Source organism: Planococcus antarcticus DSM 14505 (assembly GCF_001687565.2).
Classification (GTDB): Bacteria; Bacillota; Bacilli; order Bacillales_A; family Planococcaceae; genus Planococcus; species Planococcus antarcticus.
This window is the reverse complement of record NZ_CP016534.2, coordinates 677,843-908,528: the sequence shown is the minus strand read 5'-3', so window position 1 is coordinate 908,528 and position 230,686 is coordinate 677,843. Positions and strand designations below refer to the sequence as shown.

At 43.2% G+C, this 230,686-nt stretch carries 214 protein-coding genes, 1 tRNA gene, 6 pseudogenes and 1 riboswitch (2 of these 222 cut by a window edge); of the genes and pseudogenes, 74 read left to right on the top strand and 147 right to left on the bottom strand.

Annotated elements, in window-relative coordinates; genetic code table 11:
- From BBH88_RS04550 to BBH88_RS04535, 4 genes are all read right to left on the bottom strand, one after another.
- A protein-coding gene (locus tag BBH88_RS04550) for a carbohydrate ABC transporter permease (RefSeq protein ID WP_006830251.1) crosses the window boundary here: on the bottom strand, positions 1–241 show its start. It extends 596 nt beyond the left edge of the window; 241 of the gene's 837 nt are visible here — the first part of the coding sequence; the start codon lies at positions 239–241; the stop codon falls past the left edge of the window.
- On the bottom strand, positions 241–1,116 hold the full coding sequence (locus BBH88_RS04545; protein ID WP_006830250.1) for a carbohydrate ABC transporter permease: 876 nt from the start codon (positions 1,114–1,116) through the stop codon (positions 241–243). Before BBH88_RS04545 ends, BBH88_RS04550 begins: the two co-directional genes overlap by 1 nt.
- An 88-nt stretch (positions 1,117–1,204) precedes the next feature.
- Entirely contained in the window at positions 1,205–2,443 is a 1,239-nt protein-coding gene (locus BBH88_RS04540) for a sugar ABC transporter substrate-binding protein (protein WP_006830249.1), read from the bottom strand.
- Between the two features lie 97 nt (positions 2,444–2,540).
- Positions 2,541–4,922, bottom strand: a complete 2,382-nt coding sequence (locus BBH88_RS04535; protein WP_065537179.1) for a glycoside hydrolase family 65 protein — start codon at positions 4,920–4,922, stop codon at positions 2,541–2,543.
- Positions 4,923–5,231: 309 nt separating this feature from the next.
- On the opposite strand from BBH88_RS04535, the gene BBH88_RS04530 reads away from it, so the two are divergent.
- A complete protein-coding gene (locus BBH88_RS04530; protein WP_065537180.1) occupies positions 5,232–5,948 on the top strand; it encodes a 3-ketoacyl-ACP reductase in 717 nt (238 codons plus the stop codon).
- A 346-nt stretch (positions 5,949–6,294) separates the two neighbouring features.
- On the opposite strand, the gene BBH88_RS04520 is transcribed toward BBH88_RS04530, so the two are convergent.
- The gene (locus BBH88_RS04520) at positions 6,295–7,587 is read right to left on the bottom strand and encodes an MFS transporter (protein WP_006830246.1); all 1,293 of its coding nucleotides are present in this window, start codon (positions 7,585–7,587) and stop codon (positions 6,295–6,297) included.
- A gap of 186 nt (positions 7,588–7,773) precedes the next feature.
- On the opposite strand from BBH88_RS04520, the gene BBH88_RS04515 reads away from it, so the two are divergent.
- Both BBH88_RS04515 and BBH88_RS04510 read left to right on the top strand, forming a co-directional pair.
- Positions 7,774–9,090, top strand: a complete 1,317-nt coding sequence (locus tag BBH88_RS04515) for an IS1380 family transposase (protein ID WP_065536202.1) — start codon at positions 7,774–7,776, stop codon at positions 9,088–9,090.
- A gap of 478 nt (positions 9,091–9,568) precedes the next feature.
- Positions 9,569–10,006: a hypothetical protein gene (locus BBH88_RS04510; RefSeq protein ID WP_154669126.1), complete on the top strand. Its 438-nt coding sequence runs from the start codon at positions 9,569–9,571 to the stop codon at positions 10,004–10,006.
- 57 nt (positions 10,007–10,063) lie between these two features.
- Here BBH88_RS04510 and BBH88_RS04505 read toward each other — a convergent pair whose 3' ends face one another.
- The 3 genes from BBH88_RS04505 to selB are packed head-to-tail and all read right to left on the bottom strand — an operon-like array spanning position 10,064 to position 14,527.
- A complete protein-coding gene (locus BBH88_RS04505) occupies positions 10,064–11,206 on the bottom strand; it encodes a glycerate kinase (RefSeq protein WP_065537181.1) in 1,143 nt (380 codons plus the stop codon).
- Positions 11,207–11,222: 16 nt separating this feature from the next.
- A complete protein-coding gene (gene selA, locus BBH88_RS04500) occupies positions 11,223–12,626 on the bottom strand; it encodes an L-seryl-tRNA(Sec) selenium transferase (protein WP_065537182.1) in 1,404 nt (467 codons plus the stop codon).
- Positions 12,623–14,527, bottom strand: coding sequence for a selenocysteine-specific translation elongation factor (selB, locus tag BBH88_RS04495; protein WP_065537183.1), 1,905 nt, complete (start codon positions 14,525–14,527; stop codon positions 12,623–12,625). The genes selA and selB overlap by 4 nt, the downstream gene beginning before the upstream one ends.
- A 160-nt stretch (positions 14,528–14,687) precedes the next feature.
- On the opposite strand from selB, the gene BBH88_RS19140 reads away from it, so the two are divergent.
- From BBH88_RS19140 to BBH88_RS04465, 7 genes are all read left to right on the top strand, one after another.
- Positions 14,688–14,784 (top strand) — tRNA-Sec (locus BBH88_RS19140).
- Between the two features lie 261 nt (positions 14,785–15,045).
- Positions 15,046–16,041, top strand: coding sequence for a glycosyltransferase (locus tag BBH88_RS04490; RefSeq protein ID WP_065537184.1), 996 nt, complete (start codon positions 15,046–15,048; stop codon positions 16,039–16,041).
- 52 nt (positions 16,042–16,093) lie between these two features.
- Positions 16,094–17,143: a selenide, water dikinase SelD gene (selD, locus tag BBH88_RS04485; RefSeq protein WP_081487845.1), complete on the top strand. Its 1,050-nt coding sequence runs from the start codon at positions 16,094–16,096 to the stop codon at positions 17,141–17,143.
- A gap of 121 nt (positions 17,144–17,264) precedes the next feature.
- Positions 17,265–18,167, top strand: a complete 903-nt coding sequence (gene phnD / locus BBH88_RS04480) for a phosphate/phosphite/phosphonate ABC transporter substrate-binding protein (protein WP_006829625.1) — start codon at positions 17,265–17,267, stop codon at positions 18,165–18,167.
- 11 nt (positions 18,168–18,178) lie between these two features.
- On the top strand, positions 18,179–18,934 hold the full coding sequence (gene phnE / locus BBH88_RS04475; RefSeq protein ID WP_006829626.1) for a phosphonate ABC transporter, permease protein PhnE: 756 nt from the start codon (positions 18,179–18,181) through the stop codon (positions 18,932–18,934).
- A 12-nt stretch (positions 18,935–18,946) separates the two neighbouring features.
- Positions 18,947–19,717, top strand: coding sequence for a phosphonate ABC transporter ATP-binding protein (gene phnC / locus BBH88_RS04470; protein WP_006829627.1), 771 nt, complete (start codon positions 18,947–18,949; stop codon positions 19,715–19,717).
- Positions 19,718–19,777: 60 nt separating this feature from the next.
- Positions 19,778–20,380 (top strand): polysaccharide deacetylase family protein, encoded by a 603-nt coding sequence (locus BBH88_RS04465; RefSeq protein WP_238323408.1) that lies wholly within the window; start codon positions 19,778–19,780, stop codon positions 20,378–20,380.
- 43 nt (positions 20,381–20,423) lie between these two features.
- Here BBH88_RS04465 and BBH88_RS04460 read toward each other — a convergent pair whose 3' ends face one another.
- The gene (locus BBH88_RS04460; RefSeq protein ID WP_081487846.1) at positions 20,424–20,906 is read right to left on the bottom strand and encodes a DinB family protein; all 483 of its coding nucleotides are present in this window, start codon (positions 20,904–20,906) and stop codon (positions 20,424–20,426) included.
- Positions 20,907–21,255: 349 nt separating this feature from the next.
- Here BBH88_RS04460 and BBH88_RS04455 point away from each other — a divergent pair, with 349 nt between their 5' ends.
- From BBH88_RS04455 to BBH88_RS04440, 4 genes and pseudogenes are all read left to right on the top strand, one after another.
- Positions 21,256–21,993, top strand: a complete 738-nt coding sequence (locus tag BBH88_RS04455) for a hypothetical protein (protein WP_006829630.1) — start codon at positions 21,256–21,258, stop codon at positions 21,991–21,993.
- Positions 21,994–22,256: 263 nt separating this feature from the next.
- A pseudogene (locus BBH88_RS19580) lies at positions 22,257–22,769 on the top strand (NAD-dependent epimerase/dehydratase family protein); the annotation flags it as partial.
- Positions 22,770–22,804: 35 nt separating this feature from the next.
- Positions 22,805–23,197, top strand: a complete 393-nt coding sequence (locus BBH88_RS19575; RefSeq protein WP_238323407.1) for a GtrA domain-containing protein — start codon at positions 22,805–22,807, stop codon at positions 23,195–23,197.
- Between the two features lie 466 nt (positions 23,198–23,663).
- Entirely contained in the window at positions 23,664–24,809 is a 1,146-nt protein-coding gene (locus BBH88_RS04440) for a CapA family protein (protein ID WP_006829634.1), read from the top strand.
- Between the two features lie 242 nt (positions 24,810–25,051).
- On the opposite strand, the gene BBH88_RS04435 is transcribed toward BBH88_RS04440, so the two are convergent.
- Positions 25,052–25,405 (bottom strand): hypothetical protein, encoded by a 354-nt coding sequence (locus BBH88_RS04435; protein ID WP_006829635.1) that lies wholly within the window; start codon positions 25,403–25,405, stop codon positions 25,052–25,054.
- A 90-nt stretch (positions 25,406–25,495) separates the two neighbouring features.
- Here BBH88_RS04435 and BBH88_RS04430 point away from each other — a divergent pair, with 90 nt between their 5' ends.
- Complete coding sequence (locus tag BBH88_RS04430) at positions 25,496–25,708, top strand: helix-hairpin-helix domain-containing protein (protein WP_006829636.1); 213 nt, start codon at positions 25,496–25,498, stop codon at positions 25,706–25,708.
- Positions 25,709–25,776: 68 nt separating this feature from the next.
- Here the strand turns inward: BBH88_RS04430 and BBH88_RS04425 are convergent, their stop codons facing one another.
- The 4 genes from BBH88_RS04425 to BBH88_RS04410 form a co-directional block, all read right to left on the bottom strand.
- On the bottom strand, positions 25,777–27,045 hold the full coding sequence (locus BBH88_RS04425; protein WP_006829637.1) for a PTS ascorbate transporter subunit IIC: 1,269 nt from the start codon (positions 27,043–27,045) through the stop codon (positions 25,777–25,779).
- Positions 27,046–27,070: 25 nt separating this feature from the next.
- A complete protein-coding gene (locus tag BBH88_RS04420; protein WP_006829638.1) occupies positions 27,071–27,337 on the bottom strand; it encodes a PTS sugar transporter subunit IIB in 267 nt (88 codons plus the stop codon).
- Positions 27,334–29,400, bottom strand: coding sequence for a BglG family transcription antiterminator (locus tag BBH88_RS04415; RefSeq protein ID WP_006829639.1), 2,067 nt, complete (start codon positions 29,398–29,400; stop codon positions 27,334–27,336). The genes BBH88_RS04420 and BBH88_RS04415 overlap by 4 nt, the downstream gene beginning before the upstream one ends.
- Before the next feature lie 196 nt (positions 29,401–29,596).
- Complete coding sequence (locus BBH88_RS04410) at positions 29,597–30,490, bottom strand: glycerophosphodiester phosphodiesterase (RefSeq protein ID WP_040852269.1); 894 nt, start codon at positions 30,488–30,490, stop codon at positions 29,597–29,599.
- 454 nt (positions 30,491–30,944) lie between these two features.
- Between BBH88_RS04410 and BBH88_RS04405 the strand changes: the two genes are divergently transcribed.
- Together BBH88_RS04405 and BBH88_RS04400 are read left to right on the top strand one after the other, a co-directional pair.
- The gene (locus tag BBH88_RS04405; RefSeq protein WP_006829641.1) at positions 30,945–31,322 is read left to right on the top strand and encodes a YidH family protein; all 378 of its coding nucleotides are present in this window, start codon (positions 30,945–30,947) and stop codon (positions 31,320–31,322) included.
- A gap of 42 nt (positions 31,323–31,364) precedes the next feature.
- Positions 31,365–32,585, top strand: a complete 1,221-nt coding sequence (locus BBH88_RS04400) for an EAL domain-containing protein (RefSeq protein WP_238323406.1) — start codon at positions 31,365–31,367, stop codon at positions 32,583–32,585.
- Positions 32,586–33,036: 451 nt separating this feature from the next.
- On the opposite strand, the gene BBH88_RS04395 is transcribed toward BBH88_RS04400, so the two are convergent.
- The 9 genes from BBH88_RS04395 to BBH88_RS04365 all read right to left on the bottom strand — a co-directional run bounded on the left by BBH88_RS04395 (position 33,037) and on the right by BBH88_RS04365 (position 39,418).
- Positions 33,037–33,882 (bottom strand): YitT family protein, encoded by an 846-nt coding sequence (locus tag BBH88_RS04395; RefSeq protein WP_006829643.1) that lies wholly within the window; start codon positions 33,880–33,882, stop codon positions 33,037–33,039.
- Between the two features lie 274 nt (positions 33,883–34,156).
- Positions 34,157–35,020, bottom strand: coding sequence for a PPK2 family polyphosphate kinase (locus BBH88_RS04390; protein ID WP_006829644.1), 864 nt, complete (start codon positions 35,018–35,020; stop codon positions 34,157–34,159).
- Between the two features lie 130 nt (positions 35,021–35,150).
- Complete coding sequence (locus BBH88_RS19570; protein ID WP_006829645.1) at positions 35,151–35,387, bottom strand: VOC family protein; 237 nt, start codon at positions 35,385–35,387, stop codon at positions 35,151–35,153.
- Positions 35,388–35,594, bottom strand: coding sequence for a VOC family protein (locus BBH88_RS19565; protein ID WP_238323405.1), 207 nt, complete (start codon positions 35,592–35,594; stop codon positions 35,388–35,390).
- 20 nt (positions 35,595–35,614) lie between these two features.
- Positions 35,615–35,956, bottom strand: coding sequence for an SRPBCC family protein (locus tag BBH88_RS04380; protein ID WP_065537186.1), 342 nt, complete (start codon positions 35,954–35,956; stop codon positions 35,615–35,617).
- 37 nt (positions 35,957–35,993) lie between these two features.
- A complete protein-coding gene (locus tag BBH88_RS19785) occupies positions 35,994–36,116 on the bottom strand; it encodes an SRPBCC family protein (RefSeq protein ID WP_269148244.1) in 123 nt (40 codons plus the stop codon).
- 150 nt (positions 36,117–36,266) lie between these two features.
- Positions 36,267–37,391: a zinc-dependent alcohol dehydrogenase family protein gene (locus BBH88_RS04375; protein WP_006829649.1), complete on the bottom strand. Its 1,125-nt coding sequence runs from the start codon at positions 37,389–37,391 to the stop codon at positions 36,267–36,269.
- A gap of 526 nt (positions 37,392–37,917) precedes the next feature.
- Positions 37,918–38,484: an MEDS domain-containing protein gene (locus tag BBH88_RS04370; protein ID WP_154669125.1), complete on the bottom strand. Its 567-nt coding sequence runs from the start codon at positions 38,482–38,484 to the stop codon at positions 37,918–37,920.
- A 133-nt stretch (positions 38,485–38,617) separates the two neighbouring features.
- The gene (locus tag BBH88_RS04365; protein ID WP_065537187.1) at positions 38,618–39,418 is read right to left on the bottom strand and encodes an SDR family NAD(P)-dependent oxidoreductase; all 801 of its coding nucleotides are present in this window, start codon (positions 39,416–39,418) and stop codon (positions 38,618–38,620) included.
- Positions 39,419–39,592: 174 nt separating this feature from the next.
- Between BBH88_RS04365 and BBH88_RS04360 the strand changes: the two genes are divergently transcribed.
- Positions 39,593–40,477 carry a GNAT family N-acetyltransferase gene (locus tag BBH88_RS04360; RefSeq protein WP_006829652.1) on the top strand — a complete coding sequence of 295 codons (885 nt, stop codon included), beginning with the start codon at positions 39,593–39,595 and terminating at the stop codon, positions 40,475–40,477.
- A gap of 81 nt (positions 40,478–40,558) precedes the next feature.
- Here BBH88_RS04360 and nhaC read toward each other — a convergent pair whose 3' ends face one another.
- Both nhaC and BBH88_RS04350 read right to left on the bottom strand, forming a co-directional pair.
- Entirely contained in the window at positions 40,559–42,016 is a 1,458-nt protein-coding gene (nhaC, locus tag BBH88_RS04355) for a Na+/H+ antiporter NhaC (RefSeq protein ID WP_065537188.1), read from the bottom strand.
- A gap of 487 nt (positions 42,017–42,503) precedes the next feature.
- On the bottom strand, positions 42,504–42,776 hold the full coding sequence (locus BBH88_RS04350) for a hypothetical protein (RefSeq protein WP_065537189.1): 273 nt from the start codon (positions 42,774–42,776) through the stop codon (positions 42,504–42,506).
- 349 nt (positions 42,777–43,125) lie between these two features.
- Between BBH88_RS04350 and BBH88_RS04345 the strand changes: the two genes are divergently transcribed.
- The 3 genes from BBH88_RS04345 to BBH88_RS04330 all read left to right on the top strand — a co-directional run bounded on the left by BBH88_RS04345 (position 43,126) and on the right by BBH88_RS04330 (position 46,737).
- Positions 43,126–44,952, top strand: coding sequence for an LTA synthase family protein (locus tag BBH88_RS04345; RefSeq protein ID WP_065537190.1), 1,827 nt, complete (start codon positions 43,126–43,128; stop codon positions 44,950–44,952).
- A gap of 138 nt (positions 44,953–45,090) precedes the next feature.
- Positions 45,091–45,621, top strand: coding sequence for a TlpA family protein disulfide reductase (locus BBH88_RS04340; protein WP_040852256.1), 531 nt, complete (start codon positions 45,091–45,093; stop codon positions 45,619–45,621).
- Positions 45,622–46,347: 726 nt separating this feature from the next.
- Complete coding sequence (locus tag BBH88_RS04330) at positions 46,348–46,737, top strand: hypothetical protein (RefSeq protein ID WP_065537191.1); 390 nt, start codon at positions 46,348–46,350, stop codon at positions 46,735–46,737.
- 3 nt (positions 46,738–46,740) lie between these two features.
- On the opposite strand, the pseudogene cax reads toward BBH88_RS04330, so the two are convergent.
- From cax to BBH88_RS04315, 3 genes and pseudogenes are all read right to left on the bottom strand, one after another.
- Positions 46,741–47,797 (bottom strand): annotated as a pseudogene (gene cax, locus BBH88_RS04325) (calcium/proton exchanger).
- Positions 47,798–47,899: 102 nt separating this feature from the next.
- Positions 47,900–48,799: a 3-hydroxyacyl-CoA dehydrogenase gene (locus BBH88_RS04320; RefSeq protein ID WP_065537192.1), complete on the bottom strand. Its 900-nt coding sequence runs from the start codon at positions 48,797–48,799 to the stop codon at positions 47,900–47,902.
- 113 nt (positions 48,800–48,912) lie between these two features.
- Entirely contained in the window at positions 48,913–49,662 is a 750-nt protein-coding gene (locus BBH88_RS04315; protein ID WP_065537193.1) for a phosphatase PAP2 family protein, read from the bottom strand.
- Between the two features lie 157 nt (positions 49,663–49,819).
- Between BBH88_RS04315 and BBH88_RS04310 the strand changes: the two genes are divergently transcribed.
- Positions 49,820–50,725 (top strand): oxidoreductase, encoded by a 906-nt coding sequence (locus BBH88_RS04310; RefSeq protein ID WP_065537194.1) that lies wholly within the window; start codon positions 49,820–49,822, stop codon positions 50,723–50,725.
- 74 nt (positions 50,726–50,799) lie between these two features.
- Here BBH88_RS04310 and BBH88_RS04305 read toward each other — a convergent pair whose 3' ends face one another.
- From BBH88_RS04305 to BBH88_RS04295, 3 genes are read right to left on the bottom strand one after another with little or no spacing between them, the layout of a single operon-like run.
- Positions 50,800–51,252 carry an NUDIX hydrolase gene (locus BBH88_RS04305; protein WP_065537195.1) on the bottom strand — a complete coding sequence of 151 codons (453 nt, stop codon included), beginning with the start codon at positions 51,250–51,252 and terminating at the stop codon, positions 50,800–50,802.
- Between the two features lie 45 nt (positions 51,253–51,297).
- Positions 51,298–52,023, bottom strand: a complete 726-nt coding sequence (locus BBH88_RS04300; protein ID WP_065537196.1) for an ABC transporter permease — start codon at positions 52,021–52,023, stop codon at positions 51,298–51,300.
- Positions 52,023–52,748 (bottom strand): ABC transporter ATP-binding protein, encoded by a 726-nt coding sequence (locus BBH88_RS04295; RefSeq protein ID WP_065537197.1) that lies wholly within the window; start codon positions 52,746–52,748, stop codon positions 52,023–52,025. The genes BBH88_RS04300 and BBH88_RS04295 overlap by 1 nt, the downstream gene beginning before the upstream one ends.
- 553 nt (positions 52,749–53,301) lie before the next feature.
- Here BBH88_RS04295 and BBH88_RS04290 point away from each other — a divergent pair.
- The 3 genes from BBH88_RS04290 to BBH88_RS04280 all read left to right on the top strand — a co-directional run bounded on the left by BBH88_RS04290 (position 53,302) and on the right by BBH88_RS04280 (position 56,435).
- A complete protein-coding gene (locus tag BBH88_RS04290) occupies positions 53,302–54,195 on the top strand; it encodes an oxidoreductase (RefSeq protein WP_065537198.1) in 894 nt (297 codons plus the stop codon).
- Between the two features lie 175 nt (positions 54,196–54,370).
- On the top strand, positions 54,371–55,384 hold the full coding sequence (locus tag BBH88_RS04285) for an STAS domain-containing protein (RefSeq protein WP_065537199.1): 1,014 nt from the start codon (positions 54,371–54,373) through the stop codon (positions 55,382–55,384).
- Positions 55,385–55,523: 139 nt separating this feature from the next.
- The gene (locus tag BBH88_RS04280) at positions 55,524–56,435 is read left to right on the top strand and encodes a DMT family transporter (RefSeq protein WP_065537200.1); all 912 of its coding nucleotides are present in this window, start codon (positions 55,524–55,526) and stop codon (positions 56,433–56,435) included.
- A gap of 149 nt (positions 56,436–56,584) precedes the next feature.
- Here BBH88_RS04280 and BBH88_RS04275 read toward each other — a convergent pair whose 3' ends face one another.
- Both BBH88_RS04275 and BBH88_RS04270 read right to left on the bottom strand, forming a co-directional pair.
- Positions 56,585–57,706 carry an NADH-dependent flavin oxidoreductase gene (locus BBH88_RS04275; protein WP_006829669.1) on the bottom strand — a complete coding sequence of 374 codons (1,122 nt, stop codon included), beginning with the start codon at positions 57,704–57,706 and terminating at the stop codon, positions 56,585–56,587.
- 285 nt (positions 57,707–57,991) lie between these two features.
- A complete protein-coding gene (locus BBH88_RS04270; RefSeq protein WP_006829670.1) occupies positions 57,992–58,603 on the bottom strand; it encodes a type 1 glutamine amidotransferase family protein in 612 nt (203 codons plus the stop codon).
- Between the two features lie 141 nt (positions 58,604–58,744).
- Between BBH88_RS04270 and BBH88_RS04265 the strand changes: the two genes are divergently transcribed.
- Together BBH88_RS04265 and BBH88_RS04260 are read left to right on the top strand one after the other, a co-directional pair.
- Positions 58,745–60,217 carry a protein adenylyltransferase SelO gene (locus BBH88_RS04265; RefSeq protein WP_065537201.1) on the top strand — a complete coding sequence of 491 codons (1,473 nt, stop codon included), beginning with the start codon at positions 58,745–58,747 and terminating at the stop codon, positions 60,215–60,217.
- 375 nt (positions 60,218–60,592) lie between these two features.
- Entirely contained in the window at positions 60,593–61,480 is an 888-nt protein-coding gene (locus tag BBH88_RS04260; RefSeq protein ID WP_006829672.1) for a fructose bisphosphate aldolase, read from the top strand.
- A 64-nt stretch (positions 61,481–61,544) separates the two neighbouring features.
- Here the strand turns inward: BBH88_RS04260 and BBH88_RS04255 are convergent, their stop codons facing one another.
- The 3 genes from BBH88_RS04255 to BBH88_RS04245 all read right to left on the bottom strand — a co-directional run bounded on the left by BBH88_RS04255 (position 61,545) and on the right by BBH88_RS04245 (position 64,999).
- Positions 61,545–63,101 (bottom strand): class I adenylate-forming enzyme family protein, encoded by a 1,557-nt coding sequence (locus BBH88_RS04255; RefSeq protein WP_065537202.1) that lies wholly within the window; start codon positions 63,099–63,101, stop codon positions 61,545–61,547.
- A 263-nt stretch (positions 63,102–63,364) separates the two neighbouring features.
- Positions 63,365–63,730, bottom strand: a complete 366-nt coding sequence (locus tag BBH88_RS04250; protein ID WP_065537203.1) for a PH domain-containing protein — start codon at positions 63,728–63,730, stop codon at positions 63,365–63,367.
- Between the two features lie 57 nt (positions 63,731–63,787).
- Positions 63,788–64,999: an aminotransferase-like domain-containing protein gene (locus BBH88_RS04245; protein WP_065537204.1), complete on the bottom strand. Its 1,212-nt coding sequence runs from the start codon at positions 64,997–64,999 to the stop codon at positions 63,788–63,790.
- A 191-nt stretch (positions 65,000–65,190) separates the two neighbouring features.
- Here BBH88_RS04245 and BBH88_RS04240 point away from each other — a divergent pair, with 191 nt between their 5' ends.
- Positions 65,191–65,691, top strand: coding sequence for a BsuPI-related putative proteinase inhibitor (locus BBH88_RS04240; protein ID WP_006829676.1), 501 nt, complete (start codon positions 65,191–65,193; stop codon positions 65,689–65,691).
- Between the two features lie 170 nt (positions 65,692–65,861).
- Here BBH88_RS04240 and BBH88_RS04235 read toward each other — a convergent pair whose 3' ends face one another.
- From BBH88_RS04235 to BBH88_RS04225, 3 genes are all read right to left on the bottom strand, one after another.
- On the bottom strand, positions 65,862–66,746 hold the full coding sequence (locus BBH88_RS04235) for a 5'-methylthioadenosine/S-adenosylhomocysteine nucleosidase (RefSeq protein WP_065537408.1): 885 nt from the start codon (positions 66,744–66,746) through the stop codon (positions 65,862–65,864).
- A 184-nt stretch (positions 66,747–66,930) separates the two neighbouring features.
- A riboswitch (purine riboswitch) is annotated at positions 66,931–67,033 on the bottom strand.
- A gap of 632 nt (positions 67,034–67,665) precedes the next feature.
- Complete coding sequence (locus BBH88_RS04230; RefSeq protein WP_006829678.1) at positions 67,666–68,343, bottom strand: protein kinase family protein; 678 nt, start codon at positions 68,341–68,343, stop codon at positions 67,666–67,668.
- A gap of 567 nt (positions 68,344–68,910) precedes the next feature.
- The gene (locus BBH88_RS04225) at positions 68,911–70,524 is read right to left on the bottom strand and encodes a glycoside hydrolase family 13 protein (RefSeq protein WP_006829679.1); all 1,614 of its coding nucleotides are present in this window, start codon (positions 70,522–70,524) and stop codon (positions 68,911–68,913) included.
- A gap of 532 nt (positions 70,525–71,056) precedes the next feature.
- Here BBH88_RS04225 and BBH88_RS04220 point away from each other — a divergent pair.
- Positions 71,057–71,269 carry a TM2 domain-containing protein gene (locus BBH88_RS04220; protein ID WP_006829680.1) on the top strand — a complete coding sequence of 71 codons (213 nt, stop codon included), beginning with the start codon at positions 71,057–71,059 and terminating at the stop codon, positions 71,267–71,269.
- Between the two features lie 38 nt (positions 71,270–71,307).
- The gene (gene mug / locus BBH88_RS04215) at positions 71,308–71,817 is read left to right on the top strand and encodes a G/U mismatch-specific DNA glycosylase (protein WP_006829681.1); all 510 of its coding nucleotides are present in this window, start codon (positions 71,308–71,310) and stop codon (positions 71,815–71,817) included.
- Between the two features lie 40 nt (positions 71,818–71,857).
- On the opposite strand, the gene BBH88_RS04210 is transcribed toward mug, so the two are convergent.
- Complete coding sequence (locus tag BBH88_RS04210; RefSeq protein ID WP_065537205.1) at positions 71,858–72,397, bottom strand: DUF1697 domain-containing protein; 540 nt, start codon at positions 72,395–72,397, stop codon at positions 71,858–71,860.
- Between the two features lie 34 nt (positions 72,398–72,431).
- Complete coding sequence (locus BBH88_RS04205) at positions 72,432–73,394, bottom strand: Abi family protein (RefSeq protein WP_006829683.1); 963 nt, start codon at positions 73,392–73,394, stop codon at positions 72,432–72,434.
- A 244-nt stretch (positions 73,395–73,638) separates the two neighbouring features.
- On the opposite strand from BBH88_RS04205, the gene BBH88_RS19135 reads away from it, so the two are divergent.
- Positions 73,639–73,779 carry a hypothetical protein gene (locus tag BBH88_RS19135; RefSeq protein ID WP_154669124.1) on the top strand — a complete coding sequence of 47 codons (141 nt, stop codon included), beginning with the start codon at positions 73,639–73,641 and terminating at the stop codon, positions 73,777–73,779.
- Positions 73,780–74,254: 475 nt separating this feature from the next.
- Here the strand turns inward: BBH88_RS19135 and BBH88_RS04200 are convergent, their stop codons facing one another.
- On the bottom strand, positions 74,255–74,692 hold the full coding sequence (locus BBH88_RS04200) for a pyridoxamine 5'-phosphate oxidase family protein (RefSeq protein ID WP_238323403.1): 438 nt from the start codon (positions 74,690–74,692) through the stop codon (positions 74,255–74,257).
- A gap of 385 nt (positions 74,693–75,077) precedes the next feature.
- On the opposite strand from BBH88_RS04200, the gene BBH88_RS04195 reads away from it, so the two are divergent.
- Positions 75,078–76,409, top strand: coding sequence for a sigma 54-interacting transcriptional regulator (locus BBH88_RS04195; RefSeq protein ID WP_006829685.1), 1,332 nt, complete (start codon positions 75,078–75,080; stop codon positions 76,407–76,409).
- Positions 76,406–77,770: a YjiH family protein gene (locus BBH88_RS04190; protein ID WP_006829686.1), complete on the top strand. Its 1,365-nt coding sequence runs from the start codon at positions 76,406–76,408 to the stop codon at positions 77,768–77,770. The genes BBH88_RS04195 and BBH88_RS04190 overlap by 4 nt, the downstream gene beginning before the upstream one ends.
- Before the next feature lie 166 nt (positions 77,771–77,936).
- Here BBH88_RS04190 and BBH88_RS04185 read toward each other — a convergent pair whose 3' ends face one another.
- The 6 genes from BBH88_RS04185 to BBH88_RS04160 form a co-directional block, all read right to left on the bottom strand.
- Positions 77,937–78,866 (bottom strand): glycine betaine ABC transporter substrate-binding protein, encoded by a 930-nt coding sequence (locus BBH88_RS04185; RefSeq protein ID WP_006829687.1) that lies wholly within the window; start codon positions 78,864–78,866, stop codon positions 77,937–77,939.
- Between the two features lie 63 nt (positions 78,867–78,929).
- Entirely contained in the window at positions 78,930–79,790 is an 861-nt protein-coding gene (locus tag BBH88_RS04180; RefSeq protein ID WP_040852261.1) for an ABC transporter permease, read from the bottom strand.
- Positions 79,783–80,982, bottom strand: a complete 1,200-nt coding sequence (locus BBH88_RS04175) for a quaternary amine ABC transporter ATP-binding protein (RefSeq protein WP_006829689.1) — start codon at positions 80,980–80,982, stop codon at positions 79,783–79,785. Before BBH88_RS04175 ends, BBH88_RS04180 begins: the two co-directional genes overlap by 8 nt.
- Positions 80,983–82,804: 1,822 nt before the next feature.
- Complete coding sequence (locus BBH88_RS04170) at positions 82,805–83,692, bottom strand: glycine betaine ABC transporter substrate-binding protein (protein ID WP_006829691.1); 888 nt, start codon at positions 83,690–83,692, stop codon at positions 82,805–82,807.
- A 10-nt stretch (positions 83,693–83,702) separates the two neighbouring features.
- Positions 83,703–84,356, bottom strand: a complete 654-nt coding sequence (locus BBH88_RS04165) for an ABC transporter permease (protein WP_006829692.1) — start codon at positions 84,354–84,356, stop codon at positions 83,703–83,705.
- On the bottom strand, positions 84,349–85,482 hold the full coding sequence (locus BBH88_RS04160; protein WP_065537207.1) for a betaine/proline/choline family ABC transporter ATP-binding protein: 1,134 nt from the start codon (positions 85,480–85,482) through the stop codon (positions 84,349–84,351). Before BBH88_RS04160 ends, BBH88_RS04165 begins: the two co-directional genes overlap by 8 nt.
- A 433-nt stretch (positions 85,483–85,915) precedes the next feature.
- Between BBH88_RS04160 and BBH88_RS19995 the strand changes: the two genes are divergently transcribed.
- Positions 85,916–86,212 (top strand): DUF2975 domain-containing protein, encoded by a 297-nt coding sequence (locus BBH88_RS19995; RefSeq protein ID WP_162098195.1) that lies wholly within the window; start codon positions 85,916–85,918, stop codon positions 86,210–86,212.
- An 804-nt stretch (positions 86,213–87,016) separates the two neighbouring features.
- Here BBH88_RS19995 and BBH88_RS04155 read toward each other — a convergent pair.
- Positions 87,017–87,283 (bottom strand): hypothetical protein, encoded by a 267-nt coding sequence (locus BBH88_RS04155; RefSeq protein WP_006829694.1) that lies wholly within the window; start codon positions 87,281–87,283, stop codon positions 87,017–87,019.
- Positions 87,284–87,482: 199 nt separating this feature from the next.
- Between BBH88_RS04155 and BBH88_RS04150 the strand changes: the two genes are divergently transcribed.
- Both BBH88_RS04150 and BBH88_RS04145 read left to right on the top strand, forming a co-directional pair.
- Positions 87,483–87,812, top strand: coding sequence for a PadR family transcriptional regulator (locus tag BBH88_RS04150; RefSeq protein ID WP_006829695.1), 330 nt, complete (start codon positions 87,483–87,485; stop codon positions 87,810–87,812).
- A 5-nt stretch (positions 87,813–87,817) separates the two neighbouring features.
- Entirely contained in the window at positions 87,818–88,987 is a 1,170-nt protein-coding gene (locus tag BBH88_RS04145; protein WP_154669191.1) for a DUF2812 domain-containing protein, read from the top strand.
- A gap of 112 nt (positions 88,988–89,099) precedes the next feature.
- Here the strand turns inward: BBH88_RS04145 and BBH88_RS04140 are convergent, their stop codons facing one another.
- The 9 genes from BBH88_RS04140 to BBH88_RS04105 form a co-directional block, all read right to left on the bottom strand.
- Positions 89,100–90,092 (bottom strand): SPFH domain-containing protein, encoded by a 993-nt coding sequence (locus tag BBH88_RS04140; protein ID WP_006829697.1) that lies wholly within the window; start codon positions 90,090–90,092, stop codon positions 89,100–89,102.
- A gap of 33 nt (positions 90,093–90,125) precedes the next feature.
- A complete protein-coding gene (locus tag BBH88_RS19555) occupies positions 90,126–90,341 on the bottom strand; it encodes a hypothetical protein (protein ID WP_238323401.1) in 216 nt (71 codons plus the stop codon).
- Positions 90,314–90,907, bottom strand: a complete 594-nt coding sequence (locus tag BBH88_RS04135; protein ID WP_238323399.1) for a TPM domain-containing protein — start codon at positions 90,905–90,907, stop codon at positions 90,314–90,316. The genes BBH88_RS19555 and BBH88_RS04135 overlap by 28 nt, the downstream gene beginning before the upstream one ends.
- On the bottom strand, positions 90,904–91,932 hold the full coding sequence (locus tag BBH88_RS04130; protein ID WP_006829699.1) for a TFIIB-type zinc ribbon-containing protein: 1,029 nt from the start codon (positions 91,930–91,932) through the stop codon (positions 90,904–90,906). Before BBH88_RS04130 ends, BBH88_RS04135 begins: the two co-directional genes overlap by 4 nt.
- 48 nt (positions 91,933–91,980) lie before the next feature.
- A complete protein-coding gene (locus BBH88_RS04125; protein ID WP_065537409.1) occupies positions 91,981–92,697 on the bottom strand; it encodes a PspA/IM30 family protein in 717 nt (238 codons plus the stop codon).
- 309 nt (positions 92,698–93,006) lie between these two features.
- Positions 93,007–94,221 (bottom strand): acyl-CoA dehydrogenase family protein, encoded by a 1,215-nt coding sequence (locus BBH88_RS04120; RefSeq protein ID WP_065537208.1) that lies wholly within the window; start codon positions 94,219–94,221, stop codon positions 93,007–93,009.
- A 29-nt stretch (positions 94,222–94,250) separates the two neighbouring features.
- Complete coding sequence (locus BBH88_RS04115; RefSeq protein ID WP_006829702.1) at positions 94,251–95,399, bottom strand: CaiB/BaiF CoA transferase family protein; 1,149 nt, start codon at positions 95,397–95,399, stop codon at positions 94,251–94,253.
- A gap of 283 nt (positions 95,400–95,682) precedes the next feature.
- Positions 95,683–95,898: a hypothetical protein gene (locus BBH88_RS04110; protein WP_006829703.1), complete on the bottom strand. Its 216-nt coding sequence runs from the start codon at positions 95,896–95,898 to the stop codon at positions 95,683–95,685.
- A gap of 103 nt (positions 95,899–96,001) precedes the next feature.
- On the bottom strand, positions 96,002–96,817 hold the full coding sequence (locus BBH88_RS04105) for an EAL domain-containing protein (RefSeq protein WP_238323398.1): 816 nt from the start codon (positions 96,815–96,817) through the stop codon (positions 96,002–96,004).
- Between the two features lie 494 nt (positions 96,818–97,311).
- Between BBH88_RS04105 and BBH88_RS04100 the strand changes: the two genes are divergently transcribed.
- From BBH88_RS04100 to BBH88_RS04090, 3 genes are read left to right on the top strand one after another with little or no spacing between them, the layout of a single operon-like run.
- The gene (locus tag BBH88_RS04100; protein WP_065537209.1) at positions 97,312–97,686 is read left to right on the top strand and encodes a GntR family transcriptional regulator; all 375 of its coding nucleotides are present in this window, start codon (positions 97,312–97,314) and stop codon (positions 97,684–97,686) included.
- Positions 97,686–98,558, top strand: coding sequence for an ABC transporter ATP-binding protein (locus tag BBH88_RS04095; protein WP_065537210.1), 873 nt, complete (start codon positions 97,686–97,688; stop codon positions 98,556–98,558). Before BBH88_RS04100 ends, BBH88_RS04095 begins: the two co-directional genes overlap by 1 nt.
- 1 nt (position 98,559) lies before the next feature.
- A complete protein-coding gene (locus BBH88_RS04090; RefSeq protein WP_065537211.1) occupies positions 98,560–99,279 on the top strand; it encodes a hypothetical protein in 720 nt (239 codons plus the stop codon).
- A gap of 408 nt (positions 99,280–99,687) precedes the next feature.
- On the opposite strand, the gene BBH88_RS04085 is transcribed toward BBH88_RS04090, so the two are convergent.
- The gene (locus BBH88_RS04085) at positions 99,688–100,749 is read right to left on the bottom strand and encodes an aldose epimerase family protein (RefSeq protein ID WP_065537212.1); all 1,062 of its coding nucleotides are present in this window, start codon (positions 100,747–100,749) and stop codon (positions 99,688–99,690) included.
- A 61-nt stretch (positions 100,750–100,810) separates the two neighbouring features.
- Positions 100,811–101,959 (bottom strand): ROK family transcriptional regulator, encoded by a 1,149-nt coding sequence (locus BBH88_RS04080; RefSeq protein ID WP_006831559.1) that lies wholly within the window; start codon positions 101,957–101,959, stop codon positions 100,811–100,813.
- 126 nt (positions 101,960–102,085) lie between these two features.
- On the opposite strand from BBH88_RS04080, the gene BBH88_RS04075 reads away from it, so the two are divergent.
- The 4 genes from BBH88_RS04075 (at position 102,086) to BBH88_RS04060 (ending at position 106,520) form a co-directional block, all read left to right on the top strand.
- Positions 102,086–103,270, top strand: coding sequence for a galactokinase (locus BBH88_RS04075; RefSeq protein ID WP_006831560.1), 1,185 nt, complete (start codon positions 102,086–102,088; stop codon positions 103,268–103,270).
- The gene (gene galE, locus BBH88_RS04070) at positions 103,267–104,268 is read left to right on the top strand and encodes a UDP-glucose 4-epimerase GalE (RefSeq protein WP_065537213.1); all 1,002 of its coding nucleotides are present in this window, start codon (positions 103,267–103,269) and stop codon (positions 104,266–104,268) included. Before BBH88_RS04075 ends, galE begins: the two co-directional genes overlap by 4 nt.
- The gene (galT, locus tag BBH88_RS04065; protein ID WP_065537214.1) at positions 104,265–105,743 is read left to right on the top strand and encodes a UDP-glucose--hexose-1-phosphate uridylyltransferase; all 1,479 of its coding nucleotides are present in this window, start codon (positions 104,265–104,267) and stop codon (positions 105,741–105,743) included. Before galE ends, galT begins: the two co-directional genes overlap by 4 nt.
- 213 nt (positions 105,744–105,956) lie before the next feature.
- Positions 105,957–106,520: a DUF4256 domain-containing protein gene (locus BBH88_RS04060; RefSeq protein ID WP_065537215.1), complete on the top strand. Its 564-nt coding sequence runs from the start codon at positions 105,957–105,959 to the stop codon at positions 106,518–106,520.
- A gap of 95 nt (positions 106,521–106,615) precedes the next feature.
- On the opposite strand, the gene BBH88_RS04055 is transcribed toward BBH88_RS04060, so the two are convergent.
- The 22 genes and pseudogenes from BBH88_RS04055 to BBH88_RS03950 form a co-directional block, all read right to left on the bottom strand.
- Complete coding sequence (locus tag BBH88_RS04055) at positions 106,616–107,422, bottom strand: alpha/beta hydrolase (protein WP_065537216.1); 807 nt, start codon at positions 107,420–107,422, stop codon at positions 106,616–106,618.
- A gap of 256 nt (positions 107,423–107,678) precedes the next feature.
- A complete protein-coding gene (locus BBH88_RS04050) occupies positions 107,679–109,631 on the bottom strand; it encodes a lipoteichoic acid synthase (RefSeq protein WP_065537217.1) in 1,953 nt (650 codons plus the stop codon).
- A gap of 448 nt (positions 109,632–110,079) precedes the next feature.
- Positions 110,080–110,440, bottom strand: a pseudogene (locus tag BBH88_RS04045) (hypothetical protein).
- Positions 110,441–110,478: 38 nt separating this feature from the next.
- On the bottom strand, positions 110,479–110,907 hold the full coding sequence (locus BBH88_RS04040) for a hypothetical protein (protein WP_065537218.1): 429 nt from the start codon (positions 110,905–110,907) through the stop codon (positions 110,479–110,481).
- A 306-nt stretch (positions 110,908–111,213) separates the two neighbouring features.
- On the bottom strand, positions 111,214–111,729 hold the full coding sequence (locus tag BBH88_RS04035) for a hypothetical protein (protein ID WP_006831371.1): 516 nt from the start codon (positions 111,727–111,729) through the stop codon (positions 111,214–111,216).
- Between the two features lie 180 nt (positions 111,730–111,909).
- On the bottom strand, positions 111,910–112,662 hold the full coding sequence (locus tag BBH88_RS04030; protein ID WP_006831370.1) for a hypothetical protein: 753 nt from the start codon (positions 112,660–112,662) through the stop codon (positions 111,910–111,912).
- A 4-nt stretch (positions 112,663–112,666) separates the two neighbouring features.
- Complete coding sequence (locus tag BBH88_RS04025) at positions 112,667–116,440, bottom strand: DEAD/DEAH box helicase (protein ID WP_065537219.1); 3,774 nt, start codon at positions 116,438–116,440, stop codon at positions 112,667–112,669.
- Between the two features lie 564 nt (positions 116,441–117,004).
- On the bottom strand, positions 117,005–117,319 hold the full coding sequence (locus BBH88_RS04020) for a TM2 domain-containing protein (RefSeq protein WP_065537220.1): 315 nt from the start codon (positions 117,317–117,319) through the stop codon (positions 117,005–117,007).
- A 409-nt stretch (positions 117,320–117,728) separates the two neighbouring features.
- The gene (locus BBH88_RS04015; RefSeq protein ID WP_065537221.1) at positions 117,729–118,280 is read right to left on the bottom strand and encodes a DUF6155 family protein; all 552 of its coding nucleotides are present in this window, start codon (positions 118,278–118,280) and stop codon (positions 117,729–117,731) included.
- Between the two features lie 54 nt (positions 118,281–118,334).
- The gene (locus tag BBH88_RS04010; protein ID WP_065537222.1) at positions 118,335–119,987 is read right to left on the bottom strand and encodes an SWIM zinc finger family protein; all 1,653 of its coding nucleotides are present in this window, start codon (positions 119,985–119,987) and stop codon (positions 118,335–118,337) included.
- 519 nt (positions 119,988–120,506) lie between these two features.
- Positions 120,507–120,854 carry a hypothetical protein gene (locus tag BBH88_RS19130; RefSeq protein ID WP_006831365.1) on the bottom strand — a complete coding sequence of 116 codons (348 nt, stop codon included), beginning with the start codon at positions 120,852–120,854 and terminating at the stop codon, positions 120,507–120,509.
- A gap of 260 nt (positions 120,855–121,114) precedes the next feature.
- Complete coding sequence (locus BBH88_RS19990; protein WP_197684180.1) at positions 121,115–121,309, bottom strand: type II toxin-antitoxin system Phd/YefM family antitoxin; 195 nt, start codon at positions 121,307–121,309, stop codon at positions 121,115–121,117.
- A 519-nt stretch (positions 121,310–121,828) separates the two neighbouring features.
- Positions 121,829–122,446 carry a bifunctional 2-keto-4-hydroxyglutarate aldolase/2-keto-3-deoxy-6-phosphogluconate aldolase gene (locus BBH88_RS03995; protein WP_006831363.1) on the bottom strand — a complete coding sequence of 206 codons (618 nt, stop codon included), beginning with the start codon at positions 122,444–122,446 and terminating at the stop codon, positions 121,829–121,831.
- 22 nt (positions 122,447–122,468) lie between these two features.
- Entirely contained in the window at positions 122,469–123,425 is a 957-nt protein-coding gene (locus tag BBH88_RS03990; RefSeq protein ID WP_065537223.1) for a sugar kinase, read from the bottom strand.
- Between the two features lie 130 nt (positions 123,426–123,555).
- Positions 123,556–123,840, bottom strand: a complete 285-nt coding sequence (locus tag BBH88_RS03985; protein WP_006831361.1) for a cupin domain-containing protein — start codon at positions 123,838–123,840, stop codon at positions 123,556–123,558.
- A 36-nt stretch (positions 123,841–123,876) separates the two neighbouring features.
- Complete coding sequence (locus tag BBH88_RS03980) at positions 123,877–125,169, bottom strand: TRAP transporter large permease (protein ID WP_006831360.1); 1,293 nt, start codon at positions 125,167–125,169, stop codon at positions 123,877–123,879.
- Positions 125,166–125,648 carry a TRAP transporter small permease gene (locus BBH88_RS03975; RefSeq protein ID WP_065537224.1) on the bottom strand — a complete coding sequence of 161 codons (483 nt, stop codon included), beginning with the start codon at positions 125,646–125,648 and terminating at the stop codon, positions 125,166–125,168. Before BBH88_RS03975 ends, BBH88_RS03980 begins: the two co-directional genes overlap by 4 nt.
- 76 nt (positions 125,649–125,724) lie before the next feature.
- Positions 125,725–126,756: a TRAP transporter substrate-binding protein gene (gene dctP, locus BBH88_RS03970; RefSeq protein WP_197684188.1), complete on the bottom strand. Its 1,032-nt coding sequence runs from the start codon at positions 126,754–126,756 to the stop codon at positions 125,725–125,727.
- Between the two features lie 59 nt (positions 126,757–126,815).
- Positions 126,816–127,373 carry a 6-phospho-3-hexuloisomerase gene (hxlB, locus tag BBH88_RS03965; protein ID WP_006831357.1) on the bottom strand — a complete coding sequence of 186 codons (558 nt, stop codon included), beginning with the start codon at positions 127,371–127,373 and terminating at the stop codon, positions 126,816–126,818.
- Positions 127,357–127,995 (bottom strand): 3-hexulose-6-phosphate synthase, encoded by a 639-nt coding sequence (hxlA, locus tag BBH88_RS03960; protein ID WP_065537226.1) that lies wholly within the window; start codon positions 127,993–127,995, stop codon positions 127,357–127,359. The genes hxlB and hxlA overlap by 17 nt, the downstream gene beginning before the upstream one ends.
- A gap of 39 nt (positions 127,996–128,034) precedes the next feature.
- Entirely contained in the window at positions 128,035–129,075 is a 1,041-nt protein-coding gene (locus tag BBH88_RS03955; RefSeq protein ID WP_006831355.1) for a LacI family DNA-binding transcriptional regulator, read from the bottom strand.
- A 292-nt stretch (positions 129,076–129,367) separates the two neighbouring features.
- Positions 129,368–129,721, bottom strand: a complete 354-nt coding sequence (locus tag BBH88_RS03950; protein WP_065537227.1) for a helix-turn-helix domain-containing protein — start codon at positions 129,719–129,721, stop codon at positions 129,368–129,370.
- A gap of 231 nt (positions 129,722–129,952) precedes the next feature.
- On the opposite strand from BBH88_RS03950, the pseudogene BBH88_RS18770 reads away from it, so the two are divergent.
- Positions 129,953–130,111 (top strand): annotated as a pseudogene (locus tag BBH88_RS18770) (helix-turn-helix domain-containing protein); the annotation flags it as partial.
- 609 nt (positions 130,112–130,720) lie between these two features.
- Here BBH88_RS18770 and BBH88_RS19125 read toward each other — a convergent pair.
- From BBH88_RS19125 to BBH88_RS03930, 4 genes are all read right to left on the bottom strand, one after another.
- Complete coding sequence (locus tag BBH88_RS19125; protein ID WP_006831352.1) at positions 130,721–130,864, bottom strand: hypothetical protein; 144 nt, start codon at positions 130,862–130,864, stop codon at positions 130,721–130,723.
- A 188-nt stretch (positions 130,865–131,052) separates the two neighbouring features.
- Complete coding sequence (gene nadX, locus BBH88_RS03940) at positions 131,053–131,832, bottom strand: aspartate dehydrogenase (protein WP_065537228.1); 780 nt, start codon at positions 131,830–131,832, stop codon at positions 131,053–131,055.
- A 526-nt stretch (positions 131,833–132,358) separates the two neighbouring features.
- Complete coding sequence (locus tag BBH88_RS03935) at positions 132,359–133,360, bottom strand: bile acid:sodium symporter family protein (protein WP_006831350.1); 1,002 nt, start codon at positions 133,358–133,360, stop codon at positions 132,359–132,361.
- Positions 133,361–134,761 (bottom strand): FAD-binding oxidoreductase, encoded by a 1,401-nt coding sequence (locus tag BBH88_RS03930; RefSeq protein WP_065537229.1) that lies wholly within the window; start codon positions 134,759–134,761, stop codon positions 133,361–133,363.
- A 195-nt stretch (positions 134,762–134,956) separates the two neighbouring features.
- Between BBH88_RS03930 and BBH88_RS03925 the strand changes: the two genes are divergently transcribed.
- The gene (locus tag BBH88_RS03925) at positions 134,957–135,652 is read left to right on the top strand and encodes a FadR/GntR family transcriptional regulator (RefSeq protein WP_065537230.1); all 696 of its coding nucleotides are present in this window, start codon (positions 134,957–134,959) and stop codon (positions 135,650–135,652) included.
- Positions 135,653–135,792: 140 nt separating this feature from the next.
- Here the strand turns inward: BBH88_RS03925 and BBH88_RS19780 are convergent, their stop codons facing one another.
- Entirely contained in the window at positions 135,793–135,927 is a 135-nt protein-coding gene (locus tag BBH88_RS19780; RefSeq protein WP_269147322.1) for a hypothetical protein, read from the bottom strand.
- Between the two features lie 553 nt (positions 135,928–136,480).
- Between BBH88_RS19780 and arr the strand changes: the two genes are divergently transcribed.
- On the top strand, positions 136,481–136,897 hold the full coding sequence (gene arr / locus BBH88_RS03920) for an NAD(+)--rifampin ADP-ribosyltransferase (protein ID WP_006830681.1): 417 nt from the start codon (positions 136,481–136,483) through the stop codon (positions 136,895–136,897).
- 120 nt (positions 136,898–137,017) lie between these two features.
- On the opposite strand, the gene BBH88_RS03915 is transcribed toward arr, so the two are convergent.
- Entirely contained in the window at positions 137,018–138,520 is a 1,503-nt protein-coding gene (locus BBH88_RS03915) for a phytoene desaturase family protein (RefSeq protein ID WP_065537231.1), read from the bottom strand.
- A 310-nt stretch (positions 138,521–138,830) separates the two neighbouring features.
- Between BBH88_RS03915 and BBH88_RS19985 the strand changes: the two genes are divergently transcribed.
- The 3 genes from BBH88_RS19985 to BBH88_RS03905 all read left to right on the top strand — a co-directional run bounded on the left by BBH88_RS19985 (position 138,831) and on the right by BBH88_RS03905 (position 140,928).
- The gene (locus tag BBH88_RS19985) at positions 138,831–139,196 is read left to right on the top strand and encodes a DUF7010 family protein (RefSeq protein ID WP_407946495.1); all 366 of its coding nucleotides are present in this window, start codon (positions 138,831–138,833) and stop codon (positions 139,194–139,196) included.
- A gap of 40 nt (positions 139,197–139,236) precedes the next feature.
- Positions 139,237–139,587 (top strand): iron chaperone, encoded by a 351-nt coding sequence (locus BBH88_RS03910; protein ID WP_006830679.1) that lies wholly within the window; start codon positions 139,237–139,239, stop codon positions 139,585–139,587.
- A 594-nt stretch (positions 139,588–140,181) separates the two neighbouring features.
- Complete coding sequence (locus BBH88_RS03905; RefSeq protein ID WP_065537232.1) at positions 140,182–140,928, top strand: SDR family NAD(P)-dependent oxidoreductase; 747 nt, start codon at positions 140,182–140,184, stop codon at positions 140,926–140,928.
- A 473-nt stretch (positions 140,929–141,401) separates the two neighbouring features.
- Here the strand turns inward: BBH88_RS03905 and BBH88_RS03895 are convergent, their stop codons facing one another.
- Positions 141,402–141,710, bottom strand: a complete 309-nt coding sequence (locus BBH88_RS03895; RefSeq protein WP_065537234.1) for a hypothetical protein — start codon at positions 141,708–141,710, stop codon at positions 141,402–141,404.
- A 13-nt stretch (positions 141,711–141,723) separates the two neighbouring features.
- Positions 141,724–141,975: an SHOCT domain-containing protein gene (locus tag BBH88_RS03890; protein WP_006830676.1), complete on the bottom strand. Its 252-nt coding sequence runs from the start codon at positions 141,973–141,975 to the stop codon at positions 141,724–141,726.
- A gap of 414 nt (positions 141,976–142,389) precedes the next feature.
- Between BBH88_RS03890 and BBH88_RS03885 the strand changes: the two genes are divergently transcribed.
- Complete coding sequence (locus BBH88_RS03885; RefSeq protein WP_006830675.1) at positions 142,390–142,845, top strand: universal stress protein; 456 nt, start codon at positions 142,390–142,392, stop codon at positions 142,843–142,845.
- Positions 142,846–143,402: 557 nt separating this feature from the next.
- Here BBH88_RS03885 and BBH88_RS03880 read toward each other — a convergent pair.
- Positions 143,403–143,849, bottom strand: coding sequence for an SRPBCC family protein (locus BBH88_RS03880; protein WP_006830674.1), 447 nt, complete (start codon positions 143,847–143,849; stop codon positions 143,403–143,405).
- A gap of 469 nt (positions 143,850–144,318) precedes the next feature.
- On the opposite strand from BBH88_RS03880, the gene BBH88_RS03875 reads away from it, so the two are divergent.
- The 3 genes from BBH88_RS03875 (at position 144,319) to BBH88_RS03865 (ending at position 147,583) form a co-directional block, all read left to right on the top strand.
- A complete protein-coding gene (locus tag BBH88_RS03875; RefSeq protein ID WP_006830673.1) occupies positions 144,319–145,158 on the top strand; it encodes a DUF4097 family beta strand repeat-containing protein in 840 nt (279 codons plus the stop codon).
- A gap of 142 nt (positions 145,159–145,300) precedes the next feature.
- A complete protein-coding gene (locus tag BBH88_RS03870; RefSeq protein ID WP_006830672.1) occupies positions 145,301–145,924 on the top strand; it encodes an NAD(P)H-binding protein in 624 nt (207 codons plus the stop codon).
- 33 nt (positions 145,925–145,957) lie between these two features.
- Complete coding sequence (locus BBH88_RS03865) at positions 145,958–147,583, top strand: FMN-binding glutamate synthase family protein (protein WP_006830671.1); 1,626 nt, start codon at positions 145,958–145,960, stop codon at positions 147,581–147,583.
- A gap of 69 nt (positions 147,584–147,652) precedes the next feature.
- Here BBH88_RS03865 and BBH88_RS03860 read toward each other — a convergent pair whose 3' ends face one another.
- The 15 genes from BBH88_RS03860 to BBH88_RS03790 all read right to left on the bottom strand — a co-directional run bounded on the left by BBH88_RS03860 (position 147,653) and on the right by BBH88_RS03790 (position 164,533).
- Complete coding sequence (locus BBH88_RS03860; protein WP_006830670.1) at positions 147,653–148,222, bottom strand: DUF488 domain-containing protein; 570 nt, start codon at positions 148,220–148,222, stop codon at positions 147,653–147,655.
- A gap of 392 nt (positions 148,223–148,614) precedes the next feature.
- Positions 148,615–149,355: a plasmid pRiA4b ORF-3 family protein gene (locus BBH88_RS03855; RefSeq protein ID WP_006830669.1), complete on the bottom strand. Its 741-nt coding sequence runs from the start codon at positions 149,353–149,355 to the stop codon at positions 148,615–148,617.
- Positions 149,356–149,584: 229 nt separating this feature from the next.
- Entirely contained in the window at positions 149,585–149,869 is a 285-nt protein-coding gene (locus BBH88_RS03850; protein ID WP_006830668.1) for a putative quinol monooxygenase, read from the bottom strand.
- Positions 149,870–149,872: 3 nt separating this feature from the next.
- On the bottom strand, positions 149,873–150,550 hold the full coding sequence (locus BBH88_RS03845; RefSeq protein WP_006830667.1) for a type 1 glutamine amidotransferase domain-containing protein: 678 nt from the start codon (positions 150,548–150,550) through the stop codon (positions 149,873–149,875).
- A 321-nt stretch (positions 150,551–150,871) separates the two neighbouring features.
- The gene (locus BBH88_RS03840; RefSeq protein WP_006830666.1) at positions 150,872–152,386 is read right to left on the bottom strand and encodes an AbgT family transporter; all 1,515 of its coding nucleotides are present in this window, start codon (positions 152,384–152,386) and stop codon (positions 150,872–150,874) included.
- Positions 152,387–152,401: 15 nt separating this feature from the next.
- Positions 152,402–153,721, bottom strand: a complete 1,320-nt coding sequence (locus BBH88_RS03835; protein ID WP_065537235.1) for a helix-turn-helix domain-containing protein — start codon at positions 153,719–153,721, stop codon at positions 152,402–152,404.
- The gene (locus tag BBH88_RS03830) at positions 153,718–154,956 is read right to left on the bottom strand and encodes a M20 family metallo-hydrolase (protein WP_065537236.1); all 1,239 of its coding nucleotides are present in this window, start codon (positions 154,954–154,956) and stop codon (positions 153,718–153,720) included. The genes BBH88_RS03835 and BBH88_RS03830 overlap by 4 nt, the downstream gene beginning before the upstream one ends.
- A complete protein-coding gene (locus BBH88_RS03825; protein WP_065537237.1) occupies positions 154,937–156,265 on the bottom strand; it encodes an amidohydrolase in 1,329 nt (442 codons plus the stop codon). Before BBH88_RS03825 ends, BBH88_RS03830 begins: the two co-directional genes overlap by 20 nt.
- An 11-nt stretch (positions 156,266–156,276) precedes the next feature.
- Entirely contained in the window at positions 156,277–157,452 is a 1,176-nt protein-coding gene (locus BBH88_RS03820; protein WP_065537238.1) for a M20 metallopeptidase family protein, read from the bottom strand.
- 527 nt (positions 157,453–157,979) lie between these two features.
- A complete protein-coding gene (locus tag BBH88_RS03815) occupies positions 157,980–159,638 on the bottom strand; it encodes a hypothetical protein (RefSeq protein ID WP_006830661.1) in 1,659 nt (552 codons plus the stop codon).
- Positions 159,631–160,431: an ABC transporter ATP-binding protein gene (locus tag BBH88_RS03810; protein WP_006830660.1), complete on the bottom strand. Its 801-nt coding sequence runs from the start codon at positions 160,429–160,431 to the stop codon at positions 159,631–159,633. The genes BBH88_RS03815 and BBH88_RS03810 overlap by 8 nt, the downstream gene beginning before the upstream one ends.
- A gap of 150 nt (positions 160,432–160,581) precedes the next feature.
- Positions 160,582–161,334, bottom strand: a complete 753-nt coding sequence (locus BBH88_RS03805; protein WP_065537239.1) for a hypothetical protein — start codon at positions 161,332–161,334, stop codon at positions 160,582–160,584.
- A gap of 193 nt (positions 161,335–161,527) precedes the next feature.
- Positions 161,528–162,160, bottom strand: a complete 633-nt coding sequence (locus BBH88_RS03800) for a hypothetical protein (RefSeq protein ID WP_065537240.1) — start codon at positions 162,158–162,160, stop codon at positions 161,528–161,530.
- A gap of 55 nt (positions 162,161–162,215) precedes the next feature.
- Positions 162,216–162,425, bottom strand: a complete 210-nt coding sequence (locus BBH88_RS03795) for a hypothetical protein (protein WP_006830657.1) — start codon at positions 162,423–162,425, stop codon at positions 162,216–162,218.
- 32 nt (positions 162,426–162,457) lie between these two features.
- Positions 162,458–164,533 carry a phospholipase D family protein gene (locus BBH88_RS03790; RefSeq protein WP_065537241.1) on the bottom strand — a complete coding sequence of 692 codons (2,076 nt, stop codon included), beginning with the start codon at positions 164,531–164,533 and terminating at the stop codon, positions 162,458–162,460.
- A 493-nt stretch (positions 164,534–165,026) separates the two neighbouring features.
- Here BBH88_RS03790 and BBH88_RS03785 point away from each other — a divergent pair, with 493 nt between their 5' ends.
- Positions 165,027–165,983 (top strand): calcium/sodium antiporter, encoded by a 957-nt coding sequence (locus BBH88_RS03785; protein WP_065537242.1) that lies wholly within the window; start codon positions 165,027–165,029, stop codon positions 165,981–165,983.
- Between the two features lie 531 nt (positions 165,984–166,514).
- Here the strand turns inward: BBH88_RS03785 and BBH88_RS03780 are convergent.
- From BBH88_RS03780 to BBH88_RS03770, 3 genes are all read right to left on the bottom strand, one after another.
- Positions 166,515–167,012, bottom strand: a complete 498-nt coding sequence (locus BBH88_RS03780) for a TspO/MBR family protein (RefSeq protein WP_065537243.1) — start codon at positions 167,010–167,012, stop codon at positions 166,515–166,517.
- Positions 167,013–167,531: 519 nt separating this feature from the next.
- Complete coding sequence (locus BBH88_RS03775) at positions 167,532–168,581, bottom strand: 2,3-butanediol dehydrogenase (RefSeq protein WP_065537244.1); 1,050 nt, start codon at positions 168,579–168,581, stop codon at positions 167,532–167,534.
- A 927-nt stretch (positions 168,582–169,508) separates the two neighbouring features.
- Positions 169,509–170,351: an aldo/keto reductase gene (locus BBH88_RS03770; RefSeq protein WP_065537245.1), complete on the bottom strand. Its 843-nt coding sequence runs from the start codon at positions 170,349–170,351 to the stop codon at positions 169,509–169,511.
- 207 nt (positions 170,352–170,558) lie between these two features.
- Here BBH88_RS03770 and BBH88_RS03765 point away from each other — a divergent pair, with 207 nt between their 5' ends.
- From BBH88_RS03765 to BBH88_RS03755, 3 genes are all read left to right on the top strand, one after another.
- Positions 170,559–172,037 (top strand): amidase family protein, encoded by a 1,479-nt coding sequence (locus tag BBH88_RS03765; RefSeq protein WP_006830652.1) that lies wholly within the window; start codon positions 170,559–170,561, stop codon positions 172,035–172,037.
- Between the two features lie 230 nt (positions 172,038–172,267).
- On the top strand, positions 172,268–173,314 hold the full coding sequence (locus BBH88_RS03760; RefSeq protein WP_065537410.1) for an FUSC family protein: 1,047 nt from the start codon (positions 172,268–172,270) through the stop codon (positions 173,312–173,314).
- 356 nt (positions 173,315–173,670) lie between these two features.
- Positions 173,671–175,563, top strand: a complete 1,893-nt coding sequence (locus tag BBH88_RS03755) for an SEC-C metal-binding domain-containing protein (RefSeq protein ID WP_065537246.1) — start codon at positions 173,671–173,673, stop codon at positions 175,561–175,563.
- Positions 175,564–175,716: 153 nt separating this feature from the next.
- Here BBH88_RS03755 and BBH88_RS03750 read toward each other — a convergent pair whose 3' ends face one another.
- Positions 175,717–176,172 carry a hypothetical protein gene (locus BBH88_RS03750; RefSeq protein WP_006830649.1) on the bottom strand — a complete coding sequence of 152 codons (456 nt, stop codon included), beginning with the start codon at positions 176,170–176,172 and terminating at the stop codon, positions 175,717–175,719.
- 682 nt (positions 176,173–176,854) lie between these two features.
- On the opposite strand from BBH88_RS03750, the gene BBH88_RS03745 reads away from it, so the two are divergent.
- From BBH88_RS03745 to BBH88_RS03735, 3 genes are all read left to right on the top strand, one after another.
- The gene (locus tag BBH88_RS03745; protein WP_169823198.1) at positions 176,855–177,151 is read left to right on the top strand and encodes a hypothetical protein; all 297 of its coding nucleotides are present in this window, start codon (positions 176,855–176,857) and stop codon (positions 177,149–177,151) included.
- A gap of 291 nt (positions 177,152–177,442) precedes the next feature.
- On the top strand, positions 177,443–177,817 hold the full coding sequence (locus BBH88_RS03740; protein ID WP_065537248.1) for a Na-translocating system protein MpsC family protein: 375 nt from the start codon (positions 177,443–177,445) through the stop codon (positions 177,815–177,817).
- 156 nt (positions 177,818–177,973) lie between these two features.
- Positions 177,974–178,996, top strand: a complete 1,023-nt coding sequence (locus BBH88_RS03735; RefSeq protein ID WP_065537249.1) for a sodium-dependent bicarbonate transport family permease — start codon at positions 177,974–177,976, stop codon at positions 178,994–178,996.
- 271 nt (positions 178,997–179,267) lie between these two features.
- Here the strand turns inward: BBH88_RS03735 and BBH88_RS03730 are convergent, their stop codons facing one another.
- From BBH88_RS03730 to BBH88_RS03720, 4 genes are all read right to left on the bottom strand, one after another.
- Complete coding sequence (locus BBH88_RS03730; protein WP_065537250.1) at positions 179,268–179,966, bottom strand: DUF4085 family protein; 699 nt, start codon at positions 179,964–179,966, stop codon at positions 179,268–179,270.
- 13 nt (positions 179,967–179,979) lie between these two features.
- A complete protein-coding gene (locus BBH88_RS03725) occupies positions 179,980–180,195 on the bottom strand; it encodes a hypothetical protein (protein WP_065537251.1) in 216 nt (71 codons plus the stop codon).
- A 480-nt stretch (positions 180,196–180,675) separates the two neighbouring features.
- Positions 180,676–180,891 carry a hypothetical protein gene (locus tag BBH88_RS19115; protein ID WP_154669122.1) on the bottom strand — a complete coding sequence of 72 codons (216 nt, stop codon included), beginning with the start codon at positions 180,889–180,891 and terminating at the stop codon, positions 180,676–180,678.
- Positions 180,892–181,788, bottom strand: coding sequence for an SWIM zinc finger family protein (locus tag BBH88_RS03720; RefSeq protein WP_065537252.1), 897 nt, complete (start codon positions 181,786–181,788; stop codon positions 180,892–180,894).
- Between the two features lie 145 nt (positions 181,789–181,933).
- Between BBH88_RS03720 and BBH88_RS03715 the strand changes: the two genes are divergently transcribed.
- The 3 genes from BBH88_RS03715 to BBH88_RS03705 all read left to right on the top strand — a co-directional run bounded on the left by BBH88_RS03715 (position 181,934) and on the right by BBH88_RS03705 (position 183,737).
- A complete protein-coding gene (locus tag BBH88_RS03715) occupies positions 181,934–182,119 on the top strand; it encodes an antitoxin VbhA family protein (RefSeq protein ID WP_006831612.1) in 186 nt (61 codons plus the stop codon).
- A gap of 4 nt (positions 182,120–182,123) precedes the next feature.
- Positions 182,124–182,855 carry a Fic/DOC family protein gene (locus BBH88_RS03710; protein WP_065537253.1) on the top strand — a complete coding sequence of 244 codons (732 nt, stop codon included), beginning with the start codon at positions 182,124–182,126 and terminating at the stop codon, positions 182,853–182,855.
- A gap of 150 nt (positions 182,856–183,005) precedes the next feature.
- Complete coding sequence (locus BBH88_RS03705) at positions 183,006–183,737, top strand: DUF6904 family protein (protein WP_065537254.1); 732 nt, start codon at positions 183,006–183,008, stop codon at positions 183,735–183,737.
- A gap of 492 nt (positions 183,738–184,229) precedes the next feature.
- Here BBH88_RS03705 and BBH88_RS03700 read toward each other — a convergent pair whose 3' ends face one another.
- Together BBH88_RS03700 and BBH88_RS03695 are read right to left on the bottom strand one after the other, a co-directional pair.
- Complete coding sequence (locus BBH88_RS03700) at positions 184,230–185,546, bottom strand: IS1380 family transposase (RefSeq protein ID WP_065537255.1); 1,317 nt, start codon at positions 185,544–185,546, stop codon at positions 184,230–184,232.
- Between the two features lie 234 nt (positions 185,547–185,780).
- Positions 185,781–186,644 (bottom strand): DUF4352 domain-containing protein, encoded by an 864-nt coding sequence (locus BBH88_RS03695; RefSeq protein ID WP_065537256.1) that lies wholly within the window; start codon positions 186,642–186,644, stop codon positions 185,781–185,783.
- A gap of 655 nt (positions 186,645–187,299) precedes the next feature.
- Here BBH88_RS03695 and BBH88_RS03690 point away from each other — a divergent pair.
- The 4 genes from BBH88_RS03690 to BBH88_RS03670 all read left to right on the top strand — a co-directional run bounded on the left by BBH88_RS03690 (position 187,300) and on the right by BBH88_RS03670 (position 189,988).
- Positions 187,300–187,545: a hypothetical protein gene (locus BBH88_RS03690; protein ID WP_065537257.1), complete on the top strand. Its 246-nt coding sequence runs from the start codon at positions 187,300–187,302 to the stop codon at positions 187,543–187,545.
- Between the two features lie 505 nt (positions 187,546–188,050).
- The gene (locus tag BBH88_RS03685; protein WP_407946494.1) at positions 188,051–188,581 is read left to right on the top strand and encodes a transposase; all 531 of its coding nucleotides are present in this window, start codon (positions 188,051–188,053) and stop codon (positions 188,579–188,581) included.
- Positions 188,582–189,193: 612 nt separating this feature from the next.
- Positions 189,194–189,763, top strand: coding sequence for a hypothetical protein (locus tag BBH88_RS03675; protein WP_154669120.1), 570 nt, complete (start codon positions 189,194–189,196; stop codon positions 189,761–189,763).
- Between the two features lie 24 nt (positions 189,764–189,787).
- Positions 189,788–189,988: a hypothetical protein gene (locus BBH88_RS03670; protein WP_065537260.1), complete on the top strand. Its 201-nt coding sequence runs from the start codon at positions 189,788–189,790 to the stop codon at positions 189,986–189,988.
- Positions 189,989–190,043: 55 nt separating this feature from the next.
- On the opposite strand, the pseudogene BBH88_RS19110 reads toward BBH88_RS03670, so the two are convergent.
- The 3 genes and pseudogenes from BBH88_RS19110 to BBH88_RS18750 all read right to left on the bottom strand — a co-directional run.
- Positions 190,044–190,163: pseudogene (locus BBH88_RS19110) on the bottom strand (IS3 family transposase); the annotation flags it as partial.
- A 123-nt stretch (positions 190,164–190,286) separates the two neighbouring features.
- Positions 190,287–190,808, bottom strand: a complete 522-nt coding sequence (locus BBH88_RS03665; protein WP_065537261.1) for a hypothetical protein — start codon at positions 190,806–190,808, stop codon at positions 190,287–190,289.
- Between the two features lie 300 nt (positions 190,809–191,108).
- A complete protein-coding gene (locus BBH88_RS18750; protein WP_083387742.1) occupies positions 191,109–191,396 on the bottom strand; it encodes a restriction endonuclease subunit S in 288 nt (95 codons plus the stop codon).
- Between the two features lie 185 nt (positions 191,397–191,581).
- On the opposite strand from BBH88_RS18750, the gene BBH88_RS03655 reads away from it, so the two are divergent.
- Positions 191,582–192,718 (top strand): IS4 family transposase, encoded by a 1,137-nt coding sequence (locus tag BBH88_RS03655; RefSeq protein WP_065537263.1) that lies wholly within the window; start codon positions 191,582–191,584, stop codon positions 192,716–192,718.
- Between the two features lie 204 nt (positions 192,719–192,922).
- Here BBH88_RS03655 and BBH88_RS03650 read toward each other — a convergent pair whose 3' ends face one another.
- From BBH88_RS03650 to BBH88_RS03635, 5 genes and pseudogenes are all read right to left on the bottom strand, one after another.
- Positions 192,923–194,977, bottom strand: a complete 2,055-nt coding sequence (locus BBH88_RS03650; RefSeq protein WP_065537264.1) for a hypothetical protein — start codon at positions 194,975–194,977, stop codon at positions 192,923–192,925.
- 43 nt (positions 194,978–195,020) lie between these two features.
- Positions 195,021–196,886, bottom strand: a complete 1,866-nt coding sequence (locus tag BBH88_RS03645; protein WP_065537265.1) for a DUF2075 domain-containing protein — start codon at positions 196,884–196,886, stop codon at positions 195,021–195,023.
- A 499-nt stretch (positions 196,887–197,385) separates the two neighbouring features.
- Positions 197,386–197,598 (bottom strand): annotated as a pseudogene (locus tag BBH88_RS18745) (Txe/YoeB family addiction module toxin); the annotation flags it as partial.
- A 22-nt stretch (positions 197,599–197,620) separates the two neighbouring features.
- Positions 197,621–197,908 (bottom strand): type II toxin-antitoxin system Phd/YefM family antitoxin, encoded by a 288-nt coding sequence (locus BBH88_RS03640; protein WP_065537266.1) that lies wholly within the window; start codon positions 197,906–197,908, stop codon positions 197,621–197,623.
- 358 nt (positions 197,909–198,266) lie between these two features.
- On the bottom strand, positions 198,267–198,491 hold the full coding sequence (locus tag BBH88_RS03635) for a hypothetical protein (RefSeq protein ID WP_065537267.1): 225 nt from the start codon (positions 198,489–198,491) through the stop codon (positions 198,267–198,269).
- 310 nt (positions 198,492–198,801) lie between these two features.
- Here BBH88_RS03635 and BBH88_RS03630 point away from each other — a divergent pair, with 310 nt between their 5' ends.
- Complete coding sequence (locus tag BBH88_RS03630; RefSeq protein WP_065537268.1) at positions 198,802–199,125, top strand: helix-turn-helix domain-containing protein; 324 nt, start codon at positions 198,802–198,804, stop codon at positions 199,123–199,125.
- Between the two features lie 73 nt (positions 199,126–199,198).
- On the opposite strand, the gene tolA is transcribed toward BBH88_RS03630, so the two are convergent.
- From tolA to BBH88_RS03610, 4 genes are all read right to left on the bottom strand, one after another.
- Positions 199,199–200,062, bottom strand: coding sequence for a cell envelope integrity protein TolA (gene tolA, locus BBH88_RS03625; protein ID WP_083387740.1), 864 nt, complete (start codon positions 200,060–200,062; stop codon positions 199,199–199,201).
- Positions 200,063–200,361: 299 nt separating this feature from the next.
- Entirely contained in the window at positions 200,362–201,681 is a 1,320-nt protein-coding gene (locus tag BBH88_RS03620; RefSeq protein WP_065537270.1) for a short-chain fatty acid transporter, read from the bottom strand.
- Between the two features lie 242 nt (positions 201,682–201,923).
- Positions 201,924–202,175 (bottom strand): hypothetical protein, encoded by a 252-nt coding sequence (locus BBH88_RS03615; RefSeq protein ID WP_065537271.1) that lies wholly within the window; start codon positions 202,173–202,175, stop codon positions 201,924–201,926.
- On the bottom strand, positions 202,165–202,413 hold the full coding sequence (locus BBH88_RS03610) for a hypothetical protein (RefSeq protein WP_083387739.1): 249 nt from the start codon (positions 202,411–202,413) through the stop codon (positions 202,165–202,167). Before BBH88_RS03610 ends, BBH88_RS03615 begins: the two co-directional genes overlap by 11 nt.
- Before the next feature lie 206 nt (positions 202,414–202,619).
- Between BBH88_RS03610 and BBH88_RS03605 the strand changes: the two genes are divergently transcribed.
- On the top strand, positions 202,620–203,063 hold the full coding sequence (locus BBH88_RS03605; RefSeq protein WP_006828559.1) for a helix-turn-helix domain-containing protein: 444 nt from the start codon (positions 202,620–202,622) through the stop codon (positions 203,061–203,063).
- A 7-nt stretch (positions 203,064–203,070) separates the two neighbouring features.
- Entirely contained in the window at positions 203,071–203,262 is a 192-nt protein-coding gene (locus BBH88_RS03600) for a PIN domain-containing protein (protein ID WP_006828560.1), read from the top strand.
- Between the two features lie 111 nt (positions 203,263–203,373).
- Here BBH88_RS03600 and BBH88_RS03595 read toward each other — a convergent pair whose 3' ends face one another.
- The 10 genes from BBH88_RS03595 to BBH88_RS03550 form a co-directional block, all read right to left on the bottom strand.
- Positions 203,374–203,919: a hypothetical protein gene (locus BBH88_RS03595; protein ID WP_006828561.1), complete on the bottom strand. Its 546-nt coding sequence runs from the start codon at positions 203,917–203,919 to the stop codon at positions 203,374–203,376.
- A gap of 214 nt (positions 203,920–204,133) precedes the next feature.
- On the bottom strand, positions 204,134–206,167 hold the full coding sequence (locus tag BBH88_RS03590; protein ID WP_065537272.1) for a beta-galactosidase: 2,034 nt from the start codon (positions 206,165–206,167) through the stop codon (positions 204,134–204,136).
- Positions 206,168–206,472: 305 nt separating this feature from the next.
- Positions 206,473–208,683, bottom strand: a complete 2,211-nt coding sequence (locus BBH88_RS03585) for an alpha-galactosidase (protein ID WP_065537273.1) — start codon at positions 208,681–208,683, stop codon at positions 206,473–206,475.
- A gap of 366 nt (positions 208,684–209,049) precedes the next feature.
- Positions 209,050–209,877, bottom strand: a complete 828-nt coding sequence (locus tag BBH88_RS03580) for a carbohydrate ABC transporter permease (RefSeq protein ID WP_065537274.1) — start codon at positions 209,875–209,877, stop codon at positions 209,050–209,052.
- Positions 209,874–210,815, bottom strand: coding sequence for a carbohydrate ABC transporter permease (locus tag BBH88_RS03575; protein WP_006828565.1), 942 nt, complete (start codon positions 210,813–210,815; stop codon positions 209,874–209,876). Before BBH88_RS03575 ends, BBH88_RS03580 begins: the two co-directional genes overlap by 4 nt.
- Before the next feature lie 109 nt (positions 210,816–210,924).
- On the bottom strand, positions 210,925–212,223 hold the full coding sequence (locus tag BBH88_RS03570) for an ABC transporter substrate-binding protein (RefSeq protein WP_065537275.1): 1,299 nt from the start codon (positions 212,221–212,223) through the stop codon (positions 210,925–210,927).
- A 148-nt stretch (positions 212,224–212,371) separates the two neighbouring features.
- The gene (locus tag BBH88_RS03565) at positions 212,372–214,180 is read right to left on the bottom strand and encodes a sensor histidine kinase (protein WP_006828567.1); all 1,809 of its coding nucleotides are present in this window, start codon (positions 214,178–214,180) and stop codon (positions 212,372–212,374) included.
- Positions 214,140–215,699 carry a response regulator transcription factor gene (locus BBH88_RS03560; RefSeq protein ID WP_065537276.1) on the bottom strand — a complete coding sequence of 520 codons (1,560 nt, stop codon included), beginning with the start codon at positions 215,697–215,699 and terminating at the stop codon, positions 214,140–214,142. The genes BBH88_RS03565 and BBH88_RS03560 overlap by 41 nt, the downstream gene beginning before the upstream one ends.
- A 370-nt stretch (positions 215,700–216,069) precedes the next feature.
- Positions 216,070–217,566, bottom strand: a complete 1,497-nt coding sequence (locus BBH88_RS03555; RefSeq protein ID WP_006828569.1) for a flotillin family protein — start codon at positions 217,564–217,566, stop codon at positions 216,070–216,072.
- A 308-nt stretch (positions 217,567–217,874) separates the two neighbouring features.
- Complete coding sequence (locus BBH88_RS03550) at positions 217,875–218,198, bottom strand: hypothetical protein (protein ID WP_238323468.1); 324 nt, start codon at positions 218,196–218,198, stop codon at positions 217,875–217,877.
- A 75-nt stretch (positions 218,199–218,273) separates the two neighbouring features.
- On the opposite strand from BBH88_RS03550, the gene BBH88_RS19550 reads away from it, so the two are divergent.
- Both BBH88_RS19550 and BBH88_RS03540 read left to right on the top strand, forming a co-directional pair.
- Positions 218,274–218,723 carry a hypothetical protein gene (locus BBH88_RS19550; RefSeq protein WP_238323393.1) on the top strand — a complete coding sequence of 150 codons (450 nt, stop codon included), beginning with the start codon at positions 218,274–218,276 and terminating at the stop codon, positions 218,721–218,723.
- A gap of 70 nt (positions 218,724–218,793) precedes the next feature.
- The gene (locus tag BBH88_RS03540; protein WP_040851851.1) at positions 218,794–218,973 is read left to right on the top strand and encodes a hypothetical protein; all 180 of its coding nucleotides are present in this window, start codon (positions 218,794–218,796) and stop codon (positions 218,971–218,973) included.
- Between the two features lie 206 nt (positions 218,974–219,179).
- On the opposite strand, the gene BBH88_RS03535 is transcribed toward BBH88_RS03540, so the two are convergent.
- The 6 genes from BBH88_RS03535 to BBH88_RS19360 all read right to left on the bottom strand — a co-directional run bounded on the left by BBH88_RS03535 (position 219,180) and on the right by BBH88_RS19360 (position 225,829).
- The gene (locus BBH88_RS03535; protein ID WP_065537277.1) at positions 219,180–219,668 is read right to left on the bottom strand and encodes a DUF4306 domain-containing protein; all 489 of its coding nucleotides are present in this window, start codon (positions 219,666–219,668) and stop codon (positions 219,180–219,182) included.
- Positions 219,669–219,776: 108 nt separating this feature from the next.
- Positions 219,777–220,832: a hemolysin family protein gene (locus BBH88_RS03530; RefSeq protein ID WP_006828572.1), complete on the bottom strand. Its 1,056-nt coding sequence runs from the start codon at positions 220,830–220,832 to the stop codon at positions 219,777–219,779.
- Positions 220,833–221,014: 182 nt separating this feature from the next.
- Positions 221,015–222,310, bottom strand: coding sequence for a hemolysin family protein (locus tag BBH88_RS03525; protein ID WP_006828573.1), 1,296 nt, complete (start codon positions 222,308–222,310; stop codon positions 221,015–221,017).
- Positions 222,311–222,348: 38 nt separating this feature from the next.
- Positions 222,349–222,822 carry a MerR family transcriptional regulator gene (locus BBH88_RS03520; protein WP_238323391.1) on the bottom strand — a complete coding sequence of 158 codons (474 nt, stop codon included), beginning with the start codon at positions 222,820–222,822 and terminating at the stop codon, positions 222,349–222,351.
- A 346-nt stretch (positions 222,823–223,168) separates the two neighbouring features.
- Positions 223,169–225,169: a penicillin-binding transpeptidase domain-containing protein gene (locus tag BBH88_RS03515; RefSeq protein ID WP_065537278.1), complete on the bottom strand. Its 2,001-nt coding sequence runs from the start codon at positions 225,167–225,169 to the stop codon at positions 223,169–223,171.
- A gap of 486 nt (positions 225,170–225,655) precedes the next feature.
- A complete protein-coding gene (locus tag BBH88_RS19360) occupies positions 225,656–225,829 on the bottom strand; it encodes a hypothetical protein (RefSeq protein WP_169314363.1) in 174 nt (57 codons plus the stop codon).
- 210 nt (positions 225,830–226,039) lie between these two features.
- On the opposite strand from BBH88_RS19360, the gene BBH88_RS03505 reads away from it, so the two are divergent.
- Entirely contained in the window at positions 226,040–226,864 is an 825-nt protein-coding gene (locus BBH88_RS03505) for a CPBP family intramembrane glutamic endopeptidase (protein WP_065537279.1), read from the top strand.
- 45 nt (positions 226,865–226,909) lie between these two features.
- On the opposite strand, the gene BBH88_RS03500 is transcribed toward BBH88_RS03505, so the two are convergent.
- The 3 genes in view from BBH88_RS03500 to BBH88_RS03490 are tightly spaced (each overlapping or abutting the next) and all read right to left on the bottom strand, a layout consistent with a single transcriptional unit that may run on beyond the window.
- Positions 226,910–228,736, bottom strand: coding sequence for an ABC transporter ATP-binding protein (locus tag BBH88_RS03500; RefSeq protein ID WP_065537280.1), 1,827 nt, complete (start codon positions 228,734–228,736; stop codon positions 226,910–226,912).
- Positions 228,733–230,457, bottom strand: a complete 1,725-nt coding sequence (locus BBH88_RS03495) for an ABC transporter ATP-binding protein (protein ID WP_065537281.1) — start codon at positions 230,455–230,457, stop codon at positions 228,733–228,735. Before BBH88_RS03495 ends, BBH88_RS03500 begins: the two co-directional genes overlap by 4 nt.
- Positions 230,454–230,686 carry the end of a MarR family winged helix-turn-helix transcriptional regulator gene (locus tag BBH88_RS03490; RefSeq protein WP_006828580.1) on the bottom strand. Its footprint extends 241 nt past the window's final position, so 233 of the gene's 474 nt are visible here — the last part of the coding sequence; its start codon lies beyond the right edge, outside the window; the stop codon is at positions 230,454–230,456. The genes BBH88_RS03495 and BBH88_RS03490 overlap by 4 nt, the downstream gene beginning before the upstream one ends.

Sequence of the window (230,686 nt, the reverse complement as noted above, 5' to 3'; positions counted from 1 at the left end):
TAAGCACTACGGAGACAATCGTGATGTACAAAGAGTTGCCAAAAGCACTCAAAAAATTCATTTTATCCATAGCTTCTACATAGTACTGAAAACTGAAGCTATCGGGTAAAGTGAGTGGGTTATCATAAAGTTCCTGTCGATCCTTGAAGGAGTTGACGATGATTATGTAGATGGGAGACAAGAAAAAAAGCGCAAGCACAAGCAACAACGCCGCTTTCAGGAAATCCAGTGTTCTTCTCATCACATTTCAACCTCCCGTTTCTTCGTAATGTATACCTGTGTCAAAGTGATAGCCGCTACGATTAGGAAGAACACGATGGCTTTTGCTTGGCCAAGCCCGTAATTGCCGCTTCCGAAAATTTCATTGTAAATATTCATTGCAAACAATTCAGTAGCATTTGCAGGCCCTCCACCAGTCAACGAGAGGTTGACATCATAAATTTTAAAGGCCGATGAAAGAGTCAAAAACAAGCTAATCGTCAACGCTGGCATCAATAACGGCAGTGTGATCCTTATGAATCTTTGCCACGGGCTCGCTCCATCTATTTTGGAAGCTTCGATGACATCGTTCGGGATGCCTTGGAGGCCCGCGATATAAATGATCATGATGTACCCCGCCATTTGCCATGTAAAAACAAAGACCAATCCAAACAAGGCAAACTCCGGATCGATGAGCCAGTTAAAGAAAATCTGATCCAATCCAGTTACTTCGCCGAGCAGCGTGAACACATCCAAAAAGACGAACTGCCAAATATAGCCCAAAATCAAACCGCCGATCAAATAAGGCATGAACAGCATTGTGCGCGCTGCATTAGCAGATTTGATTTTAGAGGTGACCAAAAGAGCAAAGGCCAGTCCAATTGCGTTGATGGTGACGACCGATAATACAGTAAACAGAATCGTCAGCCAGGCCGACTCTCGAAAACGTTCATCTCCTGCTAATTGCACGAAGTTGTCTAATCCGACAAATTCTTTGGCATTTGCTGCGATTCCATCCCATTCAAAGAATGAGTAATAAATTCCGATTAAAAACGGGATAATGACTACCGTAGTGAAAATGATCAGCAGGGGCACAGTAAAGAGGATATACCATTTCTTTTTGTTTTTGTTTTTCATGTCATCCCTTCTTCCTGGTGGTTTATCATAGAAGAATTTTTGGACACACCAGAGAAAGGTGTGTCCACATTCAAATACATTCTATTGATTATTGAGCACCCTGCCACGCTTGATCAAAGCCTTGCAGAAATTCCTCAGCAGTCATATCCTCTGAGAAAAATGCTTGTGCAAATGGGGTAAGGTCATTAGGTACGATGTTAGCTGGATAAACGCTTTGTGCCCACGGAATTGTTTCACCGCTATTAGTAGCGTCAAGAACGGCTTGAGATAACGGGTCTAATTCACCCGCATCAATATTCGTTAACGCAGGAACAAATCCAAATTCCTCTACAATGTATCGGTGCCCTGTTTCGCTCGTAGACATCCAGTTCAAGAAGTCATTTGCTGCCTGAATCTCTCCTTCATCCTTTTGGCTATTGATAGCCCAGTTGTTTCCAACTCCGACTGCTAATTTATCATTGCCCATCAATGGGAATGGTAGCATACCAATTTCAAAATCATATTCGAACTCTGAAAGTATGCCAGAAGCCCAGTTTCCCTGGTGGATCATAGCAGTTTTTCCTGCTGCAAAATCACCAACCTGTTGATCGTATGTCATGCTTAACGGAGTTGGTGTATTTTCTTTAATAGCTACCATAAAATCGGCAAACTCCTGAAATTCTGGTGTTTCTGCCGCTGTCACTTCACCCGCGTTCATCTGTTCAACAAACCCGTATGGGTCTTCCTGAATAGAGAATGGGTAGTTGCTAATATGCCCAATAAGGAAATAAGCATCTTGTGCCAAGCTGAATCCATTAATGCCTTCCGCATTGAATTTCTCCAATGTGCTGACGAAAGACTCATAATCAGCTACGTCTTCAGGATTAACAAGATCTTTGTTGTAAATCATCCCAAATCCTTCAACGCCATAAGGTACGCCAACGATTTTCTCTCCAAGAGCCAACTCCATATCTGGAGCAATATGCTGAACGTATTCCTCAGAGCTTAAATCATAAATATAAGATTCTAGTCTTTCGGCTTCGGTCACATTTTGGAGGCTGAAAATAGAAGGTCCTTGTTCACTGTTCAAGCGAATTTGCAGCTGCTGAAAATAATCGTCTCCAGTGGTGCCCAATACTTCCACTTCAACACCTGTTTCTTCCGTATATTCTTCGGCCATTGCCGCCAACTGATCCGAAATCTCAACCTTGCTTTGGAAGATCGTGATTTTTTGTTCACTTGATTCTCCTCCGCCCTCACTGTTATCATCTCCACCGCTGCATGCTGCGAGTGCCAACATTAATGGAGCTAAAACTAAGCCACCAACTATTTTCCTTTGAAACGTCATGTAAATTCCCCCTTGTCATTTTTACTACTATAGTAAATAAAATGAATAATTCATTTTATAACTATCAATTTTCAGAATACTAGCCATAAAATAGTTACTAAGATTCACTGTTGGCTGCTACAATCGAAATATTTATAGTATCTTCGCACGTGTAAAGTTTTCCGTCGTTCTCAAATATTAAGGTCTTTCTATCAATCACTTCAACAGACAATTTAGATTGCGTAATAGAAAATCTGACCGGCTGACCTTGCCATTGAATCGTGAAATTCAGACGATTCCAATGATTGGGTAATGCTGGATTAACTTTCAGTTTTCCATCAACTAACCGTATCCCTGCAAATCCAAAAACGGCTGTTTTCCAAATTCCGCCTATGGATGCTGCATGAATGCCCATATCCGACGTGTTCATCTTCGGTCCTAAATCAATTTCAGTAGACTTTTTAAATAGTGAATAAGCTAACTCCTTTTCTCCGATATCGCTCGCTAAAATGGCATGCGTGGTTAAGCTCAATGAAGAATCATGCAAAGTCTTCGATTCATAATAACGGAAGTTCGCTTCTTTGACCTTGCCAGTCAGACGTGGATCACCATGCAGGAAAGTCTGTTCCAATAAATACAACAGAATTAAAGTATCTGCTTGCTTTGATACTTGAATGGCGTTGATTTGTTCTGCATTGTAATCGTTATAGATCGTCCTGACACGGTCTTGATTTTTATACTTTGAAAGATCCATCTTCTTTAACTGCAGGTAAGTATCATCCTGAGGTATTATCAAGTCCTTTGCACGAGGAGCCGGCAAGTAAATCTCCTTCACTTTCTGAGTCCAGTCTGCAAATGCATTTTTAAACTGAAGAAGCTCTTCCAGTTTTCCCAGGAGTTCTGGGTTTTCTTTCACCAGCTTTTCATAATAGTGAATGGCCAGTTTAATATTAAAATAAGCCATATAATTGGTGAACGCATTATTGTCTATATGCTCTTTGTATTCATCGGGACCAATTACTCCATTGATGTGGTATTCCTTTTTTTCATCATTCCATTCAAGGCGGCTTGCCCAGAACCTGGCCGTATCAAAGACGATTTCATAACCATAATCCTCCAAGAATTTATAGTCATTTGTTACGTTGTGGTATTGATAAACCGCAAATGCGATATCTGCCGAAATATGCTGTTCAATAAACCCTGGCCAAATTTTTGTTTGGGTTCCTGTGACGACATCAATATCACCCCATATAGGAGTTACTTCACCATCCGTAGGCCACGCCATTTCCCATGGATACATGGAACCCTCATAGCCGTTTTCCATTGCTTTCTTCCGTGCTCCAACCAGCCCGCGATAGCGGTAAATGAGCAAAGACCTAGCAATTTCAGGATTTGAATAAATGAAAAATGGTAGAATGAACAATTCCGTATCCCAGAATGAATGCCCTTTATAGCCTTCTCCACTTAGGCCTTTAGCAGCGATTCCCATTCTGTCGTCGTGGGCAGGTGTCATGCAGATCAGATGGTAGAGAGAAAACCTTATTGCAAGCTGATCAAAACCATCTTCGCTGTCAATTTCAAAGTCGTATACATTCCAAACTTTGTCGTCCCATTCTTTTTGATGTTCTTTGAAAAGAAGGTCGTATCCTTCTTTCACACTGTTCTTTAGCGCTTGCAGTGATTGTTCACGCAACTCGTCTAAGCTATACGCTGCGTTATCAACTGGTTTATCCCTGCTAGTATACAAAGTCGTCAGTTTTTCAACTGCTAGCTTGTCATTTGGTTCAAGCTCGACCTCGTAACTCTGCCAGACTTTTCGCCGATTCATTTTCATGTTCGGGTCCTGCTCTATCGGCTGGTCGTTTAAGATTACTTTGTGTGACGTGTTGATCACAACATCGATTTCGGATTCATTTGTCGTTTGCACTAGCTGGATAAACTGCTTATCAAAAATTCTACGTTCGCCTTCTAAAAAATGCTGGGTACCCGAGTTATTCATCTGAGCATCTATTCCAGATTCGAAAGAAAATTGGACCGGAGCAGTCAGGCATTCGACTTCCATTTTCATGCCGATTAAATGCAGGTTGTGAAGAGATACGAATCGTTTGAAAACAAATCGCAGGTCTTTTCCGAGCGGTGACACCCAGTCAAAGCTTCTTGTTAATTCAGCCGTCTTCAAATTTAGCTGCCGCATGTAGTTGTTTGTTTTTCCAAATTCCAAACTAAAGCGTTCACCATCGACTCGAACATCTATCCTTGTTATATCCGCCAAGTTCGGAAGTTCGGTTGCCTCATTTTCAAACGCCTTATTAAATGTACCGCTGACAAACATATTTCTTGTTTCATCGATATACGGTTCTTCTGTTCCTGAACGCAATCCCATATAACCGTTGCCTAGGGACATAATCGCTTCGCATTTTCCCAGTGAGTCGGGAGAATATTCCATTTCTGAAACGACCCAGTCTTCAAGCTTTTTTTTCCCTTGTGTATAATCCATCATATGTAGAAAATCTCCTCCCTAAATACCGTTTCGAAAATCTACGAAAACGTTTTTGTTTAAGGTAAAAAAATATATACGTTCACTCACAACAGGCACTTGTCCCATTCCTCAAAACGTGCAAATCAGATTATTAAAGCGCTTACATTTTATATTGTACGTTCAATATTTTAAATAGTCAATAAATTATTCGTTTTTACTGTCAGCCTGATGCCGCTTATAGGGCTTGCAAAAGTCGTTGAACAGGTCTCGAGCTGAAACTTCATGTTAGACTATTTTACATGAAGTTTTATTACAAAAGGAGCTATCTACATGCAAAACTTAACAGGAAAAAATGCGTTGATTACAGGAGCTGGGAGAGGAATTGGCCGAGCTACAGCCATCGCTTTTGCAGCAGAAGGCATCAATGTAGGGCTTGTCGGACGCACAGCCGGCAACCTTGAGAACGTGGCAGCAGAATTGGCGCAATACGGAGTAAAAACAGTATATGCCGTGGCTGATGTAGCTGATCCCGAAGCAGTCAATGCAGCAGTTGAGCATATCATAACCGAGCTAGGCCCTATTGATATTTTGATCAATAATGCTGGCATCGGTAAATTCGGCAAGTTCCTTGACTTGTCACCTGAAGAATTCAAAGGAATCATCGATACCAATCTGATGGGCGTGTATTATGTTACTCACGCTGTACTGCCTCAAATGATCGAACGCCAATCAGGCGACATCATTAATATTTCATCAACAGCCGGACAAAAAGGTGCTCCGGTGACAAGTGCTTATAGCGCATCGAAGTTCGGTGTTATGGGATTGACAGAATCGTTGATGCTGGAAGTCAGAAAACACAATATCCGCGTCAGCGCCCTAACACCAAGCACGGTTGCCACTGACCTGGCAATTGATGAAAACCTGACCGACGGCAACCCAGATAAAGTCATGCAGCCAGAAGATTTGGCTGAAATGATGGTCGCGCAATTGAAACTCCATCCACGTGTTTTACTGAAATCAGCTGGACTTTGGTCAACTAACCCGTAAAACACTATTAGCATAAAAAGCTCCGTTCACAAATGTGAACGGAGCTTTTTTAAAGGATCGCTGAATTCTCGTGAACCCACGGTTTCGACCAAAACGAAGCGTAAGAAAAAGATCTTACAGCCCAGATTATTTATCCTGCATCTCTTTCAAAAATCCACTGGCTTGTTCAGAATGTTTGATCAAGGTGTCAATTTGTTTATTCAGATTTACAAAAACAATAAGAAAAAATAGTAAGATCGACACAACAAGATACTTCACGAACAGACTAGATTCTTTTCGTTTAAACCATTTGCTCAGCAATGCCATTTTCGCTACCGAAACAACACGGGTTGAAAATTTTTTGATTTCAACTATTCACTTTGGTTGTCTTTTTTGTTGACCACAGAACAACCGGTATTAATAAAAGTGCGAGGAATCCTCCGCCCAAAGACATTACGGCATAGCTTGACTGCGCCATCACTAGTCCTGAAAGCCCACCGCCTGTCGCTCCTGCCAGCGCAACCAATACGTCAACAGTACCTTGCGTTTTTGCGCGCGTGGATGGATGAGTCGAGTCGACAATCAGCGTGGTTCCGCTAATCAATCCGAAGTTCCAGCCAAGTCCTAGTAGAGCCAACGCGACAATCAGCACCAATAAAGAATCGCTTGGCGCCACAGCAGCAAAGATTCCTGCAGCCATGAATGTCACTCCCGACGCTACCGTCATGACAATCCGGCCTAATCTATCGACGAGGATCCCGGTGACAATCGATGGCAAGTACATCGCAGCTATATGGATGCTGATGACCAAACCGACGTCTCCAAGATCGTGGCCATAATGCCCCATGTGAATGGGTGTCATCGTCATGATCGCAAACATAATCAACTGGGTCAGAACCATAACGGTCGACCCTAGTACAACACCTTTTTTATTGATAGCAGAATCTACCGGTTCTATGTCTACCGAACTCACTTCAAGATTTTGCTGATGTTCCATTATCGCTTTTGATACCAGCAACGGATCTGGGCGCAGGAAAACTAGCAGCACTATGCCTGCTATACTAAATGCCACGGCAGCTAAGATAAAGGGACCAGCTAAAGCTGGAATACTGATCGATTCCGCAACCCTGCCCATTACCCCGATTAAATTCGGACCAGCAAACGCGCCAAAAGTCGTTGAAACCAAAGCAATGCTGATAGCAGTCCCCCGCTGTTTAACAGTTGCCAAGTCCGTACCTGCATAACGTGCTTGCAAATTTGTGGCCGTGCCTGCTCCATAGACCAGCAAGGATGCAAAAAGTAGAAACACATTATTCGATAGCGCTGCCATGACAACGCCAATTGCTCCGATTCCACCTGCCAAAAATCCTGAAGCCAATCCGGTTCGCCGGCTGAAGCGTTGGGAAAGCCGGCCGATAATAAGCGCTGCAGCGGCTGATCCCAGCGTGAATAGGGCAACTGGTGCGCCAGCAAACCGATCAGTGCCCAGCATATCCTGTGCGAGAAGGGCTCCAACAGTTACCCCGGCCGCCAACCCTGCGCCTCCAAAAATCTGCGACAGCACAACAATCCACAATGTGCGGCGATACAATGCCTTGACCTTTTTAGGTGATTCGATATAGTCCAGCAGCATCGCCTGCTGTTTTTGGTTTTGCCCCATGATTTTCCCTCATTTCATGACAAACACTTTTATACCTGAATTATTCACCGATTTATTGATAAAGGCCCCAAAACCCGAGTTCATCGGCTTTTGGGGCCTTTGCTTATGCATGAAAAAAATGAAAAAAGAATCCGTTTCTGCTAAGGTTAAATCACCACAAAATAACCAACAGAAAGGATTCTTCTTATGGCTACATTACCGCAAATATCCCTTGATTTCAATCGTCAGATCAAATTATCAAATGATGGAGGTTCACTTTCCTCAGATACCGGCGCGTTCCTGTTCAAGGAATTCGACGTAAAGCTTGGCTTTTCGCAAACCGTGGCGAAGCATCTTCATTTGAAAGATACTCGTTCTCATTGGATCCATTCGAACGAAAAATTATTCGGCCAGAAAATCTACCAGATAATAGCGGGTTATGCGGAAGATGATGCTGCGGACCACCTGACGGACGATCCGATTTTCACTCAAGTTCTCGGACAAGGAGCGTTAGCTTCCCAACCCAGTCTATCTCGTTTTTGGCCACGTTTTAATCCGGAAGCGATGATTCAATTACAACAAGCCAACCAGGAACTGCTCGATAAAGTGCATCGGCACCGGAAAGCTGAAGCGATCATCTTCGATCTGGACTCGACACATGCCGATACCTACGGCAACCAGTGCGATGCGGCGTACAATGCCCATTACGGGACGGTCGGTTTCCATCCGTTGGTCGCTTTTGACGGGATCACCGGTGATTTCTTGAAAGCCCAGCTGCGCCCCGGCAATGTCTACACATCCAACGGAGTCGTGGATTTCATCCGGCCGCTGATTGAACATTATAATGAACAGTTTCCTGAGACGACGCCGTTCATCCGCGGGGACAGTGGGTTTGCCGTTCCGGCTTTGTATGAACTATGTGAAAAGGAATCGGTCTATTACGTCATCCGGCTCAAATCCAATGCCATCCTGCAATGTCTTGCGGAGGAATACCATCCATCTTCGACACCATCTGACAGCACAAAGACCGAATATCATGTTTCAGAAACAACCTATCAGGCGAAAAAATGGGATAAGCCCCGGAAAGTCGTCATCCAGTCCGCACGGCCTGCGGGTGAATTGTTCTTTACCCATACATTTTTTGTGACGAATTTCACGGACGTGTTCTCCCCGGAAGCCATTGTCCGCACCTATCAAAAAAGAGGAACCATGGAAAATTACATCAAAGAAGCTAAAAATGGGTTTGGATTTGATCGAATGAACAGCCATTCCTACCAAGTGAACGAAGCGAAAATGATGCTAAGCCTGTTGGCTTATAATTTAGTGAATTGGCTGCGCACATTAACGTTTCCGGAAGGGCAAAAGAAGATGCAGATCCAGACCATCCGGACACGACTGGTAAAAGTGGCCAGTAAGCTGGTGAAGTCAGGACGGTCTCTTTACTTCAAATTGTCTTCCAGTTTTGTCTACCAAGACTTCTTTTGGAAAATCCTCGCCCGGATTCAACAGCTGAAAATCGAATAGCTTCTCATTACTCCTTTTTTGAAATTTGGATCTCTGCCAAGGGAGTCGTCTGCCCAAAAACGCTCTTTTTAAATGAGTCGATGCAGAATTTCACGTAGATGAAATGAAAAAGAGGAAATATGCCTTAAAAAATTTCGACAATCAGTGAATTTCAGCTAAATTCCCGGATGAGCGACCAAGCGTGAATAATTCAGGTTATATTAGTCGATTAAAAAATTTCAGATTCTTTTTTCAGTATAATGGTTTTTGTTATGCTGGCCATTGCCTTTTGGAAAAAAGGAGCTCCTCAACAAAATAATAACCACAAAAGTGATTTATTCTAAAAATCCTGAATTTCCTTTATACTGAAAGTAGCAATGACTGGACTGGACTGGCAACGACCATGACTGGGATACACAAAAAGAAGAAACGACGATTTTCCGTTTGGCCTTGGCTCATAGTAGCAGCAGTCCTTTTCCTAACCATAGGCAGCTGGCTGTTGAGACCGCACTCCCCCGACGCCGAAAGCCTAAAAACCGAACTGCAGATGATTGTCGTAGACCAAATTGGAAAAAAGAGCAATATGAATAAAGAACGTGTGAACGACATTTCAGCTTCCCGTGGTTTTGATGGCTGGAATGTAGAGCTTGCCTTGAACGCTGATAAAGGATTCACCATGATTTCAACAAGACAGCAAATGTGGCAGCATGCCATAACTATACTGGAACTTATATCTAAAACGAACCAACTGGATGACATCTCGATTTCATGGATTTACCCTGTTAAAAACAATCAAAATGATGTAGAAGATAAGAGCGTTATGTCCTTCAGCTTGGATAAAGCAACGCGTGATCAACTGATTTGGGCTAACCTCGACCCTTCTATCCTACCCAACATGACGCTCGACTACCTGGAACATCCTGTCCTGAATAATTGACTGCATAGCAAAAAAAGGTGGAGCGGCTTTTCCCGTTCCACCTTTTCGTCTTTTATATCATTGCAAACCTTGTTTCTTCAAATATGATTCTATTACTTTTTCAGTTTTAATTTTTACATAGCTGTAAGCATTCGCTATGGATTCTTCCGCCGAAATTTTTTCATCCGCGACGGCATGAATTTCCGTGAAATATGGCGTTAGCTGCTCTTTGTCCGATTCGGCAATCGTACCGGAAATCAGGATAACCGGTTTGCCGTGCCGATTGGCTGCTTCCGCGATGCCGAAAGGAGCTTTTCCGGATAGCGTTTGGGCATCGGTTTTCCCTTCTCCGGTCAGCACTAAATCAGCATCAAGCAGCTGTTCTTCGAAATTCATCGCTTCCAGTATAAGGTCAATTCCCAGCCGCATTTCGCCTAAAAAGAACGCTTGGAATGCCCCTCCCGCACCGCCGGCAGCACCCGCCCCTTTTTTGTGGTGCAGGGCCATGCCGGTAAAACGCTCAACCAGATCGGCAAAATTAGTTAAGACTGCATCGAGCGTCTTCACCATTTCAGGTGTCGCTCCTTTTTGCGGGCCAAAAACGGCCGATGCGCCTTGAGGACCGATTAATGGATTTTCAACATCACTGGCAATCAAAAAACGGCTTTCCATGATGCGTTTATCAAATCCAAAGAGATCAATCTTCGACAAGCCATTTAATGCCACAGTCCCTGGCCCCAATTCCACACCATAGATATCAAGGAATTTCATGCCCAAAGCCTGAAGCATGCCAATTCCGGCATCATTCGTTGCACTCCCACCAAGGCCGATAATGAACTTCCTGTAGCCCGCATCCAGTGCATGGGCGATCAGTTCACCGGTTCCATAGGTTGAAGCCAGCAAAGGATTCTGTTCGGCCGTTGTCAAAAGAGTAAGTCCTGAAGCTTCCGCCAATTCCACAACACAGGTTTTCTGATCTCCAAGAACGCCGTAACTCGCTGTGATTTTCCGCCCCAGCGGATCTTCAACAATCGCTCTGACCAATTTTCCGCCAGTTGCCGAAACCAGTGCCGCCATGGTTCCTTCCCCGCCATCAGCTATTGGCATCATAACTGAAGTAGTTTGTGGAGACGCTTCTTGAATCCCTCCAGCCATCGCTTCGGCGGCTTCTATCGCTGTCATGCTTCCTTTGAATGAATCAGGTGCTATCAAGATTTTCATTGATTCTCTCCTTCTTTTATTCACTGGCCAAAAACCCTGCTAGCAACGCTTCCATCTCGGAACAATCGATAGTTCGGAAATCAATGCACACCTGTTCATCCTGGATTCGTGATACTATTGCCGGCTTAGTCTGCCTGAGACGAATCGATAATTGGTCCGCACTTAAATTTTCGTGTGCAATTGCTGCAATAAAGGTGGGAATTTCCACTCCCGGCATGGTGCCCCCTCCTATTTGCGAGGTGCTTTCCTGAAGCTCACTATGGTACTTTCCAGAGCTTGATTGCAAAGAACTGATAAACGACTGCGCTTGGATTTTAATGTCTGCTGCAGGACGTATAATGTCTCGGACTGTGGGCAGTTCAGCAATCTTTTCAGGTCCTGCCAAATAGCTTTTCAAGGTTTCTTCCAGCGCTGCCAGTGTCATTTTGTCGATGCGCAATACGCGCGCCAATTGATGCTTTTTCAATCGGTCAATCAGTTCTTTTTTACCGGCAATCAAACCAGCCTGCGGACCGCCCAGCAGTTTATCGCCGCTGAAAGAAACGAGATCCACCCCGCTTTCGATCACTTCCCGGACGAGAGGTTCATCACCGATACCATGTTTTTTAAAATCGTAAAGCGCGCCGCTCCCCAAATCTTCATAAAAGAGGACATCCTTGTGCTTTTCCATCAATTTGGCTAGCTCTTCAGTTTCAACCGTCTTGGTAAAACCGATCATCTTGAAATTGCTGGTATGCACTTTCATGATCATGGCGGTTTCTTCGCTCAGTGCCTGCTCGTAATCGAAGAGATGGGTCTTGTTGGTCGTCCCCACTTCAACAAGACGCGCACCGCTTTCTTCCATAATAGAGGACACCCGGAAAGAACCGCCGATCTCAACCAATTGCCCTCGGGAGACAATGACTTCCCGCTGCTTGGCCAGAGCACTTAAAATCAGAAATACCGCTGCAGCATTATTGTTTACGACCATTACTGCTTCCGCTCCCGTCGCTTCTATCAATAAATCTTCGATGATGTCGTGGCGTGATCCGCGCTTTCCTTCCATTAAATGATATTCCAGATTGGAATAATTCGCAGCCGTTCTTACGACATGCTCGATTGCCGCATCGCTTAAACGAGACCGTCCCAAATTGGTATGCAGCACTGTCCCGGTTCCGTTGATCACCCGTGCCAAACGATCTTCTTGCCACAAACTGATTTGAACTTCAACTGACCTGAAAAGCTGTCTTGCAAAATCAGGAGCAACCTCTTCAATCGCTAGTTCTTTTGCCAGCAAACGTTGCCGCAGACTGCTGATTTCGCGTTGCAGAAATTTGGTAAGCTGCACACCGTTCAGATTATACGCTGTTTTCAAGCTGTCAAAACGCGGGTCTTTCTGCAATTCATGGACGGCTGGTAGCTGCCGCAAATACTGTTTCATGTTCTGTCCTCCATCCAATGACGCTGATCTTCTGTCCGTCTTGTATAGTTCAGCCCGTCCAGCAACTCCAGAAACGGGATCATGTATTTACGTGACAGATTGAGGATGTCTTTCGCCTGCTTTAAATCAAAAGAAGGGCCTGTCTGCTGCCGCAACTTGTTTAAGGCATTTTCAAAAGCCGTATGGTGAATGATTGTATCTTCTCTCAACCGATAAGCCTGTCCACTTTCAAGCAAGTAAGAGGTAAGTTCAGCAATTTCCAACTTCGGTAAAGGGCTTCCTATAAAGTAGTCTTCCCATTTTTTTGCTTGGAAGCCATCCTTTTCCAAAGTGCCAATAATTTGTTCTATTCGCACATGCCATTTTTTCGGAAGATTCGGGCTAAAGGGAGTCAAAGCTACGAACTGACCGGATCGCTGGATCTCATTTTGTTCTAGCAATAAATTCAGGCTGTACTCAAGAAGAGATTTCGGATAGGTAGCGCTCACTGACTGAACAAGCTCTGCTTTTCCCATGCCGGTTCGCATCGGAAAGTCTTCATGAAACTGCTGCAGTCTCGCCAGCAATTCATCTTTTATTTTGATGAAGGTTTTGGTCAAGCTATAGCCCTGGCGCGAAACTTCCAGCCAGACCCTAGAAGCCAAGCCTTCCTTCAAAGTTTCTTTTAAGATGATTCCAGCCAATGAAGTCTGCTGCATAAGCTGTTTCAGGTCGAGCAGGATGTATTTGTTCAAAGCATCAATCACTAAATCCTGTGGCGTTCCCTGCTGATGGTGGCGAAGCATATCGATGGTTTCATTGCCGAACCGGTACTTGTCGCCGTTTGGCTGAATGACCCAACCGCCACCAATCGTCTCCATCGGACTTGGCCGCCGCAGAATGAAACGGTCTCCCCGACGGACCACTATCTTTTCATCCAGACGAATTTGACATAGCACTTCGTCCGGCGTCTGCTCAAGCTCCTTTCGGTCGAAAAAGACGATCTTGCCCATTACTTCAGAGGTGCCGATATGAAGCCTAACAGCTGTCCGCTGCTTGAGGGGCGCGAACTTCCGTCCAATCACCTGCAACGCAACATCAATGGTATCCGTCACCAGGAAATGATCCGAATCTACCAGCACATCTCCACGCTTTACGGCCGTCCGTTCGATACCGCTGAGATTGATCGCAGTCCGCTGTCCAGCTCGCGCTTGCTTGCTTTCCTCGTGGTGCACTTGGATTTGTCTCGCTTTCACAAAAATTCCTCCTGGCAAGAGCAGTAGCTGTGAAGCTTTCCGGACAACACCCTCATATACCGTCCCTCTGACGACAGTGCCCTGCCCTTGGACCGTAAACACTTGGTCGATTGGCAAACGGAATGAACCATAGGCGTCACGGAATTTCATTGCCTTTAATTCCGTTAAAATTATTTGCTTTAATTCGTCTATTCCCTTACCAGATAAACTGTCGAGCGCAACATAGGGTGCTTCATGAAAAGCCGTTTTCAACAGCCGTTCTTTAACATCATCCTTTACCAATTCAAGCATGACTTCATCGACACGGTCTATTTTTGAAATGGCTACGATGCACCGTTCCACGCCTAAAAACTGCAGGATTTCCAAATGCTCTTCGGTTTGCGGCATGATTCCTTCATCCGCTGCAACAACCAGAACGACCAAATCGATTCCAGCAACGCCTGCAATCATCTGCCGAATAAACCGTTCATGTCCTGGCACATCGACAATCGACACAGAAACACCAGCTTCCAAATTTAATGGCGCGTAGCCCGACTCAATGGAAATGCCCCGTTCTTTTTCCTCTTTTAATCGGTCCGTCTCCACGTTGGTCAAAGCTTTCGTCAAACTGGTCTTGCCATGATCAATATGTCCGGCCATGCCAACCGTAAAATACCGTTCTTCCATTTTCTTCACACGCCTTCTCTAATCGCTTGTCTCTTTACTTTAGTCTTCAGGTAACGTCCTTTCAAGCCTGAGCCCTGCACTCCATCATTTTATCCAAGCTCCGTTCTTGCGCAGATCTTTTTTTCGGTATAAACTGGTACAGGTCGGCCGACAATAACCTGGGGTTGGATGGGTGACTGGTGTCCTCCTGGGTCTTCAAAACCCTGAGGGGCCTGCGTGCCAGGCTCGGTGGGTTCGATTCCCACACAATCCCGCCAAATAAAAAGAAAAGCGGAAGTGCCTATGTAGATTCGACGGGCGTAAGGCGCTTTGGCGAAGCGGCGTTTTTTGCCGCACAGCCAGAGTGACTTACGACCCTAGAATCTAAGCGCTTCCCTTCTAAAAAAGATTGCCTATATGGCAATCTTTTTTTTGAGAAGAAAAAGTCAAGTTAAGTGACAAACTTAGTCGGCTTTAGGATAATTCAATCTAACAGAAGTGTTCGAACCTTCAAATCATTGAACTAAAGGATGAAGAGGATGAAAATTGTTTTAGCGTCACCAAATTATCCGCAACTTCGCGGAAACACCATAACGGTACAACGCATCGCAGATAATCTTAAAAACCTGGGTGTGGAGACGGAAATCATATCGACAACAAATGAGAATGTCATCCATTCATTTCCAGTTACCGATGTCATACACGGGTTCCACGCTTATAATTTCTATCAGTTCCTGCAGAAACTGGACTCAAAACCTGCACACTATATCGTCACCATGACAGGCACCGATTTGAATCAGGACCTGTTTAATCCTGATAAACGGCTGGATGTCCTTACTTGCTTGCATGAATCGGATGCTATTCACGTGTTTGATAAAAAAGCAGAAGAATTGCTGATAAAAGAAGGTCCATGGTTGACTAATAAAATTTTTATTATGGCTCAAGGAAATCAGACTTCTTCCACAGGGGTCTCCTCTTTCACAAAAGAACCGGACAGCTTGTTGTTCTTCCTGCCGGCAGGCATCCGAAAAGTGAAAAACATCCCAGTTGCGATTTCAATGCTCCAGGAGCTCTACCAAAGCTACCCTCAACTTCGGCTATGGCTGGTCGGTCCTATTCTTGAAGAAGAGGAAGGTCGAATAGTAATGGAACTTATCGATCGCCATAAAGATTGGATCTGTTACCTTGGACAAGTTCCTCACGAAGAGATGGGTGCCGTTTATCGTCAGACCGATGTTGTTTTAAATACATCCCTGTCAGAAGGCCAACCGGCGACGATTTTAGAGGCGATGGGCCATGCATTGCCCGTGCTCGCTTCAGACATTCCAGGCAATAGCAGCATCATTTCCGATAGGAAAACAGGGTTATTATATAAAACTCGAAACGAATTCCTTGATTATGCCGAAAAGCTCGTGAATAATAACAAAATAAGGCAAAGCATCGGCCAGTCCGCTGAAGCTTACGTAAAGCAGCATCATTCAAGCGAACGCGAAGCCGAAACTTTGTTGAAGGTTTATCAACATATCTTAAAATAAGCCGAATTTCCGAAGGATAGCAGGATTCGAATGTAAAAAAGGAGAGATTGACATGGTTGAAAAAGAAAACGTAAGACTGACTTCTTTATCTACAAAAGGCGGTTGAGGCTGCAAAATTGGTCCTGAGGACCTGGCGCAGGTTCTGCGTCACTTACCGAAAAATGTAGATGATCCAAACTTGCTGGTCGGTCTGGAAACAGCTGACGATGCAGGCGTTTATAAAATTAATGATGAAACGGCATTGGTCCAGACCTTGGATTTCTTTACTCCCATCGTGGATGACGCCTATATGTTTGGCCAGATTGGTGCAGCCAATGCGCTAAGCGATGTTTACGCCATGGGTGGCAAGCCGTTGACTGTTATGAATATCGTTGCTTTCCCGATCAATACCTTAGATAAGAGTATTTTAGCCGATATTTTGGCTGGTGCTTCCGACAAGGTCAAGGAATCTGGTGCTGCTTTAGTCGGCGGCCATTCAATTGATGACCAAGAGCCAAAATTTGGACTTTCTGTTACAGGCACCATCCACCCTGATCGTATCCGCTCCAATGCGGGCGCAAAACCGGGCGATCGCCTGATTCTCACTAAACCCATTGGAGTTGGTATTTTAACTACTGCCATCAAACAAGGAATCCTTGAAAAAGAGGATTTGGATGAAGTCATGAACGTCATGGCCACGTTGAATAAAACCGCAGCAGAAGTGATGGATAAATTCACTGTCAACGCTTGCACCGATGTAACCGGATTTGGTCTACTTGGTCATACAATGGAAATCGCCAAGGGCGGCAACGTCGGTGTTACAGTGAATAACCATGATGTACCTGTTCTTTCTCGCGCAAAAGAGCTCGCAGCACAAAACGTCATTCCGGGCGGCACACGCAAAAATCGCCAATGGCTTGCGGATGACATCGATTATGCTGATAGCATCAGTGAAATCGATCAATTGATCCTATGTGATGCAGTCACTTCCGGTGGCTTGCTGATTTCAGTTCCGGAAGCACAAGCTGATGCATTGCAGCGTGAACTGCTGGAAAACAATGTCCAATCCGCCATTATCGGAAATGTGACAAGTGAAAATGCAGGACGGATTCAAGTAATATAAGATTTTGATGGTTAAACAATGAAAGCTTAAAAGTAGCAATAGTTAAGCTTTGAACAAGGACTCTGCTTGAGTCCTTGTTTTACTGTCAGCTACATACAAAAAACATAAAGAGGTGCTCGTAATGAAAAAATGGATTTTAACCGGCTCTATCCTTTTGCTGGCATTTTTCCTGTCAGCCTGCGGAAATGGTTCAACTGAAAATGAAAGTTCAACGACGTCTGGTAACGAGGAGCCCTTCACAATCGGTGTGATCCCGGCCCAAACAGAAGGCGAGATGCAAACTGCAATGGATAAACTGCAAACAATCCTGAGCGAAGAATTGGATCGCGAGGTCGAAATCGAAGTTTATCCCGATTACAATGGTGTCGTGGAATCGATGAATTACGACCAGATTGATATGGCTTACCTTGGTCCTTTAACGTATGTCATTGCTGAAGCAAACAGCAACGCCCAAGCAATTATCACCCAATTGGTCGATGGCGAACCATTCTATCATTCATATATCATCACCCATAAAGACAATCCCGCTACGTCCCTAGATGAATTATTGGAAAATCCAGGAGAAGTCCAGTTTGCTTTTGGTGACCCAAATTCCACTTCTGGTTCATTGATTCCTTCTATCGAATTGCAGGACCGCGGAGTGTACGAGTCTGAACAGGAAAATCAATTTGAAACTGCCCGTTTTACTGGATCACACGATGCAACAGCATTGTCTGTCCAAAACAAACAGGTTGATGCCGGTGCCATCGACAGCGCTATTTACAATCAACTATTGGAATCGGGCAAAATCGATGGAGCCCAATTAAAAATTGTCTGGGAATCTGAGCCTTTGTTCCAATACCCATGGGCTGTACTCGAAAGTACAGATGATGAAACTGTCACAAAATTGCGGGAAGCATTTTTGGCGATAGAAGATCCTGAAATCCTTGATGCATTTGGTGCTACCGGCTTTACAGAAGCCACCAATGCAGATTACGAAAGCATCAAACAAGCCGCTATAAAGCAAGGAATCATTGAAGAATAGAGTTGATCAGCTTGTGGTTTAAAAAAAGTAATTTCATTATAGTGCTAATTGTCCTGGTGTTGATATATTTCAGCATGCGGATTACGGAATTCGATTTGTCTAAATTTAGGGATTTCCGCAACATGATTGATTTCTTGTCCCAATGGTGGCCAATGGACTTTTCCAAGCTGCCGGGCATGGTAGAAGATACGTTCGAGACCTTGGCAATGGCTTTTCTCGGCAGTGTTTTTGGCTTATTGATCGCTTTGCCAATCAGCTTTATTGCGGCGCGCAATACAGCGCCATCCAAGTCCCTGTTCCATTTCACCCGTGTGGCACTCAGTTTTGTGCGTTCCATCCCTGAAATCGTCTTCGGACTTATTTTATTGACTACGCTCGGCCTTGGACCTTTTCCAGCAGTCATTGCCATCATGTTCCATAATGTTGGTGTTTTTGGAAAACTTGTCTCAGAACTGATTGAAGCTGCCGATCCTGGCCCTCAGGAAGCTATGCGGGCCGTTGGCGCAAAAAAATGGCTGGCTAATCTGTTTAGTATCCTACCGCAAATCTGGCCGAACGTATTGTCCCAATTTTTCTATCGTTTTGAAGTTGCCATTCGTACATCGCTTATCCTAGGCTTTATCGGTGGCGGCGGAATCGGCCAACGCTTGTTTAATGACTTTAAAACCTTTCAATACTCTTCTGTTTCGCTGGATGTCTTGATTATTATGATCATGGTTATCGCCATCGACTTTTTGGCCAGTACCATTCGAAATCGCGTCATTTAAAGGAGTGGCTATATGATTCAAGTGAAAAATTTATCTGTACATTATCCGGATACAAAAGTAAAAGCACTGACTGATATCAGCCTGTCTCTTGAAAGAGGCGATTTTGTCTGTGTGCTGGGGAAAAGCGGTGCCGGAAAATCGACGTTTATCCGCTGTCTGAACGGACTGCAAAAACCGACCAGCGGCCAAATTTATTTCGACGGCAAGGACATCTCTGCCCATAATGAAGAAAAACTGCGCAAAGTACGCCGGGAAACCGGCATGATTTTCCAACATTTCAGTCTGATACCCCGTTTGAGTGTCATGCAAAATGTCCTGACTGGGATGTTCGGTTACCGTTCTTCTTTCAAGAACCTAATCGGCTGGTTCACTGCCGATGAGTTGGCTTTGGCTAAACGCGTCATTGCCGATGTCGGCCTGTCAGAAATGGCTTACCGGAAAGTCGAACAGCTGAGCGGCGGTCAAAAACAGCGTGTCGGCATTGCCCGCGCTCTTGCCCAGCAGCCCAAAGTTCTACTTGGAGATGAACCGGTCGCCAGCCTGGATCCCGGCACTTCCAACCACATCTTCACTTTGCTGACAGAAATGCATGAACGTTTGGACTTGTTGACCATTATCAATGTCCACGATATTGAACTGGCAAAACGTTACGCCAGCCGTATCTTAGCCTTGAAAGATGGTAAGCTTATTTTTGATGGTCCACCGGAAGATTTCAGGGATTCCGAATACCGTGAAACTTATACATCCAATCCACAAACCGCATTTTTCGATCCTGGGATATAGCAGCGAAAGGAGATGATCTCCATGATTAAAAGTCCATGAGCAGTTGATCAATCCAGGGTCGTGTACGACTCTACTCACCCGCAAATCGTTACTGTCAGACAAGCACAAAGTGAAAAATCGGTGGTCCTCAGTTTTGACGATGGTCCGAGCAAAGTGCTGCCGCAGATTCTGGACATCCTGAAACAGCAAGATGTGCCGGCTATGTTCTTTTGGCAATCCAGTCTGCTCTATCCGGCTAGACCATGGCAACGTGTGCTTGATGAAGGCCATATCATCGGAACACATTCAATGAAACACCGCAATCTGGTTCAACTGTCATACGAGCAACAGCATCAGGATATACGGAACAGCATGGCACATATCGAAAAAACAACTGGCACATCAGTTGTTTATTTCCGACCTCCTTATGGACGCTTTAACAGCAATACTTTAAAAGTAGCTAATGCACTAGGCTTAACCACTGTCATGTGGCGAATTGCTTCAATGGATTGGGAGCTGAAAAGCGATCCGCACAAAATCATTCAGTATGCCACTGAAAACCTCGAGGACGGTGCCATCATCCTGCTGCATGAATTGGAGCAGACTGTTGCCATCCTTCCTCAACTGATTACGGCCATCAAAGAACAGGGATATGGCTTTTCTCTGTTGCCTACTAAAGAGTAATAAAAAATCAGCGCCGGCTTCTCGGCGCTGATTTTTTTGAAAATTATTCACCGCTTTTATCACCATCAGGCGGTGGCCAGGCACCGATCAGACGACGTGCATATACAACCTGTCCGCCATGATAGCTATTGTGATTAATGAGGACCATCAGCAAATCTGCCGGCGTTCTTTTTCTTCCGCCTATTCCTTGTTCCAATGAATCTTTTGACGCTTGCTGCGTTGCTTGCCCCAAACCTTTCAAAAACTGGGTCACAGTTTCCGTGTATTCTTTTTCACTTGAAGGAAACGGAGAGCCCGGCCAAGAATCTGAAGGATCCTTCGGGCTACCCGGATCTACTTCCTGTAGCTCCGCTAATATGAAATCCTGCCAGTAATTCATATGAAACAAGAGCTCCCATACTGAATGGTGGCTGTCCTCCGGTTTTTCTCCAGCCACCTCCCAGCTCAGACCATTAAACAACATATCTGTCTGGTAATGCGCATACTTTCCTTGGAGCCCGTTCTGCAAATAACGATTGCTCATCATAATTTCCTCCTCACTGTATTCTGTCTTAATAGATTCTGCAAAAACAGTTGAAACCCTTCTTACTCACTGGTCTCGTGTAGGATAACACTTTCAATGTAACGAATATAGCGTTTCAACTCTTTTGCCTACGCTCTTATAATATCTCCAAATACAGACATCTAATATAAAGAATAATAGTAAGCAATAAGTCCATAGCTGTTCCCCATTCTATGCTAAGCATGAGTCGTATCGATGCGAATAATTTATGTATCCCCAAAATAATTTTCGGGATACATTTTCCGCAATTTATTTCATTAAAACGAATGAGATTCGGGTATACTCTTTTTAACTGATACAAGGAGGTGTCGAGATGTTCTATTTGAGTCTGGCAATCATCATTGGGTTCATGATTGTTCATATTTTTACAAATTACATTAAATTTCTTGACCGTAAACCGAAAGACAGACTGATGTCATTTGTATCCGGGGGCTCAATCGCTTACGTCTTCTTGCACCTGGTTCCTGAATTGACCCATTATCAAGAAGTCGCCGAAGATGCTCAATTGCCAGCTTGGCTTGAGAATCTCGATTATGTCACCTACATGGCGACACTTGTCGGAATCGTATTTTTCTATGGCATCAACCAATTAAACGAAAAATCACAGGAAAAAAATGAACAGGAACAAAATATCTCACGGCCAAGCAAATCGGTATTCGCTCTTGAGATTTTTGGTTTCGCCTTATACAACGTGCTGATTGGATATTTGCTGATTGATTTAAGTGGTGAGAATATCGCAGATTATATTATTTACTTCATTGTCTTTTCTTTTCACTTTATTGCCAATAACCGTATGCTGCATTTAACCCACGAAGACTTATATACGAATGTCGGCCGTTGGGCATTGGCTTTCTCAGTGTTAGCCGGCTGGCTTATTTATAACTCGACAGAAACTAACGAACTAAATATTGCTTTCTTTTCCGCATTTCTGACAGGTGGCATCGTGTTGAATATTTTAAATGATGAATTACCAGCTGAGAAAAACAGCAGCTTCCCTTCTTTTATCGCAGGACTTATTTTTATTGCTGTGCTGCTTCAGCTTATTTTGTAAAGAGCCTGTCCAAAACACTCGCACTGGATATAAATACGAGGCATTGACAGATCACAATTGTAAAATTTATGCATCTTTTATTTCGTAAACCACTGTATAGAATAAAATGTATCTTGCTTCAGCTTCAGGTTTAATTTTCAGGTTGAAGTGGTACAAAAAAATGTATGTATTGCAACTAAAAATGTAATCGTATATGAAGTTTCATGAGAGTTTCCAGAGAAACAGTTGATGTCAGAAAAACTGCCTGATTGGGGGAATTTTTGATGAAAATTATTGTAGCAGGTGGTGATGGTTTTTGTGCTTAACCTGCTGCCTTATATCTATCTCAAAAGGGGCATGATATCTCCGTCATCGACAGCACAATCAGAAGGCATATTGTCAAAGAGCTAGGCTCTAATTCAATTACACCCATTGCTGGCCTTGAAGAACGGATAGCTAAATGGCAAGAATTGACCGGCAAAGAAATACTTACATACAAGGGCGACTTACAGGATTTTGATTTCTTAAAAATGGTTTTTGAAACGGAACTGACTGAGGCATTTGTCCATTTTGTTGAACAGCGTTCTGCTTCGTATTCTGTGATTGACCGGGACCACGCCCTGTATACATAGGTCAATAATATTGTTGGGACACTCAATGTCCTCTACGGTATAAAGGACATTGTTCCAAATTGCCATTTGATCGAGCTTGGGACTATGGGAGAATATGGGACGCCCAACATCCCGATTAAAGAAGGGTATTTGGACATTGAACATAAAGACCGAAGAAATGGTCTGCTTTATGATGCAAATGATACAGAAAGCTTTAAAAAATGATTTGTCAGCTAGAAGACCCCCCTTTCCGCCAACAACTGGCACAACAAGCAGTCGCTGACATGGCTGAATTGGACTGGGCTAGCCGCTGCAGAACAAATTCGGGAGCTGTACAGTCAGCTAGCCGAAGCGAAAGCAGAGGAGTCTATCCAAGCCGCGAAATAAGGCTGGCTGGAATTTCCAGAGAACAGGGGAATGTCATGGGAGGCAGAGGAAAATCTCGAACTCCTGTCCAACCCCTTCAATTTACCGCAATCGGTATTTCTAATGCGGCTATAGATATTGGTTCACTCAATTTGCCGTTGCTGCTGCACCCGACTGACCATGGTGTCCTTTTAGTGCTTTCCAATACCATCGCCTATTGCCTAGCAATGGGCAATAGCTATTTGTAAAATTCTCGGATCACTTTTCGGCACGCAGCTAAAGGGAGCTCTAGGCAGCGTTTCGGCTTTTTTCTGCAGGGACTATTCAGCCTGCTGATCAATAACGGGATGTTCCTGGCCTTCAATCTGCTGGTTCAAGTCGTCGGCGTGCCCACTTGGATCCACCATGACCTGGCAAAAGAGCTGGCCATGTTCGCTTCTTTTTCAGCAAGTTTCTTTATGATCAAGTACCTTGTCTTTAGAGACAAAACATGCTGAAATTGAAAACAACAAACCGCCTGTGCCCCCTCCTCAACAGCATCTAGAGGAGGGGGGTCCTCAGATATGCTCCTTATACAATTAGAAAAAATAGTTCTTTAGTTTTAAATTTTCTAGTTAAATTAGTATAAACGTAGTAATCTATACTTAATGATCAAAGCTACACTTACTATTTAGGTTACGCTCATGGTCCTACTAAAATTGAGGAGTGAAACCAGTGAATCCCCTTAGAAAACCCGTGTTTTTGTTACTAGTTGCTGCAACGCTTCTACTTGCAGGATGCGCCATCGACACTGTCACCGTTGCCGAAGAACAGCAGCCAATCGTTTTTGAAAGCCGGGAGCTTCCTGTAGCCACTTCCCCTTCAGAGCTGAGTGTGACCCGTTCCGCTTCACTGTCGGCCGTTGGAGATATCTTGATCCATGAACGTGTCTACAGGGATGCTCAAGCTGCAGATGGCTACAATTTCACTCCCATGCTCCAACGAGTCACACCTTTTCTGGAAACCGCGGATATTACTATTGCGAATTCCGAGAGCATCATCGGAGGCAGCGAAATTGGCCTCTCTTCCTACCCTTCTTTCAATAGTCCCTATGAGGTTGGTGATGCTTTGAAGGATGCAGGCGTGGATGTTGTGACACTCGCGAACAACCATACGCTGGACCGAGGAATTCCGGCGATTGAAAATGCTATCCACTATTGGGATCAAATTGGAATGATCCATACCGGATCCTATTTGTCAGCTGATGACCGCTCGGAAATTACGTTGATAACACGCAACGATATCACCTTCTCCTTCTTGTCCTATACCTATGGAACGAACGGAATTCAGGCGCCTGCTGGAAAAGATTATCTGGTTAACCGGATTGATCCCTTAATCATCCAACAGGATTTGAAGCGTGCAAGAGACGTGTCTGACGTAGTCATTTTAAGCCTTCACTTTGGGGAAGAATATCAAAAAATGCCGAATGCCGAGCAAATTGAACTTGCTCAGTTCTCTGCTAAAAATGGAGCCGACGTCATTTTGGGACACCACCCCCATGTATTGCAACCACCTGAATGGATCAGCACAAAAGATGGACGCAAAGCTTTTGTCATTTATTCGCTCGGAAACTTCCTGTCAGGCCAAGATGAGTTAGATCGGCAAATCGGGGCAATTCTACATCTTGACGTCAAAAAAGAGACAACCGCAAATTCAAGTACCATCACCCTGCAAAATCCAGCTTTCACGACGACTTTTGTTAGAAGTGCCAATTCCAAAGATTACGAAATGGATCTCTTGAAGAACGTAGACTCTAACCTAAACGTGGCTACAAAAGCCCATCTATCTACCTGGATCGAAGACCTGCAATTTATCGAATAAAGCGCACAGAGCCAATTGCTCTGTGCGCTTGTCCTTGCAATCAAAGGGTTTGAACTCCGCGATGATTCGGGTACTTGATATTATCATCAAAAAGGTGGAATGGTTATGCGAATTTCCTGTACGGGCAGCCTGCTCATCTCAATTGTTCTTTCAATCATCTTGACGATTCTATTGAATCTGTTGTTTTTTTAGGTGACATTAACACATCCATTATCATTCGAACGGTAAGGGATGTGTTCTGTTTAAGCTTCTCGAATTTCTACCGCTAATTCCTTGAGGCCTTCCTGAAAAACATGGTGACTTCTAAAAATCTGTCTCACTGTTGCGCTTGATAGATTTTCCATGTATTTTTCCAAATGATTGAACGGCAACTTGTCACCTCCTATACTATGGAAAAGGACGACGTCAGGTAAAAGTGAACTTCTAGAAACAAAATCCTCTGCCAGCTCAAAATTCTCTATTTCCCAATCTGAAATAATCCCCCAAAAAGGTGCCGAAATCGTAACGACTTTGGCAGATGAATTCCCTAGTTTTTCTTCCGTTGAACTGCTCCCACTTAGTTTTCTTGCCGGAATTTGAAGTGAGGATTCCGACAATCATCAATCTACCGATAATTTGCTGTAACGCTTATCTGATCTATAACGTCAGTTACAGGCTGCACTCGTCAAGCGAAAGGAGTGAAAACGATGAAAAAAAACCCAACTGAAGAGGAGCCTGAATTTCCGAGAAGTATCGGCAAACCGTCACAACGCGCGCTTTTGACCGCGGGCTATCTGCGTCTACAGGATTTGACTTCAGCAACCGAGCAGGATTTGCTCCAACTGCATGGCTTTGGCTCAAAAGCGTTGAGCATTCTTCGACCAACTCTTGCTGAGCACGGGCTGAGTTTCAAAGAATGAAATCGGTCCACAAGAAAAGCCCTTCCGAAATCGACTGATTTCGGAAGGGCTTTTCTACAGACTTTTGATCATGCAAATACTAAAAGCTTCATAATGCTCAAAATCAGAATGCCGACAACACCAAAATCAGAGTCACCGAAAGTCGTTCCAGAGAATCCGATATCGCCCATCAAGACTAATAAGATAGCAGGGATAAAACTGATGATCAATCCATTGGCAAACGCACCCATCATCGCACCGCGCCGCCCGCCCGTTACATTCCCAAAGACGCCTGCCGCGGCTCCTGTAAAGAAATGCGGGACCAGTCCCGGTACAATGACACTCAACTCGAGAACCGGAAGAAGGAACATCGCCAGTAATCCAGCTAAAAAGCTGAACAGAAAACCGATGATTACAGCATTAGGTGCAAATGGAAAGACGATTGGAACATCAAGTGCCGGTTTCGTGTTCGGTACCAATTTATCGGCAATCCCTTGGAAAGCAGGAACAATCTCAGCAATTAGCATTCTTACACCCGCGAGGATAATATAAACACCCGCAGCAAATGTAATCGCTTGTATGAACGAAAAGACTAAGAAATTTGAGCCGTTTGATAGTGTTGTTTCAACAAACTCCTGTCCGGCAAACAAAGCGACAACTAAAAAGAACAACGTCATTGTCAAAGATACAGCTACAGAAGTATCTCTTAGAAAGCCTAGCGATTTAGGGACTTTTATCTCTTCAGTCGTTTTTTCTTTGTTGCCAAACCATTTACCAACATTAGCGGAAACAAAATAGCCGATTGAGCCAAAATGACCTACAGCAAAATCGTCACTGCCTGTAATTTGACGCACATATGGTTGCAGAAGTGCCGGAAACAATACCATGCACAACCCGAGAAGAATAGAGCCGACAATGATCAACGGAGCCCCTTCAAGTCCCCCCACTGATAAAGTTACTGCCAGCAGGCATGCCATGAACAATGTGTGATGACCGGTAAGAAATATGTATTTGAACGGGGTGATGCGTGCCAACAAAATATTGGTGATCATCCCAAATACCATGATCAATGCGGTGGACGTCCCGAACTCACTTTGTGCGGCTGCGACAATCGCTTCATTGTTCGGAATGACGCCTTGCACGTTGAACGCGTGGTCGAACATTTTACCGAATATATCCAAAGAGCCAATCAGTACCGCGGCTCCGGCTCCGATAATTACGAATCCCATGACTGTTTTTAACGTTCCAGATACTACATCGGCACTACTTTTACGCTGTAGCAATAGTCCAACGAGCGCAAACAAGCCAATCAAAATAGCGGGTGTTCCCAAAATGTCGTTCATGATTAGTTGTAACACAATATCTCCCCCCTTCCCATTACATTTAAGCTAGGTGTGGCTCTAGTTTTGATTTAATTTCCGGGATGCTCATCATGTTCTCTAAATTGACGATGGTTCGGCTTCCGTCATCCAATTGCCCCATGATATCCGCTGCTCCGATAAAAACATCTGCCTGCACTGATTTAGCTGAAGTCAAATCTGTGTGATCCACTTCCGCTGTTTTTCCTAATTCCTTTAATGCTTTCTTGACATTCAATTCCATAATAAAACTGCTTCCTAATCCGTTTCCACACACTACCATGATTTTCATTCTGTTTCCTCCTTAGAATAGTTATGGATGATCTCCAATAGTTGATCCTTATCCGTCGCTTGTAGCATTTCTTGGATATTAGCTGGTTCGCTCAGTAAATTTGTCAGCTGAATCAAGGCTCGCAGGTGCGAGTCGCTATCAGCAGCAGCTAATACAATAATCAATTGAACGGGTTTATCTGGTGCAAAATCCACGGCTTGTTCAAGCTTCAATAAGCTCATCGATAGTGAACGTACGCCCTCTTCGGGACGTGCATGCGGGATAGCGACCAGCGGGGTGATAACAACATAAGGCCCATTCTTCTCAATAGATTCAACCATGGCTGTTACATATCGCTCTTCAACGGTTCCCAATTCCACAAGCGGACTGGCAGCCAGTTGAATCGCTTCCTGCCAAGTGGCAGAATGTGATTTTAATTGAAGTGTTTGCGTAGTCAGTAGTTCTCCTAACACAGGTTTTTCTGCCTCCTTTACTGCATGTGTATTTGTTCCTGCTGCTTGAGTATACAAAGTTGCCTGCAGTTCTTTTTCCAGTTGAGTCGAGTCATTGATCGTTGCGTATTTAGAAATCAGCTTTATCAATCCTGCAACATCTGAGTCTGGAACTGTGTAGCCGTATAGTTCCTGCATCACTTGCCTATTCAATTTCTGCTTGTCCCGCTCTTCAAGAATTGGCGGGACTACAAACAAGTTAGCCTCTGTTCTCATAAAGACCGATGAAAATACCAGATCATAGTCTAGTGGATACGCTGCTGTGTCCCGGACGGACAGCACATCCAAAAACAGAATGGTCGGAAATAATTCCCGCAGCGTATAATTGAGAATATTGCTTACGCCAATGCCATGAGGGCAAACGACAATCGCTTTTTTTCGGTCATCCAAACGAGTTCCTTGCCTTTGAAGCCAGCCTCCAAAGTAGATCGTAAAATAGGCTACTTCATCTTCCGGCAGTTGAAGGCCAAGTTCTTTTTCCAGAATCCTTAAGGATTTTCGCGTCAAATGCTGAAGTTCTGGATAAATTTTGGACACACGTTCCATCATAGGATTGACATGAGGGAATCCATATTGGACACGGTAATAAGCTGGTTTGAAATGAACATACAGTTGTTCACAAAGTTGCTCTTTATCTTGAAGATGGACAAATGTCAACCGTTCAAACTCTTCTGTCACACGCTGCAACAGCTCATGGAAAACGCGGTCATCTCTTAAAGGTGAACGATCTTTTGTTCGGTTCATGCTGACTAAATGCAAGGTTGCATACAATTTTTCTGTCTGGCTCCATTGAGATTGGAATGCCACTGTATCAATCATTTCGCCAATCAGCAGATATTCCTTTGTTTCTGTAAATGGGATCCAGCTAGGCTCTTGCTCTAATTCCTCACCTTTGCTGATTAATTGATCGGCGGAAAAGAAAAGGTACGCAAGTTCATGGAGACGGTCATCGGTAAAAGTGATCTCCAATTGCGTTTCAATGTTTTCCAATTGCTGATGGACAGCCGCTATGCGGTCTTCAAATCCCCCCCAGATGCACTGAGTAATCATTTGGCTGTTCGAACCATTCAACACCTCATGAAGCAGTTGTTCGATGACAAACCGTTTTACCCGACTATTACCCGTGATGATATAACCAGCTTGCTTGGAATAATGGATGGTTAAATCGTTCTCTTTAGCCGTTTCTTTCAGACGCTGCAGGTCATTCAATATCGTATTTCTTGAAACTCCAGTTGTTGATTGAAAATGAAACACGGACAATAGTTCCTGGCTCAACAGAATCATTAAGTAAATTACTTGCTCTCTATCCTTCTCTGAAAAAACATAACTCCGTTTCGTCTGCTTAACGCTTATTTCATCTTCTCCGATTTTATCGAGTAAAAAGTAGCCGATTTCCCGTTTGTACTGCACTGGATCATAATTTTTAAATTCAAGCCAATCATTGACTTTACTCAAACTGTATTGAATCTGTCTGCGTGTCAGCCCTGTTTGATCTTCAATCTCACTCATTGAAGGAATGGATGAATGTTGCAGGAGCTTTAGTAAAGTGGCACTTCTTTCATCTAAAAACATCCTTTTGTTCCTCCCTTACATTTACAATAGTCTATGTATTTGCTGAAATACATCTTTTTTCAGTCCCAATATTGTTCTTACCCCTGCACAACACTGTACTGTGTACTGTGCATCACTAGTATATAACGACAATATAAAAAACCGCCTTTGAAATCAGTTGCGATTTCAAAAGCGGTTTTTGAGTACCCGAATGTGATTACTTATTTTTCAATACTGCTTCCAGAAGGTCCGGGTAATTGGTGAACATCCCCGTTACGCCCCAGTCGATCAAGCGCTCCATATCTGCACGTTCATTGACCGTATAGGGATGGATCAGAAGCCCGTGATTTCGTACCTGCTCCACATAGGCTCGGTCGATTTTCGTATGACTCATGCCCACTCCAACAGCATATCCTTTAATGTAACTAAGCTCAACATCTGAAATCATCGCTGGTTTTGAATAAGAAATCAGTTGAACCAATGGAATTGCAGGGTCCAAGCTTTGCATTGTCAGCAAACTTTCCTGACTGAAGGACTGTATAAGAACTTTACTTGACTGTGCATTTTGTCCACTCAACTTATACTTTTTCAAGACCCTCACAAGTTCTTTCTCCATTCCTGGATAAACATCCGGAGCTTTTGTTTCAATGTAATAACGGGAACCTTTGCCGAAAGTTTCAATCACTTCCTCAAGAGTTGGCACTTGTAATCCTTCATACTCCGTCCCAGCTTTTTCAGGATAGGCTGCGTTAAACCAAGAACCCGCATCCAATCTCTTGATTTCAGCGAGCGTCATGTCTTTAACATAGCCTGAACCATCAGTTGTTCGATCAACTTTCTCATCATGCATTGCAATTAGAACGCCGTCTTTTGTCATCTGCAGATCGACTTCTATATAATCACCATGCATCCCTTTGCTTATTTCATAAGAAACTAATGTATGTTCTGGGGCATGGCCGGATGCTCCTCGGTGTGCGATATTCAAAAACCTATTGGCATTAATCTCAGCTTCTTTTGTCTGGCCCCATGCCACCGTTGAATTCATTGAGACAGCTGTAACGAACAGCAATAATACCAACAAGCTAAACGAAAATTTCTTCAAATGCTTCATCTCCCAGTTTTTATTTGGTACGACTTCCGGAATACCTATCCGGTGATTCTCAAATGCCTTCATCGCTTACTATATCCATTAAAGCTGAGTAATTGGGAAACCTCACAATAACTTAACGGGATTTTTACAGATGCTTTACAGTAGCAACCTTATTTTCCACTCCATATCTCAATTGCGTTTCTCAAGTTCCGATAGACCGAAATAGACATTGAAGAAATTGATTGAGAATCCTTGAACGGCAACCGCTTTGGCTGTGCAGTAAAAGATATTTACTAGCAAAAATGAGTTCAACTTCCTAAATTTCTTCTTTCTACGGATGCACCCTGGGACCTATCTAAATTTTCGAAATTTCTTTTTATTCGTGATTCATTTATACTGGATATACAGTAAGTTTTTCTCGATTCCAGATTGTGAAAATTCCAGAACCAATTATTGCTGGGGGGAGAGAGTAGAAATGTCGCGGCAGTCCTATCGCAAAGAAAAAAATCAGCTAATTTATACACAGCAACACCTCGCCAATGAGCGCACCTATCTGGCTTGGATCCGCACTGTCATCTCGATTGTTGGGGTCGGTTTTCTGGCGACCAGCCTGCATTTTACAATGGGCGTCACACGCAATACCTTTGTTGATCTTTTCACTGTCGCACTTGGTATTTTTGCCTGTATTTTCGGGCTGACTGTTATTTTTTCAGCAACCCAAAACTATAAAAAGAAGCGCCAGCAAATCATCAATGACACTTTCACACCATCGAATATGCACATCACTTTGATTTCTTCGATGCTTGCCGTAATAATCATCATGGTCATCATCTACTTTTTCATGATTATGTAAGCTGCACTTACAACACCCTAGTTTCACGGCAAAGGAGCACATATGATGGATCCATTAGATATTCTCGAAAATTTACATAAGGTCAAGCCCGCTTTCCAACCGATTATCAGTGCAGTCAAGCATAACGTTATCGGCTATGAAGTTTTGGGGCGATTCCAATTTGAAGGCAGTTGGATTAGCCTCGGCGACTTTTTTCACGACAGCGATGTACCGGATGAATACAAAGTCGAAGTCGATCAACACCTATTGAAACTAGCGATCACCCAAATGCTCGATTCCGAGAATGATGGCTTGCTTTTCATCAACCGCAACGCCAAGCAACTGCTGATCAACAGCGGTGAAGATTTTCTGGAAACCTTGAAGGTATACGCAGAAAAAGGCTTCTCTATGAACAGGATTGTACTGGAAATTACCGAACACGATTTTGATGAAGACTTCGACGTGCTGGAGCATTTATTGATTTACTACAAAACTTACGGCATCCAGATTGCCGTTGATCATGTGGGCGCAAAAAGCTCCAATATCGATCGGATCCACCAGCTTCGACCGCATATTTTAAAAGTCGATACTAGTTTTGTCCGGAATTCCAATCCCGAAGCTTTCCAGGATGTCATCCAAATCTTGTCTGTGCTAGCCCGACGAATTGGCGCCAAACTTTCTTATGAAAACATTGAAGACAATTACCAATTATATTTTGCATGGAAACACGGAGGCCATTATTATCAAGGGTTTTATTTGGCAAAGCCGGATTTTGAACTACCAGTGAACGGTTGCATCCCGTTTGATGTAGGAGAAAAGATCAAAGCTTTTGTCCAGCAGGAAAAATCGATGGTGGAAAGACGCTACGCTTTTACCCATAGACGTGAAGAAAAAGTAAAAAAGTTGCTGTCCAAATGGAAAGGTCCAGAAACCGCAGACCGTTTTATCGAAGCTGTGGCTGAAGATTTTAAAGAAGAAAGTTTCCGCTTTTACATTTGCAATAGCGATGGCCAGCAAGTGTCGTCCAACTTCAGAAAATACGGCGACCGATGGGCTTTAGAGACTGATCAAATCGGTTCGCATTGGGCTTTTCGTCCTTATTTCCTAGAAAACACCATGCAGATGAAAACCTGGCATAAAGGGATTTTGTCAGATGTCTATTCGGATATTGAAACAGGTGAAATGGTTCGTACATTCAGTTATCCTTTATCAGAAGACTGCTATTTATTTATCGATATCAGCAACGATTTTATTATTGAAAGAGATTATTTGCTGTTTCAATGAATGCTAAAATAGCAGTATAGTAAATTTTTTTGAAAAAAAGAGAAAAAATATTATATAGTCCCTACAAAATTCTTTGAAGTTGCAAATTTTTTGACACTCATTATCTAAGAAAAAGTGCTGACCAAAATCGGCATCTCTCATATGCAGACATTGATCATTGGTTTATGTGGGATCTCCTATATAGAAACCACTGTCATTCATCACCTGACAAAGATCCTGATGGTACAGCTTTGATAGGTTGCAGTACAGTCGTTACCGGTTTGCGTGCAGCTGCTGTCCGCAAGAAAACCTATTCTGATCTGTAGTTTGATGAAAAAACACAAGCTTCGGCCACCCTGCAACAAGCACCAAACGAATACATTAACTGAATGAATGTAACCGCTGTTCTGCACTGCAGCGAATATTCGGAAAAACAGGAAAAACCTCTCCAATGTAACTTGGAGAGGTTTTTTTATAGAATCGGACTTTTCATGAAGTTATCATCTTTTCTGAAGTTCCCCATGACTTCCATCGTTTCGCTGATGCTGACAAAAGCCTGTGGATCAATTTTTTTGATTAATGGCCGTACAAATGCCAATTCGTGGCGGCTGATAACGCTGTAAAGGACTTTCACTTTAGCCGCTGAATATGCGCCTTCGCCGTCCACTACGGTGATGCCCCGATATAGGTTATCGAGCAGTTCTTTTTTAACAGCATCTCCTTGATTGGTCACGACCATCAAGCTTAGTTTGATATGACGCGTATGGACACGGTCAAGCACTAGACCCGAGATATAGATCGAAGCCATTGTGTACATTGCCAATTCCCATGAAAAAACAAAACCTGATACAAAAACGACTGTACTATTCAGTCCAAAAACAAGTGCGCCCAGCGGAATATCTCGTTTTCTCGACAGCAAGAGGCCAATTACGTCAAATCCGCCAGTCGAACTATAAAAGCGAATAATGATGCCGATTGCTGCTCCTGCGATCACACCACCGAAAACAGTAGAAAGTAATGCGTCTTCGGTCAACTTAACGACAGGAATGTATAGCATTGAAACCGATGTTACAACAACAGAAAACAAGCTATTAGCGATAAAGGTCTTGCCAAGTTTCATCCAGCCGACAACGAGGATTGGGATGTTCAAAATAATCATCCAAAGTCCCGCATTCAAAGGCGTTACCAATCCTAGCATCATCGCAATACCGGTCACTCCACCCGCCAATACTTCATGTGGCAGTAAAAACATATTAAACGCAATTCCGAGAACAATCGAAGAAACAAAAACAAGTAACAATCTCGTCCATTTATTCATAACTTAACTCCAATCCTAAGGTGCCCCTTAGTCATTCTATTTTGCTCACCCCACAAAAAAAAGCCGTGCATCTGCACGTCACCTTAAGACTATTTATTATTATGCATTCTTTTACTTTTCAATAAAAACTACGACAATGCGAATAAATTGTTCTTTTTATAGTGGACCAATGTTTCATATTATAGTAGCTTACAGGACAAGAATGCAAGCCTTTCTTCTTATGTTTTGTATCTTTTTTCAAACACAGAAAAACTGCATCCAAACATCTGTATCTTTACTCCTCTTCTTCCAGTTGACGAATAGCTTTTTTCAATTCCACTTTTTCCTCCCCTTTGATTTCAGGATAGTGCGGATTGATTTTTTGTAGCATTTTGATCATCACTTCTGAAACGATATAACGTGTAAACCATTCGTCGTCAGCCGGCAGAGCATACCAAGGTGCGTGTTCTGTTGACGTATTATTCAGTAAATCTTCAAAAATCCCTTGGTATCCATCCCAATGCTTACGTTCTTTTACATCGTTAAACGAAAACTCCCAGTTTTTCTCTGGATTTTTCATACGTTCGAGCAACCGGCGGCGTTGTTCACCAAAAGACATATTAAAAAAGAATTTAACCACTGGAAAGCCATTTTCAACCATATAGCGTTCAAAATCGTTGATCTGGCGGTAGCGGACATTCCAAATATTCTCATCGATCAGTTCGTCTGGAAGTGGTGTCTCCCCAAGCAAATCATGAACTCTTGGCGCAATCACTTCTTCATAATAAGAACGATTTAAAATACCAATTTGACCTCTTGCCGGCATTCCTTCACGAAATCGCCATAAATAATCATGGGCAAGTTCTGTTTCAGATGGTTTTTTAAACGAAGTCGTCTTTAAACCTTGTGCTGTCAAAGTCGAAAAGATATACGTGATGGCTTCATCTTTTCCAGCTGCATCCATTGCTTGTAGTACTACAACGATTCCCTTTTCTTCTTGGGCATGTAGTTTCATGTGTAGTTTCTTTAGTTTTTCGAGGCTTTCAGGGATCAATTTTTCCTTGAGTTCTTTTTCACTGTATTTGTCTTGAGTTGTCGTTGGGTAATCAGCAAGCTTTATTTTCTTATCTTTTTGAACTGCATATTTATCGGTATTCATACTCATCCTCCTAGGTGCTGTTCAATACTATAGCAAATCGGCTATTTCTTTCTATACCCTATAGCGGAACAAGTCTAACAGATTAGTAAAGAACCGCAATTCCAAATGAGGATTGCGGTTCTTTACTAATCTATTCCATTTCACCCTCAACGGATACCTGCCATTCGATTCCAAATCGATCGGTCAGACTGCCGTACAATGGGCTCCAGAAAGTCTCCTGCAACTCCATGCTGACCTTGCCTCCTTCAGACAGCTTGTTAAAAACGGTCTGCGCTTCCTCGATTTCATCGAACAGTACAGTCACTGACATATTGTTGCCTTTTTGAAACGATGGCATCCCCATTCCTGGAGGGACGTCAGAAATCATTCATGTATCCCCATTTTCCATGTTGATCTGCGCATTCATCACCATATTCTTCACTTCATCGGGCATGCCTTCTGAGTCCGTCTCCTGCGCTTCACCGTAAGTCATGATTCCTACTAATTCACCACCTAGCACATCCGTATAGAAATGTGCCGCTTCCTGGCCATTGCCTTCAAAATTCAAATAAGGAAACAATTTCGTAATCATCATTACCCTTCTTCTGAATTTTTTTATTTGTTTTGCTGCAGTTCCTCTAAATACTCCTCCAAGCAATCATAGGGTTGAGCCATCCCTTCAATCGCCTGTATATCGATTACTTTTTGCAGTCCTTCTTGTGAATCAAACTTCGTGGAAGAAACGACTTTACATCCAGTCCCTTCTACAGAAAAATCCATTGTGATTAGCATAGTCGGCCTATTCACGACTTCATTTTCCTGTTCATCGGAAAAGGCATCCACATAAATAAGGCGGTCTGGGGCATTAATTTTTCGATAAATGGATTTCTCCCAGGATTCTTGGCCTTCAGGTGAACGCATACAATAATGCCAGGTGCCGCCGGGTTTCACTTCCATTTATATAAACAGTTGTATCCCAGCCGGTTGGCCCCCACTAGCGCGCTGTATGATCAGGTTCTACAAACATTGAAAATACAAGTTCCTTCGTCGCATCAAAAGACCTTTCCATGATCAGTTCCAGTCCCCCGACTTTTGAAGAAACCTTATTTGCAGACATCGTAAATCCTTCTTGTATTTTAATTGATGCTAACAGCTCAGAAACAGTAGAAGCAAAGACTTCCCCCTTTTTTATACTCCTATTCACATGAACTACTCTAACTCAACACCCTTACCCGTCGTTTGAAGTGGAGACTTCTTTCGGCAACTGTTAAAACTTAATGATGATTCGTGAGGAGTCACCTTTCGCCAAAATATCGAATCCTTTGTTGACTTCATCCAGTGTGATGTAATCTGTAATCAATTTATCGACAGGCAAGCGGTCTTCTTGAAATAACTTCATGTACCGCGGAATATCACGGCTTGGTACACAGCTGCCCAGATACGATCCTTTAAGTGTTCGCTCTTCAGCAGTCAATGATACATACGGAAAAGAAAATTGGTGTTCCGGATGGGGCAATCCTGTCGTGACTGTTGTCCCACCTCGCTTTGTGATGGCGTAGGCGACATCCATTGCCGGCACAGCCCCTGCGGTTTCAAAAGTATAATCCAGCCCGCCACCTGTCGCTTCCCGAATCTGTTCAATAACATCCGGATCTTTGGAATTAAAAACATCTGAGGCACCTAATTCTTTCGCTTGTTTTAATTTCTTTTCATTGATATCTACCGCCACAACGCGACTGGCGCCAGCTGCAATTGCACCAAGCAAAGCACTGAGCCCAACACCACCGAGACCAACGACTGCAACAGTGCTTCCGAGCTTAATGGCGGCGGTATTGACAACTGCCCCAACACCCGTAATAACCGCGCAGCCAAAAAGTGCCGCTTTTTCGAACGGAATGTCTTTATTCACCTTAACGACTGAATTTATTGAAGTGACGGCATATTCCGAAAAAGCGGATACGCCCACATGATGATTGATGATTTCCGTATCTGTGTGGAGGCGATTCCCACCACCCAGCAAGGTCCCCGCCGTATTGGCAGCAGCCCCGGGTTCACATAAGGCAGGACGCCCTTCCCGGCACGGGCCACATTGCCCGCAGCTTGGTACGAATACACAAGCAACGTGATCACCTGGTTCTAGGTCAGTGACACCTTCTCCTACTTCAATGATCACGCCAGCTGCTTCGTGACCAAGAGCCATTGGCAACGGCCGTGGCCGGCTGCCGTTCATCACCGATAAATCGGAATGGCATAAACTCGCTGCTTTTATCTGGATCAACACCTCTCCTCTTCCTGGCGAATCCAATTCTACTGTCTCAATTTGAATCGGTTGGCTCGTTTCGTAGGGAGTTGAGGCTCCGATTTCCCGTAATACCGCTGACCTGACTTGCATATTTCCACCCTCTCCTCAAATCAAATTTTCAAATCTTACTATAAATTGAAATCGATGAATTTCACTTCCGCCATTTCTTCAATAGCACATTCGATTTCTTTTTTCCTGCGCCTCTGTTCTATACTTTGCTTTACGGAATATGTTCATAGCTGCTAACCAACACTACTTTGATCCAGACACCTCCTGTATCAAGCACATTCGCCCGTCTCCAAGTAGCGATAGGCTTTGCTTTCACACTCTTGAAGAGGGAGACTTCTTTCGGAAAACGTTAAATAAGTACAGTTTTGTTTCAAGCTTCATTACTTAATAATAGTATGCTTTTTTAAAAAATTGTCAATATTCTGTTAACTAAAATACTTTTTAGATGAATGATTTGTTTGATTTATTGATAGTGGCCAGATGCATAGAAGCAGCAGTTCAGCCAAGACCATTGTGCAAAAAAAACTTTTTTTCAAACGAACTTGTAAGTTCAAAAAAACCTCTCTACGGGATATCCGTAAAAAGGTTCTTCCAAATTAATTCAGAATTATTCAATTTTCTTTGAAATACACGAAATCCCATCATCTGTCATCAAGAAACCATGACAGTCCAACAACACTTCTCTAAGCGCACCGGAAACCCGCGAAGCATCATAAGCGCAGACCGAAATCGCTTTAATATGTGGAATAAGCTGATTAACTGCACTTTCATATTCTTTAATATCCTTTGTGATTTCCATTTCATCCCGCCACTCGATGTGTCCCCAGGTACGGAATGTCAGTTCTTCTTCCACAAACGGGCTTACCGAGTCAAAGAAGTAGGCCAGGATTGTAGGCGGATGGAAGTTTCCATTTCGCCAATAAAACGTAAAATTATTGACGTAGTGAATGTTCTTCAGCTGTTCTTCGGAAACCAGCTCTCCTACACGCTTGAGGATTTTTGGATAGAGGCGTTCATTCTCAACGAATAGAATCCGGTCCCCCTGCTCGATACCTGCAACAATATAAGAAACAGCATTGTCAATATAAGGCGCAGGTTCTTCCACATAATAAAGAACGTGGGCACCTTCAGACGTCTGTAGAATATCCTGAATGTCTGTAATCTCTTTTTCCAATTGTTGATCTCCTTTAAACATAGTAAGTTGTCCTCTGTTTAGATTGTCTTTTTCACTCTGTTTACTATACACAATTATGAAATTAAAAGATAATACAAAGCTGTCTCACTCATTTAGAAGATCCGCTACTGGCTCATCTCATAACGCTTCCTCCGGAAATTTTAAGGGACTCTCCTACAATATTTTGAGCCGCATTTGTCAATAGAAAGGCGATGGTATGCGCCACTTCCGATGCAGTTGACAAGCGTCCTGACGGAATGCCTTTTTCCGTATTTTCCAGCTCTTCTTCAAAGCTTGTCCCGTTTCTCTGCGCTTTTCCATGCAAGCTGTTTCGTGCCATTTCTGTATCGACATAGCCCGGGCATACAGCATTGACCCGGATACCACGTGCAATAGCTTCCACTGCCATCGATTGAGTCCAGCCAACAACTGCAAACTTACTCGCCGAGTACGCAGTGTTGCCATAGGTCCCGCGCAATCCTGATAAGGAAGCCAGATTGACAATGTCCCCTTCCCCATGCTCCAGCATCTTCCGATACACTTTCTGTGTCAGCAGAAAAGTTGACATGAAGTTCAGGTTCATCATTTCCTCAATGAACGATTCATCAAGTTCTTCGACAAGCTTGCCTCCTGAAACACCCGCAGAGTTCACCAAGCCATTTACAAAGCCCAGTTCGCTTTCGGCATATTCAACAAGCCGTATTCGATCTTCTTCTTTGGTTAAATCAGCTTCCAGCATACACAGTCTGTCTACTGGCATTTGTTGGAGCAACTCGCCTTTCAACTTTTTCAGTTTTTCTTTGTTGCGGCCGGTGATGGTAATACGTGCCCCCATCAAAGCCAATGTCTGAGCTGTCTCAATGCCTATGCCTCCTGTTGCACCTGTAATCAATACATGTTTATGCACCAATGCTTTATTCGAAAATATAGTCATACAACAACCTCCTTTTAGATATGTTTTTCTTTTCCCACTTGCTCCCCTAATTTAAACCTGCCATTCTTTGGCCAACAGCCACATCCGGAACAAGCAAGTCCCAAACATGCAAACTGCTACTTTTCCTGTATATAATACAAGTAAACGTTCAACATGAGCAAGGAGTGCTAGTGTATGGAAAAATCAATTCGACAGTTAGACTTAGATGACCTGCATCTTTTGGAAGCAATGGAGACAGGCATTGATGATGATTACATTCTCAGAGTATACAGCCGCATATCCAGTGGCTCTAGCCGTATGTATGGCCTATTTCAAAATGGACAACTGGCAAGCGTCGGAGGCTACACGATTTTCGCTAAACAATACGTTATGCTTGGCAGAATGCGCAGTGATTTACGCTTTCGCGGAAACAATTTATCCACGCAATTGATGGCTCATATTATGAATCTAGCCTTTAAGCTTCCCGCCATCCAATGGATTGGTGCAAATACGCAACAGGAGAATTCATCTGCTCGGCGCGTCATAGATAAACTGGGCCTTGCAGAAGTTTCCAAACTCTACAGCGCCATTTCGCCTGACGCTTCCACACTTGAAACAGGTGCTGCTGCCTGGGAGCACGTCAATGAAATTCCACAAAAAAAGGCATGGATAAATCGGCTGTATATCGACACTGGAGCTGTTTTTCCTTATGAATGCTATTACACATTTCCAGCTTCGGAAGAATTATTTGTCGATGCCAAGCTGGCACAATGGTCTTTTTTTGAAAACAAGCAAAAAGATCGTGTACTGATTACAAAAAAAGATTATAAACGACAATACTATCTGCACATCGTCTATCCATGGGATGATCTCATGGAGCAGCTGGGATTATGGGAAACCATTTCAATGGCACAGCGCCAATTAAGTGAAAAAGTAAAAGCCAATGCACTACTGTGGATGGACCTAAGCCCTGAACAGGTCAGCAAGTTGCCCTTCCATCACAACTTTGACCTACCTTCTCCATGGCTATTGTATGGTACTGATCGTCTCAGAGAGCAGTTTGACTCTACTTCTATTTAACTGAGAAAAGCGAGCCTCCTCTTTTGGAATTTCAAAAGAGAAGGCTCGCTTTTCAATTTATATCTGTAGAGCGTGAAAGGCTTAGGTGCCTTCTGTCATTTCGTTTTCGCGGTCGATTCTTTGCTGCGTTGCTTTCAGCTTAGTTAATTCATCTTCCGTTAAGAATTGAACTTTGTAACCGACCAGCGCCATGATGATTCCGATAATTGGCACTGTGTAATTGAGTACCGCATAAGGAGCGTAAGCAAATGGATGGACTGCTAAAGTCGCCAGAATAAAAACTCCACATGTGTTCCATGGGATAAAGGGAGAAGTCAAAGTTCCTCCGTCCTCAAGGGCACGCGACAGGTTTTTCGAATGTAACCCTTTATCCTGATAGGCTGTCGCATACATTCTTCCTGGTAGCAGAATAGAAATATACTGTTCTGATGCCGTAGCATTTGTGAAAAAAGCGGAAACAATTGTTGCTACAATCAGACTTCCAGCAGATTTCGCTACTTTCAAAATCTGTTCGACAATGGCCTTTAACATTCCAGTTTGTTCCAATATACCGCCAAGAACCATTGCGAAAATGGTCAGTGATACAGTGAACATCATAGAGGCAATGCCCCCGCGGTTAAAAAGCTCATCGACCATTTCGTTGCCAGAGACAATAACAAAGCCGTCATGTAGCGTATTGACTGCATCTCCGACATTTCCTCCCTGCACAAATATCTGACACATAAAGCCAAGGAACACACCGATTATCAGCGCAGGCAAAGCCGGTACTTTCATTGCCACTAGAACTACAATAGCTGCAGGTACCAATAGCAACCAAGGTGAAATAATGAAATTGCTGTCTAATGCAGATAAAATCCCTTGGATGTTCTCTTGATCAATCGCCGTTCCGCCAAATTGCCGACCAAGAAAAAAATAAACAATTAACGCAATAACCAACCCTGGAACTGTCGTATACATCATATGTTTGATGTGTTCAAATAAATTTGTATTGGTGATACCAGCCGCTAAATTTGTAGTATCTGACAACGGCGACATCTTATCACCGAAATAGGAGCCCGAGATAACCGCTCCTGCCACCATTGCTGCTGGAATTCCCATACTGATTCCAATCCCCATACCTGCTACACCTATTGTTCCCATTGTCGACCAAGAGCTGCCGATTGCGAGCGCAACGACCCCACAAATGATACAAATCGTCATTAAAAATAAAGAAGGTGTAATGATTTGCAAACCGTAATAAATCATTGTCGCGATAACGCCACCGCCAATCCAAGAGGCAATAATCATTCCGACGACTATAATGATTAAAATCGCAGGAAGAGCAAGTCGGATTCCTTTATATGCTCCTTCTTCAATCGTTTGCCATTTATAACCGAGACGCCAAGCGATAACTCCAGCAACTATAGCCCCTATAGCCAATGGGACGTGCGGGCTGCCTTCAAACACAATAATGGTGATTGCCATTGTCGCAATCATGATGATCAATGGGACAAGTGCCAATAAAAAGGGTATTTCGATCTCCTGCTGATTTTTTTTCATTTATGTATCCCCTTACTTTTTAAGTATTACTTCATATTACAGCAAAATTTGAAATAATCTATATATATTTGAATACTGGTTCTTCTGAGAAATGTATTTTTAGCTACAGGTTTCAGAAAAGACTGTCAGACAATACGAAAACAGCCGTCTCTTTTATAGAGACAACTGTTCACCTATAAGAAGTGAATTTCTATCTGTTGCTACGGACGCTTTGTCTGTAGCAGACAGGCCATCACTATCGATACTTAGTACATTGTAGAGATTGGACTCTCTTTTTCATATTGCTTTGAGCGCGGCCAGCACAACAAGTTAGGAAAAGAGCGCTCGGCTTTTTTCCTAGTCCACTGATTCGCCGACGCTGGTAAAACGAATGAAAATGGAGATCTTTAGTTTTTACTGTGCTAGGAACTCAATTAGTGTAGGCTTCTACGTTGCTTAACGATTAAAGCAGAACATAGTGACGGTCTGATTTGATCGATCTTTGTGGTTAGGATTCTTTTTGTAATGCAAGATAAATCTCAGCTTCAAAAAACTTACGACGATGATCAGCTGATCTTCTTTTAGATAATATGCCGTTCTCAAAAACACGATTGCATAAATAAAACGGAGCCTCGACGTTGTCTACCACTTGCCAGTTACCGTGGAGAGACTGTTGACTACCAAAACTCACCACAAAGTTTTGTCCATTAGGCAACACAGGATACTTGCACTCTACTTTGGCTGACGTCTTACTACTGGGCAGTTTTTTTGATATGTCCATAATCAACACTCCCTTGTACTAAATAATTATTACAGTTGTCCTGTAGACTGCTCTTTTTCCGTCCAAGCCAAAACCAAAGCGGCTGAAACGACGTGCAATAGCAGTACTTTTCAAGTATTATCTACTTTTATCGCTCTTTCTTTAAATACCCGAACCGCAAATATATTCAAACGCCTAAACAGTGTCTCATTTCGACACAGTACGGACATGTCTAAGTGTTTCTTCCTAACTGAAGAGTGGTATTTAAAAAAAGAACAGAATTGTTTTGTGGCAAGAACTAAAGGATCCACTGACTGGTGTTTCATTTAGATTGATCAATAAAGCGTTATAATTTGTACGGAGGTGCACCATGAGATTCCTGGAATATTGGATTTACCTATTATTGTCTATTTCTAAATTTTTTCTATTCAGCTTGTATGCAGGAGCTGAATTCCCTTTCAGTTTTCTCGTCCTAAATCTAGCTTCAATTGTCGTCTTGTCCAGTTGGACGCTGTTATTGAGCAGTAAAAAAAGGAGATGGATTTTAGTAGTATTGTTATTTTTACACAGCACACTGCTCGTTTCAGATCTTTGGTATTATCGCTATTTTGACGATTTGCTTTCCATCGCACTGCTTTCTGACATCACGCAAATGAGTGACGTGGGTGGCGGATTCCTGACATTGATCGAAGTGAAGGATTTTCTCTTTTTCGCTGATTTATTGATTTTTTCTTTGATCCTCTTCGCCCTTCGGAATAGACGGGACACGGCAACTCAGAAGCGAAAAAGGCTCTTTGCCGGAACTGGCTTCGCTCTTGGACTCGCATTTTTTGTGATTCCTGTGGCCGCCAGTTATATCAACGAAGAAAAATGGTTGGTTGATGAGCCTATTTCTAATATACGCGAATATTACCAGCTTGGATTTTGGGGATATCACGGCTTGGATTTCGCACTAGGCGCTGCTTCTCTTTTGAAAAATGATACAGTGACTGCGGAGGAAGAATCTCGTATTCGAGAGCTAAATCCCGATACCCCTTCAACTGTATCCGAATCAGAACAACCGAATATCATCGTCGTCCAATTAGAATCTTTCCAAACCTCTGTAATCGGACATCAGGTGAATGAGCAGGAACTGACTCCTCATTTAAATGCATTAAAAGAAGAAACTTTGTTTTTCCCGTCCTTCTATCATCAAACGCATGAAGGTAGGACATCCGATGCTGAATTTAGTACACTAACTTCCCTATATCCATTGAAATCAGGTTCAGTTTACACGCAATATGCCAATAATGAGTTCGACGCTTTGCCAGAACTGTTGAAAAAAGCTGGCTATGATACAGCCGCAATGCATGCTTTCGAGAAAGATTTCTGGAATCGCGACGATTTCTACCAAAACATTGGCTTTGATCATTTCTTCAGCCAGGCAGATTTTCCAGACAATCAAAAAATCGGCATGGCTTTAAACGATGAAGATTTCTTGACCACTTCCATTGAATTGGCCGAACAGCTAAAAGAGCCGTATTTTGCCTTTATGGTTGCCTTGTCGAGCCACACTCCTTATGAAATACCAGAGGAGTTGGAGCAGCTGGATTTGACTGGTTATGAAGATCCCTTGTTAAAAGGCTATTACGAAACCATTCATTATGTCGATGGGGCTGTGGGAGTGATGATTGAAAAACTAAAGGAGAAAGACATGTGGGATGATTCCCTCATCGTTTTCTACGGTGATCATGACAGTGGACTGACTCAGCCCGGCAGTGAAATGGCGCAGGAGCTGGGTGCGGAAACCGAGGTTGAGTTGTTCGAACTCGATCGCCAAGTACCTCTTTTCATAAAAGAACCTAATATGGAAAAAGGCAGCACGGTTGACAGCAGTGGCGGGCAAATTGATATTGCGCCAACCATCCTTGACATTGTGGATATTAAGCCGCCTTATATGCTCGGTCAACCTTTGCTGGATGACGACAGCAACTTGACGATTTTCCGTGATGGCGCTTTCCGTTACGAGGAATTTTATTTTGAGCCCAATTTGATTTTACCTGTTGGAAGCGGAACTTGTTACGAAATCGCTTCAGGCGAGAAAGTTGAAGCTAATCAATGCAGGTCGCATATTAAAAAGGCTACCGAACGGCTCCGCATATCTGATTTGATTATCCAGAAAAATGCTTTACAAGAAATCTCAAATAGCAAAAAGTGACAGAAAACCATCTTCGTGAACAAACGGAGATGGTTTTTGTGGGTAACTCGAGGTGCTTCGATGTCTTTTATCAGATTTCCGCTATATGATGGAATTACAAAGAACCGATTTGTTATTTCATGGAAAAGGGTGATAGCTATGAGAGCGCTGACAAAAACTATACTATTGCTTACTCTTCTCGTTTTATTGAGCGCATGCAACAGCAATTCGCAAGGCAATGGAGCAAGTGCTGGCCAATTGAACGACGGCAATCCGGCACCTTCTTTTGAATTAATGGATTTGAAAGGCAATCAACAAAACCTCGCCGATTATGAAGGCAAAAAAGTTTACGTGAAATTTTGGGCATCTTGGTGTTCGATTTGTTTGTCAGGCATGGAAGAGCTGAATACATTAGCCGGCGAAGAAAACGATTTTGAGGTATTGACTATAGTATCCCCCGGCTCTAATGCTGAAAAAAACACCGAGTCCTTCGCTAAATGGTTTGAAGGGTTTCCGAATGCCGAAAACATTATCGTACTGCTGGATGAAGGCGGCACCTTCTTCGATGAATATGGCGTAATCGGCTATCCGACTTCTGTCTATATCGGATCAGATGGAACGCTGGTCAAAAGCCAGACTGGCCACTTCAGCAACGAAGAAATCAAAGCAAGTTTCGAAACAATCCAATAATGTTCGCAGGGACAACCGCATTCTTTGCAAGCCAAGAGGCGAGCTGAATGCGGTTGTTCGCTGTATAACGCTATACTACAGAACCACGTCCTGTCTAAATGAAAGAAAGAGGCGAACGCACTAAGATGAAGCGATTGAACAACTATTCCTGGATTCGAAATCCGCGGACAAGGAAGTGAATTACCGAGCCTATCAACAAATTCTTATCTTGACCGAAAAAAAGTCGATTGGGCTTACGAAGTCTGGGATCAATTGCTTGAAGATTTGAGCCATCCGAACAATCACCAGTGCTCCAGGGCTGCCCAGTATTTGGCCAACTTGGCCAAGAGTGAACCGGAAAACCGAATTCTTACAGATTTCGCCTTCCTTTGGCAAGTGACAAAAGATGAAAAGTACGTTACTGCGCGACATAGCCTTCAGTCTATATGGAAAGTGGCACTCGCAGGACCTGACCACAAAAGTATAGTTCTCAGCCACCTAATCGAACGTTTCAACTGTTGTGAAGATGAAAAGAACTTTACACTCATTCGTTCGGACATTCTGCAGGGTATGTGACAGCTGTATGATGAAACGCTTGACCAACAGATTGAGCAGGTCGCCCTGGACTTGATCGAAAGAGTGGAAGATCCGAAATACACGAAAAAGTACACAGCCATCTGGAAATGAAAATAAGTCGCAACCGAAGGAATTCTTTCGGTTGCGACTTATTTTTTTCAGGAACCTATTTTGTTAATTTTTCGTTATAACTTTAAATATTCTCAGGAGGCTTTTTTCAACATATATACCTACAGTTCATTTGAAAGCTTTGGTACATTTACCTTGCTCAGACCCATTCTGTTTCTGCTACTGGCCGTGGCGCTACTTTTGTTCATAGCACTGCTGATTCCTAAAATCCGTATGAATCTGCTCAATAGAATTGCAGTCATCAGCTTGTCGGTTGAGAGCGTAGTTGTCGGAATACAGGTCGTTTATTATCATGCGATTATCGTAGATGAGATCGGTCTAGGCGGAGATACCGTTTCTCTTTTCCTTTTTCTTGCCATCGCTCTTTTTGGTCTATTGAATCCTCTTCTCTATTTATTAGCCTCCAGAAGAAACATATTTTCTAAAACCTGAGCATTACAATAAATAAAACCCGATGCCCATGATGAGGTAGGCCGCAAGCAAGGTCAAGCCTTCAAACCAGTTCGACTCACCATCATTCATAAAATTAATGGCGGGGAATACTGCGGTAATCATAGCTAGCAGTTCTAAAATCGTGAAAACCAACGGCATTTGCTGCGGCATGAAAAGGGAAATGAGCACCAGTATCGGAGCAACGAACATAGCGATCTGCAGCGTGGAGCCGATGGCGATTTCTACGGCCACATCCATCCTGTTCTTCATGGCCATGATCAGTGCGAAAGCATGTTCAGCCGCATTTCCGACAATCGCGACGATAATGACACCGATAAACAATTCAGACCAGCCAAACTGCTCTCCTACTTCCTCAAATGTCTGAACCAGCTTTTCTGAAATCTACGCGACGACCAAAGTGGCTACGAGCAGGATGATTAATGCTTTCTTTTTCGACCACTTCGGTTCTTCGTGCTCGGAATCCTGTGCTGCATCTCCATGGTTATAGACACCTCGATGGGTAACTAGCTTGAAGAACAGACCAGCCAAATACAAGAGAATCATAATGATTGAGATACCGACACTTAATTGAATGGTCTCGCTTTCATTCATGGTCATCGAAAAAATTTCCGGAATCACAAACGCCACGACAACCGCAAAAATCAACAAGCCCGAATTATGCGTAGCATCATGGACACTGAACATTTGGCATTTGAATTTGATGCCTCCAAGGAAAAACGATAATCCTCCAACCAGCAGAAGATTCCCCAATACCGAGCCGGTCAAAGAAGCCAAGACCACCCCAATCAGCCCTGCCTACAATGCGAATATGAATAATGATCAATTCCACCGCGTTTCCGAATGTCGCATTTAGCAAGCCACCGATGCGCGGACCGCTGACAATTGCCAGACTTTCTGTTGCCCTCCCCATGAAGCTTGATAATGCCACCACACTTACCGAGCAGATGAAGAACATACCGATGCTCGGCCAATCCAAAAAAGAGCCGATTACCGTCAAAGGCACCCCCACTGTCACTAAAATCCCGAATATTTGACTCATGCGATCCCTTCTTTGCATTTTGATAATATTGGATATCCATTTTTTGGATTTCCTAGCATAAAAAAACACGCTAGGCCATCAAAGGTCCAGCGTGGTCAGTAATCAGCTTTTTAAAAAATCTTCTTTCATAAAGGCCGGATTCGGATAATTATAGAATCCTTCGCCCGTTTCTCTTCCAAGTTTTCCTTTGTCCAGGTAGTCGGTCTTCAGCATATGTGCCAATTCGACAAACTTAGGATTGCCGGTAGCTGCAGCTTTCGCCTGGACAATATTATGGGCGGTGTTGATGCCGACCACATCCAAAATAGCAAAAGGTCCGAGCGGTGCGCCTGTCGCGATCATCCAGGTCTTATCTACCGTTTGGACATCCGCTACTCCTTTAACCAGCAATAATTCGGCCGCTTCCAGGAAAGGCACCAATAAAGAATTCAAAATATAACCTGGTTGCTCTTTATGTAGCGGCAATGCCACCATTCCGATAGCTTCCGCAAATTCGACCATATCGTCAAAAACACTGTCAGCCGTTCCTGGGTGCTTCATGATTTCAGCGGTGTTATTGATACGGATCGTATTGGCAAAATGCAATGCCAGAAATTTCTCTGGCCGTCCTGTCGCTTCTGCAAACTGACTTGGCAGCAGCGTCGATGAGTTAGTCGCAAATACCGTTTTTTCAGGAGCTACTTTGCCCAGTTCCATATAAAAAGCCGTTTTAATATCGGCAACTTCAGGAATGGCTTCAATCACCAAATCAGCATCGGCCACTGCTTTAGCCAAATCTGTATGGAAAGATAAACGAGCATATGCCATATCCACTTCTTCCTCGCTTGCTCCCATGTCGTTGCAGTAATTTCCTTTCAGTTTGACCAACCGTTTTTTCGAACTTTCGACTGCTTCGTCGTTGATATCGTAAATGGCCACATCGAATCCTTTAAATGCAGCTTGATAGGCAATCTGGCTTCCTAAAACGCCACTGCCTGCAACGGTAATATTTTTATAGTTCATCATCATTCTCCTCTATGTAAGATTTTTTTGTTTAACCAAAGAATTCGTATTTTCACACCGTTTTCGAAGAAGCTACCACAGGAAGCTAGAAAATGTACGTCTGCCAAACTGCTCTAATCTGTAAAGAATGCCAGCTTCGCGCGGACCGTTCTGTATAAGGGCCCCAGTAATTTTCGCAACGCATGAACTGGAGGCACCGGACTCCTGCTGTGCCATTGAATCCACTCCAATGCAATCAAGCTCAATATCAGCCAAATCAAACCTGCAATATAGCCGCCAAGAACATCACTCGGAAAATGCGCACCTAAGTAAATACGACTGCTGCCAATCATAACAATGAGCATGGTCAAAATGGCGACAAACAGCCATCGAATCCACGACCGTTGTCGCGTCCGGATGATCAAGTAAATGAGGAACCCATAAAAAATTAATGATCCCATCGAATGGCCGCTTGGGAAACTATAGCCGATTGCGTCTATATCAGGATTAATGCTTGGCCGTTCTCGGATGTATAGATTCTTTAGTAACACCGTTAAGAGCGAGCCGCCCCCCACTGCAATAATAAAAAACAGCATGCCCCATTTGTCTTTCATTTTAAATCCCAAAACCGCCAGCACGATGATGGATAACACGGTTAAAAACCAAACTGAACCCATTTCGGTAAAGATGAACATCACATTGTCCATCGTGCTGCCCGATCCTGCTTCCATCAGACCGATGATTGCACGATCAAACAGGCCAAACTCCTTTTCCATCACTTCTTCCGCCAACTCTGCAAACAATACAATAAATAACGCTGCAATGCCGAGCCCGGCAATCAATAACAAAAAAGCCAGACCGGCCATTTTATCACTTTTCTTCATCCTATCGCTCCCGACTGCCGCAGATAATATACTTTACCCTTTCTGCACAGAAAATATGTAACGGAAAAACAATCTTTCCAATCCTACTATTTGTTACAAAGGCTACATCATGGTATTTTTATCGTAAGACTAAGTACATCACTCAGGAGCTGATTGTTTGAAACAGTTAATCGGAAAGACAGCTATCATTACAGGAGCCAACAGTGGAATCGGCTTTGAAGCCGCTAAAGTGTTCGCCGATCGCGGAGCACAGATTATTATGGCTATTCGCGATACAGCAAAAGGCGAGGCTGCCCGTGATTTGATTATTGCTACTAATAAAGATGCACTCGTAACGGTGATGAAATTGGATTTGGCGGATCTTGCCAGTGTCCGTGCATTTGCAGAAAACGTTAAAAACCAGCATAGTTCACTCGATTTGCTGATTAATAATGCCGGCGTCATGACCCCACCCTATTCAAAAACTGAAGACGGCTTTGAACTGCAATTCGGCAGCAATCACCTTGGCCATTTCGCATTGACTGGTCTGCTGCTGCCTTTGTTGAAAAAGACGGCAGATTCACGCGTTGTCTCTCTCAGCAGTCTAGCTCATAAAGGTGCCCGTATCGATTTTGATAATCTTGATGGCACAAAAGGCTACAAAGCAATGAAATTCTATGGCCAAAGCAAACTGGCCAATCTGCTGTTTGCGCAGGAGTTGGACAAGCGCTTTAAACAAAGCGGTCTGAATAGCCTAAGCATTGCCTGCCATCCAGGAATTTCCGCAACCAACCTCTTTAAATTTGGCAAGCGGGATGCCCCAAAACTAATAAAGTCGCTAATGCATAACTTCTTGCAGCCTCCTGAAATGGGTGCTTTGCCGACCGTTTATGCAGCTACCGATTTGCGGCTCACAGGCGGCGAGTATATCGGTCCAGACGGCAAAGGTCAACGCAAAGGTTATCCGACATTGGACACGCCTCATGCGGCAGCTGGTGACGAAGCAGTTTCCCGAAAGCTTTGGGAAGTTTCAGAACAGCTGACTGGCGTGAAGTTTGACTTTACCGAAACAGCAACACAATAAAAAAAGCCACTTTCATGGATGAACATGAAAGTGGCTTTTTCTACTTAATACCTGTCACTCTAGAAAACCGCTGTTTAATGCTTGTTCAGAAACTCCTCGATTACCACCTGGTGGCTGCCGACCATTTTGTTCGGCAATTCATCTGGAGAAAAGAACTTAAAGCTCAATGATTCTTTTTTATTGACGACCAAATCGCCATGATATGTATTCGAATAATAGGCGACCGTCACGACGTAAAACTCATCGCCGTTTTCCGCTACCACAAAATGCTGTGGTCCAGAGTAAACATTGATAAGATGTAGCACGTCAATCGTAAAACCTGTCTCCTCCATGACTTCGCGTTTCGCTGTATCTTCCGTAGATTCTCCAAGTTCCATCAATCCCCCGGGAAGACCCCACAAACCTTTTGGAAATTTTCGCTCTTCTAATAATAAATGATTATTTTCGTCAACAATAACGACTACTGCTCCGACAAGAATCAACGGACGGTGACCGACAACTGCACGCAATTCTTCTACATAACTCATATGATCAATCCCCTTATTCTTATTTTCGTCTTCAATTTACCTTTACTATCCGCGCATCCTCTTTCTGAAACCCCATACCGCAATACCGAAAATAATCGCTGTATATGCAATTACCCACAACATAGGCGTACCCACCGCATCGTAATCACCAGCAAAGACCGCGCGTGAAGCATCTACTGCATGCGCGAATGGCAGCAAGTAAGCGACTTTCTGGAAAGTGCCACCAATCATATCAAGTTCAAACCAGGTTCCGCTCAGCCAAGTCGTGATGTTGACGAAAATCGCAAACATCGCCCCAACTTGTCGATCGGTGAAAAAGGTGCCGAAGAAAAGACCGAACGCAATATACAAAAGTGAAATGATTACTAACACTCCGAATGCAGGAATGGCGTCAAGTGTGACAGGCATTCCCAATAGCAGCGCTGTAACATAGCAGGCAGCCAGTTGAAGCAACGCTACCGGTAGCAGCGGCAGCGCATAGCCGATCAGATAATCGGTCGCATCCATTGGTGAGGCGAAGATCCTCATTAAGAACGAACTGCTCTTATCACGACCAATGAGCATCCCAGTAAACAAAGTAATAAACGAAAAACTAAATACAATGATGGCAGGTGCCAGTTTTTCCAACGTAAACAAATCAAAAGGCATTTTTTCAGCCATCATCGAAAATAGCCATAGCATTAATAGCGGCAGGAACATTCCAAAAAGCAGCGTCATCGGATCACGTAAAATTTCTTTGCGGTTGCGCTCAGCAAATGTCAAAGCCTTCATTAGCTCTTCACCTCCGCCGTCAGCTGTAGAAAAATATTCTGCAGTTTGACTTGGCCGGTCTGTTCTCTTAATTCATCTAGTGTGCCGAGTGCGCGAAGTCTTCCTTTATGCATAATGCCAATGCGATCTGCCAACGCTTCCACTTCTTCTAAATAATGCGTTGTCAGAATAATAGTGATCTGTCCTTTCAAATCCAGTAAAATCTGCCACAGATCCAATCGTGCCCGGACATCCAGCCCCACTGTCGGCTCATCTAAAAAAATGATTTCTGGTTCTGAAATCATCGCCATTGCGATACTTAAGCGGCGCTCCAATCCTCCTGACAAGGTCCTGCCCTTGCTTTTGGCGCGGTCCGTCAAACCAAACTTGTCCATCAGCCGTTTTGCTTTTTGTTCCGCTTCTTTTTTATTGCTGCCATAAATTCTGGCAATAAACTCCAGATTTTCTTTTACCGAAAGATTACGTGCAATGGCCGTTTCCTGTGGCGAGATGTTTAGCTTCTTTTTGACGACTTGCGGGTTGTTAACAATGCTGTCGCCAAGCATAATCGCATCCCCGCTTGTCGGCTCCATCAAGCAGCTCAGTAATTTAATGGTTGTAGTTTTCCCAGCTCCATTTTCACCCAATAGCGCAAAAAACTCTCCTTGCTCAATTGACAGTGATAAATGATCTACGGCAACCCGGTCCTTGAATGTTTTAGTCAACTCGTTAATCGAAATATTCATAGTTCAGCTATTGCCTCCTTTTCTCCATTCTAACGCCCAGTGCAGCGAATGAATAATAAAGTGCTAGCTGCTCTGCATGCTTTAAAAAAGCGCTAAAAATAATAAAAATCTTCCAACTATCGCAATAACTATTTGCTACTCTATGAGTTGAAGTCACCATCTATACCTATATAAGTTGAACTAGTGAATATTCATAATCGATATTCCGCAAAACAGCTCCGCTTGACGCGGCCGAGCGCCAAACCTCCTCAGTTGCTACCCCACAGGCGTCTCCGCTGTTTTGCTCCATATCGAGAGATTATCCTTAGCGGATGCGCGGCAAGGAGCTAGGCGAAGCTACGAGACGCGTGGAACACTCGGCTCATGGCGAGAGCCATGCCCAAAGCGACCGAAGCGATTTTCAATAGGATACTTCTTTCGTTCACCTTATCTAGTATTCAATTTGTGAAATACCCTTTTTACTGATAAAGATTCCAAATGATGCAAAAAACCGATAAAATAACAGGGAGTAATTCTGACATTACTGAATAACGAAAATGAAAGAAGTGATTGTTTGCTTACAGGAAAAACGGCCATCATCACAGGCGGCAACAGCGGCATCGGCTTTGAGACTGCAAAGGGTCTTTTGGCAAAGGGCGCACGAATTATTCTGGCTGTCCGCAATACTGAAAAAGGAACCGAAGCGCGCACCACTTTGCTTGCGCTCTACCCTTCAGCTCAAATCGATGTCATGCAACTTGATTTAGCTGACCTTGAAACGATCCGGTCGTTTGCCGACCAATTCAGAAAGTCCTTCAATAAACTCGACCTATTGATCAACAACGCGGGCGTCATGGCACCTCCTTACACAAAAACGAAAGACGGCTTTGAATTGCAGTTCGGCAGCAATCACCTTGGCCATTTCGCCTTGACCGGCCTGCTTATGCCACTGCTTGCGAACACACCGGATTCACGTGTCGTGACCGTCAGCAGCCGGGCACACAGCCGCGGCTCCATCGATTTCTCCAATTTCGACGGATCAAAGGGCTATCAGGCGAAGAAATTTTATAACCAAAGCAAGTTGGCCAATTTGTATTTTGCGTTGGAACTGGACAAGCGGTTGAAAGAACAGGGTCTTCAGACGATCAGCGTGGCCTGTCACCCTGGGGTTTCTGCCACCAATATCCTGAAGTTTGGCAGATGGGAAATTCCACTGCTATTCAGAAGCATCGCCAATCTTTTTCTACAGCCGCCCGATATGGGAGCTTTATCGACGATTTATGCAGCGACTGAACCCGATCTGATGGGCGGCGAATACATTGGCCCTGTCGCCCAGTTTCAACGGAGAGGCTATCCGGCATTGGGAACACCCCACCCTAATGCGACCGACCCCGAAATTTCTTGCAGGCTTTGGGACGCATCGGAAAAGCTAACGGCTGTTGCCTATTCCTTTAACCATTCAAGTTAAGAAATGATCAACCGTTTTGTCGATTATTCCTCTTGAAAACATTGCCTTATCCCTATGCTTTTCCAAAGAATTTCTGTGTCTAGACATATTGTCTATTCTCTAGGGAATACTTAAAAACAGATTACGATTTACACTCTCTACATCAATTTTTTAATCTACTGGAGGAATTTAGAGCATGAGCAAAAAAAGCATCGTTGTCGGTGGCGTCGAAATAGAATGGGATTTGGAAACAGGTGAAACACTTTTCGAAGGCGGAGATGTCGTCTTCTTTTGGACGTCTGCCATGGAAACCTTTTTTGATACGATAAAAGACATTTCAGGAATTGAAGCGACACAGCTCGTATTGGAAACAACCGGATTTCGTCAAGGAGTCATTGTTGGGGAAGGATTCAAGCATTTAAAACAAATTGACACCTCTAACGTAGTCGAGTGGGTTTCCAATACATACGCTCCTGCCGGTTGGGGGAAAGTTGCAATTGTTGAAATGGACACTGAAAAAAACACCTTTACGTTAGATATCCAAAACGACTGGGAATATAAAATGAACTTATTGAAAAACAGAAATGCAGAAGGCATATTCGTTCCTTCTCATTATGCAGGCGTATTGACAGGTTTATTCGGCATTAACTTCTGGTACAAAATCATCCAGTATCAAAACGAAGACAATCCTTATAGCATTGTTGAATACTTCCCTTCCGATGTGACAGTCCAGCAAAACATTCGCGAGCTGTCCCGTAAACAGGAAGCTGGTCAAATTCGGAAGCTTGAAGCACTCGTCGATGAACACACGAAATCCCTGCAAAATTTGGTAAAGGAGCTTTCATCCCCTATTATCCCAGTCCTTGAGGGCATCATTGTCGTACCGATGATTGGCAGCTACGACGAACAACGAACAGAAGATTTGATTTTTAAAACCTTGAGCCAGCTTCCAAAATATAAAGCGAATTACCTATTGGTCGATTTGACCGGACTAAATCAGCATATTACAGAACATACGGCCTCTCTAATCGACAAACTTGGAGCTTCTGCAAGGCTTCTGGGAACAGAAGTCATTCTCGTCGGCATTTCACCCGAACTAGCAATTATCATTGCGCAATCCCAGAACAGCCTGAAGACTTTCGAATCCCTGCAAAGCTTACAGCACGGAATTTATTACGCCCTTGGCCGCAGCGGCCGGAAGATTGTCTGATCCATTTTATCAGGTTGCCGATTAATACGGGTTCTCCCTGGGGACATTTCCTTCATAAAAGAATATAATAATTTCTGTCTGTTTATTTCACCAGGCAGAACAGCCATTGAATCGATCAATGGTTAACGGAGGAGATCACTTGAACGCAAAAGCTTTTTCACTGGCATTATTTTCTGTTTTAATATGGGGCTCTTCTTTCGCAGCCATACGGGTCGGCCTGCAGGGTGGATACGATGCAGGACAGAATGTACTTGTCCGCTTCCTGATTGCTTCAGTACTATTCCTTATTTTCGCTTTATGGCCAGGAACGAAATTCCGTCTGCCCCAAAAAGGCGACATCATCCCGATTCTTGTACTGGGCTGGATTGGCATCAGCGTTTACCATATCTTTGTCACGTTCGGCATGGAAACAATCTCTGCCGGCACGGCCGGCATGCTGGTTGGTTCCGGACCGATTTTCACGGCATTGATCGCTTTCTTCATATTGAAAGAACGACTAACCGGAATCGGCTGGATCGGCCTTGGCATCGGCTTTATCGGCATTTTGTTTATTGCTTTCGGTTCAGCTGGCGCTTCTCTTACACTGACCAATGGTGCGTTGCTCGTATTGATCGCCGCGTTTGCCTCAGCCATTTTCTTTGTTTTTCAAAAGCCGCTGCTGACGCGTTACTCGGCGATTGAACTGACCGCTTACTTTACATGGGCTGGCACCTTGCCGTTTCTCATCTTCTCGCCCGGACTCTTTACTGCCATGCAAGGAGCCACTCCAGAAGCTCATTTGGCGACACTATATGTCGGCGTGTTTCCAGCCGCTATCGCCTACGTAACGTGGGCGACCGCTTTATCGCTCGCCAACGCCAGTTCGGTCTCGAGTTTAATTTACCTGGAACCGGCAGTCGCGATTGTCGTTGCTTGGATGTGGCTGCATGAGCTACCGACGCCACTTTCGCTTATTGGTGGCGTCATCGCGATTGGCGGCGTCATGATTGTCAATCTGATGGGCAGAAAACGCCCTGTGATTTCTGGGAAAACTGCCGAATCCTCTTTCTAAAATTAAAACAGCGATACCTTGAATAGATCCGGGTATCGCTGTTTTTTATTGGAGAAGGTAAATCAATTTCTGATAACCATTTGATGAGTTATGCTCAAAATGGCCAGAGCGATGTGTCACAGTGAACTTTCTAGACAGCCACTACCCAATCATTCCTCAACCCTGAACCAGCCTGGTGCATTCGTCACCATGTTCCACAAGTTTTCCGGGATATCGAGCTGTTCTTTTTTGCTCAAATAGATCGCTTGGAAAACTTCCTCATCACGGCTCTTTTTGACCTTCGCTAGCCAGTCGGGATCCATGATTAACGCATGGCCAAGCGACACGAGCGGAGTTACGGCTAACGCTTCCTTCACTTGCTCAAGCGTCTGCAGGCCGCCTACCCCGATCACCGGTAAACGACTGCCGATGTGCTGTTGAATTATTTCCACGCGTGACCGGCTATCTTCTCCGCGAATTGACCCGCCGAAAAATCTTCCAACTGATACATGAATATAATCGATGCCCTGATCAGCAATGGCGGTTAAGAAAGATAAGGTATCGTCCATTGTAATGCCCGGCTCTTCTCTTTCTTCCGGACTGACGCGATAGCCGACCACGAACGGTTTATCGGCATGCTCAGCGACCGCTTCCTGAATCGACCTGATGACCGCCAACGGAAATGCCATACGTTTGGTAACATCGCCTCCCCATTTATCGGTTCGAACATTGGAATGAGGAGAGAAGAATTGCTGAATCAAATACGTATTGGCACCGTGTATTTCCACACCATCGAAGCCTGCCTCGATAGCACGTCTTGTCGCTTCGCCGAAGGCATTAATTGTTGCTTCGATTTCTTCAGATGTCATTTCGCGTGGTGTTTCCGCATTGGTTCGCACTGCTGGGACAGCGCTCGCTGATACCGGCTGTTCACCTTTTAAAAGCTTTTTATTTGACATACGTCCTGCATGGTATAGTTGCAAGATTGCTTTTGCATCACCTTGTTGAATAGATGCAGCCAACCGTTTCAAGCTATCCATTCGCTCATCACTGTCTGCGCCAAAGGGATTGGCAAACCCTATACCTAGCGGCTCGACATGTGCGCAGGCTGTAATGACAGCACCCAGCCCACTTTCAGCACGACGTTTGTAATAAATCAACTCTTCTTCCGTGACGTCGCCATTCTCATCCGAGGACGAGGTCGTCATCGGTGCCATCAGGACACGATTTTTAATGGTCAGTCCTGATGTAAAAGTAAACGGCTCGAATATATGTTGTGTTGTAATGATCATATAAATTCCTCCTTGACTATTCTTTTACCCATCCAAAGGCGCTGGCAAGCCTAGTGCCTCCGTTACTTATGGTAACGGACGCCACAACAAAAGGAGATGGGTATGCTTGGTTCCAGTATAAAATAACGCCATTTAAATTGCTGAACTCAACTTATATAATCGCACTGATCCGTGCATTAATCTCTCTTCTCAGTTTAGCGAATTTTTTTCTAGTCCACCATCAAAATAAACCATCTGTCATTATGAATGCACTCTCACAATGACAGGTGGTTCGTTCAGCTAGATCTATTGCTCCGTTTTCATGTATTCGTGATAGCCTTGTTTGAAAAAACCGTACCACTCGTCAATCTCAACTTGCGGTGCCGCACTCAACGCTTCTAGCACTTTTTTTCCGAACTCCAAAAATGCCGAGCCGTTGGCGGTGATGATTTGTCCGCTCCGGACGGCCTGCTGGTGGAGATAGCCGGTCTCATTGCTATAGCTCTCTCCCGCTGTCTCCTTTAGATCTTCTAGGTGATTGCTAGTATGCGGAATGTTGTTCAATAGGCCGTTTCTTCCTAAGAATACAGTCGCGTCACAAATTGCACCGAGAACAACTTCTTTTTCAAGAGCTTTATGGACCAGCTTCATGACACGTTCGCTATCTTTTTTTCGCCAGGAATTGCCGCCGATTAAGATCAATCCTGCAAAATCCTCCGGTACATCATCCAATCCGTAATCCGGCAACACCGTAAAGCCACCAATCGATTTGATCGGATCTTTCGTCAGCGACACCGTCTTTACATCAACCTGTTGCCCCTGACCTTCCGGCTCTTCGTTCAGCGCAGCTGCCAATGAGCCAGCTTCCCAATCCGCATAGTCATCCAATAGCACAAAGAGAACTTTCTTATTGCTCATGTGACCTTCTCCTTTCGTTCGAATATCCACTTTCTTATTAATAGAATTATAGCACAGGCAAATCACTCGAACAGCTGACACATGTTCCTAGCCCAAGAGGGTATAATAGGAGTAAATCCTACTGAAAAAGGAGAATCCACAATGAATAAAAAAGAACTAACCCATACCGGATGGCAGTTGGATAACAGCTACTCACGCCTACCTGAAATTTTTTACAGCAGGTTTGCTGTCAATCCAGTGCGTTCGCCTAAACTGGTGATTTTCAATGAAGCATTGGCGGAAATACTCGGACTGGATCCTGACGAATTAACGAGCGAAGATGGCGTTGCTATTTTGGCTGGCAACCAGGTTCCAGCAGGCACCATACCGCTTGCACAGGCTTATGCCGGACATCAATTCGGCAATTTCACAATGCTCGGCGACGGTCGTGCCTTATTAATTGGTGAACAGTTGACGCCTGCTGGCAAACGGCTCGATATTCAGTTGAAAGGCTCTGGCAGAACGCCTTATTCAAGAGGTGGCGACGGTCGTGCTGCACTTAAACCCATGCTTCGTGAATACCTCATCAGCGAAGCGATGCATGGACTCGGTATTCCGACAACACGCAGTCTTGCCGTCGTTGAAACGGGGGAACTGGTTAGCCGTGAAACAGAGCTTCCGGGTGCCATCATGACACGCGTCGCCGACAGTCATCTGCGCGTCGGTACTTTTCAGTATGCAGCGCGGTTCGGAACGAAAGAAGATTTGAAAGCACTAGCTGACTATGCGCTGGAGCGACATTTCCCATATGTCCAAGACGTTTCCAATCGCTATTTGGCATTGTTTCAAGAAGTCATTAAACGCCAAGCTGAATTAATCGCGAAATGGCAATTGACCGGTTTTATTCATGGCGTCATGAATACCGACAACATGGCCATCAGCGGTGAGACGATTGATTACGGACCCTGCGCATTCATGGACAGCTTTGATTCGAAGACGGTCTTCAGCTCGATTGACGTTCAAGGCCGCTATGCTTATGACAATCAACCGATGATCGCCGGATGGAATTTGGCACGCTTTGGCGAAAGTCTGCTGTCTTTGCTGCACGATACCCCTGAGGAAGCCCTCAGCATGGCACAACAAGAGCTTACCAAGTATATCGAACAGTTCAAGAGTCACTGGCTTGTGGGCATGCGAAAAAAACTCGGACTCTTTAATGAAGAAGTAGAGGATACGGAGTTGACGGAAAAGCTGTTAGACTTAATGCACACGCACCATGCCGATTACACCAATACCTTCCGGGCACTAACCTTCGATAAGCTGCATGACAGCGAATTATTTGAAGCACCGGAGTTCAAGGAATGGCACAGCTCTTGGCGGGCACGTCTGCAGCGTCAGGAAGAATCACCTGAAGCAAGCCATCAATTGATGCGCGACAGCAATCCGGCAGTCATCCCCCGCAACCATCGTGTAGAGGAAGCACTGGAAGCGGCGGAATTCCAGGGGGATTATAGTGTCCTCCACCGGCTTCTAGCGGTCCTGGCTAACCCGTATGACCACTCACCCGAACAGGAAGCCTATACACAACCACCAGAGCCGGAAAGTGGTCCGTACCAGACTTTCTGCGGAACATGATTATTAATGAATATTATGGAATCGGATAGAAAGCTTCACTATTTATATGATGCTTCGGAAGTTTTGGGCATAGCTCCCGCAGGAAGCCAGGCAAAGTATACCCGTTCAGCTGCTTTGCTTAGCTCTTAGACGCGCTAGCGTTTAGAATTCCACTTAATCGCAAATGACAAGTTGTGTTCCCACAAACTTTATGAATATATAAAGTTTGTGGGATATCACAAAGGGAAAACCTTAAGTACAGCTTGATCATCAAAAAAATTCTTTTTGTAGTTTCTTCTTTATATTGTTACAATATTCAGTGAAAGAGTTTCTTTGCAGTAAAGTTTTTCAAATGAAGTGATCACCTGTCAAAAAATTATCTAAGGAGCTGGGACGATGAATCAGGAACAAATGGAATTCGTAAAAAACGGCAAAGGTTTTATTGCTGCACTTGACCAAAGTGGTGGCAGCACGCCGAAAGCATTGGCACTTTACGGCGTTTTGGAAGACCAATACTCTACGGAAGAAGAAATGTATGACTTGATCCATGAAATGCGGACGCGCGTCATGACGGCACCTTCTTTCAGTTCTGATTCGATTATCGGCGCAATCCTTTTCGAACAAACGATGGATCGTAAAGTGGAAGGGCATTATACACCTGATTATTTATGGCAGAAAAAAGGCGTCGTGCCTTTCCTGAAAGTTGACAAAGGGCTCGCGGATGAAGAAAACGGCGTTCAAGTCATGAAGCTAATTTCAGATTTGGATGATGTGTTGAAGCGTGCCAACGAACGAAATATCTTCGGAACGAAAATGCGTTCCGTGATCAAGAAAGCTAATTCTGAAGGCATCCAAAAAGTGGTCGAGCAGCAATTTGAAATCGGCAAACAAATTCTCGCAGCCGGCCTGGTTCCGATTCTCGAGCCTGAAGTGGACATTAACAGCAAAGACAAAGAACAATCCGAAAAAATCCTCAAAGAGGAAATGTTGAAGCACTTGGATCAGTTGAGTGACGATCAGAACGTTATGATTAAAATCACCATTCCAACAGTCGATAATTACTACAAAGAATTGATCGACCACCCCCGCGTGCTTCGAGTAGTTGCACTATCTGGTGGGTACAAACGGGATGATGCTAACAAGAAATTAGCCGCCAACAAAGGGCTTATCGCCAGCTTTTCTCGCGCTTTATCTGAAGGTGTCAGCGCCAGCCAATCAGATGAGGAATTCAATGCCATGCTTGAAAATTCCATCAAAGGCATTTACGAAGCGTCTATTACATGAAAATAATAAAAGTATGCCCCGCAGCCTTAATTGGCTGCGGGGCATATTTTTATAAAAAAAAAGTCTAATAGCGGCTTTCCGGAATTTTCCGGAACCATTCGAATTCGCTGATGTGCAGTTCACGCAATTGATATTTCATGATTTTCCCAGAGGAGTTTCGCGGCAGAAATTCGGCGATCATGTACTTACGCGGAATCTTATACCCTGGCAGATGCTCCAGGAAATAATCCATCAATTGCTCTTCCTCGATGGTCTCTCCATCTTTTGGCACGATGATTACACCAACGATTTCGCCCCATTCCTCTTCTGGCAAACCGACAGTCGCAGCTTCAGCTACTTGCGGATGACCACTGATGACCCGTTCCACTTCAGCCGAATAAATATTTTCTCCTGCTGAAATGATGCGATCTGCCTTGCGGTCTACAAGTGAGATAAATCCATCTTCGTCGATTGTTGCTAAATCTCCCGTCAGCAGCCAGCCGTTTTTGAATGCTTTTTCGGTTTCCTCGGGTTTGTTGTAGTATTCCTTCATGATCAGATCACCTTGGATAACAAATTCCCCGATCGTCCCAGGCTGGACGTCCAGAAATTCTTCGTTCACCACCCGTACTTCGGTGAAATACATCTGCTTTCCGCCTGATCCGAGTTTGTTTTCGTGCTGCTCTGGCAATAAAAATATACCGCCCGGTCCGCCTTCGGTCAACAAACATAGATTGTAGAATTGCTGATGCCCGAAAAAGTCCATCGCCTTTCTAACGAGATCCGGATCGATCGGATCTGCACCGTACATGCATTTAGTGATCGTAGACAAATCAGCTTCTTCTACATCCGGTACTTGCAGCAAGCCACTGTACATATCCGGCAAGCCGAAGAAAACAGTGACCTGAAATTCATTGATGGCTTGGATCGCTTTTTCTGGATGAAAGTCGCGCAGAATGACATTCGATGTTCCCAGTAGGATGCCGGTCACTAAAAACAGGTTTAATTGAGCCGAGTGGAAAAGTGGCACTGCATGCAGAAGTCGATCATTGGCGCCGATTTCGACCCCAAAAACAAATGAAGTGCAGACATTGGCAAGACGCTGATGATCAAATAAGGCCCCCTTAGGTTGACCGGTAGTGCCAGAAGTATAAAGGATTTCAGCGTCATCGGTGCTTAGCAAATCGACTGAAGGCTCCAGAGCATTTTCACTTAATACATTTTCCCAGCTGAGATAGTTGGCGTTATCAGCGACGGGATGGACAATCACCTGCTGAAGTGAAGCAGCCTGTTTTATCCCTTCGGTAATCACACGTTCAAATTCTGCATCACAAAAAATGAATCTACTTTCAGATTGCCCGAAAATATATCCGCTTTCATCCGGGCTCAACCGGTAATTGACCGGTACAGCAACACCCCCGGCCTTCAGCACTGCAAAAAAAGCCAGGACATAATAATCTGAGTTTTTCATGAACAACGAAACCTTATCGCCTTTTTGCAGGCCTGTTTCTATCAGTCCATTCGCCAACACGTTTACTTCTTCATTCAGCTCCTGATACGAATATGTCCGACCATCGCAGGTGATGGCCATCTTATCTGAAAAGCGTTTAGCATTCTGTTTGAGTGATGCTGTGATATTCATCCTATCTCCTCCTTTTGGGATCAATTGATTGCACCGATAATTGATTCTCCTCCCATCTTAGAAATTTCACGTACCAGAAAGCAAGCGTTAGAAATTTCCATATCCCCTTAAATAGTATATTTAACTTTACAGTATTCTGAAAATATAGTCAATTTGCATGATATACTTTTTCACTCAACACCAATAATCGTCAAAAACCGCGCTCTATCTGAAATACGATAGGCACGGTTTAAGGTTATTTTATTCTTCTCAACTCAGCTTTTTCACAATATATATTGAGCAATCAGCTTATCTAATTTACGGATGTCCACTTTTTTATTCAAATTCAATTTAAATTTCCCTGCCTTTGTCCAAAATTCGAGTTCAGAATTCAAATCAAAGGTTCCGCCATTTTCCGAAGAGTACATAATAATAGATTCAAATGGAATCGTATACATTTCCATCTTCTTGCCCGTTATTCCCTGTTTATCAGAAATGATCAGCCGTTTATTGGTAATAACCGCTACGTCCCGAATCGTTTTATAAGCAAGTTTAGCTTCCTCTCCGGAAACCAATAAATCTTGAATTTCTTCCGGAATGTCCACTTCCTGCGTAAAAGTCCAAGCTAACGTCGATGATAAATCTGCCATGTCAATCCTCTTCTTCCTTGATCAATGTGTCTTAGCTGTTTCCGGACACAGAAAAATTTACTCTGCATCCTCAGTTACCGGGATGTTCACTCCTGTCACTTGTCCCAGTAATTCTACACCTTTCACAATCTCTTCTTCATTGGCGTAGCTGAAGGACAAGCGGAGATACTCAAGACCTTTTTCCTGATCAAGAAAAAAGTATTTACCGGGTACGAACGAAACGCCTGCAGCCAATGCTTTGGGGAGCATTTTGGACGTATCAACCCCTGGAATTTTGACCCAAACAAAGTAGCCCCCTTTTGGAACAAACCAAGAAACAGCTGGCGGCAGGAACTCTTCCAACGCCGACAGCATAGACGCACATTTAGACTCATAGGCACTCGTCAGAAATTTCAAATGCCCATCAAAATTGGTGACTTCAAGGAATGAGGCCATTGTTGCTTCGTTAAACGGATGGCTCAAGTCTTTTTTGAACCAATTTAATGGCTCAATTATTTGTTGATCTGCCACCACCCAGCCAATTCGCATACCTGGTGCCACCACCTTTGACAATGATCCTACATAAAGCACACGGTTATTGGTGTCCATTGCTTTCAGTAAGCTCGGGTTGTCATGAAAACCCAGTTCTCCGTAGGCATCATCTTCCAAAATGAGAAAATCGTATTGTTCTGCAAGCGCTAGCACATGCTGTCTGCGTTCAGTCGATAATGTCGTACCGGTCGGATTCTGATAAGTCGGAATGGTGTACAGCAAACGCGGAAGAGGCAGCCCTTTTTCTTTGCGATTCGCCAGCATGGACGCCAATAGTTCTGTCTGCAATCCGTCTTCATCAATCGGAATCGTCATATAATGTTCAGTATAGTTCTGGAAAATTTCCAGAGCTTCCATATAGGTCGGTGATTCAACAATGACTACAGCGTCGTCATCCAATAAAACGCGGGCAATCAAATCAATGGCTTGGCAAGCGCCAGATGTTACGATTAGTTTGCTGCTGGATGCCTCTACACCGCGCTGTACCATCCGTTCTTGAAGAAATTTCTTTAGCTGCGGAACCCGTGGACTGCCAAGATAATGAAGCGGCAAGTCCCGCTCTTCGTCTAGCAAACGCGTTACCGCTTTCTTGATTTCTTCAGAAGGAACTAACGCAGGTGCCGGATACCCTGAGCTGAGACGTAGACAGTTTGGCGGCAAAGTGGAAAGCCACTGACCAGGAGGATCGTTTTTAAAAGCCATTTCAATATCTTTTGAAAAATGGAAAGCTGTTTTCATGTAAATCGTTCCCCTTTCTTCTAGCTGATGGAATAATGTGAAATCTCTTAGCTCTTATTCTACAGGGTGCAGAACGCAATGTGTAGGCTAGCATCAAAATACATCTTCTATAAACTGTAACTTTTTAGCCGCTCTAACGTTCTTATGCTAAAGTGATCTACTTATCCCTTACTAGACAAGGAGGCATATCCATGAAAAACAAATTTTGGCTCGGCGCCTTTGTGATGCTCTTGATCGCCTTGATTCTTGCAGCCTGCGGCACTGGACAAGGAGATGAAGCAGCAAACCCACCCGAAGAGCCAGCGACAGTAGAACCTGGCACAGGTGATGAATCGTCAGAAGACATTGTAGAAGGCGAAATGAAACCCGCTATCGAACACGTTAACGGCGATATCTACCGCTACAGCTTAGTAAATCAGACTGGAGAACCGCACACGTTCGAATTCACCAGCAGCCAGCGCTATGACTTTTCGCTCGCGAACGACAGCGGTGAAGAAGTTTTTCTCTTTTCATCCGTCAGTACGTATCTGCAGGCGTTAGGTGAAGAAACCCTCGATCAAGGGGACAAACTGAGTTACGAATTTGAAATCCCGGCTCTCGAACTTGATCCGGGCACCTATCAACTGACCGCATGGCTGACGCCAAGACAAGGCGAAACGTACAAAGTAACAACAGATCATGTGGTGGAATAATCATAAGTTGTGCAGATAAAAAAGACCATCGATTGATGGTCTTTTTTCAGTCTGTTTATACCAGCGCTCTGAACTTTCTCGGTCAGACAACATCTTCCGGCCGATAGTCTAAGACGGAACTCTGGATATTTTTTTAGACATGAAATAAGAATGAAGCTGTATTCTTGCCTTTATTCTTTTTCCAAAAAAGCAATATACTCCTGCACAACTTCGTAGACATATTCTTGGTTCGCTGCTGCTGTTTCTGGATTGTACGCACCGTCGTTTGTTTTATTATTCGACAAAATACGGATTGCTAGAAACGGTACATCGTACGCTTTCGAAATCATTGCTGAAGACGCCGATTCCATTTCTTCGACTGACGTTTCGTAGTTTTTATGGAACCAATTAATGCGGTCTACTTCATTATTCCACAAGTCAGCTGAACCGATTGTCCCTTCGACAATCTTGCCTTGTGTGTAGCTATCATTCACTCGGTTAGCTGCAGCTAAAAGTTCTGCGTCGCCTTCATAGTAACGGGCTTTTTCAGCATTCGGATCTTCCCCAGCACTTCCTTCAGAAGCCATGACATCCATCGGCTTCCACTCTGTCGCTTCGATGCCTTCTCCTTCAACGCGGTCTCCTGTTTTCATTGAGCCGATATTAACTGTGCGTTCGCCTAAAACAATATCGAAAACATTGAGCTCTGGATCATGCCCGCCAGATGTTCCTTGGTTGATGATGGCAGCCGGGTTATATTTCTCGATAGCGATCGCCGTTGCAGCCGCTGTATTTTCCATACCTTTGCCTGTTTTCGAAACAATGACCGGATAGCCATCTACGGTGCCAATATAAAATTCAAACGTCGAACCTGATTCTTCTATTTCAACATTTTCCAAGCGCTCGGCGAAGTTTTCAGCTTCGATCGGCATTGGTCCTTGGATCAGGATTGGACGTTTTGTTTGTTCTTTTTCGGCTTCACTAGACTCTGCTGCTGAACTGCATCCTGCCAGCACCGCCAATAAGATTACGACCATGATGGATAATAAAATAGGATTGCTGATGCCTGTCTTCATTTTTTTCATCTGAATTTCCTCCTTGGTGTATGCTCTACTCGGTAATTCGGCCACAGTAAAAGGCCCTGAAACGGCACAATGATTTCTACCTTTCGGACCTTTTGGAGCCAAAGTATAAATTGAGTGAGGAGAGCTGTGGTGCACACGCCAAGCATTCAAAAAAGTTTCCAGCCTAAAAGCTGAATAACCAAGTACTTCGACTCGTAGTCCGGTTCTTTACGGGGAACCTGGTAGAAACACTCGGACCATATTACCGAGTTTATACGAGCGATATAATGTTTTTCACTTGGCAACTATAGCAAATGCAATGCTATAGGTCAATAAAAAACCCGAACATTAAACCATAATTAATGATAAATAGTTCGTCTTAATAGGGAAATAAGGACGATTTCATCACTTCACGAAGTATAATCGTCCTCTTTTGTCATCTATATAAGTTGAACTAGTGGATATTCATAATCGATATTCTGCAAATCAGCTCCGCTTGCCGCGGGCGAGCACAAAGGGGCCAGGAGAAGCTATGAGACGAGTAGAACACTCGGCTCATACGAGAGCCATGTCAAAGCGACCGAAGCGATTTTCACTAGGATACTTCTTTCGGTCAACATATCGAGCTCCTTTATTAATTCCATTATGGTTGAGCTCGAAATCCAACACGTAGAATATTGCAAAAGAAAACAGCTTGTCACAGCAGACCTGATTCTAGTGTTAGTCTCCTTCCAATAATGGCTACGGAAATCCTCTTCGAGCAACTGCTAAAGGTTTCTTAGATAAAAAATACTCTCCAGTAAATCTGGCCTGCTATAGCCAAAATTTAAGTTAGAGAGCACGTTTTCATCGTTTTTATTTCTTACATAGATCTTGTTGCTTGAAAATAACCACTCTTTCAACAGCTCAGGTTTGTCAGGGGAAAATAAACCTATTTCCAATAGCTCATCTGCTTTGATACATTCTTCATGAATTCATCAAAGGAAGACGAATAGCGGTTCCAGTGATGGTACCACTTCCTAATAGTATCTAGCAGCCAGAATGGCATCGGTTTGCCGTCGATGACCACGTAATACTCTTCGTACGCTTTCTTCAAATGTTCCCATCTAAAATCATTGCCAGGCTTTATATACTCTGAAACGTCAAGTAGCTTTGCTCGACCGTTCTGCAATAAAATATTCTTCAGATGGATGTCCCGAGGATTCAATCCGATTTGACGAATATAATCCCTTGCCGCTTCGACATCTTGAATAACCTGGTCAGGAACATGGACTCCCTGCAGAAGACAATCAAACAGGGTTAAACCTTCTTCATACTTGATCACCAGCAGCCGGTCATTCACACCATAACAACTAGAAAAATAACGGGACGAGCCAATTTGCGCATAAACCTTCGCCTCGGCTTCGAGCTTATCCTTCTTGTCATCTGCATACACCTTGAATGCGTATTCCGGAGCCTCTAAAAATTGAAACACTGCCGCATCTGTTCCTACTCCAATGCAGCGAAATCCGTCCATAATCCCTTCAATACTTACCGGTTCATTGTCCGGATGTGCCGCTACTTTAATAGCTGTCAGCGATTCTGCTAATTCCTCCCATGTTTTCTTCATATCAATTCTCCTTCACTTCAAAATATCCTTACTATATAGTAATCATTAGTTAACGAACGATTCAAATGAGAAGGCCCGTTTTCATGAATAGATATAGAAGCGAAGAAAGCCACGCGCTTCTCCCATTAAAATATTGACAGATTGTGAATTATCGGCTAGTGTTAACTACGCGATGAGCTCGTTTGCGTAAGACGGACAAGCATTCCTTTTAGGAACACGTTGTGGAGCGTGGCTTGGAACGCCGCAAACTATCGAAACCATCTTGCCCTCGGGCAAGATGGTTTTTTCTGTTTAAGTTGAGCTTTATTTAGAGTTTCTTTCTCTTTAACTTGTTTTATTTGAATAAAATTTGATTACATAAGGATTCAAATACTTTTCGTGGAGTTTGTTTGCGGATCTTTGCTAGTTATTTGCGGGATACGAGAGTTTGTTTGCGCAGTTTCGACCGTTGTTTGCGCGATATGAATGTTTGTTTGCAGAATGACAGATATGATGAATCAAACTAAATTCACTCAGACAAAAGCCCTTGTCCCCAAGCAAATCGCTTGAGGACAGGGGCTTTCATTTTCACAATTCGTAAACACGTGCCTCATAGGGCAGCAATTGCTTTGGATCCTGCTGCTGGTAATTGTTCAGCAGGCAACGTGCTGATTCCGGCTCATCCCAGTAACAGGAATACTCCGTCAAATTGGTGATGACCAATATCGTTCTTTCTTCATTCGTACGGGTATAGGCATAAATCGATTCATGGCCGACATCCTGAAGTTCGTAATTTCCGTAGACGAGGACATCATGCTGCTTGCGCATCCAAATCATCTTCCGGTAAAACCAAAGGATTGAATGCGGGTCGCGAAGCTGTGCCGCAACATTGATCTCTTCGTAATTCGGATTGACGCGAAGCCACGGCTCCGCGTTCGAAAATCCGGCATTCGGGCTGGCGTCCCATTGCATCGGCGTACGCGAATGGTCACGGCTCTGCGCTTTGATAATTGTCATCACATCATCATGCTCCATTCCTTCCGAACGGTTGAAATGGTAGAGGCTATGCGTTTGGATATCGTTGTAATGCGCAAGTTCCTCAAACGGCGCATTGGTCATGCCAATCTCCTGCCCCTGATAGATGAACGGTGTGCCTTGCATGAAGAAATACATGCAGGCAATCGCCGTTGCACTTTCACGCCAGTACTCTTGGTCATTCCCCCACGAGGAGACAATGCGCGGCTTGTCATGATTTTCAACAAACAGCGCATTCCAGCCATGACCTTCCACAGCTTTTTGCCATTTGGTCAGCACTTCTTTCAGCTTCGGCACATCGATACCAGTCGTCGCATCGGTATCCCATAAGCTCATGCTTTCAAACTGGAACACCATATCGAACTTGCCGTCGTCTTCTGAAATCCACTCATCGATGTCGTCTGCCTCGACACCGTTCGCTTCGCCGACCGTCATGATGTCGTGTTTTGCAAATGTCTCATCACGCAGTTCTGCGAGCAGCGGCTGTATGCCTTTGACGTTCATCATTTTCTCCCAGGCTGGTACATACAAATTCTGTTCCGGGTCCTCAACGTCACTCAATTCTTTTTTGATGTGGCTGATGGCATCCACACGGAAGCCGTCAATTCCTTTGTCCAACCACCAATTAACCATATCATACAAAGCCTGCCGCACTTCGGGATTCTCCCAGTTCAGATCCGGTTGTTTTTTGGAGAATAAATGCAAATAATACTGCTTTGTTTTTTCGTCGTATTCCCACGCATTTCCACCAAAAATACTTTCCCAATTGGTTGGCTCATCGCTCCAAATATACCAATCACGTTTATCGTTATCTTTGGAAGCACGCGATTCCATAAACCATGGATGCTCATCGCTTGTGTGATTTATTACCAAATCGATGATCAACTTCATCCCTCGTGCATGCACTTCTTTTAGCAAGCGATCAAAATCCGCCATCGTTCCAAACTCTGCCATAATTTCCTGATAGTCGCTTATGTCATAGCCATTGTCATCGTTGGGTGACTTATACATTGGACAAATCCAAATCACATCAATGCCAAGATCTTTCAAATAATCCAACTTGCTGGTCACACCGTTGATATCGCCCACGCCGTCCCAATTCGAATCCTTAAAACTCCTTGGATACACTTGATATGCAACTGCTTCTTTCCACCATTTTCTATTCATAACTGATCCCTCACAAAGACCTTGGCCATTCTTCTAATTAATCAACTGGCCTTAACCCTTGATTTAGTCCGAAGATGCCCGAACGTCTATTTCTTCTCTATCTCTTCCATATTCCAGTAACATTTTCCTTGAAAATTAATTTCAGGTTGATAGTGTAACAGATTTCGCAAAAAATTACCAAGACAGCAGAATGGATTTATTAGTCGATTGTAGCTTTTGCAGCCCCCTCTTCCATTTGAATATCTTTCTATATAACCGCTGTACCAATAAAAAAACCTTAATTGTGAAATTTTCTAACATTAATTTAATGATACCTTTTTCATCCAGAACTATTTCTGATTTTTAGGAATTCACTTCCTTATATTGGTCGATTTATCCTTGGTGAGTGGTAGTTGAATAATACCTTCTTCCAAGACTAGCTCTGTAAAGTTTTCTATCATTCAAAAAAGCAGAAAAATAATCTTTTTTCACATTCCCCCGTTAACTTTCTATAATTCGGGAATACTAGTACATCTAGAAAGGATGATATACAATGAAAAACAAAAGCAAATTAGCATCTGCCTTGCTTGCCATCTTCCTTGGCGACTTTGGCGCACATAAATTTTACTTGGGGCGTCCAGGCATGGGAATTCTATATCTATTGTTCTTTTGGACAGGGATACCCGCAGTCATCGGGATCATCGAAGGAATTCTGTACTTGCTACAGTCTGAAGAAACTTTTCAAGAAAAACACGGCAGACGCTAAAATAGCCCTCTGCTTTTACAGTAGTGAGGAGGGAATCCATGTTGCAGCTTGAACCGATTCGTGATCATCTACAGGACAACTTAAAAATTTTATTTGTCGGCTTTAATCCAAGCATCCGCTCTTCTGAAACCGGCTTTCATTACGCCAATCCAAACAACCGATTTTGGAAGATCCTTTACGAAGCTGGATTGACACCGCGAAAATACCGGCCAGAGGAAAACAGCGGGCTGCTCGCATTGGGCTTTGGCTTGACGAACATTGTCGCACGCCCGACCAAGGAAGCTGCGGAGATTTCCAAAGCGGAATATACCGAAGGCGCCGAACTGCTGGAGAAGAAAATCAGGCAGTTCCGACCAAAAGCTGTCTGCTTTGTTGGAAAAGGCGTTTACCAGCAGTTCAGCAAAAAGAAAACTATTTCCTGGGGGCTTCAACAAGACCCGGTCATCTCAGGCATCGTTGAATATGTCGCGCCATCCTCAAGCGGACTGGTCCGCATAAAGATGGATGACATTGTTGAGATTTACAGCGGTTTGAACAGCTACAAATAAAAATGCCAACCCCTTATCAAAAGAGGTTGGCCTTTTTGTTTTACATTTTCTGCAGCAACGCCCAAATTTTCCGGACTGTATTGATGTTGCGGACCGTGACGCGTTTGTAAAGGGGTGATCCGACAATCTTCACCATTCCACTTTTCGTGACTTGGTCTTTGTCCACCGACCACAGGATGGCACCGGGAACATAGTTGACCCGATCGATTTCTGACTTGATCACCAAACCATCTAGTACATCTGCTCCGTCCACATTTTGCCATAAAAACAATACATCGCTTTTCATTCTTGCGTCATTTGACCATTTTTCAGGAATAGCCTCAGCGATTTCTCCAAACTCCTCCAAGCTGTAAATCAATACATTGATTTGCAGTCCGAAATGATGGTAGATTGCTTTTTCCAAAATAGGCGCTAGTTGTTCTTTTGAATGGGTGTAATCACCAAAAACAATGTTACCCGAGTTGATATACGTAATGACTGATGACATTCCAGCCTCTTCGAACGCCTGTTTCAGCTGCTTCATGTCCACTTTGTTATTGCCACCTACGTTGATTCCTCGCAGCAATGCCACATATATCATCTAAACCCGCTCCTTGATTAATAGGAATTACTTCTTAAAACCCATCAAAGCCTGCATCTTTCATAATTTTCACGAAGGCACGCTCTTGAATTAACTTTTTAAGCTCGCTAATCGACTGCTCCAGCTCACTAGAAAACAATTCATAATCTTCTTTTTCCAGCACTAGCTTTAACAGACACACCACAGAAAGCACCGTAGCTTCGCTGAGGCTCCCTTTTTCCATTTCCAGCATCCACTCTACAGTTCCAAGTTCCACCGGATGAGCAAGACGAAATCGATATAGCACTTCCTCGTGCGCGGACTTATTACGATACGGGAACACGGTGTGTAGGATGGCATCTAGATCGCTGGCCTTCAAGCAAACGGGTCCGTATTCTTCACTATATTCCTCCACGAAATCGCCTGCGATGCGTTCCCGCAGCTCTTCGTCAATAACGGTATAGAAATGCGTGATCTGGCCAAGCGACAAAAAATTGACCAACACCCAAAGTGGCACGTCCTTGTGCTTATCGTAAAATTCACGGATGGCTGGGTATCTCACTTTGTCGCGCTTTTTATGGCTTTGGATCAGATTAGCGAGTATTGAAATAATGCGATCACGCTCGTGATGATGCCTGCTGTCCGAACTGTAATTGTCGGAATTCAGAAAGCTTGCCATATCTTTAAACTTTTCGGAAAAACGGTATGCCACTTTCGACTTGATATTTTTCTCAAACTTCAGCAGTTCATTCAGCAAAAGCAACCGCAGCTTCCGGTCAAAACTGTGCAGCGCATAGATATGTCCGAACTCGGTACCTTCCTGATAGCGCTCAAGGCCGTATGGATTGAGCCATTCATCATGTTCCAAGAACGGCTCTTTATAGCCATCGATTAATGCGTAATAATTTTCGCGCGACAAAATTCGTTTTGCAGCCACTTTGTCTGTCACTTTCAAGCCCCGCTCTTCGAGAATTCCCAACTGCTCGGCGTGGGTGGAAAAATCTTTCACATCTCTCATCCTTTGCTTATCCTTCTATCACCAACTGTAAGCGAAACTCCTCTATTAATAAACCATTTACTCATGAATATAAAGTAAGCTTCTCAGAAATATAAAGCGCAATCAAAACAGACACAGTATTAACACTTACATCTAAGAAGATGCACTTGCTATAGTTACAAATAGACGACAAAACGTATCAGATTCAGTTTGAGAATATTACGTTCAAATAGTCGAAAATTAGCATTTCGAAAGGAAGAATAACATGCACGAAGAAAAAAGACTGCCTTACGATGGAAAAGAGGGATTGCTCTACGGCGCCATGATTTCAACGATGACTGTATTGTTTATGGCCACATTCAGTGCCATTTACTTTGCCGGGGAATTTGGCGTCGAGATTGCTTGAGGCATCGTCAAAATTAGTCCACTCTTCTGGATCATCGTTATGGTATTGAACCGGTTATTTTTGGTCGACTGAAAGAAGCTTCGACCGCCAAATTCACTCATCCCTCGGATAGCTTCAATTCCAAAATTTTATTTCGCATTTTTTTTACGGTACTTGGAAAGTCAGCTGCTGTGACTTTGACCGGTGATCTCGTCATTAATGGTTTTCACTCAGAGCTCCTCAGCAATTAGCTTGTCAATTGATCACGCAATTTTGTTATCGTTTTGATTGTTGAAAATTTGTTCATCCAACCGATTGCTCGCTTTGTGATGGTGAAACTGCACGGAGCTCAAGATAGAAAAATTGGTATCATGCCAGAAGAAGAGCCCGTGTTAAAAGCAGAAGTTTTATAATTTCATAAAAGCTCGCAGACAATTAGTCGTCTACGAACTTTTTTATGTCTGGATGGTTTCTTAGTTAAAATCCACTGTATCATTTATCTTTTTATGGTCTTTTTATGGTCTTTTTCTGTATCCTTGTTGGTCAGTTTCTTGACGAAAGTCTTGACTGACTTTGACATATTGCCTGAATCCCAGTATTCAGCTGAATCAGCGTTGACTTTAATCAGTACTACATTCAGATCCTCATAAGAAGTATCGAGCATTTTATCGAAAATCAGGTTCCAGTATTCCTTTTTCTTCGCTGCGTCCTCAATGAATTCAGCCATTCCACTAATGGATACGTATGAATGTCCCACATACGCCAAGTTGACGTTCGGATTACTGATGATTTCCTGGTACTTCTCAGTATCTTTCATCGTCAAGAACCACAGCTCTCCGTCAAATCCCACTTCTTGTGTCTGCATCGGACATGACATGATTTTATTGTCAGAAGAGATGGTCGTGAACATAGCCACTTTGATGTCTTTAATCAAGTCATTGACCTTTTGAATTGATTCTAAATTATTTGTTGTATTGTTTACCCTAATTATTTTTCCTCCTATATAAGTTAGATGAAGTGAGACGGCTATACTTAGTAGAATTCCGTTTTAATGGTTCTTCTAACCTCACTTTCACCTAGAATTGTCCGTTTTCAATCCAAGAGCAGCATCCATCAAGACTATAATTTAATTCATAAAAATACTCTAAAACTCATAATCTTTTACATTGCCGACTCCCTAAAATCTATATCCAATTCAATAAAAAAGTTCACAAAACCAATATTCACTTAAAGGTATTTAAGAATAATTTAATTTCCCCTTGTAATTAGATTATTCAATCATGTATAGTCTATACAAGAATGAATAACGGAGGTCAATTATGAATACTTTATTTCTGCTTCCCAATACCGATGAAGAAATCATTGATACCTATGATGAAGATATTATTGTCACCACTCGAGAAGGGCGCATCATCAAAGCCTCTACGTGTAGCGGCGAACCCTATGGCGTAAGTGCTGAACAATTGCTTGGAAAATCTGTCTACGATCTAGAAGCAGCAGGAATCTTCTCACCCGCCATCACACCGCTCGTACTCAAGCAAAAGAAAAAAGTAGTGCTTCGGCAGAATACACCTTCTGGAAAAAAGGTGTTGATTACCGGCATTCCGCTTTTCAACGAAAACGGCGATGTAGAGTTTGTCGTCAGTTATTCCTACGATATGTCACAACTGATGGTCATGAAGGAATACCTGGAGAATCTGGAATCGGAAATGTCTAAAGTTAAAGGAGAGCTTGCTCATCTGCGAAATCAGCAGCTTCACGTCGAAGGCTGTGTCATGGAAAGTCCTTCTTCTAGTCGCGCACTCCAGACAGCCATTAAAATGGCACAGCTCGAAGTATCCGTCGTTATCTGTGGTGAACCTGGCACCGGTAAAACGTCCTTAGCTAAATTCATCCACTCACAGAGTAATCGGCGAGATGCAGCATTTATTGAAGTCTATTGCAGCGCCATTCCGGAATCGGTGTTTGAAATCAGCTTTACAGGATTGGGTGGAGAAGGCTATTTGAACCTAGCCGCTGGGGGTACGCTCGTGCTCAATGAAGTTGAGCAGCTCTCAGTTGCTTCCCAGGCAATACTGTTCAACATTCTGCAACAACCACATACTGCACGTATCATTGCCAGCAGCAATGCTTCAATGGAAGAAGCGGTTACTGCCGGGAATTTCCGTGAAGACTTGTTTTATTTTTTGCATTTGGCTTCAATCGAGCTAAAACCGCTAAGAGAACGGCCTGATGATTTAGATCAGGCCATCAGCCGCTTTCTCGAAGAACTGAATGACAATTACCACCAGCAAAAAACGATTTCCGATAACTTGTACTTCCACTTGCTGCAACTGTCTTGGAAAGGCAATTTCCGCGAGTTGCGCAATGTACTAGAACGCAGCTTTATCGAAAGCGAATCGCCCACTATCACACTCGACGACCTCCCTATCAACTATCAACCGAATTCAGATGAACGCATTGGCTTCGAACTCAACGGCCAGACACTTCCGCATATTTTGGAATCTGTTGAAAAAAAGGTTTTGTTGAATGCCCAGAAACGCTACCGGACAACGACTGAAATGGCCCATATTCTGGGTATCAGTCAGCCATCTGTCGTCCGCAAACTAAAAAAATACACAAGTACACCACTGGAGGGGAAAATCACATGACCATACTTCAAAGCGAAAAAAAGACCATCAAACCGGCAGATACATGGAAGTTTCTGATTCCTTCCATCATCGGCGCGCTGTTATTCCTATGTCCCATCTCTTACAACGATGAAATAACCATCGGTGTTGGCATTCTGGCATCTTTCCTCTTAACAACATTCGGCGATGTGATTCCTGCATTCATTGTTTTCTTACTTGGTTTTTCGGCAGTTGCAAGCTTACTTGCGACGACGTTAAAACCAACTTTCGTCCAAAACTCACCTTTTTTACGCGCCACCTTCATTAACGGACTGTTCGGCTTAGTCGTTCGCGTGCTTGCTTTTGCATTTGGCATCATGACTTTTTACGAAATTGGACCTGAAGTGATTTCTTCAAAGACAACAGGAGGCGTTGTTCTTTATGACTTGGCGCCTGTTTTATTAACATGGTTCTTGTTCGCTGGAATTCTACTCCCGTTACTGGTGGAGTTCGGCTTAATGGAATTTGTCGGTACCCTACTTAATAAATTCATGCGCCCTGTCTTTACTTTACCTGGCCGTTCGTCAATCGATGCAATGGCGTCTTGGATGGGCGCAGCTCCAGTTGGTGTATTAGTCACGATGAAGCAATACGATGAAGGGAACTACACAGGTCGTGAAGCATCAGTGATTGCGACAACGTTTTCAATTGCCTCTGTTGCATTTAGTTTAGTTGTTGCCAATGTTGTTGGCATCGGACATTTATTCTTTCCTTTTTACCTAGCAGTATCGGTTGCTTGTCTTGTAGCTGCCGTCATCATGCCGCGCATTCCACCTTTGTCTCGTAAAAAAGATGACTATTATGAGCCCGTTGGCAAACAGATTGACGATACAATTCCAAAAGGCGTGTCACTATTCCAATGGGGCTTTGACGAAGCTCGCCGCAAAGCAAGCAGCGCGGCAAGCCCGAAAAAACTTGCACAAATCGGGATTGAGACGGTACTGGATATTTGGTTGGCGCTAATCCCGCTTGTTATCGCTCTTGGTACCATTGCGTTGATCGTGGCAGAATACACACCGCTATTTAAAATAATTTCTTATCCACTGATTCCGGTACTGACACTGTTCGGATTGCCCGAAGCCGCTGAAGCAGCACCTACCTTCCTAGTCGGATTCGCGGACATGTTCCTGCCAGCTGTACTAGGTAGCGGTATCGATAGCGAATTGACTCGTTTTGTTCTTGCTGGTGTTTCGTTAACACAAATCATTTATATGTCGGAAATCGGCATTTTGATCTTACGCTCGAACATTCCGGTGAAATTCTGGGAACTGGCTGTAATTTTCGTCTTACGTACCATCATCACCCTGCCGATTCTCGTGTTGTTCGGTCACTTATTTATTTAACAATTAAAAATCCACTTCTGTGAACTTTGAGTTCTTGAAAGTGGATTTTTTACGTTCTATTGCGTTGAGGAGTCTGTTAAAGTAGCTCTAAATAAACGAAACCCCAAATGGGTCACTTTTATAAAGTGACTCTCATTTGAGGTTTCGCTTTTTTTATAAGAATTAATTACTCAGTTGGTGTTAAATCTTCGATGGAATCGATGTCCATGTAAGCTGGAACAACAAGTCCGATTTTAGCGCCTTCCAGGTTTACACCCAGATCGACTACACTATCACCATAAGTTTCAAGCTGAGTAGCGTGAGTACCAGGCAACCAAGCTGCGACCATTCCGTCTGCTTGTCCTTCAGAAACTGCTTGCCACATTACCGCGTTATCAAGCGGCGTCAATGTTACGTCAAAGCCTTGATCTTCCAAGACTTTTCCGACAACATTTGTTGAAGCGACTTCTGTATCCCATTCCACATAAGCTAACTCAATTTCCACGCCGTCTACTTTTTCTGTACCGGCTGTCCATTCAGCAACTTTATCACTGTTTTCTTCTACCCACGCTGTTGTAGCTTCTTCAACATCTGTACCATTTGAAATTTCTAGCATGATGCTTTCAATATCAGCCGATTCCCATTGGAATTGATCAAGAATTTTATAAGCTTCAGGGTTTTCTTCTTCTAATCCTTCACGGACCATTGTGTTGATTGTTTCAGCATCCCCGAATACGCCTTTTGGATCTTCCAAGTATTTCACATCATACTTCTGGAATTTCCAATGCGGGCTCCAGCCTGTGACAATGATTGGTTCTTCGTTATCAATCGCTTCGCCTAAAGCTGTTGCCATCGCGCCACTTGAAGAAGTAACAACTTCCCAGCCTTCAAGGTTTTCATATTCTTCTATTGTTCCTTCAGCTGCAGCAACTACGCCTGCACCTGGTTCAATGCCCGTAATTTTGTAACCCATTTCTTCACCATAGTTCACATCTTCAGATTCAGAACCTTCAGCAGATCCAGTTTCCGCTTCTTCTTCATTTCCACACGCAGCCACAACTAATACCAACATGAGAACGAACAGAAGTCCTAAGTGTTTCCATTGTAAATTAAACATAAATAGTTAATCTCCTTTTTCTTTCAAATTTCCGGTGCTTTCTTTTCATAAATTTCAGTGGTCTTAGCTTTTCACTCTTTTTTTACCACTGAAACTTTGTGTAAATCGGTCGATGATGATTGCCAAGATGACAATTCCTAAGCCTGCCACAAATCCGGTTCCTACTTCAGCTCGCTGCAAGGAAGAAAGAACTTCTCTTCCAAGCCCAGGTGCGCCAATCATCGATGCGATAACAACCATCGACAACGACAGCATGACGGTTTGGTTAATTCCGGCCATGATAGTAGCTTTCGCCATCGGCAGCTCTACTTTGAAGAGCTTTTGCGCGCCGGTACTGCCGAAAGCTTCGGAAGCTTCCACCAATTCTCTTGAAACTTGCCGAATACCAAGGTTCGTAAAACGAACAGTCGGAGGAGTGGCGAAAATCAAAGATGCAAAAATACCGGGAACCATTCCGATGCTGAAAAACGCTACAGCCGGAATCAAGTATACAAAAGCTGGCATGGTCTGCATAAAGTCGAGAATCGGTGTAATGATGTTTTCCGCGATTTTGCTTTTCGACATCAAGATGCCAATTGGAACCCCTATTACTATCGACAACAGACTGGCAACAAGAACCAATGTAAACGACAGCATCATTTCTTCCCATAGTCCTTGATTCCAGACAAGTAGCAAGCCAAGCAGAGAAAAGGTAGCCAAACCAAACCGTTTCCCACTAATGAAGAATGCGATCAACGCAACCATTAAAATGACAATCGGCGGTGGAACTGCAGCCAATATATCCGCAAAATTTTCCAAGCCATCCGCGAACTCATTTTTCAGTGGATCGAATAAGAAAACGAATGTATCCGATATCCAACTCGTGAATTTCGAGATATAAAAAGCCAACGGAATTTCCGGTATGTTTTCCATGAAATTAAGCATCGTTGCGATTCACCTCGCTTTCGCCAGCAAGTGCTGAAATGACGGCACCGCGCACGATGATGCCAAGTAATTTGCCATCTTCTACAACCGGAATCGGGACAGGTGAATTATGGCTAATTTCAAATATTGCATTCATTAACGTATCCTTCGTGACAGTTGGTGCATCAGTCTTCATGATACTTTCAAGACTTTTCACTTCAGCCTTGGAAGCAAGCGAAGCATCATCGGCCGTTACATAGCCTTTCAAGTTCCGCTTGCCGTCTGTCACGTAGATACTTGAGATGCCTTCTTCTTTCATTCTTTCCAAAGCGACGCGTGGGCCATGTTTATCGATATTGATTGTTTCAGGCCGTTTCATAATATTGAACGCGGTTAATACTTTCGAGCGATCGACATCTTGAACGAACTTTTTAACGTAATCATTTGCCGGGTTCATTAATATTTCTTCTGGCGTGCCGACTTGCACGATAGAGCCGTCTTTCATCAACGCAATTTTGTCGCCTATACGCAGTGCTTCGTCCAAGTCATGTGTGATGAAAATAATGGTCTTCCTCATCGTTTCCTGTAAATCCAATAATTCATCTTGCATTTCTTTTCGAATTAATGGATCAAGCGCGGAGAAGGCTTCGTCCATCAACAAGACTTCCGGATCGTTCGCCAGCGCTCTTGCCAATCCGACACGTTGCTGCATCCCGCCAGAAAGCTGTGAGGGCAATTGATCTAAGTAACCGCCCAACCCAACCATTTCCAAAGATTCCTTCGCTTTTTTGCTTCTTTCCTTCTTATCGATTCCTTGAATTTCCAACCCGTAAGCGGCATTGTCCAAAATCGTTAGGTACGGGAAAAGAGCAAAATTTTGAAACACCATACTCATTTTTGTACGACGTACTCTGCGCAAATCTTTTTTGTTCATCGCTGCCAGGTTTTCGCCATCAATGTGCACTTTGCCTTCTGTCGGATCAATCAACCGGTTTAATAACCGAACCAACGTCGATTTCCCACTACCAGAAAGACCCATGATGACAAAAACTTCGCCTGCTTCTACTGAAAAAGAAACACGGTTGACGCCCACTGTGCTGCCCGTTACTTTCAAAATTTCTTCTTTAGTCTTTCCTTCTTCAAGCAATTTCAACGCTTGTTTGGAATTTTTACCGAATACTTTCGATAATCCTTCTACTTTAATAATGGACATAATTTTTCACACCCCTCTGCTATTCAGCTTTTTGCATGGATAGAAGAGCATTTCAATGCATCTATTTATCTTTCTTCCACAACAATTCATCTTTTAATTAAGTAGGTCTTTAGTAAATCTTTAAATAATAAAAAGAATGATTATTTACCTATTATTTCCACTCTTCTTATTGGCACTTGTCCCACTATACGCACAAGTTCCTATCATTACAAATGTTGCAAGACCGTTTCTCTCTTTAAAAACAATAATCCCCCCCATTGAATCCTCTTAAAAGGTCTATGATATTATTTCATATATCGATTTACTTTTTTTCAAAAAGGCGCTCTTGGCGGTCTGTAAAGGAGGTTGAAAAATGATGCTTTTTTGTTTTTTAACAAGGTGAAATAAATGACGAATTCAACTCATAAATTTTTTGAAATTCTTTTTATAAAAAGCTTATTACCGCATAATTACAGACATTTCCAGAGGGAGACAACGCTAAAATCATCAAATCCCATTTATACAAGAACTGTAATTTGTTATAAATACAATTACTATCTTCCATCCTATTTCAGGATAAAAAGTCTTTCGGTCCTTCTTTATGCTTATTTATAAGTCATGTGAAGCTCGCTTGGTTTATGCAAGACAGTTTGTCAAATTAAGTGCAACACTTTGTTGGCGAATTACCAGTTTAGAAATTTTCGCGACCGGTTGTTGATAAAGCGAAGAACTTACGCCAGTTCCTCTCTACTCAAACTAGCGAAATCTATTTTGGTCAGGAAATATTCACACAGAAGACCAACAGCAGTTTTTTTACAGTTGGTTACCATATAAACAAGAGATTCTATAATTTAAAACCGGAGGAGGTGCTTGTAATCAGCACCTCCTCCGGTTTTTATTGAAAAATCCAAAAAAACGTATCCAGGATGTTGGGCAAGTCAGCATCCCGTATTCAGTATGGTCGGCTACCACTCAAAGAAAAAATTTAATGACATAGTGATAGCAAAATAAATGAGAACGGCAGCTAAAAATCCAGGAAAATGCGTTTCTTTCTCACTAGGCAATTCATGTTTGAACACGTAGAAAATCATCGCTCCGGATACAAGTGCAAAAATAATAGATTTAAATAGCGAATTTAAATCAGTCGTTAAAGCAAAAATTCAGCCAACTACGATTCCCACAGCAAGCATGTACCTACCGTATTTATTATATTCTTCCGGAAATTCTCTCCACATGTCATGGGTGACTGCAATAAAATGCAGACCGATTGCAAAGCAATAGAAAATGGCCTGTATAGCGGAAACTTCGAAAGACAGCACCAAGTAGGAGACGAGGGCATTATGAGAGCGCATAAAATGAAATGACTGACCAAAAGGAGGAAGTATGGGAAAGGTATTTTTGCTTGATGATGATCTGAATGCCGAGAAAGAGAATACCCCCCAGGTGGCCAATAAAATAGATTTCCGAGTCCATCGTTAAATGGCGGTATGGCTCTTCAATTTTTGTTTGCTGCTTTTGGAGTGCCGGCAGCAGGTAAACGACTTTTCATAGACATTAAAAAAATCCTCAAAATCAATCAACTTTTTTCGTCCACAAAAGAAGTTTTAGACTCCTGATAATAATACTAAAGGCTTTGCCAATAACCTTAATGGTTATTGGCAAAGCCTTTTGTCTCGTGTATGTGTTTGAATAAATCTAATTATCTCTGACACAGGAACACAATTTTCGTTGCTATATTTTTTCCACTTTCGCATATCAGGGGCTTTCACCCTTCACAGGAAAGCGCAGTCAAGCTCACAAAAATTTGAAAGTGTCGATTTTTTCGTTACTCTTCTTTTTTCTATCACTCTATTAACCCAGCTTGTTGTAAAAATTCTTCTGCCACAACTTCAACCATTTGGCCTTCATTGTCCACTTTGGCATTCATGGCTTGCATCGTGGGTTCATCAATTTTATCAGCTAACTGAAGAAGTACATCTTCCAATTCAGGATATTGTTTTAAAATTTCATTACGCACAAGCGGCAATGCATGATAAGGCGGGAAGTAATTTTGATCATCTTCCAGTACACGCAAATTATACATCTGCAATTGTCCGTCTGTCGTATAAGAATTGATAACGTCCACTTCATCTGCATTGATTGAGCGGTACATCATGCCGTGATCCATTCCTTTTACATCTTTGAATTCCAAATCATATTCCTCTCGAAAACCTGGCAAGCCGTCGGGGCGATCAATGAATTCAAAAACTGCTCCAAGGATAAAGTCATCAGACACTTCAGCAAAGTCACTAAACGTTTTTAAGTCTAGTCTTTCCGCTTCTTCTTCATCCAATGCCAGCGTATAGGTATTGTTAAAGCCAAAAGATTCTAGTGCCGTAATTCCATCTGCAGAAACCAGCTCTTTGGTGGAAGCTAAAGTCTCATCGGCATCCCCTGCCGTTTCCTGATAATAATTGATAACAATTGTGCCGGTGTAATCTGGAATCACATCAATATTATCATTTAACATCGCCGTCCAAACAACATTTGAACCGCCAAGATTTTCTTTATAAATTACATCAATACCTGCTTCTGCTTCAATTAATTGACCCATAATATTCGATAGAATAATGCTTTCCGTATTGTTTCTCGATCCGACAATCAATGAGTCTTTTTCAACGAAAATACAGCCCGCAAGCGGTGCTATGACCAGTAAAAGCAATATAAATTTCAAAGTTATGCGTTTCGTCATAATATCTCCCTCATTTCAGGCCTTTTGGAGTCGACCAGCGTTCCAAAGATCCGAAGAAGATTTCCAAGATAATCGCAAGCAAAGCAGCTGGAATTGCACCAAGAAGGATCAATCCATCGATTCCGCGTGTGATTCCTAAGAAAATAAAATCTCCCAGTCCTCCCGCTCCGATAAAGGCGGCGAGTGTCGCTGTTCCGACATTGATGACAGCAGCTGTACGGATACCGGCCATAATCATCGGAACTGATAAAGGTAATTCGACTTTAATCAGTATTTGCCAGCTGGTCATGCCCATTCCTTTAGCCGCTTCGACTGTCGCTTTGTTGACATCTCGAATACCGGTATACGTATTGCGAATGATTGGCAACAGCGAGTATAAAAATAACGCGGCAATCGCCGTATTCACGCCAATTCCAAAAATAGGAATCATGAACCCTAATAAAGCTAAACTTGGAACAGTTTGCATAATACCTGCTCCACCTAACACGATAGTTGCAAGTGATGGAACGCGTGTAATCAATATTCCAAGCGTTACGCCGAGGACAATCGCGATAAGCATTGAAAAGAATACTAGTTGAATATGAACAGATGTCGCTTGGAGCACATCTTCCCAGCGCATTTGCGCTTGTTCTATTAATTGTTCAAAAATATTTAAGTTATTCATTTACTTCCTCCAATTCTGTCCATTGGCTGGACAATGCAGAAAGTAATGTACCGCGTGTCACGAGTCCTTTTACTTTTTGTGCTGTGTCTAATACAGGAATAATCCCGAGTTGCGCATTCGCCATCATAACAATTGCATCTTTTGCCGTAGCTGATTCAGGTAAAATAGTTGTGGAAACTTCCATGATTTCTTCAATCGAATGGATACTTTCCATATTTTTAATTAATTTATAGGCAGAAACTAGCCCAACAAATGCATCTTGATCGTCTACTATGATCAAGCTGGTGATTTGGTGTCGACGTGTCATCAAGAGCGCTTTTGATGGAGACAAATCAGCTTGTGCAGTTATCACTTTTTCAGTCATAACAGCGGACACGGGCATGAGTTCAGGATTTTGGGTAATCCGATGCTTGCCGATAAACTCCTCTACAAAACCATGGGATGGTTCATGCAGTAATTTTTCCGGGGTGTCGAGTTGAAGTAACTTTCCGTCTTTCATAATCGCTATACGATCGCCCAACTTTAATGCTTCATCCATATCATGCGTTACAAAAACAATCGTTTTCTTCAATTTCCGTTGCAGTGAAATCAACTCGAGTTGCAGCTGTTCACGCGTGATTGGGTCCAGCGCACCGAATGGTTCATCCATTAAAATAATTTCGGGATTCGACGCAAGCGCTCTTGCAACACCAACACGCTGCTGCTGTCCGCCAGATAATTCTTTGGGGTAGCGTGTGCTGAAAACCTCGGGGTCAAGACCAACTGATGTCATCAGTTCTTTAACGCGCGCACTGACTTCTTCTTTTGACCAACCTTTCAGTTCAGGGACAATCGCGATGTTTTTTTCAATCGTGTAATGGGGGAAAAGACCGATTTGCTGTATCACATAGCCGATATTCCGGCGAAGCTCTGAGGCATTCAAATCCATAATATTCTTTCCGTTGATTGAAATGGTTCCACTCGTGTGCGGAACCATTTGATTGATCATTTTCATCGTCGTCGATTTCCCCGATCCGCTTGGTCCGATGAGCACGAGGAACTCGCCTTCGGGAATATCAAAACTGACCGAATCCACCGCTTTAAATCCATCGTTAAATACTTTGCTTACATTTTCAAATTTGAGCATGAGTACCTCCTTCTATAGTGGTTGAACCAATCTATACCTCCTTACCCGATACACTTTTTTCTCCATAAAAAAAAGAACTTCCCGCACCATCCATTTAAATGGATAAGCGAGACGTCTCTACGCCTTTGTATAGACATACAGCTAATGTAAAGAAAGAGCGATTTTATTAAAAATCTTCTCATTCGTCGAAAGACTCTTTAGCAATTTGCACTGATTTTTCCAGTTTACAACAATTTCATATGCGACAAGCATTTGACAAACCCACTTCTTCATAGCCAATAAATCACTTCATAATTCCCGGCTGAAGTGGTTGATTTTTTGAAATAAAACCAATTATTAAATTGATTCAACTGACTAACCATATCATTATTTCGGGAGTCTAACAAGTTAGTTATCAAAACTGAAGTCTGCACGGCCTCCGTATGGCGCTTTCGTGCTTGCTTTGTATGACGTGACGATTGCTCGTTTTGTGGAATTGTTTCAGACTTTCAAACTGTTGGACTATATCGGCCGGAACCGTATATATTCAAAGATGTCGGTCAGTTCGTTGAAGAAGCTTAAGTACTCCACTTATACAACCGTCTTCTTCTTTGCAGCCGGATTAACGTTTCTTGTTTCAGTTATTGAAAGCGACATCGCCGGAAAGTTCATGGTATGTCCAATCTGCACTATTGCTTCGGGGCCATTTGTGCTTTTGTCGCAGAGCTTGAGAAGCTTGATGAGCAGGTAATCCGGCTACAAGCTGAAAATGAAATGCTTGTTACTATCGTCCTTTTATCTTCAGGATAAAAAGTCTTCCGGTTCGCCTTTACGCTTTTTTAAAAGTCATGTGAAACTCGCTTTGTTTATGAAATTGGTTTATACAAAGATAGAAAAGAGGAAATGCTCTATTTCGGCATTTCCTCTTTTTTATCTTTCTTGGAATTTCGATTTCTGGAAACAGAAATTTTTTGTATTTATAGCTAATACAAAAAAGCTACATGCTAGCATGCAACTTTTTTGTTCAATACTCACTTCGCCCAACGGTGGAAGAAGAAATAGGACATAATGAGCACAATCACAACGGCCGATAGGACGAGCATGGGCACAAAACCAAAGGTCGCTTCCATTTAGACTCCTCCTCCTTTTACCTTCATCATACGCTCTTTTAATCCAAAGTCAAAATAATAATCTGAATATTTAGATATTAAATTTCAGACTGCTTTTAGAACTAGCCGCTTGTTTACAATGCTTAGTATTCCAGCGTATCTTCAAAAGTCTATGATTGTAGTCCGTCGGGATCGGCTATTGACAATCACCCGATTTTAACGCTTTTCGGCACTATCACTTTACCTTCAATGTCATGCTTCTTAGCATTTCCAAAAGGGTTCCCGTAATTCACTTCGAGTGAAAATAGATAAAGTGTCGGCTCCACTTCGCTTTTCTCTACATCCATCTCTGAGATGCTCAGCTGGTAATCTTCTGCAGTATGATACGTAAATGCCTGTCCGCTATTTATCAGATTATCGAGCTCGTTATCCGTTAAATACGACCCCTATGTGTCCTCTATATACTCATTTACCGCCACTACTTCTGGAGAGTCCTCCAGCAACGTCGGTGTATCTTTGCCTAATTGGTTTACTATTTCCTGCTGTAAGTTGACGAAATCTTCATCAGACGCCGTAAATTCTTTGATAAGTACAGCCTCGACTGCTTTTCCCGAATCTTCTGCTTCAACTTTCTCGTCAGAACGGCCAGCCAACACGGTGCCAATCAAGAAGCTAAAGCTAATTACTTGAGTAAATGTGTATTTGAAATTCATCTTGTTTCCTCCTTCTTTCTCAACAATAGATATTTTTCTATTCAAAATGAACCTATAAGAAGTTCCAATTTTCTTACATAGGAGGATAGGTTATCTCTTCTCCTTTCTCTTAAAAAAATAATGAAATTTTAAAAAAATTAGCTCTATATGTCACGACGTGATATAGTCGAGTTGTGACATATAGAAAAGAGGGTCAATTATGGATATTCAAAAAATGTTAAAAAAATACGTACCTATGACTGAAACCGCTTTTTATATCCTATTGTCTTTAACCAAACCACGACATGGATATGGGATTGTCAAACACGTGGAGGAAATTACAGCAGGTCGACTGCGTCTTGGATCAGGAACTGTGTACGGCACTTTGACAAAGATGCAAAAAGACGGAGTAATTGTCGTTTTCGCGGACGAACAGCGAAAGACTGTTTACGAAATCACTGATACTGGAAACCAACTAATGCATGAAGAAATAACTAGACTGAAAGAGTTACATCAAAATGCACTGACGTATGAGGAGGATTTCAAGTGAAGAGAATGTACAAACCTTTCTGGAGCTACGATGTCACTAAAACAGAGCAATGGCTGTCACAAATGGCATGTAGTGGGCTGACCTTTGTAGGATTGAACCGGTGGACACGCCGCTTTTCTTTTAATGAAACAACGGCGGAATCCCGGATTTACCGAATTACTTATGACAAATTGATGTCGCCTGTGCTACCCAAAACTTTGCAAGCCGAGGGATGGGAAACCACTGTCACTACGGGGAAATGGCAAGTCACAACAAACAGCCAACCTGAACAGACGATTAGGAACTTTCCAACTAGAGACGGTGTCATCAAACACAACCAAACAATCACGTATCTTTTTTATGGACTTTTATTTTATTTACTAAGTGTGCTGATCGCCCCCATTTCTTTAGCTTTTTCCTACTTTTTCACGGACGAAGCTATCGTTGTAGAAAAAAGTCCTTATTGGATTGTGACGTATTTGTTCTTTGCGTTAGTAGTTGGTCTGGTTGCACTAGGCATCTATTCGATTGTCAAAATTACGAAAACGAATAAATCCCTTAGAGATCCATTAACCACGGAAACTCTTCAACCAAGCAATGAAATCGACAAGCAGGCAGAACGACAATTGAAACGCTCCGGACGCTGGGTGACAAAAGTTCGATTAGGCTGGATGTATTCTCCTGACAAACTGGAAAACTGGTTAGAGTCGATGGAACAGCGTGGATTCAATTTGTATCGCGTCAACCGAATCGGCACGATTTTCCACTTTATGAAAGGACAGCCTCGCCGCATTGCTTACCGAGTCGATTACCAAAGACAACCGCCTTCAAGCTATTTTGCTATTCACAAAGAAGCTGGCTGGCGTGATTGTTTTGTTTCCTATTCTAATCTGGAAAACTGGACTATTTGGAGCCAGGAATATACGGGAAATCAGCAACGACCACAGCTATATAGCGATAATCCAACCCGAATAAAACATGCGAGAAAGATGGTCCTTACCTACACAGCTTTCTTTTTACCATTTACACTTTTGTATCTGTTTTTTCTATTTAACAGCTTCAATCGACAAACTGAGCTGTCTCACTGGCTTTCTTGGGGAACGTTCGCATTTATACTGTGCATTGGCATTTACGGTTCTTTCTTAGTTCAATTATGGACTTATTATGTAAGATTGAAGAAGCATACGAAGGTTTGAAATAATGGCCAACATTATTGCAAGACTTTGCTTTAAAGACAAATTTCACATAATAAATCACACAAAAACCGCCATCTGGAATTCTTCTCCAAGTGGCGGTTTTGCACATCTATTAACCCAGCTTCTGCCCACAATTCGGACAGAATTTGGCGCCTTCGTTTTTCTGACCGCAGTTCGGACAGAATTTCGGTACCGTCTTACCATCAGCGTCTTGCTGCAGAGAAGAATTACCTGCTCCAGCTGTGTTCTGTTGCTTGTCAGTATCAGATTCTTTCTGACCGTCCATCATTTCTTTGGCGATATTCATGCCCATCATCATACCTGCCATGTCCGAAGCTGCATTAGACCCGGATGATTTGCCCATGGCGTCGGCCACTGAAATCTGTTGGTATTTGGCAACGTCGCCGACCATACCGTGTGATGCACTTTTATTGATCATGTCTTGAATTTCCTTTGGATAATTAAAGCTCATGACTTGGAAGCCCATAACTTTCATGCCGTCGTCCATCAGCTGCATATTCAAGTCATCTTGAATGCCTTGACTGATTTCATGTGCATTGGCTTGTAAGTTGAACATATCCTTTCCTTCTTTGCTGATCCACTTCATTAAGAGCTGATCTAAAATGGCTGTAATGCGAATTTTGACATCGTCTACTAAATAGCTGTTGCGAACTCCTGCTATTTTATCGATTAAGCCAATATAATCGCTAACTTTAAACTGGAATGTCCCATTGGCACGAATTGGCATACCGCCTGGTAATTGAGGTGACGGAATATTGATTGGGTTTTGCGTTCCCCATCTGACTGTAAATTCTTTTGTGTTCACAAACAACACTTCTACACGCATGCCGCTATTAAAGCCAAAACGGAAGCCTTTTAACGTTGATAGGAATGGCACGATTTCTGATTCAATATCGTACTCGCCTTCGTCTTCAAAAACCCCTTCGACTTTGCCGTTATTCATGAAGATGGCGTCTTGACCCGGACGAATAATTAACTTACTGCCTTTTTTCACTTCATTATTCGTCCATTTCCAGAAAATCATGTCTTCTCTGAATTCTTCCCATTCCACTACATCTGAAAATTGATTGCCGAAAAACCCCATTCTGTTTTCCCCCTCCTTTGGTTTGATCTACTTTTAAAACTTGCGGCCGCCTCCGCTGAAAGAAGTGCCACCTCCGGTAGTCCCTCCGCCGCCGAAACCACCTCCGCCTCCGCTGTTGTTCTTCGGAACTTTGCGACGTGAAACGGTTTTGTTGCGGAAGTGGTCGCGCGCACTGGTCACTCTTGTATGATCACCATCAAAATACGTACTAGCAGTCGTTGTCACACGTCCACCTGCATTGTAAAGCATGAAACCAACAACACCCGCCCCAGCAATAATGCAACAAGAAGCTGGAACCAGCTTTTAAGAAGGATGTTTTCCGGATTGACGCCTGGACGATATTCCATATAGCGACTTGACGTAGTCACTGTCTCACGAAAAGCATCCGCATAATCGCCATTTTGCATTTCAGGAACAATTCGGTCTAGGACCAACTCGACGCGTTTATTATCCAGTGTGGTTTCCGCCGTTCCAAAACCAGCTAAGTAAACATCACGCGTCGCGATATTCATTGTTAATAACACTACGTTTTCTTGATTGTTTTCAATAGACCATTGTTCAAAAAAATCACCCATGTAATCGGTAATAGGAGGCATATTCTCATCTGCAGTTGTTAAAAACAAAAAGTCGACATTTTGTTCTTGACTGTATTTTGTTGCAACCGCTTCTAAGTCAACGATTTCCGATTCGCTTAATAAATTAGCACCGTCGTAAATATGCTCATCTGCAGCAGCAAACGCAGCAACTCCACTTACGCTAATGAACACGAGCACTAAACAAAGAGTTCTTAGCCAGTTAACTTGAAATGCCTTCACCAAAGAACACCTCCTACAGCAAACGCAACCACTTTCATCACCGCAAACACTGAAGCCGCAATGCCGGTGAACCAACCCGCAACTTTAAACGCACTGATTGGCGGCTTGCCCACCACTTTGCCGGTTTGACCGTTCATCGCAAACGTGCGTTCTTTGTTGTCGAAATCGTAGTAAACCATCCACACTGGAAACAAGGTATAGTACACGTTCTTTTTATTTGTTTGAATTTGTTTATTCGTATAACTAACGGTTGAATAACCTGAAATGGTACTGCCTATGTACGAATCGATATAAGGCACGATTTTCGATTCAATTCGTGAAAATAGCTCCTCATCGTCATAATCGTATTTCTCAGCAAGATATCCTGCGAGATAAGGCATTTTGAAATCCTTGAGTTCTCCGTAATTATAGGGCTCGAGTTTATCCATTAGTTCGTCGTCCATCTTTTCAGATGCGTCTGCCGGAACTTTTAAATAACTGAGGTCTATTTCTCGGCGGACATCATAAAAATTGGTCTCTGTGTAAATCGTATCACCCGACGTATAGCTGTGAACTTGCGTCGCAAGCGCCGCTACATCTGCTGTGCCGTCAATGTCGTACAGCCAGAACGGCACATACATACCAGTCATTTTTTTAATGCGGTCGCCGCTGGTAAAGCCTCTTGGCGTCAACCGTCCATTATTCGTCCATTTCCGAAATGCAGCAACAGCTTCATCCTTGCTAATCGTAAAAGGAATTACTTTGGCCGGAGCTAAGTCACCTGTTAGTCGGTCTGCCAGCAGCACCGGCGCCCCGCAAAAGCTGCAGTGGGTCGCAGTGGTTTCGGCTTCAGTCAAAATAACAGCTCCGCAGTTTTCACAATGGTATTCTTTTGCTTCACTCGGGTCGAATTTTCGCAGAATATGGGTTTCCGGAAATGTTTCGATGTCATCCTGTCTGCCGCAGCTTGGACAGGACAAGTGGCCCGATTCACTGTTGAACGCCATGTCTGACCCGCAGTTTGGGCATTTATATTGAATGACCACTGTGCTTGCCTCCTTTCAGCCTACAGGAAACTATTCGTACGAGATTCATCATTCATTTTTGCCCAACTGGCTTTTCAATGCTTCCAGTTCATCTTCCACGTTAATGCCGGCTTTTAACGATTCCAGTTCATCGTCTACAGACGAATCGCTATCGTATTTCGAAGCTAGGTCTTTAATGTCCGTTTTAGATTCTTTGTTGAGTTCCGTCATCGCGATGGCTTCATCAAGATCTTGGTTGATTTTCTGCTCCATTTTATCAAAAGCAGAAATCCGCTCGCCTGCTCCGTCTACTGAAGAAGCGAAACTGTTCATGCGTTTTTGTGTCTTTGCAACTGCCGCTTTGCCTTTTAGCTCCGAACGACGGGATTCCAGTTCTCCGATGTCCGATTCTAACTTGTCATGCATTTGGCGCATTTGCTGTGTATTGGCAGCCGCGAGTTCAACCGCTGTCCCTTTGTCTGCTACTTTTTCAGAAAGCTCTGCTTTGCGTTGCAAGAATTTCCGTGCATCGTCTTCATTGTCTGCTTCCAAAGCTTTCACGACATAGCGCTGCATGTCGTCAATCTCTTTTTCAAACTCTGACAGTTCACGACGTTCGCGTTTTTCAGCTGCCATAATTGCTGCTGTTTCCGATTTCACTTTGCCCAGGTCGCTATTCAAATCACGCAAATACTGGTCAATCATTTTTTCCGGATCTTCTGCTTTGTCTAATAAGGCGTTGATATTACTCGTCATAATGTCTTTGAACCGTTTTAAAATTTCCATCATCATTCTCCTCTTTGTGTAGTTTTTTCAGGACTGCCGAACAGTCTTTCTTGCTTATTGAAAGAGTACCCTCTACCTGCAAAAATTAAGCTAACGATTAGCTAGAGTGCATAAGAGATGAAAAAGAATTCTCCATATCAGTATAGCCTATTACTCACTCCAGATAATTTCTAAAGAGAGAAAATTCAATCTAATATTCCTCTTCATTCCAGGCAATATAAAACAAAAGAAAAAGCCGTTAAGCATCTTGTGAACCCAGCTTCAGTTCATTTGGATGCTTCCGGCTTTATTTTTCGGAAATACTATCACTCAACGACTAGTCGTTGGATCGGCTTGCTGCTCCCAGGCAGGCAAGGTTTTCGATAGTGCTTTATCTTCCTTATAACCCAGAGCATATTCCGCTTGCATGATGGTATGAATTTCACGTGTTCCTTCGTAGATGACCGGCGCTTTGGAATTGCGCAAATAACGGCTGACTGGATACTCATCGGAATAACCATAAGCTCCGTGTATTTGGAAAGCGTCGTCCGCTGCTTGATTAGCAAAATCACAAGCCTGCCATTTTGCTAAAGACGTTTCGCGCGTATTGCGTTTTCCTTGGTTCTTTAGTTCACCTGCACAGTAAACGAGCAGACGGCTCATTTGAAATCCCGCTTCCATTTTTGCAATCATCTGCTGGACCAACTGGTGCCTACCAATTTCCATGCCGAATGTCTGGCGCTCACGGCAATAGCTAACGCTTGCTTCGAGACATGCCATGATTTGCCCGACGGCTCCAGCGGCAACCGTAAATCGACCGTTATCTAGTGCCGACATCGCAATTTTAAATCCTTCGCCTTCTTGTCCTAACAAATTCTCTTTCGGTACTTTGACATCTTCAAAAAACAGTTCTCCTGTATTTCCTGCCCGTATGCCGTGTTTGCCTTTAATTGCTTTGGAGGAAAAACCTGGCCACGTACGTTCGACAATAAAGGCAGAAATTGCCCCATGCTTTTGTGCTTGGTCGCCTGTGTAAGCGAAGACAAGAAAATAATCTGCCACATCACACAAGGAAATCCAAGTCTTTTGTCCATTAAGAACATAATGGTCGCCTTGTTTCACGGCAGTCGACTTCATTGCCGCCACATCCGATCCGGCACCCGGCTCCGTCAATCCGAAAGCGCCCATTTTTTCACCTTTCGCTTGAGGGATTAAGTACTGCTGCTTTTGTTGTTCTGTTCCCCATTGAAGAATGGTTAAGCTATTTAATCCCGTATGGACAGAAACGGCGGTCCGGAATGCCGTGTCTCCACGCTCGAGTTCTTCGCAAACGATTGCTAGGGAATTGTAATCCATGCCACTCCCACCATACTCTTCGGGAATACAGACACCCATTAATCCGAGGTTTGCCAATTTTTCGTAAATCGCTGGATCTGATTTACCTGCTCGGTCCCATTCCTCGATAAATGGCATGATTTCTTTGTCGACAAAGTTTCGTGTCGTGCTGCGCAACATGTCCTGTTCTTGTGTAAATGAAAAGTTCATCTTAAATCTCCCCTTTTAGAAGTAGTAGTTTATTGTGTAGAATACTGTCCTAAAATCTCCTTATTGTGTTCTCCTGGATTCGGCGGATGTCGTTCCATTTTGACAGGTGTTCGCGACAGCTTTAACGGACTGCCAATCATTTTAATTTTTCCAGCTGTCGGATGATCTTGCTCGATGAACATATCGCGTGCCTGAAGCTGTTGATCATGACCCATTTCTTGTATCGTCTGAATCGGTCCTCCTGGTATGTTATTTTTTCTGCACAAAGTCTGCCAATACCCCGTTTTTTCCGTTAAGAAAATCTGTTGCAGTAATGGCACAAGACTTTCTCGGTTCTCTACTCGTAGTGGATTGGTCCGGTAGCGTTCATCCTCTGCAAATTGCGGTTTTTCTAAAACAATGCATAATGCCTGGAATTGCTGGTCCGTGCCGACAGCAATCACCATTTCACCATCAGCTGTCCGGAATGTCTGATAGGGTACGATATTGGCATGTGCATTGCCCAAAGCATTCGGTACTTTTTCATTCATCAAATAATTACTCGCAATATTCACCAACGCACTAACTGCCGTATCATACAAAGAAATATCCAACTTTTGTCCTTTGCCAGAGCAGACACGCTCTAGCAATGCCGCTTGGATGCCGATACAAGCATACAACCCGGTCAGTACATCAACAATTGCCACTCCGGATTTTTGTGGCCCTGATTCTTTATTGCCGGTGATGCTCATCAAGCCGCTCATTGCTTGGATAATAAAATCATATCCTGGCATATCTCGGTCTGGTCCTGTTTCTCCAAACCCGGTGATGGAGCAAAAAACGATTGCTGGATTGATACGTGATAAGGTCTCGTAGCCGAGTCCCAAACGTTCCATCGTACCGGTCTTGAAATTGCTGACTACCACATCACTTTCTGCCACAAGTTTTTTAATGACGGCCACGCCTTCCGCTGTTTTCAAATCAACAGTAATCGCTTTTTTGTTGCGATTGATACTCAAATAATAAGCGCTGACACCGTTTTGAAAAGGCGGTCCCCATTTACGAGTCTCATCACTGCCGCCGTGCGCTTCCACTTTTATAACCTCCGCTCCCAGATCTCCGAGAATCATTGTGCAGTAAGGTCCTGCGAGAACACGAGATAAATCGAGTATTTTCATGCCTGTCAATGCTCCTGTCATTTCCGCATCTCCTCTTTCTGTGCAGATACTATGCAAAAAAGCCAACCCAAAAAGACAACAGCAAAACTGCTTGTCTGAATGAACTGGCTTTGATCTACGTATGAAACTTCCAAGAAGGAATTTCAGCAGACTAGGCAGCATAGATTTTTTCTCGTACATAACTGATCGTGCGGATCAAACGCTACAGCGTTCTGGCACGACTCTTACTGTCACTGTAATACATAAAAAAGAGTTTGTAAATCTAAATGATTGATTAGTCGGAATGTTTCATAAACATTCAGGATTAATTGTTTTTACGATCTTCTGTGGTCTGTTTATGTGATGCATCTTTAGAGTAATCTTTCGCCTTTTCCATTTCATCTGTAGCATCTTCATAATCAGTTGCTTCGTTATCGCTGTCTAGAGCTTCTTTTGTTTTTTTGAAAGCTTTATCAATTCCTGATTCTGAGGGAGCTGATTGTTGATCGGGAGTTTTTCCTGCGGTACCTTTTCTTGCCATTAATATCACTCCGATTCTAATGTTTTACTAGTTGTATACCCCTTGTGTCTGATACTAATCACTCTTTTGAATTGTGCGGGTGCCTGGCACCCGCACAATTCTATTAACAAGAAGGAACCTCTCCTCTGATTAATGCTGGTTCGGGTCTGCCAAGCGCATACCCTTGGCCGAAATGGATACCCAAATTCTTTAAAAATCTCAGCTCCAGAGCATTTTCAATTCCTTCTGCAATAATCTTGGTATTCGATTGCGCAGCAAAATCCAATAAAAGTCCCACTAATTGTTGTTGAGCTGGCTGGATATGAATATCCCGGATCAAGGATTTATCAAGCTTGATGAATTCTGGCTTCAACGAAATAATCGTTTTGAGGCTATTGTATCCGGTTCCTGCATCATCAACCGCGATCCGAAAGCCTTGCTGCCGATAATTTTCGATAGTTTTTTCGAATTCCTTGTAATCAATCACGGCCTCTTTTTCGGTCAACTCCAGGACAACCTGGTCTGGAGACAAATTGTATTTCTTCAGCAAATCCAGTGTGGTTCCACTTCGATACGAGCGGTCTGTCAGGACTTGCGGCTGGATATTCAGGAATATCAACCCATTTTCATGACTGCTTGTCTGTTTCAGCTGCTCTGCATATTTTTTTAGCGACAGGTTACGGAGAAATCCTTCTATCCGAAAAACATTATTGCTCTTCCCTATGAAAGTATAAAACTCTTCAGTCGTCGGAAAGACAGGCGTACTGTTGGGCCTGTTAAGCACCTCAAACCCAATCGTTTCCCCCTCTGCTAACGTTAAAATCGGCTGAAAGGCTGTTTGGAAATTCTCATGAAGCATGAGTTCTTTCACTTCCCCGTCCTTTTTGCTTTCTTCGAATATTGCACGTTGATTTTTCTTCAGGTAGCTAATAAATTCCACTATGCTGCTCAATCTAATGATGTTCAGCCTCCCATGCATCTACTTCAACATTCGTTCCAATTTTTAGTATACGTTAAGACTATATAATAAATTGTTAAATTTTAGTAAAGAATAATTGTTTGGGTGCCAGGCACCTAAACAATTAAGGGCAAAGCCATTGCCCGAACTCTCTTCGTTCAGTAGCTTTCTACTGGAGCAGTGAAGCGACATCCAGTAGACCCCTCAGGAGCTGGCGACAAGGCTTAGCAATTCGTCCTTGCAACTGGCACCGCGACGTCTTGTTTGTCATACAACCTTATGATTCACATCCTGTGAGCCCAAAGCATCTATCTAGAGCGATTTCTTCGTTTATGCACTGTCATCAAGTTGAAAATAATACTGCTTTCATTCAATTTATCTAGCGATTTATTAATTGACAAATGAACAAAACGGATATATGGTTATATACATAAGCATATAACCATATATCCATTTTGAATAAGGAGGTGTTTAGTGTGAGCAAACCGTTTGATTCGAATAAACCGATTTTTTTGCAGGTTCGTGAATTGATTGAAGATCAGATTGTCAACGATCAACTGAAAGAAGGCGATCAGGCACCATCAACCAATCAACTTGTCAGCTTCTATAAAATCAATCATGCGACCGTTTCGAAAGGCATCAATCAGCTGGTGGAGGAAGGGATTCTATTTAAGAAAAGAGGGATTGGGATGTTTGTAGCAGAAGGGGCAAAACAGACATTGATGGGACAGCGAAAAGAGGCATTTGTCGAAAATTATGTCAGAAACCTCCTACAAGAAGCGAAAAAGCTTGGCATTACGCAAGCGGAAATTATGGAACTGATCAAAAACACGAAAGGAAGTGAAATCTGATGGTTGCCAAGATCAAACTAAGCAATGTCACTTTAAAATTCGGAAAATTTGAAGCCTTGAAAGATATTTCGTTGACGCTAGAAGCTGGCAAGATTCACGGACTAATTGGACGCAACGGTGCCGGCAAAACGACTCTTCTTTCTTTGCTCGCCGCATTCCGCGAACCGACACAAGGACAGGTGGAAATTGACGGCGAACCTGTTTTTGAAAATCCTGAAAAGATGCAGCAAATTGCGTTTATTTATGAAAAGAATTATGCGGACGAGTACGAGAAGATTCCCGCCATGCTGGAATTCTCGGAAAATTACCGTCCAAACTACGACAAGGAGTACGCCGATTACCTGCTGAAGCGCTTTAAGCTTCCTCTTGATAAACCTGTTTACAAATTATCCAAAGGGATGCAATCTGCGCTGAATGTGGTCATCGGGCTTGCAAGCCGTACCCCAATCACGATTTTTGATGAAGCCTATCTCGGAATGGATGCTCCGTCCCGCGAAATTTTTTACCAGGAGGTTTTGGCGGATCTGGCAAAACATCCCCGAACCTTCATCCTTTCCACTCATTTGGTTTCAGAAATGGATTACCTGTTCGACAATGTGGTCATTATCGATCAAGGGCGATTGTTGCTGAACGAAGATTATGAAACCATTTCTGCTCAAGGAGCTTCCATCACTGGAGCGGCTGATCAAGTTGATGCTTTCGTCACTGGTCGGAAAGTTTTGAACGAACAGAAACTCGGCGGCACAAAGTCTGTGATGGTCTTCGGTACACTGGATGAGCAGGATCAACTCACCGCCCGTCAGCAAGGTCTTGAAATCGGTCCCGTATCTTTGCAGGATCTGTTCATCCATTTAACAGAGGAGGCGCGTTAATATGAAACAAGTCAAACTCTATCCGAAAGTCGCATTCGATCTCTTTTACGAACAAGTCAAATGGGCCACCTGGTTTTTCTCGTTTGTAATTGCTGCCCATATTATTGGAATGATTATCGTGGCAAGAAACGATGCCAGCATCGAACGGTTTATCGTCTTTTCCAGTAATTCCGTCACTATTTTTATGTTGGTCTGTGGAATCATCGCAGCCTATGGCTTCATGGGCTACTACGTCCAGCAGGGCATCACCCGCAAGGATCTATATATAGGAACCGTCTTCTCTACATTAGCATTGGCTTTAGTCGTCACCTTGATTCCAGTAGTGGTCACCGGCATTGAGTATCAAATTTCCAACTTTGCCTCGCTGCCCATCAAAGCAGACACTGCCACCCTATTTGATCCGGCATTAGGATGGTTTTCAGACGCAGGTATCTTTTTACTGAACGCCTTCACCTATCATTTGATTGGTTGGCTGATCGGCGTCGGCTACTACCGCTTCGGCTGGGTGATTGGTTTCGGCTTTATCGGCATTGCGATTTTCGCCCTCAGCCTCAACGACTATTTCTGGGGAGACAACGGCTTGAGTTCCATTATCCCATGGGTGCCCAACATCCCAGCAGACGCCAACCCTGCGCTAGCAATTGCAGGCTCGCTGGTACTAATTGCTGTGTTGCTGGCATCTATGCGGATGTTGACGAAACGGATTTCGATAAAAATGTAAGAACTAAGAAAGACCTTGCCACTGCCCGATCCGGGGTTGCGGCAAGGTCTTTCTTATGGAATTTTATCAACGATTGTGCAATAGAAGCGGGTGGAACGAAATTGCTCCAGGCAAACGCTTGCCGCTGGCGCCCATGCCGTTTCTCTCTATCTCCTCTACTATGAAAGCGTAACAAATAAATTCTCTTTTTATTAAGTCACTTCTTCTGCGCCGGCGCGTCCACGCGCTGGGCGCAGCGATAAGACGGTCATTCTGTACGGATTATTGCTGGAGCTATGCGAAAAGCGGCCGAAATGGCATCTAAAATAATGGTTTTTAAAGACAACTCAACTAATTGGATCGATGGACATAAACAGCTCGCTTTTCAGCAAATTCTTCAAAAAGCCGTTTGACTGCATCAAAAATCTTTTAGCCGTTGCTGATGCTAGAGAAAGAATAAGTCGTTTCCGACTTGAACTCTTGGTCTGCGTTGAGAATAGCGGACCGGAAGTGCGGATGTCGCAATGAATCCGGTGGACTTTGCGTTTCAAGGCAAAGTCCTTGGTAGTCCTGTGCTTCTACTCCTCTGATTGAATAAGAGCCCCCGATATCGTTCCCCGTATACAAAACCACTGCAGGTTCTGTTGTTTCAACTACCAATTTTCGGCCGCTTATTGAATCAGTTAATTCGATTCCTGGCTGTTTTTTGTGGTTCAACAAAAATGGGTGATCATAACCGTTTCCGGCCAGCTTAGTTTGTGGATGTTCAGCAGATGTCGCTTCCCTGATGCTCTTTCCGTTTCGGAAATCAAATAACGAATCTTGGTCAACCGGAATCAGATTGCCTGTCGGAAGCAATTCATCATCCACTTCCAAATAATGATCACTGTTCATTGTCAATTCGTGGTCTAGAATGGTCCGCTTGAAATTCCCGCTCAAATTGAAATAAGAGTGGTTGGTCACATTCAACAAAGTGGTCTTATCGGATTTTCCTGAATAGGAAATGACTAGCTGGTTGCTGTCATTCTTAAGAATGTAGTGAACCGTCATGGATAAGTTGCCAGGGAATCCTTCCTCACCATCCGGACTGAAATACGTAAACTCGACGATCGCTTCATTTTTTGTTTGGATCACTTTTGAATCCCAAAGAGCAGAGTGAAAGCCTTGGGAACCTCCATGCAAATGATGGCCGTTAGCATTCTTGGGTACTTGATAGGCTTTCCCTTCAATTGCAAACTCCCCGTCTTTGATGCGTCCGGCAAAGCGTCCAACCAATGCACCGAAAAAATAAGGATTGCTTTTGTATTCTTCAAGCGTATCAAAGCCAAGTACGACGTTCTCCAGGTTTCCATTGCTGTCTGGAGCTATAATTTCAGTGATTACACATCCATGATCGATGCAGGATACTTGAAAACCTTGATCATTTTTCAAAGTATACAATTTGATTGGCCGATTATTTTTATAACCGAATACTGTTTCGCTGACTTCCATTTCTTCTTTCACCCTTTCTGACTGTTAACCCGAGTTGTTGCTAAAAAACATTAAACTCCATTTACTTCACGTCAAAGATATCCACCAACAGCAACGTAATCGCGCCGATCAGCGTGGCATCATCTCCAAGCTTTGACACTTCCACTTTCGTGCGGCTAGCCGCAGGAGTCAGTGCGGAATCTTTAATGGTTTGACGTATGGTAGGCAAAATAAATGTCTCCGCTTTCGAAACCCCGCCGCCGAGGACAATTTTTTCCGGATTAACGATGTGGATAAGGTTTGTCAGACCAATGCCCATCGCTCTTCCGGATTCTTTCAAGATTGCGGCAAATTCTTCATTGCCGTTGACAGCCTGTTCAAATACGTTTTCTGCTGTAAGTGGATTTTTCAGTGCGGTGCCAGTCACTTTCCTTGCGATGGCCGGACCGGTGACAAATGTCTGCAGGCATCCCCGGTTTCCGCATTCGCAAATCTCACCATGTAAATCGATGGTCATGTGGCCGATTTCCCCTGCAATATCTGTTGACCCGTGATAGAGTTTCCCATCAATGATGAGCCCCGCGCCAATTCCGTTGCCTATATTGACCGCTAGCATGCTCTCCAACTCTCCGTGATTCCCGAACCAGTATTCACCCAATGCCATAGCCCGTGCATCATTTTCCACTTTCACTTCAAGACCAAATGCCACTTCCATTTCTTTTTTGATTGGGATATTGGCCAAGCCAAGATTCGGCGCGTACAAAGAAGTCCCCGTATCCACTTCCACCACGCCATGCATAGCAACGCCGATGCCGATGACTTGATGTTCTGTTTCCAGCACTTCTTCAATACAACTTTTTAACGTGGCGATAAATTGCTGGTTGTTAATCGGCAGCTGCAACTTCTTTTCGGACCTTTTCAGCACCTTACCCGCGAGATCGGCTACGATGCACCTAATGCTTTTCGGACCTGCATCCACGCCAATAATGGTAAATGCCTGGTTGTTGATTATCAACATCGTCGGTTTTCGGCCACCTTGTGAATGGCCGATATCGCTTTCTTCGACTATCTTCTCTTCCATCAATTCTTTTACGTTGCTGCTGACAGTCGGCGGCGTCAACTTTGTCTCTCGTGCAATTTGCGCTCTCGATATTGGTCCATCCCTTCTTATTTTATTGAGAATGATCGATTTGTTCATCGACTTCATCCACTTAAAGCTGCCTTGACGCATAGTAATTCCTCCGTTTGTCATACTTGTATAGCTTATAATTGCTTCTGGTCTCATTATTGAATAGTTTAACAAAATCCACTATACTTATGTTAATTAAATTAATTTACTAAGTATCGGAGGAATAAGATGAATCAAAATGAGTTGGCTCAAACGTTCAACGAAATCTTCAAGATGGATCAAAAACCGCGTTTCTTTTTTGCGCCCGGCCGCATCAACTTGATTGGTGAACATACCGATTACAACGGCGGTCACGTGTTTCCAGCTGCCATCTCTTTTGGCACTTATGCTGTTGCGCGGCAGCGTTCGGATCAAAAACTGCGGTTCTACTCCATGAATTTCCCGGAAAAAGGAATAATCGAATGCGAGCTTGCCGACTTGTCCCATAACACCGATCATGACTGGGCAAACTTTCCGAAAGGTATGATCTATTTTTTTATCAAACATGGTTTTTCAATCCCTTATGGAATGGACATTTTGTTCTACGGCAATATTCCGAACGGTGCCGGGCTGTCTTCTTCCGCTTCCATCGAAATGGCCACAGGGGTTGTTCTTGAAGGCTTATTCGATTTAGAAATTGATCGTTTGCGCATGATTCAATTGGGACAAAACGTAGAAAATCACTATATTGGCGTCAACAGCGGCATCATGGACCAATTTGCGATTGGAAAAGGAAAAAAAGATTTTGCGATTTTACTGGATTGCCAAACGCTGAAATATAGCTACGCACCAGTCGAATTAATGGATCATGAAATTGTCATCATCAACTCCAATAAACAACGGACACTGGCCGGTTCAAAATACAATGAACGCCGCGCTCAATGTGAACAAGCACTGTCTGATATCCGAACTGAAATCGAAGTCAGCAGCTTGGGCGAATTGACAGGAGAACAATTTGAACAGCACAAATACCTGATCCAAGATGACACAAACCGCAAACGGGCAAAGCATGCGGTCTATGAAAACGAAAGAACTGTACAAGCACTCAAAGAACTTAAGCAAGGCAATATTGCAGCGTTTGGAAAGCTGATGAACGAATCTCATGTCTCTCTTCGCGATGACTACGAAGTCACCGGTGCAGAGCTCGATACCATCGCACAAGCAGCTTGGAACCACACAGGTGTCATCGGCGCACGGATGACCGGAGCCGGATTTGGCGGATGTGCCATTGCAATCGTTCACCAGACGCAGATTGAAAGTTTCAAAGAAAACCTGACAGAGAGCTATACCAAAGAATTTGGTTTCCCTCCCTCCTTTTACGAAGCGAAGATTTCGGATGGCGCCAAAGAACTTACAGAGGAGTTTTGGACATGAGTGTTTTAGTTTTAGGAGGAGCCGGATATATTGGTTCACACGCAGTCTATCAATTAATCGATCAAGGGATAAGCGTTGTTGTTGTGGACAATTTGGAGACGGGGCATCAGAAAGCTGTACACCCGAAAGCCGTTTTTTACGAAGGCGATATTCGAAACGCTGATTTTCTAAACGCTGTATTCCAAAAGGAATCGATTGACGAAGTTCTTCATTTTGCCGCTAATTCACTTGTCGGCGAATCGATGGAAAACCCGCTTAAGTATTTCGATAACAATGTTTACGGCACACAAGTTTTGTTGCAGACCATGATCCAGCACGATGTGAAAAAAATCGTCTTTTCTTCTACTGCCGCCACATACGGAGAACCTGAATCCGTACCGATTACCGAAACGATGCCAACCAATCCGGCCAATACGTACGGTGAAACAAAACTGACCATGGAAAAAATGATGAAGTGGACAGGGTTGGCCCATGGCTTAAAATCCGTTTCCCTCCGTTACTTTAATGTAGCCGGTGCAAGAGAAACGGCTAAAATAGGCGAAGATCACCGCCCAGAATCCCACCTGGTTCCACTCATCTTGCAGACAGCACTCGGTCAGCGAAAAGAAATCACTGTGTTCGGCGATGATTATGACACGCCCGACGGAACGTGCATCCGCGATTATGTTCACGTGGAAGACTTGATTCGCGCCCATCTGTTAGCATTGGACTATTTGAGAAAAGACGGCGAAAGTGGAGTATTTAACCTCGGCAGCAGCCAAGGGTTTTCCGTAAATGAAATGATTGTTGCTGCCCGCTCTGCAACCGGAAAAGAAATTCCCGTAAAAGTGGGTCCTCGCAGAGCGGGTGACCCGAGCACTTTGATTGCTAGTTCAGACAAAGCACGTGCGGTACTCGGTTGGAAACCTTCCCATACTTCCGTGACGAAAATTATTGAAGATGCTTGGAATTGGCATGCCACGCATCCAAACGGCTATGGAAAGGACGTGTCGATATGATTTATCAACATCTTGTAGGACTCGTTGACCAAGCTCTCGAATCTGAACTGATTGAACCCACTGATACCGATTATGTCCGTAACCAGGTGATGAATCTCTTAGGGCTAGAATCGTTTCCTGAAACAGCGATCGAACCTGCAAATGACACTATTCCTAACTTGCTGGAGCACTTAATTGCCTATGCCATAGAGCAAGGCGTGATCCAGAATATCTTTGACGACAAGGAAATCTTGTCAGCCACTATTATGAATTGCTTTGTTGCGAGACCTTCTGTTATCAATGCTTTGTTTAATGAAAAATATATGGAATCGCCCATCGCTGCAACCGATTACTTTTATGAGTTAAGCAAAAACAGCAACTACATCCAGATGAACCGCATCCAAAAAAATATTTCCTATAAAACGGATACACGTTACGGTCAGATGGATATTACAATTAATTTATCAAAACCCGAAAAAGATCCGGAGCAAATCAAAAGAGAACGCGAGATGAAACAAACACTCAGTTACCCAAAATGTCTTTTGTGCAAGGAAAATGTAGGCTATGCGGGACGAATCGGCTATCCGGCACGAGCGAACCACCGAGTCGTTACCATTCCGCTCACCGGTGAAAACTGGTATTTGCAGTACTCGCCGTATGTTTATTACAACGAGCACAGTATTTTACTTTCTGAAGAGCATCGTGACATGAAAATCGATCGACACGGCTTTGAGCGACTGCTTACTTTTACAGATCTGTTTCCCCATTACTTTATCGGCTCAAACGCCGACTTGCCGATTGTTGGAGGGTCTATTTTAAGCCACGACCATTACCAAGCCGGGCGTTACGAGTTTGCTATGACCAGAGCAGAAGATGCTTTTGTGTTCAACTTGGATTCCTACCCTGACATCACTGCATCCGTCGTCAAATGGCCGATGTCGGTGATTCGCTTAAAAGGAAAAGAAATCGACAACTTGGTGAGCGCTGCTGATGAGATTTTACAGACTTGGAGAAATTATTCCGATAAATCAGCGGACGTTTTAGCCTTTACTGGCAAGACACCGCATAACACCATTACCCCGATTGCGAGAAAGCGTCATGGGCTGTTCGAAATCGACCTCGTGTTAAGAAACAATCGAACAACAGCGGAATACCCGTCCGGAATTTTCCACCCTCACGCGGATGTCCACCACATCAAAAAAGAAAATATCGGCTTGATTGAAGTGATGGGACTTGCCGTGTTGCCGCCGCGGCTAAAAGAAGAATTGGCTGAAATCCAACAATTTTTACTCGGCAATGCAAATAACGTGGAAGCCTCTCATCTCAAATGGGCGGAACAGTTGAAAGCTCAATACGGCACACTTTCTCTTCCGGAAGATGCGAAAGCTCTTCTAGAAAAAGAACTAGGGAAAAAATTCGTAAGAGTCCTTGAAGACGCGGGCGTATTAAAAGAAACAGAAGCATTTGAACAATTTATAAACGCGCTGAATAACTAGTTTGTCGGTATTTAATGCACTGTATTAAAAAACAGGCTGAACCTTGGATAAAAGGTTCAGCCTGTTTTCATGCGTGAATCATTATTTCACCAACCCACTGTAAAAATCAAATCTGCTTGCCTATTTTTGATGATAGCAGATCGTATTCACTCGGCTTTTTTACTATACTTAAACCACCACGAGTATCCCGACTAACAACGAGGAGGAAACCACATGACTCAGAAAAACCAATTAACTTCCGAACAGCGCAAAGAATTGCTCACTACCTTGAAAGAGCGGTTCGAAAAACACATCGACCGCCACGAATGGATGCACTGGGACAAGATTCAGGCAAAGCTGGAAGCGCATCCTGAAAAGCTTTGGTCGCTCCACGAAATGGAACAGACCGGCGGAGAGCCGGACGTCTTGGAGTTTGACGAAGAGACGGACGAATACGTCTTTTACGATTGTTCAACGGAAAGCCCGAGCGGCCGCAGAAGTGTTTGCTTTGACCACCAGGCTTTGAATTCGCGGAAGAAAAACAAACCCGAAAATAGCGCCATGGCAATGGCAAACGATATGGGCATCGAACTGTTAACCGAAGAACAATACCGCGTGCTGCAAAAACGCGGCACGTTCGATGTTAAAACGTCCAGCTGGGTAAAAACCCCTGAAGACATTCGACAACGCGGCGGCGCGCTTTTCTGCGATTCTCGCTATGGGCATGTCTTCTTGTACCATAACGGTGCAGATTCTTATTACGCAGCCAGAGGATTTCGTGGCTTGCTGAGAGTTTAAAACACTTTTGCCCAAATTATTCAGAAAACAAAAGGCAATGCCGAAACCCTCGAGGGTGTTGGCATTGCCTTTTCCCATGGCGCTGAATCAACAACCTATAGCCGGTCATCCATCCATTCAACTAGTTCATCATAGATTTTATATTTGGATGGCTCATTGAAGATCTCGTGCATCAAGAAGGCGTATATTTTCAAGGTTTTATCTTTTGAACCGATTTCGCTGTAAAAGTCACGCGAATCTTTTTCGGCGACCAATCCATCCTCATTGCCATGCAGTACTAGCACCGGATCAACGAACGGTGCTGCGTTTTCTTTCAACCAAGCAATTCCGGGTGCGAATTCATTGATAAGCCCCACAGAAATCTTCTTTTCCACCAGTGGATCTTCTCCGTAGGCTTTGACAACTTCCGGATCACTGCACACTCCTTCCCCCAGTTCATTATCCAAGTAAGTGTCTAATGGCAAGTCCATTGGCAAAGGACCAAAAAGTTCCTTGTTGTAGCGTGTCAACGCACCGGACAAAATAACACCGTCCGCTGTCCCTGGATATTTTGTTGCGTACGCAGCTGCTGAGAACCCACCCATACTGTGACCAATCAAAAAGACCGACTGTCCCGAATTTTCTTCCTTTGCCCAATCCATGATGGTTTTTAAGTCATCAGGCATCTCATTGAAATCGTTGAAAAAAGCACGTTTTCCTTCTGAACGTGCATGCCCGCGCTGTTCGTAGCGATAAACTGTGAAGCCATGCTCCAATAAGGTTTTAGCCAACGCATCATACCGCCCCAAATGCTCAGCTAAACCGTGGGCAATCACCACTGCCGCTTTTTGCTTTTGAGCCGTGTCTTTACGGGTAAACAACTGTGTTCCATCAAAAGATCGGATCATTTTTTCTTTACTCATCCAACTTCCTCCAATCGCCTCTCTCTATTTCCTCATGGTAGTATTCTTCACCAAACAAAGAACCACCTGCTGACTGAAATGAACAAAATTGAACTAATGATTCTTGCTGTTGATATTCTTCAAAACAGCTGTGCTTTCGGATCTGTAGAATATGGATCATACAGTTGACGCTGAATTAACTCATGCTTATTCCCCAAAAACGAAAAAATAGATGCTTCAGAAAACCGGTAAAATCGGTTTTCTGAGCATCTCTTTTTTATTCGGTTGCTTCATCCACATTTTTCTGATAGCTGTAATCCTCCGGATCGATTGGGGTGAATCCGTTTGGCGTATAGAATCTCAGCAAATCACCATTAACTAGCTCGTCGGACAGCTGCAATTCATAGCTTCCTTGCTCTTGGAATTTCTCCGCTTGCTCCAACTGGCTTTCCTCTAACGGCAACCCAGTTTCGGGATCATAGAATTTTTCGCCGATCAAGTAAATCTCTGGACTAACGTAATCACCATTTCTGAAAGTGACCAGTTCCTCGTGCTCATCGGACAAGAGGTCCGTACCGAATTGAATATAGTTCTGCGTATCGACTCCAAGCAAATGCATCACCGTCGGCAACAGGTCAATCTGACCGCCATACGTATGATTGGTGCCGCCTTCCACGCCCGGTATGTGAATGAACAGAGGCACCCGCTGAAGCTTAGCATTTTCAATCGGCGTGATTTCTTTCGAAAGCACTTGTTCCATCGCCTGGTTGTGGTTGTCGGAAATGCCGTAATGATCGCCGTACATGACAACCATGGTGTTGTCAGCTAAACCTGAGCTCTCCAACTGCTCAAAGAACTGCTCAATCGCTTCATCTGCATAGCGGGCCGTCTGGAAGTAATTATCTACACTCGCGTCACCCGTCGTGCCCTTTCCGATAGTCGTCAAACTCTGATCAATATTATACGGGAAATGATGCGATACCGTAATAAATTTCGTATAGAACGGTTCTGGCAGCGACTCAAGAAGAGGAGCTGATTGCTCGAAGAATGGCTTATCCATAACGCCATACTCCGCCATATCCTCTTCTGACAGATCCGTATAAGACTCGATATCAAAGAAATGATCATAACCGAAAGATTTATAGATTTCAGATCGGTTCCAAAACGTTCCATTATTGCCGTGGAATACGGCTGATGTATACCCTTTATCTTTTAGAATAGCAGGTGCAGCCTGATACGTATTCTGTCCTTTAGTAATAAATGCCGAGCCTTTCGGCAACCCAAACAAGGAGTTTTCCAACATGAATTCCGCATCCGAAGTTTTGCCTTGAGCAGTTTGATGGAAGAAGTTATCAAAATACAATGTGTCTTGATCTCCAATCAATGAATTCAAGAACGGTGTTACTTCTTCTCCGTTCAGTTCATAGTCCATCAAAAATGTCTGAAACGATTCCAAATGCAGGTATACGACATTCATGCCTTCTGCTGCACCGAAATATTCCTCGTTGGCGCTCGCGTTATTGGATTTGGTGTAATTCAATACTTCCGTCACTTCATCGCTGTCAGCAAGTGCTCGTTGGGAAGAGGATTTAGCGGTTTCAACGGTGTCATAGAGTGCATAATTGTACATACCCAAATACTTGACGATATAATTCCGGTCAAATCCGCGTGTCAGCAATTCTGGACGGTCCGCTTCGGCCAAAGCCAGATTAAAGAACGAAATGGCAAGGGCAATCGTAATAACCGGCAGTACAGCTTTGGTTTTAAAGTTCGCCGACTCTTTTTTGTATTTTTTAGAGACAATCAAACCAGCCAAGATTACCACATCTACGAAAAACAGAAAATCAGTTGGCTGAATTAATGTAGCCACACTGCCACCTAAATCGCCAAAATTTTGCGTTTGGAATAATGTCGGCAAAGTGATGAAATCACTGAAAAATCGGTAATAAACTACGTTTGCATACAATAACACCGACATTCCGAGATAGATCACCAAAAGGGATACGTATTTTCGCGTTCCTTTAAAGAACAACGACAAGCTCAGCAATAACAATGCCGATCCGAGCGGATTAAGGAACAACAGAAACTCCTGAAGCGTCCCTTCGACTTCCAACTGGAATTGCGTTTTCTGAGAAACATAAGTTTTCATCCACAGCATGAAAACTGCCAGGACAAAAAGCGGCACGAACTTGTTTAGGTTTTTTTTATTCATCGTTTTAATTTTTTTCATATTGCACCTTCTCATAATTGTTATTCACAAGGATTGTGGGATATTGCATCGAGATAAAAGTAAGCGCACGTATAGATTGGTCGAGCGTGAGAAGCCCCAGCAAAGTGGTGCTCTCTACTACATGTTTGGGTTATCTTATGACCCTAGTATCTGTGCGCTGGAGTTTGGGCGATAAATGCAAAGTCAAAAGGTGAACTTTCTTAAACTATGAAAACCTTGACTCTATTAAGTTCATGTAAATTTTAAGTAAAAATAATGACAAACTCTATTCTACTCTAATACCCTAGAAAATGACAGCTTAAGGGTTTTTTCAGATTGTTCACCGAGTAAACCTTCGGAGAGAAACCAGCTCTTTGCAACAATAAAAAAGCCACCCCCAAAATTTGGTTGCGGCGATGTAGGGAGTATATAGCATAGGACGTTATGAGGGGCGCTTTAAGTTCCCGGTTCACTGGTGAATTATTAGATCACCAATTGCCACGATAGCCAGTTCCACTGACTTTATCCGTCTCTCCAGCAGCGTTCGTTGCGAGCTACTTGTCTGTGACTTTGCATATGTATTTTTAACAGATGGCAGTAAGTACCTCGCGTGCTCTCTCCAGCTCTTCCTGGCTGCAAAGATGAGGCTTGTCATGCCAGACCTTTTCCAGTACAACCAAGCTAATATGAAAAGCTCGGAGCCGCTTCTCTATCAAAACTGTATTTCCGCCTTTTTGCGTCATCTGAGCCCGTGCCTTTTCAGATTTGCGGATGGTTGATTGGAAGGATTCGATCGATTCCAATCTCACATCTGCCGCTACATTTTCCATATCGGGTTGTCCTCCCCTTTTTTTCTAGATAGGTCCAGTCAGAGTTCTAATTTAGACGTGAATTGATAATTACAGAAGGTGCTCTTTCTAATATTAGTTCTTTTCCAAGAACAATTTTTTCTCTCTACATGTTTTGATGCCCCACCGGAATTCCCAGTACATGTAACCTTATGTTCTTCTGCTTGATAGTAATCACTTGTCCCTGGTTCATCAACAAATACAACTTTGACGGTATATCCCAAAGGGCCAGTCTGACTGTCTTTTGGATTTCCCGAAGATTTTATTACTGCCAGTTCATGATTTGTATAGCCTTTCTCGGTTGTTGAATGGGCTTGAACTTGTTGTTCTGTGAACACGACCATCTGAGGATCAGTTTCGAGCTCTTCATTATTCAAATTATGAATAATCATAAATATTCCAGCAAAGAGCAACAAAACAGCCGTCAATATGATCATCAATTTTTTCATTTGCAGTTCGTCCTCTGTCCCTTCACATTCATGGCATCAGCTTTTATAGTAAATTATAAAATGCCAGCTTTTTCTTACAGAAGCTAAAAATCCTCCTGCTCGGAAGCAAGAGGATTCATGGAAGGAATTTTAAAACAGGAATGTGGTCATCGACCGTCAATTGCTTTTGGTTGGTTATCGGTAACAGGTAACATCGTAATGGGGTATGGGTCATGGGTTTGCCAGTAGCCATTGGAATTTAGTTGCACCGAAGTACAAAAGAGGTTTCCTTCCATGCCTTGAAGCGGAGTCTCACCTCTCCAAGGATTAGAAATACTTGTCGCTATCAAAATCTAAAACGATTGAATAGTTTTTGGTGTTGATAGCATTTGATAGTCGGTTCGCTAGTCGCTCTTGCTCAACTGCTTTGACACGGTATTCTTCCGGATCGAACATCGCTTTTCGAATGACCGGGACGCCTTCTCCATAACCAAATTGAAGGTCTTCTTTTGCGGATGACCCGAACTCTTTAAACTTCCGTGCTTTAGCTCGCAATTGCGTTGCCAATTCGATTGCCTCCACAATGGCTAACTCTTCCCCGTTAAAGCTCACTTTGTTTTTGAAATTGGCTTGGTACATCAATTTATCCAATAGACGAAAATCTTTTCGGATGTCATCTATCTCTTCTTCAACTTTCGAAAGTGAACGCGCTTGTTTTGGCTTTTTACTGCCTTTTTCCATTTCCACAAATGCTACACGGTCCATCTCTTCTTCTAACTCATGAATGCGTTTTGCTAATACAGATTTCAACTTCACAGCTTCTGCCAGTGAGAGATTCGACATGATCCGGTCTCCTTTAATTCGTAATCGTTCCTATACTGAATAGCGTAGCAGACCACCTAGTTTTTTACAATAAGCTAACGAATAAAAATTTTTGATTATTCATTTTCAATTCATATAAAAAAGCAGGCACGAATTCAACTTTGCACCTGCCTTTTTATATGGAGGCATAAATACCGGTTTTCATGAGACTGGCTGCTCCACCATCGCGTTGCGCCATTTCACCAGCTCACGCGCTTCAATCTGTTTCTCCAGTGTTTCGTCCCAGCTACCGGTCAACGTATTCCAGACGCGGGCATAAAAAATGTCCTGCTTGCGGTCGTATAATTGAAATTCAATGCACGGGATGTAAATCTTGTCATGCTCAACGCAGCCCGTAATTCCGGTAACTACCGTTTGAAAACTCTCTTCTTCCACCGCTAAACGTTCTTTGGAAAGAAGTTGCTGCAAGCGATCTTTGTTTAGGTTGCCTTTCACCGAATAGCGGTACAACGGAAGCGTTTCTTCTGCCTCAGGGCCATTATCTTCAGCTAATCGGTATTGATCGTGAACCGTGCTATAAGCGATCACGGTTTCGTCCCCATCCATCTCTTCGTCAAAAATACCTTTGCCCAGGTAATCATAACCTTTCGCCGTTAGCTTATAGCCCGGCTTTTCCAGTCCAATCAAACCCGTGCGCTGCATCTTATCGATCAAGTCGCTGATAAACAGCTCTTCCACAAACAGCATGTCAGACAAAGTGGCAGCACGGCGAATATCGGCTTCCTGAAAAGCAAGCAGCAGCATTTTCATCAAAATGTCCATCTTCAAGCGTTTGACACGGCTAAACCCGACATCGTATAAAACGATTGGCAGTTTCCACAGCTCGTCGTTTATGATTGACACGTCGGGATCTTCCACTACACTTTCTCGCAGCTCCTCTATCAGCTTATCCACATTTTCAACCTCCGCTCTTCGCCAACAGCTTTAAGCCGTTTTTCTTTTTCACAACTTCCAACACATGCTTGTACATATTTCTTGTTTCTGACTGCTTGGCGCGCTCTGTAAACATCTGAGAACTGCCGACCAATACCAATAATTCCTTGGCACGCGACAACGCCACATTCAGTCGCCGGTAATCTTTCGCAAAGCCGATATCGCCTTGCTTGTTTTGGTTATTACGCACCATGCTCAGCACAATGATATCTCGTTCGCTTCCCTGGAACCGGTCAACCGTGCCTGTTCGGACAATCAAATGCGGCAAACGCAACTCTTGGTCGATCATCCGCTGCAGCCGCTTGATCTGTTCGCCGTAAAAGCTAATGACACCGATACTCTTCTGCTGATCTGGTGGGATTCTTCCTGCCTGCTTGGCTTCCTCAGCCGCGTTGTTCAACTCGATCAATAACGCACGGATTTCCTGAAGCTCAGCTGCATTGTACAAGCTTTTGCCTCCGCTCATCCGTTCTTCAAAATACGCCTCTTCGTTCGGCAAATCTAGCCACATGAGGTGGTTGTGCCGCTTCACCACAGTAGATTCAAGCAGGTGGTCGCGATCCTGGTCAGAATCTTCTATGCCACATTGGAGTTGATCATGGTCCAGCCGGTAGAACGGTGTAATAGTTTCCATGATGTCTTCGTGCATCCGGTATTGAATGGCGAGCATCGTCTTGTTGGCTGCTGGCAGGTTTTTATAAAGACGTTCGAATAGCGACTCTTCTAGCAGCTTTTCGAGTTCTTTCTTTTCTTCAAAGCCGTTGTCTTCTTGGATCATTTCATGGAGCGTTTCTTCTAGCGTATCGTTACCAAGAAGCGGCGGTAATTGATGGTGATCGCCGACTAAAATAATTTTCTGACCTTTCAGCATCGGCAATAGTAGCTCCGGCGGGGTCGCTTTGGACACTTCATCGATGATGACCACATCAAATTCCGGGTAGTTGTCGATAAAATCTTTGCGCGCCGAGGCAACACAGGTCGTTCCGATGACATTGGCGTGCTTGATGTACATTTTCCGGATTTCGTCCAGATCGTGTTCGTTCGCTCCTGCCAATAAATCCAGCCATTTTTTCTGTACCGACTGAAGTAAAGGCAAATTTTTCATTTCCTGCTTGAGCGATTCCTTCGCGAAGGATAAACTGGCGAGTTTTTTGGCCGTCTGTTCCAACCGCCGCTCCACATCCGAAGACAAAATCTCGCTTAACGCGAGCAGCTGTTGTCCGTGCCCCTTTACTGCCGCTTCGACTTGCTGGATTTCCTCATTCATTTCAGCAATCCGGGCATCGTTGTTTTCCAGTGCCATTGTCTTTTCTGTGCGATCAGTTTGATGGTCCGTAATTCGCTGCTGCACCTTTTCATAGAGGGCTTTGTTTTTTTGCAGCTCGGTTAGTTCCATTTTCTGCTCACGGACTGCCGCTTCGAGATCAGCTGGCAGGTCCGCCAAGTTTGGCATTTGCCGGTAACGCTGCTCAAGCGGTGCCATGTCCTCTTGCTTCTTTTCCTGTTGCTCCAGCAATTTCTCGTCCCATACGCGGTACTGTTTCTGCTGATTGCCAAGCTCCTCGCACAACTGCTTTTTTAAGTCATGGAAAGCCCGTTTCGACTCGGTTGCATAGACGTCAAACGCTTTGAGCTTGGCGCCTCTTCTCCACAAATCATTTTGCCTTCTGTATAAGCCGGTGAGTGCTTTTTGCAAAATGGCTGGATCATGGTGCTTAGCGCTTTTCAATAGCGTTCGTAGCTTTTCCAAATACCCGTCGATTTCGGCAGACGTATAAGCTTCTGTCTTTTCCAGCGCCTGCTGCTTCAAATCGACAACAGAAATGCCTGCTGGCACCACTAGCTTTTCGATGTAGGAAATCGCCGCCGTGACCTGCTCGTTGTATTGATTGAGCTTGCCCCATTCTGCCATGTTTTCACGATTGGCTTCCAGCCGATTGATCAAGTAGGTGATGGATGGCGTTTCCTCAACACGCTGTTCTTTCAGCACCTGAAGCAAGCCATCGATTTTCTTGATGCTGTCCATTTCACTGACGGCAACGTTTTTCTGCTCGATGATCTCTGCGATTTGATCGCGTCTTTCCGTAACTACTGCGAGATCCTGCCGCTTTACAGAAAGGTCCTGCTCAAGCCGGGGAAGTCCAAGTGCACGCTCAAGCAGTTTGAGGCGTTTGTGGATCCGCTGTTGCTCTTCCTGGAACCAAGCGCTGTTTTCTTTGCGATCCATAAACTCAGAATCCTGGTCAATCAATTCCTCGAGTGCGTGCAAACGATGCGCCAGTTCCCTGCTTTCGTTTACAGCTTTGCCCTTCTGGAGTTCGAATGCTGTCAGTTTGACTTGCTCCCGTTCAAGCAGCTTTTGAATCGCTTGCTGCTGGTCTTGTGCTTTTGTTTTTTCTTCAACGGCCGCCGCCAAACTTTCATAAACCGGTTGCAATTTCCCGGTTGCCTGCTCATTGTTCACTAGCTCTTTTTTCAATTCCGGTTCTCGTTTTTCACGCATGTCGTATTGCGCTGTGATTTCTTCCAGCGTATGGTCTTTCCAATACTGCCCGACGTTTTCTTCAATGAATTTCTTGCCTTCTTCTTCGATGCTCTCAGTCCGTCCGACACGCAAAATACGGATGTCTTTGTTTGCAAGCAAACGGCCAAGTGCGTTATCAACCGCTAGATTCGACTGCGAGGCAACCAGCGTCCGCAATCCTTTCCGGGCATTTTGCAAGCAGATTTCTGAAATAACGGTGGTTTTCCCTGTCCCCGGTGGACCTTGAATGACGTACAGATCTTCTGCCGCCATTGCACCCGACACGGCTCGTTGCTGGAACTCATTGAGCTGGTTGTGGAAAGACAACTTTTCTAACGGTCTCAGTGGCTTAACAGGCGGTTTTTCTTCAAATAAAAGCCGATCAAGATTTGGATTTACCGCAAGTCCTTTTTCTAAATTGGTAAAGCCTTGTCGCAGCCGTCTAATTTGGCTCAATGCCGCGAAGTTACTAAAAACAACTTCTTTTTTATCTAGTGATAATCCGTTTTTACGCAGTTGCTTGACTATATAGTTTTGGAGCTCTATTTCCACAATCCGATTTGCTGCTTTTACGACCGTACCAACATCACCCGAAATCCCGACAAGCCGCACTGTCAGGTTTTTTAGCTGTTTCCATTCCGTATCTTTTAGCTGGCATCCCTTCAAGGTGATGCGGCTGAAATCATGGCTGAACGACAGATTCGAATAAGCAGTCTTGATGTCCGGAATGTCCATGCCGCGTTCCTGGATTTTCAAATAGCCTTCCCAACTACCAATCCTTTTTTTGACATAATCCGAACTTTCCTTCGCCGGCGTCATCCGGTTGATCAGATTGATCAAGGAGACAGGTGCTGGATCACGGGACCGGTCGAACACCAAGTATTCCTCGCGCTGCCAATTGGTACCGAGCGCCTGAAAGGATTTCCGCATGGTCAAGTTGGTGACCAGCAGATTGTGATTCGTGAAGACTGCGTGAAGGACGATCGATCCCTCGATGTCCCTTCCAGTCAGCCGAACATTTTCCGCCCTGTCCAAAATCAGCGCAACCGAAAGCTCGCCATCTGCGTTGGACGGATACCGCTCGATAAACGCCTTAAAAGGTTTGTCCGCAACAAAAAATGAGCGTTCGCTGATACCGAACCCTCCCATTTTTTCCGTAGCCGTCTTGGTCAATCGCATTGAAGTTTTGTATGTAGCTGTATGTGCTTTCACCATTTAATCACCTGTTCTTTTAAAGCTGAAGAAATTTCAAATCGACTCATTCTGCCTGATCTGTTTTCATCTAATCATATCATCTATTGGTGGCAATGAGCTCTAAAAGTTGTGAATTTCAGCGAATATATGTTCGATTATTTTTGTGTAAAGTGAATTAAGGAAGCATAGGTGAATAAAGTTATTCGTTTTTGAGAGCAAGATGATTTCTGACTCAAGGTGGGTATACTATACAAAAAAATCAGGAGGTCGAATTCCCACGTTACTTGTCCCTTGAAAGCGGCTACCTAGACGAAGCGAAACTCGTCTACTGGCTCATCTCAGGCATGCCGGAAACCAACAAATTCAAGTAATGCAATTGAGGGTGAAAAACAAATTAAGTCGTCAGAGAATCTATCTAATTACTTCCAGCAGTTCCCACATGGCCCCTGTGAGCGGCTCAATTAGGAATATTTACTTACTTCCTATAAAAAAAAGCCATTCCCTAAATAAGCGGGAATGGCTTTTGGCTACAGAGTTTTCTTGCATAGCGTACATTTGGTTTGACATGGGGATGCGATTTCGGACTTAATTGTAAGATTTCACTTGAGCAATCGCATGTGTTTCAACCTGCTCATTAATGGCTCTAATACGGCCTCCGATGAAAAACACATCAACAAACGGCCAAATGAATAGAGTTAGCCATCCAAAAAGCAACATGCACACTGCCAGAGTTGTGTTACCAAGATAAAAACGGTGAGCACCAAGAGTTCCTAAGAAGAACCATAACAGATAAGCTATCAGTGGCTTTTTAGCTTTTGCTTCCATTTCCTGTTGAACGATCATTAGTTGTTCACTTGTGAGTCCTTGTTTACTCTGAATACTTGAATTAAACGTTGTCATTTTTTTCCTCATATCAAAAGGTTTATTTTTATTCCTTAATATTACAATAATTAATTCTTTTAGTCTATTAAAATTTGTTGTACATAAACCAAAATGGTCATACTCTATTAATAGTCATCAATTTCGCTGCATGACATGCCTCAACATTCGCGGAATATAGAGCAAAACTTATCAAACGAGACAAGAAAAAAAACTCCCAACGTCGTATATGGTAAGCAACGACAACCTGGAAGTAATTTTTGAAACGTAATTCCAGATTGATATTTTGCAGTTTTCCCATGGTATCTGTGAATGGATTAATTACAAGTACTTGCCCTAAATAAACGGGAATCGCTTTTGGCTATAGAGTTTTCTTGCACAGCGTCGATTTGGTTTGACATGGGGGTACGATTTTGAAAAGAACATTCTATTACTTGGCTCCTTCATCTTCCGGCCAACCGATTGAATAATAGCTTTCCGCTAAATCATCTTTGTATCCCCACCCGACATGTCCCGCATTTGAATAAACAACTTCTAGGCGGTCGCCGAAATTCCGCAGCATGTCCAAATCTCCATCACATGCTTTGGTGACTCGACTGAACATTGAGGCTAGACTATCGTAAAATGGACCGTCGATGTCTCCGTAAGCACTAGTGAAATCCGTCCCAAGCTCCACATAATACAACATCAAATCGGTCTTTAGCAATTTGTCATCCGTGTATTTCGCGAAATTACTAATGGCTTTTTTCGCTTCGGAGAGTCTGAATTTAGGCTCCCCCTTTTGCGGGAAAAATTCATTTTTTATTTTATTCTTTGCTTCTTCGTATAGCTCAGCGATCGCTGCTTCTCCCTGCACTTCAGCGACCAGATAGTTCTGAGCTTCTTTACTGGTTTTCGACAACTGGACAATCAGCCGGATCAAATCTTCCTTGTCAAAGGACTTGAGATGTTTTTTCAGCTCAGCCACTTTTAGCTTGGCCATTTAACACGCCTCCTTTCTTCTATTCCAATTGCATTTCGGTGCAGCTCACCTCATCTACTGAATCTTCGACAACTCGTCGAGCAGTGCTTTGCGTTTCGGGTACATAAACTTAAGTTCTTCAATTAGCCCTCTTGCCGCCTCAGCTCCTAATGCATTTTGGAAAGTCTTGATTTTGTCACAGGCTGCTTGGTATTTCTTACGATCGGAAGCAGATTCAATCGAGCGATAGATGTACGATGTAAAAATTTCATTCACTTCATGCGGATAATCCCCCATTAAATGCGGATAAAGCGTTTCAATTCCACTGACATTAGAGCGGCAGTATTCCAGCAAGTCTTCAGTTCTTTTTTCGTCGATAAGGATGATGACGTAAAGTGCTTTGCCTCGTGCCTTTGTTTTCAGTTCTACAAGTAGTTTTTCTAGCATCGCCGGCCATTGTTCGGAGTCCACTAGATTTTTCAACTTGCCATAATACGTTTCGTTTCCTTCGACTGTAAACGTGTAAGCGAGCTCAATCATTTCTGGAACGCTGTTCAACTCTTCATACGCCTTAAAGCGCAGCTCTTTCCAACCGTACACCAATCCAGGCAACGCTGAATCCTGTTGTTCCGATTCCTCGCACAAGCGAACCGCCTTCTTGAACTCCCCTTGGTTTAGCGCTAGCGCTATTTCCGCTTTGCGGATATCAGGATAACTCCGGTGTTTTTGGCAGAATGACTCAATCTTTTCTTTATTACCTTGCTCCTGCAAAATTGCCAACTGATAAGTGCGGAATCGTTCTTCATCATAATGGTAAGTCTTGTTTTGCATCTCTTTACTGGCAATGATTTTCTCAATAAACCCATAGATTTTATCGCTGTGCTCCCCTTGACTAGTCCACTGCATGACAGACTCTGTTAGTTCTTCGGCTGCGTTGGTGATGTCTTGTTCCAATCCAAAAAGAATTTGGGGATAAAGCAGCTCCAGCATGCGATCGACTCGCTCTTCGCTTAACTGTTCCGGCCATTGTTCCATCGCCTCTTGAATATTCGCTAAGCTTTCATCAATAACCATGCCAATACTACCTGATGAATCATCTGCGATTTGCAGCATTTCTGTACATTCTTCGATGATGATTAAATTGAAGCGAATCAACATTTCGCTGTCTTTCTGCGGATGTAAGGCATCCAAATACTCTTGGACCTCGAGTGCTCCTTCGACCGCATCATCCGTACGGTCCCATTCAATAAACCCTCTACGACTCGCGCGACTGGCTGATTTACGGATGAGACGACGTGCCACGTTGTCATTCATCTCTACAGGTTCTGAAAACTTCTCTACCAAATATTGATTGACTGCTGGTTGTTGTTGCAGCAAGTCTTCTAAAATTTTCAGCAGCTCTGCTTTTTTCATTGCTTTTAATTTTGGAAGTACGTCCGCCGCACCGCCAGGATTCTCCTCTTTGTACTCAACAATAGCCAGACATACCGCTACTTCATGCTTGCACAAAGAATCAGATTCGAAAGGACAGTTACAAGAAGTCGACGAAACCGTTTCTTTTCCGGTCAAATTGATCGATACGTGATAATCTCTAGTGCCTGACACAAGCGCATGCCAGCGATTCGGTGCGTTTTCTCTCAACTCCTCCACATAATCACGCTCAAAATAATCCACACCGCGGTTGTACAGCTTAGCGGGTACATAGGCTTCTAGATTACTTAATTTCATATCGATTCCCCCTTGAATTGATTATAACCTGTCTGACTTTTGAGGTAAAAACATGAACAAGGGGTCTATTGGTTTTTTTATTTTCTCTTTAATTTATAAATCGACATTCATTATTTGATGATAAGATAAATTGATGAAATATCGATCCTGAATTCCCCATCAATTTGCGCAAACCATTTGTTCTACGAATAATCTTGACCTATTCTTAAATTGTAAATACCTGTTGTTCGTGCCGACAAATCAAAAATACCACCTTCAAAATCGTTTGAAGGTGGTATTTGATCTATCTAATTACATGCTGTAACTGCTTGAGTTCTACGGCAATTAAATGTTGCCGCTATACACCAATCCACCATTTTTTACATCAATGATTTTCAAGTGGTTTTCGTATTTGACGAAAATGGTTTTAAATTATTCTTTACCTTCACCGTCAACTAGGAACATGATGCGGTTTCCTTGGTTATCAGTAGACAGATAGTAAGTCAAGTTCTCTGTATTTACTTGCTCGATAATTGTATCCTACTCGTTAAATAGAGCAACCTCTGCTGGTTCATTTGGGTAGTTGCTGTTGCCGGAAGGATTTTCCTCAGCTTCTTGTTGCTCTGCATTTTGATCTAAGATTTCTCCTTTTACTGCATCCATGTTGAATTCGTAATCAGTAGTACTGCTTTCGATTTGAATTTCATCATAATTTTGGTCTTCTTCAAAAGAAAGCTCCACTTCTTGGATGTTCTCTTCCGCATGATTAAAGAGCTTGCTCTGCGGTAATTCCAGAATGAGTTGCGACGTTAGATGCCACCAAGACCCCCAAAAATTGCCGTTCCAGCTACCGTTCCAATCAAAAATTTTTCCTTCAAAATTATTCATCCTCTACTTGTTTTCCAAACCAATCATAACTTTTAAAAGTAAGACAAGAATGAGAGAAACATTAGAATCTGGTAAGAATCGGAAATATTTTATAATAAGTGATTTTATTGGGTTTTGTTTTAATTCAAGTATTTTCCAAATCACTTCTATACCGACTATCTGCAAAGAGCGTTAAATAAATGCCATCTTCAAGATCAGCTGATTTCTAGGGTGGCATTTTCGTTATACGACTGTATTCTGTAAAAATAATATTCATTCAATCAGCATCCAAAAGGCTCTGTGAAACGAACAAGCCTTCCTCCAATTTTTTTGAATTCCATTAAGTGCTTGCGATTCGTTTCATTGTCGAGAAAATGAAGATTTCCCATCAAATTATTATATTCCTCAGCGGATATCATAACGACGTTTTTTTGTGTGATAACTATCGTTTCAAAATCGTCTGTGACCTTATTCATATAATCCTACAGCCTTATAACCCAGACCAAAAACTCTTCAAATCCCACCACGGGAACCTCGTCCACTTGCAAAATCCTTGACGGGTCCAATTTTTTCTACTTATTGATTTGGTTGGTCTTCACAATTGCCAGTATCCCAGTAAAACCGGCTACAAACAGTGACGGTTGCTGTGAGTGACTGTGTGTACAGAAAGGTAACTACGCTGCTGAGCACCAAGATAGCTGTGCGCCTCTCCAAGATTATCTTATTTTTTCTTTTTTGCCACGTTAAACCGCTCTTCGCTTCAGTGTTCTTTCGTCTATAACTTGTTGGAGAAACCATCTAATTACTCCCATAATTCCCCTCAAGTCCACTATGAGCGCTTCAATTAGAAATACTTGGTACTCCCTATAAAAACACAAAAGCCATTCCCTAAATAAACGGGAATGGCTTTTGGACAAGCAGCTTTCTTGCATAGCGTAAATTGTCGCTGACACAAGGACACGGTTTTATCCAATTGGTTCCGACTGTCGCTAACTTCATCGTACCTTCTCCATATATTTCCGACTAAGCTCAACAGCAGCTGCAAAGCCGCCAGAAGCGTAAGCCTTATTCAAATCGCTGCCGATGCCAACTGCCACAGCACCAGCAGTCAGCCAATCTGACATGTTGTTTAGGTTAATTCCCCCTGTTGGCATAACACGGACATTCGGGAGCGGTCCATTAATTGATTTGATGAATGATGGATCAATATTATTTGCTGGGAACAATTTGATGATATCACTTCCCCCCTCCAGTGACTTAACCATTTCACGCAGTGTAGTGCAGCCAGGCAAGTAAGGGATGCTGTACCGATTGCAAAGAGGCGAGATCTCTTTCATGTAACTGGGACTTACGATAAATTTGGCTCCTGCTAAAATTGCATGTCGCGCTGTTTCAGTGTCAAGTACTGAACCCGCTCCCAGTAGAACATCTTCTTGAGCTAAAGCATCAAAAACTTTTTCCACTTGAGGCGTTGTATAGGTTAACTCGATCGCACGGATACCGCCTTCAATCGCTGCTCTAGACAATTCAATCGCTTCTTTCGCGCTACCGCCCCTGATTACCGCAATCACCTTCGCACTTTCAAGCTGTGAAAGAATAGAATATCTCAACAAATTAATGCCCCCTTATTTTACTTTATCGTTCAATTACTTTTTCATTGCCAATCAATGCCTGCACTTCTTCCAAATAAGGAAGGCCTTCATTGTCCCCCGAAACGGTGGTCACTAATGCGCCTACAGCGTTGGCGAATTCGAGTGCTCTCCCCGGAGAGAAGCCGTTCAGGACTGAGTAGATATAACCCGCGTCAAAGCCATCTCCCGCACCTACTGTGTCAATCGGCTTTATAGAAAATGCTTCTTTTGCATACCAAGTCTTGTCATACAGCACTTTTGCGCCGTTGACTCCATCTTTGACAACCAATTGTTGAATTTCATAATGTTTCGCGCAGTTCTCAAGCGCTTTTGGAGATGTATCACCGATGATCATTTCAATTTCATCCAATCCTGTCAGAAGAATATCGACAAAAGGAAAAATCTCTTGATAAGCCGCTTTCGCTTGTTCCAAAGTCCAAAGCTTTAAGCGGATGTTAGGATCAAAGGAAACCGTGATATCTTTTTCTCTGGCAATTTCCAGTACCCGTTTGGTGATTTCTAAATTTTTCGGATTTATTGCCAAAAATACTCCAGTCAGATGAATAAGGTCGATACCTTCTAACATCTCTTCCTTTATATCTTCTGGAACCATCGTCAAGATTGGTGAATTGTAACGATAATAGAATGTTTTCCCCGTACCATCTTCCCGGATCTCCTTAAAATTCAATGAAGAGGGATATCCTTCTACGAATTCAACATTTGTCATATCGACCCCTTCGCCCCTTGCGAAATTATAAATCACTCGGGCAAATTCGTCTCCGCCCAACCTGCTTGCCCATTTTATATGCAATCCTAATCGAGCACATCCGATAGCAAAGTTCAATTCTGCTCCCCCGACTCTCCGTGTAAAGCTTGGAACGTAACGCAAAGGACCTGTTTCTGAAGGATCAAAAGTAATTAATGCATCACCTAATGTAAAAATACTAAATTCTTTTGACAAAATCTTCACTCCTATCAATGAGCCTATAATTTCGGACAATATCTTTATTGTCCCAAGCAAGAAATACAGATATTCGCTTTAATTAAAAAACAGGAGAGGTGTTATTGCTTCTTCTTTTTCCTGCCGTTCATCAAATCTTGTCTAGCAAGTCTTGTCGGATCGGTGTGAAAATATCCAAAATGGTACATTCTTTCAATACTTTCACTTGATGTTTGCTATTAGAAGGAATATATTGTGTATCTCCTACATTCAACATTGTTTTGTGGCCATCAACTTCAAATTCCACTTGTCCTTTTTCAATATAGCTGACTTGCTCTTCGGGATGCTGATCGACGTCTCCAGCAAATCCTTCAGCTAATTGAACTTTTACTACCATGACAGATCCTTGACTCGATAAAATCTCTCTCGTAACCATCCAAATCTTCCTTTCTTTTTCAAATTTACTCGCCGTTTAGATGAACAAATCTGGGTTAATTAGTTTCGGTAAGTAAAAAGCGATTTCTGGGAAGAATGCTACGAATAGAAGAACTACCATAATGATGGCGATGTATGGCAAAATTGCCAACAACGATTTTTCTATACTTAAATCCCCAATTTTCGCTGCCAGTAATAGACATAACCCGTATGGAGGCGTAACCAGTCCGATTGCTAATGTCATAACAACGATTAATCCTAAGTGAACAGGATCCATTTCAAATAACGTTGCCGTCGGCAAAATGATTGGAACAAATAAGATCATTGCCGGAATAGCATCCATAAACGTACCAATAAACAAGAAGAAAAAAATGATGATAATGATGAATAGCCATTTTGTACCCACGTTATTCACAAAGAAATCTTGTGCAATTACTGATAATTGATAATAACTCATTAATTCACCTAAAGCGCTTGCTGCAGCCAGTGCAAATAGCGAAAGAGAACTTAATGCGAGTGTATCTTTTAAGATACCTGGCACATCGGTTAATTTTAATGTTTTATAATAAAACATGCTAATTGCAAAAGTATAAAGCGACGCAATAGCCGCAGCTTCAGTTGCTGTAAAGAATCCAGTGATAATTCCACCAATAATAATAATTGGTGTTAGTAAAGCTGGAAATGTCTCAAGCAATAATTTGAAAAATTGGCTAGCAGAAGCTCGTTCCGAACGTGGGTAACCTTTTTTCAAAGCCATAAAATAAAGGAAAATCATCATGCCGACTCCGATTAAAATTCCTGGAACAATTCCGCCAAGAAATAGAGCACCGATAGAAGCATTCGTTAAGCCGGCAAAAATAATCATTGGAATACTTGGTGGAATGATGACACCAATGGTGGAAGAAGCAGCCGTAACAGCAACTGCCGTTTCCGTGTCATATCCTTGTTTTTTCATATTTGGAATCAGGATTTTCCCAACTCCTGCCGTATCCGCTTGTGCTGCACCGGAAACTCCCGCGAAAATCATCGAAACCAAAATGTTGGAATGAGCCAAACCACCTCTTATATGACCCACAACTGACAGTGACAAATCGATTAGTTTTTGTGATATTTTCCCGTGGTTCATTAAATTAGCTGCCAAAATGAACAAAGGCACTGCCAAAAGCACAAAGGAATCGATTCCGTTGAGCATTTTAATCGGTACCGTTACTTCCGGTAGTGCCTCGATGCTGAACACACCGATAAACGAAACAATGCCGATAACAAAAGCGATCGGAACTCCAATAAACATAAGGACTAGAAACACAGCAATGAGTATAAAACCGATCATGTACTAGTCCCCCTTTTGAGTGCCTTTAAGTCTTTAAGACCGTTAACTAAATGATTAATTGAGTAAATAGCCATTGTTAACCCCATAATCGGAAGGGAAATCCATACATAGCCCATTTTCATCTCTGGCAATGCCACCCAATTATAGTTCCAAAATGTACTTGCTGCTTCAATTCCATAATACAAAAGAGCTAGCGCAAACAATAAAACAATCGTGTCGATAAAAAGCAGCAATCCGGCTTTCTTTCTTCCTTTAAACTTCAGCGTTAAAAAGTCAAAACTAAAATGTTCTTTTTGATTCACCATGACAGATGCGCCCATGAAAATAGACCAAATAAATGAATAATTGGCTACTTCTTCTGTCCAGATGATGGATACGCCCATATGGCGGGATACAATTTGAATGATAATCGCAATAAAAAATATCGACAACGTAATAACACCAATAGTCATTTGCGTTTTTTCTAGAAGTTTAACCATATTTAACGTCCTCTCAACAAAAGATTAAAAGGAAGAATAAGCAAGCCTACCTCCCTCCCCTTTAATAAGCTTCCATTTACTTAAGATCTCTAATTTTTCCCAGTAAATCCTCGGTCCCCATATCTTTAGTTGCCTGATCTTGCAAAGGTTCAGCGATTTCAATAAATGGTGCCGTATCGATTTCGCTAACTTCAGCGCCTTCAGCGATTGCTTTTTCTTTATATTCTTCTTCTTGAACGTAAAGCGCTTCTCTTTCAGCAACTACAGAAGCTTCCGCAGCATTCATAATAATTTCTTGTTGTTCTTCGGTATACTTGTCGAAATCATTGCCATTTACCAATAGAAATCTTGTTGTATAGTCATGTGCTGTTTCTGTAACGTATTTACCATTTTTCGTCGTATGGTGATTTTGCGCCACGAAATATGGGTACGCGTTTTCAGCAGAGTCTACGACATTTTGTTGTAATGCTTGATATAATTCACCCCAAGCTACAGATGTAGGGACAGCGCCTGCTTGCTTCCAGAAATCAGAAACAACTCCTGAAGTTTGTGTTCTGATGGTCATGCCATTTAAATCATCCATTTTTTCAAGTGGAGCTTTGCCATAGAAATGTCTTACTCCCGCAGACCAGTATCCTACAATTTTAAAATCATTATTCGATTTTTCATTTACGATTGAAGCAACTTCTTCGCCTACTTCTCCGTCAACCACTTCTTCCCAATGATCAAAACTATCGAACAAATATGGAAGCGCGAATAAATCTACTTCTTCTATGCCTGTTTGCGTCATAAAACCTGGAGAGACAAGAACCACGTCAGCTGCTCCTAATTTGAGCTTTTCCACTAACTCGGACTCTTCTGTTCCGATTGTTCCTTCATGCACTTCTACTTCGATATTGCCATCAGATTCACTTTCCACGACTTCTTTAAATTTCTCTAAACCTACAGAGTATGGAGTATCTGGTGTTGTTTGATTATGCGCTGCAATCAGCTTGATTTTTTCAGCACCTTCGCCCTCGGAACCTGAGCTTTCATCAGTGCCACAACCTGCTAAAACCATGGATAAAGCTACAAGCATGAATAAAGTTAACAAAACTATTTTTTTCATCATTCTTCCTCCTCATTTTTTATTGCTGGAATTTTTATTTTAATTCTTCTTACCATGATTTATTCCAAATTGGCATGTCGTTTTGTCATTTCTTCGTAACTGGACTGCTGGTCATTCGTTTGAAGTGTCGCAATAATAATGGCATCAAGTACAAGATGTACCGATTGATCAAATTGATTTCCCAGTGGCTGAATAGTTGAAGGTTCGTTGTCTCGCCTATACTTTGTTGCTGCAGGAACAATCAACATGCCGTTACATACCTCAGCAATTTCAGAAGATTTGTTTGTTGTTACAAGAAAGACCTTGGCCTTCGCTTCTTTTGCTTTAGCAGCAAATTGCAGGATAGCCCCTGTGGATCCAGAGCCCGAAATCGCAACCAGCAAATCGTCCGCTTCTATGCTCGGTGTAATTGTTTCGCCTATCACAAAAACAGGGAATCCTCCATGCATTAACCGCATTGCAAACGCTTTCCCCATGAGCCCGGAGCGTCCCTCCCCGTAGACAAATACTCGGTTAGCTCCTCTTAGATATTCAACAAGTTCATTCGCTTCGTCTTCGTTAATATTCGAAAGAACAATTGAAATTTCTTCAGCAATTGTTTCAATGATCGACTTCATACTGTTTCACCACCTTTTTCATATCGTTTGCCGTCTGCCCTGGATTATCAGCTGCGGTGATAGCGCTGCCAATTATGATGGTATCGAGCCGTTTTCCGAGTAGTCCTGAAAGAGAATGTTGGTTGATCCCTCCTGCAATAGCCACTTCCATTCCCTCCAAGCCGTCGATTAGAGTAAATAAGTTTTCTTTCATCTCTCCTTCAAGCTGCATATCCTTGCCATAATGCAGACTAATGAGATCCACCCCGAGGTTCTGCAGTTCAATCAAACGAGATGGATCTGTGACTCCGAGCAAATCAACCATGACACGCTTGCCGTAATCTTTCGCCACTTCAAGTGTGGCTGTAATTGTTCGATCAGCTGAAAAAGCCATGACCGTCGTAATATCCGCCCCTGCTTCAAAAGCCTGAATCGCTTCGTGCTGTCCGGCATCACAGGTTTTCATATCAGCCACTAGTATTTTTTCTGGATAAGCTGTTTTTATGTCACGAACAATCGTCATTCCATATTCTTTAATAACGCCGGTCCCTACTTCAATCCAGTCAATCGAAGCTTCCGTTTCTTTTAGGAGTTGAAAACACCGATCTCTTGTTAACCGGTCCAAGGCCAGTTGAAAGTTCATACCAATTCCTCTCCTTTCCTTTCGTTATCGCCTTTTGTATTAAGTTAATTTCTGAGACTCTTCATCAGACATGATTCGATTACTCGATTCTCTTACAACCATCTTTGGATCATAACGATATACAGCCGTTTCACTTTCAAAATCTTTTGTTTGTATTTTATTTAGTAATAGTTCTGCAGCCTTTTTACCAATCTCAATGGCTGGCTGCTCAATAATTGTCAGACCCGGTTCATAAAATGTTGAAAAAGATACTTCATCTATTCCAACCACAGCCAAGTCGTTCGGAATTCGAATGTTTTGTTTTTTAATATGTTTTAGAATTTCAATTAATACCAAGTCATTACCGGCTAAAATTGCTTGGGGCGGCTCTGGCAGGGCCATCATTTCCTCTAGTCCTTTTTGAACGTTTGAAACCTCGAGATTTTTTATATATTCATCCCGGATGGCAAAACCATTTTTCAACAAAGCTTCTTTATAACCTTTAACACGTTCTTTCCGTGGTGTTACGTTTTTAATAATATTTGTAATAATGCCAATGCGCTCGAATCCATTGTTGATAAAATGCTGAACTGCAATTTCACCAGCTTTTTCGTTATCTAATAGAACCGATGGAATTTGCACACCAGGCACTGTACGGTCAACAAATACCACTGGATATTTGTTAAGGGCCATCTCTTTATAGAGTTCCACGTTAATGCCTGTCGGAAGAAGAATAATGCCGTCTACCTGTTTGGCACGAAGCATTTCAATGTACTTTTTTTCTTTTACCGGATCGTCATCCGCATTACAAACCATCACATGAAAATCTGTTTCATTGCACACATCTTCCACAGTTCTGATTATTTGAGAAGAAAAAGTATGAAGAATATTTGCTACAATAACGCCGATTGTCGTTGTCGATTTTTGCTTTAAACTTCTGGCCAGAATGTTTGGACGGTAATCCAGAAATCGGATTGTTTCTTCTATTCTATTTTTAGTATCTTCGCTCATGTAATCGAATCTCTTGTTTAAATATTGAGATATGGTACTTTTAGAGACATTGGCATGTTTAGCTACATCGGCCATGGTGACAGTTTTCATCATATCTTCTCCACCCTAAAATATTTACTAAACCGGTTTAGTAAACCGTTTTACCAAGTATACATAAAATGAAAGCGCTTTACAATGTTTTTATTCAAATTAATCAGATTTCTTTTTATTCGTTAAGTAGAATTAAAAAAACGAATCTCAAAGAGTACTTCTCTTCGGAATCTGGTTCTTTAACATCTGATTATTTAGCTTCAGGACCATCAGTCCCATCTGCTACTTTGTCGCTGTTTTCTTCGATTCATACTGCTTCTTCTCCATTTTCTACCAATAAATCATTAAAAAATCAATTCAAATCAAACTTCTGTTTCATTCTCTTAACAATGTCCGCTTCTTTACTTTGAATGAATTGATTGCCCAATTGTTTTACTAAAACATTAATCTCTTTGGTCATTTCTTTCTTCATCAACAACTGACTGATCACCTGACCATTAGGCGTAAACTGTCTTCCAACCAATTCATCTATGGAGACATTGTATAAGTCTGCCATCTTTATTATCAGCTTCAGCGGCGGTTCTGTAGTGCCGAGTTCAAATTTTCCGTAAACCGCTTTGGTAATCTTCAGATGCTCTGCAACAATTTGATGAGACAACTTATTCTGTAATCGTAGTGATTTTAAGTTCTCGACTAATTTTGTCATATAGTTGCTCCTCGAGTTAATTTAATTGGGAAAGATAGTTAAAAAATGTCGGCAAAGAATAATCAATAAGGCTTAAGACTTGATTTAATAGTATCATATTAGTGATTGGATGATAAATGAAATTTTACTTATTTGGTAAATAAAGTTTATTTAGAAAATAAAAATCCACTCCCTGGAATCTAAATCCAGAGAGCGGCATTTTATGCGATATAGTCGTCTAGAACGTATTTTACCTACAATAAAAACAGCGCAGAAACCGTTGCTTGGTTAAATATTCATCGGCATACTTTGAGTTATCGACTGAAAAAGATTCACGGTGTGACCGGATTAGATCCGTCTAATTTTCAAGAAGCCGCCGTACTACATTTGGCGCTGACTCTGCGGGATTGAATCGTTTTGAAACACGTTGTGACTTTAAAAGTTATTTCTCGCATACACTAAAAAAACCCAGTAACCCTATACTTACAAATTTACTGAGGTTTCTTATGTGTAAGCTGCATGGACAATTGCGCTTATCCAACAAAATTGGTCAATCCTATTCAACTACTTAGCTTGAAAAAACTGATTAATGATTATGAAAATGACCATAAAACAAGACCAAACAACAGGAAAATAAAGAATAGCTTTAAAACATCAAAAACTGATGAAATTTCAAACCAGCCACTAAACAAAAGAATAGGCAAAACAGTAGCTAACATTACTAAAAAGCGAATAATAGTTTATTTGGTTAAACTCCTCTTAACAACACTGTAAATTACAGATGTGGCACCAACAAAAAACAAGATCAGGCTCACCCAAAAAGTACTTTTAGCATCCGAATACTGTCCTTGAAAATAAAGCAACAAAGCAATTCCACCCATAATAACAAATGGGATTCCCTCTCTTAAGAGACCTTAAAAAATCATCATCTTCTATGACCTTCTTTGAAAGAACCTTAAATTTCATTTCGGAAAGTGATTCGTTTGTTTAATAAAAGACCACACCAATGTAAGACATTGTTCAAGATTTTTTCTCCAAATCATCTATTCTCTTTTCGAGTTTGGTAATTTTACTAGTTGCTGCAGTACTCAAAATAAACCCAACCAGACCAAAAGAGAATCCCGTCATTCCAAAAGTAAATCCCATAATTGCAAAAGCATCCACATGATTCACCCCCTATTTATATCTTTGAGCTAATCTCTCCGAGTATATTTTTTATAAAAAGCAGTTCTTTCTAAGATTAGAGCCATTTTTTTTTTGGTTTTCAAGCAAAAAAGAAACGATCCTAGCATTCTGCATACACTCTATAATCCAGCTAGATCGCTTTTCAATACTGCGTCAGTTGCTTAAACTTAATTCCCAATCCTCAACGCCTGATCTTTATTCTGCAGCACCGCCAGAATACTCAATGCGGCGAGAAGACTCGTCTTCGGGTTACTGGGCATCGGATTGTTTTCGACTTGCAGCTCCATCCGTCCAAAATCCCCTAGCGCTTCGATGGTGTGGGTATTCCTTACAACGGCAGGATCGACAATGACACGCACTGTCGTTTTCTCGACTCCGACTCCTGCAAGCGCGAGCGTCATCGCCACATTGACGTTCTTCGGGAATTTTTCGACAGCTTCATAGGCTGATCCTTCGAATATCACTTTTTCTTCGGCCGATTCAATTCCAAGAGATGCGGGTGATTTCCTTGTTGTGATCCGGACTTGTTTCAAGCCACCGGTAGCTTTAGCCGATTGCAATACGTCCAATCCGCCAATGGCACCAGACGGTAAGAAGATGCGCGTGCCTGAAGACCTCGCCTGCCGTTTGACTCTGTCTAAGAAATCGGAGTCTTTGAAAACGCCGATGCTGCTGACAACGAGGTCTTTTTTGTTTGCCACCACATTTTCTAAATAATAGCCAGCCGCTTCCACGGTCGTTGCCTCCACAACGATATCGAGTGGTGTCTTCAAAAATTCCTGGATATCCGTATAAAAATCAACAGTAAATTGCTCACTCAAGCGCGGTCCCACTTCTCGGTTACGTCCGAAAATAGCCGTCACTTTTCCGTCGACCATCTGGTTGCCATTCACTTGCTCTAGTAAATACGCCGCAATATTACCTGTCCCGATGATTCCGATGTTCATGATTGTCCTCCTCACACAATTGTTTGAAAACTTCCCGCATTCCAATGAAACCTTATCTATACTGTACCCTTAAATATACAACTGCCATCTTCGAAAGCGATTGATTTTGTTGAAGATAGTTTTATTGCATGCAGAAAATGTTTCAAATTCCTAGCCGGTCGCATTTTCAAGTAAACTATAAGACCGGCATTGGAAATTTTTTTTGCGAGATAAGTCGATATAGTTCTCAATCAACTGACATGCTTATTTATTACACTTCGCATTTGCTTTAACAATTCCCATCAGTTCCTAAATTCTCCCTGCACGGCTCAATTATGAATACTTACTTTCTTCTATAAATACATTATCACTCCCTCCTTGCTCACTAGAACTGACTTCTGGACATGCAATTTTTTGCATATCGGTAATTTTGTTTACCACAGGGACGCCTTTTGCATAACTAGATTTAATACGAAAACTACTTTCCCATTCAAAAAGCCACCCATACGCTGGACGGCTTTTTGTTTCACTCTGTATAGCAAAATTTTTATTTATTCGTTCTGGCCCATGCTTTACCAGGCTGTACTTCAGAAGCTCGGTTCACTTCTACTGGTTTTTCTGTAGCAGATGGTTTTTTCGACCAAATCGTCGCGAGGATAGGTCCAGAAATATTATGCCAAATCGCCCCCCAAACACTCGGTAAAGCGGCGAGTGGGCTGAAATGTGCTGTTGCCAGTGCGACTCCTAAACCGGAATTCTGCATGCCGACTTCAAGCGAAATTGCACGGCGATCTACTTCGTCGAGACCCATCACCATTGCCGTCAAATAACCGAGGACTAAGCCAAAGCTATTATGTAAAAAGACCGCTAAGAAAACGATGAATCCTGAACTGATGACGTTTTCTGCATTAGCTGCTGTGACGGCTGACACAATAATCAAGATTGCGGCAACTGAAATAAGTGGAATAACCGAAATCGTTTTTTCGACCACTTTTGGTATTAGCTTTTGAACCAATAGACCAAGTGCAATCGGCACAATGATCACTTGAATGATGGAAACAAACATTGACATTGGATTTACGGGAAGCCATTGTCCGGCTAAAAGCAGTAATAGTAACGGCGTCATGATGGGCGCCATTAACGTCGACAACGAGGTCATGGCAACAGACAACGCCAAATTTCCTTTTGCCAAATACACCATAACATTTGATGCTGTTCCTCCTGGTACACAACCTAACAGAACAAGTCCTGCTGCTAATTCAGGTGGCAAATTTAATAAATAAGCAATGCCAAATGCAGCGAAAGGCATGACCAAGAACTGAGCTGCCACTCCGACGAAAACCGGAAGCGGGCTTTTCGCAATAATCTTGAAATCTACAGGTTTTAACGTTAATCCCATACCAAACATCACAACACCAAGGAGAATCGTAATATAACTACCTAACCCGACAAACGCGGACGGGAACAAAAAAGCAACGAGCGCTATCAAGATCACCCAAACCGCAAAATATTTTCCAGCAATATTACTCAATCCATTGAGAACTTTCATTTACTCGACTCCCCTTTTTACTGATTTGATGTTCTTACCAGGATTCAGTAAATTGCCTGGATCCAGCACCGCTTTGATTTTCTCCATAACTTCAAGAGCATTGCCGTGTTCTTGTTGCTGGTATTTTTGTTTGCCGATTCCGACACCATGTTCGCCAGTAGAGGTGCCACCTCGTTCTAGTGCGTAGACAACAATGCGTTCATTAAATTCCTGCGCTCTTGCTACTTCTTCCGGATTATTCATATCCATCATAATGAGCGCATGAAAATTGCCATCTCCGACATGTCCAACGATTCCACCAGGCAAGCCCAGCTTCATCAGATTTTCCCGTGCATGTCCGACAGCTCCTGCCAGTTCAGAAATAGGAAGGCAGACATCTGTTACCATCATCTTTTTGCCGGGATAGCCGTGAATATAGGCATAAGCCAAGGTATGGCGTGCTTCCCATAGAAGATTCCGAGCGGCCGTATCTGTTTCAAATGCGACTTCTTCGCAAGCATGCCCTCGAACGATTTCTTGCATGAATTCAACATCTTGCTTTAACCCTGCTTCATTGCCATGAAACTCTAAAAATAGCGTAGGTTTTTCTGCGTAAGCGGTATCATTGTATTTATTGACTTGCTGCATCGATTGCTCATCGACGAGCTCAACGCGCGCAATTGGGATACCTGCCTGCAAGATTGATACGACGGCTTCCACAGCGTCTTTAACCGTCGCAAACGATGCCCGAGCTGCTGTGATAAATTCAGGAATGCCATAAACACGCAGCGTCATTTCGGTAAAGCAACCGAGCGTTCCTTCAGAACCAACAAACAAGCCATTCAAGTGAAGACCCGATGAGGATTTGGCTGCTTTGTTTCCAGTGTGAATGATGGTTCCATCCGCCATGACCACTTCTAAATCACGCACTTGGTCGCGCATGACCCCGTATTTCACCGAAGTTGTGCCACTCGCATTGGTGGCGGCCATTCCACCGAGTGTCGCATCTGCTCCAGGGTCTACCGTGAAAAACAAGCCGTACTTTTTCAATTCTTTATTGAGTTGAGAGCGAGTAACGCCAGGCTGCACTTTCACTAAAAAGTCTTCTTCATAAACCTTTAACACCTTGTTCATCAATGAAAAATCGATGGTCATCCCTCCGCTTTGCGGAATGACGTGTCCTTCTAAACTTGATCCAAGACCGAATGGTACGACTGAAATCCCATATTGCGTTGCTGCTTTCATAATCGTAGAAACTTGTTCTGCGGTTTCTGGAAAAACTACCAGATCGGGTAACTTCATTTTATGGTAGGATTCGTCTTGACCATGTAGTTCTTTAATGGTTTCGTTAATACTGATTTGATCAGCTTTTAAATACTCTTTCAAATGGTTTAGGATGGTTTCTTGATTAGCTATTGCCATAGATGTTCGCTCCCTTTTTGCTTTTCAACTTAAAAAATAGAATAGATTTACTTTCTTTTTAAATTGGTCCAACCAATTAATCCAATTATACATAATAATCTGAAAAGTACAACGGTTTTCTTTCAAACATTGCAGATTCTATCTTGTATGATAAAGTAAAGTGTAAAAAGCAAGCGTGCAGGAAGTGGTGTGTTTTTGAATCCAAAGAAAAGAACTTATGAACTGATTGTCGAACAGATTAACGTTCTCTCTCTTGAAAAGAACTTGCAGCCTGGTGACCGGATTCCCTCTGAGCGGGATCTTGCTAGCTTGTTCGGGGTCAGCCGCAATTCTGTTAGAGAAGCATTGAAAGGCATAGAAAGTAAAGGCGTCATTGAGATACGCCAAGGAGGCGGAAGCTTTCTGGCTCCGTCTAAGCGTGATCTGCTCGGCAATGAACTCGGCACGCACATAGACGAAACAAAAGCGTTACTGATTGACGAAATGCTCGAATTGCGCCGTGCTTTCGAAGTTGAAGCCGCTTCTCTCGCAGCACAACGGGCCACGCCTGAAAACTTGAAAGCTATAAAAAACGTCCTAATTGAAATGGCCAAAGCTGCGAGCGACCCAGAATTGGGCGTTCAGGCAGACTTGGACTTTCACTTGCAAGTAGCCAATGCGACGAGGAACCAATTATTGATTGATTTAATGGGAACGCTAGCTTCACGAATGGAAGAAAATATTCGCGAAACGCGCAGGCATCGCTTCACAGATGCTAGTCGGCACCAAGGTACACTCAAAGAACACGAAGAGATATACTTGGCCATTGCATCTCAAAATAGTGACTTGTCAAAGCAGCTCATGGACCGGCATATCTCACGTATTCGGTCCGAGCTGTACAAATCCACTTAATATCCATAATTTCACTTACCATCAAAAGCCATTTCAAACGACAAATGCCATCTTCGAAATCAATTGATTTCATTGAAGATGGCATTTTCTTAATGCTATTGTAGTTTACATGCTAAATTTCTGTGTACAGAGACGCACTTTCAAAAAAACAGATAGACAATCAAATCAAAGAGCTTGGCAACTCCATACAATAGAATCGACACGATTGCTGTCCCTAAGACAAAATTACCAATTAGTTTCAATACATCGACAATCGCTCCAACTAAATCATTCATGAATCGCATCACTTTCGTCGAGTCACCTCTTTCAGAGTTTCTTATTGTGATTATTTTTTGACACATGAACACGATTCATGAAACTTTCATTCTTTTTTCTATTGATAATCTATTATATAAGTTGAATTAAAGAAGCAGCTTTTTCAACTCAACGAGGTAGGGAAACGAAGAAATCGCTCCAGACGGACGCTTTGGGCCCACAGGATGTGAGTCATGCAACTGGCGCGACAGGACGTCGCGATGCAGGAGCACATCTTCGCCCTTCGCCGTCGTACACTCTTTCTTCTAAGCATCCTTGAGTAACTAATCATCCGGATACGGAGCAAACCAGCGGAGACTGTTATGAGAGCAGCGTAAGTGACATGGAAAGAAGTCCACTCAGACAGCCCGAATTCGTTCGGCGCAAGCTCTTAACAGCTGATTGGCGGAACATTAACAGCCCGGAATCATTCGTTCAACTTATATAATAAAATTCCATTTACAGACTATTCTCTCTAGTCCATTTACCTTATACTGTAACATATAACACGAGTGATACAGGAGGCAAATCAGTATGAATGATAAAAAAGATGTCTTAGATCAAGGTCCTTTCTTTCACGGCACCAAAGCAGCATTAAAGATTGGAAATCTATTGGAACCACAAAAACTTTCCAATTACCAAGACAAAAAATCGAATCACATTTACTTTACCGCAACTTTAGAAGCTGCTAAATGGGGTGCTGAATTAGCTGCATCCCAGTCAAAAGAAAGAATTTATATGGTAGAACCACTGGGTGATTTCGAGAACGATCCGAACTTAACCGACAAAAGATTTTCCGGAAATCCAACACGCTCTTACCGATCTAAATCGCCTTTAAAGATCATTGCTGAATTGGGGTCTTGGGAAAGGCATTCCGATAAAGAAATCAATCAAATGCTTGCCTCTTTAAAGACTCTGCGCGAACAAGGAAAGGACGTCATCCTTGATTGACCTGAAAAAAGACATTTATAATTTCTCTTCTTTTTAAAGACAAAAACGCCACTTTCGAAATCAATTGACTTCGAAAGTGGCGTTTTTCATGTCATCCAATTAGTAGTTCACTTTTAATGATTACTTCTTCGACTGATCGCGTTTCACAATTTTATCGCTCACTTGTTGGCCACTGAGTGTCACCATCGGCATGCCGCCGCCAGGATTAACAGTACCCCCGACAAAGTAAAGATTGTCGTAGAGTTCGCTTTGTTTTTTATGCTTGAAGCCACCGTTTTTCTTTTTATCGGAAACCGTTCCGTAAATGGCACCGCGGTCTGAACCGTACACGCGTTCAATATCGTGTGGTGTCCAGACGTCGCGTGTCACGATATTTTCCCGCAGCCCGTCCAAGCCCATGCGCTCTAATTTATCAAGCACAAGTTCTTCGAAATCCGCATATTGCTCAGGTGTAAACGGGTTGTCTTGAATATAAGGAATGTGTGGCAAAATCTTAATGTTCTCGTGTCCTTCTGGCGCTTGAGATGGATCGGTTTTATTAACATTCACTAAATAGATTGTCGGATCATCCGGCAACTCGTGTTTTTCAAAGACTTTCTCCATTTGTTCATGCAAGTTCTCAGAAAAGAAGAAATTATGATGATTTAGCAATGGATAAGTTTTCTTGACGCCTAGATGCAACACAAGACCAGAACTTGCAGGTTCATACTTTTTCTTCAAATCAGCAACAAACGCTTCGTCTGCAGCGACCATCTTTTTATAAAACGGAATAACTTCCATATTCGACACATAATAATCGGCTGTTTTGAACGAACCATCTTCAAGTTCAACGCCGACGATTTTCTTATCTTCACTTGTCAGTGCGCGAATTACGCCCATGCCTGCATGGAGCTGAACGCCTTCTTCTTCCGCAAGTTTCGTCAAGCCTTCCGCTAATTTATGCGTCCCGCCTTTGACATACCAGCAGCCTTGCGCATGCTGCATGTAAATCATCATGTTGAGAACGGCAGGCGCACTATAAGGAGAAGAGCCAACGTATTTAACGTAATACGACAGCATGTCACGCAAATGCGGATTGCTGATGCGTTTGGAAATCGCGCTATACATCGTTGACGTCAAATCGAATCCAGTCAAAGTCGCAAGAATGCCATTTTGTGCCACTGCTTCTTGCGGTGATTCAAAGCCTTCTTTCAAATAACTATGCTCTGTCGTTTTATAAATTTTCTGCGCGTATTTCAATAACGCGTAATACTCTTTCATGTCTTTGCGAGAAAGTGCAGGATTTGCCTGTTCCATCAAATCAAGATCATGGTACAAATCCAACATCGTACCATCTGGAAAGAACGAACGCCATTCCCGGTTTAGTCTTTGGATTTGCACATAATCCTCCATCCGCTTGCCGCTGCCTTGGAACAATTTATCAAAAATATGTGGCATTGTTAAAATAGATGGACCTAAGTCAAAACCAAATCCGTCTTGCTCTAAACGATTTACTTTCCCGCCGATGTGTTCATTTTTCTCATATAAAGAAACCGCGTAACCTTTTTGCGCAAGAGAGATAGCTGCTGATAAGCCGCCAAGTCCTCCTCCGATTACAATTACGGATTTTTGTGGATTCTCCATATATGTACCGCCCTTCTTTTCTAAAATATGTTCATTTTATGGAAACTGTTAAAATACCAATATTTCGCTATAATCTTTCTAGTTCCCTAGCTGGAAGTTTTAAAAATTTTTTTATATAGTTTTTGTATAATTTTAATACACACTTTATTATAGAAGTAGAATTGTCTGAATGTCCACATTGAATCACTAGATTCATACCACTTATTGAATGATGCGCAAGACTAATAAAACACCTCCATTTTGTCGCTAGATTTAACCACGACAAAATGGAAGTGTTTTCAACGACTAGTTCACTTATTGCTCACTAGCAATGAAACTATCTGCAAAACCTAGTCAGTACCCGTCACTAGTAGGTTTTGCCTCTAATATCATCATCGTTTGTCTTCCGGTAGTATTGCTCATTAAGGAACTCAATGTGGATATGGTACTCCCTGTAATTTGCATTATAAATGCGGCTCATTTTCTTATTCTTTGCTGGGTTTATTTAGATTATTGGTATTTTATATTGGTAATGATAGGCGTCTCACTCGGATGTCTTTTCATTTATACCGTTCCAGAATCCTCAGTGCATTTTCTTGCGTTAATTTGGGAAACTGTTTCATTAATCATTGGAATCGTTATTCATCTTTCTACGCGAGAGCCTTTGAAAGGATATGATATTCGCATAAAGGGATAAAATAAAGATTCAAAAATCCAGTGTCAGGAAAGGAGAACACATGAGTATCCAGACGATTGACGACTACATTCGGGAAGCACCAAAAGGCGTACAGGAAACTTTGCAGACGCTGCGGCGCGTAATTCAAGAAGAGGCGCCAGGAGCTCAAGAAGCCATCAGCTATCAAATGCCTACATTTGTGCTGAACGGCAATCTGGTTCATTTTGCTGCATTCAAAAACCACATCGGATTTCACCCTGTGCCCAGTGGAATCGAGGCTTTTCAGCAAGAGCTTGCCACATACAAGCAAGGGAAAGGGTCGGTCCAGTTTCCGCTTAACCAGCCCATGCCATATGACTTGATCCGCCGGATTGTTCGTTTTCGAGTAGCTGAAAACCTAAAAAACGCGTAACTAAAAAATTAATGCGCGAACTGAACACCACACACTTCAAGGGAATTTTTCATAACCAGGCAGGCTAGCTGAAAATACAGCTGACCTGCCTGGTTACATTTTGCGTACCAGTTTCTGCACGTCACTTGTTCATTTACGCATGTTGGCTGAAAAAAGAGACAAGAAAAGTTTACATATAATTTTTGATTCTCTCCCACGCGCCGCAACCAAAGCCTAAGATGCTCCGCTTTTCGCGAGCGAAAAGCACTAAAACCAAGTTTTTTGCTCTGAACGTGCGTATTTTTTACTGAACGTGCATAAGTCTTTTGTGAGCGTGCGTATACTTTTCCAACCGTGCATAACCACTCCGGAGCGCGCGTATTTTAAGACAAGCGTGCGCAAGCCTTAAAAAATAAGCTTTGAATGCAAAGAAATGGACGACTTTATTAAAAATATCATTGATTTTAGTAGTACTGTAAATGTGAATTGCATAAATCGGTTTAAATGAAGAGTTGCAACATCTGCCAGAATGCTGATTACCACTGCTCTCTTTAGGGAAAGCGTATAAAAGAAACTTTTTAGAATAAGGTATTTAAATAAGAGGAGGAAAATCAAATGAGCAAAACAGCAATTATTACAGGTGGCGGCAGTGGACTCGGACAATCTGCAGCTTTTTACCTCGCAGATGAAGGCATCAACATTTCAGTTGTCGACATTAGCGAAGAAAGCGGTCAGGAAACCGTCGACAAACTAAAAGAAAAAGGCGTCGATGCCATCTTTATCAAAGCCGATGTCTCAAAATCCGATCAAGTGAAAAACTATGTAGATAAAACACTCGATCATTTTGGCTCAATCGATTATTTCTTCAATAACGCCGGCATTTCTGGCAGCGGTAAGAATTTCCTTGAAACAGACATTAAAGAAATCGAGCAGATTGTCGGGATTAACATGCTTGGTGCTCTATACGGCTTGCGCTATGTGGCAGAAGCCATGCTGAAAAATGGCGGTGGTTCTATCGTCAATACCGCTTCAAGTGCTGGTGTCATTGGTCAAGCTTCTGTTGTTACCTATGGTGCAACGAAGCACGGCATTGTCGGGATGACAAAGAGTCTCGTTGCGGAATACGCGAAAGACGGCCTGCGCGTCAACGCCATTGCGCCTGGTCCGATTCAGACACCCATGGTCAAAACTTTCTTTGAAGACAACCCGGACATGAAATCAAGTGCCGAAGCTGGAATTCCGCAGAAACGCTTAGGTAAACCGGAGGATGTCGGTGAATTGGTCGCTTTCCTGCTGACAAAAGCCGACTACATCAACGGTGAAACCGTTCGTATCGATGGTGGATTCACCAACACCAAATAAACTGAAGTTGTGGTCAGGAAAACTCCTGGCCACAATTTTTAACTTTGGAGCTTATATCTCGCTCTGTTGAATGCTAATGCTCTCATAGCGGTGGTCGATAACCTAGGAATCTCGGTACTTTAGTGCCGAGTAGTTCAAAACCGGGAGAACTCAAATTATTGATGAAATAAAAGATATTTTCTTGGCTACGTATCCCGCAGATCCATTCCTGAATTTGTTCTTCATCCACGCTATCCTAATCATTAAGAAATTACGGGCAAATGTCGTCCGAAAAATGATTATCACGTCTTTTGATTTACTCTTAAAACAAGAACACTTTGCAGCAAGCACATAAAGTAGATGTGTGAACAAAACATGTTTGTTCACATGAAAAACCGCGATTTGGAGTTTACATCCAAATTGCGGTTTTTGCTTCATACTTCTAAGATTGTATAGATTGAGTTTCGTCTTACATGGGGGCATTGTTTTGATAGTTAGTTACCCATCATCCCTTTAAAGTTTTTGCTAGTAGCTGAACCTCCCGTACTATGCATACCTTTATAGAGCTCTCGCAATTGTTGATTGTCTAAATCCGGATGCATTTTCTTCATGAAAGGTTTCATCTGTCCGAAATTCATATTTCCAGACTCCATCATCTCATGCATATGGTCCATAGTCATTCCATCATGTTGCATAGAAGTTTCTGCATTTTCTTTTGCAGATGCTAACGTCCTATAGAGACCATTTCCACCTCCTATGATAATGACGGCAGTTAATACTCCACTAACTATCCTCTTTTTCATTAGCTCTCTCTTTTCATAACAACGCTTTTTTAATTTCTTCAAATTCTTCAGTCGTTATTTCACCTTTAGCAAGCCTGTTCTTAGCTATTTCCAGTGCATCTTTCCCAGGAACTTGCTGAGAATTATTGGAGCCATTGTAACTATTATTTTTGTTTTTCGTAAAATAGTAAACTGCAACGCCGACGATGACTAATAATCCCACTATCACCCAAACTCCACCTCCCATTCCCATTTCCCATCCCATTCCCCATCCTGGTCCCATCATTTCTTTCGACCTCCCTTTTTAAAAGCTCTCATATACTTCTACACTGTAAATGTACACGCTATACATGCAGAAAGTGTGGAGTCATTTCCATTTATCAAAAAAATCCAGAATATTCAATCAATAGAATTTGTGCGGTTTTTAACTTAAATTCCACTTCCATATCCTGAAATTCTTCAACTTGGCTTTCATCCCTTTTTGCCTTCTGTACTTGAGCTTTATCCGACTAGCAGCGAGGTTTTTGAGTTCCCAATTCCTGCAACATAATGCATTTTAAAATTTAAGTGGTATTCATTCCTTACTTAATCAGCTAATTAAAATTAATTATTTGAATATTCAAATTAAAAACAAAGGGTTTTCACTAGCATTGAAGAATTATACCAAGGACATGAACAAAAAATCCTAGGAGGAATTAGTATGACATTGGAATACAAACGTATTTTGGTAGCTATTGACGGTTCACATGAAGCAGAATGGGCATTTCAAAAATCACTTGAAATAACCAAACGAAATAATGCGGTACTTAATTTAATTTATGTAGTAGATACCCGTTCCTTTACAGCCATGACAAAACGTGTACCGAATATTGATGATCAGGTCTTTGAATATGGCAAAGTGCTCCTCAATAATTATAAAGAGGAAGCTCTAGCAGCTGGTATCTCTGATGTAAATGTATTTGTCGTCCCAGGTTCTCCTAACAAGGTCATATCGCGTGACTATGCAAAACAGGTGGAAGCCGACCTCATTATATGTGGAGCCCAAGGATTAAATGCGATTGAACATTATATATTAGGAAGCGTGTCGCAGCATATTGTCACCAGCAGTCCTTGTGATGTTTTAGTTGTCCGCCAACTCGAGAAAACAGAAAAGTAAAAAAGAGGAGATCCTAATTGGTACACATACTTTGGATCACCCCACTTGTCTCTGAGATTTTTAACAAAAGCCCAGTTAGCTTGTTTTTCGAGCGAACTGGGCTTTTGTGGTTATTGATTTTTCTATTCACAAAATCGGGTGTTCAAGAATTCGGACCGTTCCTAATGATCTGCATTGGCGGCAACCTCGTCACTTTGTGCTGAGAAACGCAAAAATCATCTTTTCGGTTTCTTCACAGATTGGAGTAATTCCAGTTCACCATAAATAGGTTGTGGCTTCTCGACTTATCGTGGCGTTTGATAGCCAGCTAAAACCAGAACGAGCTATCCCTTTTGTTTCATAGGTTCTTGTTTTCAAGACAACACCAACAGTTGGATAACTCAGTTTTTGATGTTGATAGCGTTCCCAATTGCTGTCGGTTCAAACCCGTAGCTGCAATAAAGTGTCCACACTGTGAATGGCAACTAGGATTTGACAGTGCCATAGCGCGAACAAGCTTTATGTTGAAGAAACTTACTCTTCCACCTTGTTTTCTTTACTCTGCTAATTTATAGGGGTCAATCGCTTTCGCTGATAGCTTTTAGGTTTTGCAAGGTTTGTTCCACGGAATTGCACATTAGCTTTTTGATATAAAGCTTATTGACTACTTTGCCAAGGATGCTGCCGTGCAGTTCATAGTTCATTTCAAAATGGATTTCGGTGCCTTGTTCTTTTGAGAGGTAATTCCATGTTTGGGTCGCATCAAAAGCACCTGTCACGAGACCTCGCCAGACATAACCGTTATCTACCGGCGCATTTTCCTCCACAAGCACATGCACTGCCTGATTTTTTCCGAAAAAGAAATACTTTAAATCCACGCTCGTGCCCTTGCCCCCTTTTCCAAGCAGGTTTTCAGCTTCGGATAAACCCGCATACCATTGGTACCAATGTGTCGGATTCGTTGCGAATTGGTGGACTTCTCCCACCCTACGGTCGATGAAAACAGTCTTTTTCACATTCCACATTTCGACATCCTCCTCTCGCCCTAAAGTTCCTGCACCATTTCGAACGGTTGCGAAAAATAAAAAAGACAATTAGCTCAATCACTAGGAGGCGTATCTCCAAGATGATAGGTGATCATATAAAAGCACTTGCTTACTTCACAATATAACATGCCTCCCTCTAAATAAATTGATTTTTCTGATAAATATACACCTTTATGATAAAGTTTACAGTATAGACAAGGTAAGAGCTGTTATGCATTGCTTTCTGCTCCTACTCACATATTTTTCCACATTTATTTTGATGCTCTGGTTTCAAAATGGGAAAGGCGGTGATCGAACCTCCTATCAATCCTGGGATTATCCTTTCTTTTCTCATGGCCTGACTGGTCTACTCTTGCTCTTATTGTACATATTCGACAAATTTTGATAATTGCCTGTCGCTTTTGCTTGCCACTCGCTGAATATTTTAGTGAAGAAAGGAGATTTTGCTATGAAAACATTGGTGAGGATTTTGATCGTCGCAGCAGTTCTATTGCTAATCGGTGCCATGGCCGCTTTTTATACCATTTATAATTCAGATTCTCTTCAGCAGGATGTATTGGAGGAAAAAACCTTCAACGAGCCAATCGACGAAATGGAGATAACGGTAGAAAATTCCCGTATAGAGTTTTTACCGAGCAATGACGACACTGCCCGCATTGTGGTTGTCGGCAATGACGATAATTTTGCGTTAAAGACAGATGTGTCAGGCGGCCGTTTGGTTATTGAAGTCGAAGACACGAACTGGTTTTTCCTGTTCGACTTTAACCAATCTTACTCGCTGCAAGTTTATGTTCCAGCAAACGGTCTTGCTTCGCTGTCTGCAGACAGTGATGACGGACGGATTCAGGCGAATGATATCGGGGCTACGGAATTATCGTTTCAAGCTGATAATGGCCGCATCTCCTTAGAAGCGGTCGAAAGCGAAATGGTCGATGTCGAAACAGATAATGGCAGAATTGAACTGACGAATATGGCAGCTGACATGACTCTCCACTCGTCAAACGGCCGCATCATTTTCACGGACGTGTCGGGTGAATTGCAAGCGAAAACGAATAACGGCCGCATCGAGCTGAATGCTGAAACACTCGATTTCCCTGTTGATCTTGAAACGGATAACGGACGGATTGAAATCTACACCCAAAACGAACCAGAAAACGCTCGCATTGAAGCGCACGTCGATAACGGCAGCACCGATGTGTTCGGCCGTGATTCCAGGGATGTCAGTTTCGGCAGTGGGGATGTGCTCATTAGACTCGATTCAGATAACGGTAGTATTTTTGTCGAGTGAGTACGGTTTCTAATTTCAATCTACTCAAAATTGCTTTCCCACAATAGTTAATCAAATAAAACCTATTGTTTCTTATTAAATAGTTTTGTTGCCAGAGGGGAAGGGAAAAGTTGAATAGTGCTACTTTACGAGGAGGGATTGGATGAAAGTATTCGTTTTTGGCGGAGGCGGAGATGTCGGTGAGTACGTACTGAAGAAGCTAGCTGCAGAAAACCATGAAGCGACAACGGTCGCAGAAACGGAAAACCGAGCAGAAGAACTTAAGATGATGGGTGCTGTTCAAGTAATGGTCGCTACAGATCATCAGTTTGTGGATGCCATGGTAGGGTGCCGAGCTATTATTTATATAGCCGGCGCAAACCCGACTGCAGGTGAAAACAAAAATGTACTCGTTGATAAAGACGCGGTCGCAAATGCCATGGCCGAAGCACGAAAGCAAGGCATTGAACGAGTTGTTTATTTAAGCCCTGCACGCGTGGATGAATCAGCGGAATCTCAAGAAACAGGTGGGAAAAAAGGTCCGGAAGAGCTGATCAAGCTAGATGTTTTCACGTATACGGTTGTTCACTCGACCCGTGGTGTACACAAACCGGGCAAAGGCATGATTGATATCGTTTCTTCCAACGGTGAAAAAGGCAAGGAAATTCCTTTTGAAGATGTGGCTGCCGTTCTGGTCGAATCACTTGCGAACAAAGCTACATACAATAAAACCTTTAAAGTTGTATCCGGAACTACGCCAATCAAAAAAGCGCTAGCAAATCTATAAACAAAATACGATCAATTAAAAAAGGTGGATTTTATGGGAAAAATAACGAAATACTTGCCATCCGCAATTTTAGGGTCGACCGTAGCGGCTCCACTTGCTTATATTGCATACATTTATCAGAAAGACAATCATCAAAAGCAGCATGCGGTGCTCCGCAATTTCCCGTTACTCGGACGGGTTCGGTACATGGCTGAACACATCGGGCCTGAGCTTCGGCAATACTTATTTTCCGGCGACAACGAAGGACTTCCCTTCTCACGTATCCAATACCAAGATGTCGTCAAAGCTGGAAAATACAATGAACGTCTGATTGGGTTCGGATCTAATCGCAATTTTGTGGAAGATGGTTTTTACATCCGCAATTCGTTATTTCCTAAATTACGGACAGAACTAAAAGTGGATAACAGCCAAAAAATAACAACCTACCAGTACGTCGTTGACAATGAAGGCTTGTTATCGCGAAGAGAGCACCGAGAAGAAGTACTAACTGATCCTTACTACCTCCGAGATGAAGATGCGGTTGTGCTCGGCGAAGGTCATTGCCGTCAACCTTTCCGCATAAAAGGAAAAGTCGGCATGTCTGCCATGAGCTACGGCGCACTAGGCGAGAACGCCATTACTGCCCTGTCAAAAGGGCTCGGCGTTGCAGGCGGTACATGGATGAATACCGGTGAAGGGGGCATTTCCGATCATCACTTAGTGGGTGGTGCAGATTTAATCATGCAAATCGGACCCGGCTTGTTTGGCGTCCGTACTGCCGGTGGTGAATTTTCTTGGGAAGCGTTCAAAGAAAAAGCTGAAATGGAGCAAATAAAAGCGTTCGAAATCAAACTCGCCCAAGGCGCTAAAACACGCGGTGGCCATTTAGAAGGCAATAAAGTGACCGAAGAAATCGCGCGCATTCGCCTGATTGAACCAGGCAAAACCGTTAACAGCCCTAACCGTTTTACGGAATACGATTCATTTGAAAAGTTGTTTGACTTTATTGAAGAGCTGCGTGAAGTTGGCGGCAAGCCGGTGGGTATGAAAATTGTGGTTGGCGATGTCGAAGGACTCGAAGAAATGGTCCAAATTATGAAAGACAGCGGCAAAGGCCCTGACTTTATCACCATCGACGGCGGTGAAGGCGGAACCGGTGCGACATATCAAGAACTTGCCGATTCCGTTGGCTTGCCAATCATGACAGCGTTGCCGATTGTCGATGAATTGCTTCGCCAATACGGCGTTCGTGACCGTGTGAAGTTGATTGCTTCCGGCAAACTGATCACACCGGACAAAATCGCCATTGCGCTGTCGATGGGTGCAGATCTCGTCAATATCGCGAGAGGATTTATGATCAGCGTCGGTTGCATCATGGCGGAAGTTTGCCATACGAATACTTGTCCAGTAGGCGTTGCTACGACCGATCCCGATTTACAAGACGGCTTGGTGGTTAACGAGAAAATGTACCGCGTCGCCAATTACGTCATGTCTTTACGTGCAGGATTGTTTAATATTGCTGCAGCTGCAGGCGTTGAGTCGCCAACAATGCTTGAGAGAAAGCACTTAACACACAAAGATATTCAAGGACGTATTTCTTCTGTTGGCAGTATGATTCACAAAATTGAACAAGAAGAAAAGAAAGAAAAAGATGTTGAAGATTTATCGGCTAAACGATAAATCACAACGAAAAAGCAGGAGGACGAACCCATTGGTTCGTCCTCCTGCTTTTTACGTGATTGCATCATTTCAACGCTCTTCTTCTTTACCTTCCGGATAAACAACCTCTATGCCATCTTCCTTTTTCACTTCAGCCGCAGCACCCCACATGGCAATTTCATGCTCAATTATGTCAATACTTTCGTCTTTCCCATCAATAATGTGAAAAACTTGATGGCCATTTGCAACAAGCCAATTACTGATCAGAAAACGGTGGCAGCGAGAAGGATGCCGCTCCGAGCAACAGTAAGCCACACGTTTTTCGCTTGCGATTGTCAATAACTCATCTACGCCTTCTTTAAATTCATCAGTCAATGTGTAATCGGCGTAATTATGAAACGACTGATTGTTCCACCCCGCGTTTACATCCCCTTCAATTTCTTTCGATTTACGGCGCCGACCGCCGAGCTTTGGAAAATGCTGATAGTGGATATTGTCCGCTTCCAGCCATTTCGGAAAAATGTCTTTCGAAAACTGAGGCCATTTGCGGCTACCTGGAAATGCTCGTACGTCTGCCAGCACCTCAATTGAATTGTCTTTCAGCATCTTTTCAAAAAATTCCTTTGGATGACTCGAATGACCAATTGTATAAATGTCCATCTGACTCTCCATCCTTTTCAAGAGATCTATTTCTACTATTCCTGTCATTGTGCCACTTCAAACACAAGATAGATTGACAGACATCGCAAAGTCACTGACCGTAAGTTATTTTGTTTTCTAAGAAATCGGAGGTTTAGTAGTTAACGCTTACCTTCAAGCTGGATCCGAAACAGTTCAGCATCACTACCGTAATTCTCGGACTGACCAAAAGATCAAGAAAAACACGAAAAAAGCGAAGTCCTCATGTGAACCCGCTTTTTGTTCGTATTTAATTGTGCTCAGCTAGTCGAATTTTATACTTCTAGCAATTTCTAACTGAAAACCGCCGAACAGAATAACTTCCATCGACGGTTTTTCTAAGCATGTTAAATTCTTATCTACCAAGAGCTTATTTACCCTAAACTCTTCCGATATTTGTCTTCAATGACCCGGTAGTTTTCATGATGGATCTTATCCCATTCCGTCTTTTTGTACAACCGGCTTTTCAGTCGACTGTTAATCTGTTCAGCGTCATATTCGCTGAAGCGCTGGCTATCTGCCCAGTCCCTCATCTCTTCGTGCTCCATGTGCTTTTTGTCCCGGTAAATTTGCAGGAATTCATAAAATCCAGGAATGCCGCCCACATCTTCCGGCGGTGCTGTCTCTGCCCCGTCTAGCAATGTTGGGAACCCAAAATAATAATCGTCGACGATGGTCTCTAGTTTAATACGGAACTGCCAACCGTCTCCAAAATCGTAGCTGTAGACTAGCTCTTTGTGTTTCTCCAAAAATTCATCAACTTTAATGCCAGAAGGTTTCCGCACGACTGCCGACAACCGTTCCTGGTAAGCTTCTTCAAACTGCCGAAACTCTGGCTCCATATTCTTCAGTCGCTCCGCGAACATCTTTTTATTTTTTTTAAAACCCTGATGTTCTTCGTAGGCTTCCTCGTCATTCGTCACTCGAATGCCGTCTTCCGTCAAATCAAATTCGAACAGATGATAGCCTTCTGAAGGATAGCCACTTTGAAAATTGCTAGTCTGTTGCACAATGTCATGCAGCATATTGAACGTGGCGCCTGCTGGCATAATCACCTTGCGCCAAATCAGCGGATCTGAATGTTCCAATTCAATTTGGATAATGTAGGATTTCATCTTTTGACCACCTGGCTTTCTTTCGAGATTTTTTTATATTCTTGAAACTAGCAAAATGAACTGACAATTATGAATTAACGGTAAATCAATAACTCATCTAACACTATCATACTTTACTATGGTCTCCACCCTGCCAAAATACAATTTAACGCAAAAAAGCAGAACTTTGCAATGGATCTCCGCAAAGTTCTGCTTTCGGCATTTATAAACCTATGTCGTTCCTACTAATTCAAAGAGCTTTTAACTTAAAGACCTCTCGCTTTGAAATCAAGTCCGCCGTGTTCGTCCGGTATTCCTGATAATGACGAGAAGCGACATGGCTCTCCAAAGCGTCCTTGTCTTTCCATGTTTCATGAAGAACAAACGTGTCGTCTTCAATCGATTGATGGAGAACATAGCTTACGCAACCCGCTTCTGCGCGTGACGCAATTAGCACTTTGTTCAACTCCGTCAATAAATGATCTGCCATGTGTTCTTTAGGTTTTAGGATTGCCGTAATTAGGATAGGTTCCATCACTCAGTTTTCCTGTTTGCTCTTTTTATCTAAAGCCTTAACCAATTCCTCTGCCAATTCTTCGGCAGAGAATGGATCACGGCCAGTTACCAATTGGTCATTGCCCCATACTACTTTTTTCTCAGCAGTATAATTAGCAACTTCGCTCATTTTCCCTTCCAAGCTAAATGGTAGAATGGCAGGAAGACCTTCAGGTTCAACCGCTTCCGGATACCCTGTTACTTCCAAGCCAGCAATGATGCTTTTACCATCTGGACGTGTTGTCCAAACTAACGGAGCCGGCCCGTGGCATACGGCGGAAACGATATTTCCGTTGTCGTAAACGGTATTGATAATGTCTCGTAGCGTTTCACTTTCAGCCAAGTCGTACATAGCCCCGTGGCCACCCACGATGAATACCACGTCGTAGTCTTCTGCATTAACTTCCGAAAGAGCTATTGTGTTATCTGCTATTCCCGATTCGTACATTTTCTTGTATTTGCCTTTGGGGTCATAATCTTCGCTGATGCTGACCTTGTCAAGTGTAGCTTTACCGCCGAGTGGTGAAGCTAAATCCATTTGATGTCCAGCGTTCTCCAATATCTCCATCGGTGCAAATAATTCTTCGGCCCACCAGCCAGTTTCGTAATTATTTTCTGTATCTTTGTGTCCACTTGATAGCACTGCTAATACTTTTGCCATGTTCTGTTTCCTCCTCTAGATTATAAAACATCCTAATACTAGGTTTTCCCGAATGTTTTCACGTCTAAACAAACGAACAATAGATTTCGCTTCCCAGGGAGCGGAACAATTCCCAAACAATTTATAATCCTGAATAATCTCGAATAGTTATAGCTAGAAGTGTTTATTTTCGAGACCTACTCATGAATGAACTATAAGTTGCGGTGTATAATCAAAATCGTTTAGAATTGTTTCTTTCCCAGGGACGCGATTTTCAGGGTGTTATTTTGAGTTTTGTACTTCAAAACAGAATCTGTTACTACAAGAGGCGAATTCTTTCATTTACATGCGTAAGCTAATCCCTGGCCCGATTGGAAGCCCGGTCAATGCGAAGATGATCATCATGATGACCCATACTCCGAAGAAAATGAGGCTGTACGGCAGCATCAACGAAATCAATGTGCCGAGTCCCGCTTTTTTATCGTATTCTCGCATAAAGGCAAGCACAATCAAAATATACGGATTGAGCGGCGTAATGATATTCGTCGAAGAATCCGCGATGCGGAACGCCAACTGGACAAAAGCCGGATGATAGTCAAGCAGCATGAACATCGGGATGAAGATCGGCGCCATCAACGCCCACTGTGCAGAGCCACTGAAAATCAACAGATTCAATAATGCTGCGAGCAAGCTGAATCCGACCATAACCGGCAACCCTGTCATATTAATGCTCGTCAGGAATTCTGCACTGTTGACGGCCAGCCAAATGCCTAGATTGCTCCAATTGAAGTAATTGATGAACTGAGCAGCCGCGAAAATGAGGACGATGTAGCCAGACATATCTTTGATGGCATCCCCCATATAAGCAGGAATGTCTTTTGATTCCGTGATTTTTTTGACTGTGATGCCATAGGCCACAGCAACAGTGATGAAGAAAAATAGAATGATCGGCACAATGCCGGATAAAAATGGTGACGGAATGATGCCGCCGTCTTCATTTCTAACAGGAGAGCCTGGGAAGAACAACAATAATGCGATTAAGCCGACATATACGGCACCCGCGATCAAGGCGTTCAATAACCCTTTGTTTTCCCGCTTCGTCACCGGTTCGAACGATTTATCCATCCTGCCTGTATACTTGCCGAGGCGTGGTTCGACCAATTTCTCCGTGATGATGGCCCCGACAATCGACATGACAATAACGGATACGCTCATGAAATACCAGTTATCGACGGGTGTCACCACAAACGACTCATCAATGGTTCGTGCGGCTTCCGTCGAGATCCCAGACAACAATGCATCTGTTCCAGTGATCAGAATGTTCGCTGTAAATCCGGCGCCTGTCCCGGCAAATCCAGCCGCAAGACCTGCGAGCGGGTGTCTGCCAACCGAGACAAAGACCATGGCAGCGAGCGGCGGCACCAAGATAAATGCGGCATCAGACGCCAAGTTGCCCATGATTCCTGTAAAGATAACCGCGTAGGTGATCAGTGATTTCGGTGCATTCAGAATCGATTTCTTAATGGCCGTTTCCATCAATCCGACACGTTCAGCCAAACCGATTCCGAGCATCATGACGAGCACGAGTCCGAGCGGCGCAAAGCCGGTGAAGTTATTGATCGTCTCTGCCAGAATGTAGCGGATCCCTTCTCCCGAGACGATGCTTCGAATCGCCAGTTCCTCACTGGTTCCCGGATGGACGACGGTGGTGCCAAGCGAACTGACCAGCCATGACAGCAAGACGACAAAAATAGCTAAATACACAAAAATAAAGAATGGATCGGGCAAGCGGTTGCCCCATTTTTCAATAAAATTTAAAAATCCTTTTTTGCCTTGTTGTTCTGTCGAAGATGTCATTCCCATTCCTCCATTTCATTTTTCCGTCCCGAACAGCAAGCGGTATAATTTCCGCGGACGCCCTCTTCGGCCCGATTCTTCTCCCGAGACTTCTGCAACGCCGACACTTTCCAGTTCTGTCAAAATTCTACGCGCGTTGCGTTCTGTGCTGTTCATCCATTGGGACAACTCCAGAGCAGTCACTTCTACTTTCGCATAACGGTGGGACAGCGACTCAATCCGCGCGATGACGGTTTGGCTGATTGCGGCGTCTTTCAGCGCTTCCTGCCATTTCGCTTCACTGCTGCGCCGACTATAGTGGAGCCGATCTCCCAGTGAATTGATTTCCGTCACTTTTCCGCCTTCGTCAATATTGACGACAACACCGCTCTTTTTTTCTCGGGCATAGTCTAGTGCCAACCTGACGTTCTGCTCTGATTCCGTGACCGTCCTGCCATAGCCGACTCCGATGCGGACGTGCATATTGCTATTGACGAAAATTTCTTCCTGCAACTCTTTCAAGTGGTGAAACTTGCCGTATAGCTCTAGCTCTCCTCGCGTCGTATAGATGAAATAAATACCATTTCCCACACTCACTTTCGAGCCTTTGACTTCTTCAGCGAAATCGATGAGCACCCGGTTGATCGCCAGTTCCTGACGTTCAATCTTAAACGGCGATTTGTGTTGCTGGGCTTGGCTAGGATAAATGATTTCAATACCAATCATTGCCAATTGCTTCATTCGGTAAAGATTAGCTAAGCTTCTTTCTTTAATAACTGAAATCGCTCGATGCGCTGCCAGTTCCGATACACTGATCCGGTAAACCGGCACACCTCTTTCTTTTAAGCCAGTGTACGCGGCATGGACACAAGTGAGAGCTGCCTGTATTTCACCTGAACGATAGAGTTTCTCGTGGTAATCGATCAGTTCTTCGGCAGGAATATAGCCGAGTTCCGGAGCGGTATGGATTTTCATTTTTTCCAAATCAAAGTCTTTCAGCATCTTTAACACTTCCCGGCGTGGAACTGAATCGACGCTGATGCTCGACAACACCACCCCTTCTTGCATAATAGCGTCCAGCATGGTCCCGAGCAGACTTGACCCATGCAGCAAGATATAATCCGCATGGTCCGCATCGATTAACTTTTCTTTCAATGCGAAATGATAGGGCGCAGGACCTGAAAAAAGCCAATGCCCGATACGCGCTGAATTGTCATTGATAATGTTTGTTGTTTCCTCGGTATGCTGATAAATGAACGGAATCAGTTTGATGCCTTCCAAACTGCCTGCCGCTTTCATCGTTTCATTGACCGAGTCGTTCGGCCCGATCAACCCGACTTTAACTGTTTCTGTCATTTAGTAGTGGCCTCCATCAAAAATCGGGCCAGTAGCTCGACGCCCATCTTTAAATCTTCTGCTGTTGCATATTCATCCGGATGGTGGCTCAAGCCGTCCTTGCAGGGGATGAACAGCAATCCGCTCGGCCATACTTGTGCCATATTCATCACATCGTGCCCTGCGCCGCTATCCATCCGGTGTACCAAATAGGCTTCCTGTTCGCCGGCATCGGCCAATTCCTGGGCTATCGATCTATCGAGCAGGACAGATGGGTTGTCGACCAACACTTCGATAGCAATAGATACTCCTGTCGCTTGTTCAATACGCTCTGCTTCACACCGTATGGCGTCTGCCATTTTCTTTTTCAAGGAATCATCCACGCTGCGAATATCGACTCCGGCTGTGACGGTTTGCGGAATCACATTCATCGAATTCGGAGCGGACGTCAATGTGCTTACCGTTGCCATCAGCGACTTCCCATTCGAATCATTCAGTTGAAGAGCTGTTTCCTGGACGAATGAAATAAAAGGAGCAGCTGCCGCCAAGGCGTCCTGCCTGCGGTCCATCGGCGTCGTTCCAGTATGGCCCGCTTTCCCGCTGAACGTCACCGCCAATCGAATCGGGCAGGCGACGCCATTGACGATGCCGTAATTTTTTTTATGCTCGATAATATGCATCCCTTGCTCAATGTGCAGTTCGACAAAGCTTTTTAGCTGTTCTTTCGGACGTTTCGCCTTGGACAGATTCTGCCAGTCAAAGCCCTGGCTGTTGACAGCTTCCGCGAGCGTCGTGCCATGCTGGTCTTCAAGTGCACCGATTGCCGGATCCAATAACCCGCTCATCGCTTTGCTGCCGATTGTTGATACGCCAAATCGCGATGATTCTTCCGAACGGAAGCAAATCACTTCGATCGGCCGCTGCGGTTCAAAATCGGCTTCTTTCAGCATCTTGACTGCTCCGAGACCACACACGACACCCGCTCCGCCGTCAAAGGCGCCCCCGTTCGGCACGGTGTCAAGATGGGAGCCGGTAGCCACCGCCGCACTTTCACCGCCTGGAACTTCCCAGCGCGCGATGATATTTCCTGCCGCGTCCTCCGCAACAGCCAAGCCTAGTTCTTCAGCAATCGCTTTAAAGACCGCAATGGCATTGGTTTCTTCCGATGTATAGCCTTCCCGCGTAAATCCTTCCGGCTTGACCAATGCATCGCTCATATTCATCCGCTGTAATTGCTCAATCAGCCAGTTCTGCACGTATACCGTCCCCCTTCAGCAAATAATCAGTCGTTCGTATCAATGTTTCCAAACCGGCCATCAATGCCTGTTCTTCATAATCAAAACTAGGGTTATGATGGCCCGCAGGCAATGGGCTGGCAAAAATCATAAACGTCGCTTTTCCTCCGCGTTCACGGACGCGTTCTATCATATAAGTGACATCCTCCGAAGCTCCGATCGCCAAATGCGGGACGATGTTCAGGCTTTTTGAAGATGCACACGCCCGTTCCACAACCCCGGCGAACTCGAGATCCGCAGATGTTGAAATCGCTTTTCCCATATGCTCAAGTTCCAGCTCGACATCGTATAAATCTGCACTCGCCTGCAGAATACGCTCTGCATTTTCTTGCATATACGCGTCCAATTCGTTAGTCTCACCGCGTGTCTCAATTTCCATAAGCGCTTTTTCTGCAATGATATTGCGCCCCGCTCCTGCATGCAACGTGCCAACATTGATACGCGTCGCCCCGTCTTTATGGCGCGAAATGCTATGCAAATGCAAGGTGGCAGATGCGGCAGCGAGCAACGCGTTGCGGCCTTCATTGGGTTCTAATCCGGAATGCGCCGACTTGCCGATGAATTTCGCATTGATTTTGGAGCTGGCCAAGAATCTCGATGTGGCCGCAGCGACTGCCCCTGCCGGCAAATCATGGATTCCGACATGACCGCTCAGGAAATAATTGGCATCGTCCAACCACCCTTTATCCACAATCGCCTTGGCACCGCGTCCACCTTCTTCTGCAGGCTGGAACAAAATCGTATACTTGCCGCATAACTTGTCTTGCTCTTTCGACAAATAATCAGCCAGTCCGAGCCCGATTGCCGCATGACCGTCGTGGCCACATGCATGCATCATTCCTGCTACTTGCGAGCGAAATGCTTGTTGTGCCGGCACATGTCCAGCAGCATCCGACTCTTCAATCGGCAATGCGTCGATATCGAAACGGTAAGCGAAATTCGGTCCCGGCCGATCCGTATCGAGTACGGCGGCAAGTCCGGTATGTCCGCCTTTCATCTTTTCAAGAAAAGCGGGCGGCACTCCCTTGTCGAGTGCCCGCAGTTCATTTGCCTTGAGGAATTCATCACTCGGCACGCCCATCCGTTCTTCGCTCGTTAACAGCTCGGTTCCATAAAATAGCGAAAATCCTTTTCCTGCTAATTGTTCACTCAACTCATAAGTGGTTACATATTCGGTAAACCCGATTTCAGGATACCGGTGCCGCTCGCGTCTTTGTTCGATGAGATACGGCTCAATTTCTTTCATGAACCGTTCAATAGGATCTGTCATCTTTGTTCCTCCTATTTATTCAATTCCGCTAACACATCAAGCGCTGCTTGCGCCATCAGTTCTGTCCCGATCGACAAGGCTTGTTCGTCGATCATAAAGCCGGGGTCATGAAGCGGTTTTTGATGTTCCCCGACCGAAGTCCCGAGCCAGTAATAGACTCCTTCGTATTTCTTTAAGAAGCGTCCGAAATCTTCTCCTGCCATGCTGCCGATAACTTCCGGTGTGCCTTCATCGCCTAATTGACGCTTGGCCGACTTCCGGACCACCTCAGCCCAGCGTTTTGTATTGATGGTTGCCGGATACCCGTCCGAATAATCGATTTCACATGTACCGCCCATCATTTCCGCAGTCCCTTGGACGACTTCATGAAAACGCTTTTTCAATAGTTTCTTCGTGTCGTCCGATAGCGAACGGATCGTCCCTTCGAGTACTACGGTATCCGCCACGACATTGTAGCGGTAGCCCCCTGTAATTTTCCCGATGGTGATGACGCCGGAATCCATCGGGTTGGCGTTACGGCTGATGATGGTCTGTATGGCTGAAATTACTTGATTGGCGACGATAATCGCATCGACTGTTTGATGAGGCATCGATGCATGCCCCCCCGCTCCGTGGATTGTTACTTGGAAACGGTCGGAATTCCCCATAATGGCTCCGTCAATGACGCCGACTTGCCCAGCCGGAAGACCCGGCCAGACGTGCTGAGCCAGTAAAACATCCGGTTTGTATTGGTCGAAAACGCCGTCTTCCATCATCTGCTCCGAGCCGCCAGTTGGTGCATTTTCTTCGGCTGGCTGAAAAATGAGCAAAATCGTTCCTGTAATATTCTGTTTCTGGTCTTGGAGCAGTTTCCCCACTCCCAAAAGCATCGCCGTATGGGCGTCATGGCCGCATGCGTGCATTTTTCCATCGACTTTGGACTTGAACGGAACATCCGCTTTCTCTAAAATCGGCAATGCGTCAATATCAGCGCGCAAACCGACCGTTTTTCCTGGCTTGTCCCCTTGAATGACGCCGAGCACACCCGTTTTTGCATATCCGGTAGAATAATGGATGCCGTATTCGTCGAGCTTTGCTTGTATCTTTCGAGAAGTTTCCGTTTCTTCGCCGCTCAATTCAGGATTTTCGTGAAGATCCCGTCGAAATGCGCGGATATCTTCAACTAATTCTTGTGCTTGCTCCTTCACCCTTGTCACCTACTTTTCTGATTTAAGGAAATAGACCATAATCATTCCGTTAATAAAAAGTGTACCTTACTTCACTTGCAGAATGCTAGATTAATTTTGATTTTTCTGAATATAATTACAATAAAAAAAGAAGCTTCGCTGTTATAGCGGGCTTCTGTTGCTGTTGACAAACAATTTTTTTACTGGCTGATTGGACTTGAAGATCAAATTAAGGTCAAACGAATAAGGAGTACGGTTACTAGATTGTGTTTCCAAATAGTCAGCTAACCGGGCTAATAGAATTACGCATTTCCTGCAGTTCCCAAATGGCCCCTGTGAACGGAACAATTCAAACACAATTTATACGGCTGCATAAAAGGAAGCTCTTCTTTCTCAAATATTGAAGTAGCAAGTATCTACGTGTATGGAGTATAAATTATGTTGTATAATCAGAATTGTTTAGAGTTTTTTCTTACACAGGGGTGTTTTTTAAGATAAGAGTACGCTATTTCCGACTTTTTAGAGTCTCGTCGAAGCTTGTTCCTTATTCAGTTCAAGCGACTTAATGCGAGGCTTGATTTTCTCTTCCTATTTCTCGGGAAAATCAATTGCCAACCAATCAATAAAGTCGCTACCAAAATAACGAGGTAAATGTAAATACCGTAATCATTTAGATTGGCGATGAAATGAGCACCAATGAAAACACCTGTTATAAGTGTAAGAAGCAGCATCTTCGCGCCGCCTGCATCTTGAGTAAACTCAAACGAAGTGGAAAAAGGAAATTCATCTTCATTGACCATTTTATGTGTAAACAGGGTTTGCAGAAGACCTCCAAGAAAAACGGCTGCCAGATCCGGAAGAATTCTCGCCGTGAAAATCCAGATAAATACAAAAGAGACCACAATGAAAACCGGAAGATACAATTTTACAAAAAAGGCTTTTAATGCACCACTGTAAGCACGGGAAATCTGCTCAATCGGTGCCGCTTTAAAAATCCAGCTGCCTTTATAGCCTTCTGAAAACCTCAGCATGTAAACGAAGCTTGGAATCATGAAATTACAGAAGTAGATAAATAAAAACATATTGCCCCCTGAAATCTCTTCTAGCCCACCTTCCGCTGGATAGGTGAAGATAAAGAGGAATGGGAAAAAAATCGACATCCCGAGTGCCGGGAAAACCTTTAACTTGAATTCCCGTTCTTTTTTCATCATTGACGCAGCAAAACGGAAAAATGTCCGTTCTTCTTTGGAACGGCAAAATAGTTTTGCCTCGATTTCATCCGGCCAATTTCTTTTTTGTTTGCGGGTTTTAGTATCATTTAAAAGCTTTTCGAGATTCCGTTCAAATGACGGCATTAGTTTTGCATAGCCATAAATAGCAATGATCGGCACCAGTACTGCCAGCATGGTAAAAGCCAACAAATAAACGGAAGAATTGCCAGTCAGGAAGACTTCAAAAGGCGCTCCATACCAGAGAGACGGAATCAAGAAATGCCACCAGCTGAACGAATAGATCATATTTAAGTCGACAAATTCAAAAGATCTGATCAGTACTTGATAGCCTACCACTACTCCGACAGACAGCAGAATCTGTACGTAATTGATGATGTCTTTCAGCTTTTCCCCGTCAAAGAAACGTAAGATAAACAAATACAGTAGGGACGTCAGGACGACGACCAACAAAATCGTCAATACGAGTTCGATCAGGAAAATCAAGGAAAAGATCATGCCGTGTTTAAACAATCCTACCAAGAAGGGAATCGCTGTAAAAGCCCCGGCCACAAAAGCCATATAAATCATGATATGGACAATTTTCGCTGCGGCAATGGTTTTTCTATTGATCGGCTTGGTTTGGAGAATGTTTTTGTCTCGGACATCCAGCAGGACCACTGAAAAATCGGAAATCATGGAAGTCATCAAGATAAAAAGAACGATTCCAAAAACGAGGCTCATCTGAAAGATGTAATTTTCTCCAAGCAGCAAGAACGGGATTAAGATCAAACTGTAAAGCCCGTATACCCAAAGAGATTTTAAGAACTGGTTTCCTTCTTTCTTTTTGCCACTATCCCCGAAAATCGTCGGCACACGCCGTTCATCCATCGTCAATTTGATTTGCAGTATTTTTTCCATAACAGCATAATCAACGCCAAGTTTTGTAAAGATGCTTTTAAATGCTGAAAGAATCTTTAGTGATTTAAATTCACGCATACTCCTTGTCTCCCTGCACGATTGACACAAAATCCTGAGCTTTGCTGCGGTGCTCCGTAAAGCCGGTCAGTTGATTGAAAATCCCGGAAAGCGATCCTTCCTGGCTCATTTCCTGCAGTTCTTCAAACGTCCCATCTGCCACTACTTCCCCTTTCACCAAAAGTACGATGCGATTGCTGATTTTCTCTACAAGATCCATAATATGCGATGAATAAAAGATAGTTTTCCCTTGAGCTGCCAGTTGCGCCAGAATTTCCTGGATAACCATCATGCTGTTAGCGTCCAATCCGCTGAGCGGCTCGTCCCAAAACAATAAATCCGGGTCATGAAGTAGACTTGCTATGATCAACACTTTTTGCTTCATGCCTTTTGAAAAGGAAGAAAGTCGGGAATGACCAACATCCCGCAAATCGAATTGTTGCATCAGCCGTTCTGCTTTTGCCTGAGTAGCGTCCCGGTCCATGCCGTAAAGTTCCCCGGTAAACACCAGATACTCCATCGCCGTCAGATTATCGTATGCTTCCGCATTTTCCGGTACATAACCAATCCTTCTTTTATAAAAAGGATCGCCTGAAGAAATATCCTGTCCGAAAATCACAACTTCTCCCTGGTAATCATCTATCAGCCCTAGCATGATTTTTACGGTCGTGCTCTTGCCCGCTCCGTTCGGTCCTATGTATCCAATGATCTGGCCTTTTGTCACTTCGAGATTGATTCCATTCAATATATTTTTGCTGCCATAGTTCATTGTTAGATTCTTAATCGATAAAATTTTGTCGTTTTCTGCCTTCATCTAAAAACCCCCTTAACCTAATTATGTGTTTATTCTATCATCTAATTGGTGTAAGTTGGGATTTTTTACCGATTTAATGGAAAAACAAAAAGCGTGTGATGACAAAGCATATAACCACAAGCTGCTTTTTCATTCTAGCTGCAGCATTAGCTATTCAAACATAAAAAGTTTCCCTTTATGCTCTGCTGCATCTACAGAAATTGTTTCCCCGTCTCCTACTAGAACGGCTGCTGTCTCCTCTTTGTAGCGTTCATCAACATAAATGAACGTATGCCCCTCTGCACTAGTTGAAACGAATAAGTCATCTTCTGCTACCTGCAAATCCATTAAGCCATAACCAGCTCTTGAGTATTCATAAACCGCTATCGCTGGCATTCCATCTATCGTTAGTGCAAACACGGTAAGTTCCCCATCAATCCATTCATCTTGTTTTGTTATCTCGATGTTATCTCTGTCTAGCGTATAACTTTCTCCGTAACCAAATTCGAGCCCCCGCCATAGCTCTTGTTGCGTGGGGAACTCACCAGTTGTCCAATTGCCTGTTTGCTGGACTTGTCCGTTTTTATCGACGTGTAAACTCACACCCATATCTGGAGTCTCTTCATCATTAACATCAAAATAGCCGACTGTATCGCCTTCTTCATACTGCTCAGGAATGACCATGAATTTCCGGTCTGGATAAGTGGTAACTAAATACTCACTGACCTGCTCATACTTCTCTGCATGGATACTGACTTTTAAGTAAGGGTAATACGCATAATACCCAATATACCCAACAACCAATACACTTGTTAAAGCAATTGCCCATTTTTTCCGTTTTTTAAAAATAATCCAGGCTACCGCAACCACGAACAAAACGGCAAGGCCGAACAGAAAAAATGTTATGGTTTCACTGAGACTCATTTTTTTCACCTCTCACATTTCGCTTTTCTAGGAGTGAATTAACTTCTAAATGGTTCCTGTGAACGGAACCATTCATCCGCAATTTATACGGCTGTATAAAAAGACACTCTGCTCCTTAGACTGTGTTGATGTATCGAGTGGAAACAGGTATGAAATATATTTTTTTTGTATTAGCACAAGGGCATGATTGTAATCAATACATGCTTGCTACTCTCGTCGCTTCTTCCTCGAATGCTTCTTTCTGCTCTTCGGTCATATATGTCAAGTCATAGCTGCTATTTTTAGTGGATATAGAATAGAGCTCATTATAGGTATAGAGGTAAACATACTCAAAGCTATACACGGCATTTTCTGCCTCTTTAATATAATCGATTAATCCTTGAACTTCATTAGACTCTTCACCTTCTGCAAAAAGAAATAGATTGTTTTCCTTAAAAATTTTGAAATGACCACTGTTTAACTTATGCGTTTTTTGGGTGAATGCTTCCTTAGTTTCATTGCTTGAACCCCAAACCTCTGCCGGTAAAACATATTTGATTATCCCTTTATCATCTGCTTTTATTCTCACTTTATATTTAACCAATTGTTTTTTCTTCTCAACAGTTAGAACGCTTATATGCTTACCATATAGCTTTGTGAATTGTGCCACTCCATATCTTATTCTTTGTTTCATAGTTCCTGTTACTTCCACGCCGATACTGTCGTCATTACTTTGAATATCGGGTTGATCTCCTAAAAAAGCTTCTGAGTATTTATTGGGATAGATCCTCAGAAGCACTTGTCTGGCATACTCTTCGCGCAACTTTGTTTCATCAATTTTTGTCACTCTAATCACCTCAATTAATCAGTAACTCTTCAATTAAAGCATTTTATGATACGTTTCATACCATCCCAAAGTATTTAAACGCAGCACTAATATCTGCTTGCTTATTTTCAGGACACGGATGTACCCGCTTATCAGGCGAGATTCTTCTTGCAGAAATTCTCGGTTTCAATCCTCGCAGCTCCTTCACGTGAGCAATCCAACATGTTTTTGCTGCATATTCGTTTTCAGTTTTAATAAAAGCTTGAATATCTTTATAAGTCGCCATTCATTTCTCTCCTTCTCCAAAAACCATTTACCTTATTTAAAAATCCGTTTAAATAGACTCGTCTTAAAGTACTTGTCATATTCAATATACCCTTTAAACAACTGCTGATTCAGCAACAACACAGAACTATCTTCATTGATGCATTCTGGCGGCAGGTAGTTCACCAGCGTATCTCGATCTCGTCGGGTTTGACTGGCAAAATTATCAATGTGGACAAGGACTGTATTCTCTTTTCGAAAATCAAACGAGTCCGAATGACTTTTGTATAATTCTCTCCACAAACGTTGCCCTCTTTCTTGGTAATCATTAAATTTCTCTTTTGGAAACCAAACAGGCAATGGCAGTCCACATTCTTTGTAATAGTCCTTAAAAATTTCTCTGGCTCCGCTCAAAAAGTCTTCTGTTGAATAAAATGCTTCACCATGCCTGATCTTTTCACCCATGCGATAAGTAAAATCTTTATAAAGAGTCGAGTTGGTCTCATTCATTAAATTGCTGAGGTACGTACTAGACTCCATTAATTTTTGATTTTGAAAAGTGTTATTGATTTGAAGATAATAGATGCGAGACGAGGATTGAGCGTTCGCATCAAATCCAGTAGCGTTTGTTGTCTCTATCAACACAGGATGTGGCCCAGAAAGATTACTCGTAATGTCTTTTATTAAGCGTTCGCCTTTATCTGCTGCTGTACTTCGAAAAAATTTTGCATCGATCTCATCTATTAACAAAGGACTCACATTTGAAGAGTGAAAAAAGTCATTTAACATATTTCTTGCACTTACTTGTTCATAAGACATATAGGGATTGGTATTCCCCAGCAGCATGCTGATAAATTCTAAAGCGGACGTTTTACCGGACATTGATCGACCAGCGATAATCAAAAAAGGCGGTACATGTCTGCGAACATTTTCGCGTCCTTCTTCATTAACATAATGATCTCTCATTTTCCAAATATGAGCAGAAACAAAGGCATACAAAATCGCCTCGGCAATTCTTGATTGTACTTTCGGATCGTTTTGGACTGTGAATAAATGATAAGAATCAATAAATTTATTGATAAGCTCGAGCTGCTTTTTCAATGATTCAAGGTTATTTATCTTTTGAGTAAACTGAATAAGTGGGTTCTTTTCTTCTCCTTCAGTATAAGGAGCTGGCGTGTAGAGACTCTCGGAGGCTGTGTGGTAGATGAGTTGTTGACGATGATCTGCTTCTGCTGATTTTTTATTCATCTTTGATAACTTGCTTTTTATCGTTACAGTCTTTGTTCTTAAGGTCTTTATCGGCAATAGTTCTCGTTTACCAGACTTTCGGCTAACTCGTGTAATTGTTTCAATTACTTGATTAAACTGAGTCACTTCTTCTTTTTGTCTGTCGATTTTGTCAGCTGCTTGGTGAATTTCTTCAACTTGCGTCTCTGTTAATTCGACCATGATGCGTTGCTTCTCTACTTCATCCAACAGAATATCCATCAACACTTCTGGGTCGGCTATATTGACTGGTTCTAGCAAGATTTTTGATTTAACCTTTTCTGGAATGAAATCAACCGTCTCTTGGTAAATATCTTGAAACCGATTTTGATAAATATCAAATAGTTCATGGTTATCGAAGACCAACAATTCTTCATATTGTTTCTGATTCCCTAGAGCCGTTTCAGTAAAATTTGCCGATCCAATCATCACACGATTCCCTTTTGTTCCACTTAGCAAATAGATTTTCGAATGGATGGGAGTTCCTTTTTTGGAGTAACGGATTTGAAACTGATTGTTTTGTATTTCCTGCTGCACATCTTTTGGCAAGGATTGAAAATAATTAATACGGTTTTCAACATCTAACAAATTTTGTAACCCTTCAGTGAAATTCCCAGCCACATTTCCATCTTCAATGCCCAGAATTAATTGGATAGATTGAAAGCGCTTAGTCGTCTTGAAGAAGAAATGATGAGAGGCTACAAAAGAAATGGCTTTTAGCTCCGTATAGACTTCAGCATCAAAGAGCTCACCCAACGACATCTTTTTAACTTCTCCATTTAGAACAACTTTCAAATAAGACGTTTTCTCGATTTCACCTTTCTCTTCGTTAAATAAGTCTAACTGGCTTTGATCCCTCATCTTTTTGACCTCCTATTAGAGAAAATGTAAAAAACTCCAATTGCTTCAGCATGTGAATATAGTTACAATTACCCTTTAATAGTAACATATTACCATGTCAGATTTCATAATTTTCTGTTTACTTTAAATATCTTTTCAACTTAAAGAGCCTAGAAGAATTTTTCTAGGCTCTTATGCAATACTGTGCTTTACAGATTACAAGGCAGATCTTACTTGCAATCTTCTAAGAAGTGATAAAAACTTTGAATGTTAGCTTACCAGCAGATTCCAAATAGTCCTTCTGAGCGGAATAATTCAAAAACAACTTATACAGCTGTATAAAAAAAAGCTCTTCCCTCTCGAAAATAGATGTAGCAAGTGGATATATCTATAGAGTATAATTTGTGTTATATTATCAGATTTTTTCAGATTCCCCTTCTTATACAGTGGCGCGATTTTTTTATGTATAAAGTATTGAACATTTGTAAAAATGCATGAAGGAAGTGAACAACTCATGACTTATCTATTATTGTTAGTAGGATTTGCTCTTTTGATTAAGGGAGCTGATTATTTTGTCGAAGGAGCCTCAAAAATAGCACAGAGTTTGAGGGTTTCACCATTATTGATTGGCTTAACTATTGTAGCCTTTGGTACGAGTGCACCGGAAGCATCAGTGAGTTTTATTGCTGCCTTTGAAGGAAACAGTGATGTAGCTATCGGAAATGTAGTTGGAAGCAACATCTTTAATATAACTTTCATTTTAGGAGTTACAGCATTAGTTTTTCCTTTGATTGTTCAGAGCGATACAATAAGAAAAGAAATTCCATTCGCCTTGTTGGGCGCAGTTTCATTGCTAGTTTTAATTAGCGATATTCAACTCCAATCTTCAAATACCAATATGATCACACGAACTGAAGGCATTCTTCTGCTACTTTTCTTTGCAATTTTTCTTTACTATGTCTTTGAGATGGCAAGGAACAATCGGGCGCAAGCAGAAGAGAATCCTACTGATATCGAGAACACGCCCAAGATGAAAAATGCAATACTTACTATCGGAGGACTTGCTGCCATTATTTTCGGAGGGAATCTCGTTGTAGAAAACAGCATTCAGATTGCTCTTTCACTTGGAATGAGTGAGACCTTAGTCGGCTTGACAATAGTTGCTGTCGGTACTTCACTTCCTGAGTTAGTCACTTCTATAACCGCAGCCTTAAAGAAACAGACTGAGATTGCTTTAGGAAATATTATTGGCAGTAATATTTTCAATATTTTTTTCATATTAGGAACTTCAGCAACTATCCATCCTTTAGCTGTTGATTCAAAGATATTTTTAGATGTGTGGGTAATGATCTTTGTGACCATTTTATTAATGATCCTAGTAAGAACCCAGTATAAGATTTCAAAAATCGAAGGTGCTATTTTAGCAATCCTCTACATCATTTACGTTATTTTTATTATTTTCAGAAATTAAATAAGATAGAAGTACGAACTATGGATCGCTCAGGTACAGTTATCGAACTGAAAGAAGACTATTCTAGATCGTATTTTTTCTGACTCTTACGAGGTACTGATTGACGGAGATGTTTCAACATGCAAGGTCACAGTTAAGCATTCTCCATTTCAATAAATTCAGAGAACCCTAGTTTCGAAGAGAACTTGTGGCTCTCTTTCGCGCATTTATCATACCATTTCACTTAAATAACGGTCCCAAAATTCACATAAATAAATGTCAGGCTTAAGCAATGCTCATCTACTCCATCGATTTGCGAAATAGTTCATGAGTTAAAAATGTAGGAATGGTCCTATCATGTCTCGAGTGGCTCTACTTTTTGTTCGCAGTGGTTCTATTAGATGACTGTATGCATATGCAAGGTCACAATTTCAAAAAATATGAAAACAAACGAAAAGCAGAGTCCAAATGCGGCTCTGCTTTTCGTTTGTTTTTAATTTTAGCCTTTCAGTAGAATCAAACATTCCCGACTACCGGCTACTGCTGTATCGTTCATTTATTGAGCTTCCAAATCGAGCTGTTCAAGCCCATTGCGAACATGACCCAAGCGATGTAAGGGACCATGAGATTGCCAGCTGTTTGATCGTACCGGTAAAATTCATACGTCGTCCAGGTTATCGTTGCGAGCAGCAAAGCCATTTCCGCAAGCGCAGTGCCGCGTAGCCCCCATTTGAAGAACAGGAATGACCACAAAAAGTTCAGACCCAATTGCAAATTGTAGGGGAGCAGTACTTTCCCTTCTTCTTTTTTCAACGCGGCTTTTTCCGCTGCTCGGTATTTTGCCACTCCCATGGAAGTGTATAAAGCGGTCCATGCCAAGGGAAAGATCCAAGGTGGCGGGGAAAAAGATGGCCTTTTCAATTCAGCGTATTCTTCCTGGGTGTTGCGGTTTGCGAACGCGCCGGCTAATGAGCCACCGACAACTGGCACCATTATGCTCAACGCCAGTTTACCAGGTTGGATCTTGCCATCCACTTTCAGGAACTCCATGTATTATCCTCCTCTGAATTCAGTTGTCTTCTACAAAATCACTCAACAAAACCCTAGTACCGGCCATTTGTGCGCTCCCAGGGAACCATAGAAGGGATTGCCTTCAGGACAGGAGCGCGATTTCCCCAAAAATAATACTGCCTGCGAATTAGTGTGAAGAATGGATAGAATTCTGATGAACACGTGAAAGAATTGTTCATTCTTTTTCTAGCAGTTCCCAATTCCTCTCTATGTTTGGAACAATTATGACTCTCTAGCTTTTTCAGTATTAACGTAAAAGAAATCCGCTCTATAGTTGAATAGGCGGATTTCTTGTGCAGGGCTATGGTATAAGGTGAACTCATGATCTTCGCCTGCTGATACTTCACAAATCAGCTCCGCTTTCGGGAGTCTCGGCTGATTTGCTCCATATCTTTTTATGAGTAAAGCGTCGGCGCATCCAAGGGCTAGGTGAAGCGTTGGTTAAAAGCTAGTTTCTTTAGTTCAACTTATAGAAGTTAAACTTTGAACACTGAATGCTTACTTTTCACCGCTTAATTCTACAAGGATTTTCACTTGTGTTTTATCTTTCGTTAAAGCCTCAAACCCTTTTTCCACAATATCATCTAATTGAATTTGAGAGGTGACAATACTTTGTGGGTTTAATTGGCCCGTCCCCATCAAGTCTACCGTTTGTTGGAATGAAGTGGGTGTATAGGCAATAGAAGATGTAATTTTCACACCGGTATTGGTCAATTGAAGGGGATTCCATTCGATGGGTCTCGCGAAAATAGACACAATCACCATCGTTCCACGTGCTTTTGTTGACGCAATTGCCTGTGTGAATGTTGGCGCGACACCTGCCACTTCAAATGATACATCTACCCCTTCTGGAACAATTGCACGAATTGCTTCTACGGGATTTTCTTTTCCGGAGTTAACAACATGCGTTGCACCCAATTCTTTTGCTTTTTCCAGACGCGTTTCTGATAAATCCAAAACAATGATTTTGCTTGCTCCTGCAGCTTTTGCCGCAATTACGGTCACTAAACCAATAGGTCCAGCACCAAATATTGCTGTAGTATCACCAAATTGAAGTCCGCCTTCTTTAATCGCTTGTACAGCAACGGCTGTTGGTTCAACCAGCGCACCTTCTTGCAGACTTAATGTTTCTGGAAGAAGGTAAACATTCGATTCGGGTGCATTGGCAAAAGTAGTGAATCCCCCATCTCCGTGAAGACCAATAAAGCTGAAACCATCGTATTGATCAATGTCTTCTGGTTTGTTACCAAAAGTTAACGTAGGATTGATTGCAACGCGATCTCCCACTTTGAATTTAGTTACTTGTGACCCTACTTTTTCAATAATGCCTGCAAATTCGTGTCCCATGATAAGCGGTGCTACTTGACCCGTTAATTGGTCCTCTTTTTCAGTAGGGACAAAAACCGGCCCTTCTTGATACTCATGCAAATCGCTGCCGCAAATACCCGCCCAAGCAACACGGACCGTTACTTCATTGTCTTTTAATGCTTTTAACTCCCGTTCTTCGATGCGAATATCTTTTTCTCCATACCATACCGCTGCTTTCATAATAAAATTCCTCCTGAGTTGTGAGTTCTGTAATCTTGAATGCTGTTAATAATATAGGAACATGTAAGGTAGACCCCTAAAAAATTAAACTAAATACCTTGTTTACATATGCCACAAATTAAATATATATGCAACATCATCTTATTCCTCTCGGTTTATATCGTCAATAATACTGCTTGTGTATCTTGCACTACACTGCTTGTTTTTTCTTACTCTTCGTGTGTTAGAAACAACCATAAATGTTTTTAACACACGGATATTTTCTATTTTGCAAAAAAAAACTGATCCAGTCCTACCAATCCCTAAAATGAGTATCTTTATTCGCAAGCGACATTTTTGATTGCATAAATATGCAGTAAGACCTCTTCTTTTTCGCATGGGAGTGATAGTCTTTTTCAATCGGCATGCCCTATCTCCTTTTAGTTGGGTTTGATCGTTTATGAACCCACTCACTTTTTGACTGAAGAAGGACAAGCTCGAGAACCCGTCGTGCCATAAAATTGAACCCGCGCGGACACGTGTTAGAACCATATCGGACATTAGAGAACTACTCACAAAAATAAGAAAACCGCTTGAGAAAAGTTGTTTCTCTCAGAGCGGCGATGCGTGCAGTATAAATTATCGTGTACAGACAAAATCGTTCAGGATCGTGCCTTCTCCTACAATGCGGTCCTGTTCATTTCCAAACAACGGGAATTGGACCGACTGCCAGCAATTGCTCCATAAACTGATTAGGAAGTCTGCTACGCCGGGAACGGCTCAATTCACAAACAATTTATATTCTGGAGTCAAGCGGTTATGGCATAGCTCGAAATATTGACTTTTCAGTTCTTCGGATGTATAAATTATATTTTGTAGTGCATAGTCAAAATCGTTTAGAATCGCTTCTTTCCCTGAAGCGATTCCGGTGTGCCGCTCATACTTGTCTTAAAATTCTTCATGAGTAGCTGGGTCCATGTCAAACAGTCTGCCATCCGGCCGGGTCAATCCTGCGATCGCAGTCATTTCAGCTTCGCTTAAAGCGAAATCAAAAATAGCCAGGTTTTCTCGCTGCCGCTGCGGTGAAGTGGAGCGCGGAATTGATACAGAGCCGATCTGGTATTGCCAGCGCAACACGACCTGAGGAATTGTCTTGTTATGGGCTTCGGCAATTTTGTTGATTGTGTCATTCGATAGAATATCCTTTGCCTTCGCTATCGGGCTCCACGATTGCGTTTGGATATGGTGTTCCGCGTGCACGTTCCGCTGCTGTTCCTGATTAAAGAACGGATGCAATTCAACTTGATTGAGACTCGGCGTTACTCCGGTCTCTCCAATAATGCGCTCTAAGTGTTCAGGCAAGAAGTTACTGACGCCAATCGACCGGACGAGTCCCCATTTTTTCGCATCAATCAAGGCTTGCCATGCTTCCACATAGGAGTCTTGATTCGGCATCGGCCAGTGGATTAAATACAGATCAAAATAATCCAGCTTCGAACGGTACAGCGATTCTTGAATCGCAACTAGCGCTTTTTCGTACGTATGGTAACGGCCAGGCAGCTTAGAGGTCACCCACAGCTCTTCACGTGAAACACCACTGCGTTTAATGCCTTCACCCACCGCTCCTTCGTTCTCGTAATTATACGCCGTGTCAATCAAACGGTAACCGGCATTGATCCCACTGCTGACTGCGTTCGCCCCTGCATTGCCCCAAAGTCCATATGTACCGAGTCCGGTAACCGGCAACTTTGTTCCGTCGTTCAACGTTACTTCTGGTATTGCTCCTTCCATCTACTTCCACTCCTCTCGTTTCTATTTTCAGATTACTCTTACATCATCACAAACTCAAATTATTCGGTCCTTGAAATCTCTGCCGCAACCTCCAGTCAAACAGAATTGGCTCTGAATGAAACTCCTGTTGAAATCTGGACTTTATTTAAAATTAAGAATTGGTGTACAATTAAAGCTAGTCTATTACATACAGTTAGGAGCCTACAGATGGAGAAAACCTCATTCAAACTAAACGAAGCAACAATCGAAGACATTCAACAGGCTTTTCAGGAAAACAGGCTAACATCTCTAGAGTTGGTACAGGCCTATCTCGACCGGATCGAAACATTCGACCGCAATGGCCCGAAAATCAATTCCGTCTTAACCATCAATCCAAATGCACTGAAAATCGCAGCCGAGCTGGATGAGTTGCGTGGCCAGGAAGGACAGGGACCGCTTTACGGCATTCCCGTACTACTCAAAGACAATATCGAAACGACGGACCCGATGCCGACGACAGCCGGCGCGATCGCACTAGAGCGGAACTTCGCACAGCGGGATTCCTTTGTTGCGTCGCAGCTGCGGAATGCCGGCGCGATCATTCTCGGCAAAGTGAATCTGAGCGAATGGGCGTATTTCATGTCGAAAGATGGCCTGAGCGGTTACAGCTCACTCGGCGGCCAAGTGCTTAACCCTTACGGAGTCGATACTTTTAAAGCCGGAGATGTCGGCGGATCGAGTTCAGGGACAGGTGCTGCCATCGCGTCGAATTTTGCCGTTGTCGGCGTCGGCACTGAAACTTCGGGTTCGATTTTGAGCCCGGCCAGCGCTAATTCCATCGTCGGCATCAAGCCGACGGTCGGCCTCATCAGCCGCTCGCGCATCATCCCGATTTCCGAAAGCCAGGATACCGCAGGACCGATGGCGCGCACCGTTACAGATGCCGCTATCCTGCTCGGCGCTTTGACTGGCGTCGATGAGCAGGACCCGGCAACACAGGCAAGCGCCGGGCGGGCATTGACTGATTACACACCACACTTGAAAATGGGTGGCTTGAAAGGTTCCCGCATTGGCGTCGATCTTTCCTTCTTGAACAATGAAGAACCAGAAGAACGGGCGATCATGATTGAGGCGATCGAACAGTTGAAACTGCTCGGCGCCATCGTCGAAGAAGTGACGATTCCCAAGCAGTCATTCGAATCGGACGTCTTGTGGTATGAATTCAAGCGAAGCGTCAACGAATATTTGCGCACCGTGCCTGACGAGGTAGCGGTCAAATCACTGGCGGATGTCATCGAATTCAATAAACAAGACCCGGAGCGCCGGATGAAATTCGGCCAGGCGGAACTGGAAAAGTCGCAGTCCTTAAGTGACGATTCAGCTGACCCGACATACGTGGAACACCGCCAAACCGATTTGCGTCATTCTACTCTAGAAGGCCTGGATCTGGTCATGAGCGAACACCAGTTGGATGCGCTGTTATTCCAAAACAACCGCGGCGCTGCTTTGCCGGCAAAAGCGGGCTATCCGTCCATCACTGTCCCTACCGGCTACACGAGCAGCGGGCATCCAGTCGGTATTACGTTCAGCGCGCAGGCTTTCAGTGAACCTCGCTTAATCGAACTGGCCTACTCCTATGAACAAGCGACCCAGAAACGGAAGGCACCTGATTTCAGTAAGTACACAGTAACGAACACCTTCCAATAGAAGATTCTTCACGAGATCCCCCTTCCAGATGTGAATTTTGGAAGGGTTTTTCACGATTTTTTCCTGTGTGCTGTACAACTAATAAAGATGAATAAACTAAAAAAGACACACTACCTTTTGCTTTCCTATCCTCAATACTGATGAAAATCGTTTTGGAGTCTAGAGAGAAATGGATGATATACTAAACTACGGTGAAAATACTACGTAAAGGAGATGGTGGTTAAACTATGATGCGATCCTTTCATTTCAGTGGTAGTCGAATCGTCAAAACAGGGATAGCTATCTTTTTAACAGCCGTTATTTGTGAATGGTTCGGTTGGCCACCTGTCTTTGCGGTCATCACGGCCATTGTGACAATTGAGCCGACTGTTAGCGATTCGATTAAAAAGGGACTGGTCCGGTTCCCGGCATCTGCTATTGGCTCTGCATTCGCTGTTCTCTTTATCACACTCTTCGGGAATTCCCCGATCACCTATACACTCGCTGCGGTTGCCACGATTTTAGTGTGTTATAAATTCAATCTGCATGCCGGCTTACTCGTTGCCACTTTGACATCCGTTGCGATGGTCGAAGTTATCCATGACCATGTCTTAATCTCGTTCTTTATTCGATTGGGGACAACGACGATTGGGTTGCTCGTGTCTACCGCTGTAAACATGCTCGTTTTCCCGCCAAACTATCGAGCAGATATTCTAAAAAGCATCCAAAGCATCAGTGAACGTGCAGGAACGATGCTGGAACACACATTCCACACAATTCTGTTCAACAGTGATGCGAACCGTCAAGAAGATCAGGAACTTGTGAAGCGACTGACTACGGAAATCAGAAAGACGGAGAAATTAATTCATTACCATCGGGATGATTTCAGTTTATACCCCTGGGTCCGCGAACGGGAAGCTGAGCTTCGCATGGCGGAAAGGCAATTGCTCTTTTTACATAACCTCGAGTTCCATTTGGATGCTTTACTTCGTATCCCGTTTCATAGTATTAAGTGGTCACCAGCTGAGCGGAATATCATTATGCATGCCGTTACCGAGCTTGCGAACGACTTGCAGAATTCCAATGAATACAATCACGAAAAGCACCAGCACCAATTAAAAATCATTGCAGACTTTTTTTGGGAAGACAGCAAAGGCGTAACAACAAGCGACGCCCTGCACCCCACCTTGTTCCCACCAGAGTTCAAGATCCTTTACGAGCTCATCACGATCTATGATTTAGTGGATAAGTTTTTCGATCCGAATAGCGTGAAGATCACGAAGGAAGCGGCAGAATAATGGGGATGATTTGAATTCGATTAACTGCTATTAAAAACGGCCGTGTCAGAAACTAAATAGTTTCTGACACGGCCGTTTTTAATATTGTCGCTTCCCAGGGAGCGGAACAATTCCCAAACAATTGAGAATCCTAAATAACCCCGAATAGCTATAGCTAGAAATGTTAACTTTATAGACCTACTCATGAATGAACTATAAATTGCAGTGTATTGTCAAAATCGCTTAGAATTGTTTATTTCCCAGGGATACGATTCTTCAGATGTTCCATCTGTCCCACGCAATTCTCAACTCACTCTTGAACTTCGAACGCAGTCTCTGTACGATTGAGAAAACAACTAAAGAAAAGAGATGATCTTATGGTTGGACGAAATGATCCATGTCCGTGTGGCAGCGGCAAAAAATATAAGAAATGTTGCGGCAAAGAACAAGTGGTGGATTTGCAGGAAATAATCAGTCTAGAGCTGGAAAAGATTATGGAAGGCTTTTCTGAAGAAGGCTTAGAGTCCGCTAATTATTTCGAAGTCGAACAGCGCACCCACCACTGGCAGAAAGCTTTATCTGAGGTATTCGATAAAGACATAATAGAAGCGACCGCGTATGAATCTTATATTTTCCATGACCGAGTAGACATTTGGAGAAAATATATCGCTCGGCAAAAAAAGCACCAGAAACGCCAGCGCATCATAGACATCCTAACATCGTGGGAAGAGCCGTTTTACCTGCTTGCAGAAATCCAAAAAGTTGAAGGCGAAAATTTCGTCATTCGTGACGTATTAACGAGTGACACCTACCAGTTCCCGGGATCAACGCAAGGCCAACTGGGTGATTGGCTGTTTGGACTCGTCATCCGAAACCCTTTGGACACTGAAAAGGAGCTACAGCCGACTTCTGGCATCCTCTTTATCCCGTCGCATCAGACAGCCGTAGTAGAAAGTATTAAATCTAAGCTGGAAAACGGTGTCCATGATTCACTGGAGCTATATAAAGTCTTTGCTGAACAAGCCCAATTGCCTGAACTGCCCGCATTTGGAGCAGATGTACTAGCTCTAGTCGAAAGCTTCTTGAAAAGACATCAGTTAAAAAACGAACTCCCTAGGAATATGGCTTACTCTTTCCTTACCGAAGTTCCGCTCAATGCTCGTAAACCAGAAGGCGTCGCTGCTGGCATTTTGCAGGCAATTAACATCTTTGGCTTTTTCGGGAATCTATACGTCACGCAAAAAACCCTTGCCGAGTATTTCGATACTTCCGTTGCTTCCTTAACAAAATACCGTGATCTCATGGAAAATTACTTGATGGAGCGAATAAAAGAAATGCCGGAATATATGAAAAATCCCGATTCTGATCCAAGTTTTGATCCCGATATGGATTTTGATCTGGACATGTCTATGCCGCAAATGCTAACGACAATGGGGACCGATCCACGAATTACCGAAAGCGGCATGTGGCAGATGGTCATGCGGACGCAACATTCAGGTGCCGAATCCGAGATTGACCTGAACCAGATTATTCAACAATCGATGAATTCTACATACACGCCAGCAGATGATGCTGAAGCTGCGCAGCTTATGAGCTATCAGGCTTATGACGCCCTCACTGAAAAAGAACGCCGAAAACTCGCAAAGCAAGCCTTTAAACTGGATTCTGAAAATACAGATGCCAATTTGCTGATGGCTGAAATCACGCCAGATCCTGCTGAGAAACAAAAATATTACTTGAAGGCGATCCAATCAGGGCAGCAAAAGTCAGAACTTGAACCAGACGCTGACATAACTTGGGATTTCGTGCTGCATCGCCCACTCCTGCGCGCTTTATTTGCCTATGGCGCTTGGCTAATGGAACAGAAAAAATATGCTGAGTCGATCCAACCGTTGGAAACGCTGTTAGAACTAAATCCAAGTGATCAGCAAGGTGCCAGGTGGCTGCTTGCGAGCGCTTATATCCGCGCCGGAAAATGGGTGGAAGCAGAAGACTTCATGATCGAATTCCCACCGGAAGAATACGGAGCTATTGATTTTTACTTTGATTCCATAATGGATATGCACGATGGCACGCTCGAAGGCAGTGAATTGAAAGAACTCAATATGGAAGCGGTCATCTGGAACACCGATGTTCTTGACCTTATCAAAGATGGCAAAAATCCGGGTGAATTTCCTCGTTCGCTGTCTCTTGAAGGCGGCAACGAAGACGAAGCAAAACTCATCTACTGGCTGATTTACGGCATGCCAGGAATTAAGAATTTTGTTTGATGTAACTAAATCTTGTGAAAAAATCAAAGTAAAAGCCCGTCAAGAGAGAGTCTACTCTTTTCTCTTGACGGGCTTTTGATTTCGCTTCCCAGTGGCGCGATTTTCTTGTTTAGAATTATCTCTCACTTAGGAGTCGACTTTCAATTTCAGTATTCATTCATGAGCTTCAGTAATCTCTCGCATTAAGTCAATCCAGTCTTCCCGTTTAAAATTATAATAGGCTAACTCGATCTTTCTTAAAACCAGGTGGAGACTGTCAAATTTTTCATCAGAGCGGAACCTCCACCAGCTTTTCACGGTAGGCGCCTTCGTACCAGGCGGATAATAAGTCAACGTTTCTTCAGGGTTTATAATTTTTTCCAACTTCTCAATATCCAAGTAACCATGCGGAAAATCGATATAAAGACCAAGTGATGCTTTATGAGGTTTGATCGTTCCAATTTTATGTGTGGATTCCGCATCCTCTTTTTCGAGTGAGTCACTCCAAAGAACCGGTTTATCAATTGTGATTACAAGCTGATCGTCTACATTCGTTTCAACTTTACAATGAGAGAGCCCCTCAAACACTTCGAGTATTTCTTTCAATTTTTGTTCTACTAATCCGTCCATTCTGCCACTCCTTTAAATTTACTTGCTTATACTATCGATACATATGATAGTTCTATTCTGTCGATTGGATCGTCAGAATTCTGTAAATTTTTTTCTTTTTCTGGCACCCCAACTTTACTGGCAGCTCAGGTCACTTTTCAGGGACGCAATTTTAACGCCTAAAAATCAAGCTGATTGATTCCAATCATGCTCAGCACAAATAGAGTTGCGGCTGTTAAGAAATACAGTAAGAATTTTTCTCGTTGTGCAGCTTTCTTTTCTATAAGAATGTACAAATTGAAGGTCAATACAATACAACAAAATGCCGCTAAAATATATCCATCTTAATCCCTTCCCTATTTTACATACTTTTAATTGCAGTAGCTATTTCTCTCACTTTATTATTGTCATTCCGCTTCTCTGGGAGTCCGAGGAAATAAATGCAATACACAAAGTTTCGTTAAGTTTCCCAGGGAGCGGCACAATTCCTGGGCAATTTATAATCCTGAATAATCCGGAATAGCTGTAGCTGAAAATGTTGATTTTATAGACGTCCTCACATATGAAATATAAATTGTAGTGTATAATCAAAATCGTTTAGAGTTGTTTCTTTCCATGGGAAGCGATTTTTAAAATCCACATCAATTACCGCAACAGCCTCTTGAGCAAAGGCAAAGCCGGCAAAGTCTACGGCGGCATGCGCTTGCCGTGGATCGAAACCGACATAGGCGATAATTTCGCGCCGCTGCACTCAGTCGATTGGCAAATTCATATATACGGCAAAGCGCAGCCCGAGCTCATCGACTTTGCCCGCTCGCAGTCGCTCCAGCTCCATGAGTTTGCCTGGGAAGCAAGAATGCAAGACGCAGGATTCAAGCAAGATGCGCTGTACCTGATCCGACCGGATGGGCATGTGGCGCTTGCGACTGAAAAACAATGGCTGCGTGTGTTGAAAATGTATTTAGAGGCTTATGGGATTGTGGCTTTCGGAGCGGAGTGAGGTAGAATTAGTAAAGACTTTACTTAGCTTGTATTCTCTCAGGGACCCTACAAACTGTTGTTGACAGAAAACAACGGATTGGATAAGATAATTTCAAACGAATAACCGTAAAGTTAGAAATAATAGCCACATACCATGAATAACTTGAGCAGGCAGTTAATAATGACCTTATTGACTGAGTGAACAAGTCGAAAAAAGTATGGACTAAGATTGCGATAAGACGGGATATTTCTACCCTGCTGATTTAGTGGGAATAGAAATATGCCGTTTTTTGATAAGGAGAGATAGACGATGGATTATGCGAAATGGACAAAAGGTTCACTGGAAGCGGAGATCAGTAAGACATTGACTCAGTGGGAAAAGGATTACTTGGGCAGAGGGTCTGTCTCTGTAAAAACCGATATTCTGCGGGATATGCTGATCATTTCATTAAACGGTATTTTAACACCCGCCGAATATAAATTATGCGATACGAAAGAAGGCTTGTTATCGGTCAAACGCATCCGCTCCGATTTGCTGGAATCCGGCCGGGACTATTTAGGAACGGTGATCGGCGAATTAACAGGAGAACACGTCACCGGTTTCCATACCGACATCAGCACACGAACAGGTGAACGGATCATGGTATTCCGTTTGTCGGGCAATTTGCAGGAAAAATTATCATAAGATTTCTGGGAGATGTCAGCACAGTGTAAACTAGGCTGCACGTAAACCGGCATAATTCAGCACTCTTGATGACTTTCATCAACGGCTACTGGGTATGCCGGTTTTTTAAATGCAATCATTCACTAAACAATCGAGCTTAAAGGAGAAGTGTCCAGCATGTATGAGATTATCGTCCAAAATTTACTGTCCCCTGTTGTCCTGTTTTTCGTATTAGGTGTTTTCGCAGCTTTGGTTAAATCGGACTTAAAATTCCCTGCGGGGTTAACTGAAGCGTTGAGCATTTATTTGTTGGTCGCCATCGGCATCAAAGGGGGAATGCAGCTTTCCCAGTATGAAATCTCCGCCGTTATCAAGCCTATATTAGGCGCTTTATTTTTAGGGGTACTCATTCCGATTCTAATATTGATCGCCCTGCGCTTCACAAAGCTCGATTTACATAATTCGATTGGATTGGCCGCAACATATGGTTCTGTCAGCATCGTCACTTATGGTGCCGCCATCTCGTTTCTCGAAAAGAAAGGAATCGCTTATGAAGGGTTCATGAATGTACTGGTCGTGTTAATGGAAAGCCCCGCCATTCTCGTTTCCTTGCTGTTGCTGCGGCTTGCCGAAAAGTCCGATTTCAGTCAGGAAGGGATACTGATGAACAAAAAAGAAAAGGCCCAGATTCTCGGGTTCGCCCATGCCGGTTTGTTGGATAAGGAAGTACTGCGCGACAGCTTGTTCGGAAAAAGCATCCTCCTCCTATTGGGAAGTTTACTCATCGGCTGGGTGGTCGGGCAAAACGCCGAATCTCTCATCAAACCATTATTCATCGATCTATACGGAAGCATCCTCATCCTCTTCTTATTGAATATGGGATTGATCGCAGGTGAACGCCTTCCTGAGGTCACGAAACACGGATGGAAAATCCTGTTATTCGGCCTTTGTGTCCCGATCATAGCGGGAAGTATCGGCGTCCTGGTCGGAAGCTGGGTCGGCCTGTCACTCGGCGGGGTCATGCTGATGGGTGTCCTGGCAGGAAGCGCTTCCTACATCGCAGCTCCTGCCGCCCTGCGCTCTTCTGTTCCGGATGCGAACCCGTCAATCTATCTCGGCATGTCCCTCGGCATCACATTTCCCTTCAACTTAATTGCAGGGATCCCGCTTTACTTCGCCTTAGCGCAATTCATCCAGTAAAAGCAAAGAAAGGCCCTGTCGCATGCGATCTTTTAGAGTTATTTCTCACACAAGGGCGAAATTTAAATTCATATATACGGCAAAGCGCAGCCAGAGCTCATCGACTTTGCCCACTCACAGTCGCTCCAGCTCCATGAGTTTGCCTGGGAAGCTAGAATGCAAAGCGAATATATTTGGAGGCTTTTGGAGTGGAGTGAGGTTGAAATAGTAAAGGAGGCTAGAGGAATAAACCCGTGATGGGATTATTCCTCTAGCCTCCTTGCACTATAAACTACCTTCTTCTATACCACTTCTTCAACCGGCGCATTAGCGGCAGTTTCAGCGGCTCGATTTTTACATCGCGCGCGCGAATCACTGTCTCGCTCATCGGGGAATCGAACAATGTATGAAGTTCAAAGCCATCTTCCGTTTTGTAAATTTCATCGTACAACCACCATGCACCTTTGAAATCAGTCGGAACGTTTGAATAGGTAACCCCTTCAAAAGTAAATCGGACATCAGTGAAATAATGGAAACCTCCACTGCAGTCGAGCGTCAGGACCAACTGATCTTCAGATGGTCTTTCAACAGAAAGGACGACCGCATCGTGCAGGCCATTCTCCACCAGCTCGACTGCTGTTGGTGGGAGCTCCGCTTTGATCGATTCGAAATGCTGCTTGTACCGTTCACTAAGCTCTTCCATCCGCCGCTCATAATCCCGCTCCCATCGATTGACGAGCATGCGCAGTTCTGGCGCCGGGTATTCGGTCACCAGCGTGCCGTCGTGGATATACGGAAGAAACGTCTCCGGTAAGTAGCGCAGCAAACTTTCCCGCATATCGTCCAGATTGCGCAAGTTCAGTTCTCGCAAATCCTCTCCTTCCTTGCGGTAATATTCCAATTCTTCTTCCCAGTCCTCTTCTGACTCGTGCAATGCGAGAAAGCCGGAAACCTGCATTTCGTCATACCAATCCTTCGTGAAGTACTTCATCTATTGGGCCTCCTTACTGTTTCGCTTCTTTTAGAGCGACACAATTCCCAAACAATTTATACATTTCATCTATTACCATTTTTACTATGTCTAACTCGGACATTTGTTTATCTTCTATACGAACCTCATCTAAAATAAGTAGTTTCCCACCTTGATATTCAACTAATTGATTCTCTTCTATAATACTGGTCATAAATTGTAGATTTCCACTTAATTGAATCTTCTTCATCGATCAACTCAAACCCTTCAAACAGTTTAAAAATATATCCTCGAGCCTCACAAATCAGTTCATCATCTTCTTTTTCTTCGTTGTATTCGTACAAAAAAATAATACACTGTACTGTTATTCAGCCATTGGCGGAAATATTTTCACATCTAAACTAGCCATTAATTCCGCTTCCCAGGGAACCATACAATTCCGAAACAATTTATGTTAATGAATAAAAAGAAATAACCACAACCGGAATGTTGATTTATCCGGCGTAGCTTTGCATATAGTATAAATTGTAGTGTATTGTCAAAATCGTTTAGAATTGTTTCTTTCCCAGGGGCGCGAATTTCTAATTGACAAACGGAAGTTTATAATAATATTCTTGTTCCCCGTCCACCGCGAACTCAAAGCTGAGGTCAATCATCTCTGCTGTGTTGCCCATTCCCTCATAGGCTCGAAAGCGCAGCTTTTTCCAATCATGCATCAATCCTGGAAGTTTCACATCCAGTTGTTCCGATTTGGCACACACCGGATTGCTTTCTCAAATTCACCCGCATCCAGCGTCTGTAGAACTTGCGCTTTACGGATTTCGGGATAGCGGTGATGCTTCATACAGAAAGATTCGACCGCTTGCTGATCGCCAGCCTGCTGCAAAATTGCCAGCTGGTACATGCGGAACCGCTCTTCTGTGTATGAATACGACTTATTTTGCATTTACTTACTGCCAATTATTTTTTCAATAAAACCAGAAAACTTGTTTGCGAAATCGCCTGTTTCATTCCATTGCAGGACGGATTCTAGTAAACCATCCGCTGCGTCTGTAATGTCTTGTTTCAAACTAAATAAGATGTGTGGATACAGCAGTTCGAGCATGTTATCCACAGTCGACTCGTCCAGCTGTTTTGGCCACTTTGCCAGTGTTTTGTCAATTTTCGCTAGGCTTTCATTAATCGCCGAACTGATATCTGCCCCCGAATCATCCGCCATTTGCATGATTTCACTGCATTCCTCAATGACAATCAAACTGAGGCGAATGATTTTCTCAGCATTTTGCTCTGGCTTCAAGCTATCTATATATTCTTGAACTTCCTTCGCCCCTTCAATCGCCTGATCTGTCCGATCCCATTCGATAAACCCTCTACGGCTCGCACGGTTAGCCGACTTCTGAATAATCCAGCGCGTCGTTTGTTCGTCCGTACCGTCCGTTTTCGAAAATTTCTCCGTTAAGTAAAGTTCTACTGTTGGCTGCTTCTGTACCAACTCTTCTAAGATTTCTAGCAACTCCACTTTTTTCAGCACTTTTAATTGGGCCAGCACATCCACGCTAGCTGAACTATTTTCTTTTTTGATTTCACGGATCGCCAAACACACCGCTACCTCATGTTTGCACAGCGAATCCGTTTCAAACGGACAATTACAGGATGTCGACACAATCGTCTCATCCCCAGTCAACTTGATCGTTACGTCATAATCCCGGGTTCCCGCCACAATCGCATGCCAGCGATTCGGTGCATCTTCCGCCAGTTGCTCCACAAAATCTCGCTCAAAATAATCCAAGCCGCGTTTGTAAAGCACTGCCGGCACATAGGTTTTCAAATTGTGTAAGTTCATGAGAATTCCCCCTGAGTCGATTATAACCTGCATGGCTTTTTGGGTGAACAAAATCTCTGATTTCATTTCTCATGGAAAGACATATTCACAGAGACTTTTTTTGCTTCATGATATAATTGATACAATAAGTAAAGGGGTGGTATTAGTGAACTTGAACTCACGTCCAGAACGTCAAAAGAGAGTTCGTTTTGCAGTTGGAATAGCTGCAATTGATGGCGGAAAACCAACCGCCTTTACACAAAATCTGCTGAAGCAATATGAAAACGGCGAATTAACAGAAAGCCAATTTAAGAAAGCCATCTTCGATAAATACACGAAGGTGTCTCAATAGTTGAATGGATCCTTACGTATATCCACAAACCAACATATTAATAAATAAATTAGGCATTCAAAATGAACAGGAATTAATCACTATTGAGGCTCAGTTCTTAATTGCTGGAATTATAGATATACATTCTATTGCGGACCAAATTGACTTCTGTGATTTCACTAGTATTCAAAAAATCCACCGCTACCTTTTTCAAAGCCTTTATGTATGGTCTGGAGAATTTCGAACTATAAATATTTTTAAAAGCGAACGTATTTTAGGCGGACTATCAATTATTTATAGCAATAAGGATCAAATTCAACACGATCTTACTCATGTTTTCAAATGGGCAAACAAAATTGATTGGACTTCGTCAAACACTCAATTAGCTAGTAATTTCGTTAAATTCATGACTGATCTTTGGCGAATCCACCCCTTTAGAGAGGGAAATACTCGGACAGTTTCGATTTTCATAAAATTATTCGCAGACTATAATAGCATTGAATTTAATGAACAATTACTATCTCAAAATGCAGCCTATTTAAGAAATGCACTAGTGCTCGCTGCGGTTGAGGAAGCTCCTGAAATAGAACATTTAGACAAGATCATAACAGATGCTTTAGGCTTCACACGATCGCATTCTTCTATTCTTGATAACTCAACTTCTGAAAAATATCAATCAATTCGAGATTATGATGTATCAACCTATGAAGAAAAACCTTTTACTATGGATTCTGATATAGATAAAACGGATAAATAATTTTAATGCGAACCTGCCCACCTTTCCTCTTATGGAAAGGTGGGCAGGTTTATTGCACGTGCGCTGTGTTTTTCGTCCTTCTTCATTGTTACTTGTATGCAAAAGACTGATTTTTGCTACAATGGAGGAAAACCTCAAAGGAGATCTCACATGCTACAAATCAACAATACCCCACATTACGCCGGCGTTACTGTTGCCGGTGACTACCAGGATCTTGACGAATTATACGAAGCGCTGCATCTGATTGTCGGTGAAGAAGGTGAACTGCCTACTTACGATTCTGTCCGGCTTCGGGTTCTCGGCGTCTGTTACGATATCCGTCACTCGCTGATGGGCGACCGCGGCGCAATAACTGTGCCGAATGGATTTGATAGGGAACGGTCTCGCTATATGCCAATCATCGGTCCTGACACCAATATCTATTTGACCTTCGAAGTCATGTGGCCGGAATTATTATTCGTTTCCTTTTCTCTCAATGATTTTATTGAACTCTATGAAAAGCGAAGCAACACACATCCCTGGGACCCGACCATTATTGCCGTCCGTAAATTCCAGGGAGCCGTTGCCCGTTGCCTGCAAGAAACCTTATCCGAATCAAAATATGGCCATCTCAAAAAGTATATCCGCCCTTATAAGAATTATACGTATGGTCTCTACAACAACTATGCGACTCAATACGTCGATCACTTGAATATCAAGTTTTTGAAAATGAAACCGGAAAGACGCCTGGCCAACATCAGCATTATGGCAAAACGTCTCGGTGAACTGGACTATAACTATACAGAAGCAAGAACAGGTATCATGGATGCGGCCCGCGACTTGAATGTGCCTGAATCGGAAATCCGATTTAACGAGGAATACCCCGAAGACTTCGAATGGTGAGAGATTAATGATTTCGCTTTCCAGAGATCGACACAATTATTTCCAGCAGTTCCCAGATCGCCCCTGTGTAGCGCACAATTTCCACACAATTTATACAGCTGAATAAAATGAAAAAACCACACCCGCAACGTGGAAGCAGCAGGTGTGGCAGTGTATATGATATAAATTGTAGTGTATTGTCAAAATCGTTTAGAATTGTTTCTTACACAGGGGCGCGATTTACTATAACCCCAATTGCTATTAATCATATCGATAATACTTTCATAATCGCCCTCTTCTTCCTTGAACATACTTCAACCTGAATTATTCACGCTTGGTCGCTCATCCGGGAATTTAGCTGAAATTCACTGATTGTCGAAATTTTTTAAGGCATATTTCCTCTTTTTCATTTCATCTACGTGAAATTCTGCATCGACTCATTTAAAAAGAGCGTTTTTGGGCAGACGACTCCCTTGGCAGAGATCCAAATTTCAAAAAAGGAGTAATGAGAAGCTATTCGATTTTCAGCTGTTGAATCCGGGCGAGGATTTTCCAAAAGAAGTCTTGGTAGACAAAACTGGAAGACAATTTGAAGTAAAGGGACCGTCCTGACTTCACCAGCTTACTGGCCACTTTTACCAGTCGTGTCCGGATGGTCTGGATCTGCATCTTCTTTTGCACTTCCGGAAACGTTAATGTGCGCAGCCAATTCACTAAATTATAAGCCAACAGGCTTAGCATCATTTTCGCTTCGTTCACTTGGTAGGAATGGCTGTTCATTCGATCAAATCCAAACCCATTTTTAGCTTCTTTGATGTAATTTTCCATGGTTCCTCTTTTTTGATAGGTGCGGACAATGGCTTCCGGGGAGAACACGTCCGTGAAATTCGTCACAAAAAATGTATGGGTAAAGAACAATTCACCCGCAGGCCGTGCGGACTGGATGACGACTTTCCGGGGCTTATCCCATTTTTTCGCCTGATAGGTTGTTTCTGAAACATGATATTCGGTCTTTGTGCTGTCAGATGGTGTCGAAGATGGATGGTATTCCTCCGCAAGGCATTGCAGGATGGCATTGGATTTGAGCCGGATGACGTAATAGACCGATTCCTTTTCACATAGTTCATACAAAGCCGGAACGGCAAACCCACTGTCCCCGCGGATGAACGGCGTCGTCTCAGGAAACTGTTCATTATAATGTTCAATCAGCGGCCGGATGAAATCCACGACTCCGTTGGATGTGTAGACATTGCCGGGGCGCAGCTGGGCTTTCAAGAAATCACCGGTGATCCCGTCAAAAGCGACCAACGGATGGAAACCGACCGTCCCGTAATGGGCATTGTACGCCGCATCGCACTGGTTGCCGTAGGTATCGGCATGTGTCGAGTCCAGATCGAAGATGATCGCTTCAGCTTTCCGGTGCCGATGCACTTTATCGAGCAGTTCCTGGTTGGCTTGTTGTAATTGAATCATCGCTTCCGGATTAAAACGTGGCCAAAAACGAGATAGACTGGGTTGGGAAGCTAACGCTCCTTGTCCGAGAACTTGAGTGAAAATCGGATCGTCCGTCAGGTGGTCCGCAGCATCATCTTCCGCATAACCCGCTATTATCTGGTAGATTTTCTGGCCGAATAATTTTTCGTTCGAATGGATCCAATGAGAACGAGTATCTTTCAAATGAAGATGCTTCGCCACGGTTTGCGAAAAGCCAAGCTTTACGTCGAATTCCTTGAACAGGAACGCGCCGGTATCTGAGGAAAGTGAACCTCCATCATTTGATAATTTGATCTGACGATTGAAATCAAGGGATATTTGCGGTAATGTAGCCATAAGAAGAATCCTTTCTGTTGGTTATTTTGTGGTGATTTAACCTTAGCAGAAACGGATTCTTTTTTCATTTTTTTCATGCATAAGCAAAGGCCCCAAAAGCCGATGAACTCGGGTTTTGGGGCCTTTATCAATAAATCGGTGAATAATTCAGGTTCAATATAGTTTTCCTTATAAAGTTTAAATTGATTAGATCTTCACCTGGACAAATGCTACTTTTGAGAAAACAAAACCCATTTATTGAAGATGAACTATTCCAGTCTTATTGCCCCAAAAATCATTTTGTATATATAATTGTAAATTTTCAAGATCAGCTGGAACATCAAAGACAATGTTGCCACTCAACGCAACTCCAGGATTGATTTCAGTATAGAAGAAATCATAATCCTTATTTGCATATATCCCTGCAGATCCACTCGCTTCATAAGTACGTTCGCCTGATACAAGTTGAAACTGATCGCTATCCACTTTGATAGCCTCATTTTGTTCATTCTGCACTGTTAAATTAATGATAGTGAACTGAGATATTGCGTCTTTTCCATATTCTCCACCTACATTTTTGGCACTTGTAACTTCATTAATTACATAGTGTACATCATCGATTACAATTGCATCTCCAATTCCGATAACGTCCTCGATAGGTTCTTCTTTTTCATCAGTTGTTCCTTCACTAATTTTTTCTTTATCTTCTGTTTCCTCTATTATCTCTTCAGCTACTTCCTTTTCAGGTTCCTCAACTTTCCCTTGCGTTTCAGCTGCTTCTATAGGAGTTTCTTGTGTAGCATTAGATGTCTCAGTAGGTATTGAAAGAGCACCAAAAAAGCTAATGAAACCTAACACAATAACAATAATTGGATTTTTCACTGGCTTCTCACGAACTAAATATATAATTAACATTATGACTCCAACTAATATTGCCAAAAAACCAAATACCCCGTACAAAGCACCTTTAGGAAAATTGCTTAGGTTAATAAACAAGAACCCTATGACTGCAATGATTGTTCCAACTTTCTTGGGAATATCAGAAAAAATAGATGCTATAAATAATATTAATCCTGTCAGCAAACCTAAGAAGCCGACCAACCCTATTAAAGTACTCATCTTCTGCTCCTCCTTTTTTGTTGAATTACAAATCACCTTAAATTAAAACTTAATACCTAAACAGTATACGTTAACAAAGATATATTGCCTACATATTTTATAAATATTATATTAAATCTCTCTTCAAAAGAGTACTTTAAACTAAAAAAAGCCTAATTTTTTCTGACTTTTCCTCACTCGGCCAGCCCCATCCACAAACCAGTCGCTAATTCACTTCCCTGTGGTCAAGCCCCTCTTTTTTAGACACCAGCTAATTATGTATCAGCTTGCTATTTTTTCCATTTTCAAATAAGCGGCTAGCGTTAAATAAGCCAGTCTTTTTTGACTGCGTTCTTCGTTAAAATAAGCAATGAATTTTGGCAGGTCTTCGATCACCTGACCGGCTTAATCGACCGGGAATAAATGCGGGAACTCTGTTTTTAAATGCGAGAAGAAACTCTCGATTACGGCATTATCCCAACAGTTCGCTTTTCGGGACATGCTTGGGATAAACCCGAGTTCTTTTGCTAACCGGTGATGCCGCATAGAAGAATAAATTTTGTTTCCCAGGGAGCGGAACAATTTCCAAACAATTTATACTCCTGAATAATCACGAATAGTTGTAGTTAGAAATACTAGCTTTATAGACTTCCTCATGTATGGAATATAAATTGTAGTGTATAATCAGAATCGTTCAGAATTGTTTCTTTCCCTGGGACGCGATTTAACGGCCCATTTCCTGCGAAATATTCAGCTTTACCTCTTGCAAAAATGGGGAGATGCCCGGAAGGAATTCGAACGAATTCCTGGATTTACCACTCAAGGGAGAAAGAGCAACATTGGCTACCCTAAAAAGGCACGGGATTACGGAGCAGATTACGCCATCGTCAATCCGCTCAGCAGAAAACCGGTAACTAAATAGTCAAAAAAAAGGGAATCGACTCGTTTTGGGCGAAGCACTCCTTTTTTTTGATTTTTTCAAACTGTCATTAGTAAAAAAATCACTTACTGGAAAGTTCTTGCTTATGCACAACGCTAATGGTATCACACAATTCCCACACAATTTATATGAATGAATAATATAAAAAAACCACACTCGCAATGTAGATGCAGCGGGTGTGACAATGTATAGGATATAAATTGTCGTGTATAGTCAAAATCGTTTAGAATTGTTTCTTTCCCAGGGGCGCGGTTTCAACGTCCCTCTTCGCAAAAACGAAGCTCAACGGATGAAGAACGAAGAAAAAAGATGGTCTCGAATCCAACAGGTACAATCTCTAATTGAAGAAGGATATTCCAAAGCTGTCATTTAACGTAAACTTCAAATCTCAAGTGGAACGGTTTACGCCGATCTTCGACAAACAAAAAAGCCAAACCATGAACGAGCTTCTCCTTTCAAACAATTTCATTCACTCATTCGCTCCTTAGTGCAAGAAGAGCAGACAGTGAAACAAATTGAAACTGCTTGTCGGGCAGAAGGATACTGTGGATCTCTTGGTACCTTAAATAACTTAGTCGCCGAAGAAAGACGTCAAGCCCGACAAAGCAAACCGGCGATGCTCTCTATCCGCCAGAAAGTTATCCGTGTAATCTGGGATTTCGAAAAAGGGAATCATCGGGGACGGGTTCACAAGCTGCATCCGAATTTACTAGAGACGTTCCCACAACTGATGAAGCTCGATGAGCTGGTTCACTCATTTCGAGAATTATTTAATAAAAAAAAGGCTGAAAACCTGATGGACTGGATAGCGACTTACAAACAAGTTGATTTCTCTTTTGTCCAATCATTTATCCAGGGAGTCATCCAGGATTTAAGTGCAGTAAAATTAAGCATTGAAGAACCGTGGAGCAATGGGCCGGTAGAAGGACAAGTCAACCGATTAAAAACCATCAAACGTATGATGTACGGGCGAGCCGGTTTTCAGGTGTTAAAAAACCGGGTTCTTTATCAATGGTAATTATCGAAAGATAATGATATCTTCTTCAAAGATATTCGCCAAAGCAATTCACCAAAAGAGCGTGAGAACCGACTTTCTATGCCTAAATTATAATTAAAAGTGGCAAAAGCTTCTAATAATCTCCTCATTATGTTTCTACTGGAGCGGAAAATCCTTTCGCAGACACTCGATGAATTCCTGTCTGAGTATACGTTCGACGATTCGGAGAGGCTCTACAAAGAGTACACCCGCCTAGAGAAGACGCAACCGCCGGAGCCCATAACCCTGACGGTTGCCGAAGCGTATATGCTGAAGTGCGACCTGAAGATGTTGGGGGAGTACAGACGGGAATTGCTTGACGACGGACTCCCAGACCACGGTCTCACTGACCGAGAAAAGCGACTTCCTTACCCGTCTGGAGCTATTCCTCGGACGCGACGATTAGTCAATGCCCACAGCCGCAAATAAATCAGTATTTTTGGTAGACTTATGGTATAGTTACCATGAATATCTGAAAATTCTGATTGCAAAGGTTAGGCAATGAAGAAGACGTTCAGTTTCATGTCAATTTTCGTACTGCTTCTATTCAGTTTCATCTCTACAAACCAGGTGTCTGCAGAATCCTTGGAGACGTTGGACGAGACAGTGATGATCGACGGGAAAAGCTACACCGCTACACAGACAGTGAAGGGACCGGTGGTAAAGACGATACTCACCGGAGCGGAAGGAACGATCGAACTGGTACGGGTGGCGGATGAGTTCACGTCTTTGGACACGGACTTCATGAGCAAGAAGGAAGAAGCGCAGAACCTGGCGGCTGTCAACAAAATCAGTGTAGATGTCTCGGAGTCGGCGTATGTTGAAAACGGCAACACCTACACCACCAGCAGCATCTACAATACCTGGAGATACGGTACGTGGAAGAACTACAAAATCACCGCTGAAGGGAAGATTAGTACGGTCATCCTCACCACATTGATTCTGTCCTATATCCCGTATGTCGGGAAGATCGCGGGCGCAATGGCGGGAATCTTCCTCACTTATAAGCTGAAGGTTGGCTACTTCTCAGCGAAGAAGGACACCATGTTATTATCCGGCAATTACATCAAACAGAAGCAGCACTTGAAACTGTTCAAGCAATCGAACTACACGCAACTGCTTTCGTACAAATCGGCCGAACGGACGGACCATATGGCCGATTAGTCCAAAGTTTAAGGGGGTTGAGCTATGTTTTCAACACATCCGAAATTAGTCATTGCCACTTACGTCGCATTGACGGTCAGTATGCTTCTGCTGTTGTTCCTGTTTCCGAACAACGAGTACAAGATTTGGCTGGCCATCCTGATTCCGTTCATCGTCTGGCTCCCATTCGATATACTCTGGTTGAGACGCAGACGAGAACAGAAACGCAATTCAACAACAAACTAGTATAATAAAAATAGACAGCCGGTAATGAATTGACCCAAAAAAGTTAGACAAAAATTTAAGCAGCTTGTCGCGCATGAGTCCGGTATTCAACCGGACTCATGTTTTTTAATTTGGACTTCATTCGTTTCTGGTTGTAATACAACATATAGGCATCCAGTTCCTGGAGGTAAGCTTCGTTTCCCAGGGAGCGAAACAATTCCCAAACAATTTATACTCCTGAATAATCAAGAATCGTTGTAGTTAGAAATATTGGCTTTATAGACTTCCTCATGTATGGAATATAAATTGTAGTGTATAATCAGAATTTTTTAGAATTGTTTCTTTCCCTGGGACGCGATTCACTAACAAATAAAAATAAATCTCTAACATTTTCATCCGTATAGTTTTCAAATTGCATTAAAATTTTATTAACTATTTTCTCTGAGATATCATCATAATAATTCTCTATAGTTGTTCCTTGAAGTTTCAGCTCTTCAAACACCTTCTTTATATTTGTTTCTGCTGGCGCTATATAAGTAGTTCCTTCGCTGTACATAGGAGCATCTGAAAGTCCTAATTTTTGAAATATACCCATTCTTTCTCCGTAGGTTATCGCTGCTTTATGCATAAGATCAATAATTGGCTCTATTTCATAGGGTATCTTATTTTCTTGCAACTTATTCACAGTTAGCAAAAATATTAAAGCACCTGCAGGTTCTATAAACTTCAGATTTGAAAACGAAAACACCAATTCTTCTTCAGCTTCATAATAATATTTTTGTTGAATATCTTCAGTCATCTTCAACATATTTTTATATTTCATTTCTCTAATACCAATCAACTAAATCACTCCTACCAATAGTATGTAAATTGATTTTTCTGAAATAGTAGTGTAAAATAAAAAGAACATATGTTCCTTTTTATTAATATTTTAATAGAAAAGAGGTGATTTTATGACTAAGAAACCAACAAAAAAACAGCTCTCTGCTGCGGGAACAAAACTTGCAAGTAACTCTTCATCAAAGAAAAAGTTAAAGAAAGCAGGGTCAACATTGGGAAAAGGTTAATTCTGTTTTTACACCACAATCGAATATAAGCTTCAATTGTGGTGATTTTTAAATTTTGTTTCCATATAAAGTTTTTAAACAAACATCCCCTGCATAAACCCTTTCTTCTGCTCTTCCAGAGCCATCAACTTCTCTTTTTCTTTAACAATTTTATTTTCTAAGGCTTTCAAATAGCCTACTATTTTTCCCTGTTTTTTTATTGTCGGAATTTTAAAGGATAATTCTGAAACTGAATTCCAGTCAGCGCGAGGCATTTTTGATCCTATAGATTTATTTCCTGTTTCTAGGAACTCTGTCCCTTGTATAAAGAAAGAAATAAATTCATTAATTAGTCTGGAATCCTTCGAACTTAAAACCCATATTTCAGTTGACCGCTTCCTTGCACAATGTTTTCTAACTCAATACGCGGGAAATTTATTGTTTCTTTTTTTAGATTAATTTTATCACGCGTGTTGATTAACCAGAATCATCCAAATCAATACAAAAAGAGACACCTTTCTTGTAGACTGTAAGTGCGAACCAACAACTACAGGAAGAGGTGTCCCTTATGAAACAGAATACCCTATTCCCCAATTTGATTCAAAAGTTTATTACGAATGAAGAGGTGGCCACGCTCACGGAGCTGATTGGCTATGAAGATACCGCCCGAAAGCTCACTGTCGGCAAGTTGATTGAATACCTGGTGACCGCAGCGGCGTCCGAATGGAAGGGCTATCGTCATTGCGGCGACGTCGGAACTTCCGCGGGGCTGGTCGATGTCGACCACTCGACGATCTCCAAAAAGATGAAGGAACTCGACTACCAGTTGATGAAAAAAGCCTTCGCCTTGGTCGTCGGTAAATGCAACCGGGCGACAAGGCGCGCACTCAAAATTCCAAACCGGCTTCTACTGGTAGATTCCACAACGATTACCGTAGGGAAGAGCCGGCTCCCTTGGGCGCTTTATCACGGCGAACGGTCGGGCATCAAGCTTCATGTCAGCTATACACCCGAAACCAATATGCCGTTAGACGTAGTTGAAACTACAGGTCTCGTACACGATGGACCGGTTGGTGAACGCTTGGCCGACCGCCGGTTTATCCTGGTACAGGACCGGGCATATTTCAATATCAAACGCATTGACCGGTTCGTATCGGATTACCAGGATTTTGTCATCCGGGTGAAAGAAAATGTCGAACTGTCGACCGTCAAATCGCTGCAGCGCCTGCCAGAGGAAGAGTCCAATGTCACCCGTGACTTCACCTGCCGGCTTGGAACGCCTCAATCGCGCTCAACGAAACGGCACCGCATGGTCTTTTTCACGGATCATAAAGGGCATGAGATTCGGGTCGTCACCAATCTTCTTAACCTGTCAGCTGAGGCCATCGCCCGAATCTACAAAGCACGTTGGGGCATCGAATCTTTCTTCCGCTGGATCAAGCAGAACTTGAACGTGCCGAAGTTATTTGGCCAAACGCCCAATGCCGTTTATAATCAACTGTTTGCGGCGTTGATCGCGTATGTATTGATCCAGTGGCTGTATCAAAAGACGAAATTGGCCATCCGGCTGCCTGCTTTGTCGCTTGTGGCCTTTCAGCGCACGCTGTTGACCGGTACATTGCCGCTGATTTGGCTGGATGCCCTGACGACATTTCTGCACGAGTACTTTGCCCTCAGCAGGAGTAGTCTGTCATTTATTGGTTAATCAACACGCGTGTAATTTTATAGATTTATTGGCGACCACTTTTCTGAAAAGATTTCCTTGCACTTCCAAACTCCCCATCCTTAAACCAGCACTAGATAAAGGAGTATAACAGATTCTCCGATAACTATTTTATAAAAGGCCTAGGAATCTCAAAATAATTCAGATATATCTATTTCTCCTAAACCTGATTTTAAAAGAGTAATTTTAAAAATCTAATTTACCCGGTACTTGATTTGTTGAGCATGATTTAGCATAGAAATTAAACTTATTCTTCGCATCAGCTAAAGTCCCCAAAGCATAATATCCCTCTTTAGAGCGCCCTATACTTCCTATCAAAGGGGATGATAAAAATTGGAGCATCTCAGATATTTCAATTAATAGTGGAGGAGAATCAAAGTCCTTGTTAGATCTTAACGTTCGATAAATATCTTTATCATGAAGAAGTCCCTCTGTTACTGGATCTAAACTTTCTTCTATTAAACAGCCCATAATAGCTTGCAATAATATTCCAGACCTTCGAATTTCCCGACGATCTTCTTCTAAAACACTTACACTAACTTTTCCTCTTTGCGAAAATATTTTTTTGTATGAATTAACCTGTAGCGGTATTTCATTGTGAAGCTTTATTAAAGTTTCCAAAGCCTCAATATCTATCAAAGCAACTTTATGTTCTATCGCTCTCTTAATTAATCGCTCTCCTTGAAACGAAAATCCTATCACTGCTATAAAATTTGCTCCATGAATTTTTCTATGGTCTTTCAAAGTATCGAAATTAATAAGCCCTTCTGTCACTGATCCTGATTGTGTAGATTTTGCATCAACAGTTACACTAAATGAATATTTTGGAATACTAGGCGATTGGATTAAAACATCTGTCTTCCCAGAGCCCCCATGTCTTATCACATTAAATCCTAATATTGAGAGTGTGGCCGCTATAGCTTTTTCAAACCTTATCGGATTAGAGGATTCTTTAGAAGCTAATCGAAGCTCTGTTAAATAGTCATTGACTGTTAAATCTTCTTTTACAATATCCACTTCTTTTAGTGGTCCATTTACTAATGTGAAATTTTGCCTTTGCTGGGTTACAACTTTTCCAAGAACGTTTTTTCCTCTTCGTGTTAAACAATACTTCCCTGGTGTTTCTTCTTGCACAAGTAAAGCGAGCTGCATAATATTGATTCTTTTTCTAATTTCATCTATCCTTTCAGTTTCAAAACCGTAGGATACTTTAGCAATTACAGCAAGTTCTTTAAAAGACAAACTTTCCTTTTCAAGTTCCTCCAATAATTCAAATATAAATAGTACATTAACATGCAAACAGTAAATCAAATCTAATGGTGATTTATTGATTAACCAATTCTTCGCTAAATCTGTAGCTTGATATGCATTTCTCGATGTTCGTTCCAAAAAGTTTATATTTGTCATAGTTGTAGCAAATGCATTAGCCGACGACACCGCAATATTATAAGTCTCCTGTGAATAATTCAGAAAAGCTTCCTTGTTAACAGTTGAGTATATCAACTGAATATATCCATCAAATGTTTCGCAAATTTCTGGAATACTTCCCGGAATGTACCCCACTGAAGACTTTCGAATTATAGGCTCTTCCGGTTCTATTTGAATTAAATTTTCTGCCCAACTAGAAACAGGTACCTCAACTTCATTACTTGTTATGTCACCAATGACTTCAATATCTTCAGGCTTTACATAACTGATATTTTCGATAAACTTTTTTCCTTCATCAGTTAAATAATAGGTATTTTTAAAATCATTAAAACTCACTAAACCGAACTGCCTAACCCAAGTTAATCTACTTCCTACTTCTGCTTTAGTATCCCAATTCAATTTGTAATCTTTATTGGCTATATTAAGCAGTTCAAGAGAAGTTAGGGGAGTCTCAAGCTCCACTAATAATTCACTGGTAAATCTAATATTGGCACAGAACACAGCCATTAAATATAAATCGTCTTCAGACTCCAGAAACTTTCGTCCTTCTTCTGAAATTTTCCACACTCTGTCTTCTTTGTAGATTAATCCTACCGGTCTTAACCATGTACATAAATGTTCAAGAGTCGCATGACTATTGCTACCTGAGAACTTCATTTTAGTACTATAAGGAACTTTCTCTGTTATAGCTTTTAAAATTTCCCTTAAAATTGCAGACTGTCCTATATCACCTCTTGGAATCTTAGGCATTGAAAAAACTTTGGCATTCCACTCTCTATGTCTTGGATATTCGATAGGATTAATTATTAACATTATGATCAGCCTCAGACTTTCCAATAAACTTATCCAAATAGGTTTAATTACTGAATGAATTTAGTATATTCTTTGTTAATCCTTTTTCTAGGTCCTTGTCTACACAATAAACATAACAACCCTTCATCCCCCGCGTCATCAACGTCTTATACGTATTCCTCACCAACTGATCAAGCAGATCAACCTCATACTTACCCTTAGGCTTCGCCGGTCTGGCGCCTTTATCTTTGAAGTTCTCTCGCTTTACTTCAATGGATTGGGTTTCTGGATTATAGGTTAGATCATTGCCGATGATGACACCGACGTATTCCATTTCCAGTCCTTGGACGGTGTGGATGCAGCCGATTTGTTCGGAACCTTCCGGATGGATGGCCCAGTCGATACGGGCGGGATCGTTCCATGGCATAGCAAAGTCATGGACCTCGACCACAACATCTTTCGACAGCTCTCCATCCACTCTTTTGGTGTTCCATTCCCATGCGTAGCCGGCGAGCAGCCGGCCGCCTTTTTCTTTGACTACTTTCTCGTAAAGCTCGTGCGGAGAATCAACGACTTGGAAGTCGAAGTCTCCGTCCAACTGGATGTCCTGCTTGCGGTCGTAAAGGACGTTGTCGAGCCACTCCAGGTAATTTCCAGAACCGGCGCAGCGAAACTGCGAGTCGAGTTCGACAACATGGACGGTGGAGTTCTGCTTTTCGGCTTCTTCTTTCAATAGGTTGAAGCGGCCGATGTCTTTATTGGAGATGACCTGCTCATCGTCGATAAAGAAGACGCTGACTCTGCTGGAGCGGATGATTTGAGTGGCCTGGTTTTCGCCTTCGATTTTGCGTTTCATATGCCCTTGGTTTTTCAGTCGATGCGCTTCGTCACAGACTAAGACGTCGTAGTAGTTTTCAGGCGTTTCTACATACGACGCGGAACCTTTGAAAAGGCTTCGGATTTCCACAAAGCCGCTCCGGCCGATCAGTTTCTTTCGCAGGATTTCACGGAACGATTGGTTTGGTGTGATGTACTCGATGGTCGCTTCTTCGCCTAACAGGAAATTCATCAAGTTTAAGCCGATAACTGATTTACCCGTCCCCGGCCCACCTTTGATAAGGATGGTGTGCTTTTGGTCTATTTCTAGATCCATGTCGTTATATATTGACAGCACTTTCTCGTAAGCAACTTTTTGTTCGTCGAGAAGTATGAATTCCTCGTTTCCTTCGAATAAAGAATTGACGGCTTCAACTAGTTTTTTAGAAGGACGGATTCTTCCTTCTTCGATTTTCCGAGCAATTTCTGTGCCTTTCCCTTCTGAGACGGCATCATTGATTCGCTTCCGCAGCAATAAATCATCAAACTGAAAATAGATTGGTGACTGTTCGACATAACTCGTATAGCGTTCATTGAGTAAAGGCTCTGCTAGTTTGTTCGGGATGTAATTGTGTAAATACGCACACGAGCTTACGCTGATGGATGTATCTTCGTATAGGGCTTCGTTAAAGTTTTCGAGATAGCGCTTGTAGGATAGCGACTGATAGGACGGATGAACGGTTTCGCGTTCCCGGCCGCCCAAGAAGGTTCTGACGATGCCGTCTCCTTCTGCTAGCTGTGATTTCTGCCACTGCTTGAGTTCTACAATGACTGCATTTTGCTTGCCGCTCTTGTCTTCTCCAGTAATCAAGAAATCAATACGCTTTTCAGTTGAAGGCAGCTTGTATTCCAGTAGTACATGAGTGCCTTCTTTTAAATCGGCATCACGTAAAATCTTCGCCATTTGCGGTAAAGAGTTTGTCCACGAACGGATTTCACTGGCAGACACCGAATGGTTCATCTTCTCCTGCACTTTTTCAAGAAGCACCGATTCGATGCGGTCTTCTAGAACGTGGTTGATGAATTTTGAAGAGCTTTCGTTGTAGATGATCATGGAGGTGCTCCTCTCTTCTATATATGTAAAATCCTGTATGGTGTTTATTTTTAGTTTAGCATTATTTTACTAGTTCAGCATTAACTTTTTGCAACATTATTGCAATTTATGTCACTTATTTATCTTATTGCAAATTCCTTATAAAAACCCCAAACAAGAAATTCTTGCTTGGGGTTAAAAGTTTACTTTTACCTACTTATTTACTTCGATTGTATGGGACAAATTTTCTCTAACTGCCTCAAAATTGTTAGGCTTCCACTCCGAGAACGGCAAAATCCACAAACAACTTATATTCTTGAATAAACAATTAGGTAGAGCAAAAAGCATCGATTTTATAGTCCTATCAATCTATATCTAATAAATTGCAGTATATAGTCAGTCACTCGAGTCGCATAAACAATTTTAATGCAAAGAAAAAGCAGACCCATTTGGATCCGCATAAGTTTACTATTCAAAATTTACTTGCTTGAAAAAATACGAAAAGCATATAGCTACATCTTTAATAATGAAATCTTGCTTGAGCAACTTTAACTGAATCATTTTCAACTTTATAAACCAGGCGGTGCTCTTGCGTAATCTGCCTAGACCAATATCGGGTCCAGTCATGTTTCAGTGGCTCCGGTTTATCAAGACCGGTGAATGGATGACGCTCGATTTCTTTTATTAATTTGTTAATTTTTTTAATAATTTTTTTATCGGTATCTTGCCAGTAAAGGTAATCTTCCTACGCCTGATCAGACCATACTTTTAGCATCTGTATCATCCTCGAGTAACTCGCGAACCGTTCCCTCGTCATTCTCCAGCCGGGTAATCGCTTTATTCAATCTGTCTCTATTCCCTTTAGTAGAAATCAAATGAGCTGTTTCTCGATAGGAATTCAATTCATCTTCAGAGATTAATACGGCATTTTCACCTGACTTTAGCGTAATGATAACTTCCGTGTTAGCCTCTGTAACATCTTCAAGAACACTAAAAAGATTTTTTCTAAGATTAGTCGGAGTTGTTGCAGTAATTGCTGACATATTCATCATCTCCTTTGATGTACTTTATAGCGTACATATCATTTGAAGTAAAGATGTCGTGTCAACACTTAAAGTCGGCTTTCAACTGGAATTTACTAACTACCGCAACGTTTTATTAAAGGAACACCCTTCACTTATCAAACTTCGACAAGATCCAGAAGAGAACAACAAATGCTCAAAAACTTAATCGTGCTCCTATTACTTTTCATCGTGCTGCTTTTATTTGGTTGTATCTCTAGACATACTTCGAATGCGCAGATGAGTAAAACATCGTCATGAAAGGATGAACACCAGCGCTTGAATATATGATCCACCTTTTTATCACAAAAACAAAAGAGATGCCAAGGCATCTCTGAGTTTAAACAATATGACGTCTTTTTAAGGTTTCTTTAGCTAACCAATTGATTCCTTTATGAGCAATGGAAGAATTAGTTAAATCTACTTTCGCTAAGACATCTTCCGTAATTTTTCTTGCTTCATCCGGATTAACCTTACCCTTTGAAAAGTATATTAGAGCCATTGCAAAGTCTTGGTAGATTAATGTATCGGCCTTGGATTTTGTCGTATCGCTCGTTTTAATCATCGAGGTTCAACTCCTTTTTCGTCTCAGCCATATAAACTTTTGTTATTTTCAGTTTATCACAAATTGCTTGTTTATGAATGCTAAGCGAGCATCTGCAGAACTTTGAGGGAACCTTTATTTGATTTAGAATACAAATTCAATACTGAGCCCCCCCTTTTATCTATTCTTCCCCGAATTGTAGAAAAACAAAACGACTTTTTTCATCCTATGTTTTTTTTGGTAAAAGCCTATTAAACCGCTAATTCTATCGGTATAATGAATGTAATCTAGACATCCTGAGTAAAACATCGTCATGAAAGGAGGAACACCAATGACTGAAGATCAATTCTTTAACGACGTACAAAAAAATTTAAATCAGGCGGTTGACCACGCTAAAGGAAAACCTTCAAAAGCCAGAACCAAAACAGTCGAAGTAAAAGAACTAGCTAGCTTTACAGCCGATGATGTTAAGGCACTCCGGTTACAGATGCAATTAACTCAAAGATCTTTTGCTGCGCTCATGGGCGTATCGATTAAATTCATTGAATCGTGGGAGCGAGGCATAAACCATCCAAGTGGCTCTGCTTCTCGCCTTTTGGAAATTTTAAAAAACGAACCTCAACTAGCTGAAAAACAGGGAATTATTTCTGTTTAGTTGTTTCTTGATATAGTTAATAATTCAAAAGACCGTTATCCAAATTTCAGATAACGGTCTTTTGACGCTGTTATTAAAGCCCCAATACATTGACAGCATTCGTAGCATCTGCCTTACTGTGCCCTTCAAATTCCAATTGTTCAATCAAACCGGATCTTGAAAAAGAAGTGTATGCAATATAATCTTCCGCTGCTAATAAAGCCTGTTCGCTCCAGTCCACACTGATTTTACCAACTGCGTTCGTTGAATCTCCATTACTAAATCCTTCAAATTCCAATTGTTCGACGAGGCCACTTTTCGAAAATGGTGTATACGAGATATAATCTTCAGCCGATTTTACTGCCTGCTCACTCCAATTTACGTTAATCTTTTCTACAGCAAATGTGGCATCAGCGTTACTAAACCCTTCGAATACCAATTGCTCGATAAGTCCGCTTTTTGAAAAGGCAGTATAAGAGATATAATCTTCGGCCATTCCAACTGCTTGTTGCTGTGAAGCAGATCCAGCATTTTCTGCTGCTTGACGTTCTGCTGCTTCAGCTTCAGCTTTCGCCTTTGCTTCGGCCTTTGCTTTTTCCTCCTCTTCAGCCTTTGCTTTTTCCTCTGCTTCAGCCTTTGCTTTCGCTTCTGCTTCAGCTTTTGCTTTTTCTTCTGCTTCAGCCTTTGCCTTTTCCTCTACCTCTGCTTTTGCTTTTTCCTCTGCCTCAGCCTTTGCCTTTTCCTCTACCTCTGCTTTTGCTTTTTCCTCTGCCTCAGCCTTTGCCTTCTCTTCTGCTTCAGCTTTTGCTTTTTCTTCTGCTTCAGCTTTTTCTGTCTCTGCAGCATCGACTTCTGCCACTTCAAGCACAGGTTTATCTACTTTTAGCGTCTCTTGACTACAGCCACTCAGAAGAACAATGAGTCCAGCAGCCGATAGCACTTTTTTGCTTTTCCACACAAGCACTCGCCCCTTTCAAATAGTGAAAATTTGATTTTGATTGTTTTTAATCTCGGTTATTGTTTTAACTTGTTATAAGTAATCACTTCAGTAAACCGATAATTTAATAGTCTCCATATTCATATTAATAGGTCTTTTTATTCTACCTATCTGTTTCATTTGAACTATACCATACTTAATTTAACACAATATTCAGCTATTTGATATAGTATCTAGTTAATTAGTTACTATAAGTTTATTTTATTATCCAAAAAATGACCTCACCCTAAACACAGGCAAGGCCACTCTCCATCTTCTATTTACAAAAACAACAACCCTAACCCAATCACAACGCCACTAACCACCAACACAATCACACAAAAGCCCATGATGTCTTTGGCTTTCAGTCCGGCGATTGCCAGTGCGGGTAAGGCCCAGAACGGCTGGATCATGTTTGTCCAAGCGTCACCCCATGCAACAGCCATGGCGACTTTCGCCGGATCACTGCCAAGCATTTCGGCAGCTTCTAACATAATCGGTGCTTGTACGGCCCACTGTCCGCCACCCGAAGGGACGAAGAAGTTGACCAGTCCTGCACTAAGAAATGCGAAAAGTGGAAACGTGTCTACTGTTGAAATATTGACGAACGCTTCTGAAATAACGGCTGCTAAACCAGAAGCTGTCATCATGCCCATAATTCCCGCATAAAACGGAAATTGAACGATGATCGCACCCGCTCCTTTGACCGCTTCTTGAACAGCGATCAAATACTTGCGAGGTGTTCCGTGGAATAAGATTCCGAGGAACAAGAACATAAAGTTAACCAAGTCGAGCGTTAACGCAAAACCATTTTCGATGAAATAATAAACAATAAATGCAATACCCAATGCCCCGATAACCACTGATAAAATCCAGCTGTTTTCCAAACGTTCTGCTGGTGTCATGTCTGCTTTAGCCGGTTGTTCCTCAACTTCTGGTTCCACCAGCACTTTCGGATCAACAACAACCGTTTCTTCTTTTCTCGGCATCATCAACCGGTTTAATAAAGGAACAATAATAACTAATGCGGCAATAATGATTAAGTTATAGCTAGCAAAAATGGTTTCAGTCGTTGGAATGATGCCAATTTTATCAACAAACGGATGTCCTTCTGTCGCGATTGATAACGGAATCGATCCTGAGAACCCGGCATGCCAAATCAAAAATCCAGAATACGCACTGGCAATCAGCAAACGGTAATCGACATTTCCAACTCGCTTCGCTAATTCTTTTGCGAACAATGCACCAATAACCAACCCAAAGCCCCAGTTGATCCAGCTTGCTGCCAGTGACACTAAAGTTACCCAGATAATCGCACTACCTGGCGTTTTTGCGAAACTCGCCAGTTTGCCTAAGCCTTTTTTAAATATCGGGCTGCTTGCCAATACAAATCCGGTCACGAGCACCAGCACCATTTGCATGGAGAATGCGAGCAACGCCCAGAATCCTTCACCCCAAAACGCCACCATCTGTACAGGTGACGAATCGGTTAAGCCTAAGCCCAGTCCGAACACGACCACAGTCAAGATGATAACGAATAAAAACGGATCCGGTAAATACCGTTCCATCAAGTTATTCGAAAAGCGTGTAATCCCTTTCATCCTCTTACTCCCCCTTTTATGTAAATTTGCACTTCCTTTCTTATGCTACCTTATTCCTCCTCTTCATTGCAGAAAATTTTGATTATTGACAGAAATTTTTTTTTTTGTAATCTTACTCATTCAGCAGAAATCCGCTTTTCTGATGTTGTTGACTACCCATTTGTCAACAAAAAAAGCCTCTGGAGAGCTAGATCGCTCTCCAAAGACTTTAGTCATGTTATGTAAAGAAAGATAGCAATCAGCTAGTTTGCATCGCGCTGCGCTATTCTTTTCCTCCATTCTGTACCGATTAATTTAAGAATAAAAACTGCCAGCGAGGCGACTAAGATAAGCCAGATGATAAACTCCCAGTAAGGCATATTGGTACTATGGTAAAATGTGGTCCCAATCAATGCACCTAGAAAGGCTAAGATTAAATTCAAAAACGGATCTACTTTCTTCGTAAATATCGGTTCTTTTAACCATGTGGCTAGTTTACTTTTCCTATTTTCCATATGGGCCTCTTTTAATATTTTTATTTCTTTTTGCCCAAGCTGGTAAAATAAATGCATACAGCAAGAATCCCGCAATAGCTTGCCCGATAACAACGTTCCAGTCCGGATTACCATCTAATAGGTACGACACTACATATCCTATAAAGCCAAAGACCAGCGTACCCAAAATTGTGTTTTTCACGCGTTTATTCATCAAATCCCACTTTCGGTTAGCAGTTTGTAAAGCGTCTCTTTTCACTTATTCCCTCTTATAATTGCTGAAAACTAATTGCTGAAATGGACAAATCCTCGTTGGTTTTTTAGTTATCTAATGCAAGACGTTGAACCGAATACTTGGAATGAGTTCCTGTTCATATTCAAATTTTTTTGATTTCGAAAGTTTCGTTTATTTCTTTAGTTTCTGCTTAATCCCTTGTATAATAAAAAGAAAAAGGAGTGGAGAAGATGGTGGATCTGCTCGATAATGTAAAACCTCGCCCTTCTGATGAAGCGATTAAAAGTGAGCGCGTGAAAGAATATGTTCAATTAATGAGACTTCATGAAGCACTTGAAAGAAAAAAGAACATGCTGTATGAAGAGCTGAAAGAAGAAGAGCGCAAAGAAGCCTTTGAAGCACTAAGCAACGAGTTTAACCTCCCCCCTCATGTCACGGTTCGCGATGCCGCAGACATCATGAGCATCAGTCCACAGATGGTTCGAAGACATTGTGCTGAAAAAAAACTTGCTGCTCAACAGACCTTTGAAGGCAGTGGAAAATGGCGAATTGAAACCAAACAATTGATGGATCAGCCCAATTGGGAGCGATTTATTGAAAAACGTGCCCGAATTAAAGACCAGTCACTTGGACTTGCTGATGAAATGTTGAACCAATTGCAGGAAGAAGACTAACCGAGCTATGGCTGAATTTAAGCAATATACAATAGACACGAACTTTTTTCGCTATCATGCCAACAATAACGGCGACAATAAACTGAGCAAAGCAGCTGTTCTTTTCTGGAAAGCTGCAAAAGAAGAGATAGAAAAAGGCGAGGCAGTTATTCTGGTTCTTGCAGAAGTTATAAGGGAATTAGAAAATGCAGAAACATGAAAAATCCCCTTCAAGCAATTGAGCTGCTTGAAGGGGATTTTATTGTTAACGCTGTCTTTCTAATTTATTGTCTGGAAAACTTGCTTCACTACTAAGAAAAGATCCATCCACTCACTCCTCAATCTCCAACAACTCAATCAACCGGATCACTCTCTCATCCTCCCCCGGCTCGATCGCCACCAGCTCCGTACCTTCAATGATTTCATTGTAAAATTCCTCGCCCGCAGGATACTCACCGTCCCAACGCAATGGCACATTGTATACGTTGATCGTGCCATCTCCATTGCTGCTGTAAGTAACAGATCCATCCACCAAACGCGATCCCGCCAGTTGGATGACAGGTTCCGGATAAGCGGCGCTCGTGTCATCGTCCGGATTGAGCGGTGTGCCTGCCGGAATTTGCTGGACGTACAAGCCGTCTATCTCCTCGTTTGGCCCAAGCTGCAGCCACACTCTGGCGTATTCAATCTGCTCGCTGGAATACTCGGACAAGGCATCTGTCTCTTCCATCTCCGCTTCTTCTTCAATTACTGGTATGTTGTCTTCCGGGTCCTTCCATTCCCTCGAAGGATCCATGATCGGCGCATCTTCTTCACCGCAGCCAGCCAACAGCATCAATGCAGCAATCATGCAAAGGAGCTTTCCAACCTTCTTCATCGGTCCCGCCTCTCCTTTCCTTTATTCCGAATAAATAAGTTAGCTGTACATTCGATAAACGGAGTCTGTTTTCCTGCTTGAGAGCTTATGAATTTCCCGGAACCATTTCGATAACCAATAGAAAAGCCCATGTGAACGGCATCTCCATCGTCAGATTAGTATCCAACAATTTTGGTGCCGTCCACATGGGCTCTTCATCTATTCCATTGCTTTTTTACACTTTCGCCAAAATCAAAACGCCTTTTTCTTTCAAAACCAGATTTCCGCTCACTTGTTCATCCGTCAGCACTTCTCTATACTGGCTGCCGTGCAGCTCGATCGTGACTTCCTCGTTGTTGTGGTTCAACACGAACAAATAGCTCTGGCCGTCTTTTACGCGTTCGGTGGTTTCGACGCCGTCCGGTACGGCAAGCAACGGCTCGACACCCGCTTCATCGCAGACTGTCTTGAGGAAATCGACCAGGAATTCCGCGTCCGGGCTTGAAGCCACGTACCACGCTTTTCCTTTTCCGAATTTGTTGACGGTCAAGACCGGCATGCCTTTGTAAAAGTCAGAGCCATATTCTGCAACGGCTTCTGCGCCTTCTGTATGGATCAAATCAAACAGCAGATTGCATGAATACTTGCCGCTCAAACTTCCGCGTGATCCTTTTACAACGATTTGATTGGTTTCATCCGGGTGCAGCGCATCGATTTCTTCTGCCCAAATGCCAAGAACGTTGCGCAGTTCACCTGGATAACCACCGAGTGTCACGATATCAGTTTCATTGACAATGCCGCTGAAGAACGTTGTTAGGAAGGTACCGCCATTTTCGACGAATTTCTCGACTTTCGCTGCGTAGCCTTCTTTGACCATGTACAGAACCGGTGCAATGACGACGTCGTACTTGCCCAAGTCTTCTTCGACGCCAATCATGTCGACTTGGACATTCAATTTGTACAGCGCGTCGTAATATTTATGGACTTCGTTGACATAGTCGAGCGACACAGAAGGTCCGCTTGACAGTTCGGTCGCCCAGCGGTTTTCCCAATCAAAGACGATCGCCACTTTAGCGTTGACCCGGGCATCGAGCAAGGTATCGGATAATCCATTCAATTCTTTTCCTAATTGGGCAACTTCATTGAAGACGCGCGTGTTTTCGTGGCCGACGTGTTCAATGACCGCTCCGTGGTATTTCTCGCAGGCACCGACTGAACGGCGAAGCTGGAAGTAAAGAATGGTATCCGCCCCGCGGCCGATTGCCTGGTAGCTCCATAAACGCATAACGCCCGGGCGCTTCAGGGAATTATACGGCTGCCAGTTTTGCTGGCTCGGCGTTTGCTCCATCAGCATGAACGGCTTCCCGCCTTTTAATCCACGCATCAAATCGTGGGTCATGGCGGTGTAGCTAAACGGCGTATCGATTGACGGGTAATTGTCCCAAGACACGACGTCCATTTCTTTTGCCCATTTGAAGTAATCCAGCATCGGATATGTACCCATCAAGTTAGTAGTGATTGGGATGCTGGTTGGCACGTGCTTGCGGATGGCGTTGTATTCCAGCTTGTAGCAATCCAGTAAACTATCCGACTGGAAACGGCGGTAATCGAGTGAAATGCCTTGGAAATCAGATACATTGTCTTCACGTTCTTCGCTTAGCATATTCGGTGCAACAATTTCGTCCCATTCGTAAAACGTATGGCCCCAGAATCCGGTGTTCCAGGCTTTGTTGAGCTTTTCAAGCGTTCCGTATTTGTCGCTTAACCAGTTGCGGAAAGCGTCTTGGCAATTTTCGCAATAGCAGTAGCCGCCGTATTCGTTGGAGACGTGCCAAATCAAGACCGCTGGGTGGTCTTTGTAGCGCTCTGCTAATGTTTCAGCAATTCGCTCCGAGTATTTGCGGTAAGTCGGGCTGTTCGGACACGAGTTGTGACGACTGCCGAATTTGCGTTTTCTGCCGTAAAAGTCGACACGCAAGACATCCGGGTATTTCTTCGCCATCCATGCCGGATGCGCTGCCGTACTTGTTGCGAGGCACGTGTAAATGCCGTTTTCGTAGAGGCGATTTATTTTTTCATCTAGCCAGTCAAAGTTGTAGGTATCTTCATTCGGCTGATTGAGTGCCCATGAAAAAACGTTTAGAGTGGCCACGTCAATTCCTGCCAGTTTGAACATCCGAACGTCTTCGTCCCAAATTTCTTTCGAATCCCATTGTTCAGGGTTATAGTCCCCACCGTGCCAAATCTTCGGCAATTTATCGTTAATCATTCTATTCCATCCCTTCTATATATGTTAATTTAATAATTTCCACCTGCAGATATTCCGCTAAGCAGCTCCGCTTTCGGGCCTACTGGATGTGGGTCATGCAGCTGGTGCGACAGGAAGTCGCGGTACCAGCTGCCGCGGAATCTCCACTGTTTTGCTCCGTACCCTAGGTAGAATCAGTATAAATAAAGTTTTTTTCAGCACTGGCGCGTCAACGGGCTAAGCAGAGCAAGAAGACAAGCGGGTTCCTGGCTTCTTGCGGGAGCTATGCCCAGAATGGCCGGTGCGCTATTAGAACTCAACTCCACTTACACTCGCTTTAATTTATAAACAATAGAAGAAAAATCAGCCGGATGTTCATTCGTGCGGTAGCGGTTTAGCTGCAAGCCTGCGCCCATCAGTTCGTCTCCGTAAAACGTGGCGTCTATTCCGTCGATTGTATACTCGAATTCCGGGTTCAGCCCTTTAAAGAACACACGTGTGAGTCCTGGGTTTGGTCGCGACAGGACTTGATAATAGCCGAGTATCGCTTCATTTTGGTCGTCTGACACAACCATCCAGCTGGTGATATTGCCATCTTCCGCAAACGGGCTTTCGATTCGGTAAAATTGCCCTTGCTGGATGAGCGCACGGTTTTTTTTGTAAAAAGCGATTTGTTCTTTTACTCTTTCTTTTTCTTCATCTGTCATCATCGTCACATCAAGTTCATAGCCAAAAGCGCCAAAGTAAGCAACATTTGCTCGTGTCTCGAGACTTGTTCTCCGGCCCACTTGATGGTTGGGCACTGCCGAGACGTGCGCACCCATCGAGCTGAGAGGATAAACCAAAGACGTACCGTATTGAATCTTCAAGCGTTCAACCGCATCGGTGTCATCACTAGTCCACCCTTGCGGCGCGTAATGCAGCAAGCCCGGATCGAACCGGCTGCCGCCTCCAGCGCAAGACTCGAACAACACATGGGGAAATTCTGTCGTCAGTCGTTCATATAAAGAATACACGCCCAAAATGTAACGGTGCGCCACTTCGCGCTGTCGGTTTGCTGGCAAGTCCAAAGAGCCAATTTCTGTCATGTAGCGGTTCATGTCCCATTTCACATATGAAATCGGTGCGTCCCGTAAAACCTCTGCCATTAAGCTATGAATAAAATCCACAACTTCCTGTCTTGAAAAATCAAGAACAAACTGGTTTCTGCCATGCGACATCGGCCGATTTGGTACATGGATCACCCAATCGGGATGAGTTTTATACAGCTCGCTCGCTTTCGATACCATTTCCGGTTCGAACCATAAGCCGAATTCCATTCCCAAGCCGGTAATGTCTTTCGCCAATTGAGTGATGCCGTTCGGCAATTTTCGCTCGTCCTCAAACCAATCACCTAAAGACGTCGTGTCATCATCGCGCTTGCCGAACCAGCCATCGTCCAGGACGAATAGCTCTACACCTAATTCTTTGGATGACTTCGCGAGTTCAAAGATTTTCTCTTCATCAAAATCGAAGTACGTCGCTTCCCAATTATTGATTAACACCGGACGTTCACGGTCGCGCCATTGTCCGCGTGCCAATCGTGTTCGGTACAACCGGTGGAACGTCTGGCTTAAACGATTCAACCCTTCTGTCGAATAGACCATAACCACTTCTGGTGTCTGGAAACTCTCGCCACTTTCCAGCAGCCAATTAAAATCGAACGGGTTGATGCCGATCATCAAGCGCGTCACATCGTAATGGTCTACTTCAACCTGCGCCAAGAAATTGCCGCTGTATACCAGGCTCACGCCGTACACTTCACCTTGATGTTCCGTCGTCTCCGGCCGCTTCAGTGCAAGAAACGGATTTTGCTGGGCGCTGCTCGTCCCTCTTGTACTGGAAATACTTTGGGTGCCAGGCACCAGTTTGCGGTTTTTAATATGCCGCTCTCTTGCCCATGAACCCGACAGCTGCAGCATCTCAAAATCCGAATCCGGCAAATCGATGCTGGCACTAAACGCTCTCGTCAAATTCACATCCTTATGCCCACGATTGATAAATTGAGCAGAGCGGGCAATTGCATTTAATTGTTCAAACACCGTATAAGAAAGCCGGACTTCCACATCGATTTCTTTATCGTACAAATAAACTTCCAACGTAGTTGCCTCATCTTCGGTCTCTACATAAGTGGCAGGCAATCCTTCAAGCTTCTTTTTGCCTTCAAAAATCTGATGATCTTGATACACCAGATTCGTGATGCGGCTGCCGTCTTCCTGCAGCACCTGGTACGCCGGCTCCCGGAAATCCGTCGTGCCGTATGCCGGGTACTCCTGTTTGATCACATCCAGCGAAAAAACAAGATCCTCTTCATTGACGCAAGCTGTATTTGGCGTAGCCTCCACATGAAACAAACGCTCGAACGAATCCCGATGGCGCAGCTTTTTTCCATAATAAAGATGGCCAAGCTGATCGTTTTCTAAAACGCTGAAAATATAACTTACTTTCTCAGTTTGCAGGTGAAACTCACGTGTAGCATCGTTATATAAAATCGGCACAATTTACCTCCTATATAAGTTGAACTAGTGATTGTTCATTGACGATATTCCGCAAAACAGTTACGCTTTCCTGCGGGCTTGCGCCGAACTAACTTGAGCTAACGCTCAAGTGGATTTCGACACTTTGCTATCCCGCGGGAGTCTCCACTGTTTTGCTCCATATCAACTAGTAATTTAATGAAGAAATATAATGTCATAGTTAGTTAGTTAAATCTCTTAGCGCCGGCGCGTCCACGGGCTAGGCGAAGCAAGAAGACAGGCGGTTTTCCTGGCTTCTTGCGGGAGCCATGCCCAAAGCGGCCGAAGCGGCATATAAGAACAACACCAAGCTATCAACTGAAGTCTCCCCTAAAAGCTGACTATCATTTAACCCTTAACCGACCCCATCATTCCCGCAACAAAGTGTTTCTGCATGAGGAAGAACACAAGTGCTGTCGGCAAGGTGGCGATGACGATGGCTGACATGATGACCCCGTAGTCTGGTGAATAGCTTGAGCCCAGATTTGAAATCAGCAACGGAATGGTTCTTTTTTCTGGTGATTGCAAAATGACCAATGGCCACAAGTAGTTATTCCAGCTATTCATAAACGAAATGATTGCCGCTGCTGCATACGTCGTTTTCATCGTTGGCATGTAAACTCGGAAAAAGACGCCAAGCTCACTCAAGCCGTCAATTCTTCCTGCCTCCACCAAATCTTTTGGAAACATTTTCGTGTTTTGTCGGAAGAAAAAGATGAAGAACGCGGTCGTCGCTGTCGGCAAAATAACAGCTCCCAGCGAGTCAATTCCAATGAGCGGCGCCGTTTCGCTGATACTGCCGAACATGCGGTACAAAGGAACCATAATCGCCGCAAACGGAATCATCATTGACAACAGCAAGACGGTGAAGACAATGTCTTTTCCTCTGCTGCGGTGAATTTCAAAGCCGTAGCCGGCAAGCGATGCGAACAGCAACGTCAAAATGGTGCTGATAATCGCGATGATGGCTGAGTTCATCAAAGCCGGGACGATATCCACGGTCGCAAACAAGGTTTTCATGTTTTCAATTAAATGAGTACCTGGTAGCAAGCGTCCTTGCGTGACATCCACCGATTTATTGGTGATGCTGACGAGCATCCATAAGAAAGGAAAAATGGAAACGATGGCTGCCAGGCTTAGAAACGTATAAATGAAGATTCTTTTTAAGTTTTTCATTTTTTCTCACCCGCCACTCTGAATTGAATAATCGAAAGAATTATTACTAAGATTACGATGACATAAGATACGGTTGACGCGTAACCGAAGTCAGGCGTGTATTCGAAAGAAAGATTGTAAATATATTGCGAAATCGAAAGCGTTGCATTTCCGGGTCCACCGTTGGTGATGTTTACTACTTCATCAAAGATTTGCAATGTACCGATTGTGGACGTAATCGAAGTAAACAAAATTATCGGTTTTAACATGGGCACGGTGATTTGAAAAAACTGTTGGATGGCGTTTGCTCCATCCATTCTTGCCGCTTCGTAAATCGACTTATCGACATTTTGCAAGGCTGCTAGATAAAAAATCATGTTATAGCCTGTCCATCTCCATGTAATGGCAAGGATGATAACGACTTTCGCCCATACAGGGTCAGCTAAAAAGTTAATTGCTTCAGAGATGATCCCGAAATTGAGCAGAAATAAGTTGATAATGCCGTCGACACCGAACAAGTATTTAAAGATGACCGAATAGGCAACCAGTGAAGTTACACAAGGCAAGAAAATTGCGATTCTGAAAAACCCTCTAAATTTCAAGTTGGGGTCATTTAACAGTACGGAAAAAAAAAGCGCCAATACAATCATCAATGGAACTTGGATGAGTAAATAAATTGATGTATTGGTTAGCGCTGCGATAAATGTTGGATCGCCAAACAATCGCCGCCAGTTATCGAAGCCTACATACTCCAGATTCGCGCCCATTCCTGATTGAAAGGATAATAGAAAGGCTTGAACCATCGGATAAAAGTTGAAAATTGTGATTGCGATGATTGAGACAATGATAAACAACCAACCAACTTTTTTTCTGAAATACACACCGGTTTTTTGGCGTTTACTGTCTTTTAAGCGCACTGGGAGATCTATTTCGCCTCTTTTTGTCTTTTGCTGGCTCATGCTTGTCATTCCTCCTATAAAAAAACCTTGAGTTGGGCCGTCTGGTGAGCGATACGCACTCTTCCCAGCTATTCGGCGGCAACTCAAGACTTTAGTTATTTACAATCAATTATTTGAGTTGTGCTTCAGCTTGTCCTTGAACATTTTCTAGTACTGTTTCAAGCTCCGTGCCATTCAAATAATCTTGCATTCCAGTGACAAGGATGTCTTCAATTGCGTACGTGTGAAGGCCATAATTGACGCCTGGAATTTCTTCTGTCCATTTTGAAAAGTCTGCGATGATGGTCTGGCCATTGAAGAATTCATCTTCAGCTGCAAACGCATCTCCTTCAGCTGCTGCTGAGTATGTTCCGATTGCGCCGATGTCTTTTACAAGTGTTTGATACAAATCAGGATTTGAACCAAATGTATTAAGCATGAAATCAGCCGCTTCTTCTTTGCCATCTACGTTCAACACGTACCATGAGCTGCCGCCTAAGTTAGAAGCATTTACAGCTCCATCCATATCCAAGCGTGGCATTGGCACTACTGCCCATTGCCCTGATTGTTCTGCAGCTTGCTTGACGCTTGGTGTGATCCAGTTGCCAGTTGGGACACTGGCAACGTCGCCGCTATTAAATGCACCAACAAACTGACTCCAGTCAGAGACAACTTTTGTAATGTCTGCTTCCATCATCTTTTTGTAGGTTTCAAATGCTTTAACAAGTGTTTCGTTTTCTGCAATATTCGGCGTCGAGCCATCCTCATCTACATACCATGAGCCGTTTGTTTGGATCATCATACGGATTGGCGCCAAATCGTTCGGATCCATAGTTAACATATTTTTGCCTGTTGCTTCTTTTACAGATTTGCCGATTTCTATATATTCATCCCATGTAATATTCGTTACGTCTTCTACTGTGTAACCAGCTTCTTCGAGATAATCCGTGCGGACATATAATCCTGCTACACCTGTATCAAACGGCACTCCATATTGTTCGCCATCATAGCTAGTTGTCGCAATTTTATATTCTGCAAAGTCTTCTGAGTTGATAACATCTGTTAATGGATAAAATGAATCTGGATAAGCTTGTAAGAAACTTTGTGCACGGTAATCTTCAATCAAGACAATGTTCGGCATTCCTTTAGTCGTACCAGAGCTGAGTCCAGTATTTAGTTTTTGAATGATATCGTCTTGCGCGTTTTCAATGACTTCGACTTCATACTCGCCGTCTCCATCGTAGGCTTCTTTTGCTTTTTCAAGAGCTGCAATGTTGAATGCTGGATCCCAAGCCCAAGCCGTAATCGTATCTACACTTGATGAACCTTCTGAACCGCTGTCTTCACTTGCTTCTTCATCCCCCGAAGAACAAGCTGCCAACACAACCATGCCGACTACCAGCATTAGCATAAGATAAAATTTCTTCATCAAAAATCCCCCTTTTTGTAAGCGCTTAACTTTTCGCCTTACATACAGTATAACGACACAAAAAAAAGATTGTTAGAACAATCTTTAGGTGTTTTGTTTGAAAATTTTTAGATATTTCAGATATCTATTTATTTTAATTGTAATATTCTTAGATACTTGTAATTTTGTTAGTTATGAGCGAAGTATCCATCTTTTGAAGCGGCAATCCCACTCTCACTTTCGTGCCTTCGCCTTTTTCACTTGTAATCTCTACGCCGTATTCTTCGCCATAAAGCATTTGGATGCGTTCATGGACATTGCGAATGCCAATCCCGCTGAACAGATGACGTTTTTCTTTAAAATCTTCTTTCGTGTAGTCGCCTTTCATCTCCATGCCATCGCCATTATCCGCAATTTCACACAACAAGTTGTCGCCTTTTTGGGACACCAAAATTTGGACAAAGCCCTCTTTTTTCTCATTAAATGCATGGAAAAAGGCGTTTTCGATAAACGGTTGAAGAATCAGCTTCGGCAACTGGCAATCGAGACAATCCGGAGAAATGAAGAAATTTACTTTGATCTCTTCCCCGTACCGTGATTGGTTGATCAAGACGTAGTTTTTCAAATCTGTTATTTCCTGTTCCACGGTAATGGTTTGATCGACATTGCTGAGGGCATTTTGCAATAACGAAATCAGGGCATGAATCATATCGGTCGCTTTTTCTTTTTTGTCTTGCTGAATCATAAACTTTATGGAAGCCAATGTGTTGTAAATAAAATGCGGATTGATTTGATGCTGCAGCGCCATCAATTCCGCGCTGCGTTGCTTTTGCTGGGCCTGAACGACGAGATCAACGTATTCCTGCAATTCGCTGAGCATGGAGTTGAACGCGTTGGCGATTTTCTTTGCTTCATAGCCACCGGTTTCAGCGACTGGCATGTTGAAATCGTGTTTGGCCATTGTCGAGATTTGTTTGACCAACCGGCTGATGGAATTAGTCATTCGGCGGGATATGATAAACACGACGATTAAAGCGAGCAAGACGATGCCGAGGCTGATTAGGAGAATTTCTTTCGTGTTGATCAAATTATCCAGAACTGCATTTTTATCCACCAAATTCACCAAGTACATATTATAAGTCGGGAGGTATTGCGACATTAACAGATAATCCTTACCAAAAACATGTACATCTTTGAATTCCAGTTCCTCATTGTCTACTTCTTTTGCCAATGCTAGAACGTCGCTCGCACCGTCGCCGATCATTTCTTCTTTATTGCTGGAAACGATTTTTCCCGTTTCATCGACCAATAGCACTTCGTTTTCCATGCTCGTATAGCCCTCATAGAACTGTTTCAATTGCGCTTCCCGGATTGGGAAATACAAGACTCCATAAATTTCTCCGGTTGACCTTTCCATGAGTGCTTTGGTCGCGACAATCATCGGCTCATCATTAAACGAAGTAGACGGCAAATATTGATAAAGCAATGTGTTCGGGCGATTGATCGTGTACTCAGTAATCGAATGGTTTCGCAGCACTTCCCATGAGACCGGCCAATTCGAATAGTTCACATTGTACAGCCGCTCGTTGTTTCCGAGCACAATCATATTGGCATCATACGACTCAACTGTCGGATAAATGCGTTCGATCTGCCGGCTCATGTCGTGATAAGCCCTCGACGTTTCAATAGCATTCTGCTTTTCTTGTGTCAACACCCTTTTAATGGTGCCGTTGTTTTGGACTTCATTCGTCGCACCAACAACGGCAAAGCTATAGTCTTCGAATTGGGTTTCGATCTGTTCCAGCGCTTTCGTATTTGAAATGCTGAAAGTGTCCATAAACAAGTTGGAAGACATTCGGATAGAACTGAACGTGATCAATAACGATACTGCCACTATGCTGATCACCATGATCAAAAACATTTTGACAAATAGGCTGTTATTTCTTAAGACTAGAAAGACCTTCTTCTTCATTTTCATGGTGGGCTTGGAGCTCCTTTCGATAACTGCCTGGAGACATCCCGGTTATGCGTTTAAACACTTTGCAAAAATAGCTATGTTCTGAATAGCCAACCATTCCGCTGATGTTCGAAATCGACACCCTACTGTTTTCCAGCAATTCCATCGACTTCTTAATCCGCACACGGTTCAAATATTCGCTGAACCCTTCTTTGTGATGCGTGCTGAAATAAGAAGACAGATAGGATGCGTTAAAGTGGAAATGGTTGGCGATTTCAGACAGCCGCAATGGTTCCGTATAATGTTGCTCGATATAAGCCAGAATTCTTTCGATGTTGTTAGACTGGTCATTTGCTTTGTCACCTGATAACATAATTGTCCGCACTTCCTGCAGAAATCCGTTAAATTGTTCGAGCGCTTCGTTGACATGACGAGCATCATTGATAGTCGAGAAATAGCCGTATTTTTTTTGTTCGATGTCTGCGATGTCGTATTTCATGGCATCCAATAACACGATGACATTGAAAACAATATTGCCTAAAAACGACTTGAATTCAAAGCTGTCGTTATTGTATCGCCCTGCTAAATAATCGACGTGGTTTTCCAGATACGTAAATGTCGAATTGAACAAGCGGTCTTTGAACATCTCAATAAAGTGATTCAAGTCGAAATTGGCTTGTTTTTCATTTTCTTTCGGCAAATGATCGTAGACAAATAAGGGCTTTTCCGGCAGATAAAACAAATACTTTTTCATCTTCACTCTGCCTTCATCGTAAACTTTTTTGATGTCGTCGATGATATTGAACGGTTCGTATAGTATCCATGTTGTGTCCGGTTTTTCGGCTGCTCGATGTTCGATAGTCTGTTTGATCGCTTCTAGCTGATGCGCGTTGAAATTGAGCAAAAACGTTGTTTCGGTTTCGGTTGAACTCAACAAGAAAACTGGCATTTCTTCAAGAAAAGATCGTTTTAACATCGTTTTCAGTTGGGTTGGATCAATATTTTTTCCACGAACACCCACTAAAGCAAACTGGCTATTAGTAAATACAGCTGATAGAACTGCCTGATCCATCGAAAAATCGTAGCCCAGAATCATACTTCCCAGCATTTCTTCGGTGGAGCGTGTTGGCTTCACTGAAGCGGAATGTTGCAAATTGGGAATCCGGCTAACCACTTGGTTTAAGATACGTAATAATTCGGGTCCGTTTAACTTGGGCTTTAATATATAATCGGCGACTCCGTTCTGGAATGTCGACCGCACGTAATCGAAGTCTTCAAAACTGCTCAATACAATGATTTCGATATTGGGAAATGCTTTTTTTGCTTCTCTGACTAGATCAATGCCATCCATAATCGGCATGACGATATCCGTAATAACAATATGCGGAGAAAAATCCGCAATTATTTGCATCGCTTCTTTTCCATTCGAAGCTTCCCCAATAATGTGAAATCCTTCTTGTTCCCAGTTAATATAATTAATAATCCCTTGTCTAATCAACATTTCATCATCGACAATAAGAACTTTGCACGCTTCTCCCATGAACTTACCCCCTTAGACTGCACTCATAAGAAAAATATTGATGTCCCTAGGCCCGGCTATCTGTCCCTTGGATGGAGTGGTTGGTTTAATCCTTTTACTTGGCAATTCTTTAGAATTTATTTCATGCCATTCTACAGCTATATTATCATCTTTTTATAGAATCATGTCGATTAATCGGAAGATTGAAATTTTACTACTGTTATTGTTTCGAATGTTTTTCACGTTAGAGAGAAAGCGCGAACGAAAAAGTGACGATGTCAAAGAACCTTGTAATGGAGGGTTTAAAAAAAGCTGTTGATGAGCCAGGGGAATAGAAAAACCCGTCACCTCTTCGCTCATTAAAGCAAAGAAGTGACGGGTTTATTGCGCTTTAGCGGTCTTCTTCGGTTTCGCTGGAATCTTCTTCACTGTGTGAATCTTCCTCTTTGTGAACTACTGGAAACGCCGCGACCGGTGCTTGTTCTGCAGGCTTCGTGTTGCGATTGACGTAAGACTTCAGCAACTCACCGATATCGATGCCGGTCATTTCCTTGAGCGGCTCTTGCATGTCGACCATTGTCTTCGTGACGCTTCTGCCGAAAGACGGGATGCCTTGGCCGTTACCCGAATCAATGATTTTCACCGATTCGATATTGCTCAATGGCATCGCAACTTTCTCGGCGAAGACTGGCAGCATGTCGATCAGTTTTTCGGTGATGATAACGTCGCCGTGCTCTTCCATCGCTTCTGCGAGTAGTTTGCGGGACTCGGCTTCGGCTTTACCTCTTTCGCGGATCACTTCGGCTTCAGCGGCACCTTCGTCACGTTTGATCTTCGCTTTTGCTTCTCCGTCAATCACCGCACGACGCGCGTCACCTTCAGCGGAACGCGTTGTTTCGTAATACGTGGCATCCGCTTTTGTTTTACGCACTTTGCTTTCTTCTTCTTCTAATCGAACAGCGCGTTCTCGTGCTACGAATTGCATATTGAGTTCTTCTTCTTGAATTTCCATCGCGAGCTTCGCTTTTTCCAGCTCATAGGACTGCTCAGACTTGGCACGCGCACGCTCTGTTTCTTCTTTGAACGCGGCGTCTTTAATGTCTTTTTCTTTTTTCGATTGAGCTGTCGAAATCTGGCGCAAGTATTCTTCTTCTTTTGCTTCCTGATCGGTCTGTGCTCGGTGAATCCGTGTTTCGCGCTCCGTGTTGGCTTCCGCGATTTCAGCGAGCTTGCGGACTTCTGCAATCCGCGGCCGGCCGAGGTTTTCCAAGTAGCCGTTGTTTTCGTCGGCATCACGCAGGTCGGTCAACCCGAGTGACGTGATTTTAAAGCCCATCAAATCAAGTTGCTTTTGGGCGACTTCTTGGACGTCGGTATTGAATTTTTCCCGGTCGCTATTAATGTCTTCAACGGTCATCTTCGATAGGATAGCGCGCAGATTACTGCCTAGCACCTCGATGATTTCCGTTTCAATCTCCTCTTGTTCTTTGCCTAGAAACTGCTCGGCGTAATTGGCAATGCCGTTTAACGTATCGGCCACTTTGACCATCGCGACAGCGTCCGCAACAATCGGTACACCCGCATTGGTGTAAACGCGCGGTGTTGCCAGTTTCAGCTGGAACGATGTCAAGCTGACAGGCGTTGAAGTTTGGAAGCGTCTCAGTAGATATCCGCCACCACGGATGATTTTCATCGAACGCCCTTCGTCGTCGTTGAAGATGTTCGTGTCTTTTGATGGATCTCCCAGTTTCGGTCCGGTGATGATCAAGGCCTCATTGGATTTGGCGGTACGGTAACGAATCTTCATCCAGAAAAAATAACCGATACCAACGATTGCGGCGATGATAACTAATGCAATAATGACTGTAATGATACCTATTGACTGCATGTTGCTTCCACTCCTTCTGTTCTAATGATTGCCTGATTTCTGCGGGGCAGAAACGCGCCATCAAGCTTTTCGTTATGTACACGATGGAGGCTTATAGTAATTATACGGGATTCTTGTCTAAATGTTTCAAAAAAAGGGAATGTTTTTACAAGAAAGCAAAACTTACTGATCTTTTACGGACGGTAGCCATAGCTGAGATTGAAGATGAAATTAAAGAATAATACTAGAAATGCTGCCGGTAAAAGGCCGAGAGCGATCAAAATTTTCGCCGTCAGAGTCCGAGCATTGACAAACCCGCGGTAAAAGACCTAAAGAAGAACAGCAATAAACGGCAAAAGAAATAGGTTCGATGCCGTATACGCCCATTGCGAGTTTTTATCCCAATAAGCTTCCGGAACTGGAGCAATGCCGCTGTATTTTTCATTGATACGATTGCTGATGACAATGAAAAGAAAAGATAGAACTCCATAATAGATGACGATAATGCTTTTCAACCACCAATTGAAATAAGAATTGACCATGGCAATCAGCACAATCGTTCCGACGATTATAAATAGCCAAGTGAAACTTTGCATGGAAACTCTCCTCTTTTTTGACGTCTGCGTTTCCTTACTGTACGTTCTGTTGGAAATTAAGTTCCATATATTTTTTTGCTATGGTGAAACATTTCGGTTTGTTTTGCGTATAACAATTAAGAGGTACGGCGGATGAATATGATGAATGATTTTTTTCTTTATTCCGTTGTTATCAATTTTGGTTTATGTATTCATCATCGGCTTTTTGATTTATGTGGTGGTAACTTTCTTGAAGTTGGCGAAAAAGCACAATGTTCATTTGAAAGCGATCGCCGAAGAATTACGTCGGAGATCTTAAATGAAAGGAGTGGTGATATGGGACTGATTCGGTGGATATTTTTTAAGAGGAAGCATTTGGCTTATACCGCTTTTGGTGACGATATGTATTACCCAGCAGTCAGCAAATTTAGTGCGCACGGGATTGCTTATGACGCGGTGCTAAAAGTGAATGCCAATGTTCACGGCACCGAAGGACATATCGGCTCTTCTCGCATGCACGATGCCATGACGAGCACAGCACAATATGATTTTTATGTAGCGACAAAAGATCAACATCGTGCGCAACAAGCACTTCACGGGTAGTTCGCATTTCTGAGTAGTCATCTTCTTCTTTGGGAATATATGCTAAAATTAATGAAAAGGAAGGATAACTATGGAAATCGGTTTCTACTTACTGCTGGCCATCCTCGGCACCGGACTCCTCCTGTTGGCCGGCTTTGACATCTACCGGAAATCGCAGATCAAACTAGCCGATATTCAGTTGCAACGCGACAAGCTCGCTTTGGAGCACAATCAATTAGACAAGCTTACAAAAGATCAACAGACTGGTTGAGTCAAAAAATCCGTTTCAAGCGAGTGCTTGAAACGGATTTTTTCAGCTTTTGGGTAATTTGGGTTTCGGGGGTTTTTTCGCGCAATTTGCAAACAAACTCGGCTATCCTGCAAACAACGTGCGGGATTGCGCAAACAAATCACTTGTCCCTGCAAACAACACACTAGATTCTGCAAAAAAACTAGGAAATCCCGCAAACAACATCATCACGTCGTAAGCTTTCGAGCTTTGACGAGCGAAGTAACGCCGGAAATTAGCATAATGAGACCGGTAATGAAAAAGATTCGGGAAAATAACGCGAGTCCGGCTGTCGGTGATGCCATTAATGCACCACCTAAGACAAAAAACACTCCTGCGCACACGATGTGAAATACGCTTAAAGCGCTCGCTTTACCTTTGAAGATCCAAAAAGACACTTGCAGGAATAAGACGAGCGCTGTAAAAAACATAATCGTTGGAAAAAGAGGCTCGAATTTTGCTGCATAAACAAGATAGTCGATGGTCAAGATATCATCCGCCGATGCGACTCCCCCGTTCAGCCAATTGGTAAAAACCGCAGAATACGGCCACTCCCAGGACATGTAGTCTAGCTGGCTGCCTTCGTACAAACTGAAAAATGCCGCGGCTGCGAAAAAGATCAATGCGCCGAAGAACAAAATAGGTTGCCTGGATTTCCTTGTCGTTTCATTGTGCATAGAATTGCTCCTTCCCAAAATTTCTTTTGCCTTTACTATATCAATAATTTTCCAACTAAAGTAAAAAAACAAGGGAAACCCTAAGGCTTCTCTTGTTTTCTATTCCATTCAAATCGGTTCTACTTCGAATGAGTCGTCACTGATTTCGCCGACAATTTCTTCTAAAATGTCTTCCATCGTCACAAGCCCTGACATGATTCCGTCTTTCGTGGTGATGATGGCCATATGCGTACGACTTTGTTGCATTTTGGTCAATACTTTCTGGATGGGTGTGGTTTCCGGAAAACGCGCCATCTCATGGATGAACGATTCGGGATTCTTTGTTCTCCCTGCTGCCATGCTGGTCAACAGCTCTTTCGTATTGATAAAGCCGATCAGACGGCCTTTATCACCATGTTCAGCTACTGGATACCGGGTATATTCGTGTTCATCCAATACTTCAAACAGCTCTGAACGCGTCAGGCGGCTATCGACTGAGACAATTTCCGCTTTGGGAATCATGATGTTCCTGACGATGCGGTCGTCAAAAGCAAAGATGTTTTTCAAGTACGTCAATTCGGTTTGATTGATTTCTCCACTCTGAAAGCTTTCTGCCATAATCAGCTTTAATTCTTCCTCGGTATGCGCTACTTCGTGGCCGGCCGGCTCTACTTTGAATAAACGCAAGAGTTCGCGTGCCGAACCATTCATCAGCCAAATGAATGGGTTCATGATTTTACCGAACCAGTAAAGTGGTGGCGCCAAAAGCAAGGTCATTTTTTCAGCATATTGAATCGCCAACGTCTTCGGCGCCAATTCTCCTATTACTACGTGCAGGAATGTTACGACACCAAGCGCGATAGCGTAAGATAGCACCGTCGACAGCGCCGCTGGTACGTCAAACGCAACGAACAGCGGGTGCAGCATGCGTTCGACGGTCGGCTCTCCTAAAGCACCAAGAGCCAGGGCGGTTACGGTAATGCCCAGCTGGCAAGCAGACAGGTAATAATCCAGTTCGTTGGCTACTTCTTTGGCACGAACAGCTTTCTTGTTGCCTTCTGATATCAGTTGGTCAATCCGCGACATCCGCACTTTCAAGATGGCGAATTCAGCACCAACGAAAAATGCGGTTGCGATAATCAGCAACGCGACGAGTATTAAGTTAATCACTATTTGTCCATCCAATTCGTCTCCCTCAAACGAGGGATTCACCTCCATATATATTCAACTAATTATTTATAGTAAAAACGGTTTTGCTGCGGATATTCCACAAACTAGCTGCGCTTTCAGACCCACAGCATGTGGGCTCAAAGCGTTCGCCTGGAGCGATTTCTTCGTTTATCCACTGTGTTCTTTCAGTTTTTTGGTTATTGGTGGTACATCACTTGCTTGATCTGCTGGTTATCCATTTCCACGACTGTCCACGAAACGTTCGACTTCCCGACAGTTGCTTCGGTCTCTACTTCTCCCGGACTCTTGAAATGGATCCAGCCGCCGATGGTGTCAATGTCTTCGCTTTTTTCAAATGTTAAGCCAAAGCGCTCTTCGAGATCCTTTAACAAAACGCGGCCATTGATCAAGTATTGGTTGTCGCTGACTTTGCTAATGTCCGAAACTTCATCGGCATCGAATTCATCCCGGATTTCACCGACGATTTCTTCTAAAATGTCTTCCATCGTGATCATGCCGGCGGTGCCGCCGTATTCGTCCGCTACAAGGGCAATGTGAACGCGGGCATTCTGCATGCGCAATAACGCATCCTGCAACGCAGTCCGTTCAAAAACGGTTGGCAGTTCGAGAACAAATCCCTCGAGCTGCCACTCTCGTCCGGCAACAATATGAGGAAGCATTTTTTTCGCACTGACAAAGCCAAGAACGCTGTCTTTGTCGCCGTCTTCTGTCACTGGATAACGCGTATAGTTGTTTTCATCCAAAATCTCGATGATTTCTTCCAAGGGCATATCCTTGTCCAGCGTGACCAGTTCCGTACGCGGCACCATGATATCTTTGGCTACGCGTTCATCGAATGAAAAGACATTTTCCATATAAGAAAGTTCAGTTTCATTGATTGCTCCGCCTTCAAAGCTTTGGGCCATGACAATTTTCAATTCTTCTTCTGAATAAGCCTGTTCATGACCTGCCGGCTGAACGCCGAAAAGTTTCAGCAAGACGCGAGCAGCTCCATTCAATGACCAGATAAATGGCTTCATAATTTTTCCGAACCCGTATAATGGCGGTGCCAAAAGCAACGCCATTTTTTCCGCAAATTGAATCGCCAATGTCTTCGGTGCCATTTCGCCGATGACGACATGAAGATAAGTCACAAGTAGGAACGCGATCGCATAGGAAGCAGTCGATGCTACTGTGTCTGAAACTGCAAAAAATTCGAAAATCGGATACATCAGGCGCTCAACTGTCGGTTTCCCGAGTGCACCGAGTCCGAGTGCGGTTACGGTAATGCCGAGCTGGCAAGCGGACAGGTAATAATCCAGGTCGACTGCCACTTTTTTTGCAATCACTGCTTTTTTATTGCCTTCTGCAATCAATTGGTCGAGTCGTGACATACGGATTTTAACGACCGCAAACTCCGAGCCGACGAAAAATGCCGTCAAGGCAATCAATATCACTAATAACACTAAATTCAATAAGGTAACTATATCCACGTGTCTTCCCTGTAAAAGGGATTCACCTCCAAAGTTGGTTACAGCAAAGCGATTAAAGCGGTAATTGTTGCCAATTGATGCTCAAGCGCTTTGCTGACGTGCGTCTTCACGATGCTTGGCGCATCTTTCAATTGCTCTTCCAGGCATGTGATTTTTCGTTGCAGGCATTCAAATTCTTCGTAAACTTCCTCCACCAAGAGCTCTGTTTCGAGATTTTCGGGCGCATCAATGATTTCCTTGATTTCCGAAATCGACAAGCGCTGTTTTTTTAGCAGCTGAATGCGTTCGAGCGTCTGTAGAGCAGAAGTCGGATAAAGCCGGTAGTTTGAATCAGAACGTTCACTATGTAACAATCCGGATACCGTGTAATAATCGATAGTTCTCGTTGATACTCCACTCAATTTTGCAATTTCTCCGATTTTCATTAAGTCCTTCCCAATGCAGACGCCTCCTTTTTTATTCTCTTCAACTGGCAGAAACGTTCCCGACGGTTGAAATCCGATTCGATCCATTGCTAAGCAATTTCTCTTTGTAATTAAGAATAATAGCACATTCTGGTAAAGAGCATACAGTGGAACGTGCTGCTTTTGATGGAAAAATTTACTGGTTTGGAAAAGCGACATCATTCCACCAATGTTTGCTCTTTTTAGCTTTTCTTCTTCTATGAGGCGCTTGTTTTTTGTGGCTGCAGGTTGAAATAGCAAACACCCGGGTAGACGGAGAAAACACACGGGTAAGAAGCCAACAGCGCCACCCGTAGGCTTAATCCCTCGCACCATACCGCCTCACCACAAAAAAAGCCAGACAGCATTCGTCTGGCTTGTTCATTATTTTCGTTTAATAGTTAACAATGTGAAGCTATTCTTTGTTCCATTCTTCAATAACTTGCTCGACTGTTTCGTCCACTTCGTCTTCCCCTTCGACCATCATGGCGACAATTAAATCGGGATTCACCAAGCTGTAGCCGACAAACCAGCTATTTTGCTCGTCTCTTTCGCGTGCGGTTCCGCTCTTGCCGGCGAGTTCTGTGCCCAGTTCTTTGCCGGCATTGCTTAAGCTGATCTGCAGCAATTCGGCGTTCTCAGCATCGAGTAAGTTTTCATTCCATAATTGCTGATCTTCGTCATCGAGAAACAGAGTCGGCTTGTAGAGTTTACCGTTTGTCAAAATCGGACTGTAAAGTGTTGCCATGTGAAGAATATTGACCTGCATCTGTCCCTGGCCAGAAGCCGTGCCGGCCAGCTGGCCTTCAGAGCCAAATGTGCCATCCTGTGAAATGCGCGACGGTGTCAGCTCGATTGGAAAAGCAATTTCTTCACTAAAACCGAAGTTTTCCAGGCCTGTCTGGAAATCGTCATCCTGTATATTGAGTGCCTGCTGGGCAAAGTAGATATTGTCGGAATGGATGAGTGCCTTGTTTAAATCGATTGGGTTCGGTACGTCATCGCGCGGCCGTGTGACCCGGTAATCTCCCCACGATTGGTAACGCTGCCACGACTTGCCGCTGATGTCGTAGCCTTCAGCAGGATCAAGCGTGCCGCTTTCCAATCCAATGGCCGCAGTGATTGGCTGCATGATTGGTCCCGGTGCATAGACCGCTGCAAAGCGGTTGAAGAACGGTTGCAGCGGATCGTTGGCGAGCTCCTGAAAGCGACTGTTGGTGATGTTTGGCACAAATTCATTAGGATCAAAGCCCGGTGAACTGACCAGTGCCAGCGTTTCCCCGGTATCCGGATCGATTGCGGCACTGGTTCCCGCCTGTTCACCCATCGCTTCGTAAAGTGCCTGCTGCAGCTCGGCGTCAATGGTCAATGCCACGGTTTCACCTGGAATGGGTTCATTATCCACCGATGTGATAACTGCATTTTCCTGTTGCTTCTTCAGAATAATGCGCCCGCCCGCTCTTCCGCGCAGCCGCTCCTGCAGAATTTCTTCCAGCCCTTGCCGCCCGACCATCGTTTCGGTCGAATAGCCCTTGCTGCTCCACGCCTCCAGCTGCTCGGAGGTAATCGGACCCATATAGCCGCTGATGTGCGACAGTGCCCAGCCATACGGATAATTGCGCATTGTTACTTCTCTGCTTGTCGTGCCGCGGATTGTAAACAGCTCATCCAGCGTGGATTGGTCCGCCTTGATCTGTGCAATCGGCACGAGGTAATGCGGCTGCACCCACGGTTGATTGAGCTTGTTGTCAATCGCCTGCTCGCTCATGCCGAGCAGCTCTGCCAACTGTTGCTTTTTGGCAGTGTCGAAGTTTTCCGGAATGACACTGACTTCGTAGCCGGTGCTGTTCGAAGCAATCGCGTTGCCGTTGCGGTCGACCATTTCGCCGCGTGGTCCTTGGGTTATTTCAGTCGATACTTGGTCGCCAGCTTCCAAATTGGGCACAATAAAAGACGGATCCCATTCAACGAACCAGTCTTCCACTTTTCCGTGCGATTCATACAGCAGTGTCAGCGTCTTTTCAAATTCCACCGGACCGATGATCGTATCGAACGCTACCCGAATCGAGAAATCGGCTGGTTGTTCTTTATTCCATTCTGCGTCTTCCGCAGGTTCTGTATAGGAAACCTCCAGATTCTCGACTCCCATCTGCTTGTGAAGATCCTGCTGCCACGTGACAAAATTCGCTTCGCCATAAACCGATTGCGTGCCCTGGTTCAAGTAATTTGTGTGCATGCCGGGAAAATCGCCGCTCTTCCACAGCTCAATAAATTCCGCAACGCGCACTTCCGGCGACTCGATGGCTTTGGCTGTCTCGTCTGGCGTCTCGTCTGGTGGCTCCACGTCTGCCTCCTGGCACGCCGACAGTATGAGAATCAGTAGCAAGAAGATTGCTGGTAATGGTGTCTTCCCCATCAAATAACCTCCGCTCTTTTTCTTACTCTTATTATCGCTTGGTTGTGAGAGAATATAAAGACTGAATGTTCTGTATTTAAAACTGAGTAAGAGAGAATTTTATAGGGAGGTCTGAAAGATCGTGTAGGGAGTTGAAAAAGTCGCGAAGAAACGGAGAATTTTGAGGCAGCATTCTAGTATGTTGACTGAGATGTGGGAAGTTCGTGTAGAAAGTTACAATGTGGTTATGGGAACTCGAAAATGTCCACATAGCAACTCAAAAAAATCCTTCTAAATAGCTCGAAACTTATGATTCTTATCTGTTGATACACCGTGACATAGCAGTCAAATTTTCAGTCACTTTTTTTCATTAGATTAAATCAGAGCCGGTGCGGCCAGAGCAGTGTGTCTAAGGATGATTCTTTAGTTCAACTTATATAGCACTCACACAACCCGAAATTCCACAAAAAAAATAGCCAGGCGACGTTCGCCTAACCAACTTATCCATTATTTCTTTTTTTTCTCTTTGATTTTATTGGCAACATCGTCTTTCATGACCATCGCTTTTTCCTTATAAGTCGATGCTTTTTCTTTGTAGTCGTCTTTGTTTTCTTCCCAATGCGTTTTGCCTTTTTCGATCGACTTGTCTTTCAATTGGTTCAGTTTGTCTAAAAATGCCATCTGAATCATCCTTCCGTTCTTCCGTTCTTCCCGCCAACAAAATGGACAGGTAGACTATCTTAAGTATACCGTGTTTCTGCTGTTATGTCGAAAGATAGACCATATGTGTGACATTACGGGTTTGGATAAAAATGAAACTTGCTGCCTCGGGTGCGTATAATCTATAAACATAACATGAAGCGATTACAGATAAAAGAAAGGCGGTGCCCCGTGTTTGAACAAATGAAGGCGCGTTACTTAATCCTACTATCCATCCTTGGTACGATTTTAACGACGGTTGCCTTGATTGTCTTGGACGTCAGTGATATGACTTTTGATGTCATCAGCCAATTGGTACTATACGTCCTCGTGCCGGGAATTTATTTTGGCTATTATTTCCGGAAGCACAATGCTTCCGTCTGGAACGTACTGTCTTATAACGGCATCCAAAAATGGATGCCGACTTTACTTGCCTTAGTGGTGGTGTCGATTGCCTTTTCACTCAGCATGTTCTGGTTTCAGCTGTTCATGCTGGCACCGGTTGCGCCGTGGCTGGTCGATTTCATGTTGGAGGCGCTGCCAATACCGGATACGCCGTTATATATCGTCTTCACAGTTTTCACCATTGCCATGTTGGCGCCGGTGGTCGAAGAGTTTATGTTCCGCGGCGTGCTGCTGAAGCGGATGATTGTCAGGACTTCGGTATGGGGCGGCATTTTAATTTCCAGCTTACTGTTCGGCATTTTGCATCTTGATGTCATCGGCGCTTTCTTGTTTGGCATCGTTGCTTCTCTCTTGTATTTGCGAACCAATAATCTATTAGTACCGATTTTATTGCACATCATCAATAACTCTTTAGCAGCGGTGGCGATGTTCCTAGCGCCGACCTGGCCAGAGTCGATCGCTATTTTCAATCTAGCGGATGTCTATGCGAAAGCGGCACCGAACGCGGTGATGCTTGTTATTAGCGCGCTGCTTTTGATCAGCGCCATTTTCTGGCTAGCGCGCGGCGTGCAGACGCAGAAGCAACCCAAAAAAGATTCTATTGTTGAATAGCAAAAGGTCCACCGTGCACAAACTGCGCAGTGGACCTTTTGCGTTTTAGACAGCCACTTTTGCTGAAAACTGGCTATGGTACAGATCGGCGTAGAAGCCGTCTTTGTCGAGAAGTTGCTGATGCGTACCTTGTTCGATAACTTTCCCTTGGTCCATAACCAAAATCAGGTCAGCATCTTTGATGGTCGACAAGCGATGCGCGATGACAAAGCTTGTGCGTCCTTCCATTAGTCGATTCATGGCTTGCTGAATAAAGATTTCGGTCCGCGTGTCGACGCTAGAAGTCGCTTCATCCAGAATCATGATTGGTGGATCGGCAAGAATCGCGCGGGCGATAGTCAATAATTGCTTTTGTCCCTCTGAAATATTCGAAACTTCCTGGTTCAAGATGGTATCGTAGCCGTCCGGCAAGGTCCTGATAAAGTGGTCAGCGTGTGCCGCTTCTGCTGCAACCAGAATTTCCTCTTCGGTAGCGCCAGTTTTTCCGTAGGCGATATTGTCACGGATGGTGCCGTTAAACAGCCAGGTATCCTGCAGTACCATGCCGAAGTTCTGGCGCAGCTCATGGCGTGACATTTCTCGTGAATCAAGACCATCGACGGTGATCCGCCCACCGTTCAATTCGTAGAAACGCATCAACAGGTTGATCAAAGTCGTCTTGCCGGCACCGGTCGGCCCGACAATAGCGACCGTCTGACCCGGCAGAATGTCGATGTTCATCTTATCAATCAGCAAATTCTTACCATAGCCGAAGTCGACGTCTTCAAAAGCGACAGCACCTTTCGCGCGTGCTAGGACAGAAGTTGTCACTTCCACGACTTCCTCTTCCTCATCTAGCAATTCGAAGACCCGCTCAGCGGCAGCAACCGTCGACTGGATGATGTTGGCGATGTTGGCGGTCTGGGTAATCGGCTGCGTAAACTGTTTGGAATAAGTAATGAACGCTTGGATATCCCCGATGGAGATAGCGCGCTGCGTTACCAGGATTCCGCCGACGACGCTGATCAGCACATAGCTCAAATTGCCGATCAACGTCATCATCGGCATGATGATACCGGAAATGAACTGTGCTTTGCGCCCCGCATTGTAAAGTTCTTCATTGACGGCATCAAATTGCTCGTTGGATTTTGCTTCGTGCCCGAACGCTTTGACGACCTGGTGACCGGTGTACATTTCCTCCACGTGGCCATTCAAGTGGCCGAGATTTTTTTGCTGGCTGCTGAAGTATTTCTGGGATTTCTTCAAAATCGGTCCGATGACGAACAGGGACAGCGGCAAGGAAACGACCGCAATCAAGGTCAGCAAAGGGCTGATCGTCAGCATCATCACGAGAATCCCGACGATGGTGACAATCGACGTGATGAATTGCGTCAAGCTTTGCTGCAGCGTGCTGCCGATGGTATCGATGTCGTTGGTCATGCGGCTTAAGGTTTCACCGTTTGCCCGGCCATCAAAATACTCTAGCGGCAGTTTTTCCAGTTTTTTATTGACGTCTTGGCGCAGATCATAGACCGTGTCCTGCGCGACCGTTGACATCATATACTGCTGGATATAGCTGAACAAACTGCTGAACAGATACAGCCCGGCAAGAATTGCGAGAATCTGGCCGATAACACCAAAGTCGATGCCGCCGCCCGGAACACCCTGCAATTGCCCGTAAGCGCCTTCGAACAGTTCGGTAATCGCCATCCCCATGATTTTCGGTCCGACGATGGTGAACACTGTACTGAGAATCGCGACTAGGAAAACGGCCGCCAGTTTTTTTCGGCGCGGCTTTAAATAAGAAACAAGGCGGCGAAATGTGCCTTTGAAATCTTTGGCTTTTTCCGCCGGCATATTTGCTCCGCCATGTGGAGGTCCCATTCTACTCATGCAATTTCCTCCTCTGACAGTTGGGATAAGGCAATTTCGCGGTAGACCTTATTGGATTCGAGCAACTCTTCGTGCGTGCCCATGCCGACTACTTTGCCTTTTTCCAACACGATGATCCGATCCGCGTCGACCACCGTGCTGACACGCTGTGCGACCAACAGCACCGTGGCGTTTTTCGTTTCGTTTTTTAACGCTTTGCGCAGCTTGGCATCGGTCTTAAAATCGAGCGCCGAGAAACTATCATCGAAAATATACAAATCTGGCTTGCGGATCAACGCGCGAGCAATCGATAGGCGCTGCTTCTGCCCACCTGACAAATTAGAACCGCCCTGCTCGATTTCAGCCGCGTAGCCGCCTTCGATTTGATCGATAAATTCTGTTGCCTGCGCAATGTTTGCCGCATGATCCATTTCCTGCTGATTGGCGTCTTGTTTGCCGAAGCGGATATTGTCCGCGATGCTCCCAGTAAACAGCATCGATTTCTGCGGCACAAAGCCGATTTTCGAACGGACTTCCTGCTGCGAAGCCTCACGAATGTCAACGCCGTTGACGCGGATTGTTCCGCTCTTGACGTCGTAAAAGCGCGGCACCAGATTGACCAGCGTCGACTTGCCGGAACCCGTCCCACCGATCAAAGCCGTGATTTCACCCGGTTTGGCGCTAAAACTGATGTTCGACAGCGCCGGTTCTTCCGCTCCCGGATAATAGAAAGAAACGTCCTCAAACTCCAGCGTGCCGCGTGTGCGGTCCGCTTTGGCGGTGCCATCGTCCGTGAAGGCCGGCTTCATTTCCAATACTTCGTTAATCCGTCTGGCCGATACCGCTGCACGCGGAACCATGACGAACATAAAAGATGCCATGACCAGTGCAAACATGATCATCATGACGTATTGGATAAATGCCATCAAATCCCCGATCTGCATGGCGCCGTTACTAATGCGAATGCCGCCGAACCAAATAACGGCGACGACGGTCATGTTCATGACCAGCATCATGACCGGCATCAGGAAGGCCATGACTTTATTGACTTTGATGGAGACATCGGCCAGTTCACGATTGGCTTTTTGAAGGCGCGCTTTTTCCTCCTGTTCACGATTAAAGGCACGGATGACGCGGATGCCTGTCAGGTTTTCCCTTACTACTAGGTTTAAGCCGTCCAGACGCTGCTGAACCTCCTGGAACAAGGGCATGCCGTATTTCAAAATCAGCAAGATTGATACAGCCAATACCGGCATAGCACCGATAATGACTAGCGACAATTTGGCATCTTTTGAAACTGCCATGATAATTCCCCCGACCAGCATAATCGGTGCGCTGATAACCATACGTAGCATCATGATGACCACTTGTTGCACCTGGGTAATATCGTTTGTCGTGCGCGTGATCAGCGATGCGGTTCCCACTTCATCAAACTCCTGCAGCGAAAATTGGCCGACATGCTTGAAAACTTTCTGGCGCAAGTCGCGCCCCAGCCCCATCGCTGCTTTAGCCGAATAAAAACTGGCAAAAACCGCCGCGATTGCGCCGATTGCGGAAACCAGTAGCATCCAGCCGCCGATTCTCCAGATATACGGAATGTTGCCTTTGACGACACCATTGTCAATGATGTCTGCCATTAAGGTCGGCAGGAACAGCTCCGCCATCGATTGGCCAAAGACCAAGGCGACAACTGCTAGCACGATCCATTTATAAGGACTCAAATTCTTCAGGATCTTAATCATTTTGCAGCCACCTCTAATTCTACTTGGGTTAAGTAAGCTGAAATTTTTCCGTGTGCCTCGAGCAGTTCGTCCACTTGATCAGGCGTGAACTGCTCACTTGCCTCTTTGAATGCCTGGTGAAGTCCATCTTCTTGGAGATGAAGTTCTTCTACCAAAGCCCTCCCTTTCGTACTCAGTGCCAGCAGAGTTTCACGGCGGTTGTCCTCTACTTGTTGGCGGTCGAGATAGC

Coding starts and splice junctions, on each gene's coding strand:
- BBH88_RS04545 (WP_006830250.1), bottom strand. CDS start 1,116: ATGAAAAACAAAAACAAAAAGAAATGGTATATCCTCTTTACTGTGCCC.
- BBH88_RS04540 (WP_006830249.1), bottom strand. CDS start 2,443: ATGACGTTTCAAAGGAAAATAGTTGGTGGCTTAGTTTTAGCTCCATTA.
- BBH88_RS04535 (WP_065537179.1), bottom strand. CDS start 4,922: ATGATGGATTATACACAAGGGAAAAAAAAGCTTGAAGACTGGGTCGTT.
- BBH88_RS04530 (WP_065537180.1), top strand. CDS start 5,232: ATGCAAAACTTAACAGGAAAAAATGCGTTGATTACAGGAGCTGGGAGA.
- BBH88_RS04520 (WP_006830246.1), bottom strand. CDS start 7,587: ATGGGGCAAAACCAAAAACAGCAGGCGATGCTGCTGGACTATATCGAA.
- BBH88_RS04515 (WP_065536202.1), top strand. CDS start 7,774: ATGGCTACATTACCGCAAATATCCCTTGATTTCAATCGTCAGATCAAA.
- BBH88_RS04505 (WP_065537181.1), bottom strand. CDS start 11,206: ATGAAAATCTTGATAGCACCTGATTCATTCAAAGGAAGCATGACAGCG.
- selA (WP_065537182.1), bottom strand. CDS start 12,626: ATGAAACAGTATTTGCGGCAGCTACCAGCCGTCCATGAATTGCAGAAA.
- selB (WP_065537183.1), bottom strand. CDS start 14,527: ATGGAAGAACGGTATTTTACGGTTGGCATGGCCGGACATATTGATCAT.
- BBH88_RS04490 (WP_065537184.1), top strand. CDS start 15,046: ATGAAAATTGTTTTAGCGTCACCAAATTATCCGCAACTTCGCGGAAAC.
- phnD (WP_006829625.1), top strand. CDS start 17,265: ATGAAAAAATGGATTTTAACCGGCTCTATCCTTTTGCTGGCATTTTTC.
- phnC (WP_006829627.1), top strand. CDS start 18,947: ATGATTCAAGTGAAAAATTTATCTGTACATTATCCGGATACAAAAGTA.
- BBH88_RS04460 (WP_081487846.1), bottom strand. CDS start 20,906: ATGATGAGCAATCGTTATTTGCAGAACGGGCTCCAAGGAAAGTATGCG.
- BBH88_RS04455 (WP_006829630.1), top strand. CDS start 21,256: ATGTTCTATTTGAGTCTGGCAATCATCATTGGGTTCATGATTGTTCAT.
- BBH88_RS19575 (WP_238323407.1), top strand. CDS start 22,805: ATGATTTGTCAGCTAGAAGACCCCCCTTTCCGCCAACAACTGGCACAA.
- BBH88_RS04430 (WP_006829636.1), top strand. CDS start 25,496: ATGAAAAAAAACCCAACTGAAGAGGAGCCTGAATTTCCGAGAAGTATC.
- BBH88_RS04420 (WP_006829638.1), bottom strand. CDS start 27,337: ATGAAAATCATGGTAGTGTGTGGAAACGGATTAGGAAGCAGTTTTATT.
- BBH88_RS04415 (WP_006829639.1), bottom strand. CDS start 29,400: ATGTTTTTAGATGAAAGAAGTGCCACTTTACTAAAGCTCCTGCAACAT.
- BBH88_RS04410 (WP_040852269.1), bottom strand. CDS start 30,490: ATGAAGCATTTGAAGAAATTTTCGTTTAGCTTGTTGGTATTATTGCTG.
- BBH88_RS04405 (WP_006829641.1), top strand. CDS start 30,945: ATGTCGCGGCAGTCCTATCGCAAAGAAAAAAATCAGCTAATTTATACA.
- BBH88_RS04400 (WP_238323406.1), top strand. CDS start 31,365: ATGATGGATCCATTAGATATTCTCGAAAATTTACATAAGGTCAAGCCC.
- BBH88_RS04395 (WP_006829643.1), bottom strand. CDS start 33,882: ATGAATAAATGGACGAGATTGTTACTTGTTTTTGTTTCTTCGATTGTT.
- BBH88_RS04390 (WP_006829644.1), bottom strand. CDS start 35,020: ATGAATACCGATAAATATGCAGTTCAAAAAGATAAGAAAATAAAGCTT.
- BBH88_RS19570 (WP_006829645.1), bottom strand. CDS start 35,387: ATGATTTCTGACGTCCCTCCAGGAATGGGGATGCCATCGTTTCAAAAA.
- BBH88_RS19565 (WP_238323405.1), bottom strand. CDS start 35,594: ATGATGATTACGAAATTGTTTCCTTATTTGAATTTTGAAGGCAATGGC.
- BBH88_RS04380 (WP_065537186.1), bottom strand. CDS start 35,956: ATGGAAGTGAAACCCGGCGGCACCTGGCATTATTGTATGCGTTCACCT.
- BBH88_RS19785 (WP_269148244.1), bottom strand. CDS start 36,116: ATGTCTGCAAATAAGGTTTCTTCAAAAGTCGGGGGACTGGAACTGATC.
- BBH88_RS04375 (WP_006829649.1), bottom strand. CDS start 37,391: ATGCAAGTCAGGTCAGCGGTATTACGGGAAATCGGAGCCTCAACTCCC.
- BBH88_RS04365 (WP_065537187.1), bottom strand. CDS start 39,418: ATGACTATATTTTCGAATAAAGCATTGGTGCATAAACATGTATTGATT.
- BBH88_RS04360 (WP_006829652.1), top strand. CDS start 39,593: ATGGAAAAATCAATTCGACAGTTAGACTTAGATGACCTGCATCTTTTG.
- nhaC (WP_065537188.1), bottom strand. CDS start 42,016: ATGAAAAAAAATCAGCAGGAGATCGAAATACCCTTTTTATTGGCACTT.
- BBH88_RS04350 (WP_065537189.1), bottom strand. CDS start 42,776: ATGGACATATCAAAAAAACTGCCCAGTAGTAAGACGTCAGCCAAAGTA.
- BBH88_RS04345 (WP_065537190.1), top strand. CDS start 43,126: ATGAGATTCCTGGAATATTGGATTTACCTATTATTGTCTATTTCTAAA.
- BBH88_RS04340 (WP_040852256.1), top strand. CDS start 45,091: ATGAGAGCGCTGACAAAAACTATACTATTGCTTACTCTTCTCGTTTTA.
- BBH88_RS04320 (WP_065537192.1), bottom strand. CDS start 48,799: ATGAACTATAAAAATATTACCGTTGCAGGCAGTGGCGTTTTAGGAAGC.
- BBH88_RS04315 (WP_065537193.1), bottom strand. CDS start 49,662: ATGAAGAAAAGTGATAAAATGGCCGGTCTGGCTTTTTTGTTATTGATT.
- BBH88_RS04305 (WP_065537195.1), bottom strand. CDS start 51,252: ATGAGTTATGTAGAAGAATTGCGTGCAGTTGTCGGTCACCGTCCGTTG.
- BBH88_RS04300 (WP_065537196.1), bottom strand. CDS start 52,023: ATGAAGGCTTTGACATTTGCTGAGCGCAACCGCAAAGAAATTTTACGT.
- BBH88_RS04295 (WP_065537197.1), bottom strand. CDS start 52,748: ATGAATATTTCGATTAACGAGTTGACTAAAACATTCAAGGACCGGGTT.
- BBH88_RS04285 (WP_065537199.1), top strand. CDS start 54,371: ATGAGCAAAAAAAGCATCGTTGTCGGTGGCGTCGAAATAGAATGGGAT.
- BBH88_RS04275 (WP_006829669.1), bottom strand. CDS start 57,706: ATGATCATTACAACACAACATATATTCGAGCCGTTTACTTTTACATCA.
- BBH88_RS04270 (WP_006829670.1), bottom strand. CDS start 58,603: ATGAGCAATAAGAAAGTTCTCTTTGTGCTATTGGATGACTATGCGGAT.
- BBH88_RS04265 (WP_065537201.1), top strand. CDS start 58,745: ATGAATAAAAAAGAACTAACCCATACCGGATGGCAGTTGGATAACAGC.
- BBH88_RS04260 (WP_006829672.1), top strand. CDS start 60,593: ATGAATCAGGAACAAATGGAATTCGTAAAAAACGGCAAAGGTTTTATT.
- BBH88_RS04255 (WP_065537202.1), bottom strand. CDS start 63,101: ATGAATATCACAGCATCACTCAAACAGAATGCTAAACGCTTTTCAGAT.
- BBH88_RS04250 (WP_065537203.1), bottom strand. CDS start 63,730: ATGGCAGATTTATCATCGACGTTAGCTTGGACTTTTACGCAGGAAGTG.
- BBH88_RS04245 (WP_065537204.1), bottom strand. CDS start 64,999: ATGAAAACAGCTTTCCATTTTTCAAAAGATATTGAAATGGCTTTTAAA.
- BBH88_RS04240 (WP_006829676.1), top strand. CDS start 65,191: ATGAAAAACAAATTTTGGCTCGGCGCCTTTGTGATGCTCTTGATCGCC.
- BBH88_RS04235 (WP_065537408.1), bottom strand. CDS start 66,746: ATGAAGACAGGCATCAGCAATCCTATTTTATTATCCATCATGGTCGTA.
- BBH88_RS04230 (WP_006829678.1), bottom strand. CDS start 68,343: ATGAAGAAAACATGGGAGGAATTAGCAGAATCGCTGACAGCTATTAAA.
- BBH88_RS04225 (WP_006829679.1), bottom strand. CDS start 70,524: ATGAATAGAAAATGGTGGAAAGAAGCAGTTGCATATCAAGTGTATCCA.
- BBH88_RS04220 (WP_006829680.1), top strand. CDS start 71,057: ATGAAAAACAAAAGCAAATTAGCATCTGCCTTGCTTGCCATCTTCCTT.
- mug (WP_006829681.1), top strand. CDS start 71,308: ATGTTGCAGCTTGAACCGATTCGTGATCATCTACAGGACAACTTAAAA.
- BBH88_RS04210 (WP_065537205.1), bottom strand. CDS start 72,397: ATGATATATGTGGCATTGCTGCGAGGAATCAACGTAGGTGGCAATAAC.
- BBH88_RS04205 (WP_006829683.1), bottom strand. CDS start 73,394: ATGAGAGATGTGAAAGATTTTTCCACCCACGCCGAGCAGTTGGGAATT.
- BBH88_RS19135 (WP_154669124.1), top strand. CDS start 73,639: ATGCACGAAGAAAAAAGACTGCCTTACGATGGAAAAGAGGGATTGCTC.
- BBH88_RS04195 (WP_006829685.1), top strand. CDS start 75,078: ATGAATACTTTATTTCTGCTTCCCAATACCGATGAAGAAATCATTGAT.
- BBH88_RS04190 (WP_006829686.1), top strand. CDS start 76,406: ATGACCATACTTCAAAGCGAAAAAAAGACCATCAAACCGGCAGATACA.
- BBH88_RS04185 (WP_006829687.1), bottom strand. CDS start 78,866: ATGTTTAATTTACAATGGAAACACTTAGGACTTCTGTTCGTTCTCATG.
- BBH88_RS04180 (WP_040852261.1), bottom strand. CDS start 79,790: ATGCTTAATTTCATGGAAAACATACCGGAAATTCCGTTGGCTTTTTAT.
- BBH88_RS04175 (WP_006829689.1), bottom strand. CDS start 80,982: ATGTCCATTATTAAAGTAGAAGGATTATCGAAAGTATTCGGTAAAAAT.
- BBH88_RS04170 (WP_006829691.1), bottom strand. CDS start 83,692: ATGACGAAACGCATAACTTTGAAATTTATATTGCTTTTACTGGTCATA.
- BBH88_RS04165 (WP_006829692.1), bottom strand. CDS start 84,356: ATGAATAACTTAAATATTTTTGAACAATTAATAGAACAAGCGCAAATG.
- BBH88_RS04160 (WP_065537207.1), bottom strand. CDS start 85,482: ATGCTCAAATTTGAAAATGTAAGCAAAGTATTTAACGATGGATTTAAA.
- BBH88_RS04155 (WP_006829694.1), bottom strand. CDS start 87,283: ATGAATTTCAAATACACATTTACTCAAGTAATTAGCTTTAGCTTCTTG.
- BBH88_RS04150 (WP_006829695.1), top strand. CDS start 87,483: ATGGATATTCAAAAAATGTTAAAAAAATACGTACCTATGACTGAAACC.
- BBH88_RS04145 (WP_154669191.1), top strand. CDS start 87,818: ATGTACAAACCTTTCTGGAGCTACGATGTCACTAAAACAGAGCAATGG.
- BBH88_RS04140 (WP_006829697.1), bottom strand. CDS start 90,092: ATGGGGTTTTTCGGCAATCAATTTTCAGATGTAGTGGAATGGGAAGAA.
- BBH88_RS19555 (WP_238323401.1), bottom strand. CDS start 90,341: ATGCTTTACAATGCAGGTGGACGTGTGACAACGACTGCTAGTACGTAT.
- BBH88_RS04125 (WP_065537409.1), bottom strand. CDS start 92,697: ATGGAAATTTTAAAACGGTTCAAAGACATTATGACGAGTAATATCAAC.
- BBH88_RS04120 (WP_065537208.1), bottom strand. CDS start 94,221: ATGAACTTTTCATTTACACAAGAACAGGACATGTTGCGCAGCACGACA.
- BBH88_RS04115 (WP_006829702.1), bottom strand. CDS start 95,399: ATGACAGGAGCATTGACAGGCATGAAAATACTCGATTTATCTCGTGTT.
- BBH88_RS04110 (WP_006829703.1), bottom strand. CDS start 95,898: ATGGCAAGAAAAGGTACCGCAGGAAAAACTCCCGATCAACAATCAGCT.
- BBH88_RS04095 (WP_065537210.1), top strand. CDS start 97,686: ATGGTTGCCAAGATCAAACTAAGCAATGTCACTTTAAAATTCGGAAAA.
- BBH88_RS04090 (WP_065537211.1), top strand. CDS start 98,560: ATGAAACAAGTCAAACTCTATCCGAAAGTCGCATTCGATCTCTTTTAC.
- BBH88_RS04085 (WP_065537212.1), bottom strand. CDS start 100,749: ATGGAAGTCAGCGAAACAGTATTCGGTTATAAAAATAATCGGCCAATC.
- BBH88_RS04080 (WP_006831559.1), bottom strand. CDS start 101,959: ATGCGTCAAGGCAGCTTTAAGTGGATGAAGTCGATGAACAAATCGATC.
- BBH88_RS04075 (WP_006831560.1), top strand. CDS start 102,086: ATGAATCAAAATGAGTTGGCTCAAACGTTCAACGAAATCTTCAAGATG.
- galE (WP_065537213.1), top strand. CDS start 103,267: ATGAGTGTTTTAGTTTTAGGAGGAGCCGGATATATTGGTTCACACGCA.
- galT (WP_065537214.1), top strand. CDS start 104,265: ATGATTTATCAACATCTTGTAGGACTCGTTGACCAAGCTCTCGAATCT.
- BBH88_RS04060 (WP_065537215.1), top strand. CDS start 105,957: ATGACTCAGAAAAACCAATTAACTTCCGAACAGCGCAAAGAATTGCTC.
- BBH88_RS04055 (WP_065537216.1), bottom strand. CDS start 107,422: ATGAGTAAAGAAAAAATGATCCGATCTTTTGATGGAACACAGTTGTTT.
- BBH88_RS04050 (WP_065537217.1), bottom strand. CDS start 109,631: ATGAAAAAAATTAAAACGATGAATAAAAAAAACCTAAACAAGTTCGTG.
- BBH88_RS04040 (WP_065537218.1), bottom strand. CDS start 110,907: ATGAAAAAATTGATGATCATATTGACGGCTGTTTTGTTGCTCTTTGCT.
- BBH88_RS04035 (WP_006831371.1), bottom strand. CDS start 111,729: ATGTCGAATCTCTCACTGGCAGAAGCTGTGAAGTTGAAATCTGTATTA.
- BBH88_RS04025 (WP_065537219.1), bottom strand. CDS start 116,440: ATGGTGAAAGCACATACAGCTACATACAAAACTTCAATGCGATTGACC.
- BBH88_RS04020 (WP_065537220.1), bottom strand. CDS start 117,319: ATGACAACGTTTAATTCAAGTATTCAGAGTAAACAAGGACTCACAAGT.
- BBH88_RS04015 (WP_065537221.1), bottom strand. CDS start 118,280: ATGGCCAAGCTAAAAGTGGCTGAGCTGAAAAAACATCTCAAGTCCTTT.
- BBH88_RS04010 (WP_065537222.1), bottom strand. CDS start 119,987: ATGAAATTAAGTAATCTAGAAGCCTATGTACCCGCTAAGCTGTACAAC.
- BBH88_RS19130 (WP_006831365.1), bottom strand. CDS start 120,854: ATGAATAATTTTGAAGGAAAAATTTTTGATTGGAACGGTAGCTGGAAC.
- BBH88_RS19990 (WP_197684180.1), bottom strand. CDS start 121,309: ATGAATAAGGTCACAGACGATTTTGAAACGATAGTTATCACACAAAAA.
- BBH88_RS03985 (WP_006831361.1), bottom strand. CDS start 123,840: ATGGTTACGAGAGAGATTTTATCGAGTCAAGGATCTGTCATGGTAGTA.
- BBH88_RS03980 (WP_006831360.1), bottom strand. CDS start 125,169: ATGATCGGTTTTATACTCATTGCTGTGTTTCTAGTCCTTATGTTTATT.
- BBH88_RS03975 (WP_065537224.1), bottom strand. CDS start 125,648: ATGGTTAAACTTCTAGAAAAAACGCAAATGACTATTGGTGTTATTACG.
- dctP (WP_197684188.1), bottom strand. CDS start 126,756: ATGAAAAAAATAGTTTTGTTAACTTTATTCATGCTTGTAGCTTTATCC.
- hxlB (WP_006831357.1), bottom strand. CDS start 127,373: ATGAAGTCGATCATTGAAACAATTGCTGAAGAAATTTCAATTGTTCTT.
- hxlA (WP_065537226.1), bottom strand. CDS start 127,995: ATGAACTTTCAACTGGCCTTGGACCGGTTAACAAGAGATCGGTGTTTT.
- BBH88_RS03955 (WP_006831355.1), bottom strand. CDS start 129,075: ATGAAAACTGTCACCATGGCCGATGTAGCTAAACATGCCAATGTCTCT.
- BBH88_RS03950 (WP_065537227.1), bottom strand. CDS start 129,721: ATGACAAAATTAGTCGAGAACTTAAAATCACTACGATTACAGAATAAG.
- nadX (WP_065537228.1), bottom strand. CDS start 131,832: ATGAACATCGGAATCATCGGGACAGGTAATATTGCGGCGTATTTACTA.
- BBH88_RS03935 (WP_006831350.1), bottom strand. CDS start 133,360: ATGAAAGTTCTCAATGGATTGAGTAATATTGCTGGAAAATATTTTGCG.
- BBH88_RS03930 (WP_065537229.1), bottom strand. CDS start 134,761: ATGGCAATAGCTAATCAAGAAACCATCCTAAACCATTTGAAAGAGTAT.
- BBH88_RS19780 (WP_269147322.1), bottom strand. CDS start 135,927: ATGAATGATTTAGTTGGAGCGATTGTCGATGTATTGAAACTAATTGGT.
- arr (WP_006830681.1), top strand. CDS start 136,481: ATGAATGATAAAAAAGATGTCTTAGATCAAGGTCCTTTCTTTCACGGC.
- BBH88_RS03915 (WP_065537231.1), bottom strand. CDS start 138,520: ATGGAGAATCCACAAAAATCCGTAATTGTAATCGGAGGAGGACTTGGC.
- BBH88_RS19985 (WP_407946495.1), top strand. CDS start 138,831: ATGAAACTATCTGCAAAACCTAGTCAGTACCCGTCACTAGTAGGTTTT.
- BBH88_RS03910 (WP_006830679.1), top strand. CDS start 139,237: ATGAGTATCCAGACGATTGACGACTACATTCGGGAAGCACCAAAAGGC.
- BBH88_RS03905 (WP_065537232.1), top strand. CDS start 140,182: ATGAGCAAAACAGCAATTATTACAGGTGGCGGCAGTGGACTCGGACAA.
- BBH88_RS03895 (WP_065537234.1), bottom strand. CDS start 141,710: ATGAAAAAGAGGATAGTTAGTGGAGTATTAACTGCCGTCATTATCATA.
- BBH88_RS03890 (WP_006830676.1), bottom strand. CDS start 141,975: ATGATGGGACCAGGATGGGGAATGGGATGGGAAATGGGAATGGGAGGT.
- BBH88_RS03885 (WP_006830675.1), top strand. CDS start 142,390: ATGACATTGGAATACAAACGTATTTTGGTAGCTATTGACGGTTCACAT.
- BBH88_RS03880 (WP_006830674.1), bottom strand. CDS start 143,849: ATGTGGAATGTGAAAAAGACTGTTTTCATCGACCGTAGGGTGGGAGAA.
- BBH88_RS03875 (WP_006830673.1), top strand. CDS start 144,319: ATGAAAACATTGGTGAGGATTTTGATCGTCGCAGCAGTTCTATTGCTA.
- BBH88_RS03870 (WP_006830672.1), top strand. CDS start 145,301: ATGAAAGTATTCGTTTTTGGCGGAGGCGGAGATGTCGGTGAGTACGTA.
- BBH88_RS03865 (WP_006830671.1), top strand. CDS start 145,958: ATGGGAAAAATAACGAAATACTTGCCATCCGCAATTTTAGGGTCGACC.
- BBH88_RS03860 (WP_006830670.1), bottom strand. CDS start 148,222: ATGGACATTTATACAATTGGTCATTCGAGTCATCCAAAGGAATTTTTT.
- BBH88_RS03855 (WP_006830669.1), bottom strand. CDS start 149,355: ATGAAATCCTACATTATCCAAATTGAATTGGAACATTCAGATCCGCTG.
- BBH88_RS03850 (WP_006830668.1), bottom strand. CDS start 149,869: ATGGAACCTATCCTAATTACGGCAATCCTAAAACCTAAAGAACACATG.
- BBH88_RS03845 (WP_006830667.1), bottom strand. CDS start 150,550: ATGGCAAAAGTATTAGCAGTGCTATCAAGTGGACACAAAGATACAGAA.
- BBH88_RS03840 (WP_006830666.1), bottom strand. CDS start 152,386: ATGACATCTTCGACAGAACAACAAGGCAAAAAAGGATTTTTAAATTTT.
- BBH88_RS03835 (WP_065537235.1), bottom strand. CDS start 153,721: ATGACAGAAACAGTTAAAGTCGGGTTGATCGGGCCGAACGACTCGGTC.
- BBH88_RS03825 (WP_065537237.1), bottom strand. CDS start 156,265: ATGACAGATCCTATTGAACGGTTCATGAAAGAAATTGAGCCGTATCTC.
- BBH88_RS03815 (WP_006830661.1), bottom strand. CDS start 159,638: ATGCGTGAATTTAAATCACTAAAGATTCTTTCAGCATTTAAAAGCATC.
- BBH88_RS03810 (WP_006830660.1), bottom strand. CDS start 160,431: ATGAAGGCAGAAAACGACAAAATTTTATCGATTAAGAATCTAACAATG.
- BBH88_RS03805 (WP_065537239.1), bottom strand. CDS start 161,334: ATGAGTCTCAGTGAAACCATAACATTTTTTCTGTTCGGCCTTGCCGTT.
- BBH88_RS03795 (WP_006830657.1), bottom strand. CDS start 162,425: ATGGCGACTTATAAAGATATTCAAGCTTTTATTAAAACTGAAAACGAA.
- BBH88_RS03790 (WP_065537241.1), bottom strand. CDS start 164,533: ATGAGGGATCAAAGCCAGTTAGACTTATTTAACGAAGAGAAAGGTGAA.
- BBH88_RS03785 (WP_065537242.1), top strand. CDS start 165,027: ATGACTTATCTATTATTGTTAGTAGGATTTGCTCTTTTGATTAAGGGA.
- BBH88_RS03780 (WP_065537243.1), bottom strand. CDS start 167,012: ATGGAGTTCCTGAAAGTGGATGGCAAGATCCAACCTGGTAAACTGGCG.
- BBH88_RS03775 (WP_065537244.1), bottom strand. CDS start 168,581: ATGAAAGCAGCGGTATGGTATGGAGAAAAAGATATTCGCATCGAAGAA.
- BBH88_RS03770 (WP_065537245.1), bottom strand. CDS start 170,351: ATGGAAGGAGCAATACCAGAAGTAACGTTGAACGACGGAACAAAGTTG.
- BBH88_RS03765 (WP_006830652.1), top strand. CDS start 170,559: ATGGAGAAAACCTCATTCAAACTAAACGAAGCAACAATCGAAGACATT.
- BBH88_RS03760 (WP_065537410.1), top strand. CDS start 172,268: ATGCGATCCTTTCATTTCAGTGGTAGTCGAATCGTCAAAACAGGGATA.
- BBH88_RS03755 (WP_065537246.1), top strand. CDS start 173,671: ATGGTTGGACGAAATGATCCATGTCCGTGTGGCAGCGGCAAAAAATAT.
- BBH88_RS03750 (WP_006830649.1), bottom strand. CDS start 176,172: ATGGACGGATTAGTAGAACAAAAATTGAAAGAAATACTCGAAGTGTTT.
- BBH88_RS03740 (WP_065537248.1), top strand. CDS start 177,443: ATGGATTATGCGAAATGGACAAAAGGTTCACTGGAAGCGGAGATCAGT.
- BBH88_RS03735 (WP_065537249.1), top strand. CDS start 177,974: ATGTATGAGATTATCGTCCAAAATTTACTGTCCCCTGTTGTCCTGTTT.
- BBH88_RS03730 (WP_065537250.1), bottom strand. CDS start 179,966: ATGAAGTACTTCACGAAGGATTGGTATGACGAAATGCAGGTTTCCGGC.
- BBH88_RS03725 (WP_065537251.1), bottom strand. CDS start 180,195: ATGAAGAAGATTCAATTAAGTGGAAATCTACAATTTATGACCAGTATT.
- BBH88_RS19115 (WP_154669122.1), bottom strand. CDS start 180,891: ATGCAAAATAAGTCGTATTCATACACAGAAGAGCGGTTCCGCATGTAC.
- BBH88_RS03720 (WP_065537252.1), bottom strand. CDS start 181,788: ATGAACTTACACAATTTGAAAACCTATGTGCCGGCAGTGCTTTACAAA.
- BBH88_RS03710 (WP_065537253.1), top strand. CDS start 182,124: ATGGATCCTTACGTATATCCACAAACCAACATATTAATAAATAAATTA.
- BBH88_RS03705 (WP_065537254.1), top strand. CDS start 183,006: ATGCTACAAATCAACAATACCCCACATTACGCCGGCGTTACTGTTGCC.
- BBH88_RS03700 (WP_065537255.1), bottom strand. CDS start 185,546: ATGGCTACATTACCGCAAATATCCCTTGATTTCAATCGTCAGATCAAA.
- BBH88_RS03695 (WP_065537256.1), bottom strand. CDS start 186,644: ATGAGTACTTTAATAGGGTTGGTCGGCTTCTTAGGTTTGCTGACAGGA.
- BBH88_RS03670 (WP_065537260.1), top strand. CDS start 189,788: ATGTTTTCAACACATCCGAAATTAGTCATTGCCACTTACGTCGCATTG.
- BBH88_RS03655 (WP_065537263.1), top strand. CDS start 191,582: ATGAAACAGAATACCCTATTCCCCAATTTGATTCAAAAGTTTATTACG.
- BBH88_RS03650 (WP_065537264.1), bottom strand. CDS start 194,977: ATGTTAATAATTAATCCTATCGAATATCCAAGACATAGAGAGTGGAAT.
- BBH88_RS03645 (WP_065537265.1), bottom strand. CDS start 196,886: ATGATCATCTACAACGAAAGCTCTTCAAAATTCATCAACCACGTTCTA.
- BBH88_RS03640 (WP_065537266.1), bottom strand. CDS start 197,908: ATGTCAGCAATTACTGCAACAACTCCGACTAATCTTAGAAAAAATCTT.
- BBH88_RS03635 (WP_065537267.1), bottom strand. CDS start 198,491: ATGATTAAAACGAGCGATACGACAAAATCCAAGGCCGATACATTAATC.
- BBH88_RS03630 (WP_065537268.1), top strand. CDS start 198,802: ATGACTGAAGATCAATTCTTTAACGACGTACAAAAAAATTTAAATCAG.
- BBH88_RS03620 (WP_065537270.1), bottom strand. CDS start 201,681: ATGAAAGGGATTACACGCTTTTCGAATAACTTGATGGAACGGTATTTA.
- BBH88_RS03615 (WP_065537271.1), bottom strand. CDS start 202,175: ATGGAAAATAGGAAAAGTAAACTAGCCACATGGTTAAAAGAACCGATA.
- BBH88_RS03605 (WP_006828559.1), top strand. CDS start 202,620: ATGGTGGATCTGCTCGATAATGTAAAACCTCGCCCTTCTGATGAAGCG.
- BBH88_RS03600 (WP_006828560.1), top strand. CDS start 203,071: ATGGCTGAATTTAAGCAATATACAATAGACACGAACTTTTTTCGCTAT.
- BBH88_RS03595 (WP_006828561.1), bottom strand. CDS start 203,919: ATGAAGAAGGTTGGAAAGCTCCTTTGCATGATTGCTGCATTGATGCTG.
- BBH88_RS03590 (WP_065537272.1), bottom strand. CDS start 206,167: ATGATTAACGATAAATTGCCGAAGATTTGGCACGGTGGGGACTATAAC.
- BBH88_RS03580 (WP_065537274.1), bottom strand. CDS start 209,877: ATGAAAAACTTAAAAAGAATCTTCATTTATACGTTTCTAAGCCTGGCA.
- BBH88_RS03575 (WP_006828565.1), bottom strand. CDS start 210,815: ATGAGCCAGCAAAAGACAAAAAGAGGCGAAATAGATCTCCCAGTGCGC.
- BBH88_RS03570 (WP_065537275.1), bottom strand. CDS start 212,223: ATGAAGAAATTTTATCTTATGCTAATGCTGGTAGTCGGCATGGTTGTG.
- BBH88_RS03565 (WP_006828567.1), bottom strand. CDS start 214,180: ATGAAAATGAAGAAGAAGGTCTTTCTAGTCTTAAGAAATAACAGCCTA.
- BBH88_RS03560 (WP_065537276.1), bottom strand. CDS start 215,699: ATGGGAGAAGCGTGCAAAGTTCTTATTGTCGATGATGAAATGTTGATT.
- BBH88_RS03555 (WP_006828569.1), bottom strand. CDS start 217,566: ATGCAGTCAATAGGTATCATTACAGTCATTATTGCATTAGTTATCATC.
- BBH88_RS19550 (WP_238323393.1), top strand. CDS start 218,274: ATGAATATGATGAATGATTTTTTTCTTTATTCCGTTGTTATCAATTTT.
- BBH88_RS03540 (WP_040851851.1), top strand. CDS start 218,794: ATGGAAATCGGTTTCTACTTACTGCTGGCCATCCTCGGCACCGGACTC.
- BBH88_RS03535 (WP_065537277.1), bottom strand. CDS start 219,668: ATGCACAATGAAACGACAAGGAAATCCAGGCAACCTATTTTGTTCTTC.
- BBH88_RS03520 (WP_238323391.1), bottom strand. CDS start 222,822: ATGGATCGAATCGGATTTCAACCGTCGGGAACGTTTCTGCCAGTTGAA.
- BBH88_RS03515 (WP_065537278.1), bottom strand. CDS start 225,169: ATGGGGAAGACACCATTACCAGCAATCTTCTTGCTACTGATTCTCATA.
- BBH88_RS19360 (WP_169314363.1), bottom strand. CDS start 225,829: ATGGCATTTTTAGACAAACTGAACCAATTGAAAGACAAGTCGATCGAA.
- BBH88_RS03500 (WP_065537280.1), bottom strand. CDS start 228,736: ATGAGTAGAATGGGACCTCCACATGGCGGAGCAAATATGCCGGCGGAA.
- BBH88_RS03495 (WP_065537281.1), bottom strand. CDS start 230,457: ATGATTAAGATCCTGAAGAATTTGAGTCCTTATAAATGGATCGTGCTA.